Source organism: Nocardiopsis sp. FIRDI 009, from assembly GCF_003386285.1.
GTDB lineage: Bacteria > Actinomycetota > Actinomycetes > Streptosporangiales > Streptosporangiaceae > Nocardiopsis.
Genome location: NZ_QPNC01000009.1, coordinates 57,672 through 288,357 on the forward strand (window position 1 = coordinate 57,672; position 230,686 = coordinate 288,357).

Below are 230,686 nucleotides of genomic sequence, written 5' to 3' on the forward strand. Positions count from 1 at the left end.
CGGGGTGACGCTCTCGCCGCCAGGTGAAGCGACGGGAATCTCACCTCGACCATCTTCCGCGCCGGATGCCTGACGGCCTCCGAGTCCCGTTTCGTCCCTGTTCCGTGGGGTGTCTGCTGACTCGGATTCGAGAGCGAGCTGCTGGTGAAGCACAGCCCGGTCGGTCTGCTGTCCTACGCGCAAGGTAGCCAACTTCGGTCACCTCCTACTCGATTGTTGGCTCGGTCTGGTAACGGCGGCTCTCAGCCATGTGGGCTGAAAGCCCGGCCCTTCGTGGCCGGGAACCCGTTACTGCTTCACCCTCCCCCGATCGGTCTGGGGCATCGTACCGGCCGCGTCGGCCCCCACGGGTTCACGGGTGTCCGACGTCCGACTCCGTCGTGACCGACGGCGGAGCAGGCCGCCGACGGCCACCGCGAGGCAGAACACCGCCAACGCCAGTATGACGATCGTGGCGCCGGGCGCCAGATCCCCATAGAACGCGGTGGTCAGGCCGCCGAGCGAGGAGAACAGGCCAATGAGCACGGCCAGGGCCATGGTCACCCGGAAGCTGCGGGTGAGCTGCTGGGCGGCGGCGACCGGGACGATGAGCAGCGCGCTCACCATGAGCACGCCGACCACGCGCATGGCGATGACGACCGTCAACGCAGCCGTGACCGCGAGCAGGACGCTCAGGAAGCGCACCGGAAGGCCGTGGGCCTTGGCCACCTCCTCGTCCTGGCACAGCACGAACAGCTCACGGCCGAAGAGCGCCACGACGGCGATCACGCCGACGGCCAGGGCGCCGACGAACCACAGGTCCTGCTCCTCGACCGTGCTCACGGAGCCGAAGAGGTAGGAGGTGAGGGTGGCGTTGCTCGCGCCGGGGGTGAGGTTGATGAGCAGCACGCCACCGGCGATCCCGCCGTAGAACAGCAGCGCCAGGGCCACCTCGCCGCTGGTCCGGGTGCGCACCCGCACCAGTTCCATGAGGATGGCGCCCAGGGTCGCCACGACCGCGGCGGTGAGCACGGGGGAGGTGCTGGTGAGCAGCCCGAGGGCGACCCCGGTGAGCGCCACGTGGCCGATGCCGTCGCCGAGCAGCGCAAGGCGGCGCTGCACGAGGAACGTGCCGATGACGGGTGTGACCAGTCCCACGAGTACGGCGGCGATGAGCGCCCGACGCATGAACTCGTACTGGAGCAGTTCAGTCACGGCCGGGCACCTCGAGTCGGATCAGGTCCGCGGGCGCGCCGTCCGTGGCCTCCGCCGCGCGCGGGTCGGGATCGTTGGGGTCGGGGTGGGGGTGCTGGTGCTCGTGGCCGGGACGGGCGCAGGCGCCGGTCACGGCGGGGGCGTCCCCGTCGTGGACGACGCGTCCTTCGTCGAGGACGACGGAGCGTTCGATGACGTCCTCCAGCGGCCCCAGCTCGTGCAGCACCAGGACCACGGTGGAGCCCCGGTCGCGCAGGTGGGTGATGGTCCTGGCGAGGGCGAGCTGGTTCTCCGCGTCCACGCCCGCCATGGGCTCGTCCATGACGAAGGTGTCCGGGCGGCCGGCCAGGGCGCGGGCGATGAGCACCCGCTGCTGCTGTCCGCCGGAGAGTTCGCGCACGGCGTCGCGCGCGCGGTCGGCCAGACCGACGGCCTCCAGGGCCTCGTGGACGGCGGCGCGGTCGGAGCGGCTCGGCAGGAGGGACAGGCGTCCGCGCGCGGCGACCTGACCGGAGGCGACGATCTCGCGCACCGTGGCGGGGACGGCGCCACCGGCGGTGAGCCGCTGCGGGACGTACCCGATGCGGCGCCAGTCGCGGAACCGGCGCAGCGGTGTGCCGTGCAGCCGGATCTCGCCCGAGGCGAGCGGCACGATGCCGAGCATCGCGCGCATCAGCGTCGACTTGCCCGACCCGTTGGGGCCCAGCACGGCCGTGGTCCGGCCCGGGGCCACGTCGAGGCTCAGGCCGTCGAGGACGGGGTTGCCGTCGTAGGCGACGCGGGCGTCGACGATCTGGAAGGCGGGCGGAGTCTCTGCTCCGCCCCGGGTGATCTGGTCTGACACGGTTTCAGTATGGGGAAAATGAAAATGATTGTCAAAAAGGGGGGCGGAGTCGCAGCGAAGGCGCGGTGGCGGGACTCCGCCCCCCACGAGGCGGCCGCGGACGGCGGCCGCCGGTGCGAAGGTCGCCCCGCAGGCGTGCGTGAAGGCCGTGGAGGACCTCAGAACCCGAGCAGGCGGGCCACCGTCAGAACCGCCACGACCACGGCCATGAGTACGCGCGGGGCCCGCTGCCGGGCGTTCAGGGACGGCCACGCCAGGTAGGCCAGCCACAGCAGGAACACCAGGATCAGCAGCAGGCACGGGGCGCCCAACCACCAGGGGGCCGTGAGCCCGGCGATGAACAGCACGCCCAGAACCAACGGCGGCAACCAGCGCGGACACTGGTACAGCCACACCAGGGGCACCGCGCTGCGGCCCTCGACCGCCTGGCGCAACCGACCGGCGCCGGGGGTCTGGAAGGAGTCACCGTCGGGGAGGGGGCGGCCGGTGTCGTGGCGCCGTTCTTCACCGTGTTCCGGGGGGACCATCGCCGTGTGTTCCTCGTTCCCGTGGGGCCTGCGGGCCGGTGCGGCGGCCGGTGCTCCTCCCGTCCGTCGCGCCGCGGGGCACGGTGCCCCGACGCCTGTTTCCCCTGACCCTAGTGCCCCCCGCCGCGGTGTCGGAAACGGGCGTACTCCGCGGCCGCCGCACGCCCTCGCGCGGTTCGGCGTCCCCGGCCGGGTGGCCCGAACCTGGCCTTCCCGGGGGCAGAGATCATCTACATTCGGTTAGCAGTCCGATGCGGCCCGTGTCAGTCGGTGCCGCCCGTCGCCCGCCGCAGCGAACCCTCCGGAGTGTGTCTACTTCCGTGCCCGAACCCACCGTCATCGTGACGTTCGACGTCACCGAGCCACACCTGCAGCACTGCCTCGACTCCCTGGCGCGCCAACGCGGCGGGGACCGCTCCGAGGAGGTGCCCGACCCCCGTCCGGACCGCGACCTCCAGGTCGTCCTCGTCCCGGTACGCGCCGGAAACGACGCCGCTCCCGGTGACGACGCATCCCCCGGGCGGCCGGCCGCCGACGACGCCGAGGAGCGCGACGTCGACGCCGAGTCCGACGGAGCCGCCCGTCAGGGGGAAAACGGCGACGAGTCGGTCGAGTCCGCCCGCGAGGACGCCCTCGCCACCGCCGCGGCCTTCGCGGCCTCCCCGCCGCCCGGCCTCGCGGTGACGCTCCTCGACGCCGAGCCCGCCCCCGACCGTCCCACCGCCCGCGCCCGGGGCACGGCCGCGGCCACCGGTACGCACCTGCTCTTCCTCGACGGCGCCGACGCCCTGACCGGCTACGCCCTGGCCTACCTCGCGCGCACCGCCGCCGACACCCGCTCCGACCTGGTCGTCGGCAACGCCTACCAGTTCAACGAGCTCGGCGCCGCCCAGTCCAAGGCCCACCGCAGGTACGCGACGCGCGCCCGCCTGGCCGAGGACCCCCGAGCCCTCCCCACCCTGGCCTCCGACCGCGCCCTGGGCAACAAGCTCTGGCGCAGGGCGTTCTGGGACTCCCTGCCCGACCACGGCCTGGCCCCCGAGGACGCCGACCTCGGCCTGCGCCGCGCCGCCCTCACCGCCGGGGCGGTCGACGTCCTGCCCGCGCCCGTCCTGCTCATCCGCGAACGCGAACGAGTCCCGATCGCCCTGGACACCGACGTCCTCACCCGCCGCCTGACCGCGATGCGCGAACTCGCCGGGAGCCTGGCCACCGCCGACCGCGACCTGTGGGACCGCGCCCTGCTCCAGGGGGAGCTGCGCTCCCTGGTCATGCGCCTGGACGACGCCGAACCCCCGGTGCGCGCGGCCGTCGTCGGCCTGCTGAACGGCTACCTCGACCATGTCTCACCCGGGGTCCTGGGGAACCTGCGCGCCCTGCACCGCCTGCTGTACCACCTCGTCCGCCAGGGCCGCGTGGACGACCTCATCGAGGTGGTCACCTTCGCGCGCAGCGTCGAACTCGGGAAGGCCGACGTCGTGCGGCGCGGGCTGGGCTACTACATCCGCTACCCCTTCTTCGAGTCCGAGGATCCCGCCAAGGCCGTGCCCCGCGAGGTGTACCGCTTCGACGACGAACTCAGGGTCCGCCAGAAGACCGAGGACATCCACTGGGAGGGGGGCCGCCTGCACATCAGCGGCCGGGTCGGCATCCGCCACCTGCGCGCCCGCAGGCGGTGGCAGCAGCACGTCGTCGCCTTCGCGGTCAACACCGACACCCGCCGCCGCGTCCGTCTGCCCGTACGCACGCGCCTGGCCGCCGAGTACCGCCTCCCCGACGTCGCCGACGCCGCCCGCCACGACTACGGCGGCTTCACCGTCGTCCTCGACCCCCGCAAGCTGCGCGCCTCCGGCCGGTGGGAACCGGGGAGCTGGAAGGTCGAGCTGGTCGTGTTCAACCGGGGGCTCACCCGCCGCCGGATCGTCTCCGGGCCCGTGCCCGGACCGCCCGAGCGCCCCGGCTACCACCGGGTCGACACGGACGTGTGGGTCCGGCCGCAGTGGAACCAGGACCGCCAGCTGGTGGTCGCCGTCGAGCCGGCGCGCGCCCGGATCAGCGGCCACCGCTTCGACGCCCGCCGCGGCGAGCTGGAACTGGAGGGCGAACCGCTCTCCACGACCGCCGCCCGGGCCGACCGCCTGCGCCTGGTCCGCGGCCCGGGAACGGCCGTGCTCACCTACCCCGTCACCGTCCGGGACGGGCGATTCACCGCCCGGGTCGGCGCCGACGACCTGTTCGACCGCGGCGTCAGCGAGTGCGGAGGCGTCATCCGCCAGGAGGAGTGGGAGGCGTACCTGGTCGCACCGGACGGGGAGCCCGTCCCCATCGTCCTGCCCGACCAGGTGGCCACCACCGCCTACGCCGCCGAGGACACGCACCGGGAACTGGCCGTGCAGCGGACGGCGACCGGTTACCTGAGACTGCGCGCCGGGCACGCCCGACCGATGGTCACCGCCGCCCGCTGGGAGGGGCGCGACCTCGTCCTGGAGGGTGAGTTCAACGCCGACGCCGACCTGGGGCTGGTGGCCGAGGCGCGCGGCCGGGACGAGGAGCACGCGCTGCGGGTGGAGCGGACCGGCTCCCGCTTCAGGGCGCTGTTCTCCCCGGCCGACATCGCCACGCTGTCGGGCACACTGTCGTTGCCCGCCGGGTCCTACCAACTGTGGGGCCGGGTCACCGACGGCGGCCGCCCGGACCCCGAGCGGGGCGCCACGGACGTGGGGGTGGAGTTCACCGACGCCCTCATCGCCGACCTCCCGGCCCCGCTGGAGACACGGGAGCGCTCGTACACGCTGAGCTACCAGGGGCGGGGCATCCCCGTCCTACGGGTCGGCAGCGACCTGCGTCCGGCCGAGCGCGGCGCCTTCGCCCAGCGCGAGCTGCGCGAGACGTTCTACCCCGCCCAGCGGCGCGAGCCGATCACCGAGGGCATCCTCTTCGACGCCTACACCGGACGCCAGTGCTCCGACAGTCCGCGGAGTATCTACGCCGAGCTGCGCCGCCGTGAGCGGTGGGCGCGCTACCCGATGTCCTGGTTGGTCGCCGACGGGCAGGTGAGCCTGCCCGAGGACCTGGCCCCGGTACGGCTCCGGGGCCGCGAGTACTACCGGGCGCTCGCGCGCAGCCGCTACCTGGTGACCAACTCCCGTGAGCCCGCCTGGTTCCACCGCCGCCCCGACCAGGTCGTGGTGCAGACCTGGCACGGGTCGATGCTCAAGCGCATCGGCTTCGACGTGGAGAACGTTCGCGGGAAGTCGCGCGACTACTTCGACAAGCTCGCGTGGGAGACCCGGCAGTGGGACTACCTCGTCTCGCCGAGCCCGTGGGCGACGCCGATCCTGCGCAGCGCGTTCCGGTTCGAGGGCGAGATCCTGGAGACCGGCTACCCGCGCAACGACATCTTCTTCTCGCCCGACCGGGAGCGGATCGCCGAGCGCACCCGCCGCCGCCTGGGCCTGCCCGAGGGCAGGCGGGTCGTGCTGTACGCGCCGACCTGGCGGGACGACAAGTACTACACGCGCGGCAAGCACAAGCTCGACCTGCACCTGGACCTGCGCCGGATGTACGACAAGCTCGGCGGCGACCACGTGCTGATGGTGCGCCGCCACCCGCGCGTGGTGGACAGCGTGCCCGTCGTGGGGGAGGACTTCGTCTTCGACGTGTCGCTGTACCCGGAGGTCATGGAGCTGTTCCTGATCACCGACGTGCTCGTCACGGACTACTCGTCGATGATGTTCGACTTCGCCAACACCGGCCGTCCGATGCTCTTCTTCACCTACGACCTGGAGAGCTACCGGGACAACCTGCGCGGGTTCTACTTCGACTTCGAACAGACCGCCCCCGGGCCGCTGCTGACCGAGTCCGACGAGGTCATCGGGGCGCTGCTGGACATCGACGAGGTCGCCGACCGGCACGGCGACGCCTACCGCGCCTTCGTCGACCGGTTCTGTCCGCTGGACGACGGCAACGCGGCCAAGCGCGTGGTCGACCGGGTGTTCGGCGGGTCCTGACGCGTCGGCGCCCCGGGCCCGCGCTCCCGGGGCGCCCGTGCGGCACGGGCCCCGGCGCGCGCTTCGGACCCCGTGCGGTTGAATGGTGGGGTGATCGTCATCACCCGATACTCCGTGCCCGAGGCCGACACCGAGACCTTCCAGACCGACGCCGCCACCGCCGTGGACGCGCTCGCGCGCCGCCCCGGGTTCCGGGGGCACCGGATCGGCCGCGCGGCCGACGACCCGTCGCTGTGGACCGTGGTCACCGAGTGGGACGGCGCGGGCTACTACCGACGGGCGCTGTCGGACTTCGACGTGAAGGTCAACGCGGTGCCGCTGCTCTCCCGAGCCATCGACGAACCGACCGCCTTCGAGATCCTGGCGGGCGGCGGAGCCGGGGGCTGAGGCCCCTGACCACCGGTGCGTCGTCGGTTGATCCGTGCACGCCGGGCGGCCGTGTGCTCTAGGCTGGGAGAGCGGATCCGCGGGTGCCTCTCCCTGGTTTCACCGCGTGTTCCGCCCCACGATCAGTACCGATGTATCGCGCACCGCGATCCACCGACCGCCAGCCGGATGGAGAGTCACCCATGGCCGCCAAGTCAGAGGCAATGGACGCACTGGTCAACCTCGCCAAGCGGCGAGGTCTGGTCTACCCCTCCAGCGAGATCTACGGAGGTCTGCGCGCCGCCTGGGACTACGGCCCCCTGGGTGTGGAGCTGAAGGCCAACGTCAAGCGCCAGTGGTGGCGTTCGATGGTGCAGGAGCGGGACGACATCGTCGGCCTCGACTCCAGCGTCATCCTGGCCCGTGAGGTCTGGGAGGCCTCCGGCCACGTGAAGGCCTTCGTCGACCCGCTCACCGAGTGCCAGTCCTGCCACAAGCGCTTCCGCGCCGACCACCTCATCGAGGCCTACGAGGAGAAGCACGGCCGTGAGCCCGAGGACGGGCTGGCCTCGCTCGCCTGCCCGAACTGCGGCGCGAAGGCCTCCTTCACCGAGCCGCGCATGTTCAACGGCCTGCTGCGCACCCACCTGGGGCCGGTGCAGGACGACAAGGGCCTGGCCTACCTGCGCCCGGAGACCGCGCAGGGCATCTTCGTCAACTACAAGAACGTCGAGCAGAGCGCGCGGCGCAAGGTTCCGTTCGGCATCGGCCAGATCGGCAAGTCGTTCCGCAACGAGATCACCCCGGGCAACTTCATCTTCCGGACCCGCGAGTTCGAGCAGATGGAGATGGAGTTCTTCTGCAAGCCGGGCAGTGACGAGGAGTGGCACCAGTACTGGATCGACACCCGCTTCCAGTGGTACGTCGACCTGGGCATCGCCAAGGACAACCTGCGGCTGTACGAGCACCCGCAGGAGAAGCTGTCCCACTACTCCAAGCGCACCGTGGACGTGGAGTACCGCTTCAACTTCCAGGGCAGCGAGTGGGGTGAGCTGGAGGGTATCGCCAACCGGACCGACTACGACCTCAAGACGCACTCCGAGCACTCGGGTGTGGACCTGTCGTACTTCGACCAGGAGAACAACGAGCGGTACATCCCGTACGTCATCGAGCCCGCGGCCGGTGTCGACCGGGCGGTGCTGACCTTCATGCTGGACGCCTACAACGTCGACGAGGCGCCCAACGCCAAGGGCAAGATGGAGAAGCGCGCCGTGATGAGGCTGGACCCGCGCCTGGCCCCGGTCAAGGCCGCGGTGCTGCCGCTGTCGCGCAACGCCGACCTGTCGCCGAAGGCGCGTGACCTGGCCGCCGCCCTGCGCAAGCGCTGGAACGTGGAGTTCGACGACGCGGGCGCGATCGGCCGCCGCTACCGCCGCCAGGACGAGATCGGCACCCCGTTCTGCGTCACGGTGGACTTCGACACCCTGGACGACAACGCGGTGACCGTGCGCGAGCGCGACACCATGTCGCAGGAGCGGGTGTCCCTGGACCAGGTGGAGACCTACCTGTTCGAGCGCCTGCCGGGCTGCTGACCCGCCGCCACCTGAGTCAACGACGGCCGCCCGTCCCCGTGTGGAGCGGGCGGCCGTGTGCGTCGTGGGGGGAGGGGCCTCCGGGCGGGACTCACGTGTTCCGGGAGAGGTTCGCCAGTTCCTCACGGGCACGTTCCAGCCGACGGATCTCCTTGAACAGCGAGCTGACGTCCGTTTTCGCGCGCTGCGTTCTCTCCTGGGGGTCGCTGATCCAGGGATAGGGGACCTCGACCCGACTGAGGATCTGCCTCGCCCTGGACCTCGCGGCGGACTCCACCCATGTCACGATCGAACCGTAGACGACGAAGGCCGCGAGCAGGCCCGGACCGATCCGGGGTGCCTCGTGAGAGGAGACTCCGGCCCAACCCACGATGGCGAAGGTTATCGCGGCGACGATGAGGCCCCAGCCCCAGCTGTCATTCTCCGCCATCGTCCGGTTGGCCTTCACCTGCGCCTCCACGTAGGCGGTCAACCGCTTCCTCCTGGAGCTGCGTTCCTCATGTCCGGCGGTCAGGTTCCGGATGCCCCGGCACAGGACGCGGACCAGGAGGCCCTGAGCCACCCGCTCCGCTTGCGGGGTGTCGGCCGGGGGTAGGGGCGGCAGCGCGGCCCGCCACTCCTCGTCCAGGGACGCGCGGTCCTCGTCCACCAGCCCCCGCCACTCGTCGACGGTGAGGAGCGCGTGGACGAACGCCTCTTTCTGCGCCTTGAAGCCGGACTTCCCGACGTTCTTGAGCCCGTTCTTCCCAGCCCACCGCAGGTAGGGAGCGCGCGCGGCGGTATAGGAGTCCATCGCGGCCCGGGCGTCGTCGAGGAGGCGCCGGTACTCGGCGCAGCCGCCCCCCGCCGGGCATCCGTGGTCGGGGTCCTGGCAGTCGTGCGCGGCCATGACGTCCAGGACCTCCCCCGGAACCTGGAGGATGTCGGGGGTGCCGTCCAGGGGGTCGGGTGTCCGCCGCGCCCCCTCCCGCAGCGCGGACAGGCGCATGTCGAGCCCCCTGTACTCCGGAGGCAGGTCGGGGCGCGCTTGGGAGACGAACGAGAGGACCGCCGATGCGGGGTCCTTGGGCGGTTTCCGGAGCAGGCTTCGGTCGACCAGGGTGTCCTCGAGGTCCTCGATGATCCAGTCGGCGAGGGCCGCCCGCTCGTCGGCGTCGCCGAACACCGCGGCCGCGGCGTCCTGGTCGGCCCGCATGGCTTCGGCGAGCTCGCCCACGCCGTGGTGGAGCCGACCGGCGAATCGGTACGGCGGAGATTTCGAGTCGGAGGGTCGTTTCGCCCTCCGCTTCCGCTCGGCCCCTTCTGCCCCTTCGGCCTCGGGCTCCTCCGGGGCGGGCGGCGGTGGTGGTTGCGTGCCCTGCATCCGGACCTGTCGCGTGTACGGGAGAGTCCGGGGAAGCGTCGCCTCCTCCTGTGCGAGATCCCGGGTGACCGCGGTGCTTCCCCGGGTGATCGCCGTGTCGACGTCCAGGTGGTCGGCGGTGGGCCCCAGCAGGGCGTTGAGTAACTGATGCGCGCTCGGGCGGTCCTCGGGGTTCTTCGCCAGGCATCGGGTCACCAGGCCGCGCAGCTCGTCGGGGACTCCCGCGCAGTCGGGCTCGTCCATCAGGATCCGCTTGATGACGGCGGTCTGGCGGTCGCCGGAGAACGCCTGACGTCCGCTGGCCGCGTAGACGATGACCGCGCCCCAGGCGAAGACGTCGATGGCGGGGGTCAGGTGCGGGGCGTCGTCGAGCCGCTCGGGCGCCATGTAGTACAGGGTCCCGATCTTCGCCGTGGCGGTGAACCGGGCCGTCTCCTCGAAGGCCCGGGCGATCCCGAAGTCGATCACCCTCGGCCCGTCGGGGGCCATCATGATGTTCTCCGGTTTGAGGTCCCGGTGCACGATCCCGGCGCGGTGGATCGCGGTGAGCGCGGTCGCGGTGGAGACGGCCAGGCGTTGCAGGTCGGCTCCGGTGCGCGGTCCGTCGGTTCTGATCTCCTCCGCGAGCGTCCGGCCCTCGATGTACTCGCTGGCGATCCAGGGCTGGTCGGCGTGGGGGTCGGCGTCCAGGACCTGTGCCAGGCAGAAGGGGCTGATCCTGCGTGCGGCGTCCACTTCCGCGGCGAACATCCGGGCGAAACGCGGATCGGCGTCGGAATCCACGTGGAGGAGTTTCACGGCCGCCAGGCCGCCGCCGGGCGCCTCCGCGAGGTGGACGGACCCGAAGCCGCCCCGGCCGATCTCCCTGAGCAGGCGGTATCCGCCGACTTCGGTACCCTCTGCGCTCATACCTCACCGTGCCTGGTTCGTTCGGGGGTCATCTGACGTGTATATCGCTGGGAATGCCCGTAGTGAAGGGGTTTCCGTGCGGACGGGACCCACAAGGCACGGAGGAGGGGCTCGGGTCGCCCCCCGAACCGCGTGACCGTGGTGATGGCGGGTTCGGAGCCGGTGGTGGAGCCGGTCGGAACAGAACGCGGAACGTTGGTCCTCGTGTGGGCCGGTCCCGGCCCACACGAGGACCGGCCTCGTCAGCGGGGCGGCCTGACCTCGCGCCTTCGGACGGCGGCGGTGCCGCCGAGTTCGTCGAGGAGATCGGCGAGCAGGGTGCGGACGGTGTCCAGGGAGGCGGAGCCGAGGCGTTGCCGGAGCCGCTCCTCCAGGTCCGCCCGGGCGCGGCGGGCGGTGTCGACGGCCGCGTGGCCGCGGCGGGTCAGCCTGACCCGACGGATGCGGGCGTCGTCGGGATCCGGGACGCGTTCGGCGTATCCGAGCTGCTGGAGTTCGGCAATCGCCTTGGAGGCGCCCTGTTTGGTCATGCCGAGCTTCTCCGCCAGCTCCCCGACGGTGGGCTGGGCGTCGACGAGGTGCTGGAAGACGTAGCCGTGGGACACGCGCAGGTCGGCGAATCCGTGCGCGGCCAGCGCGTCCTGGACGGCGGAGGCCGCCGCGGATCCGACGAAGAGGGCGAGCGTGCCGGTGTCGAGGTCGTGCGGGTCGAGTGGTTCTGCCATGAGTCCATTGTCTATTGACAACCATAGTTGAGCAACTATGGTTGACGATATGTCGAAGTTCGATGACCACCCCAATGTCAGAACGGCCGTCCGCTACCACGAGGCGGTGTCCCGCTTCGCCGGGCCCGAGGAGCTCGCCTCGTTCCTCCACCCGGACCTGGTCCACACGCAACTGCCCAACACCCTTTTCCCTACCGGAACCGTCCGCGACCTGTCGGAGGTCGTCGCCGCGTCGAAGCAGGGAGGTGAGATGCTCGCCCACCAGCACTTCGAGGTGACCGGCGCGGTCGCCTCGGGTGACCGGGTCGCGCTGGAGGCCACCTGGTTCGGAACGCTGGCCGTGCCACTCGGTGGCCTGCCCGCGGGACACGTGTTGCGGGCCCACGTCGCGGCGTTCCTCGACTTCCGGGACGGGAGGATCGTCGCCCAGCGCAACTACGACTGCTACGAGCCCGTCCGTTCCGAGCCGCCGGGGGAGGGGGCGCGACCCGGGTCGGAGGCGGATCCGGCCTGAGTGGCAGACTCACCGCCATGGGAAAGATCCACGACGCCATCGACGACCGACTCGCGCGGTTCCTCCTCGAACAGCCGGTGTTCTTCGTCGGCACCGCGCCGCTCGCCGGAGACGGTCACGTCAACGTCTCCCCCAAGGGGATGGACGGGACGTTCGCCGTGCTCGGTGAACACCGGGTGGCCTACCTCGACTACACCGGATCCGGCGTCGAGACCATCGCCCACCTGCGGGAGAACGGTCGGATCGTACTGATGTTCTGCGCCTTCGACGGGCCGCCGAACATCGTCCGCCTCCACGGCACCGGCCGGGTCATCCTCACCGACGCCCCCGAGTTCGACGAGCTGCGCGCCCACTTCGCCAAGGAACGCACCCTCGGGCAGCGCGCGATCATCGTGGTCGACGTCCGGCGCATCTCCGACTCCTGCGGATTCTCCGTGCCCCTGATGGACGTGCGCGGCGACCGGGACCTGTTGGACCGCTACCACGAACGCCGTGACCCCGGATACTTCGACGACTACTGGCTCACCCGCAACTCCACCAGCATCGACGACCTTCCGGGCCTTCCCATGACTCCCTGAGGGGCGGAACCGGCGGCGGAACAGGGTGCCGGACACGGCGAGACGGCCGGACCCGGGGGGATTGGTTTCCGGCCGCCTCTTCGGTTCCCGGGCCGCACACGACCGCGAGATCCTGTTCTTAACCTAGCGGTAGGGGGTGCGCGGTACGCGGTCGTTTGGTGCGCGTTGTCCTACCGCGTAAGCGAATTGTGACGACGGGATCCGAGATCGCCGACGAAGCGTTCCCGGTGTCGGGTGCCGGATTCCGCGCCGTCGTGCGGTCGGAACCTCGTCGGGGTCCAACTTCATACCTCGTTCTTCTATGCCTAGGTCTGCTAGGGTAACAACCCCTAGCGGAACTAGGTATGGGAAGTACACGTGCACATCGACAAGGACCTGGTAGCGGCGTCGGCCACGCCGCTCGTCCTGGGCATCCTGGCCGAGGGCGAGTCCTACGGCTACGCCATCGTCAAACGCGTCAACGAACTCTCCGACGGACGGATGCAGTGGACGGACGGAATGCTCTACCCCCTGCTGCACCGCCTGGAGCGCAACGGTTACGTCCGGGCGTCCTGGGGCACGTCCGAGGCGGGCCGCCGCCGCAAGCACTACGCGATCACGGAGGCCGGGTTGGAGGCGCTGGCCGAGCGGCAGAAGCAGTGGGACGTCGTCGCCGACGCGCTCAGACAGGTGTGGCAGGCAGCATCGCATCCCCCGTTTCCCGGTCCCGCCACGGCAGGGGGGATCGCCTGATGAGCGAGGCCGCACGCGGTGACGTTCTGGAGGAGCAGATCGACCAGTGGCGTGGCTTCGTGCGCCGCCGTCGGGCCATCTCCGCGTCGGACGTCGAGGAGATGGAGGACCACCTGCGCGAACAGATCGCCGACCTGGGGGCGAACGGCCTCGACGACGAGGAGGCCTTCCTCGTCGCGGTCAGGCGCATGGGCAACCTGGACGCGGTGTCGCGCGAGTTCGCTCGCGAGCACTCCCACCGGCTCTGGAAGCAGCTGGTCCTGGTCCCAGAGGCCGACGACGGGGCGGGTGGCCTCACGCGCTGGCGCGAGCTCGGTGTGCTGCTCGCCTTCGCGGTCGGCGCGGGATTGGCAGTCAAGCTCCTGTTCACGTCGGTGGACGACGAGATCGCACAGATCCGCAACCTCGCCTTCACGGTGCTCCCGTTCCTGGCGGGATGGTTCGCCTGGAAACGGGGCGTCACCTGGCGGGTGTGCGCGGCGCTGGCCGTCGTCGCGGCGGTACCCGCCCTGGCGGTGAACCTCTACCCGTTCGAGACCACCCCGGGTCCCTACCCGGCCCCCGGGATGACCGCCGTACTCGCGATCACGCACGCTCCGGTCGTCCTGGGACTGCTCGTGGGCGTTCTGCACACGGGCGGGAACTGGCGGTCCCACGACCGGCGCATGGACTTCGTGCGGTTCGTGGGTGAGCTGGCGATGTACCTGGCGCTGATCACGCTGGGGTCGATGATTCTCGTCGGACTCACCTTCGGTGTGCTCGCCCTGGTCGACGTCGACCTCGAACCGTTCTTCGAGGACTGGCTGCTGCCGTTCGGCGTGCCCGGTGCGCTCCTGGTGGCCGCGTGGCTGGTGGAGGCCAAGAAGAGCGTGGTGGAGAACATCGCGCCCGTGCTGACCCGGGTGTTCACGCCGCTGGCGGTGCTGATGCTGCTGGCGGACCTGGTCGCGCTCGTGGTGAACGGTCCGCTGACCACGGTGGACCGCGAACTGCTCATCCTCATGGACGCCGTTCTGGTGCTGGTGCTGTTCCTGCTGCTGTACTCGATCTCCGCCCGCGACCCGCTGGCTCCGCCGAACGTCTTCGACTGGCTCCAGCTCGCCCTGGTCGGAGCGGCGCTCGCGGTGGACGCCGTCGCGCTGACGGCGATGCTGACCCGGATCGCCGAGTTCGGGTTCACCGCGAACAAGACCGCCGCGCTGGGGCTCAACCTCGTGCTGCTGGTGCACCTGGCGTGGTCGGCGTGGCTGATGGCGGGCTTCGTGCGGGGGAGGCGGCCGTTCGCCGCGGTCGAACGGTGGCAGACCACCTACCTTCCGTTCTACGCGGCCTGGGCGGGACTGGTCGTGCTGGTGTTCCCTCCGGTGTTCGGCTTCGCCTGATCCGGTTGGCGATCGCGCCCCCGCGCGTCGGTTCTCCCCTGGGGCCTGAGCCGCACGGGGGGCGCGATCTGTGTCCGGGGGTCAGCCCTCTTCAAGGCGGGCCCTCCGGAGGCGGCGGCCCTGGTGGAAGAGGCGGACGACGCGGGCGGCGATGTCCACGGTGGGGCTGGGGTCGAGGAGTTCGTCCTCCAGGGTGAACTCGCAGTCCACCGTGCGGTCGGGGTGCAGTTCGAGCTTCATGAGCAGGCCGAGGTCGGTGTCCTGGACGACGAGGCACTTGGCGGGGGTGAAACCGAAGTCGTCGACGTCCAGGCCGGAGGCGGCGACGAGGTTCCGGATCGTCGCGCAGTAGCGCTCGAACTGGTGCGGGGCGAGCACTTCCGGGGGCTCGTTGTCCACAGAGGTGTCGACCTCGTCCCACGCCTGCGGGAGAATGGGGGGTGGGAGTTCGGGGATGCCTGCCACTGGCATAGGCGTTCCTTTCCTGTAGGCCGCCCGAGGTGGGATGTAGAGGGTCCAAGCTCATGACCCCACCCCGGGCGGCTGTCTTTTGTGTCCAGAAACGTCCGTTTCTTTCAGTGACGAACCGTTCACCTATTGCTAGGTAAGCATGTAGTCTGGTTCTCTGCAAGTGCTGATGCGAATTCGCATCAAACTTTGGAAGGGGTCAGATGCCGCCGAAGAGAGAACGACGCGTCACCCTGCGGGCCCAGTGGCTGGGGCGGATGCTCAGGCAGCTGCGTGAGCAGAACAACCTCACGCTCAAGGACGCGGCCGAGTACCTCCAGAAGGACCTGTCCTCGGTGAGCCGGTTCGAGCTGGGGACGTTTCCGGTGCGGCGGGGCGACCTGCTCGCACTCATGGACCTGTACGGGGTGGACGACAAGAGCCAGCGTGAGACCATGCTCAACCTCTGCGGCGAGGTCTGGCAGACCGGTTGGTGGGACAAGTACTCGGGCGATGACGTCTGGGGTTCGACGATCGACCTTGTCTGGCTGGAATCCCGCGCGGAGACGATCCGCATGTTCACTGCATTGGTCGTTCCAGGGCTGTTGCAGACCCGTGCGTACGCCCACGCCTTGATCAGCATGGTGGATGGCGGTGTCGGAGCGGAACAGGTGGAGCGCTGGGTCGGGCTGAGGATGGACCGGCAGAAGATCCTGGACGGCGAGAATATCCAGGGATACGAGGTGCTGTTCGATGAGGCCGCGCTGCGCCGACCGGTCGGGGGAAGCGGGGTCATGCTGAAGCAGTTGCGCCATCTACGTGAGATGGCTGAAGCGGGCACAGTGAATATCCGCGTACTGCCGTTCGACATCGGGGCCCATCCCAGTCCTGAGGGAGGCTTCACCCTGCTCGACCTGGGTGCTCCTTTCTCCACTGTGGCACACATCGAGAGCCGAGGCGGCGGGATCTACCTGGAACGCGGCGACGTCGACAAACTGGTCGACGTATACGATCGGTTGCGGGACATGAGTTTGACTCCGGAGGACTCGGCCGCGTTCATCGCGGCCTTGGAGAGGAACCATCAATGAACCGGGACACGTCGACCGTCGTCGGTTGGCGGACCAGCAGCTACAGCGCTAACGGCGGCGGCCAGTGCGTCGAGGTCGGCTGGCACATCAGTAGCTACAGCGTCAACGGCGGCGGTCAGTGCGTCGAGGCGGGTCCCTTCCTGAACGAGCCGACCCGGTTCGCGGTCCGCGACTCCACCCAGCGCGACCTGGGCTACCTCTCCTTCCCCTCCGATGAGTGGAGCACCTTCCTGCGTGTGGCTGCGCAGGGCTGACCTCCCTCACCCCTCAACCGAAGACGACGAAGCCGTGGGCGGGCCGCCCACGGCTTCAGGGTTTCCACCCGAGAGGGAACGCCCTGCGCTACGACTCTTCCGAGGTATCGGGCAGCACACCGGAGATCCGCAACAGCTTGCCCTGCCGGTTGCTGACGTAGATCCGGCCGTTGTCGCGGTCCAGCCCGACACCGGCGACCGTGCCGAGCTTGTCGGCCACCACACGCCGCAGGCCCCTGTCCTCGCCGCCGGCCACGACGACCTCATGCAGCCTGCCCCCGCCCGAGTCGGAGACGTAGGCGTCGGCCGCGCCATCCAGCGCCACGCGGACGCTCTGCCCGAGATTGGTGGCCACGACTCGCGGGGCGCCGCCGTCCGCGGTCAGGTCGATCTCGTACAGTCCGCCGCGGTCGTACTGGCCGACGTACGCCTTGCCCCCGTCCAGTGCTACTCCGGCGGCCCTGGGCACGTCCCAGGTGCGCCGCCTCTCCGCCGGCGCGTTGTTCAGGTCGAACTCGATCAGCTTCCCCTGTTCGACGTCGGCGACGTAGGCCCTGCCGCCGGGCAGGTCCAGTGCGACGCCGTACGCGCTCATGCCCTCGGCGACCGTGACCGGAGAGGCGGAGTGGTCGGCCAGATCCACCGTGAACAGGCGCCTTCCGCTGTAGTCGGTGACGTAGGCCCTGCCACCCGGTAGGTCCAGCGCCACGTCGTTGACCTGTCCCAGCTTCTCCAGGACCCAGTCCACGCCGCCGCTGACGAGATCCACCCTGTACAGCTTGCCGCCGTTGTATCGGTCGGTGACGTACGCCTTCTGGCTCACCGGGTCCAGCGCGAGGCCGTCGGCTGTCCCCAATCCGGTGGCGAGCTCGACGGGAGCCTCCTTCGAACTCTCCGGATCTTCGCCGCCGCCCTTGTGTAGCGGGTGGTACTTCTCATCGAAATGGAGTTCCTCAAGCTCGAAGACCTCGTGCACCCCGGCGAGGGTGGAAACGACCTCGGCCTCCCCCTTCTGCATGAACGGCTTGCCTTCATCGGTCAGGTCGAAGGACTCCGCGGGGGCGCCGGTCTCGCCGAGTTTCCATGCGATCACCTCGGCGTATTCCGGTTCCCTGGCCTGTGGGCCGTTCGGACGGGTCTCCTTGACCGCGACGGGCTCGGGGTAGTACAAGGCGACCCACCCGCCGAAGGAGACGGGGAACTCGTAGTCGAACCTCCGCACCTGGCGTCGCTGTGTGGCCAGGACGTCCACCCGGCTGCCGACCTTCCCGCTCAGCGTGGACGATGTCTTGAACGAGGTGGTCAACGAACCACTGACAGAAGCGGTGATCCCGAGCATCAGCTGCGCCGACAGCTCCCCGGTGCCCGTGGCGGTACTCGTGGCCGTTGTCGTGCTCGTCGTCTGTGACTGGGACTCCGAGTCCACGCCCTGATTGTCCTTGCTGTTCTTCAGGGTGGTCTTCTGAGAATGGTTCGCCGCCATGCTCTTCTGTAGTTGCTGCTGTAGCGAAGCGGTGGTTTTCGCCCCGAAGGTGAGCTGCACCTGTCCCTGGAGCGACCAGCTGATGGTGTTCGAAATCGAGAATTCTACGGTGTGCGACCAGTCTGTGGGGATGGGGTCGGTTCGATTGACGTACGTCTGCTTGGAGATCACGTCGGGAGGCGGCTGTGCAATATCGCTTCGTTCTTCGACCAGTGGCACACCCACCGTCATGTAGGCGCGCCACCCGCGCTGGTGGGCTGTGTCCTCACCCTCGGGGAAGGCACCGAACCGGACTTTGTTCAGGGAGAATCCGATGGGGGAGACGTATCGATCCGTGCCATCCGCGGCTTTCTTCTCGGCCTTCCTTTTCAGTTTGTCCTTGTCCCGCTCCAGGATAGCGGAGGCCTTGGCGGCGATGTCGAGCTCCTTCAGGTTCCGCCCGGTCAGCGGATGACGAACGAACCGTTCGCCGAGATGAGTTGTACTCACGTTGTTCTTGGTGGGGCCGCCCATACCTGCCAAGCTCCTTGGGTGGTGGGAATCAACGATCTGTCAGTGATGGCTGGTGGTCCGCATCCGACCTGGCGTGACTGGACGGGAAGTTTCCAGACCGCCGAATCGGATCGCTCCAGTCGGTCGCCCTGCCATCACTCCTTCTCGCGCTTTTTGGCCGATCCGTAGCTTTCTTTGCTCAATTCTTCCCGCTCCTCATCGCTGATCTCCGGTCGGTCTTCTTCCTCGATCTCCACTTGGACCTTTTTGAATGCCTCATCCTTGGCCGAAGATGCCATGCCGGACGTCGATTCGGGGTTCTCGCTGGCCGTGCGCTGCTTGGCGGCTGCTGTCTGGGTGTTCTTGAAGAGGGGGGCGATGAAGCTGTTCATGATGTCGAGTGCTTCAGGCGATGTCTCACGTATGATCTTGGGATCGCGCTCGGCTTCAGGGATTCCGTCGAAGAGCTCCGGGTCGACCCCTTCCCATTCGGGCCGAGCTCCGGGAATTTTTTCATATACGTTTCGGGCGGACTCTTCGGCGGACCTGGCTTCACTTTCTCCGTTGTCGAAAATGTTCTTGAACGTCATGGACTTCCCTCCGTGTGTTCCTGCCTTGATTGAGTTTTTCGTATCCGAGGGGGTCGGAGCCTCGGCGAGGTGTCGATGCAGCCTCGGTCATGCTGCCCTCTTCGGACCGGCAGTGGCCAGAGCGAGGGGCATCCCGCCGAGGATTTCGGGTTGCCGTTACTTGCCACAAAAACTAACAAAGCACATGAGGTGGAAAATTCGGAAACCTGATCATTTTGAAGTATTGAGAATAATGACTTCTTTGTTAACTTTGTCCCACTATCGACAGGAAGGTGTGCGTATCGGGTGGTGGAACTCCGAGGCAGGGGCGGTTCGGCATGAGGTGCAAGAGATGAGGGGGGTTGCCGTTACCAGTGTTTCAAGTGATGCCGAACGGTCGGAGCATCAGAGGTCATCGGCCGCGGCCGAACCCCTCGGTACGGCATCCCACTGCAGATCCCGAAGAAACGGAAATTCCTGGTTCTGGAATGCACAAAAAGTCCGACACGGGGGTTCAGGCACCAGGGCTCGCACGAGACGGGGCCAGGGATCCTTGCTCTCCGTCGTTGATTCGGGGAGTGGGCGATGCCGGAGTCCGGGTGGGGACCGGCTCACCGAGCACTGCGCGGCGCACCCCGCGTTCATGCGTCGGCGCGAACCAGAGCCGTTGAGGTGATCGGCCTCATCCGGCCACGGCCCCGCGTGCCTCTCCTCGGGCAGGTCCGCGGCGGATCGTGGAGGACGCGAAGAGGCCGCCGGTGGCCTACCCCCGGCTCTTCCTCCGCTGGCGGGGAGGGCGCCGACGCGAGTCCGCATCGCCTGACGGGACTCGTTCCGGTCGGATCAGGCCATCGGAATTTCCGCGCGCGTACCCGAGCGACGAGTCCGCCGACGCGTTCGCCGACCTCGTGGACGGTTTCGTGCGGCAGGGCGCGGCGCCGTCCCGGTGGGGAACCGGTGTCAGGGGCTGCGGGCCAGGCGTCGGGCCGCCTCCACCACCGCGGCGCGGCGCCTGGCGTGCTCCTGCTCGGTGGGAGGTCCGGCCAGCATGCGCGCCACCTGCGGGACCGCCGACCACCACCCGGCGAGGGAGAGGACGAGGAAGGTGAGGTGGTCGGCGTCGATCGACCGCGTGACCGCGCCGTGCTCCTGGCCGTCCGACATGGCCGCCGACTTGTATCCGTAGTACCGGCGGCGCAGCTCCTCGTCGGAGACCTCGCCGTCGAAGGCGAGCCCCTCCCAGCGCAGGAGTCTGGTCAGCTCGGGCCGCTCGCGGTGGTAGTCGTACACCCGTCCCGCGTAGTCGCCGACGTCCTCCGTGGCGAAGGACTCGACGGGTACGGCCCGGGCGACCTTCGCGAGCTCGTCGCGCAGGACGGTGGAGAACAGGCTTCGCTTGCCGCCGAAGTAGTTGTACACCCGCTCCTTGTTCACCCCGGCGGCCCCGGCGATGCGTTCGATGGTCGTGCCGTCGGGGTCGAACCTCGCGAACTCGCTGACGGCCGCCTCCCTGATCCTGCGCTTGGTGCCCTCGGTGTCCCGGGCCAATACGTCTCCTCGGTGCCCGACCAACTTCCAACGCGAGCCTTGCTATGGGCGGTTCATGCTACTGAACTCTTTTCCAGCGTTCGCGTTGGAAAAGAGGTTCCCCTTGTCTTCCCGACCTCTCACACCCCCTCGCCCGACCACGGGCGGACGGCTCCCATCCAGGGGCGGAGCACCGCCCCCCCCCGCGGGCGGAGCCGCCGTGGCGTTGCTCGTCCTCACCGCCCTGATCGTGCTGACGCAGCTGTACACCGCGATCCCGCTCTTCGCCCCGGTGGGTGAGGAGTTCGGCGGTGACGTCACGTTCGCCCTCGCGACCTGCTTCAGCCTCTGCTACGCGGTGGGCTTCTTGGTCTGGGGGCCCGTCTCCGACCAGGTCGGACGGAGGAGGCTCATGGTTCCCGGGCTCCTCGCGCTGTCCCTGGCCACCCTCGCCTGCGCCTTCGCGACGTCGGTCGGGTGGCTGGCCGCCCTCCGGGGGCTCCAGGGGTTGGCGGCGGCCAGCTTCACACCGGTGGCCCTGGCCTACCTGGCCGAGGCCACACCCCCCGAGCGGCGGAACTCCGCGATCGGGACGATGTCCATCGCCTTCCTCGTGGCGGGCATCTTCGGCCAGGTGCTGGCCTCGTACGTGTCGCTCTGGTTCGGCTGGCCCTGGATGTTCGTGGTCTGCGCGACGGTTCTGGCCGGTTCGTGCCTGACGGCCGCCCTCACCCTCTCCGAGGCCCCCGCGGAGGTGTCTCGGGCCACCTCGGACACCGCTTCGCGGCTCTGGGCCGAGTCGCCGTGAAGCCGTCCGTCCTGGCGCTGTGCTGCTCCCACGTCACCCTTCTACTGACCTTCGTGGGCATGTACACCGCCCTCGGCCCCCACGTGGACGAGCTCGGACTCGACCCCTCGGACGTCATCCTGATCCGCCTGGTCGGACTGCCCGGGATGTTCGCCGCGTTGACCGTGGGCCCGCTGGCGCGGCGCTGGGGTCTGAACGCCGTCGCCCGAACCGGGTTCCTGGCCGCGGCCCTCGGCCTGGCGGGGGAGGCGGTCCTGGCCCAGTCCCTCGTCGGGGTCTGCGCGGCGAGCCTGGTCTTCGTCGTCGGCATCGCCGTGGCCGTTCCGGCGATGATCACGCTCTTCGGCGAGGCGGCGGCGCCGGACCGGGCCGGAGGCATGGCCCTCAACGGTTTCGTCCTCTTCGCCGGGGCGAGCGTCGGCCCCCTGGCCGCCTCGCTCACGAGCGACTTCGCGCTCCTCCTGGCCGGGTTCGCCACCCTGCTCGGCGTGTCCGCGCTTCTCCTCCTGGCGTCGGACCGCCTCGCCGCGAAGGAGGGGGACGCCGGGTGAGGCGGGACGGTCGTCGGTCGGCCCGAGGCGTGGACGACGAACGACACCGCGATGTACTGGCAGACGAAGGCCGCGATGGTCAGCGAGTGGAAGATCTCGTGGAAGCCGAACCAGCGTGGCGCCGGATCGGGCCACGTGAGGCCGTAGACCACCGCGCCGACGCTGTAGAGCACACCGCCCACGAGGATGAGGATCCACGCTGGAGTGACTCCGTGGGTCTATCCGGTGACCGTGCGGCCCCTTTCGCTCACAATCCCGACATCGGGAACACAACGGTCAGGCGACCGCACAGGCTTCCAGGCCCGCATTTGCCTGTGCGTACTCAGCGGTATGTGCCTCGGCGCCGGGGGCGGCGAGCGCGGCCTGGAACTGTTTGCGCGCCTCGCTCAGGCGGCCCGCCATGGAGTAGGTCTGGCCCAATCGGCAGCGGATGTGCATCTCCAGCCGGTCGTAGTGCGGTTCCGTGATCGGGTTGAGCAGCCCGTGCTGGGAGAGCGCCTCGTGGTGCCGGTCGATGGCGCTACCCAAATCTCCGGCTCTCTCTTCCACGGTGCCCAGCCGGGTCAGCGCGAGCGCGTGCAGCACCGCGCTTCCGCCCTGCGCGGCCAGGTCGGAGGCGCGGTGGAGTAGATCTCTCGCCTCATGGTGGTTGTCGAGACCGATGTGGACGTGCGCGATGCAGGACAGGGCACGGCTGAGCGTATGGGGTCGGCCGTTGGTCTCGGCGTGGGCGTAGGCGCGCCTGAAGCAGTCCAGTGCCATGTCGTTGTTCCTCTGGAGGTGGTTGGCCATACCGAGAAGGTCGAGCGCCATCGCGGCGAGCCAACTGTCACCTAGTTGCTCGGACGAGTCGACCGCCGCGGTGAGTTGGACGACCGCTTCCTCGCTCCGGCCCGAGTTCAGGTTGGCGGCTCCCAGCCCGGTCAGGGCGCGGGTCTCTTCTCGCTGGTCTGCGATATCACGGCTGATCCGCAAGGCCTCGGTGAACCAGACGTGTCCCTCGGTGAAGCGCTCCTGATAGAAGTCGACCATGCCCATGCCGTTCCGCAGGGCGGGGGCCATCCGCTGGTCGGTGGCCTTGCCCACGCAGGAGAGTGCGGCCTCGAGGGCGGCCCGGCACTCGTGATAGCGACCGCGGCGCAGAAAGTAGTCGCAGAGTGCTTCGGCTATCCAGCACGCGTGGTCCGCCTCGCCCAGCGCCGCGGCCTGGGCGACGACATCGGGCAGCTCACCGCTGGCCGCGTCCAGCCAGCTCTCCGCCTTCTTCCAGTCCGTGAAAGGCGCACCGTCGGGCTGCGGTCCGGTGGGGAATCCGCAGGGCCCCCAGTCACTGGCGATGCGGCCCGCGTCCAGGTAGAGGCGGAGTACGGCGGTGTGTGCCGCAGCGGCCTCCGCGGGTGCGGCCTGAGCGAGCCGCCGCGCGTGCAACCGGACCAGATCATGTAGGCGATAGCGACCCGCGCGAGTCTGCTGCAGCAGACTCGTGTCCACCAGGCTCTCCAACACCCCCTCCGCGTCGGCGGGAGAACAACCGATCATGGCCGCCGCTGCCAGACGGTCGACCTCGACTGTCGGGGCAAGGCCCAGGGCACGAAATCCGCGGCGCAGCCGCTGCGGGAGCTGGTCGTAGGAGAGCGTGAAGGCCGTCCCCACGCTGCGGTCTCCGGCACTGAGCTCACTGAGCCGACCTTTGTCACCGGTCATTCGCTCCACCAGGTACGCCAATGTCCACGCGGGGCGGGTCTGCAAACGCACTCCTGCGATCTGTAGCGCAAGCGGAAGGCCGTCGCACAGTCGGGCCAGTTCCCGTATCGCCTCCGGCTCCTTGTCCGCGCGTTCCTTTCCGGCCAGGTGCCGGAGCAGGGACACCGCGTCGACGGTCTCCAGGGGCTCCAGGGTGACCCTGCGGTCGGCGTCGAGTTCGACTAGCCGCTGCCGACTGGTGACCAGCACTCTGCTGCCTGGTCCGGCCGGAAGGAGCGGTGCGACGTGCTGCGTGTTCACGGCGTCATCGAGTACCAGCAGGAGCCGCAGCGAACTCGTCGCGGCACGCCAGGCCGCGGTGAGCTCGTCGAGGTCGTTCGGCACCTCACTGCCGGGCACACCGAAGGACCGCAGTAATCGCCGCAGGACTCGTTGTGGCGTCAGGCTCTGTCGGTCTGAGCTGTGAGCCCGCAGGTCGACGTAGAGGCAACCGTCCGGGTGGTCGGTGCGCAGGTGCTGGGCGGCGTGGACGGCGAGCGTGGTCTTGCCGACACCCGCGATGCCGTCCACCGTCGCGATCGACACAGCGTCTGACGGGGACGGCGCGGTCAGCAGGCCCATTTCGTGAGCGCGTCCGGTGAGCCGACCGACGACGCCCGGCAGGTCGTTCACCACGTGCCGAGGCCGGGCGGACGGCTGGGCCGGGCGTACCGCCGCAGAGCCGACGAGGTATGCGTCGTCACGACGAAGTACCGCTTCATGGACGCGGCGGAGTTCCTCACCGGGGTCGACGCCCAGCTCGTCGCGGAGGCGCGTACGCATGGCCTCGTACGCCTTCAGCGCCTCGCCCTGCCGTTCGACTCCGTACAGGGCGCGCATGCGCAGCGCCATCAGAGACTCGTTGAGGGGATCGGACGTGACGAGCGCGGTCAGGTCGTCAAGCGCGTCACCGGAACGCCCGAGCAGGACCAGGCATTCCAGCATCTCGGCCCGGAGCGCGCGCCAGCGCTCCGAGAGCCGCTGCCGCTCGCTCCAGGCGAAAGGGCCCGGAAGCCCGGCCAGGGGCTCACCCCGGAACAGGCTGAGGGCAGCGGTGAACTTGTCCACGGCGGTGGTCAGGTCGCCCGCGGTCCTTGCCAGACGTGCCGATCTGGCGTGTCCGTCCAACTCGTCTGCATCGAGTTGGACGTCGTCGATGACGAAGCGGTACCCGCCGCCGCTGCTGCGGATCACCGACCTCGCACGCCCTGTCCCCTCCGGGTCGAGTGCCTTGCGCAGCGAGTAGACGTAGCTCGGCAGAACGCGGCGACCGGACTTCGGCGGATACGTGCCCCACACCCCGTCGAGTAGTTGCTCATGGCTGACCGGTGTGCCCCGGGACAGCACCATGGCCGTCAGTACGGCCTGTCGCCGTGCGGGCCCGACATCCAGGGGCGTTGCGCCACGCCATGCCGAGACCGGCCCGAGCACCTCGACGCGCAGCCGTTGAGGGACCTTCGGCCACCGCGACGCCTCCATTCCCATCCGCTCTCACCCCGCACATCATCGATATTTCATCTGTATTGCAGCGTCTGGGTCCATGGTTGGCAAGACCCCAGGACTGGAGAACGGGGCTGGAACCGAGTGTGAGCGACTCCTGAGCTCGCAGCCGTGCACCAGTCCGACGGACGTGCGACACGGAAACGGGGAACGACTCCGCATGGCGGAAACAAAGGGCATACTTCTGCCAACCTATGTACTGGCCGACGAGTCGGGCTCAATGAACCCGTACAAGGAGGACCTGGCCAATGGTCTGACCTCCCTCTGCGAGGGGCTGCGGGCCGAGCCGATGGTCGCAGCCAAACTGCGGCTGGCGGTGCTGGGTTTCGCGGACGATGTGGAGGTGCGTCTCGCAGTGGCCGACATGCGCCACGAGAGCAGCCTGCCAAAGGTAGAAATCAGAGGCATAACCAACTACAGGGCGGTTTTCGATGATCTGCTGGGCCGGATTCCGTCCGACGTCCAGTGGCTGCGGGGCGAGGGCTACAAGGTGCATCGGCCGGTGGTGTTCTTCCTCAGCGACGGGCAGCCGACCGATGGGGAAGTGTGGCGGCAGTCGCACGCCCGGCTCACCGACCGGGCGCAGACGCCGACCGCACCCAACATCGTGGCCTGTGGGATCGGGGATGCCGAGGCCCGCACCATGGTGGAGGTGGCGACGCGGCCGGAGTTCGCTTTCGTTGCCACGCCCGGGACTGATATCGGGCGGGCTGTATCCGAGTTCTTCCATGCGCTGACCGCGAGTCTGGTCGCCACCGGCCAGGCACTGAACTCGGACAGTACGCAACTGGTGGTGAACCGCCCGGAGCAGTTCACTATGGCGATCGACGAGGTCGGATAGTGGGTAGGGCCATCAGCCACAGCCAGGCCCAAGTTCCGGCCCCGCCCGTCGCATCGCCGACCATGTCGTGGCAGCGGCTCACGGTGGGAGAGCCGGGTCCTGAGTTCGAGGCCCGGCCACCGGGCCAGGACGCCTTCGAGTTCCCCGACACCGAGTGCGACGGCTGGTCGACGCCGTCCCTCTGCCTGCGTTTCGCCTCGGTGCGAGGCGCCAAGCATCGCTACTACCGGCGGCCCCGCCAGGACGCGGCGCGGGCTGCCGTCCACGAGGCGACCGACAGTATCGTGTTCGCCGTCGCCGACGGCGTGTCCAGCGCCTCGAACTCGGAGCTCGGTGCCGTCGAGGCCTGCCGGTCCGCGGTGGAGCGGATGCTCTACCTGCTGTCGTCCGGAGAAAGGGAGTTGGACTTCCGGGACGTAGTGCTGCACGCCGCCGAGCGGCTGCGGCAGCTGGCCACGGAGCGCCTGGGTGGAAAGGATCCCGAGACGGGTGAGGTGGCGGGCCTCTACGCGACGACACTGGTGGCCGGCGTGGTGCACGCCGACCCGGCGGGGCCCACGGTCGAGCTGTGCCGCATCGCGGATTCGGTGGCCTGGGTGCTGGACCGGTCTAGTTGCCGTTACCAGCCACTGTTCACCTCCAAGACCGGATCCGACACCCTGCTGGTGTCGAACGAGATCACTCCGCTCCCTCACGTGCCCGATGTGCTGGAATACAGCAGTGTGCAGCTGGAACCCGAACACGCCCTGCTGGTCGGCACCGACGGTTTCGCGGATCCGCTCGGTGACGGGGACGGCCGGGTCGGCGACCTCTTCGCCCACCACCTGGGCACACCGACGTCTCCGGCGTGGCTCGCGCACCTCCTCGACTTCTCGCGGGAGACTTTCGACGACGACCGCACGCTGCTGGTGATCTGGCCGCACACCGGAGAAGCGGCGGAGTGAGCTCCACATCCGCACCGGTTGTCGAACACGGCATGCTCACCCTGGGACGCCAACTCGGACAAGGCGGCCAGGGCACGGTGCACCAGGTCACGAACAAGAAGATCAACAAGGCGGTGGGCGGCGGCTGGGGCGTCGCTTACAAGGAGTACTCTCCTGCCGTACTGCCCGAGCTGGATGCCGCCGCGCTGGCCGCGCAGGTGGATCTGCCCCGCACGCTGAGTGCCGAAGAAGGACGGTGGCTGTGCGACAAGACGGCCTGGCCAGCGGCCGTGGTCCAGCGCAACGGTCGCACCTGCGGGCTGCTCATGCGGCTCGTCCCCGACCAGTTCCAGTTCACCTTCAGGAGCCTTGCCGGTACCTCTGGGGGCACCCGACGACTGGCCAACCTGGAGTATCTGCTCAACACTGACACCTACGTGGCCGGGATCGGCCTCAACATCAGCGAGCGCGACCGGGTCATGCTCTTGGCCGACCTGGCCGCCACCCTCAAACGGCTCCACCGCATCGGCATCACCGTCGGTGACCTCTCCCCCAAAAACCTGCTGTTCACTACCGATCCGGAGCCTGAGTGCTTCCTCATCGACTGCGACGCTATGCGCCTCCAGGGCATCACCACGCTGCCTCAGGCCGAGACACCTGACTGGCAGATCCCCGCAGGCGAGGAGAAAGCGACCCGCTCCAGCGACGTCTACAAGTTCGCCCTGCTCGCCATCCGGCTCTTCGCCCATGACCAGACTGCCACCGACTCTGCCACGCTGACCACGCTCAGCCCGAAGCTGGCCGACCTGGCCCGAGCCAGTCTCAGCCAGGATCCTGCTCGGCGGCCGACACCGACGGCATGGGCCGAGCAGCTCACCGCCATCGTGCCGGTGGCATCCGCCGCACCCGCGGCTACCCAACGGCGCAGAGGGGGGTCTCCGGTCGCGTCGTCGGCGTCCAACTCCTCGGTGACGCCGCCACCGGGAAACGCGGCCCCGGGAGGGGGCCAGCCCCGGCAGATGTCCGGAGGCCAGATCGCCGCACTGATCGCCGGCCTCATCGCCGTGGTACTCGTTCTCGGGAACGTCTCCTCAGGCAGCGACAGTTCGTCCACCGCGGACGCCTACACACCGTCACAGACGGAAGCCTTCGACGCGGACATGCGGACCTACGAACCGTACGAACCACCCGGCGGCGACTCCGACGCATCGGGGGTGACGGCGGGCGAGGAGGAGACGGAGACACCGTCGGCCACGCCCGACCCGGTAGGGGACGCGGAGATCGGTTCCTGCTTCTATGACGTGGGGACGCGTACCGAAGTGGACCTGGTTGCGACGGATTGCACGACCGGCGCCTTCGAGGTGGTGGACATCCGCTACGGCACTACTGACCTGGGGAGATGTGCTGACGTCACCGACAGCGACCGGAGCGTCTCTTCGTTCCGTCACGATCTGGTGCTGTGCCTGAGCTATCTGAACCCCGGAGGAGACGCTTACCATGCCGAACAGGGTGACTGCGTCTACGGCCCGAACGGCCCCGGAATCTGGCGAACCGTGCCCTGTGAGACGGGGAACTTCACGGTTCTCGCCGTCTACGGCGGAGACGACGCATCGAATTGCGACGGCTGGCCGCGCTACAACCTCTGGAAGCCGTTCCTTGGTCCCAACAACGCTGATCTGGACCGTGTGTTGTGCCTGTCGATGAACTACCCGGACGACATGGGCTATGCGGAAGTCCGGCAGTGCCTCCTCAAGCGCGGCAGCGGCGACACGGCGACGTTCACCAACACGGGCTCATGCAGCACCTCGAACGTCGTCGTTACCGGGCGCACCAGTGACTACGGGGCCACTGCCTTCTGCCGCGGCGATGGGTGGTCGACCTGGCGATCCTCGGAGTATCCGGAACTCGCCTATACGGTCTGTTACCGTTGGCGGTGATGCTGCGGCTCCTGGGTTGCACGCGTGTTCCGAGTTCCAGGAACACATGCGGAGGGAGCTTCGGTGGGCGACCACTACTGGCAGACGAACCCCGACGGCGTGAACCTTCCGAGCTGGCTTGGAATGTGGAGGGACCGCGGTGTGCTCCGGCTCTGGCGCTCGCCGCTGGCCACCCTGTGCGTCTCCCGCTCGTGTTCGGGGCGCTGATCCGGGCGGTCCATCCAGGCAGGATGCAACAGCTCGCGTCCGGATACGGGCTCTGGGACCTGACGCTGCTCGTGGTCGGCGCCAACGAGGAACTGACCATCCGGGGCGCCGGTCGGCCCGGGGCGTGGACGGCGCAGGCCGCACACCGTCGGGGCGCCATCCGTCGCGGGTTTCAGCCGGCCGTGTAGACGACGAACGACACCGCGATGTACTGGCAGACGAAGGCCGCGATGGTCAGCGAGTGGAAGATCTCGTGGAAGCCGAACCAGCGCGGCGCCGGGTCGGGCCGCTTGAGGGCGTAGACCACCGCGCCGACGCTGTACAGCACCCCGCCGACCAGGATGAGGATCCACGCCGCCGGGTGCGTCCCGCTGATCAGTTCCGGGATGAACAGCACCGCCACCCAGCCGATCGCCAGGTACAGGGCGGTGGACAGCCAGCGCGGCGCGCCCAGCCAGAGCAGCTTGAACCCCACCCCGGCGATCGCTCCGCCCCAGATCAGCGCCAGCATCGCCGCGCGCAGGCCGCCCTCCAGGACCAGGACCACGAACGGCGTGTAGGTGCCCGCGATGATCAGGTAGATGTTCGAGTGGTCCATGCGCCGCAGCACCTTCTGGGCGCGCGGGGACCACCGGCCGACGTGGTAGACGGCGGAGGTGCTGAACAGCATCACCGAGCTGAGCGCGTAGACGGCGCTGGCCGCCTTGGCTGGCCAGGTGGGGGCGAGGCAGACCAGCACGATCCCGGCCGCCAGGGCGAGGGGCGCCGTGCCCAGGTGCAACCACCCGCGCAGCCGGGGTTTGACCGCCTCCAGCAGCTCACCGGCGGCCGACGCGGCCCGCCCGGACGCCTCGCCGGGGCCGGCGTCGTCGTTTGGCCCCGCCACGGTCCCGGTCTCCCGCGTCTGCTCGTCCGACACCGCCGTGCACCTTCCCTCTCGTGTTCCGCCCCGTGGGGAGCGATGACCGAAGCCTAACCTACGGGCGCGTAGGTTACTTGCCAGTAGAGGTGTGTCGAGTCGCACAGTGCCCGGTGGGTGCGGTCTCGGGGCGGGATTGGTCGTGTGGTTCGCCGGGGCTCCTCCGAGCCGGTCCACAGGCCCAGGTTTGCGTACGTGAATGCTGTGACCAGCGGTGTCATGGGACTCCCGGCCCCGTCCCCCGTATCCTGAGGACAGGGATCCGTGCACCCGGGCTGAACCATTGGTATAGACCTTTCTAATGCTTTTGACCTGCTAAAACTCCAAAAAACGGTGGTTCATAGAGGGGGAAGGTCGCAGAGTGTGGAAGAGTCACGCCCACGCAGCAAGGGTCGGCTCGTGACGGAGCCGTCGACATGACGAGGGAGCGCCCCCGTGGCCAAGTACGTCTACAAGTTCACCGAGGGCAACAAGGACCTGAAGGATCTCCTCGGCGGTAAGGGGGCCAACCTCGCCGAGATGACCAATCTCGGGCTGCCGGTGCCCCCGGGCTTCACCATCACCACCGAGGCGTGCCGCCACTACCTCGGAAACGGTCAGATGCCCGCCGGTCTGGACGCGGAGATCGAGGACAACCTCAAGGAGTTGGAGAAGGCCATGGGCCGCAGGCTCGGCCAGCCCGACGATCCGCTCCTGGTGAGCGTACGCTCGGGCGCCAGATTCTCCATGCCCGGCATGATGGAGACCGTCCTCAACATCGGTCTGAACGACGAGTCGGTCGTGGGCCTGGCCGACCAGGGCGGCGACGAGCGCTTCGCCTGGGACTCCTACCGCCGCCTGATCCAGATGTTCGGCAAGACCGTCCAGGGCATCGACGGCGAACTGTTCGAGGACGCCATCGACGAGGCCAAGGCCGCCAAGGGCATCACCGACGACCTCGACCTGGACGCCGGCGACTTCCGCGCCCTCGTCGAGCGGTTCAAGGCCATCGTCCACGAGCAGACCGGCAGCCCCTTCCCCACCGACCCGCGCGAGCAGATGGCCCAGGCCGTCAAGGCGGTCTTCGACTCCTGGAACGCGCCCCGCGCCGTCCTCTACCGCCGCCAGGAGCGCATCCCCGCCGACCTGGGGACCGCCGTCAACGTCTGCTCCATGGTCTTCGGCAACCTCGGCATGGACTCCGGAACCGGTGTCGCCTTCACCCGCGACCCCGCCACCGGCCAGTCCGGCGTCTACGGCGACTACCTCCAGAACGCCCAGGGCGAGGACGTCGTGGCCGGTATCCGCAACACCGTGCCGCTCGCCGACCTGGAGAAGATCGACGCCCGCAGCTACCAGGAGCTGATGGGCATCATGGAGACCCTGGAGAACCACTACAGGGACCTGTGCGACATCGAGTTCACCATCGAGCGCGGCAAGCTCTGGATGCTCCAGACCCGTGTCGGCAAGCGCACCGCCGCCGCCGCGTTCCGCATCGCCGACCAGCTCGTCGACCAGGGCATGATCAGCCTCGACGAGGCCGTCCAGCGCGTCACCGGCGACCAGCTCGCCCAGCTGATGTTCCCGCGCTTCGACGAGAGGGCGGCGGCCTCCGACGACGCCCACCGCATCGGCCGCGGCATGAACGCCTCGCCCGGGGCGGCGGTCGGCAAGGCGGTCTTCGACTCCTACACCGCCGTCAAGTGGTCGCGCAGCGGTGAGAAGGTCATCCTGTGCCGCCGCGAGACCAACCCCGACGACCTGGAGGGCATGATCGCCGCCGAGGGCATCCTCACCAGCCGCGGCGGCAAGACCTCGCACGCCGCCGTCGTGGCCCGGGGCATGGGCAAGACCTGCGTGTGCGGCGCCGAGGAACTCGACATCGACACCAAGAACCGGCGCATGACCGCGCCCGGCGGCGAGGTGGTCGAGGAGGGCGACGTCATCTCCATCGACGGCACCAGCGGCCAGGTCTACCTCGGTGAGGTCCCCGTCGTGGACTCGCCCGTCGTGCGCTACTTCGAGGGCGAGATCGACCCCGCCTCCGACCAGGCCGACGACCTCGTCCGCGCCGTCGACCGCCTCATGCACTACGTCGACGCCGCCCGCCGCATGTACGTGCGGGCCAACGCCGACACCCCCGAGGACGCCGCCCGCGCCCGCCGGATGGGCGCTCAGGGCATCGGCCTGTGCCGCACCGAGCACATGTTCCTCGGCGACCGCCGCCAGCTGGTGGAGCGCCTCATCCTCGCCGACACGGCCGAGGAGCAGCAGGAGGCCCTCGACACCCTGCTCCCGCTCCAGCGCGAGGACTTCGACGGCATCCTCGGCGCGATGGACGGCCTGCCGGTCACCGTGCGCCTGCTCGACCCGCCGCTGCACGAGTTCCTGCCCGACATCACCGAACTGTCGGTGCGGGTGGCCGTGGCCGAGGCGCGCGGCGAGAGCCACGAGAACGACCTGCGGCTCCTCCAGGCCGTCCACAAGCTGCACGAGCAGAACCCGATGCTGGGCCTGCGCGGCGTGCGGTTGGGACTGGTGGTGCCGGGCCTGTTCACCATGCAGGTGCGCGCCATCGCCCAGGCCGCCGTGGACCGGATCCGCGAGGGCGGCCGCCCCCGCCCGGAGATCATGATCCCGCTGGTGGGCACGGTGCAGGAGCTGGAGATCATCCGTGAGGACGCCCAGCGCGTCCTGCGCGAGGTGGGCGAGGAGAACGGCGTGGAGCTGGACTTCCCGGTCGGCACCATGATCGAGCTGCCGCGCGCCGCCCTGACCGCCGGTCAGATCGCGGAGAACGCCGAGTTCTTCTCCTTCGGCACCAACGACCTCACCCAGACCGTGTGGGGCTTCTCCCGCGACGACGTGGAGGCGTCCTTCTTCTCCGCCTACCTGGAGAAGGGCGTGTTCGGGGTGTCGCCGTTCGAGTCGCTGGACGTGGACGGCGTCGGCCGCCTGATCCGCATCGCGGCGGAGGAGGGGCGCGCCGCGCGTCCGGGGATCAAGCTGGGCGTGTGCGGTGAGCACGGCGGCGACCCGGCCTCGGTCCACTTCTTCCACGACGCGGGGCTGGACTACGTGTCCTGCTCGCCGTTCCGCGTACCCGTCGCCCGTCTGGAGGCGGGCCGGGCCGCCGGACGTACCGCGGACTGAGCCGACGAGGGTGGTGTGAGTACCCGGAGTCACTCACACCACCCCCGTTCACCTCGCCGGATGGCGGACGTCGGCCGCCGCCGACGCTCTAGACTCATCCCGGACCCCGACGGTCAAGACGATGAGATGTGATCTTATCGTGATATATTCTTGACCATTGGTGCGTCCGCTGTTCCCCGCTGTCCTCACTCCGCACGCGGCGCCCCCCGGGTGCGACGACCTCCGTTTCGGTCGCCAGAACCGTCCTACGGGATTGAAGAGGTACGAACCAGTGGCGGTCGGTGGACGTCCCAGCGGGTGGATGGTCTCCCAGGCGGTGATATGCGGAGGTGAGCCGGTGCGAACGGCGAGTGACGGGCGCGGCGACGACCCGGGGGAGAACCCGGTCTCCGCGGCCCATGCCGACGACGAGAGCACACGCGTGTTCACACGCGGGCAGACCGGGTCGCCCCAGGTCGAGGCCACCCGCGCCTTCGTCCGTGAACCAGGCGGGGCGGGGGAGCCCGCCCCGGACCACGCGGCCACCCGGGCCTTCACCCGAGACCAGGGCGACAGCGCCGACGCCTCGGGCACCGCGGCCACCCGGGCCTTCACCCGGCCCGGAGCCGCCACGGGGGACGCCCCCCTCGACCCGACCGGTCCCACAGACCCCACCGGCCTGACCGGTCCGGCCGACCACGGTTCCGGGAGCGGCTTCACCCGCCGTTTCGTCCGTGAACGTCCAGGATCGCGCGGTGTGCCCGCCACGGGTGGCCGCGCGCCCACCGCCGACCCCCACACCCCCTCCGTCCCCCTCGAACCCCAGAACCCCGGGGACCCCGTGGACGGGAGCCCCGGTCCCGGCCTCCCGCCCCTCGACCACGGCGATGACATCCCGGGGAACGGCCGCGCTCCCCGCCGCGCCCGGCCGCGCCCGGCCGCGTCCCGCCGTCGCGGGCGCCGCCGCGTCCGGGTGCGCTGGGTGGTCGCCCTCGTCCTGCTCACCCTGCTCGCGCTGCCCCCCGGAACCTGGGCCTGGGTCTGGTACACGGCCCGGCAGGACGACCGCGCGCCCACCGACGCCATCGTCGTCCTGGGCGCCAGCCAGTACAACGGCGTCCCCTCACCGATCTTCGAGGCCCGCCTCCGGCACGCCCAGAGTCTCTACCAGGACGGCGTCGCCCCCATGATCGTCACCGTCGGCGGCAAACAGCCCGGCGACAACTACACCGAGGCCGGCTCCGGCCGGAACTGGCTGATCGAGGTGGGCGTCCCCGCCGACCAGATCATCGCGGTGGAGGAGGGCAGGGACACCCTCCAGAGCATCCGGGCCGTCGCCGAGGTCTTCGAGGTCAACGACTGGGACACGGCCACCCTGGTCTCCGACCCCTGGCACAGCCTGCGTTCCCAGCGCATGGCCCACGACCACGGCATCGAGGCGGGCACCTCCCCGTCGCGCTCCGGACCGGCCGTCATCGAGCGCCGCACCCAGCTCTGGTACATCACGAGGGAGACCGTGTCGCTCTGGTACTACTGGATCTTCAACGACAGCAGCGACATCCGCGTCGACGCGGCCTGACCAGGGGCGATGTCATGCTTCGTCAGCACTGGTGAGTAGAGTCGTGAAAACGATGACGAACCGAGTCGGAGCAGAGGGCGGTGTCCCCGGGTACACGCCGGAGGACACCGCGCGCATGGCGGGCGAGTCCCGCAAGAACCGGGCCAGGGGCCCCTTCGAACGCGACCGCGCCCGGGTGCTGCACAGCTCCGCGCTGCGCCGCCTGGCCGCCAAGACCCAGGTCGTCCAACCGGGGGTGAGCGACTTTCCGCGCACCCGGCTGACCCACTCCCTGGAGTGCGCGCAGATCGGTCGGGAACTCGGCCAGGCCCTGGGGTGCGACCCCGACCTGGTCGAGGCCGCGTGCCTGTCCCACGACCTGGGCCACCCGCCCTTCGGCCACAACGGCGAACGCGCGCTGGACGAGGCCGCCGCCGAGTGCGGGGGGTTCGAGGGCAACGCCCAGAGCCTGCGGCTGCTCGTGCGGCTGGAGGGCAAGGTGATCGCCCCGGACGGACGCAGCAACGGGCTCAACCTCACCCGGGCCACCCTCGACGCCACCGTCAAGTACCCGTGGCGCAGGGGAGAGGGCGGTGACACCCACAAGTTCAACTGCTACCCGGACGACACCGAGGTCTTCGCCTGGCTGCGGGAGGGCGCCCCCACCGGCCGCACGTGCTTCGAGGCGCAGGTCATGGACTGGTCGGACGACGTCGCCTACTCCGTGCACGACGTCGAGGACGCCCTCCACGCCGGTCTGGTGAGCATGGCCGCCCTGCGCAGCCCGGTCGAGCGCGCCGAGGTGTGCCGGATCGCCGCCGACCGCTACTGCGACGCCGACACCGCCGAACTCGACCAGGTCCTCACCGACCTGCTCGCCGAACCGATGTGGCCCGGCGAGTTCACCGGCGACCTCGCCTCCCTCGCCGCGCTCAAGAACCTCACCAGCGAGCTCATCGGGCGCTTCTGCCTGGCCGCCGAGCGCGCCACCCGCCGGGCCCACGGGCCCGGACGGCTCACCCGCTACCGCGCCGACCTCGTCCTGCCCCGCCGGGCCCTCCTGGAGTGCGCGCTGCTCAAGGCGGTCGCCGCCCACTTCGTCATGTCCCGTGAGGAGGCGCTGGCCTACCAGGCCGAGGAGCGGCGGACGATCACCGAGCTGGTCGCCGCGCTGCGGGAGAGCGCCCCCGAGGGACTGGACCCGCAGTTCCGCGCCGCCTACGAGACCGCCCCCGACGACGCCGCCGCGCTGCGCGTCGTCGTCGACCAGGTCGCCTCGCTCACCGACACCTCCGCCACCGCCCTGCACGCCCGCCTGGTCGGCTGAGCCGGGGCGGCCCGCACCGGAGGTCCACCGGGCCGGTCCACATGGTCGGGGCGGAGGGGAGAAACCCGGGAAACCATCGCGAAACCTCCTTGACACCTCAGATGTTAGCGCTAACAATGTTGCCCACGTCACTGCCGGAGGATCCGGTGAGGAGGAGTCCCCATGTCCGAACGGGACGGACGCACCCCCGTCATGGCCGACGTCGCGCGGCTGGCCGGGGTCTCCCACCAGACCGTCTCCCGGGTGCTCAACGGGCACCCCAACGTGCGGACGGAGACGGTGGTCCGGGTCCGTGCGGCCATCGAGGAGCTGGGCTACCGGCGCAACCCCTCGGCCCGCGCCCTCGTGACCCGCAGGACCAACCTCCTCGGCGTCCTCGCCTTCGACAGCACGCTCTTCGGGCCCGCCCGAACCCTGGCCGCCATCGAGAACGCCGCCCGCGAGGCCGGGTACTTCGTGAGCATCGTGAACCTGGACGGCATCACCCGCGAGGCGGTCGTCGAGGCCGCCACCTACCTCGTCGAGCAGTCGGTGGAGGGGTGCATCGCCATCGCCCCGCAGCGGGCCGTGGTCGAGGCGCTCGCCGACCTGTCCGGCCTCCGGCCGCTCGTCGCGGTCGAGGGCGGCGAGGGGTCGGGGCTGCCGGTGGTCTGCGTCGACCAGGAGGGCGGGGCGTACACCGCCACGCGCCACCTGCTGGACCTGGGCCACCGGACCGTCCACCACATCGCCGGGAAGCGCGACTGGCTGGAGGGTGAGGCGCGGGTCGAGGGGTGGCGCCGGGCGCTGGCCGAGGCCGGGGCGCCCGTCCCCGAACCGGCCTACGGCGACTGGAGCCCCCGGTCCGGGTACGAACTGGGGCTGCGGCTGGCCGGGGAACGCGCCCGGGGCGCCGAGGTCACGGCGGTCTTCGTGGCCAACGACCAGATGTCGATCGGGGTGCTGCGGGCCTTCCACGAGCACGGGATCGGGGTCCCCGGCGACGTCAGCGTCGTCGGGTTCGACGACATCCCCGAGGCCGAGTACCTCACGCCCGCGCTGACCACCGTCTGGCAGGACTTCGACCAGGTCGGCCGCGCGAGCATCGACGTCCTCCTCGCCGAGCTGTCCGACGGGGGCGGGCCTTCGGCGCTCCGCCCTCCCGTCACCCGCCACCGCCCGGGGGCCGCCGCCTCACGGAGGGGCGGAACACCCTCGACGGACGCCTCCGGTGCGGTGTCCTCTGTACGCGTCGTCGTCCCGGCCCGGATGCGGATCAGACACAGCACCGCTCCCAGGCTGCCGGGCCCGCCCTGATCCGCCGACCGCCTCCCATCCGCCCCCCCGAGTCGAGAGGTCCCCGTGAACGGAAGCCCAGGCGCACGAAATGTTAACGCTCACAATGCCGGTGGCGCACCCCCCGACGCGGTCGTGGTCGGCGTGGACTTCGGGACGCTCTCCGGACGCGCCGTCGTCGTGCGGGTCGCCGACGGCACCGAACTCGGCACGGCCGTGCACCCCTACGAGCACGGCGTCATCACCGACACCCTGCCCGGCGGCGCCGAGCGCCTCGCCCCCGAGACCGCCCTCCAGGCTCCGGACGACTACCGGGAGGTCCTGCGGCGGGCCGTGCCGGAGGCGCTGGCCGCGAGCGGTGTCCCCGCCGACCGTGTGATCGGTGTCGGCTGCGACTTCACCGCCTGCACGGTCATGCCCACCACGGCCGACGGCGTCCCCCTGTGCGAACTCCCCAGCCTCGCCGACCGCCCGCACGCCTGGCCCAAGCTGTGGCGACACCACGCCGCGCAGAAGGAGGCGGACGAGATCAACCGCGTCGCCGCCGAACGCGGCGAACCGTGGCTGCCGCGGTACGGCGGACGGATCTCCGCCGAGTGGGAGTTCGCCAAGGCCCTCCAGGTGCTGCGCGAGGACCCGGAGGTCTACGAGCGCACCGAACGCTGGATCGAGGGCGCCGACTGGATCGTCTGGCAGCTGTGCGGACGCGAGACCCGCAACATCTGCACCGCCGGGTACAAGGGCATCCACCAGGACGGGCGGTGGCCCGACCGGGACTTCCTCGCCGCCCTCGACCCGCGCTTCACCGGGTTCGTGGAGGAGCGTCTCGCCCATCCCCTCTCCCAGCTCGGCGACCGCGCCGGAGGGCTGACCGCCCGCGCCGCCGCGTGGACCGGACTGCCCGAGGGCACCCCCGTCGCCGTCGGCAACGTCGACGCCCACGTCACGGCCGCCGCCGCGGGCACCACCGGCACCGGCCAGATGCTCGCCATCATGGGGACCAGCACCTGCCACGTCATGAACTCCGACGTCCTGGCCGAGGTGCCCGGCATGTGCGGACTGGCCCTGCACGGGATCACCCCCGGCATGTGGGGGTACGAGGCCGGGCAGAGCGGTGTCGGCGACATCTTCGGCTGGTTCGCCGACTCCTACGCCCCGCCCGCCTACCACGACGAGGCGCGGGAGAGGGGTGTGTCGGTGCACGACGTCCTCTCCGCCCGGGCCGCCGAGGCGCCCGTCGGGGCCCACGGGCTCGTCGCCCTGGACTGGCAGAGCGGCAACCGCTCCGTCCTGGTCGACCACGACCTGTCCGGCGTCATCGCGGGTCTCACCCTCGCCACCCGGCCCGAGGAGGTCTACCGGGCGCTCGTCGAGGCCACCGCGTTCGGCACCCGGACCATCATCGACGCCTTCGAGGCCCACGGCATCCCGGTCGAGACCTTCACGGTGGCCGGGGGGATGGTGCGCAACCCCTTCGTCCTCCAGGTCTACGCCGACGTCCTGGGCCGCCCGCTCCGCGTGATCGCCTCCGAACAGGGACCGGCCCTGGGTTCGGCGATCCACGCCGCCGTCGCGGCGGGGGCCTATCCCGACATCCACGCCGCCTCCGCCGCCATGGGCGGGATCCGGGACGCCACCGTCGATCCCGTCCCCCACCGGACCGCGGCCTACACCGACCTGTACGCCGTCTACACCGAACTCCACGACCACTTCGGCCGCGGCGGCACCGACGCCCTGTACCGGCTGCGGTCCCTGCGCGGGGCCGCCCTCCGGGGCTGACCGGCCCCCGTCCGTTCCCCAACCCCACCACCCGACACGAAGGGAGAGACGATGACGGCCCCCGACCCCCGCGTGGTCGAGCACGCCGACGCCATCGCCTCCGTACGGCGCGAGGTCTGCGCACTGCACGGGGAGCTCCTCCGCTGGAACCTGGTCACGTGGACGAGCGGCAACGTCTCGGCCAGGGTCCCCGGAACCGACCTGATGGTGATCAAACCCAGCGGCGTGTCCTACGAGGACCTGCGGCCCGAGTCCATGGTCGTGTGCGACCTGGAGGGGACCGCGGTCGACGGGCGGCACGCCCCGTCGAGCGACACCGGCTCGCACGCCCACGTCTACCGGGCCCGCCCCGACGTGGGCGCCGTCGTCCACACCCACAGCCCCTACGCCACCGCCTGGGCGGCCCGGGGCGAGCCCATCCCGTGCGTGATCACCGCGATGGCCGACGAGTTCGGCGGCGACATCCCGGTCGGGCCGTTCGCCCTCATCGGCGGTGCCGAGATCGGCGAGGGCGTGGTCGCGACCCTGGAGGACCACCGCTCACCCGCCGTCCTCATGCACGGTCACGGTGTCTTCACCATCGGCGCCACCCCCACCGCCGCCGTCAAGGCCGCGGTGATGTGCGAGGACGTGGCCCGCACCGTGCACCTGGCACGCCAGCACGGCCCGCTGGAGCGGCTGCCCCAGGAACACGTCGACGCCCTCCACGACCGCTACCAGAACGTCTACGGCCAACGGACGGAGACCCCGTGACCCACACCGCACCCGCGCCGAACGCGACCCGGCGGCCCCGCATCGGCCTGTTCGGGATCATGCAGCCCCTGTACGACGACATGATCCCGGGCATCACCGAGCGCCAGGCCGCCTACGCCCGCGAGGTCGCCGAACGGCTCGCCCCCGTGGCCGACTGCGTGGCCGCCGAGCCCGTCCGGGGCCGTGACGACGCCGAACGCGTCATGCGGTCCTTCGAGGAACAGGACCTGGACGGCGTCCTCGTCGTCATGCTCACCTACGGACCCTCCCTGCGGGTCACCCGCGTGTTCAGCCGGATGCGGCTGCCGGTCGCCCTGGCCAACATCCAGCCCGACCCGAACGTCACCGCCGCCTGGGGCATGGACGAGATGACCTACAACCAGGGCATCCACGGCGCCCAGGACACCGCCAACGCCATGGTGCGCGCGGGCCTGCCCTTCGAGGTGATCACCGAGGAGTGGCACGGCGACGCCTTCGTCGAGCGGGTGGGCCGTTGGGCGCGCGCGGCCCGGGCGGTGACCGCCTGGAAGCGGCTCAGGGTCGGGGTCTTCGGCTACGCGATGAACGGCATGGGCGACGCGCGCACCGACGAGACCGCACTGATGCGCGCCCTGGGCCCGGAGATCGTCACCATCGCCCCCGGCGTCCTGCGCCGACGGATGGGAGCGCTCCCCAAGTCCGCCGTCGACGCCCTCCTGACCTGGGAGGACGAGCGGTTCGAGATCGACCCCCGCCTGTCCGAGGAGGAACGCCAGGACCACGCCCGCATGCAGCTGGGCATCGAGGAACTCCTGGTCGAGCACGGGTGCGGGGCCTACTCCACCCACTTCGACGCCATCGCGGAGGACGGCCGCTTCGCGCGGCTGCCCATGGCCGCGGCCGCCAACCTCATGGCCAAGGGCTACGGATTCGCGGGGGAGGGCGACATCCTGGCCGCCTCCATCGTGTACGCGGGCCACCAGCTCGCGGGTGACGGGCACTTCACCGAGATGTACGCCATGGACTTCCCCAGCGACTCCGTCCTCATGAGCCACATGGGGGAGGGGAACTGGCGGATCGCCCGCGACGACGAGCCCGTCCGGCTGATCAAGCGCCCGCTCGGCATCGGCGGCCTCGACGACCCGCCCACGATCCTGTTCCGGTACCGGCCGGGCCCGGCGACACTGGCCTCGCTCGTCTCCCTCGGCGGCGAGGACTACCGGCTGGTGGTCGCCGAGGGCGAGGTGATCGACGCCCCGCCGCTGCCCGCGCTGGAGATGCCCTACGGCCAGTTCCGCCCCGACACCGGGATCCGCGGCTGCGTGGACGCCTGGCTCCGCGCCGGAGGCACCCACCACATGGTCATGAACACCGGTCGGCGCGGGGAGGACTGGCGGGCCTTCTGCGAACAGGCCGGGATCGAGCTCGTCCGGGTCTGACCCCGCCCGGCACCCCCAGGCACGACACCCCTCATCCCCCAAGCGCGAGGAGCCACACCGTGCGCGCCCACCACCCCCAGAACACCACCCGCGACCCGTCCCGGGGGACCGCCCCCGGGATGGGCCGCCGGGCCTTCCTCGGCACGGCCGCCGGGCTCGGCGCCGCCGCGCTGGGCACCACGGCCTGCGCCCCACCCGACACCCTGCTCGACGGCCGTACCCGGTTGCGGCAGTGGAACCTGTTCTCGGGCGGCGACGGGCTGCGGATGATCGAGATGCACGACGCCTACCGGGCCGAACATCCCGGTATCGACCTCCGCGCCACCACCTTCGACTGGGGCGCCCCGTTCTACACCAAGGTCGCCATGGGCGCGGCGGGCGGGCGCGGCGCCGACATCGCCACCGTGCACGTCTCCCGACTGGAGAGCCTGGCGCCCGGCCGCCTGCTGGACCCGATCGACCCGGATCTCCTGGCCGGGTTCGGCATCGATGACACCGTCGTGCTGCCCCACATCTGGGAGCAGTGCTTCTTCGACGGACGGCTGTACGCCATCCCCATCGACACCCACGTGCTCATCCAGTTCTACAACCTGGACGTGTGCCGCCGGGCCGGGCTGCTCGACGAGGAGGACCGGCTCGTCGAGACCACCGGACTGGACGACTACCTCGCCATGCTGCGCGAGATCAGGAACGTCACCGGCGCCTACGGCCTGTCCGTCGACACCTGGAACCCCTGGGCGAACTTCTGGGCGCTCTACCGCCAGCAGGACGGGGACATCGTCTTCGGCGAGGACGACTACGAGATGGACGACGACCGGGCCCTGGCCGCGATGGAGGTCCTGTACCGCCTCTCCGAGGAGGGGCTCGCGCCCCGCCACTCCATGTTGGCCGACACCGCCGCCAACCTGTCCAACGGCCGGGCCGGACTGATGATCCACGGCAACTGGGAGATCCCGACCCTGGAGGCCACGGGGGTGGGGTTCTCCGCCACCCAGTTCCCGAACGTGTTCGGCAACCACCGCACACGGGGCGACTCGCACTGCTACGTGTTCCCACACCAGCGCGACCGCGATCCCGAACGCACCCGGGCCGCCGCCGAGTACGCCGCGTGGATGCTGCGCAACAGCATCACCTGGGCGGAGGGCGGCCACGTCCCGGCCTACCAGCCGGTCGTGGAGAGCGCCGAGTACGACGCGTTGCACCCCCAGTCCGAGTACCGCGAGGCCGCCGAGAACGTGCAGTTCGAGCCCCGGGCCTGGTTCAGCGGATCGGCCGGACGGCTCCAGGACGAGGCGACCGGTGCGCTGACCACCCTCCACCAGGGGACCCAGACCCCGGAAGAGGCGCTGGACCAGCTCAAACGCACCATCCGCAGTCTGCTGTCCGTTCCGTCGCCGGTGTGAGGGAGCCCGCCATGACCCAGAGGACCCACGTTCCCGCACCCCGAACCCCACCCGAAGCGGTCCCCCCGGCGCCCCGGGACCTCGTCGACGTCCGCGGCGGACCGCCCGCCTGGACCGGCCTGTGGTTCGTTCTGCCCTTCCTCGCCTTCTACGTCCTCTTCCTGCTCTGGCCCGCCGTCGTCGGCCTCGGCTACACCTTCACCGACCGCAGCCTGGCCGGGGGGCCGGTCTCCTTCGTGGGCGTGGACAACTGGCGGGAGAGCCTGACCGACCCCGCCCTCCACGCCTCCCTGTGGAACACGTTGTGGTTCACGCTCCTGAGCGTGCCCCTCATGGTGCTGCTCGCCCTCGGCCTGGCCCTGCTGACCGACCACGCCCGCCGCCTCGGCTGGTTCCTCCGGTTCTCGTTCTTCGCCCCGTTCGTGCTGCCGGTCACGGTGATGACCCTCATCTGGGGGTGGATGTACAACCCCAGCCTGGGCCTGTTCAACGGCACGCTGGGCCGGTTCGGGATCGAGGGTCCCGAGTGGCTGTTCAGCGAGGACACGGCGATGTTCTCCGTGGTCATCGCCACCGCGTGGTGGCAGGTCGGGTTCAACTACCTGCTGTACCTGGCCGCCATGCGGTCCATCCCCGGGGACGTCTACGAGGCCGCCGCCATCGACGGGGCGGGGGCCTGGCAGCGCGTCGGACGGATCACCCTGCCGATGCTGACCCGCACCACCGCGCTCATCACCGTCCTCCAGCTCATCGGCTCGCTGCGCGTGTTCGAGCAGATCTACCTGATGACGATGGGCGGCCCCAACTTCTCCACCCGCACCGTCATCCAGTACGTCTACGACTCCGGGTTCGTCGGTCTGCGGATCGGCCTGGCCTCGTCCATGGCCTACATCTTCATGGCCTTGATCATCGTCGCCTCCATCGCCCAGTTCCGACTGTTCACCCGGAAGGAGGAGGCGTGATGGCCACCACCACCGAGGCGCCGTCCGCGCCGAACGCCGACGCCGCCACACGCGCCCCCGTCCGCGGCCGTCGCCGGTTCCCCGTCGGCGCCGCCGCCCTGTACACGGTCGCCGTCCTGGCCGCCCTCGCCTGGCTCACCCCCCTGCTGTGGGCCTTCGCCACCTCGGTCAAACCCGAGGGAGAGACGACCGCGATGCCACCGGCGTGGCTCACCTCCAACCTCACCTGGGAGGCGTACGCGCTCGTCCTGGGCGGCGGAGGCATCGTCCGATGGACGGTGAACTCCCTCATCACCACCGTGATCGTCACCGCGCTCACCCTGGTGCTGTGCGTCCTGGCCGCCTACGGCTTCTCCCGGTTCGACTTCCGGGGCAGACCCTGGCTGTTCGCTCTGGTCATCGGCGGCATCCTCATCCCGCCGCAGGTCCTGATCGTGCCGCAGTTCGTCCTCATGACCCAGATGGGCCTGGTGGACACCTACTGGGGGATCGCGCTGCCGCAGGTGGTCGCCCCGGTGTTCGTGTTCGTCCTCAAACGGTTCTTCGACGCCATCCCCCGCGACTACGAGGACGCGGCCCGGCTCGACGGCGCCGGTCCCGTGCGGATCCTGTGGAACGTCGTCCTTCCGCTGTCGCGCCCGGTGCTCACGGCGGTCGGGATCTTCACGTTCATCGGTGCGTGGAACAACTTCCTGTGGCCGTTCATCGTGGTCAACGACCCGCAGATGATGACCCTCCCCGTGGGCCTGGGCACCGTCACGGGCGGCTACGGCATCCAGTACGCCCGGGACATGGCCTCCGCCGTGCTCGGCGCCTTCCCCCTGCTCATCGTCTTCCTGCTGTTCCAGCGGCACGTCGTCACCGGTGTCGCCGGAGCCGGGATCAAGGGCTGACCCGCCCCCCACCTCCAGGAGCCCCCATGAAACGCGCGCTCACCCGGATCGCGGCGGTCCTGACCACCGCCGCCCTGACCCTGACCCTGGCCGCACCCGCCTTCGCCGGGCGGGACGACTGGGACGTGCCGCCCAACAACCCCGGGCTGCCGGTCTTCGGCCACCAGCCCGACGACGTCCACCCGTTCGCCGGGGGGCTGCGCGTCCACGACCCCGCCCTCCACCGGGGCGGCCCCGGAGAGGACTGGTACGTCTTCGGGACGGGCCACCCCGAGATCGGCGACGGCAACATCCAGATCCGCAGCTCCCCCGACGGCCGCCACTGGACCTACACCGGAACGGTGTGGGACACCAGGCCCGCGTGGATCACCGAGGCGATCCCCGGAGTCGAGACCCTGTGGGCCCCGGAGATCCACCACTTCGACGGCACCTACTACCTGTACTACTCGGCCTCCACGTTCGGTTCCAACCGCTCACTGATCGCCCTGGCCACCAACACCACCCTCGACCCGGAGGACCCCGACTACGCGTGGGTCGACCGGGGGGCGGTGTTCGCGTCCTTCCCCGGCGACCCGTACAACGCCATCGACCCCGCGGTCGTGGCCGACGCCAAGGGGCGTCACTGGATGGCCTTCGGCTCCTACTGGAGCGGCATCCGGATGGTCGAACTCGACATGCCCGGCGGAGGCGTCGCCGACGGCGCCGAGGTCCTGCACCTGGCCGACCGCCGGGAACCGCCCAACGCCGTGGAGGGGCCGGCGATCGTCCACCGTGGCGGCTACTACTACCTGTTCGTCTCCTTCGACGCCTGCTGCCGGGTCGGCGCCGACTACAAGATCGCCGTCGGCCGCTCCACCGACGTCACCGGCCCCTACGTCGACGCCGACGGCGTCCCCCTGCTCCGGGGAGGCGGCACCGTGATCGCCGCCGAGGAGGGCACCATCACCGGCTCCGGCGGCCAGTCCGTCTCCGGCGGTCTGCTCGCCCACCACTACTACGACACCGACCTGGGTCCCGACCTCGACTTCCGCATGGCCCTGCGCGAACTGCTGTGGACCCCCGACGGCTGGCCGTACGTCCGCTGAGAAGAACAGTTTCCGGAACGGAGAACGCATGCTCAACGCGTCCCTGACCACCGACCCCGGGGCGGTCGTCGCCCCGGTCCACCGCCGCACGTTCGGCTCCTTCGTCGAACACATGGGCCGTTGCGTCTACACCGGCCTCTACGAGCCCGACCACCCCACCGCCGACGCCGACGGGTTCCGGCGGGACGTGGCCGACCTCGTCCGCGAACTCGGCGTCACCACCGTGCGCTACCCCGGCGGCAACTTCGTCTCCGGCTACCGGTGGGAGGACGGGGTCGGTCCCAAGGCGGACCGGCCGGTCCGCCGCGAACTGGCCTGGCACAGCCTGGAGACCAACCAGTTCGGCCTGAACGAGTTCATGACCTGGTGCCGACGGCTCGGCATCGAGCCGATGATGGCCGTCAACCTCGGCACCCGCGGCCTCCAGGAGGCCCTGGACCTGCTGGAGTACGCCAACCACCCCGGCGGCACCCGCCTGTCGGATCTGCGCGCCGCCCACGGACACCCCGAGCCCCACGACATCCGCATGTGGTGCCTGGGCAACGAGATGGACGGCCCCTGGCAGATCGGCCACCTCGACGCCCGCTCCTACGGCCGCAAGGCCGCCCGGGTCGCCCGCGCCATGCGGATGGCCGACCGGGACCTGGAACTGGTCGTGTGCGGCAGCTCCGGATCGTCGATGCCGACCTTCGGCTCGTGGGAGGCCACCGTCCTGGAGGAGACCTACGACGCCGTCTCCCACATCTCCCTGCACGCCTACTACGAGGAACACGACGGCGACCTGGCCAGCTTCCTCGGCTCGGTCACCGACATGGACCACTTCATCGACTCGGTGGTCGCCACCGCCGACGCCGTCGGAGCCAGGCTGCGCGACCCCAAACGGATCCAGCTCTCCTTCGACGAGTGGAACGTGTGGTACCTGAGCCGTTTCCAGGAACAGGCGGCCGTCCAGCCCACCGACGACTGGCGGGTGGCGCCCCGCGTCATCGAGGACCGCTACAACGTCGCCGACGCCGTCGTGGTCGGCAACATGCTCATCAGCCTCCTCCGGCACGGTGACCGCGTCACCGCCGCCAGCCAGGCCCAGCTCGCCAACGTCATCGCCCCGATCATGACCGAACCGGGCGGTCCCGCCTGGCGGCAGACCATCTTCCACCCCTTCGCCCTCACCGCCCGCTCCGCCGTCGGCCGGGTGGTGCGCGCCGACGTGACCGCCCCCGTCCAGGACACCGCGAGGTACGGCGAGGTGCCCGTCGTCGACGCCGCACTCACCCACGACCCCGACTGCGGCACGGCGGCCCTGTTCATCGTCAACCGCTCCGTCGACCAACCGGTCACCCTCGGCGCCGACCTGCGGGGCCTGCGCGCGGAGAAGGTCACCGAGGCGCTCACCCTGTCCGACCCCGACACGTACGCGACCAACACAGCGGACCAGCCGGACCGGGTCACGCCCTCGGCCAACGAGGACGTCCGGCTGGAGGACGGACGGCTCACCGCGGTCCTGCCCCCGGTCTCCTGGTCCGTCGTCACCCTGTCCACCGACCGCGGCTGAGAAACGAGGCACCCATGCGCGGACACCTGACCACTGCGGCAGCACTACTCACGGCATCTCTCCTGCTCACCGGGTGCGGGGGCGTGGGCGACGCCGCCCGCCCCGAGGGCGAACGGGGCGTCGTCGGCATCTCCATGCCCACCCAGTCCTCCGAGCGCTGGATCAACGACGGCGAGAACATGGTCGCCGAATTCGAGTCCCGCGGCTTCGGCACCGACCTCCAGTACGCCGAGGACGTCGTGGAGGACCAGGTCGCCCAGATCGAGAACATGATCACGCGGGGCGCCGACGTGCTGGTCATCGCCGCCGTCGACGGCGAGGCCCTCGGCGACGTGCTCGACATGGCCGACGCCGGCGACATCCCCGTCATCGCCTACGACCGGCTCATCCGCGGCAGCGAGCACGTCGACTACTACGCCACCTTCGACAACTTCGAGGTGGGCGTCCTCCAGGGCCGGTACATCGTCGACGCCCTCGACCTGGAAAGCGGGGAGGGCCCGTTCAACATCGAGCTGTTCGGCGGCTCGCCCGACGACAACAACGCCTACTTCTTCAACGACGGGGCGATGTCGGTGCTCCAGCCCCACATCGACGACGGGACCCTCGTCGTCCGCAGCGGCCAGACCGGGATGGAGCAGATCGCCATCCACCGCTGGGACGGAGCCACCGCCCAGGCCCGCATGGACAACCTGCTCAGTGCCAACTACTCCGACGAGGAGGTGCACGCGGTCCTGTCGCCCTACGACGGGATCAGCCTCGGGGTGATCGAATCGCTGCGCGCGGTCGGCTACGGCACGGACAGCCGACCCTTCCCCGTCGTCACCGGACAGGACGCCGAGGTCGCCTCGGTCATGTCCATCATCGCCGGGGAGCAGACCCAGACCGTGTTCAAGGACACCCGCGCCCTGGCCGAACAGACCGTGACCATGGTCGAGGCCGTGGTCGAGGGGGAGGAGGTCCCGGTCAACGACACCGAGAGCTACGACAACGGCGCCCGGGTCGTCCCCTCCTACCTGCTCGAACCCGTCTCGGTCGACATCGACAACTACCACGAGGTGCTGGTCGGCAGCGGCTACTACGAGGAGTCGGACCTGCGATGACAGCCGAACCGCTCCTGCTGATGCGCGGCATCCGCAAGGAGTTCCCCGGTGTGCGCGCCCTGGACGACGTGTCGCTGGACGTCGGCCACGGGCGGATCCACGCCCTCATGGGAGAGAACGGCGCGGGCAAGTCCACCCTGATGAAGGTGCTCAGCGGGGTGCACCAGGCCGGCTCCTACGAGGGCGAGATCCTCATGGACGGCCGACCGTGCGCGTTCACCGGCGTCGCCGACAGTGAACGCGCCGGGATCGCCATCATCCACCAGGAGTTGGCCCTGGTCCCGCAGCTGTCGATCAGCGAGAACGTCTTCCTCGGCCACGAGCGGAGCCGCTACGGGATCGTCGACTGGGGCGCCACCCACGCCGAGGCGCGCGCCCTCCTGCGGAGGGTCGGTCTGGACGAGAACCCCGCGACACCCGTCTCGGAGCTCAGCGTCGGCGCCCAACAGCTCGTGGAGATCGCCAAGGCCCTGGCCAAGCGGGTGCGGCTCCTGATCCTGGACGAGCCGACCTCGGCGCTGAACGAGCGGGAGAGCACCCGTCTGCTCGACCTCCTCCTGGACCTGCGCGACCAGGGGGTGGCGTGCATCCTCATCTCACACAAGCTCAACGAGGTCGTCCGGGTCTGCGACGAGGTCACCATCCTCCGTGACGGACGGACCGTGGAGACCCTCACCGTGGCGGACGGCCTCGACGAGGACCGCGTCATCCGGGGGATGGTCGGCCGCGACCTGGACCAGCGCCACCCGCCCCGGGTCGGCGGGGTCGGCGAGGTGCGCTTCGAGGTCCGGGACTGGACCGTGGACCACCCCACCCAGGCCGGTCGGCGCGTGGTCGACGGGGTCGACCTGACCCTGCGCGCGGGCGAGGTGGTGGGCATGGCGGGCCTCATGGGCGCCGGGCGCACCGAGTTCGCGATGAACCTGTTCGGCCGCTCCTACGGTCGGTACGTCCGCGGCGCCCTGTTCAGGGACGGCGGGGAACTGCGGACGGACGACGTCTCCCGGGCCGTTCGCGGGGGCGTCGCCTACGTGCCCGAGGACCGCAAGGGACTCGGCCTGGTCCTCGACGACGACATCCGCCGCAACACCACCCTGGCCGCCCTGCACCGGGTGTCCGACCACGGGGTGGTCGACCCCGGGCGCGAGACCGTGGAGACCGCGCGCGTCATCGACCGGATGCGGGTGCGCAGCCACGGCCCGACCCAGACCGTGCGCACCCTCAGCGGCGGCAACCAGCAGAAGGTCGTACTGGGCAAGTGGATGTTCACCCGACCCGAACTGCTCATCCTCGACGAGCCCACCCGAGGGATCGACGTCGGGGCCAAGTACGAGATCTACCTGATCATCCGCCAGCTCGCCGCCGAGGGCGCGTGCGTGCTCCTCATCTCCTCCGAGCTGCCCGAGATCCTCGGCATGTGCGACCGGATCTACACGATGTGCGAGGGCCGGATCACCGGCGAGGTCCCCGGTGAGTCGGCCGACCAGGAGACCCTCATGAGACTCATGACCAGAACCGGGGAGCACCCGTGACGGAGAAGAACACGACCTCCCGACTCCTGGGGCCGGTCGCCGCGCTGATGCGCGACAACGCCCGCCAGTACGGCATGGCCATCGCCCTGGTGGCCATCATCGTGCTGTTCCAGATCCTCACCGGAGGACTGCTGCTCAGGCCGCTCAACGTCACCAACCTGATCATGCAGAACTCCTACATCCTGATCCTGGCGATCGGCATGATGCTGGTCATCGTCACGGGGCACATCGACCTCTCCGTGGGCTCCGTGGTCGCGTTCACGGGCGCCGTGTCGGCGATCATGCTGAACTCGTGGGGGCTGCCGACACCCGTGGTCGTCCCCTCGGCGCTGCTGCTGGGCGCGCTCATCGGCGCCTGGCAGGGGTTCTGGATCGCCTATGTGCGCGTGCCCGCGTTCATCGTCACGCTCGCCGGGATGCTGGTGTTCCGGGGCGCGACCCTGGCCGTGCTGGGGGGAGAGTCCATCGCGCCGCTGCCGACGTCCCTGCGCGTCCTCGCCAGCGGTTTCCTGCCCGGATCGGACGGCGACGGACTCCATCTTCCGACCCTCCTCCTGGGAGCGGCGGGGGCCGCGGTGCTCGTGTGGATCCAGTGGCGGTCCAGGAACCGCTCCCTCGGGTACGGGCTGCCCGTGCCGCCGAGGGCGGTGACGGCGGCGACCTCGGTGGTGACCACGGCGGCGATCATGGCGTTCGCCCACGTGCTGGCCGACTACAACGGGCTGCCCGTCGTGGGGCTCCTCCTGATCGCGCTCATCGCGGGCTACTCGTTCGTGATGCGCTCCACGACCGCCGGCCGGCGCGTGTACGCCGTCGGCGGCAGCGAGCAGGCCGCGGCGCTGTCGGGGATCAGGACCCGCCGCACCACGTTCTGGGTGTTCGTCAACATGGGCGTGCTCTCCTCCCTCGCCGGGGTGGTGTTCACGGCCAGGCTCAACGCCGCCACGCCGGGCGCCGGGACCATGTTCGAGCTCGACGCGATCGCGGCCGCCTTCATCGGCGGGGCCTCCGCCACGGGCGGAGTGGGGACGGTCGTCGGGGCGGTCATCGGGGCGCTGGTCATGGGCGTGCTCAACAACGGCATGTCCCTGATCGGCCTGGGCGTGGACTGGCAGCAGCTCATCAAGGGCCTGGTCCTGCTCATGGCGGTGGCGTTCGACATCTACAACAAGCGCCGCGGCTCCGTCGGACGGGTGTCGAGGACCCGCCCGCCCGCCGAGGCCGCGGCGCCCGCGGAGAGGGGGAACCCGGTGGGGACGGCCGCCGACTAGGAAGGTCGGGGACCCGGGTCCCCGACCTTCCTAGTCGCGGGGGTGCCAGCCGTCGGTGTCCACGCTGAGCGCGGGCTCGAAGCCGACGGCGATGTCGTCCCACGGCGTGAACTTGAAGTTGGTCTGCTCGCGGACCTCGCCGTCCTCACCGATCTCGTCGGGCTGGTTCGCCCCGTCCTGGGAGACGAAGAGACCGCCGTCGAACCGCCCCATGGGCACGTTCAGCACCTCGATGCCGTCGGTGTGCCCGACCATGTCGTCGTCCCGGCCGACCCGGAAGGAGCCGAGGGGAGCGTTGCCGGTGTCGGGGTCGCGGTCGTAGACGACGAAGGTGTCGCTGCCCTGGCTGGAGGCGATGAGGTAGCCCTCGCCGTCGTCCGCCCGGTACAGCGCCAGCCCCTCGGCGTCGGCGCTGAGCAGGGAGCCGCCGAAGCCGGGGTCCTCACCGGCGACGCACTCGTCGGTTCCGGCGTCGTAGCGGGCGGGAACCCCGAACTCCCGGACGGTGTCGACCAGCTCGGGCTCCGCCGACAGGTCGGCGGGCATCCGCAGGATGCCGACCTGTTCGTAGGCCGCGTACAGGATCTCGCGCTCCTGGTCCACGACCATGCCCTCCACCACGGGCAGCTCGCCCGGGTCCACACACGGCTCCCACGTGGTGCCGTCGGGCAGTTCGAAGGAGGTGGGCAGGTCGATCTCGGCCTCGTGCTCGTAGCCGACGGTGTCGTCCTCGTCGTCGAGTTCGAGCAGGGCCAGCCGGGCGCCGTCGGCCTTGCTCACCACGGCGTAGTGGTCGTCGCCGTCGGACCACGTGGTCAGGCCGTAGGCGGTGAACTCCTCGTTCACCTCGTCCTGGTCGTCGGAGAAGACGAACGGGGACTCGTCCGGATCGGTGACGTCCGTGAGCGGCTCTCGGCCGTCGGTGACCGCTTCCGCGTCGATCTCGTAGACGCGGAGCCGGTCCCGTCCCCGGTCGGACACCACGGCCAGGTCGACCTCGTCGTCGTCCAGCTCGAAGTCGTAGACGACGTCGACGTTGTTCAGGCGTCCGACCGCGTCGTCCGCCCCCGGGGCCTCAGGGGCGGGGACGTGCTGGAGCACCCGACCGTCGAGGTCGTGGACGTACAGGCCGTCCTCCTTGGCGGTGGTGATGACCAGGCTGTCGTCGGGGTCCTCGGGGTTGAGCCAGATCGCCGGGTCGTCGGCGTCGGCGCCCTCGTCGTCGTATACCGGCGGGGTCTCGGCCCGGTACTCGACGACCGGGACGTCGTCGGCGTGGGCCGGTGCGGTGCCGAACGCAGGGACGCACAGAAGGGCCAGGGCCGCGGCCGTCGCGGGGGTGCCTGCTCGCCAGTGGATTCTGGAACGTTCCAAAACATACTCCTGGGGGTGGTGAACGGGCGTCGGAGCCGTATCCGCGCCCCGGGAAGCAGGAGACCACGGGCCGTTCGCGCGGACGGGAAGGGAACCCGTCCCGGAGTCCAACACCGGGTGAACGCCCGGTTCCCGGCGGGGAGGGGTCCCCGCGGGGAACCGGGCGGCCCCCTCACTGGTAGCCGCGGATCTCCCGGAAGACCTGCTCCAGGTCCCGCTCACGCGCGTCGAACACCCGACCGCCGGTCAGCTCGGCCAGCTCGGTCATCTCCTCCTCGTTCGACTCCCCGAACAGCACCGTGAACAGCGGGGTGGCCGCCACGTCGCGCGGCATCCCGTCCAACGCCGCGCGCAGGTCCTCCAGGGTCGAGCCCCGGTTCACCTCGCCGTCGGTCATGAGCACCACCGAGGTCAGATGGTCGTCCCGGGGCGCGGAGTCCAGCAGTTCGTACGCCTCCCGGAGCGCGTCGTAGGCCGCCGTGTCCCCGTCGGCCTCCAGCGACCGCACCTCCTCGGCCAGATCCGCGGCGGCCGACTCCGCGGTCCCCGGCTCCATCACGAACGTGCTCGGCTCGCCGGGTTCGGTGGAGAACGGCAGCAGCGTCACCTCCTCCCGCTCCTGGAACGCCTGCGTCCGACGGGCGAGCGAACCTCCGTCCGCGCCGGTCAGCGCCGCCAGCGACGACCGCAGATCCTCGATCCTGTCACCCTCCATCGACTCGGACACGTCCAGCACGTACACCGTGCGCGCCGGACGCCGCAGGGCGCCGACGTAGTCCGCGACCAGCCCGTCGACCACCTCCAGCTGGGCCGGGAAGGGCAGCTCCACCAGCGGCGGCACCTCCGCGGTGAGCGAGGCCCCGGGGGCGACCGGACGCCGCCGGGTCTCGTCGGCGATACGCTGCTGCGTCTCCTCCGACAGCAGGTCCCCGACCAGCCGCTCGTAGGCGGACAGGGTCTCCTCCGAGGGGCCCGCCAGCAGCGTCAGCGGGTAGTCCGCCGTCACCGTGCCGTCGGCCGGGTGCACCAGGGTGAGCGGCTCCTCCAGAACCCCGGACGCGTTGACCGACAGCAGCACCGACTCGTAGTTGATCATCCCGTCGACCGGCCGCCCCTGGCGTGCGCGCCGCTCGAAGTCCTGGGCCAGCCACCCCGACGAGCCCGCGGTGACCTCCTGACCCTCGAAGAACTCCGCCAGCTCCGGCCGGACGCGCTCCACGTCCTCGCCGCGCAGGGCGGAACCCGTGTCGGCCAGCGCCGAGGCGATCCCGATCAGGGCGGAGAACCCGGAGTTGGAGGCGCCCGGGTTGGTCATCCCGTAGGTCAGCTCCTCGTCCGCGACCGCCTCGGCCACGTCCGCCCAGGTCACCTCGGCGCCCTCGCCCCATCCCAGGGTCTCGGCGCGGGACTCGGCCACACCCAGGACCACGGGGGAGACCATGATCGGCGTCTCGGTGTGCACGGCGGTCCGGCCGCCCTCGTGCAGGTGCAGGTAGCGGTTGGAGGCGAACCACACCGCGTCGTAGTCCCCGGTGTCACCGGCGGCGACCCGGGCCAGCCCGTCGAGCGTTCCGCTGTAGTCGAGCTCCACCTCCACCCCGGTGCGCTCGGAGACCTCCTCCAGGAGCGGTTCCAGGTCGGCGACCTCACTCCCGGCCAGGACGCGCAGCGTGTCCCCGCCCAGGCCCTCGACGAGGGAGCAGGAGGAGGCCGTCAGGGCGACCGCGAGCGCGGTCGCGGGCAGCGCGCGCCTCATCCGCGACCACCCCCGCCCCGGCCACCGGCCTCTTCGGGTACGGGGGGTCTCGCCCCGCTGGCCTCGTAGGTGTCCTCGATGCCGGTCAGCAGTGCCTCCAGTGCCTCGTAGGTCGGCGGGTGGACCACGTCGGTGACCTGGGTGCGGATCGGGAGGCCGTACTCCTCCACCAGGGCGCCGAACTGGGCGGTGTCGTCGGTGCGGAAGCCGTGCTCGGCGGCCAGCTCCTGGAGCTCGGGGTCCTCGGTGAGCAGACGGCCGACCTCGTCGCCCGCCCTGGTGAGGGGGACCACGGCGTGCTCGGAGAAGACGGTCGGCCCCGGGTAGAGCACGACCACGTCCTCGGACAGTTCGGGGCCGTGCACCATCGCCTGCACGTACTGGGACTCGTACACCCACACCAGCGGTGTGTGCCCGGCGCCCAGGTCGCGGAACTGCTCGAAGGGCTGCTGCGAGGACTCCGGCGGCTGGCCCTGGGCGAGGAAGAGCCGGGAGATGGTGTCGGAGACGTCCTCGTCCACGGGGCCGGGCGCCAGGACCTCCTCGCCGTTGAGCAGGTAGGACAGCACCACGGCGTGCATGGCGGCGGAGTTGGACGTGCGCGGGTCGGTGGTGCGGACCAGCACCTCGTTGCGGTTGCTGGAACTCACCGCGTCACCGGGCAGATCACGCCAGCGGGTCCGCTCCTCGGTCAGCTCCAGGTAGGCGGACATGTCGAAGGACCAGGTGCCGTCCTCCTCCAGGGAGGCGACCCCGGCGCCCTGGAGCGCGCGCACCATCGGTTCGTAGCCGAGCAGGACCATCGGGGTGCTGAACGGCAGGTACTCGGTCGAGACGCTGTTGAGTTCCCGAGCGCGTTCGGCCAGGTGGCGGGAGCCGGGGGAGACGAAGTCGGCGCCGCCGGTCCGCTCGCCCAGCAGCCGGGACCCCCGGGGGCGCACGGTGACGGTGTACCCCAGCTCCCCGAACCGGTCCTGGACGCGTTCGTCCTCGAAGAACTCGACCTTCTCCGAGCCGACCACGCCCTCGACCGGTGTCGTCTCGCGGGTGAACACGACGAACCCGACCGTGATCAGGACCACGACCACCACGGCGGCGCCGACGGTGGTCCAGGTCGAGCGACGGTCGAACGGCGGGGGGAGACCGGGCACCGTTGTCGATCCTCTCGGCTGGGGGTTCCCGACGCTGCCAGGCACGGTCGACGCCCCGGTGTCGCCCGGGTGGACGGCGGGGAAACGGGCGGGGCGCCGGGCCGGAGGCGCCGGTCGGGGGTCCGGCTCCGTCGCGAAGCGGCGCCCGGGCGGCGGAGGGCGACGGGTGGGCCCGTGGACGGGGGACGGGCGGTCCCCCGGGCGAACTACGCTGGCACCCGTGGCAGGACGGATCAGAGACGAAGACATCGCCCTGGTGCGCGAACGCACCCCCATCGCGGACGTGGTCGGCGAGTACCTCCAGCTACGCAACGCCGGAGGCGGCTCGCTCAAGGGACTGTGCCCGTTCCACGACGAGAAGTCCCCCTCCTTCAACGTCACCCCCTCCAAAAATCTGTGGTACTGCTTCGGCTGCAACGAGGGCGGGGACGTCATCTCCTTCCTCCAGCGGATCGACAGCCTCAGCTTCACCGAGGCCGTCGAGTCCCTGGCCCGTCAGTCGGGCATCACCCTGCGCTACGAGGAGGGCGGTCGCAGCGCCCGGCGCGACGAGGGCAAACGCCAGCGCCTGCTCGACGCCCACCGCGCCGCGGCCGAGTTCTACGCCGAGCGCCTGCTGTCCCCCGAGGCGGCGACCGCGCGTCGCTTCCTCACCGAACGCGGTTTCAACCGGACCCACGCCGAGCGCTTCGGCCTCGGCTTCGCCCCCGCCGGATGGGAGAACCTCACCGACCACCTGCGCCGCAAGGGCTTCACCGACCAGGAGTTGATCGCCGGCGGCCTGGCCAGCCAGGGGCGGCGCGGAGCCTACGACCGCTTCCGCAACCGGCTGCTGTGGCCGGTGCGCGAGGTCACCGGCGAGGTCGTCGGCTTCGGCGCCCGCAAGCTCGACCCCGCCGAGGACGGCCCCAAGTACCTCAACTCGCCGGAGAGCCCCATCTTCCACAAGGGGCGGCTGCTGTACGGGCTCGACCTGGCCAAGCGCGACATCTCCCAGAAGGGTGAGGCGGTCATCGTCGAGGGCTACACCGACGTCATGGCCTGCCACGACGCCGGGGTGACCACCGCCGTGGCCACCTGCGGCACGTCCTTCGGCGAGGACCACGTCAAGATCCTGCGCCGCATGCTGCTGGGCCGGACCAACCAGGGCGGCCGGGTGGTCTTCACCTTCGACGGCGACAAGGCGGGGCAGAAGGCCGCCGTGCGCGCCTTCGCCGAGGAGCACGGCTTCACCTCCGAGACCTACGTCGCCGTGCAGTCCGACGGCCTCGACCCTTGCGACCTGCGGTTCCAGCACGGCCCGCAGGCGGTGAAGGACCTGGTCGACGGCGCCGTACGACTGTACGAGTTCATGATCCGCAACGTCATGGAGGGCTACGACCTCTCCTCCCCCGAGGGCCGGATGGCCGCCCTGGACGCGGCCGCACCGATCGTGGCGAGCATCCGCGACGAGGGCGTGCGCCGCAACTACGGGGCGAGCCTGGACCGCTGGACCGGGATCATGGACGAGGCCCTCGTGCAGCGCCGGGTCGCCCAGCACATGCGTGGCGGCGCTGCGCGCGCGGGCGGCCGGCGGCCGCCCGCCGACGCCCGCCCGGTCCCGACCCCGGACGCGGGAGAGGCCCCCTACGACCTGCGCGACCCCTCGGTCCAGCGGGAGCGCCAGGCTCTCAAGATCGCCGTGCAGTTCCCGGGGCTGGCCCGGGGGTTCGACGAGTTCACCGACGAGGACTTCACCGTGCCCCAGCACCGGGCGGTGCGCTCCCTCATCGCCCGGTGTGGCGGAGTGGCCGCCGCGCACGACCCGCAGGGCTGGGTGAACGATCTGCGCGAGGCCGCGCCGAATGACGCTCAACGCGATTTCCTCACCCGATTGGTGGTCGAACCCGTGGAGTTCTATGGAGAACTCGACGAGCATTACGCCGCTCAAATGCTGGGCACAATCAAGACTCATTCCATCAATCGTCGGGTGGCAAACCTAAAATCCGAGCTCGCTCGGCTCGAAGGCACTTCCCAGCTCGATGAACAGCGGCGTGTATTCACCGAACTCATGCAGCTTGAGCAGCAAAGACGTGCTATCCGCGAGCAGGCTCAGGGGGCGGTGTAGCAGTGGGGTGACAATAATGAATCTCCCTCCGTCTCCCCTTGGGGGCGTCCGTGGCGGCACAATGTAGGGGTGGCTCCCACAGTTGTGACGCACGAAATGCCGTCGGTTCGACAGGTCGTCCGAATGCTGCCGGGCGCGGGCCGGGGAACGGTCAGTCGCGGTGAGGTCGCCTCGGCCTTGGAACAGCTGGACGCGCCCCCCGGTGTCCTGGATGAGGCGGTGACCCGTCTGGCCCGGATCGGGGTCGAGGTCGCCGAGACGGAGGAGACCGGCGCCCCCGCCGACGGCGGCAGACGCTCGGGTGCGGACCTGGTCCGCCTCTACCTCGGTGAGATCGGCCGGGTGCCGCTGCTGACCGCCGAGGAGGAGGTCGACCTGGCCAAGGCGATCGAGGCGGGCCTGTACGCCCAGCGCCGCGAGCCGGACACGGCGGTGTGCACGGCCGAGGAACTCGACGCGCTGGTCGAGGAGGGGCGGCGCGCCAAACGGCGGCTGATCGAGGCCAATCTCCGGCTCGTCGTGTCGATCGCCAAGCGCTACATGGGGCGGGGGCTGCTCTTCCTCGACCTCATCCAGGAGGGGAACCTGGGCCTGATCCGCGCGGTGGAGAAGTTCGACTACGCCAAGGGCTTCAAGTTCTCCACCTACGCCACGTGGTGGATCCGCCAGGCCATCACCCGGGCCATCGCCGACCAGGCGCGCACGATCCGGATCCCCGTGCACATGGTGGAGACGATCAACAAGCTCCTGCGCGTCCAGCACCGACTCCACCAGCAACTGGGCCGGGAGCCGAGCACCGCCGAGATCTCCGCCGCCATGGGCTTCGGCGGCGAACGGGTCCTGGAGATCCAGCGGATCGCCCGCGAACCGGTCTCGCTCCAGTCCCCGATCGGGGAGGAGGAGTCCGACTTCGGCGACTTCATCGAGGACTCCGACGCCGTCGTCCCTGCGGAGGCGGCCTCCTTCACCCTCCTCCAGGAACAGCTGCGCGCCCTCCTGAGCGACCTGACCGAACGGGAGCGGCGGATCATCCGGCTCCGCTTCGGCATGGCCGACGGCCACCCGCGCACACTGGAGGAGGTCGGCCGCGAGTTCGGCGTGACCCGCGAGCGGATCCGCCAGATCGAGGCCAAGACGCTGACCAAACTGCGCCACCCCTCCCGCGCGGGCGCCCTGCGTGACTACCTCACGAGCGGCTGACCTCCGCAGCGCCGCGAACGTGTCAGCGGCGCCCCGGGTTCCCCGTTCGCGGTGGAACGGGCCGATGTGGCCTGATGTGGCCGTCCCGGCCGGAAGGTCCTGCGTCCGAGCCGCCCGGTGCCTAGGGTCGACAGGGTGCAGGTCAACCGAACCTCCCCGGCCCGTCCCCTCCGCCGCCGTCCGCTGACCCTCCTGGCCGCCGCGCTGGCGGTCGGCGCCCTCGTCGCGACCGCCCTCGTCCTGCTCGGCGGCCGCGAACCCGAACGCGTCGCCTACTTCGCGGGCTGGAACATCGCCGCCCGCGACTTCACCGTCGCGGACGTGGCGGCCAGCGGCGCCCCGGAACACCTGACCCGCCTCGTGTGGGCCTTCGGGGACGTCAGCGAGGACGGTCTGTGCCACATCCCCACCGGGCGCGAGGACCAGCCCTGGGAGCTCTACCAGCGGCCGTACACCGCCCAGGAGAGCGTCGACGGGCGGGCCGACGACCCCGACCAGGACCTCGCCGGGGGCCTCCACCAGCTGCGGCTGCTGCGCGAGGACCACCCCCACCTGGGGGCGAGTCTGTCCCTGGGCGGATGGAGCTGGTCGACGTACCTCTCCGTGGCGGCCCGCACCCCCGAGTCGCGCGAGACCTTCGTCGCCTCCTGTCTGGACCTGTGGATCCGCGGCGACCTGCCGGTACGCGACGGCGGGCCGCAGGGCGGCGAGGGCGCGGCGGCCGGGGTCTTCGACGGCATCGACCTCGACTGGGAGTGGCCGGGCGGAGGAGGCGCCCCCGGCAACACGGTCCACCCCGACGACGCCGCGAACTTCACCCCCCTGGTGGCGGAGTTCCGCCGCCAGCTCGACGCGCTGTCCGAGGAGACCGGGCGCGAGTACACGCTCTCGGTGTCGCTGCCGGGCGGCGCCGAGCAGAGCGCCGCCTACGACGCGGAACTGTTCGAACTCGTCGACTTCGCCACGGTCCAGGGCTACGACTTCGCGGGCCCCTGGAGCGAGCGGACCGCCCACCACTCCAACCTCCACGCCCCCGAGAGCGACCCCGGTGCCAACAGCGTCGACCGCGCCGTCCAGCGCTACCTGGACCTGGGCGCGCACCCCTCGCGGCTGGTCGTGGGCGTGCCCGCCTTCGGCCGCGGCTGGCAGGGCGTGGGAGCGCGGAACGCGGGCCGCGGCCAGGTGCCCGAGGCGCCAGCGGAGGACGCCTACGACGGCCCCACCATGGCCTTCGCCGACCTGGAGGAGCGCGAGGGGCGGCGCTTCCTCGACGAGGAGGCGGGGGCGTACTGGATCTACGACGGCGACACCTGGTGGACCTACGACAACACCGACGTGATCGCGCTCAAGGGTGAGTACGTGCGCGAACGGGGGCTGGGCGGGCTCATGGTGTGGAACCTGGACATGGACCCGGACGGCACGCTGGTCCGGGCCATGGACGAGTCCCTGGGCTGAGCCGGGCCGAGGGTCCGTCCTCCGAAGCCGGCGCTGCTCCGGGCGCGCCGCGGTTGCCACGGCCGGACCCGGACGGCCACGCTGAGGACATGGCCGACGCGCAGCTCACCTCCTCCCGCACCGCCCCCGCCGACCTCCGCCGAGATCTGGAACGCCGGGTCCGGGGCACGGTCGCCTTCGACCCGGGAACACTCGCCCTGTACACCTCCGACGCCTCCAACTACCGCCGGGTCCCCCTCGGCGTCGTCATCCCGGAGACCGTCGACGACTGTGTGGCCGCCGTCCGCACCTGCGCCGAGCACGGCGTCCCGGTCGTGCCGCGCGGCGGCGGCACGTCGATCGCGGGCAACGCCATCGGCACCGGCGTCGTCATCGACACCTCCCGCCACCTCCGCGCCATCGAGGCCATCGACCCCGTGGCCCGCACCGCCACCGTGCAGCCCGGCGTCATCCTCGACGACCTGCGCCGGGCGACCGCCGAACACGGGCTCACCTTCGCCCCCGACCCCTCCACCCACAGCCGCTGCACGATCGGCGGCATGGTCGGCAACAACGCCTGCGGGTCCCACTCCGTGGCCTGGGGCACCACCGCCGACAACATCGTCTCCCTCGACGTCCTGCTCAGCGACGGCACCCGTATGACCGTCGGCTCCCGCCACACCGCCGAGGAGTGGGCGGAGCTGACCCGGCGGCCCGGGCGTGAGGGGCGGATCTACACCGAGCTCACCCGGATCGTCGAGGACCACCGCGCCGAACTGCGCACCGCCATGCCCGAGTTCCGGCGCCGCGTCTCCGGCTACGCCCTGGACCGGCTGCTCCCGGAGAAGGGGCGCGACGTCGCCGCCGCCCTCGTCGGCACCGAGGGCACGTGCGTGTTCGTGCTCGGCGCCACCGTGCGCCTGGTCGAGTCACCGGCCGCCCGAGCCCTGGCCGTCCTGGGCTACCCGGACGCCGCCTCGGCCGCCGACGCCGTCCCCGACCTGCTCGGCCACGCGCCGCTGACGGTCGAGGGCATCAACGACCGCATGGTCGCGGCCCTGGACCGGCACGGATCCCGCTCCCGCGTGCCGCTGCCCGAGGGCGGCGCCTGGCTGCTGGTGGAGATCGCCGGAGGGGCCCCGGCCGAGGCCGCCGAGGCCGCGGAGCGGATGCTCTCCGGACTCAAGGGCGGCGCCCGGCCGCAGGACGCGGTCGTGGTCACCGACACCGCCCACCAGAGGGCGCTGTGGCGGATCCGGGAGGAGGGGGCCGGGCTCACCCAGCGCACCCCCGACGGCGACGACGCCTGGTCCGGCTGGGAGGACGCCGCGGTGCCGCCGGAGAACCTCGGCGGCTACCTGCGCGCCTTCGACGCGCTCATGGAACGGCACGGCCGCTTCGGCGTCGTCTACGGGCACTTCGGCGACGGCTGTCTGCACGTACGCATCGACTTCGGTCTCACCCACGAGCGGGGGCGCCGGGAGTACCGGGCGTTCATGGAGGAGGCGGCCGACCTCGTCGTCGCCCACGGCGGCTCCCTGTCCGGCGAGCACGGCGACGGCCAGGCCCGCTCCGAACTCCTGGACCGCATGTACCCCGAGCCGGTCATCCGGGCGTTCGGCGCCTTCAAACGCGCCTGGGACCCCGACGGCCTGATGAACCCGGGCGTCATCGTCGACCCCCTGCCCCTGGACGCCGACATCCGGGTGGCCGCCGACACCCGGCCAGAGCTGCCGCTGCTGTCGCAGGTCACCCTGGCCTACACCGACGACGACGGCGACTTCGCGCGGACCCTGCGCCGCTGCTCGGGCGTGGGCAAGTGCCGCCGCCAGAGCGGCCCCGGGGTCATGTGCCCGAGCTACCAGGTCACCCAGGAGGAACGGCACTCCACCCGCGGCCGCGCCCACCTGCTGTTCGAGATGGCCTCCGGCGAGGTGATCACCGACGGCTGGCGGTCGGAGGAGGTGCGCGAGAGCCTCGACCTGTGTCTGTCGTGCAAGGGCTGCCTGAGCGACTGCCCGGTCAACGTGGACATGGCCGCCTACAAGGCCGAGTTCCTCCACCAGCACTACAGGGGCCGGGTCCGCCCCGCCGCGCACTACTCGATGGGCTGGCTGCCCCTCTGGGCGCGGCTGGCGGCCCTGGCTCCGGCCGAGGCCAACCGGGCGGCCCGTCTGCCCGGGATGTCGCGGCTGGCCAAGCGGCTCGCCGGGGTGGCCGCCCAGAGGGAGCTGCCCGCCTTTGCCACCACCACCTTCACCCGCGCGTTCCGACGCCGCGTCGCACGCGGCCAGGCCCGCGCGGGCGGACGCCGGGTCGTGCTGTGGCCGGACACCTTCGGCAACCACCTCAACCCGGGGGTGCTCGCGGCCGCCACGCGGGTCCTGGAGGACGCGGGGTTCACCGTCGTGCTGCCCCGAGGTCAGGTGTGCTGCGGACTGACCTGGGTGTCCACGGGCCAGTTGGACGTCGCCCGCACGGTGATGCGCCGCGCCGTCCGCGCGCTGGCGCCGCTGGTCGCCCAGGGGCTGCCCGTGGTCGGGCTGGAGCCCAGCTGCACGGCGGCCCTGCGGCACGACCTGGTGGAGCTGTTGCCCGGTCGGGAGAGCGAACGCGTCGCCGAGGCCGTGCACACCCTGGCGGGCCTCCTCAACGCGTACGCGCCCGACTGGCGCCCGCCCCGGCTCTCGGCCAAGGCGCTGGCGCAGGTGCACTGCCACCAGCACGCCGTGATGGGTTTCGACGCCGAGCGCGAGCTCATCGCCAGGGCGGGGATCGACGGGGAGGTCCTGGACTCGGGCTGTTGCGGGCTCGCGGGGGACTTCGGGTTCACCGAGGGGCACTACGAGGTGTCCACCGTCATCGGGGAGCGCGAACTGCTGCCCCGGGTACGCGCGGCGGACGCGGACACCCTGGTCATGGCCGACGGCTACAGCTGCCGCACGCAGATCGGCCAGGGCACCGGCCGCCGGGCGCTGCATCTGGCCGAGGTCCTGGCCCGGGGGATCGCCGCGAGGGGCGCACCGGGTTCTGCGGGAGGAGACGAGCCGGGAGCGGGGAACCGAGCCGGGAAGAGGGCTGCGCCGTAGGCGTCGGTCGAGGGTGGTGGAGGGCGACGGAGCAGGGGTGCCGCGCCGGAGGCGACGACGGGGAATCCCGGCTCTTCGCGCCCCGGGCCCCGACCGAACCCGCGCGGCCGTGGAGGACGGGCTCAGACGCCCATCTGCTCGCGGAGCCTGACCAGGGCGCGTGAGACGGCCTCGGACAGGGCCTGGTCCTTCGGGTCCAGGCCCTCGCTCAGGTGGACGCGCCAGTGCGCCTCGCTGCCGCCGGGCGGTCTGCGCGCCACCAGACGGAAACCGGTGGCCGAGTCGTCGTGGGGGTAGGGGAAGAAACGGTTGACCAGGATGGTGGCGGTGACCCGCTCGGCCACCGTCTCGGCCATACGGCGGTAGTCGACGGCGTCCTCGGCGGGTTCGGAGCGCAGGCGGACGGTGTGCCGACCCCCGCCCTCCTCGTCGAAGGTCAGCGTGTCCGGGGTCCACCGGGCCTGGTCGATGTTCTGCCAGGGCACCGCGCGCCCGTCGGGCAGGTACAGGGCCAGTGTGGTGGCGACCAGGAAGGGCTCCTCGCCCTCGGCCGCGCGCACCGGCGCGTGGGTGAGCACGCGCTCGCCCCGCTCCAGCCGGGCGCGGACCGATTCGGGGACCGCCCGGCGGAACAGGCCCACTAGCGGTCCCGCGGACTCTCGGCCGAGCCGTTCTCGCTCGACGGCCCGCCCTCGGCCATGTGCCGCTCCCACTCGACCAGTTCCCTCTCCTCCTCCGTGGGACGGGCGAGGAAGTCGCGCAGGGAGGTGACCGGGAGGGTGTCGACGGCTTTGTCGTAGACCGTGCGCCCCGCGTTGCTGACCTGTGCTCCGACGAGCCCGGCGACCTCCTGCACGACGGGGCTGTCGGCGACCTTCCGGGCGGTGCGGGCGAGCTGCTCGTAGCGGGCCCTGCCCGCCTTGGCGCCCAGGACGTAACCGATGGCGAGTCCGGCGGCGAAGGTGATCCGGTAGCGCATGGGCTCCCTCTCCAGGCCTTGGTGGCGTTCGGGACGGTTCGTGCCCCGACGTTACCCTGTCGTGGCCGTGGCCACACGGCCCGACACCGGTCACGAGCACTCCGAAAAGCGCGCTAGGCTAGTGCTTGTCGCTGCGGCCCCCGACGGGGGAGCCGGGCGGGCGCGATCCCGCGTAGCTCAATCGGCAGAGCAGCCGGCTGTTAACCGGCAGGTTACTGGTTCGAGTCCAGTCGCGGGAGCGGTTCGAGGGTCCTTCCCACCGGGGAGGGCCCTTCGTCGTGCGGGGGCGGGCCAGGTCGGCCGCCGCTCCTCGCGGACGGGGGCGACCTCGTCGACGGCGGCTCGGGCCACCGGAGGCGGGGGAGGGGCGAAAAAGCGTCCCGAGCACCCCTCGGGAGGCGCTAGGCTAGTGGCTGTCGCCGCGGCCCCCGATGAGGGAGCCGGGCGGGCGCGATCCCGCGTAGCTCAATCGGCAGAGCAGCCGGCTGTTAACCGGCAGGTTACTGGTTCGAGTCCAGTCGCGGGAGCGGTTCGAGGGTCCTTCCCACCGGGGAGGGCCCTTCGTCGTTCTTCGGGCGCACGCACGACGCCCCTCACCCGCTGTCGGGCCGGAGGGCTCCAACGCGGGGGAGAGGGGCGACGGGTTCAGATCCGGCCCACACCGCCGATGATCAGCCGACGGTTGCGGCGCGGCATCTGGTAGCAGCCGGGGACGGGCGGCGCGACGGGCAGTGTGTGCCAGCGCTGGACCTCCAGGACTCCGGGGCTGAGGATCTCCCAGCCGTCGAAGAGGGCCTCCACCTCGCGGTGGCCGCGCCACCAGCCGGAGCCGAGACCTTCGATGAAGACGTCCTCCAGGCGGTCGGCGCGCAGCGCGTCCTTGGGGTACCGGCTCCGGTCGGGGCGGCAGTAGTGGCTCAGGACGAGGTGGCTGCCGGGGGCGAGCGACTCGCGCAGGGTCGCGATGTGCCCGGCCGGGTCCTCGTCGTCGGACACGTGCGGAACGACGCCGGTGAGCAGCAGTCCGACCGGTCGGTCGAGGTCGAGGAAGCCGCGGGTCTCGGGGTCGCGCAGGACCCGTCCGGGTTCGGTGAGCCCCCCGTGCACGGCGGTGGTGGTGCGGCCGTCGCGGAGCAGGGCCCGGTGGTGGGTGAGCACCATGGGGTCGTCGGTGGCGTAGACGACACGGGCGTCCGGAACGCTCTCCCGGGCGATCTCGTGCGGGTCCCCCGGGGCGGGCAGGCCGGCCCCGAACTGGAGGAACTGCGTGACCCCCGCCTCGGCCAGGTATCGGACGGCCCGTTGGAGGAAGGCGCGCTCACCGAGCACGACCTCCTGGAAACCGGGCGCGGCCTGGTCGGCTCGGGTGGCGAGTTCGCGATCGCCCTCGAAGTGGTCCTTGCCCTTGAGATGGAAGGAGCGCAGCCGCGCGATGCTGGGCTGGGCCAGATCGACGACGGGCGGCGGCTTGGCTCGGACGTGTTTGTCCCCCGCCTGCCTCAGGAAAGGGGGGGAGGTGAATCGCGACATCGCCGTCCTCTTGTCGTGAGGTGGGGAAGTGTGCTCGACTCCTGGGATTGTATTCCTCGCGGGCGGTGTTTGTTAACCGAGTCGAGGATACCGGTCACAAAAAAACGCGTGGTTGGGGATGTCCTTGTCGTGTCCCGTGCCGCGGGTTACGCCTATCCCGGGCGACCAGGTCATATACCCCTAATGTCCATTTTGTGGGGAATCTGGAGGGCGGGGTGTGCGCCGTGCGAGGGTGCGCCACCGTCCCCGCGGGCCCTGCGGGGGCGCCCGATCGCGTGCTTGCGAGGGATCGTGGGCAGCGTGGTCGGAGATGGTTTATCGAACACGTGTCGGGGACTGATTGTCCGCGTATGTCGCCGAAGTGCCACGGAACGCATACGGAGCGGAGTAGAATAAGGTCACCGTCAAAACGGTCGGTTAATTGCCGTGCGTACTCGCTGCCCGCGTGAATCCGCTCCGGCAACCGTGAAAGCGCAGGAAGACCGGTGGCGGGATCATCATCGAAAACCCCTCGGCCCCGTGCCGTCGTGTCACGGCCCCGGAGCGGCGGCGTTCGCCCCTCCCGCGCGGTTAGCCTGGGGGGATGGACCGTCCCCACACCATCCTGAGCTGCGCCGTGTCGATCGACGGGCGCATCGACGACACCGGCCCCGAGCGGCTGCGGCTGTCCAACGAGGCGGACTTCGCCGAGATCGACGAGCTTCGGGCCGAGTGCGACGCGATCCTCGTCGGCGCGGGCACCCTGCGGGCGGACGACCCGCGGCTCCTCGTGCGCTCCCCGGAACTGCGCGAGCGCCGCCGCGCCCGGGGCCGCCCGGAGAACCTGCTCAAGGCCGTGGTCACCCGTGGCGGGGACATCGACCCGACCGCCCGCCTCTTCTCCACGGGGGACGCCGGAGCGGTCGTCTACACCGGTGGCGACGGCCTCGCCCTGGTCCGCGAACGCCTGGCCACCCGGCCGACCGCCGAGCCCCCCGCCGAGGTCGTGGACGCGGGCGATCCGCCCACCGCCGAGGCGATCCTGGCCGACCTGGCCGCGCGCGGCGTCGAGCGCCTGCTCGTGGAGGGCGGCGGGCACATCCACACCCTCTTCCTCACCTCGGGCCTGGTGGACGAACTCCGTCTGGCGGTCGCCCCCTTCTTCGTGGGTGAGGAGGACGCCCCGAGCTTCGTCCTGCCCGGAGCCTTCCCGCACGGGCCGCGGACGCCCATGCGCCTGGTCGAGGCCCGCGCGCTCGGCGACGTCGCCGTCTTGCGCTACGCGCCGGGGGACACGGAGGACCGCCGGTGAGCGCCGGACCTCCCCCGGCCGGGGGCGACGCCGACGCGCACTGGCTGCGCCGCGCCGTCGACCTCTCCCGGAAGTGCCCGCCCTCGACCACGGCCTTCTCCGTCGGGGCGGTCGTGGTGGCCGCCGACGGAACCGTCCTGGGCGAGGGCCACTCCCGTCGGGACTCCCCGCACGACCACGCCGAGGAGGTCGCGCTCAGGGAGGTGGCCGCAGGCGACCCCCGTCTGGAGGGGGCCACCCTCTACTCGTCGCTGGAGCCGTGCAGCGCCCGCTCCTCCCGGCCCGTGCCCTGCGCGGAGCTGGTGCTGGACACCCCGATCCCGCGCGTGGTCTTCGCCTGGCGTGAGCCGGAGCTGTTCGTGGACTGCGACGGAGCCGAACGGCTGCGCCGCGCGGGTCGGAGCGTCGTGGAGCGCCCCGACCTGGCCGAGGGCGTGCGCGAGGTCAACGCGCACCTGCTGGCGGACGGCGACCGGTAGGGCGGGCGAAGCGAAGCGGAGGACCAGGGGGTTTGGTTCGGGTGCCGCCAGGGCGCTGCAAGACGAGGCAAGCCGCGAGCGAGGAACGAGCGGCAGGCGCCGCCGAGGATGAAGCATCCTGGCCTTTGGGGCGCCCGAACACGGGCCGAAGCGAAGCGGAGGCCCAAAGCAAGCACAGCCTCACAACCGGTTGACGTCGGTGATCCGGACGACCGCGTGCCCCTCGGCGTCGGAGGCGGCCAGGTCGACCTCGGCGCTGATCCCCCAGTCGTGGTCGCCCGCCGGGTCGGCGAGGATCTGTCGGACCCGCCAGAGCCCGTCCTCCTCCTCGATGAGCAACATCGCGGGGCCCCGCGCGTCGGGTCCGGTCCCGATCTCGTCGTGCTCCTCGAAGTAGTCCTCCAGGGCCTCCTCCCAGGAACCGGCGTCCCACCCCCCGTCGGCGTCCAGCTTCCCGAGGTCGTCGTAGCGGCGGCGGGCGGCCAGCTCCACCCGGCGGAACATCTCGTTGCGCACCAGCACCCGGAAGGCACGTGCGTTGGCGGTGACCGGACGCACCCGCTCCTCGGCCTCGGCCTCCCCGTCCGGCGCCTCCTCCTCCGGGTTGGTGAGCTGCTCCCACTCGTCCAGCAGGCTGGAGTCGACCTGGCGGACCAGCTCGCCGAGCCACTCCACGAGGTCGCGCAGCTCCTCGGTCTTGGCGTCGTCGGGCACGGTCTGGTTCAGGGCCTTGTAGGCGCTCGCCAGGTAGCGCAGGACCAGGCCCTCCGAACGCGCGAGCTCGTAGAAGCCCACGTACTCGGTGAAGGTCATCGCCCGCTCGAACATGTCCCGGGCCACGGACTTGGGGCGCAGCGGGTGGTCGCCCACCCACGGGTGCCCGCGCCGGTAGACCTCGTAGGCGTGGTCGAGCAGCTCCTCCAGCGGCTTGGGGTAGTCGATCTCCTCCAACCGCTCCATCCGCTCCTCGTACTCGATCCCGTCCATCTTCATCTGCTGGACGGCCTCGCCCCGTGCCTTGTTCAGCTGGGCGCCGAGGATCTGCCGGGGGTCGTCCAGGATGGACTCCACGACGCTGAGCACGTCCAGCGGGTAACTGGGCGATTCGGCGTCGAGCAGTTCCAGGGCGGCCAGGGCGAAGGTGGACAGCGGCTGGTTGAGCGCGAAGTCGGCCTGGAGGTCGACCGTGAGCCGTGCGGTGCGGCCCTGTTCGTCCGGTTCGGGGAGCGTCTCGACGATGCCGCCGTCGAGCAGCGACCGGTAGATGGCGATCGCCTCACGGATGTGGCGGCGCTGGGTTCTGCGGTCGTCGTGGTTCTCCGTGAGCAGGTGCCGCATGGCGGTGAAGCAGTTGCCGGGGCGGCCGATCACGCTGAGCAGCATCGCGTTGCTGACCCGGAACCGGGAGGTCAGCGGTTCGGGTTCGGCGTCGATGAGTTTGTCGAAGGTGGCCTTGTCCCAGGAGACGAACCCCTCGGGCGCCTTCTTGCGCACGACCTTGCGCCGCTTCTTGGCGTCGTCGCCCGCCTTGGCCAGCGCCTTCTCGTTCTCGATGACGTGCTCGGGCGCCTGGGCGACCACGTTGCCGACGGTGTCGAACCCGGCCCGCCCGGCCCGCCCGGCGATCTGATGGAACTCGCGGGCGCGCAGCCGCCGCACACGGGTGCCGTCGTACTTGCTCAGGGCGGTGAACAGCACGGTGCGGATGGGGACGTTGACGCCCACGCCCAGGGTGTCGGTGCCGCAGATGACCTTGAGCAGGCCGGCCTGGGCCAGCCGCTCGACCAGCCGCCGGTACTTGGGCAGCATGCCCGCGTGGTGGACGCCGATGCCGTGCCGTACGTAGCGGGACAGGTTGCGGCCGAACCTCGTGGTGAAGCGGAAGTTGCCGATCTCCTCGGCGATCGCCGCCTTCTCCGCCTTGGTGCACATGTTGATGCTGGTCAGCGACTGTGCCCGCTCGACCGCCTGCGCCTGTGTGAAGTGCACGATGTACACCGGCGCCTGGCCGGTGGACAGGAGCTCCTCCAACGTCTCGTGCAGCGGCGTGACCCGGTAGTCGTAGTAGAGCGGGACGGGGCGCTCGGCGGAGGCGACCACGGCGGTGGAGCGGCCGGTGCGCCGGTTGAGGTCCTCCTCGAACCGCGTGACGTCGCCCAGGGTGGCCGACATGAGCAGGAACTGGCACTGCGGCAGCTCCAGCAGCGGCACCTGCCAGGCCCACCCGCGGTCGGGTTCGGCGTAGAAGTGGAACTCGTCCATGACCACGGTGCCGATGTCGGCGCGGTCGCCCTCGGCGAGCGCGATCTGCGCCAGGACCTCGGCCGTGCAGCAGACGATGGGGGCGTCGGCGTTGACGCTGGCGTCACCGGTCATCATGCCGACGTTGTCGGTGCCGAAGATCTTGCACAGGTCGAAGAACTTCTCCGAGACCAGGGCCTTGATCGGTGCGGTGTAGAACGCGCACTCGTCGCGGGCCAGCGCCGCGAACAGCGCGCCCGTGGCCACCATGCTCTTGCCGGAGCCGGTGGGGGTGTTGAGGATGACGTTGGACCCGGAGACGACCTCGATGAGGGCCTCCTCCTGGTGCGGGTAGAGGGTGAGACCCCGCTCCTCGGCCCACAAAGCGAACGCCTCGAAGAGGGAGTCGGGGTCGGGTTCGGCCGGAAGCACATCGATGAGACTCACACTTCCTATACTGCCCGCTCCCGCGCACCCTTCGGGACGGTCGGCGCCCGGGGAGCCCCCTGGAACGGCGAGGGGCGCGCCCCCGAGGGAGGCGCGCCCCGCTGGTCGCGGTCCCGTGCCCGGGACCGTTCCACCGCTTCGGGTGGCGTGACCCTAGATCAGGCCGAGCTTGCGGACGGTGTCGCGCTCCTCGACGAGCTCCTGGACGGAGGCGTCGATGCGGGAGCGGGAGAAGTCGTCGATCTCCAGGCCCTGGACGATCTCCCACCTGCCGTTCCTGGACACGACCGGGAAGGAGGAGATGAGGCCCTCGGGAACGCCGTAGGAGCCGTCGGAGGGGATGGCCGCGGAGGTCCAGTCGCCCTCGGGAGTGCCGTTGACCCAGTCGTAGACGTGGTCGATGGCGGCGTTGGCGGCGGAGGCGGCCGAGGAGGCGCCCCGGGCCTCGATGATCGCGGCGCCGCGCTTGGCGACGGTCGGGATGAAGTCGTTCTCCAGCCATGCCTGGTCGTCGACGGCCTTGGCGGCGTTGGCGCCGTTGACCTCGGCGTGGAACAGGTCCGGGTACTGCGTCGCGGAGTGGTTGCCCCAGATCGTGAGCTTCTTGATGTCGTTGATCGACACGTTGAGCTTCTTGGCGAGCTGGGTGAGCGCGCGGTTGTGGTCGAGGCGGGTCATCGCGGTGAAGCGCTCGGCCGGGACGTCCGGCGCGTGGCTCTGGGCGATGAGGGCGTTGGTGTTGGCCGGGTTGCCGACCACCAGGACGCGGATGTCGTCGGCCGCGCCCGCGTTGATCGCCTCACCCTGCGGCTTGAAGATGCCGCCGTTGGCCTCCAGCAGGTCGCCGCGCTCCATGCCCTTGCCGCGCGGGCGGGCGCCGACGAGCAGACCCACGTTGGCGCCCTCGAAGGCCTGGCGGGCGTCGTCGAAGATGTCGATGCCCTGGAGGAGCGGGAACGCGCAGTCGTCCAGCTCCATGGCCGTGCCCTCGGCGGCCTTGACGGCCTGCGGGATCTCCAGCAGGCGCAGCTTCACCGGGGTGTCGGCCCCCAGCAGCTGACCGGAGGCGATCCGGAACAGCAGGGCGTAGCCGATCTGGCCAGCGGCGCCGGTGACGGTGACGTTGACGGGTACTTGGGCCATGACGTGAACTCTCCTGACGACGAAGTGCGACCCGCGATGTTACCAATGGGTATGAAGCGGCGTCCGTGCCGGGGCGCTGGGGTCCGACCAGGCGCGCGCCGCACCTCACCACCCTAGACCGAGCGTGCCCGAGGCGGGTGACCCAGGTGCGGGGAAGCCGGCCGTGCCCAGATGGGACCGTGTGTCAATCTCCCGTGGATCACGGATTTACGGCGCGGAAACGTCGGACGCACCCTGTTAGGATGACGTTTGCCGAACGACGGCGGGCCGGTAGCTCAGCTGGTTAGAGCAGGGGACTCATAATCCCTGGGTCGCGGGTTCGAGTCCTGCCCGGCCTACCCCCTTGTCGAACGCGAAATCGGGTGTCGTCGACCCGTGTCCACGGGTCGACGACAGTGCTGCATCGGAGCGATGCGCCCCCATTTCGCTTTTGTGTGGATTGTCGTTCGTGCCCGATCGGCCCCCGTCACGGGCGGCGGGCGCCTCCCGGCACGTCGGCCGCTACTTCACCCAGGTGACGTTGAACGGGTACGTGAACGGCTGTCCCTGGTTGACGGCCTGGCCGGCCCGCAGGCCCATGACCACCGAGAAGATCCACGCCGCGAGCCAGATCAGGTAGCCGACGAGCACGATCATGAGCACGCCGGAGACCACGTACACGATCAGCAGGACGAGCTGGAAGTTCAGGGCGGCGAGCGCCTGCTGACGGACGAAGGGGGACTCGTCCTTCTTGATCGCCCAGATGATGAGCGGGACGATCCACCCGAGGATGCCGCCGCCGACATGGGCGAAGAAGGCCATCTGCCTGTCGTCCGGGGTGGGCTGGCCGCCGTAACCGGGCTGACCGTAGCCCGGCTGGCCGCCGTGCCACTGCTGCTGGTCGTACGGGGAGGGGTGGCCACCCTGCGGGGGCGGGCCGTATCCGGGCTGACCCTGCTGGGGGTGGCCGCCGGGCTGGGCCGGGTAACCGCCGGTCTGGTACCCCGGCGGAGGGGTGTAGCCGCCGGTCCCGCCCTGGTGGCCGGGCTGGTGCCCCTCGCCGTAGGGGTCGCCCGGTGGGGGAGTGTTGGGGTGGGACATGGGGTTCTCCTTCACGTGGATGTGTGGGCGAGGTGTCGCAAGCCCTACCTCAGCAGACGGTCGCACACCGGGTGCCGGTTCCAAGCACCGCCGTGTGGATGCGCGCGGGTGGCGGGGGCGGAGCCGCCCGCGGACGTGGGTCTCACCCTCCGCCCTCGGTGGGACGGGGGCGTGGCCCATCATTCCAGCAGAACGGTGCCGCGGGGTGGGGCGCCCGTCCCTTCCGGGCGCGGGGACGCGCCCGTCACGATCCGGGGCCGCTCAGGCATTCCGTGGAAGGTGCGAGCGCCCACGGGTATCCGTGGAATATGAGAATCCTTCACGAACGTGACACCAGCGCATTATCTACCTTTCGTTATGAATTTTGTGGATGCACTGCGCGTTCTCCCTGACGTTCCACGTCGTCCTTACCGTGTCCGATGTCGTGTTCCTCCCTTCCGCTCCGGGTACTCGTCTAGACTGGCGGCCCGCGCGGGGCGGTCGTGTCCCACGTCTCACCGACCCCGGCGCGCCCCGCGCCGTCCACCCCGTCGGTGACGCGTGGAACCAGTGGAGAGGCGAGTGGTGAACGCGGGCAGGCGACGGCGGAGTGCGCAGACCGGGCACCGGGGACGGCTCCTCCCCCACCTCGTGGGCGTCGGAGCGGCCCTGGTCGCACTCGTGGTCGTCGCCGTGGCCGCCCACGTCCTCCCCCGGGAGGCCGAACCCCGGTCGCCCGACCACCGGACCGTCGCGCCGGAGCCCTTCGCCGACCTCGTCGACCGCGTGGGCATCACCCGTGACGACGCCGCTGTCGCCGGGGACCTCGACGGCGCGGGCCACAGCCTGTCCGCGCGGACCCTGGCCGAGGCAGGGTGGCACTCCGGCGGCGCGGTCACCGTCCTGGGCGTCCCGATCGACCTGCCCTCCTACGGCGGCGGACGCCCCGATCACCTGGTCTGCCGGGGGCAGTTCGTGGCCCTGGAGGAGGAACGCGTCCGTTCGGTCGCCTTCCTCGTCACCGCCACCCGCGACGACGGCCTCGGCGCCCCCGTCCTCGGCACCGGCCGTGTGGTCTACGCCGACGGCACGGAGGAGGAGTTCACCCTCTCCGTGCCCGACTGGTCGGCGGGCCCCGCGGCCGACGCCGTCCTCTCCCTCCCCTACACCAACTCCCGGTCCGGCCCCGGAAGGGCGGGCGGGGCCCGCCTGTACGCCCGGACGGTCCCGGTCGACCCCCTGCGTGAGGTCTCCCACGTGGTGCTGCCCCGCGAGCCGGTCGGCGGCGACATCCAGGTCTTCGCGGCGGAGGGGACCCCGGTGGGAGGCGACTGGGTCGGCACCTGGTCCCGGGCCACCTCCGCGCTGCTGGAGGTCGGTCCCTGGGAGGACCAGACCCTGCGTCTGGCGGTGCGCACCAGTACCGGCGGCGACGGCGCGCGCATCCGCCTCGCCAACACGTTCGCGAGCCGCCCCGTCACCATAGGGGCCGCCTCCCTCGCCCCGCGCGGGACCGGCGCCGGGACGGAGGGCACGGCGGTCCCGCTCACCTTCGACGGCGCGCCCGGAGCCGTCATCCCGGCCGGCGGGCAGCTCTTCAGCGACCCGGTCGCGATCGCGCTGCCCGCCAACACCGAACTCTGGGTGAGCATCCACCTGCCGGAGCGCGTGACGAGCGCCCCGGTCCACCACGCGGCCGTGGACACCGGTTTCACGAGCGCCCCCGGGAGCGGGGACCACACCCTGGACACCACGGGGACGCCGTTCACCGGATTCGTCACCCGGTGGCCGTTCCTCACCGGGGTGGAGGTCCTCGGGGCCCCGGGGGCGATCGTCACGGTCGGCGACTCCATCACCGACGGGGTCGGCGCCACCCGCGACGCCCACGCCCGCTGGCCCGACGTGCTCAGTGAAAGGTTGGCCGCCCGGGAGGGCGTCCCCCACCTCGGGGTGCTGAACACGGGCGTGTCCGGGAACCAGGTCGTCGGCGACGCCTACCCGGGCGAGGGACTGGCCGACACCGCGGCCGGTGTCAGCCTGCGCCACCGGTTCCGACGGGACGTGCTGGCCCAGACCGGCGTGGGCACCGTCGTCGTCTTCGCCGGGATCAACGACCTGAGGTGGGGGACGCCCGCGCGGAGGGTGGTCGCCGGGCTCGACGAGGTCGCCGCGCTCGCCCGGGAACGGGGACTGCGCGTCTTCGTGGCGACCCTCGCCCCCTGCGGAGGCGAACGCCTGTGCACGCCGCGGGTGGAGCGGGCCCGTCAGGAGGTCAACGCCCACCTGCGGGCGCGGGCGGGCGCCCCGGACTCCGTGTACGAGGGGGTGTGGGACTTCGACCTGGTGCTGCGGGACCCGGACGACCCGACCCGGCTGCTGCCCGCCTACGACTCCGGTGACCACCTGCATCCGGGGGACGCCGGGCTGCGCGCGATCGCCGAGTCCGTGGATCTGTACGCCCTGGTCGGAGGCTGACGGCCGACGCCCCGGTCAGCGCGGGCAGCCCAGGTGATGGTGGACCACCAGATCGACGTAGACCGCGGCCAGGTCGTCCAGGCTCAGGCCGCCGTCGGGGTCGTACCAGTGCAGGAGCGAGTCGAGCGTCTCCAGGACCTCGTCGGCGGTTCTGCCGGGGTCGAGGATGGCGAAGTCCCCCGAGGCGACGCCGTCCGCGATGATCGTGCGGAGGTGCTCGCGGTAGGCGCGGGTGAGGCAGGCGATGTCCCGGTGGCGGGAGGGGTGGACGGCACGCAGCACCGGCAGCAGCTCCTGTCCGAGCGCGGTCGCCGCGCGGTGCTTCCACCCGATCTCGACGTGCCGTCTGACCAGCCGTGCCACGCGTTCCAGCGCGGAGGCGCCGGTGTCGTCCGCGCCCAACTGCCCGTCGACGCGCTCGCGGGTGGAGCGCAGGACGACAGCGTAGGCCAGGTCGAAGCGCGTCGGGAAGGCGCGTCTGAGCGAGGCGGCGTCGGTCCCGGTCTCGGCCGCGATGTGCGCCGTCAGGTCGGACATGGCGATGCCGCGTGCGCCGTGCTCGGCGAACAGGCGTGCCGCGCAGTCCAGGACGGGGGCCGTGGTGCGAAGGGCGTGAGGGGAGGTCTCGGCCGTCATCTGTGTGCTGTCTCGTCGATCGGAGGACGCCGCGGGGGGCGGGGCAGCGCGGGGCTGATTCGGTGGGAACCGGTTTCGAGGATATCCTCGGCACGCCGTCGTAGCAGGTGGAATGCGGGAAGTCAGTGGAGAATGGTTCGGGTGCGCGGCACATGGTGGCGGTGTGTCCGCCGGCAGGCGAATGGGGACCCGAAACCCGTTCTCCGTGTGGTTCGACGCCCCCACTACGATGCCGCTGACCTGCTGCTCCCGTTCCCGGTCAGGCGGATTCGGCGGTGTGATGGACCCCCTTCCCGGTGTCCTTCGTCAACGACGTCAGATCCTCGATCCGTTCCGTCGCGAGCGCGTCGACGCCCATTCCGACGTACCGCGCCATTTCCGGAAACTCATTCACGTTCCATACCGCGACGCGATATCCGAAACGATGGATCTCCCCGATCCTCTCCCGGTTCAGGAGCGTGTTCCGTACGCCGAGGTAGGTCGGGTGCAGAGCCCGCGCCACGTCCTCCGGAGGCAGGCCCGGCTGGTCCCACGCCAGGAGCAGCGGCGTCTCGGAACTGCGTGACCGCAGTGCCCCCAGCGTCTCGACGGAGCCGGTGAACAGGACCCGGTCGGCCAGCCCCCGCTCGCGCAGGAGGGCGTCCGCGGCCAGCGCGGCCTCCGGCGCGGCGGCGTCGATCAGCAGGGGCGGGGCGATCCCGGGACGGAACTCCCCCAGCACCTCCATCAGGGTGGGGACGCGCCGCTCCACGTCGTCCCGGGCGGCCGCGAGTTCGGCCAGGGTGAGGTCGGTGACCGGGCGGGGCGGGGCGCCCGGTGTGGCGGCGACGCGGTCGTCGACCAGGACGGGATATCCGTCCGAGCTCAGGTGGACGTCGACCTTGACCAGGTCGGCTCCTGCGCGCCACGCTGATCGCAGGGCGGGGAGGGTGTTCCCCGGGGAATGTGCGGTGTCTCCGCTCAGTGCGATGGACAACGTCATGGTGACAGGGTGGCAAAGTCCGCGACCGTGCGTGGTGCAAACAGGAAAAACGCCGACCAAGGCGGACTGGCACGATGGAGCGCGGAGCCCGGTGGGCGGGGCGGCGCGCCCGGCCCGCCGCCCGGTCGCGGGGGCGCGGTCGCGGCCACTGCGAGCGGTGTCACGTCGTCAGACCGCTGTCCCGGTCCCCCGAGCTGGGAAACTCTGTTACATGACGTCGTATCCGCACGGCGTTCCCCTGTCGGCCCCGGAGTGTGAGGCGAACGATGATCCCGGACCAGCGGCGAGAGCACATCCTGAAGCTCCTCCAGGAGCGTCACGTGTTGAGCATCAACGAGCTCACGTCGATGCTGTCCGTGTCCCACATGACGGTTCGGCGTGACATCCAGGCACTGGAGAACGACGGCAAGGTCCTGTCGGTGACGGGCGGTGTCCGGCTGGCGGCGCGGCTCAAGAGCGAGCCGTCCTACCTGGCCAAGGCGCAACTGGAGGTGCCCGCCAAGCGGGCGATAGCGCGCGCGGCCGCCGAACTGGTGCGGGAGAACTTCACCATCTACCTGGACGCGGGGACCACCACGCTCCAGATGGTCCCGCTGCTCACCGACAAGGTCGGCCTGACCGTCATCACCAGCGACTTCAACGTCGTCGGGCACCTGATGGAGTACCCGGGGATCGAGCTGATCCACACCGGCGGCGTGGTGTCCCACTCCGACCACTCGTCGGTGGGCCAGTTCACCGCGGACTTCCTGCGCAAGGTCAACGTCGACCTCGCCTTCATCGCCAGCAGCTCCTGGGACGCCGAACGCGGGTCGACGACCCCCTCCGAGGCCAAGGTCATCGCCAAGCAGGAACTGCTGCGCATCGCCTCCAAGAGCGTGCTGACCGTGGACAGCACCAAGTACGGCAAGTTCGGCACGTTCCGGGTGGCGAGCCTGGAGGAGTTCGACCTGATCATCACCGACGATCGGCTGCCGCGCTCGGCCGTGGACGAGCTGACCGAGCGGGACGTGCGGCTGAAGCTGGTGGAGTGCGAGTGAGCCGCCCCTGGGCCGGCTCTCTTCGGGCCTTCGCTCCGCTTCGGCCCGGAGGCGGGGCGGCTCAGTCCTCGTCGTCGTCGATCTCGGCAGGGGCGAAGAGCGCCAGCTCGGTGCCGTCGGGGTCGAAGAAGACCAGGGTGGAGCCGTCGGCGTCGTGGCTGGCGGGGGTGTGCTCGACGTCCAACCTGGTGAACCGGTCCTCCCACGCCTCCAGCTCACCCAGGTTGCTCACCCGGAGGACGAGGCGGTCGAGGCCGCAACGGCGGTGGTCGAACTTCCCCTTGAAGTTGTCCCGGTGCTGGACCAGGTCCAGAAGGAACCCGCAGGAGTGGCGGCACTCGGTGCGCAGGGTGCCGTTCTCGTCCTCGCTGCGCAGTTCCTTGAACCCCAGGACCGAGCGGTAGAAGCGCACGCTCTCGTCACGGTCGCGGACGGAGAGGGTGACGCGGGCGAGTCCACAGATCTGGGGCACCTTGACCTCTCTTCGCCGTCGGCTGGACCCGGGTTTCATGGTGGTCAGTAGATCGAGCACGGTCATCGAGCCTAGGGCCGATCGGATGGTGCCCTGCCACGCCTTAACGCGTGCTTAACACACGATGTTCCGAGGGTCACGTGCCATCGGGCCCGAGTGTCGCGGAGATCCCCTCCCGGGGGTCGGCGGGCGCGGCCTCCTCCCTGCGCGCGTACCAACGGCTCCGCATCACCAGCGTGTTGACCGCGACGGCGACGAGCGCGCCCGCGGTGGCCAGGGCGAACGCCCCCTGGTGGCCGTAGGCGTCGGCGAGCGATCCGGCCACCACCGACCCCGCCGACTGGCCCAGGATGAGGAAGCTCAGGATGAGCGCCATCGACTGTGACATCCGACTCGGCGGTGCGGCCCGCTCGATCAGCCCGAACAGGCTCACCAGGTGTGGTCCGATCGCCACGCCGAGCGCCAGGATGGCCACGGAGAGGGCGACGGCCCCGTCCGCCAGGTAGAGCGGGAACGTGAGCAGGAACAGCGCGCCCGCGGCGACCCGGACCCGTGCGGGCAGGGTGAACGCGACGGGCAGGGACGCCATCAGGAGGCCGGCGACCGCGCTGCTGGAACCCTGGAGGGCGTACATCAGCCCGGACAGGTCGCCGTGGCCGGAGTCGGTGGCGAACGCGGTCACCCCGGTGGACATGCCGCCGAAGAACAGGCCCTGGCAGAACATGGGGGCGGCGATCACCATGAGGGCGGGGGTGGCGATCCGGCCGCCCGCGCCCCGTGCCGGCGGGGTTCCCGGCGGAGCGGTCGGGTGCAGCGCGAACACGGTCCCGAACACCCCGATGAGCACGGCGGCGCCCAGGACGCTGGCCGAGGGGGAGAGGGTGACGGTGAGCACGCCGACCAGGGCCGGGCCCAGGACGAAGGCGGCCTCGTCCAGCACGCCCTCGACCGACATCGCCGCCGCCAGGGAGCGCTCGCGGTCGGTCGCGCGCGGGTCGGCCGCCCGGATGAGGCCCACCCACCGGGTGCGGGCCATGGGGCCGATCTGGGGCATGCACAGGCCGGACAGGGCGGCGAGCACGGTCAGGACGGCGGGTGAGCGGTCCGCGGCGACCGCCGCCACGAGCAGACCGATGAGGACGGCGTCCACGAGTGCGGTGACCAGGACCGGCCGCCGCTGCCCGTGCCGGTCGGCGAAGCGCGCGATGAGGGGTCCGCCCACGGTCTCGCCCAACGCGAAGGCGCCGCTGACGATCCCGGCCACGGCCACGCTGCCGGTGGCGGAGGCGACCAGGGTCAGCAGGCCGATGAGGGCCATGGAGACGGGGAGTCGGGCCAGGAACGTGGCGGTCAGCAGCGGCCAGCCGGCGATCGCGTCCATGCGTCGCAGCGTTTCCAGTGGTGACATCCGCTCCCTGTCCCTGCCCGCCCGTCGCCCACCACCGCCCGAGGGCCGCTCCGCGGTGGGGTTGGGCACCCTCGACTGTCGCCTTCGGCGTGGTGATTCCCCTACGGATTGCAGCATGGCGGTCGAAAGCTGACAATCGTCGAGAAGGCCAAAATTCATCCCATGATATGGCCGTTTTGGGGCGAATCTCGTGGATCCGTGCGCCCGTCGCACGTCACCGACGTGACGAAGGTGGTGTGAACCTCTGACTTTCGCTGGTTCCGTCCCCTGCGGGATGACTGTGTAGGTTCGTCCCCATGCGCTTCTCCGAGCCGCTTCGGGCCCTGCGCCACGCCCTGCGGCCGCTGCCCGACTGGCCGAACCGGCGCGCGCTCACGCGCGACGCCGTCCTCGCCGCCCTGGTCGCCGTCGGCCTGGTCCTGGAGGGCTCCGTGGCGTGGACCCGGGGCGACGCCGACCCCGCCCCGGCCCTCCTCCTCCACACGGCCCTGTTCGCGGTCGGGCTGCTGGTCATCGTGCTCACCCGCCTGTACCCCGTCCTCGCGGTGATTGTGGCCCTGCTCGGGAGCCTGGTGTCGATCACCCTGGGATTCCTGGTGCTCTGCGCCGCCTTCCTCCTCGGGCGCCGTTCCCCGACCCTGTGGCCCGCGGTCACCGTCTTCGCCGCCGGTACCGCGGTCTGGTTGGCAGTCCTGGCCACGGTGTGGTCACGCGACGTCAACGCCTGGACGTTCACCGTCGTCACCCTGGTCTTCTCCCTCGTCCTGCCGTGGCTGATCGGCGTCTACCGGCGCCAGCACGCGGCGCTGACCGCGGCCGGGTGGGAGCACGCACGCCACATCCAGCGCGAGCACCGGCTGACGGCGGAACAGGTCCGGCTGCGCGAACGCTCGCGGATCGCCCAGGACATGCACGACTCCCTCGGCCACGAGCTCAGCCTCATCGCCCTGCGCGCCGGGGCGTTGGAGGTCACGCCGGACCTGTCCGACGAGCACCGCCGCGCCGTCGCCGAACTGCGGGCCGACGCGGTCAACGCCACCACACACCTGCGCGAGATCATCGGCGTCCTGCGCGCCGACGCCGAACCCGCGCCCATGATCCCCGCGGACGAGGGCGTGCCCGCGCTGGTCGAGCGGGCCCGCGACTCCGGTATGCGCGTCATGCTCGTACGCGACGGTGACGTGTCCGACCTGCCGCCGATGGTCGGCCGGGCCGCGCACCGGGTGGTCCAGGAGGCGCTGACCAACGCCGCCAAGTACGCTCCGGACGCCTCGGTCACCGTGTGGCTCGGCGCGGGCGACACGGCCCTGGAGGTGCGGATCACCAACGCCCCTCCGGTCGGTGTCCTGCCGGAGACCCCCGAGGGCGGCGGCCGGGGCCTGATCGGACTGCGTGAGCGCGTCCGGGTGGCCGGAGGGTCCTTCACCGCCGGACCGCGCGGCGGCGGGTGGGAGGTGGCCGCGACCCTGCCGCTCGGGGACGCGCTCCCGGTCGTCTCGGCCCAGGACACCGAGCACGAGCGGTCGGACGACATCGACCGGCTGCAACGGGCGGCCCGCCGCAGGTTCCGCGGGTGGACCGTGGCACTGGCGGCCCTGCCCGTCACCCTCCTGGTGGTGGGCGTGATCGTGTCGGTGGGACCGATGTCGCTGACCCCGGAGGAACAGGTCCTGCCGCCCGAGGACCTGGCGCGGATCTCGGTCGGCGACACCCGCGAGGAGGCCGAGCGCCACCTCCCGGCCGACTCGCTGCGGCTGACCGCGGTGGAACGAGGACTCTACCGCGAACCCGAGGGCGCCGAGTGCGCGTACTACCACGACGGTTCGCCGCTGCTGGATCCGGAGGCCGTCCTCCACCAGGTGTGCTTCCGCGACGGCCGCGTGGTCCGCGCGGGAACCGCCACCATCGACTGAAGGGCCCCGCAGGGGCCCGAACCGCGTGCGCGGACCCGCGCGCGCCGACCGACCACGAGGAGGAGACCGGCCGTGATCCGGGTGCTGATCGCCGACGACGAGACGATGATCCGCGCGGGCGTGCGCGCCATCGTGCAGAGCGATCCGGGGATCGAGGTGGTCGCGGAGGCCGCCGACGGGCGTGAGGCCGTGGATCTGGTGCTCTCCCACCGCCCCGACGTCGTCCTGCTGGACATCCGCATGCCGCGTATGGACGGGCTGGCGGCCACCGCGGAGATCCGCAGGGTGGCGCCCGACACGGCGGTGGCCGTCCTCACCACCTTCGGCGAGGACGGGTACGTCTCCCGGGCCCTGGGTGACGGCGCCGCCGGGTTCCTGCTCAAGGCGGGCGACCCGCGTGAGCTCATCGCCGGGGTGCACGCCGTGGCCGAGGGCGGCGCCTACCTGTCGCCCCGGGTGGCCCGGCAGGTGATCGCGCACTACGGAGGCGGTCGCGCCGCCCGGGAGGCGGCCGCCCTGGCCAGGGTCGAGGAACTCACCGACCGGGAGAGGGAGGTGCTCGCGCTGGTCGGCGCGGGACTGTCCAACGCCGACATCGCCCGGCGCCTGTTCCTGGTGGAGGGCACGGTGAAGAGCTACGTGAGCGCGATCCTCAACCGCCTGGGACTGCGCAACCGCGTGCAGGCGGCGATCCTGGCCCACGAGGCCGGGCTCCCGGAGGCGGTCGACACCTGATCCCCCTCACCGTGCCCCCGGAGGCGGTGCGGTCGGCGGATGTGGGGAATACTCGGGGCATGGTGAGCACGAGGACCCCTGACGACGCCCCCGGACCGAACGGGGGCGTGGAGCTGGCGCCGCTGCGGGCGGCCTGGCGGGAGCTGGCGGGGCGGGGCCCCGAGGCCGCGGCGGTGGGCGACGAGCTGCTCGGCCGGTGGGGCGAGGAGCACCGCAGGTACCACACGCTGACGCACCTGTGGGAGACGCTCCGGGCCGTCGACCTCCTGGCGGACCAGGCCGACGACCCGGACGCCGTGCGGTACGCGGTCTGGTTCCACGACGCCGTGTACGAGGGACGCCCGGGGGAGGACGAGCGCGAGAGCGCGCGCCTGGCCGAGCGGCTGCTGACCGGGCTGGGCGTTGATCCCGCGCGGGTCCGCGAGGTCGTGCGGTTGGTGGAGCTGACCGCCGACCACCGGACCGAGCCGGGGGACGCCGACGGCGCGGTCCTGTGCGACGCGGACCTGGCGGTGCTGGCCGCGGCCCCCGACGAGTACCTGGCCTACACGGCGGCCGTGCGCGCGGAGTACCGCCGGGTGCCCGACCGGCTCTTCCGGGAGGGGCGGCTGTCGGTGCTGCGTTCCCTGAGGGACGCCCCGCACCTGTACGCCACGCCGTACGGCCGCGCCCACTGGGAGGAGCGGGCCCGGGCCAACATCGACGCCGAGATCGGGCGTCTGGAGTCCGCCGAGGTGGTGGAGCCGCCGCCCCTGTGACCTGGGTGCGCTGACCCGGGAGTTCGGTGGGGCGGGTGACGGGAGGGCCTCCGCCGCGCCGTGGTCCGTGTTCGGCCGTCCGAACGGTGCCCCCTGGGCGGGCGGCCACGGGACGGGCCCGGGGGCGCGGCGAGGTCAGACGCGGTCGCCGCCGCGCGAGGTCCGACGCCGCCGCAGGCCCGAGGCGCGCAGTCGGGTGACGAGTTCCCGTCCGCTGACGTGCTCGGCGCCCAGTTCCACCGCCCGCGCGTGCAGGTGCTCGGGGACGTCGTAGTGGTCGCGGTCGAAGGCGCGGGGGCTCACCCCGAGTGCGCGGGCGAAGGCGTGCAGTTCGTCGTAGGAGCGGTCGCTGACCAGGTGGGCGAAGAGCCAGCCGCGCGGCCCGGGCCACACGGGCGTGTCGATGAGGACGCTCATGAGGTGCGCGGCGCGGTCACGGCCCGCCAGGGCACGGGGCTGGAGAGGACCATGGTGCTGGAGGGGCGGCCGTGTTCGGCCAGGCGGTCGATGACCTCCTCGAAGTGCTCCATGGACCGCACCGCGATGAACAGGACGCAGCAGGCGTCCCCGGTCACCCGGTGCACCTGGAGGATCTCCGGCAGGTCCAGGGCGGTGGGTTCGCGCAGCAGGCAGTGCGCGCCGAAGCACTCCATCCGCACCAGCGCCGTCACCGGGAGCCCGGCCGCGGCCGGGTCCACGTGCGCGTGGTAGCCGGTGATCACGCCGCGGTCGGTGAGGCGGCGGACGCGGTCGGCCACGGCCGGGGCCGACAGGTTGACCCGGCGGGACAGCTCGTTGAAGGACAGCCGTCCGTCCTGTTGCAGCTCGGCCAGTATCCGCTGGTCAACGCTGTCCAGCGGGGTTGCCAGTCTCGAAGTCACGGTTTGCGATCCCAAAGTAGGAATGTCTTTTCCGTTATGGATACTAGGTCAACGCCCGACTTGTGGCGTCGTCACCCATTCCTTCGGCCGCCTTCCGTGGACGATCATGTGAGTCAGCGTCACCGTGGACCGCGCGGGGCCCTCCCCTCGCTCGCCACGGGGACGCCTCGGAAGACGACACAGCACCGACGAGGGGTTCCCATGCTCTCCACGACCGCCCAACAGTGTCCCTACATGCCGGGCGGTGACGACGACGGAGCCGAGGCGGGCGGTGGCCCGAACCTCGCCTTCGAGCGCACCACCCCCTATGTCGACTACGTCGGCGTGGACACCCTCCTCAGCCTCCAGAACACGCGCACCGACGAGCCCGCCGAGTCCGCGTTCATCATCAGCACCCAGGTCATGGAGCTGCTGTTCACCCTGGTGCAGGAGCGCTGGGAGGCGGCCCGGGACGCCCTGGAGGCCGACGACGCCCCCGGGGCGGTCGCGTGGCTGCGCCGGGCGTGCAACGCCCAGGACGTGCTCAACTCCTCCTGGGGCCTGCTCGCCGACATGACGCCGACCGAGTTCAACCGGTTCCGCCCCGCCTTCGGGGAGGCCTCCGGCTTCCAGTCCTACGGCTACCGCAAGCTGGAGTTCCTGCTCGGGAACAAGTCCGCGGCGATGATCCGCCCGCACAAGGCGATGGCCGGGGTGGTCGCCGAGCTGACCCGACTGCTGGAGGGACCGAGCCTGTACGACGCGGCGCTGCGCCTGCTGCGCCGCCGCGGCCTCCCGGTGCCCGAGGACCGCGCCGAGCGCGACTGGACCGCCGACTACGAACCCAGCCCCGAGGTCGAACACGCCTGGGCCGAGGTGTACCGCGACGACCAGCCCGGCAACGACCTGTTCCTGCTGGCCGAGGCGCTGCTCGACGTCGCCGAGCGGGTGACCCGGTGGCGTCACGCCCACCTCATGGCCGTCAAGCGCACCATGGGGGCCAAGCCCGGCAGCGGCGGCTCCAACGGCCTCACGTGGCTCGCGCGCAACGTCGAGCAGGACGTCTTCCCGGAGCTGTGGTCGCTCCGGAACACCATCTGAACACCGGCACCACCAGAAGGCAGGAACCGATGACGCCCACCACCCGCGAGGAGTGCACCGCCCTCGACGCGGCCGACCCCCTCGCCCCCCTCCGCGAGGAGTTCGTCCTCCCCGAGGGGGTGATCTACCTGGACGGCAACTCGCTGGGGGCGCTCCCCAGGTCCACCCCCGGACGCGTCGCCGACATGATCGAACGCGAGTGGGGCCGGGACCTCATCCGGAGCTGGAACACCGCGGGCTGGTGGGACAAGCCGCGCACGCTGGGCGCCAAGGTCGCCCCGCTGGTCGGGGCCGACCCCGACGAGGTAGTCGTCGGCGACGGCGTCTCGGCCAACCTGTTCAAGGTCGTCATCGCGGCCCTGCGCATGTCCGACCGCTCCGTCGTGCTCGGTGAGGCGGGCAACTTCCCCACCGACCTGTACGTCACGGAGGGCGCGGTCGGGCTCGCCGGGGCCACCCAGCGCCGGATCGACCCCGACGGCCCCGAACTGGCCGAGGCGCTCGCCGCGGGCGACGTGGCGGTCGTGCTGCTCAGCCACGTGGACTACCGCACCGGAACCCTGCGGGACATGCCGGGCATCACGCGCCTGGCCCACGAGCACGGCGCCCTGGTCGTGTGGGACCTGTGCCACAGCGTGGGCGCGGTGCCGATCGACCTGTCCGACTGCGGCGCGGACTTCGCCGTCGGCTGCACCTACAAGTACCTCAACGCCGGACCGGGCGCCCCCGCCTTCCTGTACGCCGCCCGCCGCCACCACGCGGTCGCCGACCAGCCGATCAGCGGCTGGCACGGGCACGCGCGCCCGTTCGACTTCACCGGCGACTACGAGCCCGCGCCCGGGGTGTCCCGCTTCCTCAGCGGCTCGCAGCCGCTCGTGGCCGACGCGGCCTTGGAGGCGAGCCTGGACGTGTGGGCCAAGGCCGACATGGACCTGGTACGCGCCAAGAGCCTGGCGATGACCGACCTGTTCCTGCGGGTGACCGGGGAGGCGGGACTCGTGTCGGCCACCCCCCTGGAGCACGGGCGACGCGGGAGTCAGGTGGCGCTGCTCCAGCCGGAGGAGGGCTCGGGGTACCCGATCGTGCAGGCGCTGATCGAGCGCGGGGTGATCGGCGACTTCCGCGCCCCCGACGTCATGCGGTTCGGGTTCACCCCGCTTTACCTGCGGTACGTGGACGTCTTCGACGCCGCCACCGCCCTCGTGGAGGTCGTGCGGACCGGCCAGTGGCGTCAGGAGCGCTTCGCCCAGCGCGCCCAGGTGACCTGAACCGCCCTCTGGCGGACGTTTCCCGATGCCCCGGAAGGACCGCGGTCCTTCCGGGGCATCGGCCTTTTCGGAGGCGGAGTGCGGGGTGACCCGGGACACAGGTCGGGGTTACATGGTCTTTGCCACACGGGCGCGCCGTCGGCGTGATCGGGGGTGATCCGCGTTGCCGCGCGGAATGCGCACTACTGGTTGGTAAACACTGTTGCTTCGATGTTTGTGCAGGTGAGAGCCGGTGCCATCAGAGTGTGGCGCCAGCCACGGACGCGGTCTCCGAAGGGCGGTCAAGAAGTGCGAAAGCGCCTGTGAAACAGGCGTTCCGGCGCCTCTCGGCCGCTTTTTACCCTGTTTCGCGTTGTTTGCCTCCGACTACGACGCGTCATTTTACCCGCGATCCTTCGGTACTTTACCGAAGCGTGGGTTAGTGTCGCTCGTGATCGGTTCGTGATGAACATCGACGAGCCGATGCCGAGCCCTTGTACGGCTGAGCGCCGCAAGGGAATCGAGACCCTCTTCCGGGAACCGGGCAGCACGAAACCACGTGTCGGCCCTCCGGAGCGCCGAGCCCATCGGCGCCCCTGTTCCCGCCCGCCTTCGCCGTCGGCGACGCGGGAGTCCCACGCCATGACGCCCTGACACGGGTGTGCCCCGAGTGCGCCCGTGTGCCGGGGGCGTCATGCCCACGGTCTTCTCGGCCCTGTCGCCTACCTGGCTATTTCTTCATGAGCAACGAGACTCCGATTCAGCACGGCCACGTCACCGCCACCTACTTCTGGGACGACGGTTCCGGAATCAACGGGGACACGGGTGCCCCCGCCTCCGGTGAGCCCATGCAGAAGGGCCTGTTCTCCAGCCCGAGTTGGCCTCTGGGAACCGAGGGTTACATCGTCTACGAGGGTGAGGAATACGAGTTCTTCATCGGCGACCGCGGTCCGGGCGTCCCCTCCTACGACTGCGACGTACTGCTCGACATCGACGGCAAGACCTTCGCCGAGATGACCGGTGAGACCTTCAACGAGACCACCCTGACCGTCAGCGGCGGCAACGGCCACGCCGAGGTCGAGTACTACATCACCGAGTGGGGCGACGGCCACGGCACCCCGGGTGCCCCCCACCCCTTCCAGCAGCCCGACAACCCGTGTGAGGACGCGGTCTCCCCGCTGCCCGAGCCGGCCAAGGCCGAGGAGGAGCCGGAGTCCGAGCCCGCCAAGGCCGAGGAGGAGGCGAAGAAGGAGGAGCCCGCCAAGGACTCCGCCGACGCCGCCGAGTCCACGTCGGACGAGGAGCACGAGGACCAGTCCGAGCAGGCCGCCGCGGCCGGCGGGCAGGACGGCGACGACTCCGGCGTGACCGCGCAGACCGCGGCCAACGACCTGTCCGCCATGGAGCTGACCGGTGCCGACGGCGCCCTGGGCGCCACGGGCCTGCTCACCCTGGCCCTGATCCCGGCCGTCCTCATCGCCCTGTTCTTCGCCTGGACCCGCCGTCCGTCCGGCGCCCACGCGGGTGCGGCCGACGGCGAGGGCAGGGGCCTGCTGGCCATGAGTTCCGGCCGCCACGCCCTGGCCTCCCTGGTCGACCGACTGCGCCGCAAGTAGTCGGAGGACCTCCCGGCGACGAGGGTCGCGAAGGGGCCGCGGTCGACCGCGGCCCCTTCGCCGTGCCCGGCTCGGGCCGCGCTGCGCTTCGGCCCGTACTCGGGCGCCCCTGCGGCCGGGGACGCCTCCTCCTCGGCGGCGCCTGTCGCCCGTTCCTCGCTCGCGGCCCGCCTCCTCGTGCAGCCCCTGGCGGCGCCCGAACCCGTGCCCGCCGTGGCCCCGGGGGAGGCCGGCCCAGGGAAACCTAGACGTCCCCGATGAGCAGCCCCGGCCGTTCCACGCAGTCGGCGACGAAGCGCAGGAACCCGCCCGCGACGCCTCCGTCGCACACCCGGTGGTCGAAGGTGAGGGTGAGCTCGGTGACCGGCCTGGGCACCACGGCGTCGCCGACCACCCACGGGCGACGGACGATCCGGCCCAGCCCGAGGATCGCCGCCTCCGGGTGGTTGATGATGGCGGCCGACCCGTCCACCCCGAACACGCCGTAGTTGTTGACGGTGAACGTCCCACCGCGCAGCGCCTCGGGGCCCAACCCGCCCGACCGGGCCGCCTCAGCGGTCTCACCCAGGCGGGCCGACAGGCCCCGGGTGGTCAGGCGGTCGGCGTCCCGCACGACCGGAACCACCAGCCCACGCGGCGTCTGCGCGGCGAACCCCAGGTGCACGGGGTCGAAGCGCACCACCTCGTCGCGGGCGGTGTCGAAGTGGGCGTTCAGTTCGGGGAACCGCGCCAGGCCCAGGAGCGCGAACCGCGCCACCAGAGCCAGGACGCTCACCGGCCGGTCCGGCTCCGCCTCGTTCAGCTCCCGGCGCAGCTCCACCAGCCCGGTCGCGTCGGCGTCCACCCACACCGTCGCCTCGGGGATCTCCCGCCGTGACCGCTCCAACCCCCGGGCCATCGACCGGTGGGCGCCGCGCAGCGGCTCCCGGCGCGTGCCCGGCGGGTCCGTCCGCCGCTCACGGCTGTCCGGGCCGTCGGCCCCGGCGCCCGCACCAGCGCCGGAGATCAGGGCCGCCACGTCCCTGCGCAGCACCAGCCCGCCCTCCCCGGTGCCGCGGACCGCCGACACGTCGATCCCGTGTTCCCGGGCCAGACGCCGCACCAGCGGCGACACCACCCTCGTACGCCCGGTTCCCGGCGCGTACGGGGGAGTGGGCGGGCCGCCGGTCCCCGTTGACCCTGGCGACCCGCCCGTCCCACGGGCGCGCCGACGCGTGGTCGGCGCACCCCTTCCCGTGCCGTAGCCCACCAGGACGGCGCCCGAACCCGCGGATTCCCCGGCGGCCCCGTTGCCGCCGACGGGGTCGGAGCCCTCCCGCGCGTTCGGCACGGTGGTCTGTGCGACGGTGATGAGGGGCGCGCCGACCGCGACCACCTCACCCACCGCGCCATGCAGTTCGGTCACCGTGCCCGCGTACGGGCACGGCACCTCGACCGCGGCCTTGGCGGTCTCCACCTCGACCACGGGCTGGTCGACGGCGACCTCGTCGCCCACCGCCACCAGCCAGGTCAGGATCTCGGCCTCGGTCAGTCCCTCACCGAGGTCGGGCAGCGCGAACGACCGCGTCCCGCTCATCCGCCCACCCCCGGCCCTTCGGCGTCCGCCACCCACTCGGACTCCCACTGGAGGCGGTCCACGGCCGCCAGGATCCGGTCGACCCCGGGCAGGTGGAGGTGTTCCATCTTGGGCGGGGGGTAGGGCACGTCCAGGCCGCCGACCCGCAGCACCGGCGCCTCCAGGTAGTGGAAGCAGCGCTCGCCGACCCGCGCGGCGACCTCCGCCCCGTAACCGCCGAACACCGACGCCTCGTGGACCACGACCGCGCGGCCGGTGCGGCGCACCGACGCCGTCACCACCGAGTCGTCCCACGGACTGAGCTGGCGCAGGTCCACCACCTCCAGGGAACGGCCCTCCTCCGCGGCGACCGCGGCCGCCTCCAGGGCGGTCTCCACCATGGGGCCGTAGACGACGAGGGTCGCGTCATCGCCCGCCCGCCGTACCACGGACCGCTCCATCGGCTCGGTGCGCACCGGGAGTTCGACGGCCTCCTTGGACCAGTAGCGGCGCTTGGGCTCCAGGAAGACCACGGGGTCGTCGCACGCGATGGCCTCACGCAGCATCGAGTAGGCGTCGGCGGGGGTGCCCGGCGTCACCACCCGCAGTCCGGGTGTGTGCGTGTAGTACGCCTCCGAGGAGTCGCTGTGGTGCTCGACCCCGCCGATCCCGCCGCCGTAGGGCACGCGGACGACGACGGGCAGGGCCACGGCTCCCCGAGTCCGGTTGCGCATCTTGGCCAGGTGGGAGACGACCTGCTCGAAGGCCGGGTAGGCGAAGGCGTCGAACTGCATCTCCACGACCGGGCGCAGACCGTACATCGCCATGCCGATGGCGGTGCCGATGATGCCGGACTCGGCCAGGGGTGAGTCGAAGACGCGCTCGGCGCCGAACTCGCGGCTGAGTCCGTCGGTGACCCGGAAGACCCCGCCGAGCGCGCCGACGTCCTCGCCGTAGACGACGACGTCGGGGTCCTCGGCGGCGGCGTCGCGCAGCGCCCGGTTGAGGGCGGCGCCCATCGAGACCTCGGCGGGGGCTGGGGGAGTGGGGGGTGTACGCGTCATTCAGGTCTCCCGTAGCCCGTCCACCAGTTCCTGTCTCTCCTCGCGGAGTAGCGGTGGGACCTCGGCGTAGACGTCGCCGAACAGGGACGCGGGGTCGAGTTCGTCCTCGCCGGCCAACCGGTCGCGCACCGCCGCGGCCACCTTCTCCGCCTCGGCGTCGAAGGCGGCCAGCGCCCGTTCGGTCTCCTCCTCGTCGCCGAGCACGCCCTCCCGGCGGATGAGCGCCGCCATCCGGGTGAGGGGATCGCGTGCGGTCCAGTACGCCACCTCCGCCTCGTCCCGGTAGCGCTGGGGGGCGTCGGAGTTGGTGTGCGGGTCCACGCGGTAGGTGAGGGCCTCGACGATCGCCGGTCCGCCCCCGGCCCGCGCCTCCGCCAGGGCGTGGGAGACCACGGCGTACACGGCCGCGGCGTCGTTGCCGTCGACGTGGTAGCCGCGCATCCCGTAGCCGACGGCCTTGTGAGCGAGGGTGGGGGCGGCGGTCTGCGCGTGCAGGGGCACGCTGATCGCCCAGTGGTTGTTCTGCACGAGGAACACCACGGGGGTGTTCCACACGGCGGCGAAGTTGTAGGCCTCGTGGGCGTCGCCCTCGCTGGTGGCGCCGTCGCCCATGATCGCGAGCGCCGCCACGTCCCGCCCCTTGCGCCGGGCCGCGTAGGTGAGGCCGACGGCGTGGGAGGCGTTGGTGGCCAGCGGCGTGCACTGGGGAGCGCAGCGGTAGCGGTGCGGGTCGTACCCGGAGTGCCAGTCGCCGCGGAAGAGGGTCAGCGTCTCCACGGGGTCGACGCCGTGCGTGACCAGGGCGACGCTGTCGCGGTAGGTGGGGAAGAGCCAGTCCTGGTCGCCCAGGGCCAGCACGCCGCCGACCTGTGCCGCCTCCTGCCCCGTCGACGACGGGTAGACGGCGAGGCGGCCCTGGCGGGCGAGCGTGCTGGCCTGCTGGTTGAAGCGGCGGCCGATGACCATCGCCCGGTGGAGGTCGGCGAGCCTGGTGTGGTCGGGAGCGGTGAAGGAGGAGTGACTCACACGGTGGCCGTGCCGGTCCACGAGGCGCACCGGCTCCGTCGAGGGGAGTGGAGGAACCGGACGGTTTCGCGCATCGGTGTGCTTCATGTCTTGAATATGAGGTGAATCACCCCATACTGTCGATATCCCCGCGTCGATGTTAGACGAATTGTCTCCCATCTCCCCAAAGCGGAACGGATCATCTCAGACGGTGCACGCCCGAGCGGTATGAGGTAAGACACATGGCAGCCCGGTTGGACGACACCGACAGGCGGATCATCGCGCTGCTGCGCGCCGACGGACGCATGTCGATCCGCGCGGTCGCGGAGCAGGCGCACATCTCCCGCGCCAACGCCTACTCCCGTCTCGAACGCCTCCGCGAGGAGGGGGTCATCCGCGGGTTCACCGCCGTCATCGACCCGGAGAAGTACGGCACCGGGCTGTCGGCGTACGTGTCGGTCCGCATCGAACAGCACTCCTGGGACCGCTTCCGCGGCTACCTGCGCGACATCCCGGAGGTGGACCACGCCGCGCTGGTCTCCGGTGACGTCGACCTCCTGCTGCTGGTGCGGGTCGCCGACGCCGCCGCCCTGCGCACGTTCGTGCTGGAACGCCTCCAGCGGCTCCCCGAGGTGAAGAGCACGCAGACGATGTTCATCCTCGACGAACCGCACCTGTGAGGGGTCCGATCAGGGTCCATTCACCCCGGAACTGGCTCTTCAGGGTCGGAGGTGGACCTCCGAGAATGGACCCATGCCTGAATACCGCATCGTCGACGCCTTCACCGACCGTCCCCTGGCGGGCAACCCCGCCGCCGTCCTTCTCTTGGACGAGCCCTACGCCGACGCGTGGGCCCAGGGGGTGGCCGCCGAGTTCAACCTCGCCGAGACCGCCTTCGCCCGCCGTGTCGACGGCCCCGAGGCCGACTACGAGCTGAGGTGGTTCACACCCACCGTCGAGATCGACCTGTGCGGGCACGCCACCCTGGCCACCGCGCACACCCTGACCGAGCTCGGCGTCCCGGGCCCCTACCGGTTCACCACCCGCAGCGGGATCCTCACCGTCACCGCCGACGGGGACCGCATGTGGCTGGACTTCCCGGCCAACCGGGCCGAGAAGCGCGAGGTCCCCGACGGCCTCGTCGAGGCGCTCGGCGCCCCCGCGGTGTGGACGGGCGAGGTGGGGGAGTTCCTCCTGGTCGAGCTGGCGGACGAGGCCGCCGTCCGGAACCTGGACCCCGACATCGCCGGGCTCGCCGAACAGCCGCACAACATCGTCATCGTGACCGCACGGGGATCCGCGACCGACATGGTCTCCCGCGTGTTCGGTCCCCGCATCGGGATCCCGGAGGACCCGGTGACCGGAGCGGCCCACACGGTGCTGGCGCCGTTCTGGGCCGAGCGGCTGGGCCGCGTTGAGCTGACCGCCCACCAGGCGTCGGCGCGCGGCGGCGACCTGGAGCTGCGCCTCCCGGCCGACGCCCCCGGCCGCGTGCTCATCGGCGGCACCGCGGTCTCGGTCGCCACCGGGACGCTCAACCTCTGACGGGACGCGGGGGCGTTCGGGCCCCCGCCGACGCCGACCACCGCCGCGGCGGACCGCGCGCGTCCGCTCCCCCTGCGGCGCCCATCCGCCGCGGCCGTACATCTACTCTGGCGTCATGCCTGAATTCCACGTGGTCGACGCCTTCACCGACCGTCCCCTGGCGGGCAACCCCGCCGCCGTCCTCGTCCTGGACGAGCCCTACGCCGACGCCTGGGCCCAGGGGGTGGCCGCCGAGTTCAACCTCTCGGAGACGGCCTTCGCCCGCCGTGTCGACGGCCCCGAGGCCGACTACGAGCTGCGCTGGTTCACCCCGAAGGTGGAGGTCGACCTGTGCGGGCACGCCACCCTGGCCGCCGCGCACACCCTGGCCGGACTGGGGGTTCCCGGCCCCTACCGGTTCACCACCCGCAGCGGGATCCTCACCGTCACCGCCGACGGGGACCGCATGTGGCTGGACTTCCCCGCCCGGCCCGCGGAACGGATCGACGCACCCGACGGCCTGGCCGCCGCGCTCGGCGCCGAGCCCCGGTGGGTCGGCCGCGGCGGGACGAACGACCTCCTCGTCGAACTCGCCGACGAGGCCGCCGTCCGCGCCCTCGCCCCGAACCAGGCGGCACTGGCCCGGATCGACGCGCGCGGGGTCATCGCCACCGCACGCGGGACCCACCACGACATCGTCTCCCGTTTCTTCGCCCCGGGCGTCGGGGTCCCGGAGGACCCGGTGACCGGAAGCGCCCACACGGTGCTGGCGCCGTTCTGGGCCGAGCGGCTGGGCCGCGTCGAGCTGACCGCCCACCAGGCGTCGGCGCGCGGCGGCGACCTGGAGCTGCGCCTCCCGGCCGACGAGCCCGGACGGGTCCGGATCGGCGGGGCGGCGGTCACCGTGGCCCACGGCACCCTGCACCTCCAGGGCGCCGGAGACGGGGAGAGGACGACGGGGCGGGACGGAGCGGCCGAGCGGTGGACGACCAAGGAGGAGATCGTCCGGGCCCGTGAGGAACTGGAGGCCGCCCACACCGGGTGGCGGCGGCCCGCCGCCTACGGGATCGGCCTCGAGAGGGACGGCGGCACGGTGTTCGGCCTGACCAACGTCGGCGGTAACTACCTGCCCGCCGTCATCCTCGGCCGCACGCTGGGCCACGTGTCCGGAACGGCCACCCACCGGATGACCGTCGGGCAGCTGGACGCCGCGATCGCCGGTCTGGCCCCGGCCGAGGCGTGCCCGGACTTCCAGCACCCGAACCTGCACCACTGGCGGGACCTGCGCGCCGAGGTGGCGGAGAAGGGCGGACGGCTCGTCGCGGTGTTCGTCGGTGACCTGGCCGACGCGCCCGTCGACGAGTACGACGCCGCCTTCCGCGCCGCTCTCGACTGACCGCGGCCGCGCGTCCGCACCACGTGTCCTGCCAGGTCGATCGCGCCGGAGACCGCCGCGACCGTCGAACGGGAACATGAATCCGCCGGAATCAAGGTTTCCCCCGCACGGGACACCGACTTCCGGTAGAAATGAACCCAGGCACCTCCCCACCCCTCCCGGGGAGGTGCGGACGCCCCAGCCGACCCGGAACACCCCCTTGGTATCGGGTGGGCTGGGGCCACCCCGAAGGGATCGGCCCCGGCACCGCCACCGGGGCCGATCTCCTTCAGTTCGCGGACCGGGCGAGACCGGGCGTTCTGCGGCCGTACGCCCGGGCGCGTTCTCCTCGGCGACGCCCCGCCGACGTGGTCGCCCGAGGTTGTCCACAGGGCTTCTCCGGCGGTACGCGATTCGTCCTACCCTGGCTGGAGCAGTGCCACGAACACGGGGGAGAACACGATGGCGGGACGGTACGGCAACGGCGGCCAGGGGCGCCGGCACGGCGGCGGGGGAGGACGTGGCGGGGGCCGCAGGCCCGAGCCCGAACCGATCCGCGGCGTGCGCGACGACGCCCGGCTCTCGTCCGAGCTGCTGCGCATGGACGGCGACTCCTACGGCCGCTACAAGTCCCTCAAGGGCGACTGGGACTTCGGCGACTTCACCCTCACCGTGCAGCACGCCCAGTCCGACCCGTTCGCGCCGCCCTCGCGGGTGCGCGTGCTCGTCCACGACGCGGGCATCCCCAAGAGCGCCTGGGCCGACCCCGTCCGGCGCCGCGCCACGGCCGACTACCTCGGCCGCCGCGCACGACGACTGCTCAGAGGATCGCTGCTCAAGATCGACACCGGGGGCCAGGAGGTCATCGAACGCTCCTCCTGCCAGGTCACCGAGGGCGGCGGTATCGACCTGCGCATCGGCATCGACCTGCCCGGCCGCGGCCGCCGCATCGACGGCCGCACCGCCGAGCGCGAGCTGTGCGCCACCCTGCCCGACCTCGTCGACGACCTCGACTGGGAGGAGATCGACACCGCCGAGGCCGAGGCCTTCGCCGACAGCGTCGCCGACACCGTCGCCCTGCGCGCCCAGCTGGAGGAGCGGGGACTGGTGGCCTTCGTCGCCGACGGCGCGATCCTGCCCCGGCGCAGCGGCGTCAGCGACGAACCCATGACGGGCGGTGCCGTCCCCTTCGAGTCACCGGAGCCCCTGCGGGTGAGCGTCGACCTCCCGCACCGCGGCACCGTCACCGGCATGGGCGTGCCCGAGGGCATCACCCTCATCGTCGGCGGCGGCTTCCACGGCAAGTCGACCCTCCTGCACGCCCTGGAGCGCGGTGTGTACGACCACATCCCCGGCGACGGGCGCGAACTGGTCGTGAGCAGGGGCGACGCCGTCAAGATCCGCGCCGAGGAGGGTCGCCGGGTCGAACGCACCGACGTCAGTCCCTTCGTGCGCGGTCTGCCCACCGGCGCCGACACCGGCGACTTCCGCACGGAGAACGCCTCCGGTTCCACCTCCCAGGCGGCCAACATCTGCGAGGCCGTCGAGGCCGGGTCGCGCACCCTGCTCGTGGACGAGGACTCCACCGCCACCAACCTGATGATCCGTGACGAGCGCATGCAGGCCCTCGTGCACGGTGACCGAGAACCCCTCGTCCCGTTCATCGACATCGTCCGCCCCCTGCACCGCGAGCACCGCGTCTCGACCGTCCTCGTCATGGGCGGCAGCGGCGACTACTTCGACGTCGCCGACCAGGTCATCATGCTCGACGCCTACCACCCCCACGACGTCACCGAACGGGCCCGGGCCCTGGCCCGTGAGCGCGCCGACGCCGACTTCACCCCGCCCCGCCACCGGATCGTCGACCCCGCCTCGGTGAACCCCACCACCGCGCGCGGCCGGAGCAAGATCAAGCGCCGGGACATGGACGTGCTGGTCTTCGGTGACCACGACATCGACGTGCGCTCCGTCGAGCAGTTCGTCGACCCCGGACAGATCACCGGCGCCGGACTCGCCCTGCGCGAACTCGTGCGCGGCGGTCACCTGGACGGCGCCCGCACCCTCGCCGAGGCCCTGGACTCCCTGGAACGGGCCCTGGCCAGGGACGGCGTCACCCGTCTCGGCGGGGACTTCGGCGGTGACTACGCCCTGCCGCGCCGGTACGAGATCGCCGCGGTGCTCAACCGCCTGCGCGCCCTGCGCGTCGCGGAACTGCGCTGACCGGGGAGGGACTTCTGGAGCGATCGCTCCAGGGGGTCTGTCCGGGTGCCGCCGGGTTCGCCGAGTGGACACCGCGCCTGCTCCGGAGGCGTCGGTTGAGGGTGGTGGAGGGCGACGGAGTGGGGGGTGCCGCGCCGGAGGCGTCCGTTGAGGGTGGCGGGCGGGCCGGAGTGAGGCGGAGGACCAGAACGAACCGGAGCGCACCGGCCCCACGGCTCGGTATGACCACCGTCACCCCGCTGGGAGGGGGTCCTGGCGGCCCGCTTCCACGGGTGGCGGGTCGGTATTGTGGAAAAGCGGGACGGACCCACCCACGCGGTGCGCGGGTGGGTCCCCCGTGGGCCGCGCGGCACCGCGGCGGCCGAGGCTGCGGCCGCGGGCGTCGCCCCCTGCGATCCCGACCAGTTTGGAGACGAGAACCCGGTGCGTGAACCCGCTGATCTGTACGAACTCCATCCCGGCTTCGACGACGTCGCCGGTCTGGCGATGCTCGTCTGTCTGGACGGCTTCGTCGACGCCGGTCACGCCGGGCGCCAACTGGCCTCGGCGCTCTTCGACCGGTTCACCGCGGAGGAGATCGCGACCTTCGACACCGACCGGCTCGTGGACTACCGTTCCCGCCGCCCGACGATGACCTTCGTCGAGAACTCCTGGACCGACTACGCCGCTCCCAAGTTGGCCCTCTACCGGATGCACGACGAGGAGGGCGCCCCCTTCCTGGTCCTGCACGGCCCCGAGCCCGACCGCGAGTGGGAGCTGTTCGCCTCGGCGGTCGCCACCCTCATCGATCACTTCCGCGTCACCCTGTCCGTCAGCGTCAACGGCATCCCCATGGCCGTCCCGCACACCCGGCCGGTCACGGTCACCCCGCACTCCACCCGCCCCGAGCTGGTCGCGGGCCACACCCCGTGGATCGGCCGGGTCGAGGTCCCCGGCAGCGCCGTGGCGCTGCTGGAGTACCGCCTGGGCCAGGTGGGCCACGACTTCGTCGGCTACGCCATCCACGTCCCCAGCTACCTCGCCCAGTCCGAGTACCCCCGTGCGGCCATCGCCGCCGTGAAGCACGTCTCCGGGGCGACCGGGCTGGCCCTGCCCACGAGCGGGCTGGAGGACGTGGCCGGGGCCACCGACGTCGACATCGCCGAACAGGTGGCGGCCTCCGAGGAGGTCCAGCGTGTCGTGGCCAACCTGGAACGGCAGTACGACGACATCATGTCCTCACAGGTCGACAGCGAGGAGCGGCCGACGCTCCCGCTCGCCGACGACGAGGGCGGACTGCCCACCGCCGACGAACTCGGCGCGGAACTCGAACGCTTCCTCGCAGAGCGCGAGGGCGACGGAAACGGATGACCGTGTTCTACCAAGTGCTCTTCAGCTCGGTCCTGCGTCACATGGACGCGGAGAGGGCCCACCAGCTGAGCTTCGCCGCGCTGCGCGGCGTGGCCGCCGTCCCCGGCGTCGCCGCGGCCGTGGGCCGGGTCCTGGGTCCGCGCGAGCCCGAACTGACCGTGCACGCCCTGGGCCGTGAGTTCCCCGGTCCGCTGGGCATGGCCGCCGGGTTCGACAAGAACGCCGAGAGCCCGCACGGACTGGCCGCGCTCGGTTTCGGGTTCGTCGAGATCGGCACGGTCACCGCCCAGCCCCAGCCCGGCAACCCCAAGCCGCGTCTGTTCCGCCTGGTCGAGGACCGCGCCATCGTCAACCGGATGGGCTTCAACAACGAGGGCTCGGCCCTGGTCGCCGAGCGCCTGCACCACCAGCGGTCCGCCGGCCGTCCGGTCCTGGGCGTCAACATCGGCAAGACCAAGGTGACGCCCGAGGAGGACGCCCCGGCCGACTACGCGACCAGCGCCCGCCGCCTGGCCCCGTACGCCGACTACATGGTGGTCAACGTCAGCTCGCCGAACACCCCCGGGCTGCGCAACCTCCAGGGCGTCGAACAGCTGCGTCCGCTCCTGGCGGCCGTGCGCGAGGCCCTGGCCGAGGCCGGCCGCCCGGAGCTGCCGTTGCTGGTGAAGATCGCGCCCGACCTGGCCGACGAGGACGTCGACGCGGTCGCCGACCTCGCCCTGGCCGAGGGCCTGGACGGCATCATCGCCACCAACACCACCGTCTCCCGCGAGGGGTTGGCCGCCTCCGACGAGGAGGTCGAGGCGGCCGGTGCCGGCGGCCTCTCCGGTGCTCCGCTCAAGGACCGCTCGCTGGAGGTGCTGCGCCGTCTGCGGTCCCGGGTGGGCGACCGCGTCACGCTGGTCGCCGTCGGCGGCATCGAGACCGCCGAGGACGCCTGGGCGCGCATCCGCGCCGGCGCCACCCTGGTCCAGGGCTACACCGGCCTGATCTACGGTGGTCCGCTGTGGCCGCGCCGCGTCCACCGCGGGCTGGCCCGCCTGGTGCGCGAGGCCGGGTACGCCTCGGTCGGTGACGCGGTCGGCTCCGACGCGCCCCCACCGGATCTGACCCTGGTGGGCGACGACGTCGAAGCCGCCTCCTGAACCCACCGGTTCGGGAGGGCCCGACCCACGACACCGTTCCGACGCCCGGTCGACCGTCTCGACCGGGCGTCGGCGCATTCCGGTGCGCACCCGCGCACCGGGCGCGGGATGCGGTGCCGCCACCGGGGACCTCGCCGCCCGGACCCGCCCCGCGTCCTCCCCGCGCCGGTCAGGACTCCGGGGCCTCGCCCTCGTTCCCGGGCACCCGGCCGTGCCGGGGGTAGGACTCCCCGGGCTCCGGATCGCCGATCACCTGCGATGCGGTCGCGAACACGAAACCCTCCCCGCGCAGCCGCTCGATGATCTCCGGGACGGCGGCCACGGTCGGCGACAGGGTGTCGTGCAGCAGCACCACCGAGTCCCGCTCCGCCGCCGCCACGACACGGTCCGCGATCTCGTCCGGGGCGAGCCCCTTCCAGTCCTCGCTGTCCAGGTTCCACAGGACCTGGGCCATCCCCTGGTCGCCGATCTCGGCGAGCACCTCCGGTGAGCTGTCTCCGAAGGGCGGCCGGAACAGCCGCACCGTGTGTCCGGTGTGCCTGCTGACGATCGCGCTCACCGCCGCCACCTGTCCCGGCAGATCGGCCTCGGGCATGTCGGGCATATGCTCATGCTGGTCGTTGTGGCTGGCGATCTCGTGCCCCTCGGCGTAGGCGCGCCGGTAGGCGAGGGGGCGGGTCAGCGCCGGGTCGGCGTTGAGGAAGAACGTCGCCGTCACCTCCTCCTCGGCGAGCAGGTCGAGCAACGGCGCGGTGGTGTCGGCCGGACCGTCGTCGAAGGTCAGCGCCACGCACCGGACCCCCTCGGCCCGGCAGTCGACGTTCTCGTCCCCGGCGGCGACCTCCCCGGGCACGGCGGGCCGGGGGTCGGGGGCCCGGCCCGGTTCGGGTACCGCGTAGTCCGGTTCCTCCCGTAGCGAGGCCGCACGCGCGCGCTCGCCCAGCTCGGACAGGAGCGGATCGGCCTCGGCGGAGTCGACCACCACGGCGACGCGCCCGGGGGAGGAGTCCGGTGGATGACCCTCGCGTACCGGGGACAGGTGCCCGTCGTCGAACTCCACGACCAGGTCGCCGTCGGTGTTGAAGCCGAGGGAGTCGTAGCTGGCCCGGATCGGGAAGAGGCTCCCGGTGTCGACGTCGGGGCGGCCGGCCAGGTCGGCGCGGACGATCTCGTTCAGCTCCGCGAGTTCCTCCTGTCCGGCGATCAGTTCCGAGGAGTAGCGGGTCAGCCCGGTCTCGGCGTCGTACCAGTACGTCTCGTACCCCTGCCGCAGCCCGTGCAGGTCCTTCTCGGTGCGGGTCAGGCGCACCCCCAGCACGCCGTCCCCGGCGGCGGCGACCTCCCAGTCGACGGTCAGGGACACCGGGTCCCGGCTGGCCCCCCGGAAGTCGAGCACCTCCCGGTCCACGAGTGCGGCGAGACCCTCGGCGAACTCCGGAGCGCCCTCGAACTCGGGGTAGGCGACGGTGATGTCCAGCCCCTCGGGGAGGTGGGGGTGGCCGCCGTAGTCGGCGGCGCCGCCGGTCCACTCGGTGACGGCCTCCTCGGGCTCGTCCAGAACCACGGTGATCCGGTCGGCGGAATCCGCGTCACCGGTGGCCGTCCCGCACGCGGTGGCGGTCAGCGCCAGCGTGACGGCCGCGGCGCCGGACCGCCACGGGCCGCTCCGTCCGCTGCCCAGGGGGTGGCTGCTCTGCTGCTGGCGCGCTCGGATCGACGGCTCCACCGGACTTCCTCACCCCTGCCGGACGGTTGGCGGCTGACGGGAGCAACATAGGTGACCCGGACCACGCGCCCGGGGCGATGGCCACATGTGGTCACCTCCCTGGCGCGTCCGGTGGCGGGCGTGTCAGTCCTCGGGGTCCCCGGCGGGTTCCTGGCCGTCGGAGCCGTCCTCGGGGTCCTCCTTCTTCTCGGGTCGGCCGTCGTGGTAGGTCGCGCCCGGGGTCGTGGTCCCCAGCAGTTGGGAGACGGTCACCATCGTGTAGCCCCGCGCGTCGAGCTCACGGATGATCTCGTGGGACGCGTCGATGGTGGTGCCGTGGATGTCGTGCATGAGGATGATCGCGCCGTCCGAGGCGCCGCCCAGGGCCCGGGAGGCGACCAGCGAGGCGTCGCGGTCCTTCCAGTCGAGGGTGTCCACGCTCCAGATGATCTGGGCCAGCCCCATGTCCTCGGTCACGGCGGCGACACCGTCGTCGGTGGCACCGTAGGGCGGACGCATCAGGTCCATGGTGTAGCCGGTCTCGCGGAACACCTGCGCCTGGACGGTCTCGAGTTCGTCCCGGACCCCGTCCCGGCTCAGGCCGGTCAGGTCGGGGTGGCCCAGGGTGTGGTTGGCGATCTCGTGCCCCTCGGCGTAGGCGCGCCGCACGGTGCGGGGATGCTCCAGGACCGGGACCCCGGTCACGAAGAAGGTGGCGCGGGCGTCGTACTCGGCGAGCGTGTCCAGCAGTTCGGGGGTGCGCCCGCCGGGGCCGTCGTCGTAGGTCAGGGCCACGCACCGGGTCTCGGGGTCGGAGCAGTCCACCGTGTCGTCGACGGGGGAGATCAGGCCCGGCCGTTCCTCGGTGCTCCCGTCCTTGTCCGCCTCGGGCGGCCCCGACACGGAGAAGGACTCCACTCCGACGGTCGCGGCGTCACGGGCGCGGACGCCCAGGTCGGACAGGAGTGGATCGGCCTCCTCCCGATCGACGACCACGTGCACGGGGCCTTCGTCGACGGGGGCGACCTGCCCGGTGTCGAACTCCACGACCAGGTCGCCGTCGGGGTTGAAGCCCACCGAGTCGTAGAGCGCGGCCACCGGGAGGACGGCCGCGCCGTCGACCGTCTCCGGGCTCCGCTCCCGGACCAGCGCGTTGAGCCGGTCCAGTTCGTCCTGGCCCGCGACCAACTCGTTGGAGCCGTGCGTCAGGCCGGTGTCGGCCTCGTACCAGTACGTGCTGTGGCCCTCACGGGAGCCCTCGGAATCGGTCTCGGTACTGGTCACGCGTACGCCGACCAGGTCGTCGTTGGCGGCGGTCAGACCCCATTCGGCGGAGTAGGTCTCCGCTCCGGGGTTGGCCGCCTCGAAGGCCGCCACGTCGGCGTCGAGGGTGCGGGAGAGGAAGTCGGTCAGCGGTTCGGCGTCGGGCAGGACGGGGTAGGTCACGTCCGCGGAGACGTCGCCGTCGTAGGACAGCGTCTCCTCCGTCACGTCGACCACGTCGGCCGGATCGACCACCGTCAGCCGGTCGGGTTCTCCGGTGGCGGGGAGGGGGGCGTTCTCCTCCTCCGTCCCGTGCGCGGCGTTCTCTGCGGGGTCGAGGACGGAGAAGACGCCGGATTGGGTTATGAGCAGCACCAGCCCCGCCAGCACCGCCACCGCGACCACGACCGTGACGAGGGGGCGTCGGGTTGCCATGGTCCGTGGGGACTGCTTGTTCACCAGGGGTTCTCCACGTTCATCGTCAGACGAACGTTCGTGAGGCGGCGGGGGAGGCCGTCCCACGTAACGCTTATGTCGGGTGTGACGCGCGCCACGCGACTGGGGTTCACGGTGGGGTGGCGCGCGGAAATGGGGTTTCCACGCCGGGTGCAGGGACGTGAGGGGGCCTCCCTATACTTGCAGCCGTGGAAGGTACGCGCTCCACTTCCGGGCCGGGTGTCACCGGTTCGGAGTGTGGTTCGCGTCGCGAGAGGGAACCCGGTGGGAATCCGGGACTGCCCCGCAGCGGTATGTGGGAACGACAGTCGCCAGAAGCACTGGTAAACCGATCGGAACGGTCGGAATCTGGGAAGCGGCGGCCAGTAGGACGTCGGTGCGCGCACCGACGGTGCCCGCGAGTCCGAAGACCTGCCTCCACCCGGCGGCGCACCCGTGCCGTCGGTGGTCCCGTGCCCCGAGGGAGGGCCGAGGGCGGTGGCGGACAGGTGCGCGCCCGCGGCGCGCCCCTCATCCAGCCGTGCCCCGTCGTGCCCTCGTGGCCGGAACCCGGCTTTCGACGAGGGAGAGAAGCTCGATGACCACGACCCCGGCCGCGAAGGCGGCCGTGCGCTCCACCGTGCACGGCTACCCCAGGATCGGCCCGCGCCGTGAACTCAAACGCGCCAGCGAGTCCTACTGGAAGGGCCGCACGAGCGCCCGGGAACTGGACGCCGTCGCCGCCGACCTGCGCGCGGGCGTGTACGCCCAGCTGCGTGCGGCGGGCGTCGACGACCTGCCGTCCAACACCTTCTCCTACTACGACCACGTGCTGGACACGGCGGTCCTCTTCGACCTGGTGCCGTCCCGGTTCGCCTCCCCCGCGACCGCCGGGGACCGCGACGAGGAGCTGCGCCGTTACTTCGCGCTCGCCCGGGGCGAGCAGGGCGCGCCGCCGCTGGAGATGACCAAGTGGTTCGACACCAACTACCACTACCTCGTCCCCGAGCTCTCCCCGAGCACCCGCCCCCGCCTCGTCGGTGACAAGCCGGTCGCCGAGTTCCGCGAGGCCGCGGCGGCCGGGTACCACACCCGTCCGGTCCTGGTCGGCCCGCTGACCTTCCTCCTGCTGGCCAAGGCCGCCGACGACGCCCCCGAGGGGTGGGCGCCGATCGAGCTGCTCGACCAGCTCCTGGACGCCTACGGCCGCCTCCTGGCCGAGCTCGGGGCGGCCGGGGCCACCGAGGTGCAGCTGGACGAGCCGATCCTGGCCACCGACGAGGGCCGCGCCGCCGTCGACCACCTGGAGCGGGTCTACCGGCGTCTGGGCGGCCTGACCGACCGTCCCTCCCTGCTGGTCTCGACCTACTTCGGGTCCATCGGCGCCGCCGCCCTGCGCGTGCTCAAGGAGTCCCCGGTCGAGGCGGTCGGCCTGGACCTGGTGACCGACACCGAGGGCGTCGACGACCTGGTCAAGGTCTCCGGCCTGGGGGACACCCGCCTCGTCGCCGGTGTCGTCGAGGGCCGCAACGTGTGGCGGACCGACATCCCCTCGGCCGTGGCCGGGCTCGGCACCCTGCTCGCCCTCACCGACGAGCTGACCGTGAGCACCTCCTGCTCGTTGCTGCATGTGCCGATCGACCTGGACGCCGAGTCCTCCCTGGACCCCGAGCTGCGTGAGGCCCTGGCTTTCGCCAAGCAGAAGGCCGAGGAGGTCGCGCTGCTGGGCCGGATCCTGTCCGAGGGGACCGGGGACGAGTACACGGGCGGGGAGGCGGGCGGCGCCGACCCGGCCTTCACCGACGCCCGGGTGCGCGCCCGTCTCGACGCCCTCGGTCCGGACGCCTCCGAGCGTCCGCAGGACCGGGGCGCCCCCACGGACACGCCGCTGACCACGACCACGATCGGATCCTTCCCGCAGACCGCCGAGCTGCGGCGGGCACGCGCCGCCCACCGCAGGGGTGAGCTGGGGGAGGAGGAGTACCACCGGATCCTCCGTGCGGAGATCGACCGGGTGATCGCGCTCCAGGAGGAGATCGGCCTGGACGTGCTCGTCCACGGCGAGCCCGAGCGCAACGACATGGTGCAGTACTTCGCCGAGCAGCTGCGGGGCTACGCCACCACGGAGAACGGGTGGGTGCAGTCCTACGGTTCGCGCTGCGTGCGTCCCCCGATCCTGTACGGGGACGTCTCGCGCCCCGAACCGATGACGGTCGAGTGGATCACCTACGCCCAGTCCCGCACCGACAAGCCGGTCAAGGGCATGCTGACCGGCCCGGTGACCATGCTCGCCTGGTCGTTCGTGCGCACCGACCAGCCGCTGGGGGACACCGCCCGCCAGGTCGCGCTCGCCCTGCGGGACGAGATCGCCGACCTGGAGCGCGCGGGGATCCGCCACATCCAGGTGGACGAGGCCGCGCTGCGGGAGCTGCTGCCGCTGCGCGAGGAGCAGCGCGGGGCCTACCTGGACTGGGCCGTGGGCGCGTTCCGCCTGGCCACCTCCGGGGTCGCGCCGACCACGACCATCCACACGCACATGTGCTACTCCGAGTTCGGCCTGATCGTCGGTGGGATCGAGGCGCTCGACGCCGACGTCACCAGCGTCGAGGCGGCGCGTTCACGGATGGAGCTGGTGGAGGACCTCGGCCGCCGCGGCTACAAGCGGGGGATCGGCCCGGGCGTGTACGACATCCACTCGCCGCGGGTGCCCTCAGTGGAGGAGATCGAGGCGTCCCTGCGCCTGGCGGTCGCGCACATCGACGCGGGCAACCTGTGGGTCAACCCGGACTGCGGTCTGAAGACGCGCGGGTACGCCGAGACCGAGCAGGCCCTGCGCAACATGGTCGAGGCGGCCAGGCGGGTGCGCGCCGACCTGCCCGGGGCGCACTGACCTCGCCCCGAGCCCCGGGCGGGGAACGAGCGGCAGGTGAGGGCGACGACGCAGAATCCCGGTTCTCCGTGTCCGGAGTCCCGGGCCAATCCGTGAGGACATGAGAAAGGGGGCCGCGGCGATGCGCCGCGGCCCCCGCCGTGTCCGGGGCCGGATCAGGTGCCGACGAGGGCGAGCGCCTCGGCTCCGGCGTTGAGCATGATCTCCTCGGTGTTGTCCGGCAGGACCAGGTCCTCGGGGTCGCCGTCGGAGAGGAAGCCCGGGCTGACCTGGTACTCGATCCGGATGTTGAGGTTGGCGCTCCGGATCAGCAGGACGGCCTGCGGGACCTCGTCACCGGCGTAGTCGTAGCGGGTGACGACGTACTGCGCCTGGTCGCCCAGGTCCACCTCGCGGTTGTCCTCGACGCCGTCGGCGATGTAGAGCGAGTAGTCGCTCGCCCCGGTGACGTCCTCCACGGCCGCCTGGAAGTCCTCGGTGGCCCGCTCGATGGAGTCGGAGGCCGAGTAGGGCACCGAGTAGGTCAGCCGCAGGGAGGCGTAGTCCTCGGAGTCGTTGCCCTCCGGGGCGTCGGCCAGCGTGCTGGAGCACCGGGAGGTGGTGTCCTGGACGGACTTCTCGCCCTCCTCGGTGAGCAGGAAGTCGGTCTGCACCTGCTCGGTGAAGGCGTCGCACGGCTCGGCGGGCACGGCGTAGGGCGGTTCACCGGCGGGCGTGGTGTCCGTGGCGGGGGCCGGGGCGTCGGTCGGGACGTCGTCCTCGACGGTCTCGGTCGGGTCGGCGATCACAGGGGTGCTCGGGGAGCCGTTGGTCAGCACCGTGACCAGCACGGCGATCACCAGGATGACGATCACGACGCCGCCCACGATGACCACCCACAGACCCGCCTTGCCGCCACCGCTCTTGGGCGGCTGGGGAGGAGGCGGAACGAAACCGGGGCCACCCGGTCCGCCGGGGCCGTAGGGCGGCTGCGCACCCCCGGGGTAACCGGCACCGTAGCCGGGCTGACCACCGGTACCCGGGTCGCCGTAGGCGCCTCCCTGGGGAGGCTGGGGCTGGCCGTAGGGCGGCTGGGCCCCGTGTTCCCCGCCACCGTAGGGGTTCTGGGGTGGCTGGTTGTAAGGTCCGTTTTCGCTCATGGCTCCCCTCGCCCGGTGGGTGTGCTGTATCGGTGACGCGTGAGAGCGCCGCTGGGTTCGCGGGTCCACCGCGACGCCGGGCCGCCGACGGTGCGGGGCGGCGACCACGGAACCGCGGGGGTGAGCCGCCCGATCGTACCGGCCCGTGGGCGAGGACGGGTGGCGCGGAACGGGGGATCCCCGGTGTCGTGAGGAAGTCCCTGGTGCCGGGCGTGCTCGGGGTCGGATCAGGCACGGTCGTCCCCGCAGGCCAGGGCCGGGACGTGTTGCATCCTAGCTCCGGTGAGCCCCCGAGTGGCAGGTGGGATACCGGTCAGGTGGGTGAATCGTCACCGTTTCGTGTCGCTCACGTGGGATGGTGAGGTCCTGGTGGGCGGGTGGCCGGTTCCGGCCACCGGGTGGTGCGCGGCGCCTCAGAACATCGAGATGTGCACGTGGTCGAAGTGGTTCTCGGTCACGCTGCCGCGGTCGGCCATGGGGCGCCACCCCTCGTTGCCGCGGCGGATGTCCCAGATCTGCTGCCGGTAGATGATGTACATGATCCCGAAGTCCTCGGCGTTCTCCTTCGCCCACTCGGCGATGTCGTACCCGCGCTGGACCTGCTCCGGGGACGGCATCTGGCCGTTGCCGTTGACCATGAAGTCGCAGGCCCGGCCCTTGGGGTGCTCGCCGACCACCCAACCGCCGTTCGGTCGGTAGCAGCCCACGCCGCCCACCTCGGTGCCCCGGCCGAACCGGGCGATGATCTCGTCGCGCATCTGGCGCGTCCGCGGGGTGATGTTGTCCGGCGGTTCCATCGGCTGGTAGGGGTGGTCGGCGATCATGCGCTGCACCTCGCGCCGACGGTCCTCCAGCTCGTCCAGGTCCTCCTCGACCTGCTCCAACCGCTCCTGCGCGGTGGCCTGCGCGGCCTCGTCGCGCTCCAGCGCCTGCTCCAACTGGTCGATGAGGTCGTCGTGGGTGGAGGACAGGTAGTCGATGAGCACCGCGCGGTCGATGATCTCGTCCGGGTCGGAGTCGACGAACAGCGACATCGAGGGGTCGATCCCGTTGGCGGTGTAGGTGGCCACGGCCAGCGACCGCACCTCGGCGCGGGCGGCCTCCACATCCTCACGCGAGCTCTCGGCGCGCTCCTCGGCGTCCTCGGCCTCCTCCATGACCGCTTCCATGTCCCGCAGCTCACCCTGGAACTCCTCGGTGAGCGCCTCGGCGCGGGCGCGCAGGCTGTCCATGTCCTCCGGCTCGCGCGGCGCGACGGTCGCCGCGCCCGCGCCCTGGGGCACGGCCACCAGGAGGGCGGCCAGGACCACGGACAGGGTGCCCGCCGCGGCACGGGCGGGGCGGCTCACACGGCCGGGTCCGGCGGTGCGGGGCAGGAGGTCGGCCAGGACGTCGTGCCACGTCCACACACGGGGGTCCGGTGCCCAGAAGTCGGCGAAGGGGTCGTCCCCGGACGCGCGGCAGGCGCCGTCCCCGCGGATCGGATCGTCGGGCTGCACGGTGTGATCGCTCCTCGGGCCCGCGCGTTTCCCGTGGGCGGGAGCGCCGGGCACTGCTGCTCGTGTGTCCCGGAGCGGTTGTGGGGACCGCTCGGGCCGGGCTCTCGCACACGGGAAACGGCTCGGGCGAGAGTCACGGGATCGTCATGAGTGTAGGCCCGACCGTGCGGATTCGGAAAAGACGGGGTCAAGCCACCACATCCCAAAATACGTGATGTGGTCAAAATAACCTGATCACGGACACCGGATTCGCTGATCGGACCCGCCTACGCGTGGTTGAGTTGGTGCGGCGGCGGCTCCCGCGCGCTCCGGCGCGTCGCCTCCGCGCGGCCCCCGGACCCTCCGTACGCTCGGACGCGGGCGTCGAACCCGCGCTGAGTCCCGCCTCGGGCGATCCCCACGGGCGCCGAGACACCACCGCTGAGACGTCGATGGGAAGACCGTGATTGACGCAGTGGGCCTGCACAAGGTCTACCGGTTGAACAAGCACCGGGTGAGCGCCCTCAACGGCGTCGACCTGCGTGTCGAACCCGGGGAGATCTACGGGGTCGTCGGACAGAGCGGCGCGGGCAAGAGCACCCTGCTGCGCTCGGTGAACCTCCTGGAGCGCCCCGACGCCGGCACGGTCACGGTCGCCGGACAGGAGCTGACCTCGCTGCGCGGTGCCCGTCTGCGGGCCGCCCGCCGGGGGATCGGCATGGTCCACCAGCACTTCGCCCTGCTGTCCTCGCGCACGGTCGCGGGCAACGTCGGCTTCCCGCTGGAGGTCGCCGGCGTGGACCGCGCCCGCCGCCGGGCCCGTGTCGGGGAACTCCTGGAGCTGGTCGGGCTCGGCGACAAGGCGCGCGCCTACCCCTCCCAGCTCTCCGGAGGGCAGAAGCAGCGCGTGGGCATCGCCCGGGCGCTGGCGTCGGCTCCCGAGGTCCTGCTCAGCGACGAGGCGACCTCGGCCCTGGACCCGGCCACCACCGAGTCCATCCTCGCCCTGCTCGGCCGCCTGCGCGACGAACTGGGGCTGACCATCCTCCTGATCACCCACGAGATGGACGTGATCAAGCGGATCTGCGACTCCGCGGCCATCATGGAGGCCGGTGAGTTCCGCGAGTCCGGCCGTGTCCTCGACCTCATCGGAACCCCGGGCTCCCTCCTGGCGCGCTCCCTGTTCCCCATCCCGGAGGGCGGCGGCCCCGACACCGTCGTCGTCACCTACCCGCGCTCCTTCGACGAGCCGCTGATGTCGGAGCTGACCCGCCGCTTCGACGTGGACGCCAACATCCGCGGCGGGGGCGTGGAACGGGTCGCGGGCCAGTCCGTGGGCCGCCTGAGCGTCGACGTGCGCGGCGCCCGCCGCGCCGAGGCGCTGACCTTCCTGTCCGAACGCGGTCTGCTGGTCGAGGAGGCCGCACAGTGATCGTCGACCCCGCCCTGGTCCTCGCCTCGGCCACCGAACCGACGGGAGCGTGGAACGCCGTCGTCGCCTTCGTCCGGGACTGGCCCCAGATGTGGCCGGACCTGTGGCTGGCCACCCTGGACACCCTCTACATGGTGTGGTGGGCGACCGTCTTCAGCGTCCTGTTCGGCCTGCCCCTGGGCATGCTGCTGGTGGCCACCGACCGCGGCGGCCTGACCCCCGCACCGGCCGTGCGCGCCGTGCTCGGCGCGATCGTCAACGTCGGCCGCTCCCTGCCGTTCATCGTCCTGATGGTCGCGGTGCTCTCCCTGACCCGCTTCCTCGTCGGGACGACCCTCGGCCCCACCGCCGCGATCGTCCCGCTCAGCATCGGCGCGATCCCCTTCTTCGCGCGCCTGGTCGAGACCGCGGTGCGCGAGGTGGACCGGGAGGTGGTCGAGGCCGCGCACGCCATGGGCACCCGCAAGCTCACCATCGTGGGCAAGGTGCTGTTGCCCGAGGCGCTGCCGGGGTTGGTCGCCGGTCTGGTGATGACCGTGGTCACCCTCATCTCCTACTCCGCGATGGCCGGTGCGATCGGCGGCGGAGGGCTGGGCGACCTGGCCATCCGCGAGGGCTACCAGCGCTTCAACGACCACTACCTGTGGGCGACGGTCATCCTCCTCATCGTGATCGTGCAGGCCTGCCAGAGCCTGGGGGACCTGGTGGTGCGCCGCCTGGCCCGACGCTGACGACCGCCCCCGCCCCCCCGTCCTCCCCCCGCCCCCACCGAGGTGTCCACGTCCCGTGGGAAGGGAGAAGGCGATGACGGGGAGTACGAAGGCGCGCGCGAGTGCGGTCGCCGGGGTGGCGGTGGCGCTGCTCGCGGCCTGCGGGAGCCCGAGCGAACGCGCGCGGGAGGAGGACGGGGGCAGCGGCGAGGGGCCGACCACGCTGAGGGTCGGCGCCACGCCCGTGCCGCACGCCGAGATCCTGGAGTTCGTCGACGACGAGCTCGCGGCCGACGCCGGGCTGGCCCTGGAGGTGGTGGTCTTCACCGACTACAACCAGCCCAACGCGGCGCTGGCCGAGGGTGAGCTGGACGCCAACTACTACCAGACGCTGCCGTTCCTGGAGGAGTACCTGGCGGGCAACCCGGAGGTGGGGCTGAGCTACCTGTCGGACGTGCACCTGGAGGCGTTCGGGATCTACTCCCAGGAGGTCTCCGACCTGGCGGCCCTGCCGGAGGACGCGCGCGTCGGGCTGCCCAACGACACCTCCAACATGGGCCGGGCGCTGGATCTGCTCGCCGCGGAGGACGTGATCGTCCTGTCCGACGACGTCGGTCCCACGCCGACGCTCGACGACGTGGAGACGGGGGAGGGTGCGGCGGTCGAGCTGGTCCCGGTGGAGGCGGCACAGCTGCCCCGGTCGCTGCCGGACCTGGACGCCGCGGTGGTCAACGGCAACTACGCCCTGGAGGCCGACCTTCCGACGACGGCGAACGTGCTGGCCTGGGAGGCCACCGAGGGCAACCCCTACGCCAACGGCCTGGTCGTGCGCACCGAGGACGCCGCCGACCCCGATCTGCTCCGCCTGGACGAACTCCTGCACAGCGCGGAGGTCCGCGCGTTCATGGAGCGGCGCTGGGCGGGTGTCGTCATCCCGCTGGGGATCGAGGAGACCGGGTGAGGGCTGCCGCGCCCCGGGCGGAGCGCTCCGCCCGGGGCGCGGCCGGGTACCGGACGGGCGGCGGTAACGGTTGGGTCTCGCCGCCCCGACCGTTCGTTGACAGCCGAGCAGGCGTTCTGCTTCCGTGATGGGAGCGCTCCCATAGCTCCCACCACGGAAGGTGCGTACCGACATCGTGACCGATCACGAACAGTTCCCCGAAGGCTTCCTGTGGGGGGCCGCCACCGCCTCGTTCCAGATCGAGGGCGCCACCGCCGCCGACGGCCGCGGGCCCAGCATCTGGGACACCTTCTGCGCCACCCCCGGCAACGTCCTGGGCGGCGACACCGGTGAGCCGGCCGTCGACCACTACCACCGCTACCCCGAGGACATCGCCCTGATGCGCCGACTCAACCTCGGCGCCTACCGTTTCTCCATCGCCTGGCCGCGTGTCCTCCCCGAGGGGGCGGGGCAGGTGAACCAGGCGGGGCTCGACTTCTACGACCGCCTCGTGGACGCGCTGCTGGAGGCCGGGATCCAGCCGTGGGCCACCCTCTACCACTGGGACCTGCCCCAGCGTCTCCAGGACGCGGGCGGCTGGCCGAACCGCGACACGGCGCTGCGCTTCGCCGACTACACACGGATCGTCGCCGACGCGCTCGGCGACCGCGTCGAGAACTGGATGACGCTCAACGAGCCCTGGTGCGCGTCCATCCTCAGCCACTACCACGGTGAGCACGCCCCCGGCCACCGCGACCCCGTCGCCGCGCTCACCTCCGCCCACCACCTGCTGTTGGGCCACGGGCTGGCCGCCGAGGTCCTGCGCTCGACCGGTCACACCGCGCGGGTCGGCCTCGCCCACAACCAGGCGGTGATCCGGCCCCACGGCGCCACCGCCGAGGACGTGCGCGCCGCCCGGCGGGCCGACGGCGTGCGCAACCGGATCTTCACCGACCCCCTGTTCAAGGGCGCCTACCCGGCCGACGTGATCGCGGACCTGGCCGACATCACCGACTTCTCCTTCGTCGCCGACGGCGACCTGGCGACCGTCGCGGCCCCGCTCGACTTCCTCGGCGTCAACTACTACATGCCGGAGTGGGTCGCGGCCTCGGCCAAGGGGCTGGACCCGGACGCCGTCAGCGGCGAGGGCGGAGCGTGGCTCGGGGCCTCCCCCGAGGAGGTGCACGTCTCCCAGGGGCTGCCGGTCACCCACATGGGCTGGGAGGTCGACCCCAGCGGCATGTTCGACGTCCTCCGGCGCCTGGCCGCCGAGAGCGGCGGGATCGACCTGTACGTCACCGAGAACGGGTGCGCCTACGAGGACACCGTCACCGACGACGGCCGGATCCACGACACCGACCGCGTCGACTACTACGAGGGTCACGTGCGTGCCGCCCTGGAGGCCGTACGCTCGGGCGTGCCCCTGCGCGGATACTTCGCCTGGTCCCTGCTGGATAATTTCGAGTGGGCGTGGGGATACTCCCGCAGGTTCGGACTCGTGCGCGTCGACTACGACACCCAGGAACGCCTGGTCAAGGACAGCGGCCTGTGGTATGCGCAGCTGGCACGGGAGGGCCGCGTACCGACCCGGTGACGCGTGCCGCGCGGACCGCGTGCCGCGCCCTCCGCCCCCGCGTGCGCGCCGTCGCGGCGGGGGCGGATGCGACGACTCGACCCCAGAGGGAGCAGCGAAGTGGCCAGAAGCGGTGGCGGTCGGCGGCGTCCGACCCTGGAGATGGTGGCGGAGCGCGCCGGTGTCGGCCGCGGCACCGTCTCACGGGTGATCAACGGTTCGTCCCAGGTGAGCCCGCGCACCCGCGAGGCCGTGCACAACGCGATCGCGGAGCTGGGCTACAGCCCGAACCAGGCCGCGCGCACCCTGGTCACCCGGCGCACCGACACCGTCGCGCTGGTGGTCTCCGAGCACCGCGACCGATTGTTCACCGACCCCTACTTCGCCGACGTCATCCGCGGCGTCAGCTCGGTCCTGCACGAGCGCGACCTCCAGTTGCTGCTCACCACCGCCCAGACCGAGGAGGAGCACAAGAAGATCGGCGACTACCTCAGCGGCTCCCACGTGGACGGGGCGCTGCTGGTGTCCGTGCACCGGGACGACCCCCTGCCGCGCCGGCTGGAGGAGGCGGGCGTGCCCGTGGTGCACGGCGGCCAGCCGCACGCCGCCGACCGGACCGGCGGCGTCTTCGTCGACGTGGACAACGCGGGCGGTGCCCGGTCGGCGGTGCGGCACCTGCTCGACATCGGCAGACGCCGGGTCGCCACCATCGCCGGTCCCCAGGACATGTCCGCGGGCGTGGACCGCCTGACCGGGTACCGGCAGGTGATGGAGGACGCCGCGCTCGGTGTCGACGAACGGCTCGTGACCGCCGGGGACTTCAGCGTCGAGGGGGGAGCGCGGGCGATGGAGCGCCTGCTGGAGACCGGTGTGGACCTCGACGCGGTGTTCGCAGCCTCCGACCTGATGGCCGTCGGCGCCCTGCGCGTCCTGCGCGAGCGCGGACTGCGCGTGCCCGGGGACGTCGCCGTGGTCGGCTTCGACGACATCCTCGTGGCCCAGCACTGCGAACCCCCGCTGACCACCGTGCGCCAGCCCACGGTGCGCATGGGCCAGGAGATGGCCCGGCTGCTGGCCGACGTCGTGATCCCCCGGACCGGGCAGGCCGAGTCGATCGTCCTGGACACCGAACTGGTGGTGCGCGACTCGGCCTGAGCCTGGCGGGCACATCGCCCACCACGCCCCGGACAACCGCCCGAACCGGCTCTGACCCGCCCGTTCACCGGTATCACGGGTGGACGCGCGCCCCGCCGCTGTGCGAGGCTGGTCGCGATTTCGCGGGGAGACGGTGGGAGCGCATGGACCCGACGCGGGAACCGACACATGCCCGGTGCGCGATAGCCTCATGCGGCTGGTGCGAGCGGAGCGGTGTCGACTGCCGCTTCTGCGCGGGTACGGGGTGGTGGCGGCCCGAACAGCCGCACCGGGACGGCAACGGCGTCATCGTGTGGCGGCGGGTGGAGGAGCCGTGCCGGGGTTGCGCCGGAACCGGCAAGGAGCACAGCCCCGTCGCCGCCGTGTAGGGGCTCCCCTCGACGAGGAGGAACGACGTTGGACTGGGTGACCTACCTGTCGCCGAGCGGTGGCGGTGCCCGTCTCGGAGCCCTGGAGGACGGCGACGTCCTCGGCTGCCCCGTGACCGACGACCTGGCCGCGCTGCTGGACGCGGGGCCGGAGGCGATGGCGGAGGCGTACTCCCGCGCCGTGGACGACCCCGTGGAGATCATCGTCGAGCCCGAGGCCCGGATCTGCGCGCCGCTGGTCCCCGACGACCCGGTCCGGGCGCGGTTCGGGGACACCGAGGCCGAGATCGTCCCCGACCTGGTCCGAGGTGTGGACGACGGCGTGGTGTCCGGTGCCCGGACGGCGCGGATCGGTATGGCCGCCGTGTCGGGGGCGAAGGACCCCACCGCCGCCTACACCCTGGCCTGCCTGTGGCTCGACGGCGCCGGGGAACCCCTCCAGCTGACCCTCGGTCCGGACCTGGTGACCCGGGACGAGCTCGTCGACGACGGGGACGAGATCGTGCAGGAGTTCGACGCCTTCGTCGGCGACGACCTGCTGGGCCACGGCGGGGTCCGTCCGGGGGACGCCTGGTTCACCTCCGGACCCGGTCGGGTGCGCGCCCTGCTCTGCCTGGACACCGGCCCCCTGGAACCCGACGACGAGCTGAACGTGTACGCCGGGACGCTGGGCGGCTTCGAGGTCCGGGTGGGCTCCCTGGTCTGACACCGGGCGGGGGAGGCGTGGTCGGGCGCGTTCCGGCGCGCTCGGTCGGCGTCGTGGCCGCTGGTCCGCGCGGCCCCCGACCCGCCGCCTTCCCGGGCGCCGGTCGGCGTCTGTCCCCCGGGACGCGGCCCGGGCCTCACCCGGTGAACTCCCAGTGCCAGGGCTCGAAGCCGCCGCGCGCCCAGTCGGGGTTGACCCAGCCGTGGGCGGGTGCGTGGGAGAGCATCCACGTGTGCTCGGGACTGCCGAGTTCGTGCACGCCGCCGCACAGGTCCACGGCCAGACCCAGACCGTGCTGACTGGTTCCGGGGCGGGCGGCCATACCGGGCAGCATCTGGTGGAACAGCAGCACCTGCTCGTGGTAGGGGCGGTAGGAGTCGGCCACGCACATCGGGCGGCCGAACCGCTCCTGGTAGGCGGCGTCGAGCCCGACGAACGCCGCGGCCGCGTCCGGTCGCAGGTGTTCGCCCGGCTGGGGGAGCGGACACAGCGCGGACGCGGGGAGACGGCCGTTGGCGTGCCCGCCTCCGTCACCGCCGGCGCACGTCGGGGTGTGCGGGGCGGCCGTCGCGTGGCCGGTGTCGACCTTCCGCGCCCCTCCCGTCCCATCGGCACCTTGTGCCTCCTCCGTCACCTCCGTCGAGGTCTCGGTCCGCGGCGCCGGGCGGCTTTCGGCGAGCAGTTCCTCCAACCGGCTCCGCTCGTCCAGCAGCTCCTCGAACCGCTCCTCCTGGGCGCTGAGGGCGGCCTCGGCGCGCTCGCGGGCTGCGGCCGCCGCCTCCGCGGCCTCCGTCTGGTCCTCCTCGGCGCCCCGGGCCAGGTCGGCGAGGGTGCCCGCCGCCACGCGCGCCGCCTCGGCCCGGTCGAGTTCGGCGGTGCGGTGTCCGGTGAGCAGCGTCAGGTAGGCCCCGCGTTCGAGCAGCCCCTCCGGTCCGCCGAACCAGGCCGCCGCCGGGTGTGGCGCCCCGCCCTTGTAGACGGTGGCGGCCTGGCGCGCGGCGGCCAGGCGTGCGTCCTCCCGCCGGGCCCGGGCGGTGGCGGCCCGCTCGTCGGCCGCCTCCCTGCGGGCGGAGACCTCGGCCAGGCGCTCGGCCTGGTGCCGGTAGTCCTCGATCCGGTCCACGGCGGTGCCGCGCAGGTCCGCCAACTCGGCGCGCAGGGCCGCCAGTTCCACGCGTACGGCGTCGAGTTCGGCCTCCTCGGCGGGCTCGGAGGCCCCGCGGGCCGTGCCTGGCGCAGCGGAGAGCAGGACGAGGAGGAGGGCCGTTCCCCACGTGAGAACGGTGTTGACCGAAAAGGCACGGTGGATCTCGTGGGGACGCTCGGTCCAGGGGTCGGTACCGACCGTGTATGACGATGGACGCGATGGTGTGCGCGGCATCCGTTCCTCCCCCCACCTGCATATACGTCATGTCACGATGTCATGTCGGGTCGGTCGTGATGGGGAGGCCGAGTGCGTGTCCAAATAGTTACCCGGCCTGAATGGGGGTTTTCGGACAGCACTGATGACCTGGGATGTTGGTCGAAATGTCGACTGGCGGGGCAGAATGGGGCCGGATGCGCACGGATGATCCCGTCGAAGGCCACCAAACGGTCGAAGCGAGTCCTTCACGCCCATTGGTACGCTATCCACCGCACGCGCACCTAAGAATCCCGTTAGGTGGGCGGCGCCTCTCCTCCCAGGCGAGTCCGGCGGACAGTCTTCCCATCTTCCCCAAACTCCCACCGCTTCCTGATCCGGCGGGTCGCATGGTCCGATCCGATCCCACCCGAGGGCCTCTTCGGTCAGGAGTGGTCCATCCCTGGGTTCAACAGCCGTTCGAGGCGGTGACACGAAAGGTTGCGAGGGTCCGTGTCGACACGAGCGACAGCAAGCGGGGCCAATGCGCAGAGCGAGGCAGCGCAGGCCGAACATGCCGATGCCGCGCCTCGGCGCAGAGCCGACTGGTGGCGGCCACGTAACTGGCGGGTGCGCTCCCGACTGGTGGCCCTCATCGTCATCCCCACGGCCGTGGCCCTCGCCCTCGGTGGTCTGAGGGTCTACGAGTCCACGGACACCACCATCACCCACGCGCACATCGAGGACCGCGCCAACGTCGGTGTCACCATCGTGGCGCTGGCCAACCAGCTCGGCCGGGAGCGCTCGGCCAGCGCGGTCTACATCTCCGACAACCCCGACCCCACGCGCCGCTCCGACGAGCTGCGCCAGCGGTTGGAGGAGGAGCGGGACGCCTCCCGCGAGCTCCAGACCAGCCTCATGGCCGAGCTCTCCGCGATGGGCGACATGGACGGCGGCCTCGCGCAGACCCGCCTCGAAACCATGCGCAGCCAGCTGGAGAGCCTGGACTCCCTGCGCAACGAGGTCGATGAGACCCGTGTGACGGTCCTGCCCGTGGTGACGAACTACCGCACGGTCTCCCGGTCGCTGCGCGAGTTCAACCAGACCATGGCCGACCAGAGCTCCGACACCGACCTGCGGGAGGCCGTGCGTGCCCTCACCGCCCTGTCCAGCGCGCGCGACCAGCTCTCCTACGAGACCGCGCTGATGAGCCACTCGCTCTCGCGCAACACGATGACCGGCGGTATCGCCGAGGCGATCGAGTCCAGCCGCGCGCGGTACGAGAACGAGATCTCCAACTTCGTCCAGGCCGCCTCGCCCGAGCAGCGCGCGATCTTCGACGAGAACTTCACCGGTTTGGAGGTCAGCCAGGTCTCCACGATGCGCATGCGCGTCATGTACCGCGCCGAGCGGGGCGACTCCCTGACCGGTGTGACCTCCAACGACGGCCCCGAGGACTACCAGGAGATCGCCGACACCGCGCTCGACCTCCTCCAGACGGTCGAGACCGAGATCGCCACCGAGATCGCCAAGGACGCCGACGAGCTGGGCGACGCGGCCCTGATGCGCACGATCACCGACCTCGTGGTCGTCGCGCTGGTCCTCCTCGCGGTGTTCGTCCTGACCTCGCTCGTGGTCCGCTCCCTGGTGCGCCCCCTGCGCACCCTGGAGGACGGGGCCCGCCGCATCGCCGAGCGCGACCTGCCCGAGGCGATCAACCGGATGCAGGAGGCCGGCAGCGCCCCCGAGGTCCGCATCACGCCGATCGAGGTCGACACCAGGGACGAGATCGGCGAGGTGGCCCGCGCCTTCGACGACGTCCATCGCGTGGCCCTGACGCTGGCCTCCGACGAGGCCGCCCTGCGCAGCAACGTCAACGCGATGTTCGTCAACCTCTCCCGCCGAAGCCAGACCCTGGTGGAACGGCAGCTGCGCCTCATCGACGGTCTGGAGCAGTCCGAGCAGGACGCCGACCGCCTCTCCGACCTGTTCCAGCTGGACCACCTCGCGACGCGTATGCGCCGCAACAACGAGAACCTGCTGGTCCTGTCCGGTCAGGACAACACCCGCAAGTGGGCCCAGCCCGTCCCGTTGGTCGACGTCCTGCGCGGCGCCGTCTCCGAGGTCGAGCAGTACGAGCGCGTCAACGTGCGCGCCCCCTCCCACATCTCCGTGCTCGGCCGCCCGGTCAACGACGTCATCCACCTGGTCGCCGAGCTGGTCGAGAACGCCACGTCGTTCTCACCGCACGACACCGAGGTCCTGGTCAGCGCCAAGACCCTCGCCGACGGCGGCGTTCAGGTCGACGTCACCGACAGCGGTATCGGCATGGCCCCCGAGGACCTGGCGGCGATCAACGCCCGTCTTGCGGCCCCGCCCGTCATCGACGTCGCGGTCTCGCGCCGCATGGGTCTGTTCGTGGTCTCGCGCCTGGCCCACCGCCACGGCGTCCGGCTCAGCCTGATGGAGGCCCACGGCGGGGGCACCACCGCCCGCATCATCTTCCCGCCGGACCTGCTCATCACGCCGGTCGAGGGCCAGCACGCCGTCGGCGGCGTCGATCCCCGTCCCGAGCTGTCCCCGGGCGCGCCCGACACCTACGCCGAGGCTGAGGCGGCCTTCGCCTCCAGCCCCGCCCCCGCCGAGCCCGGGGACCCGTGGCAGGGCCAGGACGCCGGGTCCGACCTCAGCGCCCTGGGCGGTCTGCCCAAGCGCCAGCCCGGCGGCAGCCGCGGCGACGAGCACCCGCCGAGCGGCCAGGACCTGTGGGACACCGGCCAGGGCTCGAACGGCTCCGGCTCGATGTTCGAGCCGACCAAGGGCGCCGGGACCACCGGGACGAACGGCTCCGACCTGGGCGGCACCCAGCCGGTGATCGACCCCTACGACGTCTCCGACGAGGAGGAGACCCAGCCGGACGGCCCCGGGCGCAGCCTCTTCGACCCCGGGCCCCGCTCCGGGGACGGGGCGTCGGGCCGTCCGACGGACACCGGGGTGTTCTCCCGTCCGACGGACACGGGCGCGTTCACCCGTCCGACGGACACCGGGGCGTTCTCCCGTCCGACGGACACGGGCGCGTTCAGCCGTCCGACGGACACCGGGGCGTTCTCCCGCCCCACGGACACCGGCGCGTTCAGCCGTCCCACCGACACCGGGAGCCACGGGCGTTCCGACGATCGCTCCCAGGACTTCTTCGGCGGCTCCTCGTCCGCGGCGGACGGCCATGCCGACACCGGCGCCGGCCAAGGCACCACGGGCGGCCACGAGCGCCCCGCGTCCCCGTCCGGAGAGGACACCGAGTCCTTCCCCGCGGTCTCCCCGGACTGGACCTCGCGCCCGTCGGCGCCCGAACAGCCCGCCACCCCGTCGTCCAACGACACCGGGAACTGGCGCACGGGCGGAACGGACTCCCGCGAGGGGTACGGCTCGACCGCGTACCTGTCCCGCCGCTACGGGGGCGCCCAGGGGCCGAACAACACCGTCGTGCCGCCGACCCCGGCGGGCGAGGGCTCCGACTCGCTGCCGATCTTCGACGCCATCGAGTCCAACTGGTTCAAGCGCCGCAGCGGCGGCCCGACCGTGGACTCCACCGAGACCGGACCGATCCGGCAGGTCGACGCCGACCAGCCCGCGCAGCGGTCGGACGACGCGCGGTCCGCCCGCTCCGGCCAGGGCGGCCAGCGCGGCGGTTCGGAGAACGAGTGGCAGTCCGCGGCCGACCGCGGATGGAAGGCCGCGCGCACCGCGGCCGAGCCGCTCGCCGGCGGTCTGACCACCTCGGGCTTGCCAAAACGAGTTCCCAAGGCAAACCTTGTGCCGGGGACCGCCCCGCGACCGGAGAACTTCAAGCAGATGCCCACGCGCAGCGCGGACCGTGTCCGCAACCGTTTCGCGGGCTTCCAGAAGGGCGTCCGGGAAGGGCGGAACCAACTGGGTGAGGGCTCGACGGAGGGATGACCTCAGTGGAACGTGGTGGGACAGGGTCCCCCTTATTCACGGAAGCCGGATGCAATAGCATCTACCGAGCTTCTCGGACGGGCTGCACCCAGCGCTTGACGAGACTCGAACACCAGACCTCCGGTGGCCGTCCCCTCAGGCGGGCCCGGGAAGAACGCAGGAACAGTGCTGTCACATGCCGTGCCGGCGGTAACAGTGCGGTGAGACCAGCCGGCGAACTTGGACAGGAGATCAGATGAGTCGACAGGTCAATGAGCTCAACTGGTTGATCACTGACTTTGCCGACCGGGTTCCCGATGTCGCTCACGCGATCGTCGTCTCCTCTGACGGCCTTCCGTTGGCGTCGTCGGCGGGCTTCCCGGCTGACAGGGCTGACCAGCTGGCGGCTATCGCCTCCGGCCTCTCCAGCCTGACGCAGGGAGCGTCCCGGGTGTTCGAGGGCGGAGCGGTCGCCCAGACCGTCGTGGAGATGGAACGGGGGCTGATGCTCATCATGGCCATCAGCGACGGTTCCTGCCTGGCGGTCCTGGCCGCGGCCGAGAGTGATCTGGGTCTGGTCGCGTACGAGATGACCCTGCTCGTCGAGCGGGCGGGGCGGGCGCTGACACCAACGGCGCGCACCTCGGGAATCCACTGATCCACCACCGACAGGAGGAAGTGGTGGCACCTCACAGTAGAGATGCCGGGAGCGCCTCGTGGTTCGGACAACAGCCGAGCGGTCCCTCCACCGGAGGGATCCCGTCTGTGCCGGGCGGCGGAGATGTTCCTCGACCAATCCAACAACCGTACGAACAACGACCCGCGGCGGGGAGCGCGCCCAGTTCACTGGTCCGCCCCTACGCCGTGACCAAGGGCCGTACCAAGCCGAAGTCACAGCTTCCCCTGGAGGCGCTGATCTCGGCGACGGCGGCGGCCCGTAACGAGTCTGGGACGCTGACGCCCGAGTGGCAGGCGATCAGCGACCTGTGCCGGGAGTGGCGGTCCGTGGCGGAGATCTCCGCCCTCTTGCGGATGCCGCTCGGTGTGGCACGGGTGCTTGTGGCGGACATGTCCGAGCAGGGACTGGTCCAGATCAGGTCTTCGCTGAACAACGACGCCCGTCCCAACACCAACCTGCTTGAAAGGGTGCTCAGTGGACTTCGCAAGCTCTAGCCCAGCCGAGGAAGGCGGTGCTGGGGGGAACGCGATGACGTCGGTCAAGATCGTCGTCGCCGGGGGCTTCGGTGTCGGGAAGACGACATTCGTTGGCTCCGTCTCCGAGATCGTGCCGCTGACCACCGAGGCGGTGATGACCAGCGCCAGCGTCGGGGTCGACGACCTCGCCAAGACGCCGGACAAGCAGACCACCACCGTGGCGATGGACTTCGGCCGTGTCTCCCTCGACTCCGACCTGATCCTGTACCTGTTCGGCACCCCCGGACAGCACCGGTTCTGGTTCATGTGGGACGACCTGGTCAAGGGCGCCATCGGCGCCGTCGTCCTGGTGGACACCCGCCGCCTGGCGGACTGCTTCCCCGCGATCGACTACTTCGAGGAGGCGCGCCTGCCCTTCATCGTGGCGATCAACGGGTTCGACGGCTACTACCCCCACGCCGCGGACGAGGTTCGGGACGCGCTGACGCTCAGCCCCGAGATCCCCATCGTCCAGGTGGACGCCCGTGACCGGGCCTCCACCAAGTCGACGCTCATCACCCTCGTCGAGCACGCCATCACGGTGGGGGACCCCGAGGGCGCGGCCGGGCAGCCCACCTCCACTGGCGGCCAGAACTCCTGGCGCTAGTCCCGGGCCGGGGTCCCGCACAGAGCACGGCCCGGTTCCCGCACGGCGGGGACCGGGCGTCCGTGCTGGCATCATGGGGGGATGAGCTCTCCCTCCCAGCCCGACGCCGAGGCGATGACACGGCGGTTCCGACAGGTGGCCGAACAGGTGCTCGACGCCCTCCTGGAGGACGCGCCCGAATGGGCACTGGAGCTGGGCGACGCCCGAGGGGCGGCCCGGCTCTCCGACCACTCCGCCGAGGCCGACGCCCGGCGGGTCGCCGTGCTCACCGACGCCCTGGGATCGCTGGACGAGATCGACGGCGACCTGATCCCCGAGGGCGACCTGGTCGACCTGGAGATCCTGCGCGCCAAGGTCAGCGCGGACCTGTGGCACACCGCCGAACTGCGTCCGCGCACCTGGAACCCCCTGCTCCACTCACCGGGCGAGGCCGTCCACGCGCTGCTGGACCGGGAGTCGCTGCCGGTGCCCGAGCGTCTGGAGGCGATCGCCGCGCGCTGCGCCGCGCTGCCCGACTACCTCGCCACCGCCCGCACACGGCTCTGTGACGGGCCGGGTATGCCGCGCGTCCACGTGGAGACCGCCCTGACCCAGCTCGGCGGGGCCCGTGCGCTGCTCACCGACGGGATATCGGCCCTGCTGGCCCGGGAACCCGCACTGGCCTCCCGGGTCGACCCCGCGCGCGAGGCCGCCCTCACGGCGCTCGGGGAGTACGGGGACTGGTTGCGCGGCCGGGTCGAGACCGCCACCGCCGACCCCCGGCTGGGCGCACGCGACTTCGCCGCCCAGCTCTGGTACACGCTGGACTCCGAACTGTCCCCCGAGGCGCTGCTGGTGCGCGCGGAGAGCGACCTGCTCGCCACCGAGGAGGCCATCGCCGAGGTCGCCGCCGAGTACGAGGGGCGCCCCCGCCGCGCCGGGCAGGTCGCCGAGGTGCTCGCGGGGCTGGCCGACGCCACCGCCACGGACGCCGACGGCATCCGCCCGACCTGCGCCGACGCGCTGACCCACCTGTGGGACCGGGTCCGCGAACTGGACCTGGTCACCGTGCACGACGACCCGGTCCGGATCATCCCCATGCCCGAGTCGCGGCGCGGCGTGGCCGTGGCCTACTGCGATCCCCCCGGCCCGCTGGACCCGAACGCGCCGAGCCTGCCGACCCTCATCGCGGTGGCTCCGCCGCCCGAGGAGTGGCCGCGGGCGCGCCGGGACTCGTTCTTCCGCGAGTACAACGGCACGATGCTGCGCAACCTCATGGTGCACGAGGCCGTCCCGGGCCACGCGCTGCAGCTCGCGCACGCCGCCCGACACGACGGAGGTACGCGCGTTCGCAACGCCCTGTGGAGCGGCACGTTCGTCGAGGGATGGGCGGTCTACACCGAGGAGGTGCTCGCGGGCCACGGCTGGGTCGACGGCACCGGTGAGCGGGCGCGCCGCGACAATCTGGCCCTGCGGCTGATCCAGCTGAAGATGCGCCTGCGGGCGGTCCTCAACGCCGTCCTCGACGTGCGCACACACGCCGGGGACATCACCGAGGCCGAGGCGATCGCCCTGCTCACCGAGCGCGGCCACCAGGAGGAGGGCGAGGCCGTCGGAAAGTGGCGCCGGGCCCAGCTCACCAGCGCGCAGCTGTCGACCTACTACGTGGGCTACACCGAGGTCGCCGAGATCGCCCGCGATCTGGCCGCCCACCGGCCCGGCCTCACCGAGCGCGAGCGCCACGACGCGATGCTCGCGCACGGCTCCCCGCCGCCGCGTCACCTGCGCACCCTTCTGGGCCTGACGGAGCTGGGATAGCGCGGTCAGGGGCGGAACCACGAGGCCGGGTCCGGCGTTGTCCGCGGGCGGACACACGCCCGGCACCACCCGGGGGCCACCGCGCGGCGGGGCGGACACCGGGGACGGACACCGGCGGCGCGGTACACCGCCGTGCTCCTATGCTGGGGGCGCAGGAACCCACGAAAGACGTGAAGGAGGCAGGGGCTTCATCCCCGGTGCGAGACCGGGGCGTCCGCCCCGGAAAGCCGATGAGCGGTGTCGAGAACGAGCCCCGGAACGGGCCGCCCAACCCCCCTGGCGCGGGGACCGGAGTCCCCGACGGGTGGGAGCGGCTGTGGACGCCGCACCGCATGGCCTACATCAAGGGCGAGGGAAAGCCCACCGGGTCGGGTCCCGACGACGGCTGCCCCTTCTGCCTGGCGCCCGGGCTCGACGACGCCGAGGGGCTCGTGGTCGCCCGCGGCAAGAGCGCCTTCGCCGTGCTCAACCTCTACCCGTACAACAGCGGACACCTGCTGGTGTGCCCCTACCGCCACGTGTCCGAGTACACCGCGCTGAACGAGGACGAGACCACCGAGGTCGCCGCCCTCACCCAGGCCGGGATCCGCGCGCTCACCGACGCCTACGGACCGCAGGGGTTCAACGTCGGCATGAACCTCGGTACCGTGGCCGGCGCTGGGATCGCCGCCCACCTGCACCAGCACATCGTCCCCCGCTGGGGCGGCGACACCAACTTCATGCCGGTCATCGGCCACACCAAGATCCTGCCCGAGATGTTGGAGCAGACCCGTCAGAAGCTGGCCGAGCACTGGCCCGGGGGCTGAGCTCCGGCCCTCCCGCGCCGCCCGCGCCGACGACCGGGCGGCGCGCCACCCCCGCCGGGCGCGGATCCCACCCCCCAGACCGTTCCCGCCCTACCATCACAAGAAGACATGCTGAGAATCCTTCGCCCCATGATCTCCCGGGTCACCACTCCGCTCGGCCGGAGCCTGGCCCGGATCGGTCTCACGCCGAACATCGTCACCATCATCGGAACCGTGGGGGTCGTCGCCAGCGCCCTGTACTTCTACCCCCGCGGTGAGCTCTACGCCGGTTCGGTCGTCATCGCCGTCTTCGCCCTCTTCGACATGCTCGACGGCGCGGTCGCCCGGGCCAACGACAGCGCCAGCTCGTTCGGCGCCTTCCTCGACTCCAGCCTCGACCGGGTGGCCGACGCCGCCATCCTCGCCGGGCTGCTGTGGTGGTTCATCGGCGAGGGAGACGAGCCCCTGCTCGCGGGTGTCACCCTCTTCTGCCTCATCACCGGGTTCATGGTCTCCTACATCAAGGCCAGGGCCGAGGGGCTCGGCGTCAACTGCGACGTCGGGATGGCCGAGCGGACCGAGCGGCTCATCATCATCCTGGTCGCCGTCGGTGTCGGCGGGTTCGGCGTACCCTACGTCCTGGCGGGCGGGCTGTGGCTGCTCGCGGGCATGACCCTGCTGACCGTGCTCCAGCGGCTCGTGGAGACCCGCGCGCGCCTGAACGAGATCGACGAGGGCTCCCGGGACGTCGACACCGACGGCGCGGGCAGCGGGGCCTGAACCGCCCCCCCGGTGAGGACGAGGAAGCACGACGTGGACGAACGCATGGCCGACCTGGCCTACTCGGCCGGGTGGACGATGGTGCGGCGCGCGCCCGAACGCGTCGGCCGCGCGGTGTTCGAGCGGATGGCCGACCACGCCTGGCGCGGCCACAACGAGGGGACCCGGGGGCTCGAACGCAACCTGCGCCGCCTGCTCGGCCCCGAGGCCGCCGACGCGCAGCTGCGCGCGCTCTCCCGGGCCGGGATGCGCTCGTACATGCGCTACTACTACGAGATGTTCCGCCTGCCCGCGATGGACCGCGAGCACGTGCTGGCGCACACCCGGCACAGCGGGATCGAGGCGCTGGAGAAGAACCTGGAGTCCGGTCGCGGCGTCGTCGCGGCCCTGCCGCACATGGGCAACTGGGACCACGCCGGAGCCTGGATCAGCATGCGCGGGTTCCCGCTGACCACGGTCGCCCAGCGGCTGCGACCGGAGCGCCTGTTCCAGCGGTTCACCGCCTACCGTGAGTCCCTGGGCATGGAGGTCCTCCCGCTGACCGGCGGCAAGGACACCGTGGGGACCCTGGCGCGGCGGCTGCGCGCCGGTGGACTGGTGTGCCTGCTGGCCGACCGCGACATCGGCGGTGGCGGCCCCGAGGTCGAGTTCTTCGGCGAACCGGCGCGTATGCCGTCCGGTCCGGCCTCCCTGGCCCTCAACACCGGTGCCGCCCTGATGCCGGTCTCCCTCTGGTACGACGGCCCGTACTGGAACATCCGCGTCCACGACGAGATCCCCGTCGCGCCCGGCGCCACCCGGACCGCGCGCATCCGGGCCACCACCCAGGAACTGGCCCGCGTCTTCCAGAGTGAGATCGCCGCCCACCCGGAGGACTGGCACATGCTCCAGACCGTGTTCAGCGTCGACCACGAGGCCGACCGCCGTGAGCGGGAGCGGGCCGAGGCGCTCCGCCGACACGGACGGGGCGTGTGACCGTGGGCATGCGGGTCGGTCTGGTCTGCCCCTACGCCTGGGACGTCCCAGGCGGGGTGCAGCAGCACGTCGGCGACCTGGCCGACGCGCTGACCGGCATGGGCCACGAGGTCTCGGTGCTGGCCCCCGTCGGGTCGGCCGACACCGACCTGCCCGACCACGTGGTGCCGGCGGGCCGCCCCGTCCCGGTGCCCTACAACGGGTCGGTGGCGCGCGTCAGCTTCGGGCCGCGTACCGCCGCGCGCGTGCGCCGGTGGATCGACGAGGGCTCCTTCGACGTGCTGCACGTCCACGAACCCTCGGCGCCCAGCGTCTCCCTGCTGTCGTGCTGGGCGGCCGACGGCCCCATGGTGGCCACCTTCCACACCAGCAACCCGCGCTCCCGGGCGATGGCGGCCGGGTCGGGGGCGCTGCGCTCGGCCATGGAGAAGATCAACGCGCGGGTGGCCGTCTCCGAGGCGGCCCGGCGCACCCTGGTCGAGCACCTCGGCGGGGACGCCGTGCTCATCCCCAACGGCGTGGCCGTGCGCCGCTTCGCCCGCGCCGACCCGCTGCCGGGCTGGCCCGGGGACGGCGGCTCCCTCGCCTTCCTCGGCCGCCTCGATGAGCCGCGCAAGGGTCTGGCCACCCTGCTGGCGGCCTTCGCCCTGCTCGCGCCCGAGCGGCCCGGGCTGCGGGTCCTGGTGGCCGGACCCGGGGACCCCGGGCCCGCGCTGGAGGAGGTCCCCGCCGACCTGCGCGACCGCGTCGTCCTCCTCGGCCGGCTCGACGACGCCGACAAGGCGCGCGCCTACCACTCCGCCGACGTGTTCTGCGCGCCCAACCTGGGCGGCGAGAGCTTCGGCATCGTTCTCACCGAGGCGATGTCGGCCGGGGCGGCGATCGTCGCCAGCGACATCCCCGCCTTCGCGGCCGTCCTGAACGGGGGAGCGGCGGGGGAGCTGTTCCGCACCGGCGACCCCGTCCACCTCGCCGAACAGGCCGGAGCGCTCCTGGACGACCCCGTCCGCCGGGCCGAACTGGGCGCCGCCGCCCGCCGCGCCGTGCGCGCCTACGACTGGGAGACCGTCGCCGCCGAGATCGTCCGCGTCTACGAGACCGTCCTGATGCGGGGCGGCACGCCCGCCACGGGGGTCCGCCTGGACACCGGCCCCCGCGCCACCGCGCTGCTGCGCCGCGGGGTGGGGTGATCGGCTCTGGTCGAGGACGTCCTGTTCGTCGTCGTGGTGGCCGCGGCGGTCCTGGCGCTGGTGCTGTTCGCGTTCTACCTGTCGTGGCGGGCCACCCGGCTGGACCGTCTCCACCACCGGGTGGAGACCGCCCGCGCCGCCCTGGACGCGGCACTGCTGCGGCGCGGCTCCGCGGTCCTGGACCTGGTCGCCGCCGACGGCCTGCCGCCCGAGCACGCCCGGGCGCTCGCCGACGCCGCCACCGCCGCGCGCCGGGCGCCGGAGGCCGAGCGCGAACTGGCCGAGAGCGCGCTGTCCCGGGCGCTGCGCGCGGCCGTCGACCCCCTCGACGCGCCCCGGGAACTCCACGACCATCTGGCCGAGGTGGTCAGCGAGGCCCGGCGCGTCCACCTGGCCCGCACCTTCCACAACGACGCCGTGGCCGACACCCGCCGCGCCCGCCGGTCCCGGCTCGTGCGCGCCCTGCGCCTGGCGGGCACCGCGCCCCTTCCGGACTTCTTCGAGATCGATGACGAACCCCCCGCGGCCCCTCCGCCACCCGCCGGATCCGACACCCTGTAAGGGGCCGACCCGCGAAAACACCGATCTGGCCAAAGTGGTCGGGAAGGGGAGGAACTACCATGGTGCTCCGGTAGACCCAGGGTGCGCGGCGCCGGTGGCGTCCGCGGCCCCCGCGTGACCGCCGCCGCTGTCGGGGCCCACCGCTACCCACGCTGTCAACACCTACGGGACGGGAGTCCACCACCGTGGCCACCAACGCATCGAACACCACCGACAACGCCGTCGGTACGCAGCGCGTCAAGCGAGGCATGGCCGAGCAGCTCAAGAACGGCGTCATCATGGACGTCGTCACCCCCGAGCAGGCCAAGATCGCCGAGGACGCCGGTGCCGTCGCGGTCATGGCCCTGGAGCGTGTCCCCGCCGACATCCGCAAGGACGGCGGCGTGGCCCGCATGTCCGACCCGGACATGATCGACGGGATCGTCGAGGCCGTCTCCATCCCGGTCATGGCCAAGGTCCGCATCGGCCACTTCGTCGAGGCCCAGGTGCTTGAGCACCTCGGCGTCGACTTCATCGACGAGTCCGAGGTCCTGACCCCGGCCGACGAGGCCTACCACATCGACAAGTGGGCGTTCACCGTCCCGTTCGTGTGCGGTGCGACCAACCTGGGCGAGGCGCTGCGCCGCATCGCCGAGGGCGCGGCCATGATCCGCTCCAAGGGCGAGGCCGGGACCGGCAACGTCATCGAGGCCACCCGCCACATGCGGTCGATCCGCGCCGAGATCCGCCGCCTGGGCACGCTCGACGAGGCGGAGCTGTTCGGCGCCGCCAAGGAGCTGCGCGCCCCGTACGAGATCGTCAAGGAGGTCGCGACCCTGGGCAAGCTCCCGGTGCCGCTGTTCTCCGCGGGCGGCGTGGCCACCCCGGCCGACGCGGCCCTGATGCGCCAGCTGGGCGCCGAGAGCGTGTTCGTCGGCTCGGGCATCTTCAAGTCCGGAGACCCGGCCAGGCGCGCCGACGCCATCGTGCAGGCCACCCTGCACTACGAGGACCCGGGCGTGATCGCGCGCGTGTCCCGCGGCCTGGGCGAGGCGATGGTCGGTATCAACCTGGATGACCTGGCCGACTCCGAGCGTTACGCGGGTCGGGGCTGGTAGACCGGATCCGGGTGGCGGGCCCGCCCGCCACCCGCGTCCGCGTATCGACCGATGACACGACGAGTGAGGCCGTTCTTGACCGCCAGACCCACCATCGGCGTCCTCGCCCTTCAGGGCGACGTCGCCGAGCACCTGCACGTTCTGGAGCAGTTGGACGTGCGGACCGCCAAGGTGCTCGGGCCCGACCAGCTCGACACCGTCGACGCCCTGGTCATCCCCGGAGGCGAGTCCACCACCATGTCCAAGCTGGCCGTCCGGTACGGTCTGCTGGAGCCGCTGCGCAAGCGGGTCGGGGCGGGGATGCCCGCCTACGGCACGTGCGCCGGGATGATCATGCTGGCCGACCGCCTGCTCGGCGGGATCGACGGCCAGGAGACGATCGGCGGCATCGACATGACGGTGCGCCGCAACGCCTTCGGCCGGCAGACGGAATCGTTCGAGGCGGCGGTTCCCGTGGCGGGTATCGGTGAGGAGCCGTTCGACGCGGTGTTCATCCGGGCGCCCTGGGTGGAGTCCGTGGGGCCGGAGGTGACCGTGCTCGGTCGCGTCCCGGGCCCCGACTCGGCCGGTAGGATCGTCGCCGTACGACAGGGCGGCCTGATGGCCACGTCCTTCCATCCCGAACTGACCGGCGACGTGCGCATCCACCGCCTCTTCGTCGACATCGTGAAAGGACACGCATGAGCGGCCACTCAAAGTGGGCCACCACCAAGCACAAGAAAGCCGTCATCGACGCCAAGCGCGGCAAGCTCTTCGCCAAGCTGATCAAGAACATCGAGGTGGCCGCGCGGACCGGCGGTGGAGACCCCGACGGGAACCCGACCCTCTACGACGCCATCCAGAAGGCGCGCAAGAACTCGGTGCCGCTCGACAACATCGAGCGCGCCCGCAAGCGCGGCTCCGGCGAGGAGGCCGGTGGCGCCGAGTGGCAGACCATCATGTACGAGGGCTACGCGCCCGGTGGCGTGGCGATGCTCGTGGAGTGCCTGACCGACAACCGCAACCGCGCCGCCTCCGAGGTGCGTGTGGCGGTGACCCGCAACGGCGGGAACATGGCGGACGCCGGTTCGGTGTCCTACCTGTTCAACCGCAAGGGCGTCGTCATCGTGCCGAAGGAGGGCACGACGGAGGACGACGTGACCCTGGCGGTGCTGGAGGCGGGCGCCGAGGAGGTCGAGGACATCGGCGAGGCGTTCGAGATCGTGTGCGAGGCCACCGACCTGGTCTCGGTGCGCACGGCGCTCCAGGAGGCGGGGATCGACTACGAGTCCGCCGACACCAACTGGCTGCCCACCATGGAGGTCCCGGTCGACGCCGAGACCGCCAAGAAGGTGCTGCGCGTGGTGGACGCTCTGGAGGACTCCGACGACGTGCAGAACGTCTTCACCAACGCCGACATCCCCGACGAGGTCATGGCCGAGATCGGCTGACTCTTCGGTGACCACTACGCCGGTGGCCGCGCCCGTCGGGGGCGCGGCCACCGGCGTTTTTCGCTGTTCCTACGTGGTGGCACCGGCCAGGAAGGCCGCCCACTCGTCATGGGTGAACGTGAGATGGCCGAGGCTGCGGTGCTGTGAGTCGCGTACGGCGAAGGCCGTCGATCCGTCTGTGAAGGGGCCAGCCTCAACGCATGCTCCGCTGCCGTTGGCGCTGTAGGTGCTGATGTGCCAGGCGACCGGGGCTTCCGTCATCTGCCTTCTCCTTACTCCAGGGACGCGAGAAGTGCTGCCCATTCACGGGGGTCAAAGGTGAGGTGTCCGTGGCTTCGGTGCTGTGAGTCGCGTACGGCGAAGGCTGCCGACCCGTCTGTGAAGGGGCCTGCTTCGACGCACTGCCCGCTGGTCTCAGCGCTGTAGGTGCTGATGTGCCAGGCGACCGGGAAGAATGTGGCCACCTTGTTCTTGTTCATCGAAGTTCCTTCTCCAGGGCTGCCAGAAGCACAGTTGTGTCTTCATCGCTGAGGCTGTGTTCGTGGAGCCAATCGTAGGTGTCGACCAGTTTGTCCACAGCCTCGGTTTCCAGGTAGATGGAACCAGCGGGGCTCTCCACGTGGGCGACTTCCGGGAAGGGGTCCGACATCTTGAACAGGGTGAACGGGCCGCCTGGGCTGGCGTGGGCTCCGACGCTGTAAGGAAGCACATGGATATCGAAGTGGGGCAGAGCCGCTGACTTCAACAGGTGGCGGATCTGGTCAGCCATCACCTTGGGTCCACCAACCGGCCGGTGGAGTGCGGCCTCATCGATGACGGCGGACAGGTGAAGGGGCTCGTCCCTGTCGAAAACTCTCTGTCGCCGCATCCGTAGGTCGACCCAGCGTTCGATCTCCCGCTTGGTGGCATGGCGGTCAGCCGCAAGCATCAACGCTCGTGCATACTCCTCGGTCTGGAGTAGGCCAGGCACAGTGATGGTGGAGAAGGACCGCATGGAGGCGGAGCGATTCTCCAACCAGGCCCGGTCAATGGTGGAGCTCCAGACGTTGTCCTTGGAGTATTGCTCCCACCAGCCTGTCTTCCATACCTCGCCAGCCAGTTCGAGGACGGCTTCGCGCTGCTTCTTGTCGCTGACCCCGTAGAGATCCATCATCGCTGCCGCGTCGACACGACGAATGGGATAGATGCCCTGTTCGCAGCGCCCGATGGTGGCGAGGTTGCGCTGTAGGTACTCGGCGACCTCTCGAAGAGCAAGGCCCTTCCTCTCGCGCATTTCCCTGAGGATCTGCCCAAGCCACTGCGCGCGCAAGGTCACGCCCCGGTCGGTCGCCACTGTGTCCTCCAGCCCTGGTAGAAATTGTGTGGCGCGAATTCGTCTTCGCTCTTGTCTATGTTCTCGTGCTCTGTCATCATAGCAGAGAGTGAGATTCAGCTCACTCGAAACCGGGAAACCGAGGCGCGATCGACGCTGCCCCGGACATGAGACCACCGCCTGGGCCGCTCTCTGGAGTTGGCGCTCATGTAGCGACCCAGGCGGTGCCTTCAGGAGAGGGGAACCCCGCATGACCGAAGCCCACGCACTCCCTGCCCCGATTGTCCCCTACGACTGGGGCGGCGTCGACACCTCCGTGGACGACGAGACCCCCGAACTGCTCAGCGAGGACCAGCTCGACCGGTACGTCGAGACCGTCGCCGAACTCCTGCGCGCCGCCGGCCTGGACGTGGACGCCGACCGCGACGACCCCACCCACCTGTCGGTCCACCGGAGCGGCGGCCGGTTCACCCTCGACCTGTACATCCGCGACGACCGCAGCACCGAGTGGGCCATCGAGGGCGGTGACGAGGTTCCGGAGGGCACCACGGCGGTCCGGCTCGCGTCCTTCCTCGTCCCGCTGATGGCGGTCGACGCCGACCGATGAGCCTCAGATCGACACAGGGCGGGGGTCCTTCGATCGCGTCGTGGCCCCCGCCCTGGACGGCGGTGTGGGAAACCTGTGGAAAACGTCCGTGGAGGACGATGACGTCGTACTCTGGAGCGGAGTTCACAAGGAGGTTCGGATGTCGGCAGACGCGCGGCGTGCACACGAGGGTCCGGGTGAGGGGCAGCGGGAGCGGATCGGGAGAAGCCCGAAGGAGATCCGAGCCGCTCTGCTTCCGGAGGAGGTCGGTGACTTCGACCGGGAGTACCGCCGGGTGATGAACGACGCCAGGGAAAGCCTGGACCTCTCCGAACTCAACAAATGCCTGGAACGTTGGTGGCGGGTGGCCATGTCGTCACGGGATCCTGAGGCCCATCGGCACATGCTGGACGTCGCTGATCGCGCGCAACGTGGCGAGCCGATCTCGTCCGTGCCCTGGTCGGAACTCAAGGCGGAACTGGGCCTGTAGTTGTACCGGATCGATATCGAAGACATCGCGAAACAACAGATTCGCGCCCTGCCGGAACACCTACCGCCAGAGCTCGCGTCCTTGTTCGCGCTCTTGGAACTGCAACCCTGGAGTGGCGACCCCTACAACAAAGAGAAGCCGGAAGGGAACATCCGGTGCCACACCGTGGGAGAAGACGGTGAGTGCACGGTCATCTACCTGATCCTCGACGATCAGGAGCTTGTTGTGATCCTCCGGCTCTTCTGGGTGTGAGGGTTCACGGTCGGTGGTTTTACGCTCGCAGAGGTGCGACCATCTGCGTTCTCACTGTTCCTAGGCAGCGACATCGGCGAGGAACATCGCTCATGTGTCACTGTGGACGCAAGGTGTCCGAGCGCGATGCCGTTCATCACTGACGGCGGTGTCTTCTGTGTCGTCCGGGTGGGTTCGGAGGTGGACTGCCCACGCGCGCACGGGCCATGAGTTCCCAGGGATCCCCTGGGTTGAGCTTGCCTTCGGTGAAGTCCCTTTTCGCCATCAGGTAGCCCCGTTTGTTCAGCGCGTCGACGGCGGCACCGAGGGAGGCGAACGTGCCCATCGGGTGACGGTCGCCGTGTGAGTTGGGGGCGAAGCTGGCGTAAAGCCTGCCCGCCTCCTTGTTGTAGACGAACATTATCGGTCTGTTGGGCCGGGTGTTGCTCAATCCGGACCTCTTCTCCGAGGCCGTCATCGGCGACGGAACGGGGGTTCTGGCCAGACCTGTCGGTCTGTCGGAGAACCACGCTATGCCGTGCTTGCAGCCCGATCAATGAGGATCCAGGCGGTTGCGGGAACCCGCGCGGAGCCTTCCGGTGGAATGCCGGGGTGGATCTCCTGGTGACGTGGCCGGAACGGACACGGGCTCCCGAGCTGACCGGTTCCGGCCAAATGGCCCTCGGTAGGCGTGGTAGGCGTCGAAGCGTGATCGGGCGGGGACGCGGAGGAGTAGAGTGTGGCACGCCGTCCAGCGCCGATTCCGCGCGCTGCGGCTCCCCCATCCGCAATCGAGGAACCAGTATGAGCACCCCACCGGAACACCCCCGCGACCCCTCCCAGCCCTACGGCCAGCAGCCGCCGCAGCACTTCGGGCCGCAGGGGACGCCTCCCGGTGGTCCCGGGCCCCAGGGCTACGCGGGACCCGGGAACCAGCCCTACCCGCCGCAACCCGGATTCACGCAGGGGGCGCGGCCCTCCGGCAAGGGGTTCTTCGGAGCGCTGTTCGACTTCTCGTTCCGCGATTTCGTCACCCCCAAGATCATCAAGGTCCTGTTCGTCCTGTGGCTGGTCCTCATCGGGCTGTTCACGCTGGTGGGTGTGATCAGCTCCTTCGCCATGATGGGCGAGGAACCGTTGGTGGGCATCGTCATGCTCTTCGGCAGCCTGCTCATCGGCGCGATCTACGTGCTGCTGTCCCGCGTCGGGCTGGAGATACTCATCGTGGTCTTCCGGATCAGCGAGGATCTCACCGCGATCCGCAAGCAGCGCGGCCTGTAGCCGGAGCCGTCGTCACTCGGTGACGTCCAGGCCCGCGATGACCTTCGTGGGCCGGATCCGCACCACCAGCTCACCGGGCACGCCGTTGCGGCGGCCGAACTCCTCGGCCCGGTCCTCGCCCATGTACCGGGCGGCGATGACGGTCGCCGTCCGCAGCAGCTCCTCAGGGTCCTCCGACACCTCGGCCACCCCCTGCACCTGAACGAACGCGTACGGCGGCCGTTCCAGGTCCACGCTGAGCGCCACGCGGGGGTCCCGCAGGATCGCCCGCCCCTTGGCCGAGGTCTTCCCCGTGTTGAGGACGATCTCGTCGCCCTCGACGGTGAACCACACCGGAGCGACGAGCGGTCGGCCGTCCGAGGCGGTGTAGGCCAGTTTCCCGGTGCGGGTGCCTTCGAGAAGGAACGCGCGGACGCGGGGATCGGTCAGGGAAGCCACCCGCCCACGCTAACGCGGGACGGGGAGGCGCTCCAGTCCGACACGGCCGGTCCCAGCGCGGCACGGACGGTTACGGCCCCGGCGCGGCCCGGACACGTGGGGCCGCCTACCGGGCGGGAGCCGCGGCCCCGGTCCGCGTCCGCGCGTCCTCCCGCGTCGGCCCGGAGAACACCGCCTCCACCGGCACACCCAGCGCCTCGCCGATCGCGTCCGCGGGCCCGTCCGGCATGGAGTCCAGCACCGGTCGGGCCGACAGAAGCTCGGCGGTGAGGCGTTCCTGTCGCGCCAGGTCGGGCACCGCCCCGGGTGAGATCCGCAGCGGCGCGCCGTCGGCGCCCACGTACCCCGTGCACCAGCGCGGCGCGACCCCGGCCGCGGCCCGCATCCGGTCGGGCGCGTCGGCGTGGGTGACCACCAGCGCGTCGACGCCCCCGGTCGCGGCGAGCGCGTACCGGTGCGCGACCAGGTCGAGGTGGCCCACCCGGAACTCTCCCTGCCAGGGGTGGGTCCCGTTGTGCCGCTCGGGGAGCGCGGCACCGAGCCCGGGGTCCTCGGTGACCAACGGCCCCGCGCCGTGGCGGGTGGTGTAGGTCCGCACCACCCCGATCCGCCGCGCCCCGCTCTCCCGCCCGGCCTCGGCCAGCAGGGTGAGCGGGTTGGCGGTCGTGGTGGTCGACCACGTGGTGTGCGGGTGGAACCCGTGCCACTCGTCCAGCAGCACCCCCTGGGCCCCCTCGAACACCACGGGGGAGGCGGCCAGCAGTTCGGGCAGGTACCGCTCGTCCACCAGCCGCACCCGCTCGGCGAACGCCCGGTAGGTCAGCAGGCACTCCTCGACGTCGGGGGAGTCCTCGTCCCCACCCGCGTACTCCGCGAGGTACTCCGCGAGCCGGACCAGCTTCCTCCGCAGCCGTTCCGGGCGCGCGCAGTCGCCGACGGTCGGGGCGTCCCCGGGGTGGGCCAGCGCGTAGGCCGTCGTCTCGCCCACCCCCATACCGCAGGACCCGTGCCGCTCCGCGCCGCGCGCCCGCTCCCGCGCCCGGTTGACCGCCTGGTGCCAGGGTGTGCTGACCAGCGCCCGGCGGTCCACCGTCAGCAGCGCGAAGGGGTCGCCCACCCCCAGCGACGCCAGGTGCCGTGCCTCGGCGGCGAGCGCGAACGGGTCCACCACCGCGAAGCGCGACAGGTGTGTGGGCACCGGTCCGCCGGGGGCGAGCGTGCCCGCCCCGAACTGGGAGAACGTGTGGTGCCGACCGTCGGGCGCGACCACGTTGTGCGCGGCCTGGGCGCCGCCGTTGGCGCGCACGACGGCGCCGAAGCGCCGCCGCGCGCACAGCAGGTCGACGGTCACGCCCTTGCCCGCGTCGCCGAACCCCAGGTCGACGACGATCGCGTGCTCGTCGGCCCACCGGCCGGGACCCCCGCTCACAGGCGGTCCACCCCGCCCCCGGAGGATCCGCCGGTGAGCCCGTCCGGCGTCTCGGACACCACCACCGACCCGCGCGCCTGCGACAGCGGGCGCAGCGCCCTGCCGACCACGTCACCGGCGTCGGACCCGGCCGCGGCCAGGTCGTCCAGCCCCTCCTGGAGGTCGATCGCCTCCTCGCCCAGCCCGACGGTGACCGCGATGGTCTCCGACACCGCGTCCAGGTCGTCCAGGTAGATGACGTTCTGACCGAGGTGGGTGTCCCAGAACCCGCGCACCCGGTCGTCGTGGAAGTAGTGGCTGCCCGTCGGCATGAGGTAGAAGACCTCGAACTTCCGTCGCAGCTCGGCGAGGATCACCGGGAAGGGGATGTTCTCCCCGATGTCGTCGCCGATGACCTCGCGCACCTCCCGGGACTTGACCGCCCCGTAGGCCATCTCGTCACCGATGACGAACAGGTAGCCGCGCCGTCCGCGCTTGTCCAGGCAGTCCATCGCGGTGTGCCGGGCCATGAAGTACACGGCCAGCTCGTAGGATTCGGTGGCCTGGCCGCCGCCCCCGCCCTCCAGCAGGATGTTGCCCAGGTCGTCCTCCAGTTCGTTGCCGGACTCGAACTGGCCGACCTGGAGCGGTGCGCGGTCGCAGGTGGCGTCCCCGATCGCGCCGAACATGATCTGCGGGTCCTCCACGTACCCCTTGCGCAGCAGCAGGCCGAACAGGTCGGGCAGCTTCGTCTGGAGGATCCGGGGGACCCTGCCCATCGACCCGGTGACGTCGAACAGCACGGAGATGGCGAGCGAGTTGGGGTGGGCGTCCGAGTCGCGGCTCTCGCGGACGGTCACGCCCTTGGGGTCGAGGGAGTCGTGGACCCTCCAGGTGTGGCGCGGCCTGGACGAGGCCACGTGGTCGGTGTAGCCGAAGCTGCTGGAGCCGACGGAGGCGTTGTAGGCCTGTCGGGCGTGGTAGGCGTCGGTGGACCAGTTGCTGCTTCCCATGGGGGACTCCTTCGTGTCGTCACCGGGGGTCGGCGGGGGTGGGGGCGGACAGGTGGAAGGGGCGGAACCGGCGCGGACCGAACTCCCGCTCCAGCGCCTCGTCGAGTTCGTCCAGCAGGGCGAGCCCGTCGCCGGGCCGCCGCCGGGGGTCGGGCAGTCGGCAGCCGCGGGCGAAGGCGCGCAGCCGCCGGGGCAGGCGCCCCGCGGTGACGTACTCGACGCAGCGGGTCGCCATGAAGACGTCGGTGGCGGGCACGGCGGGCTTCCGGTCGCCCACCTCGGGCGGGTACAGGTCCCCGCGGTGGGCGACCATCGCCGGAATGTGCGGTGCCGTGCGCGCGGCGCCGAAGGTCACCGAGTAGCACCAGTCGATGAGGACCAGGCCGTGCAGCTCGGGGTGGATCAGCACGTGCTCGGGCACGACGGCGCCGTGCACGACCCCCGCGCGGGCGGCGTCGCCGATCGCGACCAGCAGCCGCCGCCACATCCACGCCGCGTCGCGCGGGTCGATCCCGTCCGGACGGGCGCGGCGCACGTCGGCCAGGCTGTGGAAGCCCCCGAGCCGCCCGAGGACGTTGCCGCGTCGCTCGACCCCGGTGGCCGCGTCGCGGTGCCGGATCTGCTCGACCAGTTCGGGGCGGAAGGCCCGGTAGCGCTCGTGGCCCTTCTCCCGGATCCTGCGCAGGGCCGTGGTCTCGGCCATGACCAGGTCGTTGTCGCGGTGGGAGCGGGGCAGTTTGAGCACCGCCTCCCGCCACGCGCCGCCGTCCTTGTAGCGCACCTCGTGCAGGTCGGCGATGTCGCCGCGCGCCAGTGGGCCGGAACCGCGCCGCACGTGGTAGGTGCGAGCCCTGGTGACCAGGGTGAGGTCGGCCAGACCCAGGTCGCCCTCGACCAGGTCGCGGTAGCGGGACCAGCTCTCGGTGAGCCGGGTGAACGCGGCGGCGGCCTCGGCGGAGCGTCCGGCCGGGGCGCGGTCGGGGTGGACCAGGCGGGCCAGGCGGCGGTACTCCGCCGTCGCGGTCGGGGGAGGGGCGCCGCCGCCCTCGGGCGCCGGGCCGAACAGCGCGGTCGGGTCGCCGGCCAGCGCGAGGGAGCGCAGGGCCGCGTCGAAGGGGGTGGTGGCGTCCTGATCCGTGCTCATCTGCTGCCCTTCCGGGGTGGGGGAGTCGGCGACGGCGCGGGGGCGGGGCGCACGGGGACGGTCGGCGGTTCAGGGGGTGCCGCGGAGCAGGGGCGGATGGAGCACGGCCGCGCCGCCCGCGCGGTAGAGGCGGGGCCGCCGTCCGCCGCCGGGCCCGCCTCGGTCGGCGAGCTCCCCGGTGTCCTCGACGAACCCGCGCGTGGCGAGGATCTTGCGGTGGAAGTTGGCGCTGTGCAGCCGGGTGCCCCAGACCGCCTCGTACACCTCGCGCAGCGCGGTGATGGTGAAGGTGGGCGGCAGGAAGGCGGTGGCCAGGGCGGTGTACTCCAGCTTGGAGCGGGCGCGTTCGACGGCGTCGGCGACGATCCGCGCGTGGTCGAAGGCCAGCGGGCGGCCGGACCGGGCGCCGTCGCCGTGGCCGAGTTCGCTCCAGGGCACCCACTCCGCGGCGTCGGAGCCCCGGCCGACGTGGGGCTCGGGCAGGTCGGGGGCGAGGATCAGGTAGGCGACCGAGACGATGCGCATCCGCGGGTCGCGGTCGCGCGCACCGTAGGTCCGCAGCTGTTCCAGGTGGAGTTCGCAGGGCAGCGCGGTCTTCTCCGACAGCACGCGCAGGGCGGCGTCGGGCAGGTCGGGGTCGGCGGGTCCGTCCGGTCCGTCCTGTGCCCGGACGAACCCGCCCGGCAGGGCCCACCAGCCGCGTTGCGGAGGCGCCGAGCGGCGCGTCAGCAGAACGCACGGGGTCCCCGCCCGGATCGTGAGGGCCGCGACGTCCACGGTGACCGCGGTGGGCGCGAACGCGCGCGGGTCGTAGGCGTCGAGGAACCGGCGTTCGCCGTCGTCGTGCGGCGGGGTCTCGCCGGTCTCCATGGGCCCTCCTGTTGTTCTCAGGGTGAGTTTTTCTCAACCTGAGATGAATTTAGCAGGAGCCCCCGCCGCCGTCCACCCTCTTTTCCTGTCTGGGCGCCTGAACTGCGGGTTTCGGGTACCCGAAATCGGTCCACAGCGAGTCGAAACCCCCGATTCCTAGCGTGATCGCATCACCGGTCGCCGTACGCGGTCGGCACAGGCGAGACGTAACGGGGGTGCGGACGATGGTGGCCGTAGGGGTACGAGGCACGGGGCAGCCGAACGGAGCACGCGAGGGATGGTCAGCGCAGCGCACGGACGCGCTGCTGGGCGCGGCCCTGGGCACACTGGAGCGCGCCGACCACCAGCGCTGGGCCAGTCTCTACGTCCGCGGACTGATCGGGACCCGGGGGCGCAAGACCATCAGCCGTATCGCGGCCGCCGGAGGGTTCGGGGAGGCGGCGCAGAGCCTGCACCACTTCGTGAGCAAGTCACCGTGGGACTGGGGGCGCATGCGCGGCGCGGCCGCGCGGTGGCTGGACGAGGAGATCGCCCCCCGCGCGTGGGTCGTGGACGGCCTGGTCATCCCCAAGTCGGGCGAGCACTCGGTGGGGGTGAGCCGGGGGTTCGTGCCGGAGAGCGGACGGATCCTCAACCACCAGTCGGCCTACGGCGTGTGGCTGGCCAACGGGGCGTTGAGCGTCCCCGTGAACTGGGAGCTGGTGCTGCGCGGGGACTGGCGCTCGGACACGGTGAAGCGGAGGAAGGCGGCCGTCCCCGAGCACGCGACCCGCGACGAACCGGGCGGGGTGGTCGTCCGTCTGGTGGAGGAGCTGCGGGACCGGTGGGGGCTGCCCCCGAGGCCGGTGGTCATGGACGCCGGAGAGCTGCCGGTCGCCCCGCTGGTCACCGCCCTCCAGGAGCGCGGTCTACCCTTCCTGATCGGCGTCGACCCCCGGACCCCGCTGCGCGACCCGGCCCCGGCCCCGGCCAGGGGTGCAGGCCGGAACCGGGTGCTCGGCGCCGGGGCCCTAGTGAACCGGTTCCGGGGGCTGCGCGTCGCCGTGCGGTGGCACACTCCCTCCGGCGGTCAGGGCGCTTCCCTGGCCCTGCGTACGCCGGTCGCGCTGCCCGATCACACGCCCGGCGCGGAGGCCCTGGTGGCGGTGGGCGAGTGGCGGAGGACCCGTGACCTCTCCCCGCGCGTGTGGCTGTCCAACCTGACCGGGGCCGACGCGGGGGCGAGCGTCCGGCTCGGTCACCTGATCGGCCAGGTCGCCGAGGAGTCGGAGACGACCCTGGTGGACCGTGGCGTCCGTGACTTCGAGGGCCGCTCCTACCCCGGCTGGCACCACCACACCACCCTGGTCGGCCTCGCCCACGCCGTCGGGGCACTGGACGAGGGCGGGCCGTTCAACAGGGCTGGGAAGGTCACGCTCCGCTCGGCGTGAGCCTTCGTCCCCGAGCCTTGGCCAGGGTGGCGTCGGCCAGGGCGCGGCAGCGGGGGTTGCCGATCCGCTCGGCGATGTCCAGCGCCTCGGTGGCCGCCTCCAGAGCCGCGGAGACCTGGCCGGTCTCCACCAGCGCCTCGCCCAACGCGTGCAGCATGTGTGACTGGGCGTACAGGTCGCCGCCCGTGCGGGCCAGCCTCAGACCGGACCTGAACCGGTGGACCGCCTGCTCCGCCAGCCCCTGGGACAGGTGGATCCGGCCCTGGCAGAGTTCGGCCCTGGCACGGAGCAACCACGGGGCGGGGGATCCGGCGACGGACATGGCCCGCTCCACCTCGGACCGAGCGCCGTCCGGGTCGCCGCTGGCCAGGCGAGCCCGGGCCAGGCCCAACAGGGCATCGGCCCGCTCGACAGGCTGCCCGGTCCCGTTGAGCTCGGCCAAGGCGCGCTCGTGGTACTCGACGGCCTTCTCCGCCCGCCCGGTGCGCGTCAGGTCCTCGCCGTAGGCGGTCAGGACGACGCCCAGCGCCCGTCGCTCGCCCAGTTCGGTGACGATGTCCAGGGCCTGGTGGAAGAACGGGGCGGCGGACTCGCCCGTACGGCCCCGGGCCAGCCCCATCCCGTACAGCAGGGCGGCCTCGCCCCGCCGGTCGCCCGCCGATCGCGCGGCCCGCAGCGCCTCTCGGTGGATGGCGTACCAGTCCTCCACCTTCTGGTAGCGCAGGAAGAAGGGGAGCGAGTGCACCGTCAGCTCCCAGGCGGCCGCGTGCAGGCCCGCACCGCTGGCGTGGGCCACGCTCCAGGCCAGGGAGCGGCGCTCGGCCTGGTGCCAGCACACCGGGGTGGGTGCGTGCAGGAACTCGTCGACTTCGACAGGGTCGGGGAGCCAGCGCCGGACGATCCCGCCGAACACCGCGGACGGCATGCCGGTCTGGCGCCGGTTCGCCTCACCGAGGAGGTGGACCCATCCGCCCAGGACGCGTTCGAGGGCGGCGCGCCGCTCGGCCTCGTCCTCGTTCCTCAGCGCCTGCTCACGCGCGTACAGCCGGACCAGCCCGTTCATCCGGTACCGGTACTGGCCCACCGCGTCCTCGCCGCTCAGTTCCACCAGGTGGCTGTTCAGCAGCTCCTGGACGAGGTCCTGGGCGGTGAGCGGGTCGCTGTCCAGCAGGGCGCTGAGGACCCATTCGGGTAGGTCGGGGGCGTCCAACAGGCCCATGAGGCGGAACAGGTGGGCGGCCCGGTCCCCCAGGGCGGTGTAACTGACGCGGAAGGCCGCCGTGAGGCGGATCTCGCCCCGGCTCAGTTCGGCCAGCCTCCGCTGCTCGTTGGCCAGGCGGCGTGCCAGGCCGGGCGCGCTCATGCCGCTGTGGGTGGTCAGCCGGGCGGCGATGATCCGCAGGGCCAGCGGCAGTCCGTCACCGAGTTCGGCGAGCCGCGACAGGTCGCCGGAGTCCACCGTGGTGTTCAGGGCGGAGCGGAGCACCTCCAGGGAGTCGGCCCTGTTCAGGGTGGCGAGCGGCAGGTGGCCGACCCCGTCCACCACCGCCAGGCCGTCCAGGGTGTTGCGACTGGTGATGAGGACGGCGCAGGAGTCGTTCGGGGGCAAGAGGGGGCGGATCTGTTCGGAGCTGCAGACGTTGTCCAGAACCAGGAGGACGCACTTGTCCGCCAGGATCGCGTGGAACATGGCGATGCGCCCCTCCAGACCGGGGGGCACGGTGGCGCCCGGCACCCCCAGCGCGCACAGGAAGACGCACAGGACGTCGCTGGCGTCGAGGGTGGGGACGCTCTCGGTGTAGCTGTGCATGTCGGCGTAGAGCTGCCCGTCCGGGAAACGGTCGGCGACCTGGTGCGCCCATTGCAGGGCGAGCGCGGTCTTGCCGACCCCGCCCATCCCGGTGATCGCCATGCGCAGGGGCGCGCCCCGCTCGCCGTACTCGTCCAGCGCGCCGTGGAGACGGCGCAGCTCGGTCTCACGGGCCCGGAAACCGTTGGGGGCGGGGGGGAGGCGCCGCGGACCCGGCGCGGGCGGAGAGGCGGTGGCGACCGGGGCGGGGGCGAGGGTGGGAGCGGGATCGGCCTCCGGGACGGCGGCCGGTACCATCTCCACCCCGCGCAGCACGTCGGCCTGGGCCTGCTCCAGTTCGGGCCCGGGGTCCACCCCCAGATCCTCCCGGAGCAGGCGGCGGGCCTCGTCGTAGGCGGCCAGGGCCTCCTCCCGGCGTCCCAGGCCGTACAGTGCCTTGATCAGGAGCACGTGTAGGCGCTCGCGGTAGGGGTCGGCGGCCACCAGCGCGGCCAGTTTCTCCTCGGCCTCCCGGTACAGGCCCTGCTCGACCTCGGTCTCCAGACACTCCTCGCGCAGGGAGGCCCGCCAGCGCTCCAACTCCCGGGCCTCGGCGCGCACCACGGAACTGTCGATCCCGGCGAGGGCGCCACCGCGCCACAGGGCCTCGGCGGCACGCAGGCGCCGCAGCGCCTCCTCCGGGCGGTGGGCGGTGCGTGCGGCCCGTGCGGCCGCGGCGTGCTCGCGGGCCTGGTCCAGGTCGGTCCAGGTGTCGTCGGCCAGGAGGGTGTAGCCCGCCGGGGAGGTGGCGATGACGCCGTCTCCCGGAGCGCCGATCTTGCGGCGCAGCGCCGACACACAGATGGACAACTGGTTGCGGGCGGTCTTGGGCCGGTCCTGGCCCCATACCGCCTCGGCCAGCTCCTCGAAGGTGACGGTGTGCCCTCGCCGGAGGGCCAGCAGAGCGATCAGGGTGCGTTCCCTTTCGGACCGCACATTGATCCGCGCACCGCCCCTGCGGACCTCCAGGGGACCGAGCAGGTCCACCGTTGTCTCGTCTGTCACGTGACTCGATTCCAGCGCTTCAGAGAATTCCTACTTTATGAGTAGGATAAAACTACGGGAACGCCGGGACGTGCCTTTTGGAAATACTGGCCACATGCGGCCACAGTCGAGTGATGTGAGTCACGCGAAACACTCGGAAATGCATTTCTCCGTAATGCGTCGGCGGCCGCCGACGCCCCGGAGGGGGAGGGGCGGGCCCTTCCCCCTCCGGGGCGGTCCGCTACAGGGCGGAGCCGCCGGTGGCGTCCACGACCTGACCGGTCACCCAGCGTCCGTCGTCGGAGGCCAGGAAGGTCACCACGTCGGCGATGTCCTCGGGCTGGCCCACCCGGTTGAGCACCGACAGGGAGGCGGCGCCCGCGCGGGCCTCCTCGTTGCCCCGCAGCCACGAGGCGTTGACGTCGGTGTCCACGATGCCGGGGGCCACCGCGTTCACGGTGATCCCGCGCGGACCCAGTTCCTTGGCCAGAGCCAGGGTGAAGGTGTCCAGGGCGCCCTTGGTGGTCGCGTAGGCGATCAGCTCCGGGTAGGAGATGCGGGTGACGCCGGAGGAGATGTTGACGATCCGGCCGCCGTCGCGGAGCCGGTCCAGCCCCTCCTTGACCGTGAAGAACGGCGCCTTGACGTTGACCGCGACCAGGCGGTCGAAGTCGGCCTCCTCAGTGGTCTGGATGTGCTCCGGAACGGTCACACCCGCGTTGTTGACCAGGATGTCGAGCCCGGGGCGCTCGCCCGCGGCGGCCAGGCCCTCGTCGAAGCCCGCCCACAGCGCGGCCACGCCGCCGGGAACACCCAGCTCGGCCCGGACCGTGAAGGCCCGCCCGCCCGCCGCGGCGATCTGCTCGACGACCTCCTTGGCGGCCGTGTCGTTGCTGGCGTAGTTGACGGCGACGAGGGCGCCGTCCTCGGCCAGGCGCAGCGCGATGCTCCGCCCGATGCCTCGGCTCGCGCCGGTGACCAGTGCCGTCTTGCCCGTCAGCTTGCCCATGAGTTCCTCGCTTGTCTTTCTCGCGTGTTATCGCTGTCGGATGTTGTGTGCGACCGGCCGAGCGGGGGTACCGCCCTCGGGGCCGGGGGACGGACGTCGGGTGCGCCCACGTCCGAGCAGGCGGGTCAGGGGGCGTTCGACGTAGGTGTAGAGGAGCCAGGCGCAGACCAGGCTCACCGTGAACCACCCCGCGAGAACGCCCACCGCCGGGAGCGGGGAGAAGACCCTCCCCGAGATCAGATGAGTGCCGAGCATCATGACGAGCATGTGCACCATGTAGAAGGCGTAGGAGCACTCGCCCAGCCGCAGCATCGGGGTCGAGCACAGCCAGGAGCGCCGTCCGGCCAGGTCAGAGGCGGCCACCGAGGCGACGAGCAGGGCCAGGGGCAGCACCATCACCGCGTTCAGGGCGAACAGGTAGGGCACCGACATGGAGACGGCGTAGGCCGCCACGCACAGGGCCACCGCGCCCACTGGGCGCAGCCGGGGCCAGCGTCCGCTGAGCACCACCCGGGCCATGAGGATGCCCAGCACGAAGTCCAGCAGCCGGGCGGGCGGGAACACGTAGGTGAACCAGAACTGGTACATCCCCGCTGGCTGGCCGTCCGGGACCGGGGGAGAGGCGGGCAGGAACGCCGCCGCCACGGCGGCCACGGCCACGACGCCGACGGCGGCGCCCGCCACCCACCACCACAGCGCGCGCTCCGGCACCTTGGCCAGCAGCGGGTACAGGAACGGGAAGGACAGGTAGAAGATCAGCTCGCAGGCCAGGGACCAGCTCACCGGGTTGACGCTGAAGACCACGTCGTAGGAGGGCCACCAGGTCTGTACCAGCAGCAGGTTCGGGATCAGTTCCCACCCCAGGGCGGAGGAGCCGACCACCGTCGTGACCACCATCGCCAGCAGCGCCGTGACCACGTGGTTGGGGTAGATCTTGGCGGCCCTGCGCCGCCAGAACGCGGCGACGGTGTCGTTCGGGCGCACCGCCACGGTCAGCACGAACCCGCTCAGGATGAAGAAGAACGTGACGCCCACGCGGCCCGCGTTGATGAACGCGGCGTGGTAGGTGTCCACGACCGCCTGGTCGGCGAACACATTGAACCAGATGACGTGGTGCAGGAACACGAGGGCCGCGGCGATGAAGCGCAGACCCGTCAGCGAATCGGCGCGCATCACGCGCTACCGTCCGCCGTCAGCAGGATCTTGCCCCTGGTGCCGCCCGCCTCGAACAGGGTGTGCGCCTTGGCGGCTTCGGACAGGGGCAGCACCCGGTCCACCCGCAGGGTCAGGGCGCCCGCGTCCACCAGTTCGGCCAGGGCGGCCAGCCGTCGCCCGTCCTGTTCCACGAACGACATGCGCACCTCCACACCGCGCTCGGCGGCGGGCGGGTGGGTGGCCACCACCGACACCGCACGGCCCCCGTCACGCACGGCGCCGACGTACTCGGGCAGCCCAGCGGTCTCGAACAGGGCATCGGCGACCCCGCTCGGCGGCGGGCCCGCGACGAAGACCTCGTCCGCGCCCAGGGCCCTGGCGTGCTCCGCGTCCCCTTCCGTGCGCACGTGGGCGAGGACGCGCAGACCGGCGGCGCGGGCGAGTTGGACCCCGAACCCGCCGACCGCGCCCACGGCCCCGGTGATCAGCAGGGACGAGCCGGCCGCGGGGGCGAGGACCTCCAGGGCCTGGTGGGCCGTCAGCCCGGCCAGAGGCAGGGCGGCCGCCCGCTCCAGCGGTACCGAGGCCGGGGCCGGGGCGACGATGTCGGCGTCCAGGGCGACGAGTTCGGCGTAGGTGCCCCGGCCCGTGGCCATGTGGGCGGTCATGGCGACGACCGGATCCCCCTCGCCCAGGTGGGAGACCCGCGCGCCGACGGCGGCGACGACGCCGGACACGTCCCAACCGGGGACGGTGGGCGGTGCGAAGGAGGCGTGTTCGGCCAGGGCGCCGGACCGGGTGAGTGTGTCGACGGGGTTGACCGTCGAGGCCGCGGTCCGGATCAGGACGTCACGGGGGCCGACCTCGGGTTCGGGGACCCGAGTCCAGGTCAGCACCTCCGGCGGGCCATAGGCGGAAATCTGAGCAGCTCTCATGCTTTCTCCAGGGGGGATCGGGACGTTTCACATCGTCCAACCCGTTTCTCCGTCCTGGCAAAGCAAGGGGGATGACTTTGTCATTTCCGTCGTCCGGGCTCCGGTGGGTGATCGCGTATAACACCTGGCGTCACAATCATGGAAAAGTCTTCCGAAATACTTCGACGCTTCCGTCCGGTGCGGCCAAGACTGTCTCCGGATTCGCCGTGCACCGGCGGCGACCCGAAACCAGTGATCGAGGAGGACCACACCATGGCGACCCAGGAACGGACATCCGGCGAACAGGGCCTGTCCTTCGACGTGGAGAGCGGCGCGTGGACGGTACGGGCGCTCAAACCGGTCGACTACGAGGTCCGCGTCACCGACGGCGTCTTCGACCCCGGGAACCGGGCGCTCGCCGACACGGGAACCGGCCCCGGAGGGCGCAGGTTCGTGGTCGTGGACAAGATCGTGGACACCTTCTACGGCGAGCGTCTGCGCGCCTACTTCGAGTACCACGACATCGAGTGCCACGTCCATGTGATCGAGGCGCACGAGGGCGTGAAGGGGATGGACACCGCCACGGACATCGTGCGTGCCCTGGACGCGTTCGGGATCGACCGGCGTCGGGAGCCCGTCATCGCGGTCGGCGGCGGGGTCCTGACTGACATCGTCTGCCTCACGGCCAACCTCTACCGCCGCGGCACCCCCGTGGTCCGCGTCCCGACGACCCTGATCGGTCTGGTCGACGCCGGGGTCGGGGTCAAGACCGGGGTCAACTTCAACGGCGGCAAGAACCGGCTCGGCACCTACTACGCCAGCACCCTGACCCTGCTCGACCGCTCCTTCATCGCCACCCTGGACCGCCGCCACATCGCCAACGGGCTGGCCGAGATCCTCAAGATCGCCCTGGTCAAGGACGAACGGCTGTTCACCCTCCTGGAGGAGCACGGCCGGGACCTGCTGGCGCACAAGCTCCAGGGACGCCCCGACGGACGGGGGGCCGTGGCCGTCGAGGTCGTCCACCGCGCCATCCAGGGCATGCTGGAGGAGCTGCACGACAACCTGTGGGAGACCACCCTGGAACGGGTCGTGGACTACGGCCACACGTTCAGTCCCACCATCGAGATGAGGGCGCTGCCGGCCCTCCTGCACGGTGAGGCCGTGTGCGTGGACATGGCGCTGACCACCGTCGTGGCCTGGCGGCGCGGGCTGGTCTCCACCGAGGAGCGCGACCGTGTCCTGGGGGTCATGCGCGTCCTGGAACTGCCCGCCCACGACACCCTCCTGGAGCGTGACCCGGGTCTGCTGGGCCGTGCCCTGGACGACACCACCCGCCACCGTGACGGACTGCAACGCCTCCCGCTGCCGGTGGGCATCGGCGGAGTCACCTTCGTCAACGACGTCTCCCACGACGAGCTCGCCAGCGCTGTGGAGGACCTGCGCCTCCTGAACGCTCCCGAGGGGGCGGCCCATGCCTGAAGCCGCCGCGCCGATCCTGGCCACGACCCGCGAGCCGGCCGACGTCCACGGTGTGCACGGCGCGGCCGGTCTCACCCACTGGAAGTGCCTGGCCGCCCGCCGACACCTGTCGGGGGAGTGGGAGGCCGTGGAGTGGGCGAGCCTCCCGCCCGGCGCCGTCAGTGGTGAGCACCGCCACACCCGCACCGAGGAGATCTACTTCCTCATCCGGGGCGAGGGCGAGCTGGTGGTGAACGGCACCCCCCATCCCGTCGGCCCCGGTTCGCTGCTGCTGACGGGGATCGGCGCCGTCCACGGGCTGCGCAACACCGGAGCCACGGACCTGGACTGGCTGGTCATCGAGATGCCCGCCCCCGAGACCACCCGTGTGTTGCGCGGACGTCCCGCCGTTCCCCGCTCCACCCCACCCAAGGAAGGGCGACACCAGATGAACGCACGCCTGTACGACCTCGACGAACACGGTTCGGTGGACCCCCGCGAGCTCCTCACCGGCCCGCTCAGCCTGGTCGAGCTGATCCGTGTCGATCCCACGGTCCCCCACGTCCTCAACTCCGAGGGCGTCGAGCACACCCTCTTCGTCCTGGAGGGCACCGGAACCGCCGTCTCGGGGGACACTTCCGTGCCCCTGGCACCGGGAACGGCCCTGACCCTGCCCCTGGGCGGGCACGCCGTGGTCGACACCGACTCCTCCCTGCGCTGCTTCCACGCCGTGCTCGACGTCGCGGGGAAGGAGGCCACGTGATCATCGTCCGGACCAACGCCCCCGCCGCCGTCGGGCCCGTCGCACTCGGCCACGGAAGGGCGGAGTGGCACTGCCTGGCGCGGCGCGGCATGCTCCACTCCGAGTGCGAGTCCTTCGACCACCTGCGCCTGCCCCCGGGGCGGCGCGTGGAGCACGACCCCGCCGACGGCGTCGAACAGGCCGTCCTCGTCCTCTCCGGGACCGCCGTCACGGGCGAGGGCGAGGGGGAGCGCACCCTGGGCGCCGGCCACCTGGTGCTGCTCGGCCACGGCGGCGCGCTGACGGTACGGGCCGGAGCGGAGGGACTGGAGGCCCTGACTCTGCGCCTCATGCCCCGGAGCGTCAGCGCCGCACTGCCCCAGCGCGTGCCCGAACTCCCCGAGGCCGAACGCGCTCTGGGGGCGGAGGGATGAGCCCTTCCGCCCCGGGCCTTCCCACGGCCCGAGCCGTGGACCACTTCGCCTTCACGGTCCCGGACCTGGACGCGGCGGTGGACTACTTCACCGCCGCCCTGGGCGCCGCCGAGTGCTACCGGGAGGGCCCCGTCCACGACCCGTCGGGTGACCGTATGGCCCGCCGACTCGGCGTGCACCCCCGGGCGTCGGCGCGCATCGCCCTGCTCCGCCTCGGCGGCAGCAACCTGGAGCTGTTCGACTACACCTCCCCCGAGACCTCCCCGCCCCGTCCGGCACTGCACAGCGCGGGCGCCTTCTACCTGGCCCTCGCGGTGGACGAACCCGCCGCCACGGCCCGGCGCCTGCGCGCCCGCGCCGACACCGGCTCCGTCCCGATCCCCGTTCCCCGGGTCGCCTCCGCCGGTGCGGAGCGCGAGTGGGTCCGAACACCCTGGGGCCAGCCGCTGGCGCTGTGCGTCCCGGGGGAGGCGGGCCGCGGCCGACCGGCCGCGGACGCGCCCACGGCCGAGGGTGTGTACGGCGTGGAGCACGTGGGGTTCACCGTCACCGACCTGGACGCCGTCACCGACTTCCACACCTCGGTGCTGGGAGCCGTCCCCCTGAACGGTCCCGAACCGGTGGGGCTGGGGTCGGCCCACGGGCTCCGGACGGTCCTGCGCCTGGGCCCCACCTTCAACGCGGAGCTGTACGCCTACCCGGGCGCGGGCCGGTCCTGCCCCCCGCCGCGCAACAGCGACCTGGGCGGCCACCACCTGGCCGTGTACGTCGACGACGTGGACGAGGCCGCCCGCTACCTGCGCGGACATGACGGGGTCGAGGTGATGGGCGATCCGGAGACGATTACCGACGGCCCGCTCGTCGGCGACCGGTGGGTGTACTTCCGCACGCCCTTCGGCGCCCAGATGGAGGCCGTCCACATGCCCGACGGCCGCCTGCCCTACGAACGCGGCGCCACGGCTCTGCGCGTCCCCCAAGCCCACCAGCGGTGGGACGCCCCGGTCTGACACGGACCCCGGTCCGCCGCGCCCCGCGGACCCCGGAACGAGTTCCCCACGCCCGCACGGGCGTCCCCAGCCACAGGAAGGAAGGTACGACGTTGCGACGCGAGAACCTCTTCATCGCGGGGCTCGGCAGCTACCTGCCCAAGACCCAGACAGCCGACGAAGCACGACGACTGGGCCTCTACAGCGCCGAACAACAGGACCTGACCCAGCAGCTCTCGGTCACGGTCTCCGGACCCGACGAGAGCGCCCCCGACATGGCGGTGGAGGCCGCACGCCAGGCCCTCGCCCGGGCCCGTGTGGCCCCGCCCCAGGTGAACGCCGTCTTCCACGCGGCGGTCCTGCACTCGGGAATCGACGTCTGGAACGCCGCCTCCTACATCCAGGGCAGGATCGCCACCCGTGACTGCGCGGTCGCCGAGATCCGCAGCGGCTCCAACGGCGGGCTGTCCGCCGTCGAGGTCGCGGCCGACCACCTGGCCGCGCGCGGCGCCTCCTACGCGGTCGTGACCGCCGGGGACGTGTTCCCCTCGCCCGGCTTCGACAAGTGGGGCTCGGACCGGGTCCACTACGCCGACGGGTGCGCGGCCGCCGTGCTCAGCGGCACCGACGGCTTCGCCCGCGTGGCCTCGCTGGTCACCACGACCGACCCCGAACTGGAGGGGATGCACCGGGGGGATCAGCCCTTCGGTCCCTTCCGGCATGGCGAGCGGGACCCCATCGACCTGGTCCGCCGACAGCGAGAGTTCACCGAGCACACCATGGACCGCGACGAGGTGTGGCGGCGCATGGACCGGGGACTGACCACGGCCGTCCGGCGCAGCCTGGAGGAGGCCGACACCACCCTGGACCAGATCAGCCGCATCGTCGTTCCGCACTTCGGCGCCCACCTCACCCGCAAACAGATGCTGCGGCCCCTGGGCCTCACCGACCTCGACCGCACCACGTGGGACTTCTCCCGCCGGGTCGGTCACCTCGGCCCGGGCGACCAGATCGCGGGCCTCGACCACCTGGCGGAGAACGGAGCCCTCGCCCCCGGCGACCGTGTCCTGCTCCTGGGCGCGGGAGCGGGTTTCACCTGGTCCAGCGCCGTCCTGAACATTCTCTCCACCCCCGCCTGGTCCTTTTGACCAGCGCACGACAACGAAAGGCAGGGCTGATCCATGACGGGTCTGTCACGACGCGGCCTCCTCGCCGGCACAGCCTTGGCGGGCGCGGGCGCGTTCGCCGTCTCCCCCCTGACCGGCCGTCTGGCGGGCCGGACCGGCGTCGCGTCCGCCTCCACCGTCTCCGGAGTCGCGTCGGTCCTCCCCGGCGACGCACGCTACTCCACCCTCTCCCGGGGCACCAACCAGCGCTGGCAGGGAGAGCCGGAGCGGATTCACCTGGTGCGCGACACCGAGGAGGTCGTCGCAGCCGTTCGCGCGGCCGTGGGCCAGGGCAAGCGGATCGCCGTGCGCAGCGGCGGCCACTGCTACGAGGACTTCACCACCGACTCCGACGTGCGTGTCCTCATCGACATGAGCGCGATGTCCGAGGTCGCCTTCGACAAGGGCAGACGGGCGTTCTCCATCGGCGCCGGGGCCCGGTTGGGCGATGTCTACCAGAAGCTCTACCGCGGCTGGGGGGTCTACGTTCCTGCGGGCGCCTGCCCCACGGTCGGCGCGGGTGGACACATCGCGGGCGGCGGCTACGGGGTCTGGGCACGGCGCGACGGGCTGTCCGTGGACTACCTGCACGCCGTCGAGGTGGTGTGCGTCGACTCCGACGGGTCGGTCTCGGCGGTGATCGCGACAGCGGACGAGTCCGACCCCCACCACGACCTGTGGTGGGCGCACACCGGTGGCGGCGGAGGGAACTTCGGGGTCGTCACCCGGTACTGGTTCCGCACCCCGGGAGCCTCCGGCGGCGACCCCGCCAAACTGCTGCCGGCCCCGCCCGCCAACGTCTGGATCAGCGAGGTCGCCTGGTCCTGGCCGGAGCTGACCGAACAGGGGTTCGGCCGGCTCATGCGCAACCACGGCGCCTGGCACGAGGAGAACCAGGACCCCGGGAGCCGCGCGGCGTCGCTGTTCGGGCAGCTCAAGCCCTTCCACCGCAACAGCGGAGTGGTGATGATGACCGCGGCCGTCGATGCCGGGGTCAACAACGCGGAGCGGGTCCTGGAGAACTACACCCGGGCGGTCGGGAACGGGGTCGGCACCGACTACCAGGTCACCCAGAAGCGCCTCATCCCCTATCTCCAGGCCACCCAGTGGGCGGGCTTCACCGGTCAGGACCCCACCGTCCGCTTCAAGGGGAAGTCCGCCTACTTCCGGCGCCGCTACACCGACTCCCAGATCGCCACCATGCACGAGTACCTGAACAGGGACGACTTCACCGGGGGCGGCGGACTGCTGCTCATCTCCGGCTACGGCGGCCGGGTCAACGAGGTGGCTCCGGCGGCCACCGCGGTTCCCCAGCGCGACTCCATCCTGAAGTTCCAGGTCGTGGGCGTGTGGAACGACGCCTCGGAGGAGGAGGGGTACCTGGACTGGATGCGCCGCTTCTACCGGGACCTCTTCGCTGACACGGGTGGGGTGCCCGTTCCCAACGGGACCACCGACGGCTGTTTCGTCAACTACTGCGACGTCGACCTCAACGACGACACCTGGAACACCTCGGGGGTGCCCTGGCACGAGCTGTACTACAAGGACAACTACGCCCGCCTTCAGCGGGCCAAGCGGGACTACGACCCGCAGGACCTGTTCCGGCACACCCAGTCCGTGCGTCCCTGAACCGACCGACCGACCGGCCCGCGCACCGACCGTCCCGGGGCGCGGGCCGCTCCCCCGCACCGTCCACGGACCACCGCGGCGGTCCGTCGGGAACCCGCGCACCGACGGACCGGCCGGGGAAACCGTACGATCACGCCTGAGCGCGGATCGGCCCCCGCCCCGACACGCCCGCGCCGACGGGCGCGGCGGGCGTCAGCGCGCGCCGCTAGCATGGTGCGAACGGACGTTCGAGAAGGTGAGGGTGGAACGCGTGCGCGTGGTGGGGATCGACCCGGGGCTGACCCGGTGCGGCATCGGGGCCGTCGAGGGGTCCATCGGCCGACCGCTCACCCTCCTGGGGGCCGACGTCGTCCGCACCAGCGCCGACACCGACCTCCCCCAACGCCTGGTCGCCGTCGAACGCGGCATCGAGGACTGGCTCGACCGACACCAGCCCGACGCCGTCGCCGTCGAGCGCGTCTTCGCCCAGCACAACCTCAGCACCGTCATGGGCACCGCCCAGGCCAGCGGGATCGCCCTGCTGTGCGCCGCCCGCCGCGGCCTGCCCGTGGCCCTGCACACCCCCAGCGAGGCCAAGGCCGCCATCACCGGCAGCGGACGCGCCGACAAGGCGCAGGTCGGCACCATGGTGGCGCGTATCCTCAGACTCGACGGTCCCCCCAGACCCGCCGACGCGGCCGACGCGGTCGCGCTCGCCATCTGCCACATCTGGCGGGGCGGCGCCGACGCCCGCGTCGCCCAGGCCAAACAGGACTTCGCCCGCAAGGTGGAACTGGCGCGCCGCAACCGCGCGCGGTGACCCCCGCCCCCAGGAAGGAGAAGGGCGCACCGGCGCCCGCACGAGATGATCGCGTTCCTCACCGGCCGGGTGGCCGCACGCGGCGCGGACACCGCCGTGATCGACGTCGGCGGGGTCGGCATGACCGTACGGTGCACCCCCGCCGCCCTCTCCGGCCTGCACGTGGGCGAGACCGGGACCGTCGCCACCAGCCTCGTCGTCCGCGAGGACTCCCTGACCCTCTTCGGGTTCGCCGACGAGGACGAGCGCCAGCTCTTCGAGCAGCTCCAGACCGCCTCCGGCGTCGGCCCGCGCCTGGCCCTGGCCATGCTCGCCGTCCACAGCCCGTCGAGCCTGCGCCACGCCGTGGCCACCGAGGACACCGCCGCGCTCACCCGCGTGCCCGGCATCGGCAAGAAGGGCGCCCAGCGCATCGTCCTCGAACTGCGCGGCAAACTCGACGCCCCCGTCCGCACCGACGGCGCGCCGCCCGCCGCACCAGGCGCCGCCGAACCGGACGGCGCCTGGCGCGGCCAGGTCGTCTCCGGCCTGGTCAACCTCGGCTGGTCGGCCAAGGACGCCGAGGCCGCCGCCTCCGCCGTCGCCGCCGAGGCCGAGGACACCACCGACGTCTCCGTCCTGCTGCGCGCCGCCCTGCGCAAGCTCAGCCGCGCCTAGGAGTGGTTCCCATGCACGAACGCGACGCCGTGTCGCCCGACGCCCACGGCGACGAACGCCAGATCGAAGGTGCCCTGCGGCCGCGCGGGCTGGACGAGTTCGTCGGCCAGGAACGGGTTCGCGAACAGCTCTCCCTGGTGCTGCGCAGCGCCCAGCGGCGCAACCGGGCCCCCGACCACATCCTCATGTCCGGCGGCCCCGGCCTCGGCAAGACCACCCTGGCCATGATCATCGCCGCCGAGCTGGGCGCCCCGCTGCGCATCACCTCCGGCCCGGCCATCGAACGCTCCGGCGACCTGGCCGCGGTGCTGTCCACCCTCCAGGAGGGCGAGGTCCTCTTCCTGGACGAGATCCACCGCATGGCCCGCCCCGCCGAGGAGATGCTCTACGTCGCGATGGAGGACTTCCGGGTCGACGTGGTCGTGGGCAAGGGGCCCGGCGCCACCGCGATCCCCATCGACATCGCGCCCTTCACCCTGGTCGGGGCCACCACCCGGGCGGGCATGCTGCCCGCGCCGCTGCGCGACCGCTTCGGCTTCACCGCGCACATGGACTTCTACACCCCCGACGAGCTCGAACTCATCCTCCACCGCTCGGCGCGCCTGCTCGGCGCCCCCCTGGACGAGGACGCGGCCCGCGAGATCGCCGGGCGTTCGCGCGGCACCCCCCGGATCGCCAACCGGCTCCTGCGTCGCGTCCGCGACTACGCCGAGGTCCGGGGGGACGGCACGCTCTCCCTGGACACCGCCCGCTCCGCCCTGGAGCTGTACGAGGTCGACGCGCTCGGCATGGACCGCCTCGACCGCGCCATCCTCGACGTGCTCCTGCGCCGCTTCCGGGGCGGGCCGGTGGGTCTGTCGACACTCGCGGTGTCGGTGGGGGAGGAGGCCGAGACGGTGGAGGTGGTCGCCGAACCCTTCCTGGTCCGCTCCGGCTTCCTGGCCCGCACACCGCGCGGCCGGGTCGCGACCCCGCAGGCATGGGCGCACATGGGCCTGACACCGCCGCCCGACGCCGCGTTCGGCGCGGCCGCCGCCAGCGGCGGATCCTCCCCGAACGGCGGCGCTCCGACGAACGGCTCGAACCAGCCGTGACCGCGGCCCTCCGGGCCGAGGACGCGCCCCCGCCCGGCCGTTGCGCCACCGAGCCCTGACCGTGGGATCACGGTGACCGGCGCCACGTAAGCTGGAGGTATCCAGCCCTGTGGGGGCCAGGTCCCCCACGTGTCGTTCGACACGGGTGGAACGCGCGGGCGGCCTGGAGCGTTATGGAGTGCGGGTGCGGTCCGTGACGCGACGTCCGGGTCGGCACGATGAAGGTGGTCGTCGCGGTTGCGAGCCGACAACGGTCGGCCACACGACGAAACGTCAGGAAGGACGCCCCAGTGCAGGGCATTTACACTCTCGCCGCCGAAGGAGAGCCCACCGGGGGCCTCCTGAACATGATTCTGCCGTTCGCACTGATCCTCCTGGTGTTCTGGCTGTTGTTCTGGCGGCCGAACCAGAAGCGGCGCCAGCAGGAGCAGCAGATGGTGAACGCGCTCGTCCCCGGCGTCGAGGTCATGACCAAGGCGGGCATCTTCGCCACCGTCGTGGAGGTCCACGAGCAGGACGTCCTGCTGGAGATCGCCCCCGGCACCCGCATCCGCATGCTCAAGGCCGGCGTGGGCGAGGTCATCACCCCCTCCGCCGACGACACGCCGGTGGAGGACCGCCCCGACTTCGGCGACGACGACAAGCCCAACAACTGATCCCGGCCACACCGGCCACACGCTCCCCGGTACCGGCCCCGACCGGGGCCGGTACCGGCGTGTTCGACCCCCGCAGAAGAAGGTCCCACCGCCCATGTCCCACGATTCCGCGACCGACGGCGCCGGTCAGCTCCTCGGCGTGATCCGGTCGCACGTTCGCGACGTGCCCGACTTCCCGCAGCCCGGGGTGCTGTTCAAGGACATCACACCGCTGCTCAACGACCGGGAGGCGTTCGGCGCCACCGTCCACGGGCTCGCCGACCCCTTCCGGGAGCGGGGGGTGGACCGCGTGCTCGGTCTGGAGGCGCGCGGCTTCATCTTCGGGGCCCCGGTCGCCCTCGCGCTGGACGCGGGCTTCGTCCCCGCGCGCAAAGCCGGGAAACTGCCCTCGGCGACCATCGGGCAAGCCTATGATCTGGAGTACGGCACCGCGACCGTGGAGATCCACGCCGACGCGATCCCCGCGGGCAGCCGTGTGCTCATCGTCGACGACGTGCTCGCCACCGGCGGCACCGGCAGGGCCGCGGTGGACCTCGTGCGCAAGGCGGGTGGTACGGTCGTGGGATTCTCCGTCCTGATGGAACTCTCGGCGCTCCAGGGACGCGAGAAGCTGTCGGACGTGGAGCTGCACAGCCTTCTGTCGGTCTGACCGGGGACTCCCCGACGCGTGTACCCGCCCGTAGGGGAATGCGCGGCGAATCCCTCCGCGTTGAGGGAAGGACCCGGTTCTCACCGCACCTCGCCCGCACGGGGACGCCGTCACCGGACGCGGCGCGTCCGGTGATCCTCGCCATACCCGTACCCGTGTCACGGTGAGGCGCGGCCGAGGGTGACGGCCGGACCTCGTCTCCGCTCACGCGGGACCACGGACACTAGACTGGTGGGAGAGGTACCGCGGCGGCCACGTCCAGCGACTGGCCCTGACAACACGCACGTGCACCGGGCGGGCGTCGGCGACGGCGTCCACGCGACCGGGTGGATCCGCGGGAGGTAGGCATGCCAAGCGAAGTGGTTTCGACCGGGGCGGTACCGGACCGCGGCGAGCGGCCGGAGGCCACCGGCGAGCGGCGCCCTGGCATGCCGGGAGGGCACGCGGACGGCAGCGGTACGTCGCCCGCGCACAGACCACAGGTGGACCGCCCGGAGGGCGCCGCGACCGAAGCGGCGCCCTCCGACGTCTCCGGGGCGGCACCGGCCGGCTCCCCGGGGCCGCCCGGCTCCACCACGCCCTCCACCGTGCGAGTCCGCAGAAGGCTCGCCCGACTCGGCGCCCAGCGGGGAGTGACGATGAACCCGGTGCTCGAACCACTGATCAAGACCGTGCGTGCCACCCACCCGAAGGTGGACGTCCGGCTCATCGAGCGCGCCTACGAGGTGGCCGCCCACCACCACCGCGACCAGAAGCGCAAGAGCGGCGACCCCTACATCACCCACCCGCTCGCCGTGGCGACCATCCTGGCCGAGCTGGGCATGCAGGAGGCCACCCTGGCCGCCGCGCTGCTGCACGACACCGTCGAGGACACCGACTACTCCCTCGACGAGCTGCGCGCCGACTTCGGCGACGAGATCGCCGAACTGGTCGACGGCGTCACCAAGCTGGACAAGGTCAAGTACGGCGAGGCCACCCAGGCCGAGACGGTCCGCAAGATGGTCGTGGCCATGGCCCGCGACATCCGGGTCCTGGTCATCAAACTGTGCGACCGCCTGCACAACATGCGCACCCTGCGCTACCTGCCCTCCCGCGCCAAACGAGAGAAGAAGGCCCGCGAGACCCTGGAGATCTTCGCACCGCTCGCCCACCGGCTGGGCATGAACACCATCAAGTGGGAGTTGGAGGACCTGGCCTTCGCCACCCTCTACCCCAAACGCTTCGACGAGATCGCCCGCCTGGTCTCCGAGCGCGCCCCCCGCCGCGACGTCTACCTCCAGGAGGTCATCGAGGCGGTCTCGGCCGACCTGCGCGAGGCCAAACTCAAGGCGACCGTGCGCGGACGGCCCAAGCACTACTACTCGATCTACCAGAAGATGATCGCCCGCAACTGCGGCTTCGACGAGATCTACGACCTCATCGCCGTGCGGGTCCTGGTGGACAGCGTCCGCGACTGCTACGCGGCCCTGGGAACCATCCACGCGCGGTGGAACCCCGTGCCCGGGCGGTTCAAGGACTACATCGCGATGCCCAAGTTCAACATGTACCAGTCGCTGCACACGACGGTCATCGGTCCCTCGGGCAACCCGGTCGAACTCCAGATCCGCACCCGCGCGATGCACCGCCGCGCCGAGTACGGCATCGCCGCGCACTGGAAGTACAAGGAGGACCGCGGCGCGGGCGGGGAACCCAAGGCCAAGGGCACCTCCGACATGCAGTGGCTGCGCCAGCTCATCGACTGGCAGCAGGAGACCAAGGACCCGGGCGAGTTCCTGGAGTCGCTGCGCTTCGACCTGTCGGTGCAGGAGGTGTTCGTCTTCACCCCGCAGGGCGACGTCATCTCCCTGCCGCAGGGCGCCACCGCCGTCGACTTCGCCTACGCCGTCCACACCGAGGTCGGCCACCGCACGGTGGGCGCCCGGATCAACGGCCGCCTGGTGCCGCTGGAGAGCCAGCTGCACAACGGCGAGACGGTCGAGATCCTCACCTCCAAGGACCCCGACGCCGGGCCCAGCCGCGACTGGCTCAACTTCGTCAAGAGCGCCCGCGCCCGCAACAAGATCCGGCACTGGTTCACCAAGGAGCGTCGCGAGGCCGCGATCGACAAGGGCAAGGACGAGATCGCCAAGGTCATGCGCAAGCAGGAGCTGCCGGTCAAGCGCCTGTTCAGCGGTGAGGCGATCATCGCCCTGGCCCGCGACCTGCGCTACGCGGACGTGGACTCGCTCTACGCCGCCGTCGGCGAGCACCAGGTCAGCGCGCAGAGCGTGGTCAGCAAGCTCGTCGACTCCCTGGGCGGCCTGGAGAACCACACCGAGGACATCGCCGAGTCGGCCCTGCCCACGAAGGCGGTCACGCGCCGCCGCCACCCCGGCAACCCGGGCGTGGTCGTGGAGGGCGACGCCGACGTGTGGGCCCGCCTGTCCAAATGCTGTACGCCGGTGCCGGGCGACGGGATCGTCGGCTTCGTCACCCGCGGCAACGGGGTCTCGGTGCACCGCGAGGACTGCGTGAACGCCTCGACCCTGGACACCGACCGCATGGTGCGGGTGGAGTGGTCGCCCACCGAGGACTCGATGTTCCTGGTGGCGTTGCAGGTCGAGGCGCTGGACCGGTCCCGGCTGCTGTCGGACATCACCCGGGTGCTGTCCGACCAGCACGTCAACATCCTGTCGGCGACCGTCCAGACCAGCCGCGACCGGGTGGCGCAGAGCCGGTTCACCTTCGAGATGGCCGACCCCGCCCACCTCGGCAGCGTCCTGCGCGCGGTGCGCGGGGTGGACGGGGTGTACGACGTGTACCGCGTCCGGAACTGAGGCTGCGTCGGCCTTGGGGCCGGCCCTGACCGCCGCCGCGCTCCGTCCCGTGGGCCGAACCCCCGCGGTGGCGGGAGTCCGGACCCCGTCGACGGCCGGAGCCGCTCAGATGCGGATCGTGGTCGAGCGCACGATCTCGAACACCGGGTGGCGGTCGGCCTCGGCCGCGAAGTCCTCGTCCGGCGCCTCCGGCGGGGCCTCGAAGTACGGACCCACGACGAAGGCGCGCGGGTGGTCCAGGTACTCACGGAGCACCGGGGCCGCCTCGTCGGGGCCGAGTTCACGCACGCTGGCCAGCTCGATCCACCCTCCCTGGCGCAGGGTCGCGAAACCGTCCTTGCGCAGGTTGCGCACCCAGTCGACCTCCCCGTAGGGCGCCACCAGGAACCGGCCACGGTCGCTGTCCAGCACGCTGACCGGTGTGGTCCGCAAGAACCCCGACGCGCGCCCCCGCGTCGTCAGCAGGTGCAGGTCGGGCGGGCACACCCCGTACTTGACGAAGCCGCTGACGAAGGCGTTGGCGGTCCGCCGCACCCGCGTCATCTCGAACCGCTTCGTCGGCTCGTTCACCATCTTCCGCAACTCCCTCGGTCGGATGCTCCCCATTGTGGTGGTTGCGGGGGACTGTCGGCACCCGAGTACCGCTCCGCGCGTCAGCGGAACGCCGAGACACCCGTCACGGCCTGCCCGATGCTCAGGGCGTGGATCTCCTCGGTGCCCTCGTAGGTCGCCACCGTCTCCAGGTTCACCATGTGCCGCATCACCGGGTACTCCAGGGTGATGCCGTTGGCGCCGTGGATGGAGCGCGCCGCGCTCGCCACCCGCTGGGCGGCCGCCACACACGAGAACTTGCCGAAGCTGACGTGGTTGTGGTGGCAGTTCCCCTCGTCCTTGAGCCGACCGATCCGCAGCGCCGTCAGGTTGGCGTGGTTGACGTCCACCACCATGTCGGCGAGCTTGCGCTGGGTGAGCTGGAACCCGCCGATGGCGCGGCCGAACTGCTCGCGGGTGGTCGCGTACTCCAGCGCCGCCTCGTAGCAGGCGCGGGCGGCCCCGGCCGCGCCCCACACGATCCCGTAGCGGGCCTCGTTCAGGCACGACAGCGGCGACCCCAGCCCCCTCGAACCGGGCAGGAGCGCGTCGGCGGGCAGCCGCACGTCCTCCAACACCAGTTCGGAGGTGATCGAGGCGCGCAGGGACAGCTTCCTGTGGATGACGTTGGCGGTGAAGCCGGGGGTGTCGGTGGGCACGAGGAAGCCGCGGATGCCGTCGTCGGTGGCGGCCCAGACCACGGCCACGTCGGCGACCGAGCCGTTGGTGATCCACATCTTGGTGCCGTTCAGGACCCAGTCCGACCCGTCGCGCCGCGCGCGGGTACGCATCGAACCCGGGTCGGAGCCGGAGTCGGGCTCGGTCAGACCGAAGCAGCCGATCGCCTCGCCCGCCGCCATCCGGGGCAGCCACGCCTGTTTGTGCTCCTCGGAGCCGAACCTGTGGATGGCCGCCATCGCCAGGGAACCCTGGACGGACACGAAGCTGCGCAGCCCGGAGTCGACCGCCTCCAGTTCGCGGCAGGCCAGACCGTAGGCGACGGCGCTGGAGCCCCCGCAGCCGTACCCCTCCAGGTGCATGCCCAGCACCCCCAGGTCGCCGAGGGCCTTGGCCAGGCCCCGGGGGTCGGGCAGGGTGCCCGCCTCGAACCAGTCGGCCACGTTCGGCAGCAGTTCGCGGCAGGCGAAGGAACGGACCGCGTCGCGGACGTCCCGTTCGGTGTCGGAGAGCGTGGCGTCCACCGCGAGGAAGTCGTGCGGGTCCGGGGCGGCGGGTTTGCGCTGGGTCTCGCTCATGGGGTGGGTGTCCCTTCGTGTTGTCGTGTGCTTCCAAGGGTGCGGCTCGGCGCCGTGCGGTCGCGGGATCAGGGCAGGTCGGGCTGTTGGACGGCGCCGCGCTTGACCATCGCGTCGATGAGCCCCTCGTCCAGGCCCAGTTCGGCGAGCAGGCTCCGGGAGTGCTGGCCGAGCAGGGGAGGGGCGGTCAGCGGGGCGGGCGTCCCCTCCAACCGGAAACCCGCGCGGACCTGTTCGAGCGGCCCGATCGTGGGATGCTCCACCGTGCGCAGCACGTCGTCCCCGCTGGCGTCGGCGGTGCGCAGCGCGTCCAGCACCCCGCGCACCCGCCCGGCCGGGACGCCGGCCGCCACGAGCACGTCCATCCAGTGGTCGGCGGGGCGGGAGCGCAGGGTGCGCGACAGCTCCTCCACCAGCTCCTCCCGGTGCTCCACCCGGCCCGGGTTGGTGACGTACCGGGGGTCCCCGGCCAGGTCGGGCCGGTCCAGGGCGGCGCACAGGCGCCGGTACAGGGCGTCGTTGCCCGCCGCGACCACGATCTCGGCGTCGGCCGTGGGGAAGACCTGGTAGGGCACGATCGTGGTGTGCGCGTTGCCCATCCGCGCGGGCTCGGCCCCCGTGACCAGCGCCTGCTGGGCGAGGTTGACCAGGCCGGACAGCGTCGAGTTGATGAGCGAGACGTTGATGTTCTCGCCCCGCCCCGTGGTCCGCGCGCGCATCAGGGCGCCCAGGATGCCCACGGCGGCGTTGAGGCCGGTGAGGACGTCGGTGAGCGCCACCCCCACCTTGCTCGCCTGGCCCTCCACCGGTCCGGTGGTGGCCATCAGCCCGCTCTCGGCCTGCACGACGATGTCGAACCCGGGGCGCGTGGCGGGCTCGTGCTCGGGCCCGAACCCGCTCACGGAGCAGTACACGACCGCCGGGTTGCGGGCGCTCACGTCGGCGTAGCCCAGGCCCAGGCGGTCGATGACCCCGGGGCGGAAGTTCTGGATCACCACGTCGGAGGAGGCGCACAGGTCCTGGACGGCGGCCAGACCGTCGGGGTCCTTCAGGTCCACCGCCAGGCTGCGCTTGTTGCGGTTCACCGACAGGAAGTAGGCGGCCTCTCCGGGCGAGTCCCCGGAGGCGCCCGCCCAGGGCGGCCCCCAGGCGCGGGTGTCGTCCCCGCGTCCGGGCTGCTCGACCTTGACCACCTCGGCGCCCATGTCGGCGAGGAGCATCGTGGCGTAGGGTCCCGCCAGGACCCGGGACAGGTCGGCCACCCGCACCCCGGCCAGCGGCAGGGGGGCGGTGGGTTCGGTGTTGGTGTCGGACACGGGGGTGCTCACTCCTTGGTGTCGGCGTCACCGGGCAGCTGGTCGCCGTCCCGCAGCTGGTAGTAGGTCTCCAGGCAGCGGCGGAGCGCGGTGGTGAGGGCGGCGCCGGACTGGCCCGCGTACCGCGTCTGCACCCGACGGACGATCTCGGCGATGTCCTCGGTCACCGAGGCGCCCTCGACGAGGGCGCGGAAGAACTGCTTGGCCAGGTCGGTGAGGAGCGTGGTGTCCGCGGCGACGATCCGGTCGTCGGCGGTGTCCACGGCGAGCACGACGCCGAGCCGCTGGTACTGGGAATGGCTCGCCACCGTGTCGGGAAGACGGGCGTAGCCGGAGATCAGGACAACCCTGGGGTTGCGGAAAAGCTGCTGGATACGGTCGTCGCCGTGCAAGGCACACACCTCTCGCTCGCGGGCATGCGAAAACTCCGATGCTCTGGAGTCTCGCGCCTGGAGGGCGACCGGGAAAAGCCGGACACCCGCGGCGTGAGGGCAGGCGGGACCAGTATGTCCCAGCCTCCGTGCCGGGTGTCAAGCGGGGGTGTGGCGGGGCGCACGCCAGGGGTCGGTGTACGACCCGCCGGGTCTGTGCTACCTTTCTGGCCAGGTCACGAGTGCCAGCGTCAAGCCCCGGCTTGCTGGCCGGCAACCCTCCTTCCGCGGTGGGGTGCCCCGGGTGAGGACCAGGTCCCGACACGACCGTGTCTGACAAGCGCGGACCCCGCCGATGTCGCCGTGAGGCGCCCCGTGGGTCCCCCGACCCACGAAAGAGGTGCATCTTGACCACGGTCCATCACATCCACTCCCTGCGCTCCCCCGAACCCGCCGAGTGCTCGATCGTCACCGCCGACACCGGCGTCCCCCTCGTCACCGGAGAGCGCGTCGACTACGCCAACTTCGACTACGCGGCCAGCGCCCCGTGTCTGACCTCCGTGGCCGACGCCCTGTCGGCCGCCCTGCCCTACTACGCCAGCGTGCACCGCGGCGCGGGCCACCACTCCCAGGTGAGCACGGACGCCTACGAGCGCGCCCGCCGCAGCGTCGCCCGCTTCCTGGGAGCGCGCGCCGAACCCGCCGACGCGGTGGTGTTCGTGCGCGGCACCACCGACGCGCTCAACCTGCTGGCGCGCTCGGTGCCCGAGGGCTGCACCGTGGTCGTCTTCGAGTCCGAGCACCACGCGAGCCTGCTGCCCTGGCAGCACCCCTCCTCCCGCGCGGGCCGGGTCGTGCGCCTGCCCCTGCCCGAGTCCCCCGAGGCCGCGGTCGCCTCCGCCCGGGCCGCCCTGGCGGAGGCCCCCGACGGGCCGACCCTGCTGTGCGTGACCGCCGCCTCCAACGTCACCGGTGAGATCTGGCCCGTGGAGGACCTGGTCCGTGTGGCCCACGCCGAGGGTGCCCGCGTCGTCGTCGACGCCGCCCAGTACGTGCCGCACCTGCCCTTCAGCCTGGCCGCCACCGGCGCCGACTACGTGGCCCTGTCCGGGCACAAGCTCTACGCCCCCTTCGGCTCCGGTGTGCTGGCCGGGCGCGCCGACTGGCTGCGCGCGGCCACCCCCTACCTGTACGGGGGAGGGGCCACCGGACTGGTCACCGAACACGACGTCCGGTGGAACGACCTGCCCGCGCGGCACGAGGCGGGCAGCCCCAACGTCCTGGGCGCCGTCGCCCTGGCCGCGGCCTGCGACACCCTCACCCCCGCCACCCAGGAGCTCCTGCACATCCGCGAGTCCGCTCTGCTGGAGCGCCTGCGCGCGGGCCTGGCCGACATCGACGGGGTCCGCGAGCTGTCCCTGTGGGGGGCCGACCACACACGGGTGGGCATCGTGTCCTTCACCGTGGACGGGCTGCCCGCCGAGCTGCTGGCCGCCGCCCTGTCCGCGGAGTACGGGATCGGCGTGCGCGACGGCCTGTTCTGCGCCCACCCCCTGACCCGCCGCCTGCTGCCCGAGGGGCACGCGCAGGCCGTCCGGGCGAGCCTGGGCGTGGGCACCACGACCGAGCACGTCGACCGGTTGGTCGGGGCGGTCGCCGACCTGGTGGCGCACGGCCCCCGGTGGGAGTACGCCGACTGCGACGGCCGCCTGGCGCCGGTCCCGGACCCGCGCAACGTCCTCTGAGGGGCGGGGCGCGCGGGAACGCCGCCATACCACGCAGACGGAGAACGGGGGCGGAAATCACCCGACCCTGTGTGGCGGATCACGTTGCCGGGGGTAGCATCGGGCCCTGACGGTATGGCGCGTTGGGGACGGACCCGATCGGTGCGCCCGCGTGCCGTGCCTCCCACGAGCGGACCGGCTGGGGAGCGTGATCGTGACGAATGTCCGAGGGCCGAAGGCAGGACGGCTCACGGCCGCCGTCCAACGGCCGGACCCCGTACCGCTCCCCGGACGGCGGTCACACGTCGTCGGCCTCCGCCGCCGCGCGGAGGCACGGCCCCCGGACCCCCGCGCCGCCGACCACCTCCGCCGGCACGAGCGCTTCCTCGGCCGGATCATCGACTACCTGTGCGCCGACGCCGGGGTCGACCAGTTCGTCGACTGGGGGTGCGCCGTCCCCGGCACGGCCGGGCGCGTCCGGGAGCGCGCCCCCGACGCCGGTGTCGTGAACGTCGCCCCCCACGGGACGGCGGGCGTCCTGTCCAGCGCCGACACCGCCGTCCTCTCCGGCGACGGCGCCGACCCCGCCACGCTCCTGCGCCGCCTGCGCACCTGCGGCCACGTGGACCTCGACCGACCCGTCGCCGTCCTCCTCACCCGTCCCCTCACCGCGGACACCTTCCCCACCTGGATCGACGGTCTCCACTCCCTGATGCGCGGCGGCGGTTACCTCGCCCTCACCTCCTCCGCGCCCCGCACGGACACCGAGGCCGCCTTCGCCCCGTTCCGGCTCCTGGAACCCGGGCTCGCGGACATCACCTGGTGGCCCTATCCGGACGAGGAGGTCTCCGCCGACGGAAGCGGAGTCCTGGGCGGACTGGGCCGGACCGTCAGACAGGAGAGGAGGCCGCCCCGATGGCGGTGAACTGGACCGGGGAGACACTGGCGCAGCTCCAGTTCTACTGGGACTACTCCCTGTGGCCGAGGCTGGCGGGCCTCACCGAGGAGGAGTACCTGTGGGAGCCCGTCGCCGGGGCCTGGACGGTGCGCCGACTCCCCGACGGTCGGTACGCGCCCGACAGAGCCGAGACCGAACCGGACCCGCCGCCGGTGACCACGATCGCCTGGCGGCTCGGCCACATTGTCGTGGACGTGCTGGAGACCCGGGTGAACTGGCACTTCGGCGACCGGACGGCGAACCCGGACACGATCGACTGGCCCAGCGGCGCCGACAACGCCCGCGCACGCCTGCACGCGGCCTACCGGGCCTGGTCCGACCACCTCCAGCGACTCGACGACGAGGCGATGGCCGCCCCCGTGGGCGGGGCCGAGGCTCCCCAGTGGGCGGACTTCCCGATGGTGGCGCTGGTCCTGCACCTGAACCGGGAGATCTTCCACCACGGGGCCGAGATCGCCCTGCTCCGCGACCTGTACCGGGCCGGATACGGACGGCACTGACGGGCCCCGGCGCGGACGGGCCCGACCGCGCCCTCAGACCACGTGCAGCGGGTCCACCCGGACCTGGGCCAGGTGCTCGTCACGGCGCGCGCTGCGGGCCGCGGCGGCCACCTTCAACGCGCGGGCCAGCGCCCCGACGCCACCCCGGGGAACCCGGAGCAGGGCGCGCTCGGTCTGCTGGACGCCCTGGGCGGTCTCCTCCCTCGGGGAGCCCACGGGCACCGGCCCGAGGACTTCGGTCCCCTCGGGCAGTTCGACCTGGTCGAGGAGCTCACGGACGTGCTCGGGGGCGCCGGTGACCGACGCCATCGTGACCGCCGGGGGAAAGCCCAGCTCACGCCGGTCGGCCAGCTCCCGTTCGGCGAACCCGGCCGGGTCCCAGCGCACGAACGACTGCACGACCGGCAGCGCCGCGTCGGCCGACACCACCACCGTGCCGCCGGGCCGGACCAGGGCCGCCGCGTTCAACCAGCGCCGCAGCGCCTCCTCCGACGCCCGCAGGTCCAACCGGTTGAGCAGCGCCCACCCGTCCAGCAGCACGGCCGCCGCGTACCCGTTCTCGGCCGCGGGCTCGGCGCCGGGGGTGGCCACGATGATCGAGGGCCGGTCCGCGACCGCGGACAGCACCTCCTCACGACCGGACGTGCGCACCGTCAGCGAGGGGAAGGCCCGGCCGAGTTCCTCCGCCGTGCGCCGGGCGCCCACCACGACCGCGCGCATGCGCCTCACGCCGCACTCGGGGCAGGCCCACTGCCCGGCCACCCGGCCGCACCAGCCGCACGAGGGCATCGCGTGCGAACCGCGCACGGCCAGCGGTCCCCGACACGCGTCACACCGCGCGGGCTCCCGGCACCCGGCGCAGGCCAACGTGTTCAGGTAGCCCCGGCGGGGCACCTGGAAGAGCACGGGACCCGTCCGGGCCGCCTCCCGGGCCGCGCGCAGCGCCAGACTCGGCATCCGCGCCGTCCGCGCCGCCTCGTCCCGGGCCAGCTCCCGGTCGTCCCCGGCGGCGCGCACGATCGGCGCCCGCCGCCGCAGGGTGGGCCGGTCCGCCGCCAACGGGAGCGCCCACCCCGACTCGACCAGGAGCTGGGCGTCGGTGGTGCGCGTGTGTCCGCCGATCAGCGCCCCGGCGCCGGCGCGGTGCGCGCGCATCGCCAGGACCGTGCGGGCGTGCGGGTAGGGCGCGTGCGGTTCGGCGTGGACGTCGTCGCCGTCGTCCCACAGCACCGCGAGGCCGAGGTCGCGCACCGGGGCGAAGACCGCGGCCCGGGTGCCCACGACGACCCGGACCCGGCCGCGCAGGGCCGCGAGCCACCGCCGGTAGCGCTTGGCGGGACCGAGGTCGGCGGTGAGCGCCACGTGGCGCCCCTCACCCAGGTGCCGGGTCAGCGCGGCGTCCACGGCCTCGACGTCCCGGCCGTCGGGCACGACGATGACCGTGCCGCGCCCCCCCGCCAGTGTCGCTCCCGCCGCGACCGCCACGGCGTCCGCCCAGTCCGCACCGGGCAGGGCGGTCCAGGCCGCGCGCGCGGCGCGTCCCTCCCGCAGGGCCCGGAGGAAGGCGGGCCCCTCGGGGTAGTCCGCCCACGGTCCGGGCTCGTCGCCCCCGCTGCGGGGGGTGTCCTCCCCGGTCGTGTCGGCCGTCCCGAGATCGGCCGTCCCGTCCCCGTCGGACTCCCCGGGGTCCTCCTCCCGCTCCACCCGCGCGTGGCGCGGCGGCACGGCCAGGCGCAGGACGTCGCTCAGCGTGCCCGCGTAACGGTCGGCGACGGCACGGGCCAAACCGAGGATCTCCGGGGTCAGGACGGGTTCGGGAGAGACCACCGAATCCAGGTAGGCCAGGCGCCCGGCGAACTCGGAGGTCTCCACCCGTTCGACGAGGAACCCGCCCAGCCGGCGGTTGTTGAAGCGCACCCTGACCCGGCAGCCGGGCACGGCGGTCTCGTCCATGTCGGCGGGCACCCGGTAGTCGAAGTAGCGGTCCAGGTGGGGGAGCGGGGTGTCCACGACCACGCGCGCGACGGGGAGGCGGTCGGCGGGCCTCCGCCCGGCCGCGTGGCGCGCCTTCGCCGGGGCGGCCTCGGACGGGTCCTGTTCGGGAAGGTCGAAGAGGACTCCGTCGGGCGGGCCGGGATGGTCGGTCATCACCCACTGGTCTACCAGAAGCCCACGACGGGACCCGTGGTCCGCGGCTCCGTCCCGCCCCGGCGACTGGTAGAACTGGGACGCGTACAGACCGTGCGCGGGGGCGTCACGCGGTCCGGGCGCCGGGGGCGCGGCGCGGCTCGGGACGGTTTCCGTCAGCAGTGGAGGGGACCCGATAGATGAAGCTCGTCTTTGCCGGAACGCCTGAGGTGGCGGTGCCGTCCCTGCGGGCGCTGATCGACTCCGAGCACGAGGTGGCGGCGGTCGTGACACGCCCGGACGCCCGCTCCGGGCGCGGACGGCGGGTGTCGGCGAGCCCGGTCGCCGAGCTGGCCGCCAGCGAGGGGATCGAGGTCCTCAAACCGGCCAAGGCGGGCGACCCCGAGTTCCTGGGGCGGCTCGCCGAGATCGGCCCGGACTGCTGCCCCGTGGTGGCCTACGGCGCCCTCCTGCCCCAGCGCGCGCTCGACATCCCCGAACACGGCTGGGTCAACCTGCACTTCTCACTGCTGCCCGCCTGGCGCGGCGCCGCCCCCGTCCAGCACGCCATCCTGCACGGCGACGACGTCACGGGCGCCACGACCTTCCGGATCGTCAAGGAACTCGACGCCGGTCCGGTCTTCGGCACCCTCACCGAGACCGTGCGCCCCACCGACACCAGCGGCGAACTCCTCGACCGCCTGTCCGTGGCCGGGGCCGAGCTGCTCGTGCGCACGATCGACGGGATCGCCAGCGGCCAGCTCACCGCGGTACCGCAGCGGGAGGAGGACGGGGTCTCCTACGCCTCCAAGCTCACCCCCGAGGACGCCGAACTCGACTTCACCGCCCCCGCCCAGCGCGTGGACCGCCTCGCGCGCGCCTGCACGCCCGCGCCCGGCGCCTGGACCACCTTCCGCGGCACCCGGCTCAAGGTCGGACCGGTCACCCCCCTGACCGACGCCGACACCCCCGCCCTGGACCCCGGACAGGTGCACGCCGACAAACGGCGCGTGGTCGTGGGAACCAGCACCAACCCGGTCCTGCTGGGCCAGGTGCAGCCCCAGGGCAAGCGCGCGATGGCGGCGGTGGACTGGGCCCGTGGCGTGCGCCCCACCGAAGATGACCGCCTGGGGCGCTGAGCTGCCGTAGTCTCGACCTGGCGGGAGCGGTCACACCGTCCCGCTCCCACCAGACCCCGTCCCCGGTTCGTTGAGGCAGAACACAGTTGAGCGAGCAGTCCCGATCCCCGTACCGCCGACCCCGACGGGGCAGGAAGCCCGGGCAGGGCGCAGGGCGGGGCGCCTCCGGGCCGCCCAAACCCCGTGACCCGGCCCGCCGCGTCGCCTACGACGTCCTGCTCGCCGTCGAGCAGCGCGACGCCTACGCCAACCTCCTGCTGCCCGCACAGCTCGCCGACCGGGGGATCAGCGGCCGGGACGCCGCGCTGGCCACCGAACTCACCTACGGGACGCTGCGCCTCCAGGGCACCTACGACGCGATCCTGGAATCCTGCGTGGACCGCACGCTGGCCTCCGTGGACCGCGAGGTGCTGCCCGTGCTGCGCCTGGGCGCCCACCAGCTGCTGTCGACGAAGATCCCCTCGCACGCGGCCGTCAGCGCCACCGTCGACCTGGCCAGGAAGGTGGTGGGCCACCACCGCGGGCGGTTCGTCAACGCCGTCCTGCGCAGGGTGGCCGCGCGCGACCTGGACGCGTGGACGGAGGTCGTCGCGCCCGACCGCGCCACCGACCCCAGCGGGCACCTGTCCGTCGTGCACAGCCACCCCAGGTGGGTGGTCAAGGAGCTGGCCCGCGCGCTCGGGGAGCGCTCCTCCACCGGGCTGGTCGAGACCGAGCGGCTGCTCGTCGCGCACAACGAGCGCCCCCGCGTCACCCTCGTCGCCAAGCCCGGCCGCTCCACGGTCGCCGACCTGGTCGCCGCGGGCGCCGAGGAGGCGCGCTACTCGCCGTTCGCCGCCTACCTGCCCGAGGGCGACCCCGCGGCCATCCGCGAGGTGCGCCAGCACCGGGCCGCCGTCCAGGACGAGGCCAGCCAACTGGTCGCGCTGGCGCTGACCCGGGTGGACGCCCACGGAGACGACGCCCGGTGGCTGGACATGTGCGCGGGCCCCGGCGGCAAGGCCGGTCTGCTGGCCTCCCTGGCCGGGCAGCGCGACGCCCGCCTGCTGGCGTCGGAGCTCCAGCCCGCCCGCGCCGGACTGGTGGCCACGGCGGTGCGCCGCGCCCCGCGCGACGCCGGTCGGGTCGTGGTCGCCGACGGCACCGCCCCGGCGTGGCGGCCGGGGGCCTTCGACCGCGTCCTGGTGGACGTGCCGTGCAGCGGACTGGGGGCGCTGCGGCGCCGTCCCGAGTCGCGCTGGCGCCGTACCCCGAAGTCGGTGGCCGCGCTGACACCGCTCCAGCACGACCTGCTGGTCAGCGCGGTCGAGTCGGTGCGCCTCGGCGGGGTGGTGGCGTACGTGACGTGCTCGCCGCACCTGGACGAGACCGACGGGATCGTGCGCCGCGTGCTCGACGAGCGCGACGACCTCACCCTGCTGCGCGCCGCCGACTACCTGGACGGGATCCCCGACCTGGCGGCGGGACCCGACGGCAGGTACGTCCAGTTCTGGCCGCACGTGCACGGGACCGACGCCATGTTCCTGGCGCTGCTGCGCAGGTCCGAGGCGTGACGGGGCGGGGGACCGACGCACCGTGAGCCGGGGCGGGGCCCGGTGCGCCGAAGCTGACACGGGTGCGGCAGGCGTGGCCTTCGGGCGGGGCGCCGGTCGGCCCGAGGCACCGGCCGACCCCAGGGAGGACTGACCCTCCTCCTGGGGACGCGGGGGGCGCCCACGGCCCGTCCACGATCCCCGGTCGGGTCCGGATGGGGGCGTGCTCAGCACCGCGTCGTGGAACTGACCCGCACACGTCGGCACCGGCTGACCTGGGCGGGAGCACCGGCTCCCACGCCCCTGGCTACACTGCGGGTGTGGCAATCCAGATCTCACCCAGCATCCTCAGCGCCGACTTCGCCCACCTCGCGGACGAGGCGGCGGCCGTGTCCCCCTCCGCCGACTGGCTCCACGTCGACGTCATGGACAACCACTTCGTCCCCAACCTGACGCTCGGCCTGCCGATCGTGGAGTCCCTGCGCAAGGCGGCCACCACGCCGTTGGACTGCCACCTGATGATCGAGGACCCCGACCGCTGGGCCCCCGCCTACGCCGAGGCGGGCGCGGGCAGCGTCACCATCCACGCCAAGGCGGCCAACGCCCCGGTGCGCACCCTGCGTGAGATCCGCCGCCTGGGCGCCCGCGCCGGGCTCGCGCTCAACCCCGCCGAGCCGGTCGAGCCCTACGCCGACCTCATCGGCGAGATGGACATGCTCCTGCTCATGACCGTCGAGCCCGGCTTCGGCGGTCAGAAGTTCCTCGACATGGTCCTGCCCAAGATCCGCAAGGCCCGCGAGATCCTCGACACCCGCCAGTCCTCCGTCTGGCTCCAGGTCGACGGCGGTGTCAGCGCCGAGACCATCGAACGCGCCGCCGAGGCCGGAGCCGACGTCTTCGTCGCGGGCTCGGCCGTCTACGGTGCCCAGGACCCCGCCGGCGCGGTCGACACCCTGCGCTCCCTGGCCGCCAAGGCCAGCCCCCTCGCATAACGATCCCGGCGCGCCGCCCGTGTGGCTCTGGTCACGCGGGCGGCCCCGTCCTATGCTTCCCGTCCGTAGTCGTTGATTCCGCTTGGTCGCGGCTCCGTCTTCCCCTCGCGCCCGCGCGCCCCGGGGGAGCGGCGCGGCGTGAGCGCGTTGCCAGGCGCGGACCCGTGGAGTGCGCGTTGAACGCTTGGACACCCGAGCACCTGGCCGTGGACGCCCTGTGGGAGGCCGAGACCACCCCGATCCTCTGGGTGCAGGGGTGGGGCGACTGGTTGGCCCCACCCCTGGGCCTGGTCACCGAACTCGGCTCCCAGACCTTCGTCGTCCTCCTGCTCACCCTCGTCTTCTGGTGCGTGAACGCCGGGACCGGCGCCCGCCTCTTCGTGGCCGTCGTCGCCTCCGGAGCGGTCAACTACCTGCTCAAGGCACTCGTCTACGGCGCCCGCCCCTTCTGGTTCAGCCCCCAGGTGACCGCGCACGCCACCGAGTCCACCTTCGGGATCCCCTCCGGACACGCCCAGCTCTCCACCGTCCTGTGGGGCTACCTGGGCCTGCGCTCCGGCAGCCGCGCCTGGCTGGGCGCGGCCGCCGCACTGGTCGCGCTGGTCTGCCTGTCCCGCGTCTACCTCGGCGTGCACTTCTTCAGCGACGTCCTGGCCGGCCTCCTCGTCGGCGTCGCCGTCCTGTGGACGGTCCTGCGCTGGGAGGAGCGCGTCCTGCGCTGGTGGCGGGGATTGTCCACCGCGGCCTGGGCGGGCTGCGCGGTGGCGGTCTCCGTGCTGCCCTGCGTGGCGGCGGCCGCCTGGCAGGGTCTGGTGCGCGCGGACTGGTCGGCGCCCACGGAGTGGATGGGCGCGGTCCCCGCCGACCCGGCCGGTGCGACGCTCACTGGGCTGTCCACCGTCTGCGGCGCCCTGCTCGGCGGCCTCGTCGGCTTCACCCTGCTCCACGGCCGCGGCTGGTACAGCGCCGAGGGCACCCTGACCGCCCGCGCCGCGCGCTTCGTGCTCGGCATCTCGGTCGTGGTGCTCCTCCAGGTGGCCGACGACCTCCTGCTCGGCGGCCTGACCGGGTGGGCCGAGGCCGCGGCCGCGTTCGTCGTCTACGTCCTCATCGCCCTGTGGGCCTCCTTCGGCGCGCCCGAGACCTTCGTCCGCAGCGGCCTGGCCCGCCGCCCCGAGCCCGTGGGCGCCACCGGGGGCGGGGCCGCCCACCCCTGAGCGGGTCCGTGAGGAGACTCACACCGCCTAGGCCCCGAGGGTGCGACCAGGTAGGATCCGGATCGACGACAGTCGAAACGCGTGCTCCGGGGTCGGTGAAAGTCCGAACCGGCGGTGACAGTCCGCGACCCGGCCGAAGCCATCGGCCGGTTGAACCGGTGGAATTCCGGTACCGACGGTGAGAGTCCGGATGGGAGGCAGTACGCGTGCGGACGGGTCCCGTCGGCGTACCAGGCGTGCGCCCCCGGTCCCGACCCGTCGTGGACCCGATTCCACACCCCCACCCCGGAGCGCCATGAGGCGAAGGGATGACAAGGGTGTTCACCGGAATCGTGGAGGAACTCGGCGAGGTCGTGTCCATCGAACCCGCCGGAACCACGGGCGAGTCCCTCCTGCTGACCGTGCGCGGACCACGGGTCTCCTCCGACGCGGGCCACGGCGACTCCATCGCGGTCAACGGCGTGTGCCTGACCGTGGTCGGACGGGGTGAGGGCACCTTCACCGCCGACGTCATGAAGGAGTCCCTCGACCGTTCCTCCCTGGGCGCGCTCGTTCCCGGATCCCCGGTCAACCTCGAACGTGCGGCCCGCGCCGACGGCCGCCTCGGCGGACACATCGTGCAGGGTCACGTCGACGGAACCGCGCGCCTGGTCTCCCGGAGCCCCGGCGACAACTGGGACGTCCTGCGCTTCGACCTGCCCGCGGAGCTGTCCCCGTACGTGGTCGAGAAGGGTTCGATCACCGTGGACGGCACCAGCCTGACCGTCTCCGCCGTCAGCGACCCCGGAGCCTTTGAGGAGTTCTTCGAGGTCAGCCTCATCCCGGAGACCCTGGGAGCCACCACCCTGGGCGCGCTCGCCGTCGGCGCCACCGTGAACGTCGAGGTGGACGTCGTCGCCAAGTACGTCGAGCGCATCGCCGCCGTCACCGCGGCCCGCGCCCGCGGCTGACCACCCTCCGGCGGGCGGACCCCTCCGACGGGCCGCCACGCACCCACCACACCGCCAGCAGTCATCTCCTGGGAGCCGTCATGACCGTCACCGACACCACACCGGGCACCGCGGACACCACCGAGCCGACCGTGCTCCTCGACTCCATCGACGACGCGGTCGCCGACTTCGCCGCCGGGCGCGCGATCGTGGTCGTGGACGACGAGGACCGCGAGAACGAGGGCGACATCATCTTCGCCGCCGAGCTCGCCACCCCCGAACTCCTGGCGTTCATGATCCGCCACACCTCCGGCGTGGTCTGCGTTCCCATGGAGGGCGACGACCTCGACCGCCTCGACCTCCCCCTGATGACCGCCCGCAACGAGGAGAGCCTGCGCACCGCCTACACGGTGACCGTCGACGCGCGCGAGGGCGTCACCACCGGCATCTCCGCCGCCGACCGGGCCCGCACCATCCGCCTGCTGGCCTCCGCCGACAGCCGTCCCGTCGACTTCGTGCGCCCCGGCCACATCCTGCCGCTGCGCGCCCGACCGGGCGGCGTGCTCGCCCGCCGGGGGCACACCGAGGCATCCGTCGACTTCGCGCGCCTGGCCGGGCTGCGCCCCGCCGGGGTCCTGGCCGAGGTGGTCAACGACGACGGCACCATGGCGCGCCTGCCCCGCCTGCGGGAGTTCGCCGACGAGCACGGGCTGAAGCTGGTGTCGGTCGAGCAGCTGGCCGCCCACCGCGCCGCCCTCGGCCACACCCTCACCCCCGAGCAGGCCACCCCGCCGCTGGTCACCCGCATGGTGGAGACCCGCATGCCCAACGAGTACGGCGAGTGGCGCGCGATCGGGTTCAAGGGCACCGCCGACGGCGCCGAGCACGTCGCGCTCGTGTACGGCGACCTCACCGACGGCACCGACGTCCTGGCCCGCCTGCACTCGGAGTGCCTGACCGGCGACGCCTTCGGCTCCCACCGCTGCGACTGCGGCGCCCAGCTCGACGCGGCCATGGCCGACATCGCCGAGGAGGGGCGCGGCGTCGTCGTCTACCTGGGCGGCCACGAGGGCCGGGGGATCGGACTGCTGCACAAGCTGCGCGCCTACAGCCTCCAGGACCAGGGCGTGGACACCGTCGACGCCAACCTGCGCCTGGGCCTGCCCGCCGACGCGCGCGAGTTCGGCGCGGGCGCCCAGATCCTCACCGACCTGGGCGTCACCTCGGTCCGGCTGCTGTCCAACAACCCCGCCAAGGCCGAGGGGCTGACGGCGCACGGCGTCCACGTGGCGAAGCGGGTGGCCATGCCCTCCTTCGTCACCCGGGACAACATCACGTACCTGCGCACCAAGCGGGACCGGATGGGCCACGAGCTGGGCGGCGTGGCCCAGTAGGATCCGACCCGCCGCCCCGTCACCCGCCGACGCCCCGCCCGGAGCGCGTCCGGCACCGGCAGCCCACCCGCACCGACACAGGGAGAACACATGAGTGGAGAAGGCCGCCCCGACACCCAGGAGGTCGACGCCTCGGGGATGTCGGTGGGCATCGTCGTCACCCGCTGGAACGCGCAGATCGTCGAACCGATGCTGGCCCGGGCCCTGGACGTGATCAAGGACTCCGGCGCGGCCGAGCCCGTCGTGGTGCGGGTGGCCGGAGCGGTCGAGATCCCCGTCGTCGCCCAGGAGCTGGCCCGCAAGCACGACGCCGTCATCGCCCTGGGCGCGGTCATCCGCGGCGGCACCCCGCACTTCGACTACGTGTGCCAGTCGGTGACCCACGGGCTCACCGAGGTCGCTCTGCGCGAAGCCACCCCCGTGGGCAACGGGGTGCTCACCTGTGACACCCTGGAACAGGCACGCGACCGCGCGGGTCTGCCCGGAAGCGCCGAGGACAAGGGCGCGGAGGCGACCTGGGCCGCCCTGGACACGGCGGCGGCACTGCGCGGTCTGCGTCGCTAGGGCGTGTTCCGTGGATGCCGCCCGCCGTGACGGCGCATCCGGCGCGGCTCCGGCAAGGTCGAACACGCCCCTCCCCCGCCTTCCGGTCGGCCCGACCGGAACGTCGGCCCCGGAGCCGACGCGTAGTGAGCCCCGGACCGGGGCCGAGCCTGGAGCAGTCGGTGCGAACGAGGGAACGACCGGTGGACGAGACACAGCGCGGGCCCGCGCTCCCGCGGACCTGGCGGCCGAGGGCGGTGCGGATCGTCGCCTACGGAATGGGTCTGCTGGTCGTGGCCACCATGGTGGTGCTGACGGTGACCCTGCCCGAGGACTGGCGCCTGCAGGACCGGGTGCTGCTGGTCATGCTGGGCCTGGCGATCGCCGCCGGCCTGCACCTGCTCGCCCGCCCCAAACTCGTGGCCGCCGAGCACAACGTGACCGTGGTCAACGGCATCCGCACCCACGTGCTGGCCTGGCCGGAGATCGTCGACATCCGGATGCCGGTCGGGGAGCCCTGGCCGTCGGTGGACCTGTCCGACGGCACCACCCTGGCCGTGATGGGCATCCAGAGCGCCGACGGGGAACGGGCCCGCCGCGACCTGGAGGAGTTCCGCGCCATGCTGCACGAGCGCGGTGAGGCACCCGAGCCCGGCGACTCGTAGACATCTACCAGGGGAGTCCCCGTTTCTTGGCGGAACGGGGACTCCCCTGGTGTGCGGTGGGGCACATACGTTGGTAACGAAGGTCGTGTGGGGGAACGCGGAAGGGGTATCCGAGTGCGCGACATCCGAGCGGCGGTGGCCGATCTCCACGCCACGGGCGAGACGTTCGCACTGGCCACGGTGGTCGACACCGACAAGAGCGCGCCCCGCGACCCCGGCGCCGCGATGGCCGTGGCCGACTCCGGCGAGGTCGTCGGCTCCGTCTCCGGCGGCTGCGTGGAGGGCGCGGTCTACGAGGAGGCCCTGGAGGCCATCCGCACCGGGCGGCCGGTCCGCCGCACCTACGGTGTGAGCGACGAGGAGGCCTTCAGCGTCGGACTCACCTGCGGCGGCACGCTGCACGTGTTCGTCGAGCCGGTCAGCCGTACGACCTTCCCCGAACTGGGTTCGGTCCTCGCGGCCGTCGAGGAGCACCGGCCGGTCGCCGTCGCCACCGTGGTGTCCGACCCCTCCGACTCCGGCCGCCTGGGGCGCCGCCGCGTCGTGTGGCCGGACCACGCCGAGGGGGACCTGGGCCCGACCAGCGGCCGTCTCACCGACGCCCTCGACGACGACGTGCGCGGGATGCTGGCCCAGGGCAGCACGGGCCTGCTGCGCTACGGGGTGGACGGACAGCGGCGCGGTGACGCGCTGGAGGTCTTCGTCCAGTCCTTCGCCCCGGCCCCGCGCATGCTGGTCTTCGGCGCGATCGACTTCGCCGCCGCCGTCGCCGACCTGGGCAGCTACCTCGGTTACCGGGTGACGGTGTGCGACGCGCGCCCGGTCTTCGCCACTCCCAAACGCTTTCCCACCGCCGACGAGGTGGTCGTGAAGTGGCCGCACGTGTTCGTGGACGAGATCGCCGACCAGATCGACGAGCGCACGGCCGTGTGCGTGCTCACCCACGACCCCAAGTTCGACGTCCCCGTCATCAAGGCGGCCCTGGCCACCCGCGCGGGCTACATCGGCGCGATGGGATCGCGGCGCACCCACGAGGACCGGCTGGAGCGGCTGCGCGAGGCCGGGGTGGCCGAGGAGGACCTGGCGCGCCTGCACTCGCCGATCGGTCTGGACCTGGGTGCCAGAACCCCGGAGGAGACCGCCGTGTCCATCGCGGCCGAGCTCGTCCAGACACGCTGGGGAGGCAGCGGTCGCGCCCTGCGCGAGACGAGCGGCCGCATCCACCGCGACACACGCCCCCTCGTTCCGGCCGGATTCGGTCACGCCCACAAGTGAACCGAAACCCGATCCTCCGTGAACTGCCTGGTCACGGAGGGGATGGTGCGCGAAACCGGAGAGACTGGCGTGCGGACCGCCGCACGTGCGCCACGCACCGGCCGGGCGCGTGGCATCATCACGACATGGTGAGTGGGGACACGGGGGACACGGGGAGCCAACGGACGGCGGCGGTGGCGGGGCTGCTGCTGGCGGCGGGGTCGGGGAGCCGTCTCGGGCGCCCCAAGGCCCTGGTCGAGGTGGGCGGCGAACGCCTGGTCGACCGGGGGGTGCACACCCTGGCCGCGGGCGGCTGCGATCCGGTCCTGGTGGTGCTGGGCGCGGCGGACACCTCCGTGCGCGGTGCCCGCACGGTGCTCAACCCCGACTGGGCCACGGGGATGGGCTCCTCGGTACGGGCCGGGATCGACGCCCTGCCCGACACGGTGGACGCCGTCCTCATCGCCCTGGCCGACCAGCCCCTGGTCACCCCCGAGGCGGTGCGCCGGCTCCTCCGGGTCCACGCCCAGGGCGCCCGTGCCGCCGTGGCCACCTACGCGGGCAACCCGCGCAACCCGGTCCTGCTGGGCCGCGAGCACTGGTCGACGGTGCACGCCATGGCCGTGCGGGACGTGGGGGCGCGTCCCTTCCTGCGCACCTACTCGCACCTGGTGACCACCGTGGCGTGCGACGACGTCGCCAGCCCGGAGGACATCGACACCACCGAGGACCTCGCGCGGGTCAGCGGCATGATCGACGGCCCCTGACACCGTGGGAGTCCGGTCCTCGGCACGGTCACCCGAGGGGGTGCCGTTCGGGCGCCGGCGGGGTTCTTGTGAAGAGGACCGCGCGGTAGGCGTCCGTTGAGGGTGGTGGAGGGCGACGGGGGGCGAGTCGAGCCGCGGGCGAGGAACGACCGGCAGGCGTGGCCGAGGAGGAAGAACCCCTGCCTCCTCGGGCGCCCGAACACGGTCCGAAGCGAAGCGGAGGACCCAGGAAACACCGCCTAGCCCAACAGCCCGTCCAACGGGATGAGCACCCCCGAGCCCAGGGCCAGCAGCCCCGTCGACAGCAGGACCAGGACCATGAACAGCGACCCCGCCACGGCCAGCCGGAAGGCGGCGAGCCGACGCCGGGCGCGTGAGGAACCCCGTCGGCCGGCCGCCGTCCGGCCCAGCAGGACGAGGACGGCCGACAGCACCACCGGCAGCCACCACGCGGTCTCCACCGGCTCCGGCAGGAGGCCGGTCACCATGCCCGCGGCCCGGGAGAGCCCTGCCAGGGCGCCGTCGCGCGCGGAGTCCACCAGACCGCTGTAGAGCGGGGTGACGAACGCGCTCTCCGGGTAGTAGCCGCTGTCCGGGCGCAGCGCCCGGCCCAGCCCGTCGACCAGCCCGAGCAAGGCGGCGGGGTAGGCGAACCGGCGGCACCGGCCGGCCCGCATCGCCCGCTGGATCTGGTTCATCGTCCGCTCGACACGGCGCCTGGCCCGCTCCTGGGCGCGCCGCGACCTCGCCGTCTCCTCCGAACCCGGCGGCACCGGCCCGGTGTGGGGGCCGACACCCGGCGGGACGTCCGGCCGCACCGGGGCGGTGGCGGCCTCGGCGCGCCGTCGGCGGGCGCCCGCCCACCGTTCCTTGGCCCCGTCCCACCGTTCCCGGGCCGATCCGGCCAGCGACGCCCACCGGTCCTGCCGCCGTGCCCGGCCGTCGGCGCGCTCCCGTGCGGCGATCAGACCGCCGACCCGGACCGCCTCCGGCAGCAGGAGCGCGGCGGTGACCAGGGCGGCACGGGTGGCGATCGCGTCACCGCCCCTGCCCTCGCGCAGGGCCAGCCTGCGCTGTTCGACCCACCAGGGGGCGTGCGGGGCGGCGCTGCGCTCGGTCGGGTGCCAGGACTGGCGGCGCAGCACGGAGCGGTGGGCCGAGGCGGTCCCGGGGTCCAGCACCAGCTCGACCGCCCGGGCCCACGCCGTGTCGATCTCGTGCGGCTCGGGCCGCCGGGGCGCGTCGGCGCCCGAACCGACCACCCGCTCGACGGTCTCGACCACCCTGCGCATGACCAGCGGCACCTCGTGCTGGACCCGCTCCAGCAGGGCGCACCGCCCCGACCCGCCCGAACGGCAGGACGGGTGCGGGCACCAGTGCTGCGCGGCCAGCCCCACCGCGCCCGACGCGACCGCCTCACGCACCACCGCGTGGCGGCTCGCCTCACCGGTGGCCAGCGTCATCAGTCCGTCCGCGCTGATCTCGTGGCCGCGGAACCTGGGCGGCATACCCGGGACGTAGCGGGCCGCTAGCGCGCTGATCGCCACGTGCGCCAACCGGGGGTCGGCGTCCAGGCCGGTCAGGTACGAGCGGTCGAAGGTGTAGTCGTTGACCTCGCGGTCCAGCCAGCTGCGCAGCTCCGGCCAGTGGGAGCGCAGCCACATCGCGCCGGTGTCGGAGCGGTCGAGAAGGTCGAAGGCCAGACTCGGCGGGTCCTCGTGGCTGGCCCCGGCGAAGACGATGGGGCGGGTGCGGCGCGCGGTCCGGATCTGCGGCCGCTCCCCGGCCAGCCACTGGGTGACCTCGTCGTAGCCCCACCGGGCGGCGGGGGAGGGGGCGAGCAGTCCGCGCGCGAGCAGACGCCAGCGTTCGTCGGTGATCGCCGAGACGTCCACCTCGGTGTTGCGGGCGGTGAGCCAGTTGCCGCCGCGCTCGGGACGGCGTCCGGTGACCAGTTCGTGGACCATGACGCCCAGGGACCACCAGGCGGCCGGCGCCTCACGGCGGCCCTCGATCACCTCGGGGGCGGCGTAGTCCTCGGTGACGGCCAGTCCGCCGTAGACGCGGCTCATCGTGGCGCGGACCGCGCCGCCGAAGTCGGTGAGGGCCACGACCGGTGGGTCGAGGGAGCGCAGCAGCAGGTTCTCGGGCTTGACGTCGGTGTGGTTGTGCTGGAGGTCGTGCTGCCAGTGGTGCAGGCACTCGGCGACGGCGGACACCACGGCGCGGGCGCGCCCGTCGTCCAGCGGCGCCTCGTCCATGAGCGTGCGCAGCGACCCCAGCGCGAAGTACTCCTGGGCTTCCCAGGCCAGGTCCTCGCCCCAGGGGCTGGAGGAGGTCCCGTAGCCCTGGATGGCGGGTGTGTGCGGTGAGGAGGTGCCCCGGGCGCGCAGCCGGTCCAGGAGCTCGCGGTTGATGTCGTGGCCGGGCCGGTAGACCTTGAGGGCCAGTTCGCGGCCGGGCTCGTCGGCGGGCTCGGCGAGGTAGACGACGGCCTCGCCGCCCGAGCCCAGGTGGCCGAGGATCTGGTAACGGCGGCGCAGGTCGGCGGGGACGGCGTAGTCCAGGTCGTTCGCCGGTCCGACGACCACGCGGGAGACCAGACGGGTCAGCCAGTCCAGCACGGGGCCGAGGAGCGTCCGCCACCACGGGACGCGGCCCGTGGCCTGGTCGTGGCGCCGGTCGCCGGCGGCGGTGCCCCGGAGCCGGGCGGTCGGCGGGGCGGGGGCGTCCACGCGTGTGCCGTCGGGCGGGAGGGGGCCCGCGCCGGGGCCGACCACGCGCGTGGGAGCGTCGTCGGCGTGCGCGGAGCCGGGCCGCAGCACGCGCGTGACCCACCGCGTGGCACCCGCGGCGGGACCGGTCCGCGTGGTCGGCGCGGTGGGCTCGATCCTTCGTGTCGGCGCGTTCTCGTCACCGGGTTCGGGCGTGACCATCGAGGTCGGAGCCACCCTTCGGCTAGCTGGTCGGGTACGGGTTCCGGGGGAACGGCGGGCCCTTCCACACTAGGTCGCGTGTCCGACCCCTCGCGCGGAGCGGCGTCCGCCGGACCGCCGTTCACTCCCGTCTCCTTGGACTCCCGACGGAGCACGCGAGTTCCGGATCGGGGCGCCGTGCCCGGCGTGCCGCTGGCGGAGGGGCGGTCAGTGTCCGCGAGGGGCGACCCCGAGCCGCTCACAGGCCTCCCGGTACATGCGCACGACCTCGGTCCGGATCTGTGCGCGCTCGGTGAGCGGGTGGGACCAGGGCACGCGGACGGCGCGCTCGACGCCCCCCACCGTGACCGCGTAGTCGCCGCCGTCGCCGTCCAGGCCGGTCATCCGTGCCGCCGTGGCCTCGGGGCAGCCGCCCAGGGCACGGCAGATGAGCAGGGTGTCCTCCGGGTGGTCGCCGTTCATGTGCGCGGTGACGGCGGCGACGACCTCGTCGGAGAAGGGGGTGGACGGCACGAACGCTCCCGTGGTGGGTCGAGGACACGAGTGGGGGAGGGCGCCGCGACGCCCTCCCCCACCGACGATATCCGAGATCCACCGGTTCGTGACAGTGTGTCGTCACCTGTGGCGGGTGTCCTCCCCCCGGTGCGCGGGGCCGTCCCGGTGTCCGCCCTCGCGGCCCGCCGCGCCCCGGTTCGCCCTCAGGACTGACGGGTGAACTCGGCGTCGATCTCGATGGCGATCTTGTCGCCGACGACCACGCCGCCGCCGTCCATGGGCAGCTCGATGTCCACGCCGAACCGCTTGCGGCTGATCGTCGTGGTGGCGGAGAACCCGGCGCGCTCCAGGCCGTAGGGGTCGAGCGTGGAGCCGTTGAACTCCAGCGCGAGCTCGACCGGGTGGGTGACGCCCTTGATGGTCAGGTCGCCCTTGAGGACGAACTCCTCGCCCTTGGCCTCCAGGCCGGTGGAGCGGAAGGAGAACTCCGGGTACGTGTCGACGTGGAAGAAGTCTGCGGACCGGACGTGGTTGTCGCGGTCGGCGTTGTCGGTGTTGATCGAGGCGGCGTCGATGGTCGCGACCACCGAGGACCGGGTCGGGTCCTCCGGGACGGTCAGCGTGGCGTCGAACTTCTCGAAGCGCCCGCGGACCTTGCTCACCATCATGTGGCGGACCGAGAAGCCGACCACCGAGTGGGTGGGGTCGATGGTCCAGGTGCCGGCCTTGAGTTCCTGCACTGCCATGGTCTGTCTCCCTGCGTCGGATGGACCCGGACGCGGGTCCTTGTGTTTGCTAGTAACAAAGTACCTCAGAAGTATCTTCCTGAGAAGAGGAATCGCACGCGTGTCCCCGCTCACCCCGCGGATCCGCCGATAGGATGGACGGTATGGAGAAGGCCACGTGGCTCGACGCCGACGAACAACGCGTGTGGCGCGGCTTCCTCAGAGCCAACGCGGCGATCTACGACGGATTGGAGCGTGACCTGCGCTCCCGGTGCGGCATCTCACTCGTGGAGTACGGCATCCTCGTCCACCTCTCCGAGGCCGACGGGCGACGGTTGCGCATGCGGGCACTGGCCGACAGCGTCATCGTGTCCAAGAGCCGCCTCTCCCACCAGGTCGCGCGCCTGGAACGCGACGGCTACGTGCGCCGTGAGCACTGCGACGACGACCGCCGGGGCCTGTGGGCCGTCCTCACCGACGAGGGCGCCGCACTCCTGGGCCGGGCCGCCCCCGGCCACGCCGCGCGCGTACGCCAACTGCTGTTCGACCGGCTCGACCGGACACAGGTCGAGCAACTCGGCGCGATCGTCACCGCCCTCGGGGGCGCCGCCCCCTGACCCCCGGCCGGGTCCCGCCCGAGGCCGCCCACCGCTCCACCGACGCCCGGTAGAGTCGGGGTCCGTGAGCAGACCATCCATCATCGGCGCCCAGAACTTCCGCGACGACGACGGCAGCGCCGACCCCGAGGTCGAGGCGCGCCTGCGCGACCACGCGGCGGGCCGTGTCGGAGACCGCCAGGTCCTGTCCGCGCTCGCCGCTTCCCGCGTCCTCATCCCCGTCGTGGCCGTGGCCACGGAGACGGAGACGGGCGCCGCCGGGCTCACCAAGGACAAGTCGAGCGAGGTCGCCGTCCCCATCATGACCGGCAAGGACGGCCGCCGCGGCGTGCTCGCCTTCACCTCCGTCGAGGCGGTGCGGCGCTGGCGCCCCGACGCCCGCCCCGTCCCGTTCACCACCCGGGACGCCTGCCAGGCCGCCGTCGAGGAGGGCGCCGACGCCCTGGTCCTCGACGTCTCCGGACCCCAGCCGTACACCATCCAGGGCCGCTTCCTCGGCCTGCTCGCCGAACACGGCCACGTCCCCGAACCCCAGGACGACCCGCAGGTCCTCGCGCTCATCTACCGTGTCACGCACGCCGAGTTCGGGATCGAACGCGTGCGCGTCCACCCCTCCGAGCGCGCCGAGATCGGGATCCGCCTCGAACTCGACGAACGCGACGACGAGGTCCTGCGCCGGGTCGCCGAGCGCCTGCGGGCCGAACTCGGCCACGTCCTGCCCGGCGGCGTCGAACTCAGCGCGGTCGTGCGCGCCCGTCGGGACGGGTCGGGCTGACCCCGCGCGGGTTGTCCACAGGCCGGGGTCGGGCACTGTCGCCGCGCCCGCGTCGTGGGTAGGTTTCCTGTCATGGCCACCCCCCCGCTGCTCGCGCTCCCCTCCCAGCTCTGGCCGGTCGCCACCACCGTCGCGGTCCTGCTCGGGCTGTGCGGAGCGCTGGTCGGCCTCGTCACCGGACGGCTCGTCTACCTGTTCGCCGCGGCCCGCCCGGACACCCGCTCGCGCGGACGGGCCGCCGTCCGCGCCGCCGACACGGCTTCCCCCGCGCCCGAGGCGTCCACGGACCCCGCCCTCGACGAGGACGAGGGCCCGCCGCCCCCGCGCTGCCCGCACTGCCGCGCCGAGCTCCGCTTCGCCCGCGGCCTGCCCGCGGACCGCGGTTTCCGGCGCCGGGGCAGGTGCCCCCACTGCGAACAGGTCGTCGGCACGCACCCCGGGGTCGTCGCCACCACCGCCGCCCTGTACGCGCTCACCGGCGCACTGGTCGTCCACCACGCCTCCTGGTTCCCCCTCGGCCACCTGGCCGTGCTCTGGCTGGTGGCGGTCGGGGTGCCGCTGGCCGTCGTCGACCTGCGCGTGATGCGGCTGCCCAACGACCTCGTCGCCCCCGCCTACCCGGTGGCGGCCCTGCTCCTCACCGGCGCCGTCCTCACCGCGCCCGGCGGTCCCGACCTCGACGCGGCGTTCGGGGGCCTTGTCGGCATGGCGCTCGTCGCCGCGCTCTTCTGGCTCCTGTGGCGCGTCAACCCCCGGGGCATGGGCTTCGGCGACGTCAAACTCTCCGGACTGATCGGCCTCTACTGCGGATGGGCCGCCGGGCCGATGGGCGCCCTGGTGGCGGTCTTCTGGGCCTTCACCGCCTTCTGCCTGGTGGTGGCGGTCCTTCTCGCCCTGCGCCGCGTCACCCGGCGGGATCCGTTCCCGCTGGGCCCCTTCCTGCTGGCCGCGACCCTGGCCACCGTGCTGGCCGGTCAGCCCCTGGTGTCCGGATGGTGATATCCGATGCCGTATCCAGAGAGGTTTCATGGGAGGATCGTTCACATGTTGCGTTGGCTGACCGCGGGGGAGTCCCACGGACCCGCACTCGTCGCGATTCTGGAGGGCCTTCCGGCCGGTGTGTCCGTCACCTCTGACGACATCGCCGCCGCACTGCTCCGCCGCCGCGCCGGGTACGGCCGTGGCGCCCGGATGAAGTTCGAACAGGACCAGGTCTCCGTCATCGGAGGCATCCGCCACGGCCGGACCCAGGGGGGACCGGTCGCGATCGAGGTGGGCAACACCGAGTGGCCCAAGTGGGAGAAGGTGATGTCGCCCGACCCCGTGCCCGCCGAGGAGTTGGAGGGCGTGGCGCGCAACGCGCCGCTCACCCGCCCCCGGCCCGGGCACGCCGACCTGGTCGGCATGCAGAAGTACGGCCATGAGGAGTCCCGGCCGATCCTGGAGCGCGCCAGCGCCCGGGAAACCGCCGCGCGGGTCGCCGTCGGCGAGGTCGCCCGGCAGTTCTGCCGTCAGGCGCTGGGCGTGGAGATCCTCAGCCACGTCGTGTCCATGGGTCCCGTCGCGGTGCCCGAGGACTCGGCCGAGCCCCGCCCCGAGGACCTGGCCGCCATCGACGCCGACCCGGTGCGCTGCTTCGACCCCCAGACCAGCGCCCGCATGGTCGAGGAGATCGACGACACCAAGAAGAGCGGCGACACCCTCGGCGGCGTGGTCGAGGTGCTCGCCTACGGCCTGCCGCCCGGCCTGGGCAGCCACGTCCACTGGGACCGCCGACTGGACTCCCGGCTGGCCGGAGCCCTCATGGGCATCCAGGCCATCAAGGGGGTGGAGGTCGGCGACGGCTTCCGCACCGCCGCGCGCCGCGGCTCAGCGGCCCACGACGAGATCGAACCCGGCCCCGACGGCGTGCGCCGCCGGACCAACCGCGCGGGCGGCGTCGAGGGCGGCATGAGCACCGGCGATCCGCTGCGCGTGCGCGCCGCGATGAAGCCGATCGCCACCGTGCCCAAGGCGCTCGACACCGTCGACACCGAGACGGGCGAGCCCGCCCAGGCCCACCACCAGCGCAGCGACGTCACCGCGGTCCCGGCCGCGGGTGTGGTCGCCGAGTCCATGGTCGCGCTGGTCCTGGCCGAGGCCGCCGTGGAGAAGTTCGGTGGGGACTCGGTCGCCGAGACCGCCCGCAACCTGCGTGGATACCTGGACTCGCTCACCATCCGGTGAGGATCGCGCGCCGGGTCGCCCCGCACCCGACACGGGTGGCCCGGCCCCCGGACGGCCCTCGGCCGTCCGGGGCGGCGCGGACCGGGCACGGTGGCCCCTCGCCGCACGCGCGGGGGCGGGTCTGCTAGACAGATGTTGGACGAGGACGACGTGCGGTTCCCCGCGTCCGCGGGGATGGACGGGTAGGCGAGTGTGGCCAGAGCGATCGCGGTGCTCATCGGATCCCCCGGGTCGGGCAAGTCAACCGTGGGGCGCGCCCTGGCCGAACGCCTGGGCGCCGAGCTGCTGTGCACCGACACCGAGATCGAGAAGCGCGCGGGCAAGCCGATCGGTGACATCTTCGTCGAGGACGGCGAGGCGCGCTTCCGCGCGCTGGAACGCGAGATCGTCGCCGAGGGGCTGCGCTCCTGGGACGGGGTGATCGCCGTCGGCGGCGGCGCCGTGCTGGACGAGGACACCCGCGCCGACCTCGCCGACCACCACGTGGTCTACCTCCAGGTCGAGTTCGCCGAGGCGGCCAGGCGCGTGGGCATGGACGTCGCCCGGCCCCTGCTCGCGGGCAACCCCCGCGCCCGGCTGCGCAAGCTCCTCGACGAGCGCCTGCCCATCTACGAGAGCCTGGCCACCGTCACCGTGCCCACCACGGACCAGCACCCCGAAGAGATCGTCGACGCCATCCTGCCCACCCTCGGGCCCGGACGGACGACTGGAAAGGCCCAGCAGTGACCGTGACCCGCATCGGCGTCGGTGATTCCTCCGGCCGCTACGACGTGGTGGTCGGCAGCGGCGTCCTCGCCGAACTGCCCTCGTTGGTCGGCTCCGCGGCCCAGGTCGCCGTCATCCACCCCCGGGGCCTGGGCGAGATCGCCCGTCCCGTCGTCGGCGCCCTGGAAGCCGCCGGGTACACGGTCCGGCCCATGCCGGTGCCGGACGGCGAGGCCGCCAAGACCGCCGCCGTGGCCACCGACCTGTGGTCCCGGCTCGGTCAGTACAACTTCACCCGCACCGACGCGATCGTCGGCGTCGGCGGCGGGGCGACCACCGACCTGTCCGGGTTCGTCGCCGCCACCTGGCTGCGCGGCGTCCGCTCGGTCCTGGTCCCCACCACCCTGCTCGGCATGGTCGACGCCGCGGTCGGCGGCAAGACCGGCATCAACACCCCCGAGGGCAAGAACCTCGTCGGGGCCTTCCACCCGCCCGCGGGCGTCCTGTGCGACCTGGCCACCCTGCCGAGCCTGCCCCGGGCGGACTACGTGGGCGGCCTCGCCGAGATCGTCAAGGCGGGGTTCATCGATGACCCCGTCATCTGCGACCTCATCGAGGACGACCCCGAGGGCGCCACCCTCCCCGAGGGCAAGCACACCCGCGAACTCATCGAGCGCGCCGTCCGGGTCAAGGCCGACGTCGTCTCCGGCGACCTCAGGGAGAGCGGCCGCAGGGAGATCCTCAACTACGGACACACGCTCGGCCACGCCATCGAGCGCGCCGAGAACTACACCTTCCGGCACGGCTACGCGGTGTCCATCGGCATGGTCTTCGCCGCCGAGTTGGCCCGCCTCGACGGCCGTATCGACACCGACCTGGTCGAGCGCCACCGCTCGCTGCTGACCTCGGTCGGCCTGCCCGTCTCCTACGCGGCCGGGGCCTGGCCCGAGCTGCGGGCCGCGATGAGCGTCGACAAGAAGGCCCGCGGGGCCACCCTGCGCTTCGTCGTGCTCGACGGCCTCGCGAGCCCCGCCATCCTCAGCGCCCCCGCCCCGGAGCTGCTGGACGCGGCCTACCGCGCGGTCACGGGCGGCGCCTGAGGCCCGCGAAGCCACTAGACTGCCCATAGGAGGGGTGCGCCCCGGCGGCCCGACGCCGCTGGTCAACACATGAGGACTCGTTCGGTCCGCGCCCCACCCCACCGATCACCGGCCGGAGCACCGCGCCCGGCCCCGACGTGTCAGACCCCTTGGAGAGACGACCGAAGTGGCCACGACGAACGACATCAAGAACGGCACGACCCTGCGACTCGACGGCGTCCTGTGGAACGTCCTGGAGTTCCAGCACGTCAAGCCGGGCAAGGGCGGCGCGTTCGTCCGTACGAAGCTGAAGAACGTCCTCACGGGCAAGATCGTCGACAAGACCTTCAACGCCGGGGCCAAGGTCGAGTTCGCCAACGTCGACCGCCGCGAGATGGAGTACCTCTACAACGACGGCGAGTCCTTCATCTTCATGGACACCGACACCTTCGACCAGCTCCCCGTCGGGGCCGAGGTCGTCGGCGACGACGCCAACTTCCTCCTGGAGAACACCAAGGTCACGGTGGCCACCAACGAGGGCAACCCGCTCTACATCGAGCTGCCCGCCGCCGTCGAGATGGAGATCACCCAGACCGACCCCGGCGTCCAGGGCGACCGCTCCACCGGCGGCACCAAGCCCGCCACCGTCCAGACCGGCGCCACCATCCAGGTGCCCCTGTTCATCACCACCGGCGAGCGCGTCAAGGTCGACACCCGCACGGGTGACTACCTCGGGCGAGTCAACTGATGAGCGGAGCACGGCGCAAGGCCCGGCGGCGCGCGGTCGAGGTCCTCTACGAGTCCGAGGTGCGCGGCATCTCGGTCGACGACGTCATCAGCCGTCGCCGGGCCCAGCCCGAGCCGCCGATCAACGAGTTCACCGAGAACCTGGCCCGGGCGGTCGACGAGCGGCGCGCGCGCATCGACGAACTCCTGGACAGCTACGCGATCGGCTGGACCCTGGAGCGGATGCCCGTCGTCGACCGCAACATCCTGCGGATGGGCGCCTACGAACTGTTGTGGGCCGAGGACATCCCCGACGGCGTGGCGATCGCCGAGGCGGTCGGTGTGGCCAAGGAGCTGTCCACCGACGAGTCGCCGAACTTCGTCAGCGGGCTTCTGTCACGCTTGATGGAGAACAAGGCACAGCTCGCCCTCTGACGGCGGCCACGTGAGGGCGGCCACGGGCGGGGACACCGGAGTGAGGGGACGCAGGTGACTGACAGGACCAGCGCGACCGCGACCACCAGCGGCTTCGGCGCGGGTGGCGCGACCGGGCCGGGACGGGCGGCCAACGCGGCGCGCACCGCCGTGGTGTGGGACGCCCTCGCGGAACTGCTGGCCGGCCTCGGGTCGGGACCCCTGGAGATCGTCGACGCGGGCGGCGGCACCGGGGGCGCCGCCGTCCCGCTCGCCGAGCTCGGCCACCACGTGACCGTCGTGGAGCCCAACCCCGACTCCCTGGCCGCCCTGGAACGCCGTGCCGCGGAACGCGGTGTCACGGTGCGCGGGGTCCAGGGGGAGACCCGTGACCTGGCCTCGTTGTTCGCCCCGGGCAGCGCCGACCTCGTCCTGGTGCACAACGTGCTGGAGTACGTGGAGGACCCCGCGGGTGCACTGCACGACGTCGTCGGGGTCACCCGCCCCGGCGGGGCGGTGAGCCTGCTGGTCACCAACGCCGTCGCCGGGGCGCTGCACCGGGCGCTGGCCGGGCACATCGCCGACGCCGTCCACCTGCTCGCCGACCCCGAGGGGCGATGGGGCGAGGGCGACCCGATGCCGCGCCGCCTCACCCGCCAGCAGCTGCTGGCCCTGATCGGGGAGGCCGGCCTCACCGGTGAGCGGGTCCGCGGGGTCCGCGTGTTCGCCGACGTCCTGCCCGGGCACGCCTGGGAGGGCGACCTCCACGCCGGACAGCACCTGGTGGAGTTGGAGAAGGCCGCCGCCGACCACCCGGAGCTGGTCGGCATCGCCACACAGCTGCACGCCGTCGCCCGTCGCCCATGAGTCCCGCGGCCCCTCCACCGGGGCGGGCGTTCTCGAAACGGACGTAACCTGGGCGCATGAGCCGACGCCAACTGGAGCGCGGTGCCGCGCTGCGCGGAATGGTCACCCCCGACGGCATCGTCGCGCTGGGACCGGACTTCCCCGCGGACGGGTCGGGCCCCGACACGGGGTGTGACATCCTGCACCTGGACATGGACGCGTTCTTCGCCAGCGTCGAGCAGCGGCGCCACCCCGGGGCGAGGGGACGCCCGGTCATCGTCGGCGGGACCGGACCGCGCGGGGTGGTCTCCTCGGCCGACTACCTCGCCCGGGCCAAGGGCGTCCACTCGGCGATGCCCATGGTGCGGGCGACACGCCTGTGCCCGGAGGCGGTCGTGTTCCCGCCGGACGGGGCCGCCTACCGTGCCGCCTCCGAGGCCGTCATGGACATCCTGCGGTCGGTGACCCCCCTCGTGCAGCCGCTCTCCCTCGACGAGGCATTCCTGGACGTGTCCGGGGCGCGCAGGCGGCTCGGCGGACCCGTGCGCATCGCGGCGATGATCCGCGAGCGCGTTCGGGCCGAGCAGCGGCTCACCTGTTCGGTGGGGGTGGCCGCCACCAGGTTCGTCGCCAAACTCGGCTCCACGCACTGCAAACCCGACGGCCTGCTCCTGGTCCCCACCGACCACGTGCGCTCCTTCCTGGACCCGCTCCCGGTGGGGGCGCTGCCCGGTGTGGGCGACCGGACCGAGCAGACCCTGGCCAGGCTGGGGCTGCGCACGGTCGGCGCCCTGGCCCGAACCGACCCCCACCTGTTGCGGACGGAGCTGGGCGCCAAGGCGGGAACCCGCCTGGCGGAGCTGGCCCGCGGTGTGGACGAGACCCCCGTGGTCCCCGAGACCCCCGACAAGAGCGTCGGGGCCGAGGAGACCTTCGACGCGGACGTGGGCGATCCGGAGGTGATCAACCGCGAGCTGCTGCGGCTGTCGGAGCAGGTGGCCCGGCGCCTGCGCGCCTCGGGGCAGGTGGGGCGCACGGTGAGCGTGAAACTGCGCCGGGCGGACTTCTCCACCATCACCCGGTCGCGGACCCTTCCCGAGGCCACGGACGTGGGCCGGGAGATCAGCGCCGTGGCACGCGAACTGTACGCGGCGGCGGGGCTGGACCGGGTCAGGTTGCGTCTGGTCGGCGTACGGGTGGAGGGGGTGCTCCCCGCGGACCAGGCTCCGCGTCAGCTCGCCCTGGACGAGGAGGAGAGCGGCTGGCGGGACGTCGAACGCGTGATGGACAGGGTGGCCGCCCGTTTCGGTCCGGGCGCGATACAGTCGGCGGTACTGGCCAAGCGTGACGAAAACGACGTATGATTCCGCAACTTCCGGGCACCTCCGAGCGTTCTCAGGATAGGACCGGAGTCAGGGTAGGCAGAGAGGCATGGAAGCCGGTGTTTCCGATACAGAGTGCGGGTACCGTGACCCAAGCGGGTCAGGTGGTCACACAGCTTTTCTTTCCAGTAGGCGCTAGCGCGCCGTATTCTGGGCATACCACTGACCGAGAGACTGTTCATCAGTACCCGTCACCCCAACCGGGGACTGTCGTAGGGAGGCGCCGTGCCGCTCTCTGAACACGAGCAGCGCATGCTCGACCAGATCGAGCGGGCGCTGTATGCCGAGGACCCGAAGTTCGCGAACACCGTTCGGCAAACGAACCCCGCGGTCCACTACAAGCGCTGGATCATCAAGGCCGTACTCGGATTCGTCATCGGCGTCGTACTGCTGCTGGCGGGCCTCCTGATCGGTAACCCGGTCATGCAGGTACTCATCAGTGTCCTCGGCTTCATCGTCATGCTGGCGTGCTTCCTGTGGGGCGCCAACGCATGGCGTAAGGCAGCCGGAGGGGGCGCCGAGCCCGCGGTGCCCGCGGACGCGAAGCAGAAACGCAAGGGCGACCGCCCAGGCATGATGCACCGGTTCGAGGAGCGCTGGCGTCGCCGCCATGAGGGCGAGGAGTAGACAGTGTCCCTTCGGCCCGGGTTGACAGGCCCGGAGGGCCGGGGACGCTTCGTCTCCGCCTTCGCCTGACGCTCTTCCTCACCAGCGGCTCGACCCGTCTCGCGGCACCTCGGCGGTGCCCGAACGAAGCCCCGCGTGGTGGGCGCACGGACGGCGCCCCGGCTCCCCGCCTCTCGGAGCGACGCGCCGGTGCGATCGGGAACGGCACGACGAGCACGGAAGCGGCGGGGTCCACCTTCGATGTGGATCCCGCCGCTTCCGGCGTTCTCGGACACCGTTGGCGCCCCGGCACCGGCCCACCCTCCATCGGGGCGTACGACCGCGCGGACGGCGAAGACCCCCCGGGGCGCTCCCGGGGGTCTTCCCACCGTTCCTCAGGCGGCCGTCGGCGCGGGCCCCAGGTCCGGCCGCGGCCGACGCCACGGCGCCAGTGAACGCGGCAGCAGCACCGCTCTGAACCTGTCCCCTCGGCCGCTGGCCGCGACCAGTCCGGCACGGGCCGCGCGCAGGTCCTCCCGCGGTTCCCGCACGACGGCCGGTTCGGGGGCGTACCGCGCGGACTCCTCGCCCAGGGCCAGCCGCCACAGCGCAGCACGGGCCTCCTCCGGCAGCGGTCCCCGTGCCGCCAGACGCGCGGCCGTCGCCCTCGGGCTCTCCGTCAGATCCCACGTCACACCCAGGTCCACGCAGGTGTCCCGGAGCTCCCGCCACGCGGCGTGCGCCGCGGCGGCGGGTGAGCCCCCTGTGAGGGCGGCCGTGCGCGATCCGCGCACCGCCGTCCGGACGAGGGCGGGCAGGGCGACCAGAGCCAGCCCGCCCAGGACCGCGGCCGCGACCGGCAGCCACACCGGAACGGTCCAGCCGCCCGAGCCCGACGCCGGGCCCGCGGCGGACTCGTCCGTCCCCTCGCCCCCGGGGGTGGCGCTCGCCTCGGGTGCGTCGGTCGGTTCGTCGCTCTCGGGCTCGTCGTCCGGGCCGGGCTCGGTCTCCGGCCGCTCCGGCTCCTCGTCCCGGCCGGTGCCGTCCGTGGCGTCGCCGCCCGTACCGTCGGTGTAGTCGGGCACCGTGGCCGTTCCCTGACCGTCGGCGGAGGCGGGGGTCGGCTCGAACCGCACCCAGCCCACGCCCTCGAAGTACAGTTCCGGCCAGGCGTGCGCGTTACCCGTCGTCACGGCCCACCGGCCGTCGCCCATCCGCTGGCCCGCCGTGTAGCCGGTCGCCACGCGGGAGGGGATGTCGGCCTGGCGCGCCATGACCGCCATGGCGCCGGCGAACTGCTCGCAGTACCCCACCCGGTCCTCCAGCAGGAAGTGGACCAGCGGGTCGGCTCCCTCGGGGACCGCGGGCGGCGTCAGGTCGTAGTCGAACCCGCCTCCGGTGAAGTGCTCCTGGAGGGCGACGGCCCGTTCGTAGGGCGAGTCCGCGTCCTCGGTCAGCGTCTCGGTCAGCTCCGCCACGCGCGGGTCCACGTCGTCGGGCAGCGCGAGGAGGGAACCCGGCGCCGACCACGCCTGCCCCGCCGCCGCCAGCTCGTCCGCCGACGGGGTGACCGACGTCGACTCGACGGTGAAGCTGAGGCCGGTACGCGGACTGTCGGTCGTGAACACCATGAGACTGCCGGGGTCGGCGTACCACTCACCGGCCACGTCCACCGAGCGCGGCCAGTACGGCATCGGCAGGAAGTCCAGGCTGGGCGCGTCGGAGTCCATGGAGATCCGCGTGGTCGCGGTGGGGCCGTCGGGCTCGCCGGACCAGCCCGCCGACAGCGGCAGGTCGTCCTCGATCCGGGAGTCGTCGTCCGCGTCGACCGGCGACATCGCCCAGTTCACGCCGTCGAACTCGTCCAGCACGTACATGCGCAGGTAGTCGGGCTCCTCGGCGTCGGTGGTGTAGGTGAGCACCGTCCGGTCGGAGCCGGAGGCCAGGTTGCTGCGGAGCGAGACCAGCGGGTGCGTGGTGGTGATGACGCCCGGCCCGTTGCCGATGTAGGTGCCGTCCGCGGCCTGGTGGATGACGTCACTGCGCAGTGACGGAACCGCCAGCGGGACCGTCAGCGTCAACAGTACGGCCGCCGTGACGGACACGGCGGCGACGGCCGCGCGCCGCAGGCCGACCAGGAACCGGACCGAGGGGTCGCGCCCGTCGGGAACGGGCAGTCCCCACTCACGGCCGCGCAGCCACATGTCCACGGACAGCAGGACGAGGAACCCGACCGCGGCGCTGAGCGCCGCCCCCGGCGCCACCCCGCCGTCGTCCACCACCAGGGGGACCATCAGCAGCGCGATCAGCAGGCCCCCGACCATCCCCGGGCAGCGCGCGGTCACGGCCAGGAAGTCCGCGGCCATCGCGATCACGGCGAAGGCCACCGCGATGATCAGCGCGACCCCCGCGGTCCCGGTGACCGGAGGGGTGCCGGTGTTGACGGCGTCGATGCCCCGCTCCAGCAGGCGCACCAGCTCGGGGAAGGTACCGGAGGTGGGGATCAGCCCCAGGACGGCGGTGTGCGCCGCGAACAGCGGGGTGAGCAGCACCGCCATGACGAAGATCTGGAGGAAGGGCACCGCCGTGGCGCTCCACCCGGTCAACCGGTAGAGCGCCGAGGCCGCCGCCACGCCCACCATCATCAGCACGGCCGGGAACCACCAGCCGGGGCCCGTCACGATCGTGCCGAGCAGGGGCACCGCCGCCACCAGGCTGACCAGTGTGGCCGTCGGCATCAGGGGACGCAGCGCTCTCAACGCAGACCCTCCAGAGGGGTGGTCGGCCCGGCCACCGGGGCGGCGGCACCGGCCCCCCGCCACAGGGGCGGCAGCTCGCCGGGTGTGGAGACGGTCATGACCCGCCACCCCGCGGACGCCAGGACCTTACCGGCCCCGTCCAGGGCGTCGGCGGAGGGCCAGGCGGCCCGGGCGCACAGCACGGCCAGGCGCGTGCCGCCGCGGATGTCCGACAGCGCCGCGACCTCCTCGGGGCTCGTCGCGCCCAGGACCGCCACCACCAGACTGGCGGACCGGCCCCGCTGGGCGCCGAGCATGTCGACGCCGCCGAGCAGCCCCGGGGCGTCGGAGGGCGCGGCCACGGCCAGGCCGTCCAGAACCCCGGCGGAGGAGGCGGTGGGCACACGGCCGCGTTCGGTGTACAGCCGCAGTTCGTGGCCGTTGTCGGTCAGGTACACCGCGACGGACGCGGCGACGGACACGGCCGTCTCCAGCGAACCGGCCGGGCCCTCGCCCAGGTGGGCCCGCAGTCGGGTGTCCAGCAGGACCGCGCTGTGCTCGCGCCAGTGCTGCTCGTCGCGGCGCACCATGAGCTCGCCGTGTTTGGCGGTGGACCGCCAGTGCACCCGGCGCAGTTCGTCGCCGTACTGGTACTCGCGGGGAACCGGGTCCTGCTCGCCGGCACCGGCCACCGACCGGCGGGGCGACTCCTCGCCCTGCGATCCGTCGACCGCCCCCAGCGGGGACAGCGGCACGGTCGGCGGCGTGACCAGCAGGTGCGAGGGGGCCCCGACCAGACGGGTGACGCGCGCGCATCCGAGCGGGTCGGTTATCCCCACGATCAGCGGCCCCACGGCGTAGCTGCCGCGTACGGCGGGGCGCACGAGGTAGGACACGTCACGGACCGCGCGCGCTCCCAGGTACCCGACGGTGAAGCGCGGGTGGGCGCCCAGGGGGACGGGGAGGCCGTCCTCGACGAACACCGAGGTGACGGGCCAGACGGAGGAGGCGTTGCCGATCCGTACCAGCACGCGCGCGTCGTGCCCGGCCGGGACCCGGCTCGGGACGAGGGCCCGACTGTGCGCGATCCGCGACGCCGCCCCGATCAGGCTGAGCGAGGCGACCGACGGAACGGCGACCAGCAGTACGCCCAGGCCCACGATCTCGCGCTGGCCCACGACGAGGCCGACGACGAGGGCGAGGACGCCGAAGAAGAGCATGGAGCCGCCGCGCACGGTGAGGGTCCGCCGCGTCCAGGACGGGACGGGGGGTGTCGGCTGTCCGGTCACTGCGGGCCGGGGACGGGGAGACGGGAGACCAGCTTGGCGACGATCTGTTCGGCGGACAGGCGCTCCATCCCGGCCTCGGGGCTGGGCAGCAGCCGGTGGGCCAGGACCGGCACGGCCAGCGCCTGGATGTCGTCGGGGACGACGTAGTGCCGACCGTCCAGGGCGGCGTAGGCGCGGGCGGCGCGCACCAGGTGCAGTGTCGCGCGGGGGGAGGCGCCCAACCGCAGTTCGGGGCTGGTGCGCGTGGAGTTGACCAGGTCGACCACGTAGCGGCGCATCCCGGGCGCGACGTGCACCGAACGCACCCGGTCGGCGAGGTCGCGCACGTGCGCCGCGTCGGTGACCGGCGCCAGCCCGTCCAGGGGGGAGTGGGCGCTGTGGGCGTCGATCATGTCCAGTTCGGCCTGGGGTGCGGGGTAGCCGACGGAGACACGGGCCATGAACCGGTCCCGCTGCGCCTCGGGAAGGGTGTAGGTGCCCTCCATGTCCGAGGGGTTCTGCGTGGCCACCACCATGAAGGGGCGCTCCAGCGTGCGGGACTGTCCGTCGGTGCTGACCTGGCGCTCCTCCATGCACTCCAGGAGGGCGGCCTGGGTCTTGGGAGAGGCGCGGTTGATCTCGTCGCCCAGGACGATGTTGGCGAACACCGGTCCGGGGTTGAACTCGAACTCGCGCCGGTCCTGGTGGTAGACGTTCACGCCGGTGATGTCGCTGGGCAGCAGGTCCGGGGTGAACTGGATGCGCTGCACCGAGCAGTCGACCGCCCGCCCGAGGGCCTTGGCGAGCATCGTCTTGCCGACACCGGGCACGTCCTCGACGAGGAGGTGGCCCTCGGCGAGCAGAACCGTCAGCGCGATGCGCAGGACCTCCGGCTTGCCCTCGATGACGGTCTCGATCGCGCCGCGGACGCGGTCGGCGACGGCGACGATCTCGCCGACGTCCGTCCGGACGCCGCCTCCCTGGCCGCCGTGGTGTGTGCCGAGTGACACGAGACCCCTCCCGCTTGTCCTGGCTCCGTGTGTCGGTGTCGCTCCGAGGCTAGGCCCAATCGGAGCGATTGCAAACCAAAGTGCTGGAATCGGCCGCCGTCGGCCCTGGTCGACGGCGGCCGTGCCCGAACCGCGCGGCGGCGGTCTCGGCGCCCCACCCCAGGCGCACGTCTGTGACCTGCGCCTTCGAGCGCGAAACGGCGTAGGGACACGGGTTGACGCTGTTGACGGTGGAGGAGAGTGGAGTAAGGTGGGGGAATGTGGGGAAAACGAGGTTCCCACGACGGGGTGAGGGAGGTGGCGCCGTGTTCCTCGGCACACACACCCCCCGCCTCGACCAGAAGGGGCGGCTGTTCCTTCCGGCGAAGTACCGCGACGAACTGTCGGGGGGGTTGGTGATCACCAAGGGTCAGGAGCACTGCCTCTACGTCTTCCCGATAGAGGAGTTCCGGCGCGTCACCGAGGCGCTCAGCTCCGCTCCGGTCACCGCCAAGGCGGTTCGCGACTACGGTCGGGTCCTCTTCGCCAGCGCCTCCGACGAGTCCTGCGACAAGCAGGGCCGGATCACCATCCCGCCGAAACTGCGCGACTACGCGGGCCTGGACCGCGAGTGCGTCGTCATCGGCGCCAACACGCGGTTGGAGATCTGGGCGGCCCAGGCCTGGTCGGACTACGAGGCCGAGCAGGAGCAGGCCTTCGCGCGACTGTCGGAGGAGGTGCTGCCCGGGGTGCTGTGACACCGGTGCCCCGCCGGTGCGACCAGCACGACAGTCCACACCCTCGCAAACCGGGTCCGGCCGGACCCGCGGACACGGCACGGACGAGCTGGCGCGACTTCCCCGGCGCCAGGTCGTCAACGCGAGCCCGCCGAAAGGTGGACAATGGCGGCCGTGTCCGGACGAGGTCCGGCCGGACCCCGGTCGGGCCACGCCAAGGACACCGCGTGACGCACACACCCGTGCGTCCGCGCGGACACTCAGGGGGAGAGGGCGACAGCGTGGAGGAACGGCACGGCATGGGGGACGACCGGCGGCACGGGGGAGCGGACCCGGACGGCGTCGCGGACAGGACCGCCGCCGCGCGGTCGGAGGAGGAGAGGTCTGCGCCGGAGGCGTCCGCGGAGGGTGGCGGAGGGCGGGGGGAGAACCCTCTGCACGTACCCGTCATGCTCGACCGGATCGTGGAACTGCTCGCGCCCGCGCTCAGCCGCCCCGGCGCAGTGCTCGTCGACGGCACCCTCGGCCTGGGCGGTCACGCCGAGGCCCTGCTGAAGGCGTGCCCCACCGCGCGCCTGGTCGGGGTGGACCGGGACACCACCGCGCTGGAACGCAGCGCGAAGCGGCTGGCCCCCTACGCCGACCGCACCCACTTCGTGCACGCGGTCTACTCCGACATCCCGCGCGCCCTGGACGAGGCGAGCGCCCCCGAGGCCGACGCCGTCCTGCTCGACCTGGGCGTGTCCTCGCCCCAGCTCGACGAGACCGAACGCGGCTTCGCCTACGCGCACGACGCCCCCCTGGACATGCGCATGGATCTGACCCAGGAGCTCACGGCGGCGGACGTGGTCAACACCTACCCCGTCGCCGAGCTCACCCGGATCCTGCGCACCTACGGCGAGGAGCGCTTCGCCTCCCGCGTCGCCCGCGCGATCGAACGCCGACGCGCCAAAGCCCCCATCGTCTCCACCCGCGAACTGGCCGAACTCGTCCGCGACGCCATCCCCGCCGCCACCCGCCGCACCGGAGGGCACCCAGCCAAGCGCACCTTCCAGGGCCTGCGCATCGAGGTCAACGCCGAACTGTCCATCCTCGACCGCGCCCTGCCCGCCGCGATCTCCCGCCTGGCTGTCGGCGGGCGGATCGCGGTGCTGTCCTACCACTCCCTGGAGGACAGGATGACCAAACGGGCCCTGACCGACCTCGCCACCGACACCACCCCCGCCGACCTCCCCGTCCCGCTCCCCGACCGGCAGCCGGAGCTGCGGCTGCTCACCCGGGGCGCGGAACTCCCCACGGACGCAGAGATCGAAGGCAACCCACGTGCGCAGTCCGCCCGCCTCCGGGCGGCCGAACGCGTACGCCGGGCATCGCGGTAGAGCGGTAGGAGAGCAGATGAGTTCGAGTACGGACACACGCCGCGCACCCGACCGCGGCGAGGGCGCCGGGCGCACGCGGCCGGCTCGTCCCGGCGCGCGCGCACGGGCGGCGGCCAAGGCGGGGACCGCCCGGGACGGGGCCGGACAGGGCCGCGCCCCGCGCATCCCGTTCGTCCTGCTCATCCTCTGCCTGCTCGGCGGCGCACTGGTCAGCCTCCTCGTGCTGCGCAGCGTCATCGCGCAGGAGGCCTTCACCATCACCCGCCTCCAAGCCGAGAACCGCGAACTCTCCTACGCCCAACAGCAGTGGCGCGACCGGATCGCGCACCTGGAGAGCTCCCAGCGGATCGCGGACGAGGCCGAGGAACTGGGCATGGAACAGCCCGAGGAGGGGCCGCGCTTCCTCGACCGGGACCGCGGCGAGGTCCTCGGCGGCACCGGAGGCGACGAGTGAGCTCCCCGCGGGACCGACGTCCCCGCGACCCGAAACGGCCCGGGACGACCAAGCGTTCGGGGTCGCGGCCCGACAAGCGCCCCCGTAGGCCGTCGAGCCGCCCCGCGGGCGGCGGTCGTCCCGCCGCCAGCACGCGCTCCTCGGCCGGTCCGACCCGTGGCTCCGGCCGGGGGCGCGCACGCGGCCGCGCCGCGCCGCCGCCTCCGCCGCTGCTCCGCCGCACCTTCCACCGGGGCGACCCGCACAAACGCATCAAGTTCGGCGGTGTGCTGATCGTCGTGGTGCTGCTGCTCTTCGCCGGACGGCTGACCCAGATCCAGGGTCTGGACGCCGAGACCTACGCGGAGGCGGCCTCCAACCTGCGCCTGCAGACCATCGACATCCCCACGCTGCGCGGCCAGATCACCGACGTCAACGGCAGCCCGTTCGCGCTGTCGGTGGAGGTGCGCAAGGTCTTCGTCGACCCCGAGGAGGTCGAGGAGGACGAGCGCGACCGGCTCATCGAGGAGCTCGTCACCCGCTTCGACCTGGAGGAGGACGAGGTCGCCGCGCGCGTGGACGCCCGCCCCAGCCGGTACCAGGTCGTGGCCACCGACATCCTGCCCCGCGACTGGGCGGACCTGAGGGAGCTGGGCCTGTCCGGTGTGGGCGCCGAGGTCGACTACCGGCGCGTCTACCCCGAGGGGACCGGCGCGGCCGACCTGGTGGGCTTCGTGGGCGCCGAGGGCTACGGCCTGGAGGGCCTGGAAGGCTACCTCGACTCCACCCTCGCGGGCGAGCAGGGCAAACGCCAGGTCGAGGTGGGCAGCGACGGCACGCAGATCCCCATGGCGGGCGGCCTGGTCCGTGAGCCCGTCCCGGGTCAGGACGTGCGCCTCACGCTCGACCGCGACCTGCAGTGGTACACCGCCCGGGTCCTGGCCGAACGGGTCGAGGAGCTGGAGGCCGAGGGCGGCAGCGCCATCGTCATGCGCCCGAGCGGGGAGATCCTCGCGATGGCCGACTATCCGACCTACTCCCAGGACGACATCTCCTCCAGCGGACCGGAGGAGTGGGCCAACGGGGCGGTCCACGAGACCTTCGAGCCGGGCAGCACCAACAAGGTCATCACCATGGGCGCGGCCCTCGAGGAAGGGGTCACCACCCCCGACACCGTCTACACGGTGCCCTACGCCATCCAGTACTACGACCAGACCTTCCGCAACTCCAGCAACCACGGTACCCAGCGGCTCACGGTCAACGGCATCATGGCCCAGTCCAGCAACGTGGGCACCATCAAGATCGCCGACCAGGTCGGCGCGGGCGTGCTGCACTCGTACCTGAAGACGTTCGGGCTCGGCCAACCCACCGGTCTCGCGCTCCCCGGCGAGGAGGCGGGCATCCTCACCGACCCCGAGGACTGGTGGGGCACCCAGCTGCCGTCGGTGTCCATCGGTCACGGTCTGTCCGTGAACGCCGCGCAGATGGCGTCGGTCTACGCGACCATCGCCAACGGCGGGGTACGGGCCGAGCCGCGTGTCGTGGCCGGGACCGTGGACAGCGAGGGTGAGTTCACCCCGTCCGAACCGGGAGAACGACGCCGGGTGATCAGCGAGGAGACCGCCGAACAGCTCGCACTCATGCTGGAGGCGGTCACCAGCGACGAGGGCACCGCGCCCCAGGCCCGCATCGACGGCTACCGTGTGGCGGGCAAGACCGGTACAGCCAACCGGATCAACCCCGAGACCGGCCGCTACGAGCGCGGCGCCTACACCGCGACGTTCGCGGGGTTCGCCCCCGCCGACGCACCCGAACTGGTCGTCCAGGTGGTCCTGCACAACCCGCAGGAGTCCTACTACGGCGGCGAGGCGGCCGGGCCCGTGTTCAACGACATCATGTCCTTCGCGCTGCGGTCGATGCGCGTCCCGCCCACGAACACCGAGCCGCCCGCCATCCGCCTCTTCGGCGACGAGGGGTAGCCGGCGCTCGCCCCGGGCCCGCGCCACCCCAACGGACGCCTCCGGCGCCGCCCTGCCCTAGGCACCCCGACGGCGCCCGAACCGCCGGTCCACGTTGGCGCGGATCGACCGCACGTGCTCGGGGCCGGTGCGGCAGCACCCGCCCACGAGCACGGCACCGGCCTCGCACCAGGTGACGGCGGCGGCCCCGAACCCCTCGGGGTCGCTCGTGCCGGTCCACCGGCGCCGGCGCGCGTCCCACACCTCACCGGAGTTGGGGTAGGCGACCGCGGGCAGACCGGCCGCGGCGACGGCACGGACCAGTGACGGGACGAACCGGGGAGCGGTGCAGTTGACACCGACCGCCACCAGCCGCCCCTCGGCGTGCCGGGGGGCGAGCTCGGCGGCGACCTCCGCCAGCGGCGTGCCGTCGCTGATCCGTTCCCCGTCCGCGCACGAGAAGCTCATCCACGCGCGCACCCCCGGTGTCTCGCCCAGCAGCCGGGCCAGGGCCCGGGCCTCGGCCGACGACGGGATCGTCTCGCACGCCACCAGGTCGGCCCCCGCGTCGGTGAGCAGCTCCCACCGCTCGCGGTGCCACGCCACGAGCCCGTCCTCGTCCAGGTCGTAGTCCCCGGTGTACTCCGAACCGTCCGCGCGCGCCGCGCCGTAGGGACCCACCCCCGCCGCGACCAGCCCCGCCCCGAACGCGTCCCGCGCCCCGCGCGCCAACGCCACGGACCGCACGACCAACTCCCGGGCCCGCGTCCGGTCGATCCCCCGTGCCGCGAACGCCGCCACGGTCGCCTGGTACCCCGCGGCGATCGCCACGTCCGCGCCCGCCTCGAAGTAGTCCGTGTGCACCCGGCGCACCAGCTCCGGCTCCTCCGCCAGCAGCCGCGCCGACCACAGGCCCCCGCCCAGGTCCCGCCCGTAGGACTCCAGACGGGTCGCGAGTCCCCCGTCGAGGACCAGCGGCCGCCCACCCGACACGATCCGGACCATGCGCCCCCTCCCGGTGTGTGCTCCACCGTACCGAGCGTCCGCGTCCCACCCCCCCGACCCCACCCCGCGTAACCTGGGGGAAACGCCCACGAGGGAAACCCACGTCGCGCGCAGCGTGGAAATTACCGAGCGGTCGTCCACAGCCGTTAACCTCCACTCGTGCCACCGGTAATGCGACCTGAACACACCCAACTCCGTCCGCTGTCCGCCCTCGCGACGCTGCTCGGGCCGGACACCACCCTGCTGCGCCCGGACCACGGCGCCGACGACACCGCCGAGGTGCCCGGCGAGGAGGTGCACGTTCGCGGCATCACCCACGACTCACGCAAGGTACGCCCCGGCGACCTCTACGCCGCCCTGCCCGGTACGCGCGCACACGGCGCCGACTTCTCCGCGCAGGTCGCCGAGGCGGGAGCCGCCGCGATCCTCACCGATGCCGCCGGAGCCGAGCGGGCGGCGGCCACCGGGCTGCCGGTGCTCGTCGTCCCGGACGCGCGGGCCGCGCTCGGCACCGCGGCCGGATGGGTCTTCGACGACCCGGCCCGGGACCTCCTCCTGGTCGGGACCACGGGTACCAGCGGCAAGACCACCATCACCTACCTGGTCGAGTCGGGCCTGCGCCGGGCCGGGATGAGCACCGGTCTCGTCGGCACCGTCGAGATGCGGGTCGGCGACGAGCGCGTCGCCTCCTCCCTCACCACCCCCGAGGCCACCGACCTGCACGGCCTGTTCGCGGTCATGCGCGAGCGCGGCGTCACCGCCGCCGCCATGGAGGTCTCCAGCCACGCCCTCGCCCTGGGCCGGGTCGGCGGCACCCACTACGACGTCGCCATCTTCACCAACCTCTCCCAGGACCACCTGGACTTCCACGCCGACCTGCGCGACTACTTCGAGACCAAGGCGCGCCTGTTCACCCCCGAGTACTGCGACATCGCCGTCGTCAACACCGACGACCGCTTCGGCCGCGCGCTCGTGGACATGGTGCGCGGGGAGGGGGCCGTGCCCGTCACCACCTTCGCCGTGGACGGCTTCTCCGACGCGGCCCCCGAAGCGGGCGCCACGGTGGCCGACTGGCGGGCCGTGGACGTGCGCCTGGGCGCCACCGGCAGCACCTTCCGCATCGTCGGCCCCGGCGGTATGGAGGCCGACGCCTCCGTCTCCCTGCCCGGCCCGTTCAACGTGTCCAACGCCATGGCCGCGATCGTCGGCCTGGTCGAGGCCGGGCTCCCGCTGGAGACCGCGATCGCCGGGGTGGCCGCCGCGCCCGGAGTGCCCGGACGCATGGAGCCCGTCGTCGTCGACGACGTGCCGGGCGTGGTCCAGGACTTCACCGCGATCGTCGACTACTCGCACAAACCGGGCGCCATCGAGGCGGTCCTGACCGCCCTGCGCACCACCACCCGGGGGCGGCTGACCATGGTCGTCGGCTGCGGGGGCGACCGCGACCGCGCCAAACGCCCGCTCATGGGCGAGGCCGCCGCGCGCCTGGCCGACCACCTGATCATCACCAACGACAACCCGCGCACCGAGGACCCCGTCACCATCGCCACCGCGATGCTGGAGGGCGTGGCCAAGGTGCCCGAGGAGGTCCGGGCGCGCGTCACCGTCGAACTCGACCGGGCCGAGGCCATCGGCCTGGCCGTGGCCGGGGCGGACACCGGGGACGTGATCGTCGTCGCGGGCAAGGGCCACGAGACCGGCCAGTACGTCAAGGGCGAGGTCCTGCCCTTCGACGACCGCGAGGTCCTGCGCGCCGCGGTGGAGGAGCGGCTCAGCGTCAGCGCCCGCGAACGTCTGGGGGTCGCTCTCCAGGACATCCACAGAGCCCCTGACGAGGGCTGACGACGGCTCGGCGGCGCCACACGCCGGAACGTGACCGAACGGACGCCCCGGGGCGGGGTTGCGCCGCCGCCCCCGGGCGTCCCCCGGAGGCGCGCCGCACGGGAACACGGTCTGGCGCGGCGGTACGGTCACGAAGTGGCGCATATTGTTCTACACGGGCCCCTGACAGGACCTCAGACACCCCAACATGTTCTAAGGTAGGTCCGGCAATCGCAGCCCGGAAGCGTGCCGCCCATGGTGGCTCCCACGGCGACGGCGTGTGCCGACCCCGTGGTGAGGCCCGCGCGCCGTCGCGCGCACGGCATCCGCGGTGCCATCCCCTGACCTGAACTCCGGCCGGGTGGCCAAGCGCCCCTGCGGCGCCGTGAGCCGGGCCTGACATGAGGAGTGGATTTGATCGCGCTCACGCTCGATCGGATCGCTGAGATCACCCAGACCACCATCGGTGGACCAGCGGGCCCCGAGACCGTCGTGGACGGCCCGGTCGTCATCGACTCGCGCCAGGCCGCGCCGGGAGCGCTCTTCGTCGCCCTGACCGGCGAACGCGTGGACGGGCACGATTTCGCGACAGCGGCCGTCGAGGCGGGGGCGGTGGCCGTCCTGGCCTCCCGCCCCGTCGACGCGCCCCACCTGCTGGTGGACGGCGGCGACGACGGCGTCGTGGCGGCGTTGACGCGACTGGCCGCCCACGTGGCCGGGGAACTCGGCGATCCCCGTCGGGGAGCGGACACCACCGACATCATCGGAATCACCGGATCCTCCGGTAAGACCACGACCAAGGACCTCATGGCCCAGGTGGTCGCCCGGCACGGGACCACGGTGGCCACCGCCGGTTCGTTCAACAACGAGATCGGCCACCCGCTCACGGTGCTGCGGGCCGGCACGGACACGCGCCACCTCGTCCTGGAGGCCGGGGCGCGCGGGATCGGGCACATCGCGCACCTGTGCCGTGTCGCACCGCCGCGCATCGGCGTCGTGCTCAACGTCGGCAGCGCGCACATGGGCGAGTTCGGCGACCGCGACGCGATCGCCCGGGCCAAGGGCGAACTCGTCGAGGCGCTGCCGCCCGGCGGACAGCGGCGCGGCCGAGGCGGCGTGGCCGTCCTCAACGCGGACGACCCGCGGGTGAGCGCGATGGCCGAACGCACCGCGGCGCGCGTGGTCACCTACGGACTCGCCGAGGACGCCGACGTGCGCGCCACCGACGTGGTCCTGGAGCCGACCGGGGCCCCGTCCTTCACGCTCCACCTGGACGGCGACTCCGTGCGGGTGCGGTTGGCGCTGGTGGGCGCCCACCAGGTGCACAACGCGCTGGCGACCGCGGCGGTCGCCGACGAACTCGGCATGGACATCGCGGCGATCGCCGACGCCCTGGGCGCGGCGACCCCGATGAGCCGGTGGCGCATGGAGATCACCGACCACGACGGCGTCACGCTCGTCAACGACGCCTACAACGCCAACCCCGAGTCCATGCACGCGGCCCTGAGCACCCTGGACTCCCTCGCGCGCGGTCGTCGCTCCATCGCCGTCCTCGCCCACATGGCCGAACTGGGCGAGGACGGGTACGCCGAGCACGAGCGGGTGGGCGAGTTCGCCGCCCGGATCGGCGTGTCCCACCTGATCGTGGTCGGAGAGCAGGCCGAGGGGATCGCCGTCGGCGCCGAACGCGCCGCCAGAGAGGGGCGGTGGCGCGGCGAGACCGTCCGGGTGCCGGACGCCGGGGCGGCGGCCTCGGCGGTGCGCGAGCGGATGCGCACAGGAGACGTCGTCATTGTGAAGGGATCGCGGGTGGCAGCGCTCGAAAGGGTTATCGACCTCATCACCGAGGGTGATGTCCAGTGATCGGCATCTCCCTCGCGGCGGCGATCTCGCTCATCGTCTCCATGGCGCTGATGCCGCCGCTGATCAAGCTCCTGTACCGGTTCAAGTTCGGCCAGGAGGTCCGCGACGACGGCCCCGAGGGCCACAAGACCAAGCAGGGCACGCCCACGATGGGCGGCATCGTCATCATCCTCGGCGCGGTCGTGGGCTACTTCGGTTCACACCTGGTGCTGTGGCTGGTCCAACCGGGCTCCAGCGGCCCCACCGCCTCCGGCCTGCTGGTGATGTTCCTCTTCGTCGGCATGGGCTGCGTCGGCTTCCTCGACGACTTCATCAAGATCTACAAGCGCCGCAGCCTGGGCCTGCGCAGCGGGGCCAAGATGGTCGGCCAGGCCGTCGTCGGCGTCGGCTTCGCCTACGGGGTCACCCAGTTCCCCAACGGCTACGGGTACACGCCGGCCTCCCCCAGCCTGTCCTTCCTGCGTGACTTCGGCCCCACGCTGATGCTCCCGCTGTTCATCCTGTGGGCGCTCTTCCTCATCGTCGGCTTCTCCAACGCGGTCAACCTCACCGACGGCCTCGACGGCCTGGCCACCGGAGCGACGATCCTGTCGCTGGTCGCCTACGTCTTCATCGGCAACTGGCAGCTGCGCCAGTCCTGCGTGTCCTACCTGGCCACCAACTGCTACACGGTCCGCGACCCCCTGGACCTGGCCGTGGTCGCCTCGGCCGTCCTCGGCTCGTGCATCGCCTTCCTGTGGTTCAACGCCCCGCCCGCGAAGATCTTCATGGGCGACACCGGCTCCCTGGCGTTGGGCGGGCTCGTCGTCGGACTGGCCATCGCCACCCGCACCCAGCTCCTGCTGCTGCTCATCGGCGGTCTGTTCGTCATCATCACCCTGTCCGTGATGATCCAGATCAGCTCGTTCCGCCTGACCGGCAAACGCGTCTTCCGCATGGCGCCGCTCCAGCACCACTTCGAGCTCAAGGGCTGGGCCGAGACGACCATCGTGATCCGCTTCTGGATCATCCAGGGCCTGTTCGTGGCGATCGCCATCGGACTGTTCTACCTGGAATGGATGCCAAGGTAGAGGCATGCCGAACCACGAGAACCCCGACACCGCGTCCGCCTTCGCCGACCGCACGGTCTGCGTCGCCGGGCTGGGCGTCTCCGGTCCCCCCGTGGCCCGGGCGCTCCTGGCGCGCGGCGCCCGCGTGGTCGTCGTCGACGGCCGCGACGACGACACCGTCCGCCCGGTGGCGGCCGAACTGACCGCCGCCGGAGCCGAGGTCGTCCTGGGGGACACCCCGCTGCCCCAGGGGTGCGACCTGGTCGTCACCTCACCCGGGTGGCGTCCCGACTCCCCGCTGCTGCTCCGCGCCGCCGAGGCGGGGACCGAGGTCATCGGCGACGTGGAGCTGGCCTGGCGGCTCAAGCCCGCGGACCAGGTCTGGCTGGCCGTCACCGGCACCAACGGCAAGACCACGACGGTCCGGATGCTGGAGGCGATGCTGCGCGCCGACGGCCGCGACGCGCTGGCCGTGGGCAACGTCGGCACCCCGATCATCGACGCCGTCCTGCCCGACGCCGACGGCCACGTCCACGACGTCCTGGCGGTCGAGCTGTCCAGCTTCCAGCTGCACTGGTCCGCCAGCGTCCGGCCGCACGCCGCCGTCGTGCTCAACGTCGCGCCCGACCACCTGGACTGGCACGGGGGGCTCACCGCCTACGCCCGCGCCAAGGGCCGGGTCTTCGCGCGCGGCACCGTGCGCGTGGTCAACACCGCCGACCCCTGGTCGGTGCGCCTGGCCGAGGAGGACGGCGACCCGCACACGCCGATGGTGGGGCTGCGCCTGGACACCCCCAAGGCGGGGGAGCTGGGCGTGGTCGAGGACCTGCTGGTGGACCGGGCGTTCGTCGCCGAGCCGCACAGCACCGCCGAGGAGTTGGCCCTCCTGGCCGACGTGCGCCCCGCGGCGCCGCACAACGTGTCCAACGCCTTGGCCGCCGCCGCGCTGGCCCGCTCGATCGGTGTGGCCCCGGAGTCGGTGAAGGCCGGGCTGACCGCGTTCGTCCCCGAACCGCACCGCATCGCGTACGTGGCCACGGTGGACGGCGTCGACTACGTCAACGACTCCAAGGCCACCAACCCGCACGCCGCGGCGGCCTCGCTCAGCGCCTACCGCTCGGTGGTGTGGATCGCGGGCGGACTGCTCAAAGGCGCCGAGGTCGACGATCTCGTCGCCCTGGCCGCCGACCGGCTGCGCGGCGCGGTGCTCATCGGCGCCGACCGCGCCCGGCTGCGCGAGGCGCTGGCCGAGCACGCGCCCCACGTCCCGGTGGCGGAGGTCGAGGGCCCGGCCGAGGACGCCCCCGAGGGGCACACGGTCATGGACGCCGTGGTGGCCGCCGCCGCGGGGTTGGCCGAGGAGGGCGACACGGTGCTCCTCGCACCCGCCGCCGCCTCCATGGACATGTTCACCAACTACCCCGAGCGGGGCCGGTTCTTCGCCGAAGCGGTCCAGCGGAGACTCTGAGTACTGGGTCGGCGCCCGTGCGTCACGAAAACACGCGCGGGCGCCCCCAGTGTGCCCGGTACCACTCGTCCGGGCGCCGAAGATAGCCAACACGCGGGAAATGTCCGCGGTTTCGCACCCACCCGTACGCCAGTATTGAGGCGCTGATCGTGCGGAGGGTGTGGATGGCGGCGACGACAACGGTCCCAGGGGTGACCCGGCCCCGGGGACGCGCGGCGACCAAGGGGCGCGAACGTGCGCTCTGGCGTGAGTGGGCACGGTCCCTCGACCGTCCCCTCACCTCCTACTACCTGATCCTGGGCACCGGGGTGATGCTCATCGCCCTGGGCCTGGTCATGGTGCTGTCGTCGACGATGGTCAACTCGATCACCGAGACCGGGTCGGCCTTCTCGATGTTCCAGCGCCAGATGGTGTCGGCGTGCATCGGCCTGCCGCTCATGCTGCTCGCCTCCCACCTGCCCCGGTGGGTGCTGCGCATCGCGGGCTACCCGGCGATGATCATCTCCGTGGCCCTGCTGCTGCTCACCACGTTCCAGGGCACCGAGGTCAACGGAGCCATGCGCTGGCTGGAGATCGGCGGCCTGACCATCCAGCCCTCGGAACCGGCCAAGCTCGCCTTCGCCCTGTGGGGCGCCAACGTGCTCGCGCGCAAGGAGGAGCTGGGCGAGCTCACCGAGTGGCGGCACCTGCTCTTCCCGCTGCTGCCCGGGGTCGGGCTGCTCGCCCTGCTCGTGCTGCTGGGGTCGGACCTGTCCACCACGCTCGTCCTGCTGCTGGTCTTCCTGGCCCTGCTGTGGGTGGTCGGCGCGCCCGGGCGCCTGTTCGTGGCCATGTTCGGACTGGTCACGGCGCTGGCGGTGATCGTCATCGCGATCGAGCCCTACCGCATCACCCGTGTCACGGCCTTCCTCGACCCTGGGTCCGACCCCACCGGCGACGGTTTCCAGTCGCTGCACGGGTTGTACGCGCTGGGCACCGGCGGGGTGTTCGGCCTCGGCATCGGAGCCAGCCGGGAGAAGTGGGGCTTTCTGCCCTTCGCCGAGTCGGACTTCATCTTCGCGATCATCGGCGAGGAGTTCGGCCTCATCGGCACGCTCGTGGTCATCTCCCTGTTCGGCGTGCTGGGGTACGCCGGACTGCGTGTGGCGCGCAGGGTCGACGAGCCCTTCGCGCGCCTGGCCGCCATCGCGGTCGTGGCCTGGATCCTCGGCCAGGCGATGATCAACATCGCCGCGGTCATCGGCCTCGTCCCCGTCACCGGGATCCCGCTGCCCCTCGTCTCCTACGGCGGTTCGGCGCTCATCCCGACCATGGTGGCCCTCGGCGTCCTGCTCTCCCTGGCCAAGGCCGAACCCCAGGCGAGGAAAGCCCTGGCGGCCCGGGGTCCCAGTGGGGCCCAAAGGGCTCTAAGCTGGCTGGGCCTGGAAAATGTCGGCGCCGCGGTGCACAAGCGGAGCGGCGCCGCGGTCCCCAGGCGCTCCACCACGGCGCGCGACCCCCGGACGGCGGGCCCCCGTGGTGACAGGACGACGGCCAAGCACAGGAGCGGACCGGTCCCGGCGGGTGACCGGCCAAGGAGGAATCGGCGACGATGAGGGTAGCCCTAGCCGGAGGCGGCACGGCCGGGCATATCGAGCCCGCACTCTCCCTTGCCGACGCGCTGAGGCGCGTCGACCCCAGCACGGAGATCCTCTGTCTGGGCACCGAACGGGGGCTGGAGACCAGACTGGTCCCCATGCGCGGCTACGAACTCGGCCTGATCCCGGCGGTTCCCCTGCCGCGCAAGCTCACCCCCAAGCTGCTCACGGTCCCGGGCAAGCTCGCCGGCGCGCTCAGCGCCGCCGGTGAACAGCTCGACCGGCTCCAGGCCGACATCGTCGTCGGCTTCGGCGGCTACGTGGCCACCCCCGGATACCTGGCCGCGCGGCGGCGGCGCATCCCGATCGTCGTGCACGAGGCCAACCCGCTTCCCGGCCTGGCCAACCGGCTGGGGGCGCGACTGACCCCGCACGTGTACACGGGGCACCCGCACACCCAGATCCGCAACGGCCGGTTCATCGGCATCCCCCTGCGCGAGCAGATCACCAAGCTGAACCGGCTGGCGATGGGCGACAAGGCCCGCGCCTACTTCGGCCTGCGCCACGACCTGCCCACCCTGCTGATCTTCGGCGGCTCCCAGGGCGCCCAGCGCATCAACGAGACCGCCTTCGCCGCCGCCCCGTACTTCCGGCAGAGCGGCGTCCAGGTCCTGCACGTCGTCGGCCCCAAGAACGCCGAGGAGCCCCAGGACCTGACCCAGGACGGCATCCCCTACGTCGCGGTGCCCTACGTGGACCGGATGGACATGGCCTACGCCGCGGCCGACGTGGCGATGTGCCGTTCCGGCGCGATGACCTGCGCCGAACTCACCGCCGTCGGGCTGCCCGGCGCCTTCGTCCCGCTGGCCATCGGCAACGGTGAGCAGGCGCTGAACGCCGAACCGATCGTGCAGGCGGGCGGCGGCCTGATGGTCAACAACGCCGACGTCTCCGTCGAGTGGATCACCAGCCAGCTCATCCCGCTGCTCACCGACACCGACCGGGTCGTGGCCATGTCCGAGGCTGCCGCCCGGATGGGCCGCAGGGACGCCGACATGGAACTGGCCCGCGAGGTCATGGCGATCGCCCGCGGCGACAAACCCACCCCGGAACTGCCCGTCGACGACATCGACGGCGACGGTGACGAGGTCCTCTACGACGACGGGAAGGACGCCCGATGAGCCTGGTTCCTCCCACCGACCCGGTCCCGGTCGGCAAGCTCGGCCGCACCCACTTCATCGGTCTGGGCGGGGCGGGCATGTCCGGTATCGCCCGCGTCCTGCTCCAGTCCGGGGTCGAGGTCTCGGGCAGTGACGCCCGCGACAGCGAGACCCTCCGCGAACTGGAGGAGATGGGCGCCAGGACGCACGTCGGCCACGCGGCCGAACACCTGGGCGCCGCCGAGACGCTCGTCGTCTCCTCCGCCATCCGCGATGACAACCCCGAACTGGTCGAGGCCCGCCGGCGCGGCCTGCGGATCCTACCGAGGGCCGCCGCCCTGGGCGCGCTGTTGCTGGGCCGCGAGGGCATCGCCGTGTCCGGTACGCACGGCAAGACCACGACCACGTCCATGATCGCCGTCGTGCTCCAACACCTGGGCGCCGACCCCGGGTACGTGATCGGCGGCAAGCTGGTCACCACCGGTCTGGGCGCCGACGCGGGGATCGGTCCGGCCATCGCGGTGGAGGCCGACGAGAGCGACGGCTCCTTCCTCATGCTCTCCCCGAAGATCGCCGTGGTCACCAACGTCGAGGCCGACCACCTGGACAACTACAGCGGTCTGGACGAGATCCACGCCAACTTCGCCGCGTTCGTCGACCGCGTCGAGCGCACCCTGATCGTCGGCGTCGACGACCCGGGCGCCCGCCGGGTGGCCGAGATCGCCCGTGAGCGCGGCAGGCGCGTCGTGACCTACGGGGAGGCGGGCGACGCCGACTACCGGATCACCCGTACGGTCGCGCGCGGCTTCACCACCGAGTTCACGATCGAGACCGCCGACGGCGACCCGGTCGACGGCACCCTGGCGGTCCCGGGGCGGCACAACGTGCTCAACGCGGCCGCCGCGCTCGCGGTCGCCGACGAACTCGGCCACGACCTGGACGTCGCGGTGGAGGGCATCGCCGACTTCGCCGGGGCCGCGCGCCGCTTCGAGCTCAAGGGCGAGGCGGACGGGGTCGCGGTCTACGACAGCTACGCCCACCACCCCACGGAGATCGAGGCCGACCTGCGCGCCACCCGGGCCGCCCTGGAGTCGGTGGCCGGGGAGGCGGCCGAGCAGGGGCTGCCCCAGGGGCGTGTCGTCGCCCTCTTCCAGCCGCACCTGTACAGCCGCACCCGCTTCTTCGCCGACGAGTTCGCCGCCGCGCTCAGCCTCGCCGACGAGGTCGTCGTCATGGAGGTCTACGCCGCCCGGGAGGACCCCGAACCGGGGGTGACCGGCGAGCTGATCACCTCCAGGGTCGCCCACGACCGCGTCTGGTACGTGCCCGGCCGGGACGAGGTCGTGCGCCGTGTGGCCGAACTCGCCCGCCCCGGGGACATCGTGCTCACCATGGGCGCGGGTGACGTCACCGAACTGGGGCCGCGGATCGTGGAGGCCCGCGCCGAGGCCGCGGAGGTCGCGGCGGGGTAGGCCCTTCGGGCGGGCGGGCCGAAGCGCAGCGGGGGCCCAAGGCAAGCAGGGGGAGACACGTGAGCGCTGACCAGGGTGGGACGAGGACCGGCACGAAACCGTCCCCGAAGCCGGGCACGAGGGTGCGTCGGAAGTCCGACCCCTGGAAGCTGGCCTTCATGGCGCTGCTGGTGGTCGCCCTGGTCTGCGTGGTCACCTGGGTGCTTCTGGGGTCCCGACTGCTCGTGGTGCGCGACGTCGCCGTCACCGGGCTGGACCGGGTCTCGGCCGAGGAGGTCGTGGCCGCCGTCGACGTGCCCACCGGCACGCCGCTGATCCGTGTCGACCTGGAGGGCGGGGCGGAGCGGGCCGAGTCCATCGAACTGGTGGAGTCGGCCACGCTGACGCGCGGTTGGCCCGCCACCCTCCGCGTGGAGGTGGTCGAGCGCCAACCGCTGTTGGCGGTCCGCGCCGGGGACGAGTACCGCCTCGTGGACGGGGACGGCGTGCGCATCGAGGACTCGGCGACGCGTCCGGGCACCCATCCGGTGGTGCGCGTCACCGGGGAGGTCGAGGGAAACGAGGCGGTCCGGGCGGCGGCGGACATCGTCGAGCGCGCACCGGACTCGCTCCTGGCGCAGATCCAGCTCATCGACGCCACCGAGACCGACGAGATCACCCTCGACCTCGGTGACGGATCCCTCGTCGAGTGGGGCGACCCCTCCGACACGGCCGACAAGAGCGCGGTCCTGCGCGTGCTCATGAGTGAGCACCCCCCGCAGGAGGGGCGGGTCTACGACGTGAGTGTTCCGGACCTGGCCATCGTTCGGTGAAGCGTCACCCAGAGCGAGGAAAAGGAACGGCAGGGTCGCCTCCCGTCGTCCGGGGGAGTGTCGTGGGCCACCTCGCGGGGTGCTTTACCGACCGGCGCGGACATTCCAGACGCGACGCGCCGAGTGCGCACATCGCTTCCCCGTGTTATGCGCGGTTAGGCTGATCCCAGCACGGTTGCCCGTACTCGGCAGTCCGCTTACTGTCGGGAAGCACAACCACCGTCAAGAACGCAGCAAAACACGCTTTTCGGGGTACGCAGGAACCGTTCTCATCCGTCCACGGGGCGGAGGGCACCGGCCGGTCGGTCGGATGCGGAACGGGATCAGGTGGCCCCGGGTCCCCCGGCACCGGCGTCGTGGACGCCGCGGTGTGGGGAACCCGAAACGCACATGGAGTAAACCGGATGCCGAACCCGAGGCGTCTCCGGCGGCCAGGGCCCCGGACACGGTGAGGGGACGGCTCATGCGAGCGGAAAGGCCCCTCGTCGTGGCAGCACCGCAGAACTACCTCGCGGTCATCAAAGTCGTCGGCATCGGCGGCGGCGGTGTCAACGCCGTCAACCGAATGATCGAAGAGGGGCTCAAGGGCGTCGAGTTCATCGCCATCAATACCGATGCCCAGGCGCTGCTGATGAGTGACGCCGACGTCAAGCTCGACGTCGGTCGTGAGCTCACCCGCGGTCTGGGAGCCGGAGCCAACCCCGACGTCGGGCGCAAGGCGGCCGAGGATCACCGGGAGGAGATCGAGGAGGTCCTCAAGGGGGCCGACATGGTCTTCGTCACGGCTGGTGAGGGCGGTGGGACGGGCACCGGAGGGGCGCCCGTCGTCGCCAACATCGCCCGTTCCCTCGGCGCCCTCACCATCGGTGTGGTCACCCGCCCCTTCGGTTTCGAGGGCAAGCGGCGGGCCACCCAGGCCGAGTCGGGAATAGCGATGCTCCGTGAGGAGGTCGACACACTCATCGTGATCCCCAACGACCGGCTGCTGTCCATCTCCGACCGCCAGGTCAGCGTGTTGGACGCGTTCAAGGCGGCCGACCAGGTCCTGCTCTCGGGTGTCCAGGGCATCACCGACCTCATCACCACCCCCGGCCTGATCAACCTGGACTTCGCGGACGTGAAGTCGGTCATGCAGGGCGCCGGGTCCGCGCTCATGGGCATCGGATCGGCGCGCGGGGACGACCGCGCGGTCGCGGCGGCGGAGATGGCGATCTCGTCACCGCTCCTGGAGGCGAGTATCGACGGGGCGCACGGGGTCCTGCTGTCCATTCAGGGCGGTTCCGACCTGGGCCTGTTCGAGATCAACGAGGCGGCGCAGCTGGTGGCCAACTCGGCTGCGCCCGAGGCCAACATCATCTTCGGCGCCGTCATCGACGACGCGCTCGGCGACGAGGTACGCGTCACCGTGATCGCCGCGGGCTTCGACGAACCCGAGGTGACCGGTCCCGTGGTGCGGGAACAGCGCCCCGTGGACCCTCCTGAGGCCGCCGCCCCCAAGGCGATCACCGAGCCCGGACCGGAGGCGCCGAGGGAGCGGGCGTCCTCCGCGGCGGACACGGGTGGGGCGACGGCCGGAACCGCGCAGTGGACCGCTCCGACGCGCCCCGAACCGACCAGCGCCCCGGAGCCGGCCCGCCCGCAGGCCCAGCCCGTCCAGCCGCCGGTCCAGCACCGGCCGGTGGAACCGGAGCGGCCGGCACCGACCACGCCGGACACCTCGTCGGCCCCGTCGGCGCCGGTCGAGCCGGAACCGCGTGCGGAGACGCCGTCGCACGCTCCGACCTCCCTTCCGGAGACCCACGCCGAGCCCGCCGCCGAGGCGGCTCCCGCCCAGGAGCGGCCGGTCGAGCGGGACACCGAGGAGCCCGCGACGCGGGAGGGACGGAGCGGCCCCATCCACGCCGTCACCGACTCCACCGCCGAGCGGCGCGGCGAGGTCCCCACGCCCCGGCGCCGCGTCATCTTCGACGACCCCGACGACCTGGACATCCCGGAGTTCCTGAAGTGACAGGACCCGGTCCCGGTAGCATCTGAGTGTTGACGGCCCCGCCCTCCGCGGCGGGGCCGTCGTCGCCCCCGGGGACTCGTCCGAACGGCCGTACCTCCCCGCGCGGGCCGAGGGATGCGGAGGGAAGGACGGGGATGGGCAACGTCATCGACCTGGGCCGTGGTCTGCGCGCGGCCGTGACCGAGCGGAGCGGCGGCGTGAGCGCGCCGCCCTACGACTCCCTCAACCTCGGGCTCGGCACGGGGGACGATCGCGAGGCGGTCCTGGCCAACCGGGAGACCGCCGCCCGCAACCTCGGCTTCGAGGTGGAGCGGGTCGTGTGGATGAACCAGGTGCACAGCGCCGACGTCCTCGTGGCCACCGAACCGGGGAGCGTGGGCACCTGCGACGGGGTGGTCACCACCCGTTCCGACCTGGTCCTGGCCTCGATGGCCGCCGACTGCCTGCCCGTCCTGGCAGCCGACGCCGCATCCGGGGTGCTGGGCGCGGCCCACTCCGGCCGCCTGGGGACGGCGGCGGGCGTGGCCGCCAACCTGGTGGAGAGCATGGTCGCCCAGGGCGCCGACACCGACCGGATCACCGTCTTCCTCGGCCCCGCCATCTGCGGCAAGTGCTACGAGGTGCCCGAGCACGTGCGGGACGAGACCGCCCGGAACACGCCCGAGGCCGCCTGCGTCACCCGCCGGGGCACGGCCGGCGTGGACATGCTCGCCGCCGTCACCGCCCAGCTGCGTCGCGCAGGGGTCACCGACATCACCGCCGACGGCCGCTGCACCCTGGAGAGCCCCGAACTCTTCTCCCACCGCCGCGACGCCCCGACCGGACGGTTCGCCTCGTTCCTCTGGCGCGCCTGAACCCCGGACCGGGCCGCCCGGTACCGTCGTCGAACCCGGGCGACGGACCCTCAGGCCGTACCCTGTGTCTGCGGTGGCGGGCGGGTCCGACGGGACCGGAACCACCGCGGGCCGACTCCAACGACTCGATTCACCCCCACCCTGCGGGGGACGGAAGGGAAACAGTGTCACACCCCGACCCCGCGCGCGTCGCCCAGGTCCGTGCGAACCTCGACGCCGCACGGGCCAGGATCGACGCCGCGTGCGCCAAGGCCGACCGCGACCCCGCCGAGGTGTCGCTGGTCGCCGTCACCAAGACCTACCCGGCCAGCGACGTGCGCGTCCTCGCCTCCCTCGGCGTCACCGACGTGGGGGAGAACCGCGACCAGGAGGCCGCCCCGAAGGCCGCCGAAACCGCCGACCTGGATCTGACCTGGCACTTCGTCGGTCAGTTGCAGACCAACAAGGCCCGGTCGGTGGCCGGTTACGCCGACGTCGTCCACTCGGTGGACCGGGCGCGCCTGGCCCGGGCCCTGGGCGAGCGCGCCGCGGCCGCCGGACGGCGCCTGACCTGCCTGGTCCAGGTCAACCTCGACGCCGACTCCCAGGCGGGCGTGATCGGACCGCGCGGCGGGGTCGACCCGCGGGACGCTCTCGACCTGGCCGACCGGATCGAGGAGCAGGAGGCGCTCACCCTCGGGGGCGTCATGGCGGTGGCTCCGCGCGGGGGCGACGCCCACGCCGCCTTCGCCCGGCTCCGGGAGGTCGCGGAGCGGGTCCGCGACCGCCATCCGCAGGCCACGGCGATCTCGGCGGGGATGAGCGCGGACCTGGAGGCGGCCGTCGAGCACGGTTCGACACACCTGCGACTCGGCACGGCGTTGCTCGGCGACCGGGCGCCGATCGTGGGGTAATGTCCCCACATAGACCTTGGGGCCCGTCTGTGGAGTTCGCCCGAATGGGCGCTCCGCTCCGCGAGGGCGGTAGGGGACGGGTGAAGATGGAGGAGCTGGCTGCGGTGAAGGCCGCGGGGACGACGGAGGGTATGGGATGGCCGGCGCGATGCGCAAGATGGCGGTCTACCTCGGCCTCGTGGAGGACGACCGTTACGATCACCGCTATGCGGACGAATATGATGAGTTCGACGAATTCGACGAGGGGTCGGATGAGGGGCGGGTCGGTGACGCCGACGCCCCGCGGGGCGAGGAAGCACGGGGCGACTCAGTGACGGACACCGACGACTACCTGGGTTCGGGCGACCGGCGTGGTGGCTCGACCACGGTGGCCTCCACCGCCGACCTCGCGCGGATCACCACGCTCCACCCCCGCACCTACAACGAGGCGCGTACCATCGGAGAACACTTCCGGGAGGGCACGCCGGTGATCATGAACCTGACCGAGATGGTCGACAGTGACGCCAAGCGTCTGGTCGACTTCGCGGCTGGTCTGATCTTCGGTCTCCATGGCAGTATCGAGAGGGTCACCAACAAGGTGTTCCTGCTCTCTCCGGCGAACGTCGAGGTGACCGCCGAAGACAAGGCGAGGATCGCTGAGCGAGGGTTCTTCAATCAGAGCTAGACCATCACACCTGTCCAAAGATTGGGTCGGGGAACGACCGTGAGTATCGTCCTGTCAGTGCTGCTCATCGCGCTCCGGATCTTCCTCTTCGTGCTGATCGCGAGAGTGGTCCTGGAGATGGTGCAGTCCTTCTCCAGGACGTGGCGCCCCACGGGGTTCGTGCTCGTGCTCGCTGAGATCGTGTACACGATCACCGACCCACCACTGAGGTTCCTGCGTCGGTTCATCAAGCCGGTGCGGCTGGGGAGCATCGCACTCGACCTGAGTGTGTTGATCCTGTTCATCGGCGTGTGGCTGCTGATGAACGTACTCGGGGGCCTCGCAGCCACGGTCGCGTAGGGATACACAGGGCAACGAGACGCCCCTGATTCCGTTATGTGGTCTTGGTCATGATCTGGATTGCCGTAAGGTCACGATCAGGTAGCGTCCCTACGGACAGACTCCCAAGCGCGCCAAGGAGACGAAGATGCCGCTGACACCCGCGGACGTGCGGAACAAGCAGTTCAGTACCACCCGGCTCCGACCGGGATACGACGAAGAAGAGGTCGATGCCTTTCTCGACGAGGTCGAGTCCGAGCTGGACCGCCTGATCCAGGAGAACGAGGAACTGCGCGGCAAGCTCGCCGAGTGTCTGCGCGGCAAGGTCCCCAACGCCGGCATGCAGGACTTCCAGCAGGAGGCCGGTCCCGAGCCCCAGCAGCACGCCGAGCAGATGCGCCCGGAGCCCGTCCAGCCGCCGCAGGCGGTCGAGGCCCCCCAGCCCCCGGCCCAGCCCGCCCAGATGTCGATGACCGGGGCGAACCTGGCCATGGGCGGCGAGGAGAACATGGACACGGCCGCCCGCGTCCTGGCCCTCGCCCAGCAGACCGCCGACCAGGCGATCTCCGACGCCCGCCGCGAGGCCGACGAGACGCTGGGCCGCGCCCGCCACGAGTCCGAGGACATCCTCGGCAAGGCGCGCCGCCAGGCCGACCAGATCATCGGTGAGGCCCGCGCCCGCTCCGAGAACCTCGACCGCGACGCCCAGGAGCGCCACCGCCAGGTCATGGGCAGCCTCGTGCAGCAGCGCGAGGAGCTGGAGCACAAGGTCAACGTCCTCAAGGACTTCGAGCGCGAGTACCGCAGCCGCCTGAAGGACTACTTCGAGCGGCAGCTGCGCGAGCTCAACGAGGAGGGCAAGTCCGGTGAGCCCAACCCGAACACCACGGGCGGCTTCCAGACGATGGCACCCCAGACCGGAGGGTCTCCGGCGCTCCAGCAGCACGGCCCCGCGGGCAACCCGTTCGGCCAGCCCGAGCCCGCCCAGCACGGTGGTTTCCACCCGGGTGAGGCTCCGCACGAGCGCCGCTGAGCTCGGCGGTATGCGGTTCCGAACAACTGAAGACTCCGGCTCAACGCGTGTAAAGGCCCTGGTCGACCCGTGATCCTTAGCATCATCGCAACCGTGGCGGTGCTGGCGGCCATCGCCGTCATCGCGGCTGCCCTGCTGTTCGCCGAGACCACGCTGGTGTACGTCGCGCTCGGACTCGGCGCGGTCAGCGCCCTCCTTCTGGTGGGGGCGGTGATCCAGGGACGGCCCGGCGGGGGAGGATCGCAGCGGGAACGTTCCGGGACGGACGGTTTGGGGAAGTCGTCCGTCCCCGTGCCACCCCCGGCCCCCCACGGACGGCCGGAGGACCCAGGGCCCGTGCCCGCACCGGCGCCGGAGCCGGTGCGGGAGGCCACCGCGGCCCCGGAGAGCGCGCTCCGGGGCACACGGGTCGCCGAGGAACCCGGCGAGCCGGAGTTCGGCCCTTCCCGTCCGAAGACGCCCGCGGCCGCCACGCGGCCGGAACCGGACACCGGGGATTCCGCCCCCGAGGACGTCCGCGAACGACCGCCCGCGCCCACGGCGGTCCCCGGGAGCGGACAGGACGCGGCACACACCCGGGAGGCCGCGGCCGACGACGAGGCGGCCCCCGCGCCCTCCACCGAGCGGGACGCACCCTCCTCCGAGACCCCCACGGACGCTTCCGACACCTCCGCCCCCTCCGAGGAGGAGGTCGGCGCCACCCCCTTCAGCTACCGGATCCCGAGCCTGCGGGAGACGGTCGCCGCGGCCGCTCCGGCTGCCACGGCCACCGACGCCGAGACGGCGCGGAGCGACACCGAGGAGCGAGCCGGGACGCGTCCCGAACCGGCCGCGGACACCGACGTGACCGACGAGGCCGCGGCCCCGGGTACCGGCGGCTTCGACGTCGAGGAGGGGGACGCGGACCCCGTCCCCGACGACACGACCCCGAAGACGGTTCCCACCGCCGCGGACGAGGACGCCGACCGGGTCGGCTGAACCCGGCCCCGAACACACGACGGGCGCCGCTCCACCCTCCGGAGCGGCGCCCGTTCGCCGCGACCGTCAGACCCGGCGGAACCCGAAGGTCACACCGAACTCCTCGGACGAGGCGGTGAACAGGTCCTGGCCCGTCTCACCGGCGACGAACGCGTCCGCCAGGACCTCTTTGGCGATCGCGTCCCCGTGCTCGACCAGAGCCTGTTCGGTGGTCTCCTGCGAGGCCGACCACCACACGTGGATCCGGTCGGAGACCTCCAGGCCACTGCGCTTGCGCGCCTCCTGGAGCATCCGGACCATCTCGCGGGCCAGACCGGCACGGCGCAGCTCGGGGGTGAGTTCCAGGTCCAGGGCGACGGTCTCCCCGGCCTCGGAGGCCACCGCCCATCCCTCCCGGGGCTGCTCGGTGACCAGCAGCTCGTCGGCGCTCACCTCGACGGGCTCGTCCTCGACCCGCACCTGCGCCCAACCGGTGTCGCGGATCCGGGCGACCAGCTCAGCCGGGTCGGCCGCCTGGATCGCCTTGGCCACCAGCGGCGTGCGCTTGGCGAACCGCTTGCCCAGGGCGCGGAAGTTCGGCTTGACGACGTAGTCCACCAGGTCACCGCCCACGGAGGACAGCGCGTCCAGCCGCTCGACGTTGAGCTCGTCGGAGACCTGGTCGCGCAGCTGGGCCGGCAGGTCCGCGAACCCGGGGGCGCCCACCAGGGCACGGGCCAGCGGCTGGCGGGTGCGCACCGCCGAGTCGACCCTGGCCGACCGGCCCAGTTCGACGAGACGGCGGGTGAGCCCCATCTGCTCGGACAGCTCGGTGTCGATCAGGTCCTCGTTCACCGTCGGCCACGACGCCAGGTGCACCGAGTCGGGGGCGTCGGGCCGACGCAGCGCCGACCACACGTGGTCGGTCAGGAACGGCACGATCGGCGCCATCAGCAGGGTCACCGTCTCCAGGGCCTCGAACAGCGTCGCGAACGCGGACGCGCCCTCCGGGGTGCTCGCCCCGCCCCAGAAGCGGCGGCGGGAGCGGCGCACGTACCAGTTGGACACGTCGTCGACGAACGCGGTCAGGCGCCGCCCGGCCGTGGTGGTGTCGAAGGAGTCCATCGCCTCGGTGACGTCGCGGACGACCTCGTTCAGCTCCGACAGCAGCCAGCGGTCCAGCAGGGGGCGGTCCTTCGGCGCGGGCGCCTGCGCCAGTTCGGCGTGGTTCCAGCCCTCACCGGCGTTGGCGTACAGGGTGAAGAAGGAGACCGTGCTGTAGTAGGTCAGCAGGACCTTGCGGACGATCTCCTCCAGGGCCGCGTGGCCGACCCGCCGGGCCGTCCACGGCGAACCGCTGGCGAGCATGAACCAGCGCAGCGCGTCGGCGCCGTGCCGGTCCATCACCGGGATGGGCTCCATGACGTTGCCCAGGTGCTTGCTCATCTTGCGGCCGTCCTCGGCGAGGATGTGGCCGAGCACGACCACGTTCTCGAAGGAGTTGCGGCCGAACACCAGGGTGCTCACGGCCAGCAGCGAGTAGAACCACCCACGCGTCTGGTCGATCGCCTCGGAGATGTACTGCGCCGGGAAGTTCGCCTGGAAGGCGTCGGCGTCCCGGTGCGGTGCGCCCCACTGGGCGAACGGCATCGACCCGGAGTCGAACCACGCGTCGATGACCTCGGGCACGCGGCGCGCCACCCGCTCCTCCTCGGGCAGGGAGGGGTCGGCGTCGGGGTCGGGGATGACGACGTCGTCCACGTAGGGGCGGTGCGGGTCGAGGCCGGACAGGTCCTGTCCGCTGAGGCGGCTCAGCTCCTCCAGGGAACCGACGCAGATCTGGCGGCCGTCGGGGAACTCCCAGATCGGCAGCGGCGTGCCCCAGTAGCGGTTCCGGGACAGCGCCCAGTCGACGTTGCCCCGCAGCCACTCGCCGAAGCGGCCCTCCTTGACGTTCTCCGGCACCCAGTTGGTGACGTCGTTCTGGGCGATGAGCTCGTCCTTGACCGCCGTCGTCCGGATGTACCAGGACGGCACGGCGTAGTACAGCAGCGCGGTGTGGCAGCGCCAGCAGTGCGGGTAGGAGTGCTCGTAGGACTGGTGGCGGAACATCAGGCCGCGGGCCTTCAGGTCGCGGACCAGGGTCCTGTCGGCCTCCTTGAAGAAGACCCCGCCCACCAGGGACAGGTCGGCCTCGAACGTGCCGTCCGGACGCACCGGGTTGACCACCGGAAGGCCGTAGGCGCGGCAGGTGGTCATGTCGTCCGCACCGAAGGCGGGGGCCTGGTGGACCAGGCCGGTGCCGTCCTCGACGGTGACGTAGTCGGCCAGCAGGACGTAGTGCGCGGGCTCGTCGAAGGACACCAGGTCGAAGGGGCGCTGGTAGGTCCAGCGCTCCATCTCGTCACCCTCGAACCGCTCGCCGGTCAGCTCCCAGCCCTCGCCCAGGACCTTCTCGAAGAGGGGCTCGGCCACCACCAGGCGCTCGGTGCCGTCCGTGGCCACCACGTACGACACGTCCGGGTGCACGGCGACGGCCGTGTTGGAGACCAGCGTCCACGGGGTCGTGGTCCACACCAGGAGCGACGTCGGGTGCTCGGGTGCGGCCAGCGGCCCCGAGGTCACCGGGAAGCGCACGTAGACGGACGGGTCGGTGACCGTTTCGTAGCCCTGGGCGAGCTCGTGGTCGGACAGGGTCGTCCCGCACCGGGGGCAGTAGGGGCTGATCCGGTAGTCGCGGACCAGCAGCCCCTTCTCCCAGATCTGCTTGAGCGCCCACCACACGGACTCCACGTACTGGGGGTCCATGGTGCGGTAGGCGTCGTCCATGTTCACCCAGTAGCCCATGCGCTCGGTCATGGCGGTGAAGGCGTCGACGTTGCGCAGGACGGACTCGCGGCAGCGGTCGTTGAACTCGGCGATGCCGAAGCGCTCGATGTCCTTCTTGCCGGACAGGCCCAGTTCCTTCTCCACGGCGACCTCGACGGGCAGACCGTGGCAGTCCCACCCGGCCTTGCGGTCGACGTGGTAGCCGCGCATGGTGCGAAAGCGCGGGAAGACGTCCTTGAACGCCCGCGCCTCGACGTGGTGCACGCCGGGCTGTCCGTTGGCGGTGGGCGGCCCTTCGTAGAAGACCCAGTTGGGGCCGCCGCGGGTCTGGTCGAGCGAGCGCTGGAAGACGTTCTCCTTCGACCAGCGGCCGAGGATCTCGCGCTCCATCGCGGGTAGATCGATCTGCGCGGGCAGCTGGGGCAGCGCGCGGGATTCGGGCCGGGGGTCGTTGGCCACCGTCGTACCTTTCCATCAGGGGTGTGCCTGACGGAGGGACGAGGCTCGGGCCCCGCGGTACCACCCTCCTTGGAACCGCGGCCGGTCCGCTGGGCGGTCGGCGGCGGGTCCCTCTTCGTTGCGCTGGTGCCGGTTCTACTGGGGAGCGCGCTGCTCCCGTTCCTCCGGCGGCTCCGGGGTGATCTTCGCGCTGGTCGTGCCCCCGGGCTCCCACCGTCCCCGGGTCGCTTGGACGGAGTGGGCCCTCTAGGCTGTGTCCGTCCGGTCGGGGCCAGCGTTACTCGTCCCCATCGACGCCTTGAGAGTCAGGATAACGCAGCGCGGTGCGGCGCACGGCGCGTTTTCACCCGGGGGAGGGTTCCGGTCATGTCGGAGGGCACGCGCGGAGCGGTCATGGTGAGCCTGCCCGACCGCGAGGACGCCGACGAGTTGGCCGAGCAGTTGCTGGAGCAGGGGTACGAGCCCTGCCACGTGCACCGGGACATGCTCGCCGGTGAGGACGACGCGGAGGACGTGGACTGGGTGATCGAGGTGCGCACCGGTCCCCACGGCGGACCGGCCGTGTTCGACGAGCCCCACCTGTCCGCGCTCGCCGAGGACTACGGCGGGTTCGCCACCGCCGACTAGCCCGGGGAAGCACCGGGGCTTGGCCGTCGTTTGAACCAGGTGAGACGAGGGCGCACCGCCTGGATCATTGCCTTGAGCTCGCGTTTTGCCTAGGCTTCCGGCACCGCTCGCGCAACGGCCCACGTGGGGGAGGTCCCGCGGTCGGCGGGGCACGGGGCGGGCGAGCCCGTCTGGGAGGGGAAGTGCGATGAAGGCCACCGAAGCCGCCAGGCTGCCGGTCCGTCCGGGGGAGGAGCCCTGGACGCCGGAGGAGATCGCCGAGGTCCGCGAACGGCTCCAGAACGAGATCGCGGCCCTGCGCGAGGAGATCCGGGAGAGTGAGGACGAGCTCGCCGCCCGGCTGAGCGACCCGGTCGAGGGCGCGGGGGACGACCCCGCCGACACCGGGGCCAAGGCCTTCCAGCGCGAACACGATCTGGCGTTGGCCTACAATACTCGTGACCTGCTCGCCAAGAGCGAGCGGGCGATCGAACGGATGGACGCGGGAACCTACGGGGTCTGCGAGTCCTGCGGTCAGGCCATCGGGAAGGCACGTCTGCAGGCCTTCCCCAGAGCCACCCTGTGCGTCACCTGCAAACAGCGCGAGGAGCGTCGCTGACTGAGGTAGAGCCCTCCGGGGACAGCAACATGACCACGCCCGACACCGCCGAGGCGCGACCGCGCAGGTACCTGCTCCTGTTGTCGGTCGCGCTGGCCGCGGTCCTCGCCGACCTCGCCACCAAGCAGTGGGTCCTGTCGACCTTCTCCGAGGGGGAGAGCGTCGACGTGGTCGGCGGACTCCTCCAGTTCACACTGGTGTACAACACCGGGGCCGCGTTCTCGCTGGGCACCGACCACACGTGGGTGTTCACCGCCATCGCCACCGTCGTGGTGGGCGTCATCGCCTACATGGGCCTGCGCGTGCGCAACGTCTGGTGGGGGGTCACCCTCGGTCTGATGATGGGCGGGGCGGCCGGGAACCTCCTGGACCGCCTCTTCCGCGACCCCGCCCCCTTGCACGGCGCGGTCGTCGACTTCATCCGCGTGCCGTACTGGCCGGTGTTCAACATCGCCGACTCCTGCGTCGTGGTGGGTGCGTGCCTGGTGGTGCTGCTGACCTTCCGGGGGATCAACCTGGACGGCAGTCTGGCCGCGGACGAGAAGAAGGACGGCCGGGCCGGGCGTTCGGACGAGGACACCGACGGGGGGAGGGGCAAGTGACCGACACACGGAGCCTGCCGGTGCCCGACGGGCTGGAGGGTGACCGGCTCGACGCCGCGATCGCCCGCATGTTCGGCCTGTCGCGCACCCGCGCGGCCGAACTCATCCTCGACGGCAGCGTCCTGGTCGACGGATCCGAGGCGGGCAAGTCCGACCGGGTCCAGGCCGGGGCCTGGCTGGAGATCACGCTCCCGCCGCCGCCCACCGCGCCGGTGCCGCGCCCCGAGCCCGTGCCGGGTCTGCGGATCGTGCACGAGGACGCCGACATCATCGTCGTGGACAAGCCGGTCGGGGTGGTCGCCCACCCCACCGTGGGCTGGACCGGCCCGAGCGTCCTGGAGGGGCTGCTCGCCTCCGGTGTCCAGGTGGCGACCAGCGGAGCGGCCGAGCGGCAGGGGATCGTGCACCGCCTGGACGCCAACACCACCGGTCTGATGGTCGTGGCCAAGAGCGAGACCGCCTACAGCGTGCTCAAGCGGGCGTTCAAGGAGCGCACCGTGGACAAGCGCTACCACACGCTGGTCCAGGGGCACCCCGACCCGCTGCGCGGCACCGTCGACGCGCCGATCGACCGGCACCCCTCCGGGGACGGGCGCTGGGCCGTGGTCGCGGGGGGCCGCCCCTCGATCACCCACTACGACACCCAGGAGGCGTTCCGGGCCGCCAGCCTGCTGGAGATCAAGCTGGAGACCGGGCGCACGCACCAGATCCGGGTGCACATGTCGGCGCTGCGCCACCCGTGCGTGGGGGACATGCTCTACGGCGCCGATCCCACGCTCGCCGAGCGGTTGGGCGTGCGCCGCCAGTGGCTGCACGCGGTCCGGCTGGGCTTCGACCACCCGACCGAGCACCGCCCGGTGGAGTTCACCAGTCCCTACCCGGACGACCTCGCGGCGGCGGTGGAGGCGCTCCGCGAGGACTGAGCCGCCACACGCTCCGGGGGGCGGTCGGACGGGGGTTCCCGCCCGGCCGCCCCTCACGTGTGCCGGGACGGGACGCGCCGGGTGCGCAGAACCCCCTGGCACAGGGCCGCGCCGAGGATGATGACCGCGGCGCCCAGCGGCTGGTTCCACGTCAGTGTCTCGCCCATGAGCACGATGCCCGCCGCGATCGCCACGACCGGCGCCACGTAGGTGACCGTCGTGGCCACGGTGGCGCCCGCGGCGCGCACGATGGCGTACTGGAGGATGTAGGCCAGCCCGGTGCCCAGGGCGCCCAGCGCGACCACCGAGACGACCACCCGCCAGTCCAGCTCCGTGGGCGCGTCGGTGGTCAGCGGCACCAGGACGGCCAGCGGTACCGCGCCCAGCAGGAGTTGGAGTGTGCTCAGCTCCAGGGCGCCGTGCGAACTGCCCGCCACGAAGCGCCGGAGGTAGGGCGTGCCGAGCCCGTAGCAGGCGGTCGCACCCACCACGAGCAGCATGCCGACCAGCGCGTCCCGGCCGCCGACCGACACCTCGCTCAGGGAGTTCCACACCCCGAACACGGTGAGGACGCCGACGAAGCCGATGGCCAGCCCCAGGAACCGGTCGCGGTCGGGACGCTCGTCGGCCAGCAGGAGCATGGAGAACACCACGGCGAACAGCGGCGTGGAGGCGTTCACGATGCCCATGAGCGCGGAGGGGATGAGCTGCGCGGCGTAGCCGAACAGCGTGAACGGCACGGTGTTCAGCAGCAGCGCGGTCACCAACAGGTGGCCCCAGAGCCTGGGTGAGCGGGGCAGCCGACCGCCGCGCAGCAGGAGGACGGCCAGGAGCGGGAGCGCCCCGCAGACCATCCGCCCCAGGGTGAGCTGGGCCGGAGCCAGAGCCTGGGCGCCGATCTTGATGAAGACGAAGCTGGTGCCCCAGATCAGGGCCAGGAGGACGAACTTGACGCGCCAGTCGGACAGCACGCGGGCGGTGGTCCCGGACGTGGTCGGGGGCGGGGAGAGCACGGACATGCGACCGTTGTACCGTCGTCGGATGTCTTAGGTCTACTTATAATTCCTTAAGTCATGAATTAGAGTCGCTTACATGCTTAGTGTCGACCGGCTCCGGGTCCTCCACGCCGTCGCCGCGCACGGATCCCTCAGCGCGGCCTCCCAGGCCCTCCACGTCACCAACTCCGCCGTCTCCCAGCAGCTGACCAAACTGGAACGCGAGGTCGGCCAACCCCTCGTGGAACGGACCGGGCGGGGCGTGCGCCTCACCGACGCCGCCGAGCTCCTCGTCGAGCACACGGCCCGCATCCTGTCCCTGGTCCAGCGGGCCGAGGCCGAACTGGAGGCCCACCGCGACGACGTCGTCGGGCACCTGCGCCTGTCGGCCACCCCCACCGCCGTGCGCGGACTCCTGCCGCACGCCCTGGTCTCCCTGCGCGAGGCCCACCCCCGGCTGCGCCTGGAACTGCACGAGGAGGAACCGCACGAGAGCCTGCCCGCCATGGCGCGCGGGGACGCCGACCTGGCCATGGTCGTGGACTGGGACGGCGCCCCGCTGGATCTGCCCAGCGGTATGAGCCGGGCGCCGCTCATGGAGGATGTCGGCGACATCGCACTGCCCGCCGACCACCCCCTGGCCCACCGCGAGCTGCTGGACCTGGACGAGATCCTCACCCTGCCGTGGATCAGCTGGTCGCGCAGGTCGATCTGTGACGACTGGCTGCACGACATGATCCGCTCACGCGGCGCCGAACCCGTCATCATCCACAACGTCGAGGAGCACCAGACCAAACTGGCGCTCATCGCCGCCGGGATCGGCGCCGCGGTCATGCCCCGACTGGGGCGGGGCCCCGTACCCGAGGGGGTGCGGATCGTGCCCGTCCAGCCCGCCCTGGTCCGCCAGGTGTACGTGTTCTGGCGGAGCGACGGCTCGCGGCGGCCCGCCATCCGCGCCGTCGTGCGCGCGCTGCGGGAGTCCGCCGCGGCCTACGCGGAGTGAGAGTGCCTGGGGCGGGCCCCGTCGCGTCCGGGCCTCAGCCCGCCCCCCACCACCGGAGCGCGGCCGTGGTGGCCGCCGCGGCCACCACCACGACGAGGAAGGGCGCCCGCAGGACGAGGGCGAGCACGGCGGCGCCGAGCCCACCCATCCGCGCGGTGTCCCAGGCCAGCGCCTGGCCCTCGCCCCGCAGCGCCTCCACGGCGATCAGCGCGGCGAGCAGCGCGATCGGCACGGCCGTGGCGAACCGCTGGAGCCAGGGGATGTCCAACAGTCGGCGAGGGGCGGCGAGTCCGGCGTACTTGAGCAGGTAGCACCCGGCGGCGGTGGCGATCAGCGAGATCCACAGGGTCATGGCCGGCCCTCCTCGACGGACACGCGGTCGGGCCGGGACACGGGTTCGGCGCCGGGACCCAGGAGTCCGACCAGAGCGGCCGCGGCGGCCAGCAGCACCGGCACCCCGGGCGGCAGCAGGGGCGTGGTGGCCAGTGCGACACCCGCGCCGAGCAGGGCGATCACGCGCACCCGTGCGCCCCCGTCGCGGAGCCGGGGCCACAGCAGCCCGAGGAAGACCGCCGGTCCCACCGCGTCGAGTCCGAACGCGGACACGTCGGCCACCCGGTCCGTGGCCAGCGATCCCACCAGGGTCGTGGCCGTCCAGAACGCGCCCAGGACCACGTAGGTGGCCGTGAACGCCTCGCGGGCCGCGGTCCGGTCGGTGTGGGGCAGGGTCATCGCGGCGGTCTCGTCGATGACCCCGTGCGCCGCGACGGCCCGCCGCACACCGCGCCACCCCAGGACGTCGGCCAGGCGGAGGCCGTAGAGGGTGTTGCGGGCGCCGAGCAGCAGGGCCCCGAGCACGCCCGCGACCAGACTTCCGCCTCCGGCGACCACGCCGACCAGGGCGAACTGGGACGCGCCGGTGAAGGTGAACAGACTCAGGAACACCGCCTGTGCGGGGGAGAGCCCGGCGGTCACCGCTGCGGTGCCGAAGGCCAGGCCGGCGGCGCCCACGGCGACGCCGAGCCCGATGCCGTCGCGCACGGCGGTGGAGCGAAGGAACGAGGGAGCTTTCACGTCCACCGACGGTAGGTACGCGCACCGGTCCGGGTCTTGAACGTTCTTGCGCTCTCGGCTGGGGTCATTCGGGGGGAACGGGGGAGGTGATGGGGGCATGCTTCACGGCCACGCGTTCCGGCGTTTGGGGAGGATCCCATGGAGCGGGCGACGAATGACGACCACCCACACTTCTCCGTCGACCACTACGTCTCCGGCAAGGAGCGCCGCCGGGTGGGGGGTGGGGCGGCAAGCCATCGACGCCACCCTGTACGACGTGGAGGGACGGTCGATCGAGCTGTCCTCACTGTGGCGTGAATGGCCGGTCGTGATCGAGTTCGGCAGCATTAGCTGCCCGATCTTCGTGGACAAGCTGGAGCCCATGGCCGCGCTGGCGCGGCGGTTCTCCGGAGACGTCGACTTCTACGTCGTCTACGTGCGGGAGGCCCACCCCGGGCGGAGGTACCCGGCCCACAGGGAGTTCGACCAGAAACTGCGCCACGCCCACGACCTGGTCAGACTGGAGAGCATGGCGCGCACGGTCCTCGTCGACGACGTCGAGGGGACGATGCCCCGCGACTACGGCGCGCTGCCCGACTCGGTCTTCGTCATCGGCGTGGACGGGATCGTGTCCATGATGGCCGACTGGAACGATCCGTCCCGGTTGGCGGAGCACCTGAGCGAGGTGGTCGAGCGGGGCGGTAGGGGCGACGCGGTGCACACTCTGCGACTGACCGACAACTTCCAGCGGCCGAACCTCCGATTGCTGCGGCAGCTCAACCGGGTACTGAGCCGGGTGGGTGCCCCTGCCCTTCGTGACTTCCTTCGGCAGGTTCCGGCGCTG

General features: G+C 72.0%; 199 protein-coding genes, 3 tRNA genes, 2 pseudogenes and 3 riboswitches (1 of these 207 running past the window's edge). Of the genes and pseudogenes, 140 read left to right on the plus strand and 64 right to left on the minus strand.

The annotated features are described in order from the left end of the window. Window positions 1-288: 288 nt before the first annotated feature. The 3 genes from DVR05_RS07000 to DVR05_RS07010 all read right to left on the minus strand — a co-directional run bounded on the left by DVR05_RS07000 (window position 289) and on the right by DVR05_RS07010 (window position 2,565). Entirely contained in the window at window positions 289-1,194 is a 906-nt protein-coding gene (locus DVR05_RS07000) for a metal ABC transporter permease (RefSeq protein ID WP_116245004.1), read from the minus strand. Next, complete coding sequence (locus tag DVR05_RS07005; protein ID WP_116245005.1) at window positions 1,187-2,038, minus strand: metal ABC transporter ATP-binding protein; 852 nt, start codon at window positions 2,036-2,038, stop codon at window positions 1,187-1,189. Before DVR05_RS07005 ends, DVR05_RS07000 begins: the two co-directional genes overlap by 8 nt. A 158-nt stretch (window positions 2,039-2,196) precedes the next feature. After that, window positions 2,197-2,565: a DUF6703 family protein gene (locus tag DVR05_RS07010; protein ID WP_116245006.1), complete on the minus strand. Its 369-nt coding sequence runs from the start codon at window positions 2,563-2,565 to the stop codon at window positions 2,197-2,199. A gap of 320 nt (window positions 2,566-2,885) precedes the next feature. On the opposite strand from DVR05_RS07010, the gene DVR05_RS07015 reads away from it, so the two are divergent. The 3 genes from DVR05_RS07015 (at window position 2,886) to DVR05_RS07025 (ending at window position 8,533) form a co-directional block, all read left to right on the plus strand. Next, window positions 2,886-6,575, plus strand: a complete 3,690-nt coding sequence (locus DVR05_RS07015) for a CDP-glycerol glycerophosphotransferase family protein (RefSeq protein WP_116245007.1) — start codon at window positions 2,886-2,888, stop codon at window positions 6,573-6,575. A gap of 90 nt (window positions 6,576-6,665) precedes the next feature. Next, window positions 6,666-6,962 carry an antibiotic biosynthesis monooxygenase gene (locus DVR05_RS07020; RefSeq protein ID WP_116245008.1) on the plus strand — a complete coding sequence of 99 codons (297 nt, stop codon included), beginning with the start codon at window positions 6,666-6,668 and terminating at the stop codon, window positions 6,960-6,962. A 182-nt stretch (window positions 6,963-7,144) separates the two neighbouring features. After that, the gene (locus DVR05_RS07025) at window positions 7,145-8,533 is read left to right on the plus strand and encodes a glycine--tRNA ligase (RefSeq protein WP_198659076.1); all 1,389 of its coding nucleotides are present in this window, start codon (window positions 7,145-7,147) and stop codon (window positions 8,531-8,533) included. A gap of 91 nt (window positions 8,534-8,624) precedes the next feature. Here the strand turns inward: DVR05_RS07025 and DVR05_RS07030 are convergent, their stop codons facing one another. Next, the gene (locus DVR05_RS07030; RefSeq protein ID WP_116245010.1) at window positions 8,625-10,805 is read right to left on the minus strand and encodes a serine/threonine-protein kinase; all 2,181 of its coding nucleotides are present in this window, start codon (window positions 10,803-10,805) and stop codon (window positions 8,625-8,627) included. Window positions 10,806-11,047: 242 nt separating this feature from the next. Further along, complete coding sequence (locus DVR05_RS07035) at window positions 11,048-11,530, minus strand: MarR family winged helix-turn-helix transcriptional regulator (RefSeq protein ID WP_116245011.1); 483 nt, start codon at window positions 11,528-11,530, stop codon at window positions 11,048-11,050. 49 nt (window positions 11,531-11,579) lie between these two features. Between DVR05_RS07035 and DVR05_RS07040 the strand changes: the two genes are divergently transcribed. The 4 genes from DVR05_RS07040 (at window position 11,580) to DVR05_RS07055 (ending at window position 14,736) form a co-directional block, all read left to right on the plus strand. Beyond that, the gene (locus tag DVR05_RS07040) at window positions 11,580-12,044 is read left to right on the plus strand and encodes a nuclear transport factor 2 family protein (protein WP_232832022.1); all 465 of its coding nucleotides are present in this window, start codon (window positions 11,580-11,582) and stop codon (window positions 12,042-12,044) included. Between the two features lie 17 nt (window positions 12,045-12,061). After that, window positions 12,062-12,622, plus strand: coding sequence for a pyridoxamine 5'-phosphate oxidase family protein (locus tag DVR05_RS07045; protein WP_116245013.1), 561 nt, complete (start codon window positions 12,062-12,064; stop codon window positions 12,620-12,622). Between the two features lie 357 nt (window positions 12,623-12,979). Continuing rightward, on the plus strand, window positions 12,980-13,354 hold the full coding sequence (locus tag DVR05_RS07050; RefSeq protein WP_116245014.1) for a PadR family transcriptional regulator: 375 nt from the start codon (window positions 12,980-12,982) through the stop codon (window positions 13,352-13,354). Continuing rightward, window positions 13,354-14,736, plus strand: a complete 1,383-nt coding sequence (locus tag DVR05_RS07055; RefSeq protein WP_116245015.1) for a permease prefix domain 1-containing protein — start codon at window positions 13,354-13,356, stop codon at window positions 14,734-14,736. Before DVR05_RS07050 ends, DVR05_RS07055 begins: the two co-directional genes overlap by 1 nt. Before the next feature lie 81 nt (window positions 14,737-14,817). On the opposite strand, the gene DVR05_RS07060 is transcribed toward DVR05_RS07055, so the two are convergent. Further along, window positions 14,818-15,207: a hypothetical protein gene (locus tag DVR05_RS07060; protein WP_157982399.1), complete on the minus strand. Its 390-nt coding sequence runs from the start codon at window positions 15,205-15,207 to the stop codon at window positions 14,818-14,820. Window positions 15,208-15,407: 200 nt separating this feature from the next. Here DVR05_RS07060 and DVR05_RS07065 point away from each other — a divergent pair, with 200 nt between their 5' ends. Then, entirely contained in the window at window positions 15,408-16,271 is an 864-nt protein-coding gene (locus tag DVR05_RS07065; RefSeq protein WP_116245017.1) for a helix-turn-helix transcriptional regulator, read from the plus strand. After that, on the plus strand, window positions 16,268-16,525 hold the full coding sequence (locus tag DVR05_RS07070; protein WP_116245018.1) for a DUF397 domain-containing protein: 258 nt from the start codon (window positions 16,268-16,270) through the stop codon (window positions 16,523-16,525). Before DVR05_RS07065 ends, DVR05_RS07070 begins: the two co-directional genes overlap by 4 nt. An 88-nt stretch (window positions 16,526-16,613) precedes the next feature. Here the strand turns inward: DVR05_RS07070 and DVR05_RS07075 are convergent, their stop codons facing one another. From DVR05_RS07075 to DVR05_RS07085, 3 genes are all read right to left on the minus strand, one after another. Next, entirely contained in the window at window positions 16,614-18,521 is a 1,908-nt protein-coding gene (locus DVR05_RS07075) for an SMP-30/gluconolactonase/LRE family protein (RefSeq protein WP_116245019.1), read from the minus strand. Window positions 18,522-18,655: 134 nt separating this feature from the next. Beyond that, window positions 18,656-19,090 carry a hypothetical protein gene (locus DVR05_RS07080; RefSeq protein ID WP_116245020.1) on the minus strand — a complete coding sequence of 145 codons (435 nt, stop codon included), beginning with the start codon at window positions 19,088-19,090 and terminating at the stop codon, window positions 18,656-18,658. A gap of 939 nt (window positions 19,091-20,029) precedes the next feature. Beyond that, on the minus strand, window positions 20,030-20,617 hold the full coding sequence (locus DVR05_RS07085; protein ID WP_116245021.1) for a TetR/AcrR family transcriptional regulator: 588 nt from the start codon (window positions 20,615-20,617) through the stop codon (window positions 20,030-20,032). A 199-nt stretch (window positions 20,618-20,816) separates the two neighbouring features. On the opposite strand from DVR05_RS07085, the gene DVR05_RS27295 reads away from it, so the two are divergent. After that, window positions 20,817-21,404 (plus strand): MFS transporter, encoded by a 588-nt coding sequence (locus DVR05_RS27295; RefSeq protein ID WP_232832023.1) that lies wholly within the window; start codon window positions 20,817-20,819, stop codon window positions 21,402-21,404. Further along, the gene (locus tag DVR05_RS27300) at window positions 21,401-21,955 is read left to right on the plus strand and encodes an MFS transporter (RefSeq protein ID WP_232832024.1); all 555 of its coding nucleotides are present in this window, start codon (window positions 21,401-21,403) and stop codon (window positions 21,953-21,955) included. Before DVR05_RS27295 ends, DVR05_RS27300 begins: the two co-directional genes overlap by 4 nt. A gap of 23 nt (window positions 21,956-21,978) precedes the next feature. Here the strand turns inward: DVR05_RS27300 and DVR05_RS07095 are convergent. Both DVR05_RS07095 and DVR05_RS07100 read right to left on the minus strand, forming a co-directional pair. Continuing rightward, window positions 21,979-22,167 (minus strand): annotated as a pseudogene (locus tag DVR05_RS07095) (hemolysin III family protein); the annotation flags it as partial. Between the two features lie 64 nt (window positions 22,168-22,231). After that, entirely contained in the window at window positions 22,232-25,183 is a 2,952-nt protein-coding gene (locus DVR05_RS07100) for an AfsR/SARP family transcriptional regulator (RefSeq protein ID WP_198659077.1), read from the minus strand. Window positions 25,184-25,358: 175 nt separating this feature from the next. On the opposite strand from DVR05_RS07100, the gene DVR05_RS07105 reads away from it, so the two are divergent. The 4 genes from DVR05_RS07105 (at window position 25,359) to DVR05_RS07120 (ending at window position 29,294) form a co-directional block, all read left to right on the plus strand. Then, window positions 25,359-26,039, plus strand: coding sequence for a hypothetical protein (locus DVR05_RS07105; RefSeq protein WP_116245022.1), 681 nt, complete (start codon window positions 25,359-25,361; stop codon window positions 26,037-26,039). Between the two features lie 62 nt (window positions 26,040-26,101). Continuing rightward, complete coding sequence (locus DVR05_RS07110) at window positions 26,102-26,983, plus strand: protein phosphatase 2C domain-containing protein (protein ID WP_116245023.1); 882 nt, start codon at window positions 26,102-26,104, stop codon at window positions 26,981-26,983. Further along, window positions 26,980-28,899 carry a lipopolysaccharide kinase InaA family protein gene (locus DVR05_RS07115; protein ID WP_157982400.1) on the plus strand — a complete coding sequence of 640 codons (1,920 nt, stop codon included), beginning with the start codon at window positions 26,980-26,982 and terminating at the stop codon, window positions 28,897-28,899. Before DVR05_RS07110 ends, DVR05_RS07115 begins: the two co-directional genes overlap by 4 nt. Before the next feature lie 230 nt (window positions 28,900-29,129). Beyond that, the gene (locus tag DVR05_RS07120; protein WP_157982401.1) at window positions 29,130-29,294 is read left to right on the plus strand and encodes a hypothetical protein; all 165 of its coding nucleotides are present in this window, start codon (window positions 29,130-29,132) and stop codon (window positions 29,292-29,294) included. On the opposite strand, the gene DVR05_RS07125 is transcribed toward DVR05_RS07120, so the two are convergent. Then, window positions 29,279-29,992 carry a hemolysin III family protein gene (locus DVR05_RS07125; RefSeq protein ID WP_116245332.1) on the minus strand — a complete coding sequence of 238 codons (714 nt, stop codon included), beginning with the start codon at window positions 29,990-29,992 and terminating at the stop codon, window positions 29,279-29,281. The genes DVR05_RS07120 and DVR05_RS07125 overlap by 16 nt on opposite strands. A 468-nt stretch (window positions 29,993-30,460) precedes the next feature. Between DVR05_RS07125 and ppdK the strand changes: the two genes are divergently transcribed. The 15 genes from ppdK (at window position 30,461) to mmsB (ending at window position 51,044) form a co-directional block, all read left to right on the plus strand. Continuing rightward, window positions 30,461-33,157 carry a pyruvate, phosphate dikinase gene (gene ppdK, locus DVR05_RS07130; RefSeq protein WP_116245026.1) on the plus strand — a complete coding sequence of 899 codons (2,697 nt, stop codon included), beginning with the start codon at window positions 30,461-30,463 and terminating at the stop codon, window positions 33,155-33,157. A 337-nt stretch (window positions 33,158-33,494) separates the two neighbouring features. Then, window positions 33,495-34,715: a YdcF family protein gene (locus DVR05_RS07135; protein WP_116245027.1), complete on the plus strand. Its 1,221-nt coding sequence runs from the start codon at window positions 33,495-33,497 to the stop codon at window positions 34,713-34,715. Between the two features lie 52 nt (window positions 34,716-34,767). Beyond that, on the plus strand, window positions 34,768-36,021 hold the full coding sequence (locus DVR05_RS07140) for a deoxyguanosinetriphosphate triphosphohydrolase (RefSeq protein WP_116245028.1): 1,254 nt from the start codon (window positions 34,768-34,770) through the stop codon (window positions 36,019-36,021). A 162-nt stretch (window positions 36,022-36,183) separates the two neighbouring features. Next, on the plus strand, window positions 36,184-37,317 hold the full coding sequence (locus DVR05_RS07145) for a LacI family DNA-binding transcriptional regulator (RefSeq protein ID WP_232832025.1): 1,134 nt from the start codon (window positions 36,184-36,186) through the stop codon (window positions 37,315-37,317). 114 nt (window positions 37,318-37,431) lie between these two features. Further along, entirely contained in the window at window positions 37,432-39,075 is a 1,644-nt protein-coding gene (gene araB / locus DVR05_RS07150) for a ribulokinase (protein WP_116245029.1), read from the plus strand. 51 nt (window positions 39,076-39,126) lie between these two features. Next, a complete protein-coding gene (locus tag DVR05_RS07155) occupies window positions 39,127-39,828 on the plus strand; it encodes an L-ribulose-5-phosphate 4-epimerase (RefSeq protein ID WP_116245030.1) in 702 nt (233 codons plus the stop codon). Then, window positions 39,825-41,246, plus strand: a complete 1,422-nt coding sequence (locus tag DVR05_RS07160) for an L-fucose/L-arabinose isomerase family protein (RefSeq protein WP_255423014.1) — start codon at window positions 39,825-39,827, stop codon at window positions 41,244-41,246. Before DVR05_RS07155 ends, DVR05_RS07160 begins: the two co-directional genes overlap by 4 nt. A 119-nt stretch (window positions 41,247-41,365) precedes the next feature. Then, entirely contained in the window at window positions 41,366-42,649 is a 1,284-nt protein-coding gene (locus tag DVR05_RS07165; protein WP_116245335.1) for an extracellular solute-binding protein, read from the plus strand. A gap of 11 nt (window positions 42,650-42,660) precedes the next feature. Further along, on the plus strand, window positions 42,661-43,611 hold the full coding sequence (locus tag DVR05_RS07170) for a carbohydrate ABC transporter permease (RefSeq protein ID WP_116245031.1): 951 nt from the start codon (window positions 42,661-42,663) through the stop codon (window positions 43,609-43,611). Next, the gene (locus tag DVR05_RS07175) at window positions 43,611-44,504 is read left to right on the plus strand and encodes a carbohydrate ABC transporter permease (protein ID WP_116245032.1); all 894 of its coding nucleotides are present in this window, start codon (window positions 43,611-43,613) and stop codon (window positions 44,502-44,504) included. Before DVR05_RS07170 ends, DVR05_RS07175 begins: the two co-directional genes overlap by 1 nt. A 26-nt stretch (window positions 44,505-44,530) precedes the next feature. Beyond that, complete coding sequence (locus tag DVR05_RS07180) at window positions 44,531-45,589, plus strand: arabinan endo-1,5-alpha-L-arabinosidase (protein WP_116245033.1); 1,059 nt, start codon at window positions 44,531-44,533, stop codon at window positions 45,587-45,589. 28 nt (window positions 45,590-45,617) lie between these two features. Continuing rightward, window positions 45,618-47,141, plus strand: coding sequence for an alpha-N-arabinofuranosidase (locus DVR05_RS07185; protein ID WP_116245034.1), 1,524 nt, complete (start codon window positions 45,618-45,620; stop codon window positions 47,139-47,141). Between the two features lie 14 nt (window positions 47,142-47,155). Then, complete coding sequence (gene chvE / locus DVR05_RS07190; RefSeq protein ID WP_116245035.1) at window positions 47,156-48,241, plus strand: multiple monosaccharide ABC transporter substrate-binding protein; 1,086 nt, start codon at window positions 47,156-47,158, stop codon at window positions 48,239-48,241. After that, window positions 48,238-49,773 carry a sugar ABC transporter ATP-binding protein gene (locus tag DVR05_RS07195; RefSeq protein WP_116245036.1) on the plus strand — a complete coding sequence of 512 codons (1,536 nt, stop codon included), beginning with the start codon at window positions 48,238-48,240 and terminating at the stop codon, window positions 49,771-49,773. The genes chvE and DVR05_RS07195 overlap by 4 nt, the downstream gene beginning before the upstream one ends. 47 nt (window positions 49,774-49,820) lie before the next feature. Beyond that, the gene (gene mmsB, locus DVR05_RS07200; protein WP_116245336.1) at window positions 49,821-51,044 is read left to right on the plus strand and encodes a multiple monosaccharide ABC transporter permease; all 1,224 of its coding nucleotides are present in this window, start codon (window positions 49,821-49,823) and stop codon (window positions 51,042-51,044) included. A gap of 30 nt (window positions 51,045-51,074) precedes the next feature. Here mmsB and DVR05_RS07205 read toward each other — a convergent pair whose 3' ends face one another. The 3 genes from DVR05_RS07205 to DVR05_RS07215 all read right to left on the minus strand — a co-directional run bounded on the left by DVR05_RS07205 (window position 51,075) and on the right by DVR05_RS07215 (window position 55,325). After that, a complete protein-coding gene (locus DVR05_RS07205) occupies window positions 51,075-52,418 on the minus strand; it encodes a phytase (protein ID WP_198659078.1) in 1,344 nt (447 codons plus the stop codon). Window positions 52,419-52,590: 172 nt separating this feature from the next. Then, window positions 52,591-54,174: a substrate-binding domain-containing protein gene (locus tag DVR05_RS07210; RefSeq protein WP_116245037.1), complete on the minus strand. Its 1,584-nt coding sequence runs from the start codon at window positions 54,172-54,174 to the stop codon at window positions 52,591-52,593. Beyond that, on the minus strand, window positions 54,171-55,325 hold the full coding sequence (locus DVR05_RS07215) for a hypothetical protein (protein WP_116245038.1): 1,155 nt from the start codon (window positions 55,323-55,325) through the stop codon (window positions 54,171-54,173). Before DVR05_RS07215 ends, DVR05_RS07210 begins: the two co-directional genes overlap by 4 nt. Before the next feature lie 220 nt (window positions 55,326-55,545). On the opposite strand from DVR05_RS07215, the gene dnaG reads away from it, so the two are divergent. The 4 genes from dnaG to DVR05_RS07235 all read left to right on the plus strand — a co-directional run bounded on the left by dnaG (window position 55,546) and on the right by DVR05_RS07235 (window position 63,155). Beyond that, the gene (dnaG, locus tag DVR05_RS07220) at window positions 55,546-57,432 is read left to right on the plus strand and encodes a DNA primase (RefSeq protein ID WP_116245039.1); all 1,887 of its coding nucleotides are present in this window, start codon (window positions 55,546-55,548) and stop codon (window positions 57,430-57,432) included. Window positions 57,433-57,555: 123 nt separating this feature from the next. Then, complete coding sequence (gene rpoD, locus DVR05_RS07225) at window positions 57,556-58,632, plus strand: RNA polymerase sigma factor RpoD (RefSeq protein ID WP_232832026.1); 1,077 nt, start codon at window positions 57,556-57,558, stop codon at window positions 58,630-58,632. Window positions 58,633-58,767: 135 nt separating this feature from the next. Next, window positions 58,768-60,087: a glycoside hydrolase family 18 protein gene (locus tag DVR05_RS07230; protein WP_116245041.1), complete on the plus strand. Its 1,320-nt coding sequence runs from the start codon at window positions 58,768-58,770 to the stop codon at window positions 60,085-60,087. 89 nt (window positions 60,088-60,176) lie between these two features. Beyond that, complete coding sequence (locus DVR05_RS07235; protein WP_116245042.1) at window positions 60,177-63,155, plus strand: FAD-binding and (Fe-S)-binding domain-containing protein; 2,979 nt, start codon at window positions 60,177-60,179, stop codon at window positions 63,153-63,155. 122 nt (window positions 63,156-63,277) lie between these two features. Here DVR05_RS07235 and DVR05_RS07240 read toward each other — a convergent pair whose 3' ends face one another. Together DVR05_RS07240 and DVR05_RS07245 are read right to left on the minus strand one after the other, a co-directional pair. After that, window positions 63,278-63,796 (minus strand): hypothetical protein, encoded by a 519-nt coding sequence (locus DVR05_RS07240; RefSeq protein WP_116245043.1) that lies wholly within the window; start codon window positions 63,794-63,796, stop codon window positions 63,278-63,280. Then, a complete protein-coding gene (locus DVR05_RS07245) occupies window positions 63,796-64,134 on the minus strand; it encodes a hypothetical protein (RefSeq protein WP_116245044.1) in 339 nt (112 codons plus the stop codon). The genes DVR05_RS07240 and DVR05_RS07245 overlap by 1 nt, the downstream gene beginning before the upstream one ends. A 166-nt stretch (window positions 64,135-64,300) precedes the next feature. On the opposite strand from DVR05_RS07245, the gene DVR05_RS07250 reads away from it, so the two are divergent. Both DVR05_RS07250 and DVR05_RS07255 read left to right on the plus strand, forming a co-directional pair. After that, window positions 64,301-64,373: transfer RNA gene (locus DVR05_RS07250), tRNA-Asn, on the plus strand. 215 nt (window positions 64,374-64,588) lie between these two features. Continuing rightward, window positions 64,589-64,661: transfer RNA gene (locus DVR05_RS07255), tRNA-Asn, on the plus strand. A 118-nt stretch (window positions 64,662-64,779) separates the two neighbouring features. Here the strand turns inward: DVR05_RS07255 and DVR05_RS07260 are convergent. Next, window positions 64,780-65,664, minus strand: a complete 885-nt coding sequence (locus DVR05_RS07260) for an SAM-dependent methyltransferase (protein ID WP_116245045.1) — start codon at window positions 65,662-65,664, stop codon at window positions 64,780-64,782. Between the two features lie 583 nt (window positions 65,665-66,247). On the opposite strand from DVR05_RS07260, the gene DVR05_RS07265 reads away from it, so the two are divergent. Further along, a complete protein-coding gene (locus DVR05_RS07265) occupies window positions 66,248-66,955 on the plus strand; it encodes a dihydrofolate reductase family protein (RefSeq protein ID WP_116245046.1) in 708 nt (235 codons plus the stop codon). Then, window positions 66,952-67,434 (plus strand): deaminase, encoded by a 483-nt coding sequence (locus DVR05_RS07270; protein WP_116245047.1) that lies wholly within the window; start codon window positions 66,952-66,954, stop codon window positions 67,432-67,434. The genes DVR05_RS07265 and DVR05_RS07270 overlap by 4 nt, the downstream gene beginning before the upstream one ends. 180 nt (window positions 67,435-67,614) lie before the next feature. Here the strand turns inward: DVR05_RS07270 and DVR05_RS07275 are convergent, their stop codons facing one another. Both DVR05_RS07275 and DVR05_RS07280 read right to left on the minus strand, forming a co-directional pair. Continuing rightward, the gene (locus DVR05_RS07275) at window positions 67,615-70,107 is read right to left on the minus strand and encodes an RNA helicase (RefSeq protein WP_116245338.1); all 2,493 of its coding nucleotides are present in this window, start codon (window positions 70,105-70,107) and stop codon (window positions 67,615-67,617) included. 168 nt (window positions 70,108-70,275) lie between these two features. Further along, window positions 70,276-71,265, minus strand: coding sequence for a malate dehydrogenase (locus DVR05_RS07280; RefSeq protein ID WP_116245048.1), 990 nt, complete (start codon window positions 71,263-71,265; stop codon window positions 70,276-70,278). Between the two features lie 264 nt (window positions 71,266-71,529). Here DVR05_RS07280 and DVR05_RS07285 point away from each other — a divergent pair. After that, window positions 71,530-71,603 (plus strand) — tRNA-Ile (locus tag DVR05_RS07285). Window positions 71,604-71,766: 163 nt separating this feature from the next. On the opposite strand, the gene DVR05_RS07290 is transcribed toward DVR05_RS07285, so the two are convergent. Then, on the minus strand, window positions 71,767-72,345 hold the full coding sequence (locus tag DVR05_RS07290; protein WP_116245049.1) for a DUF4870 domain-containing protein: 579 nt from the start codon (window positions 72,343-72,345) through the stop codon (window positions 71,767-71,769). 564 nt (window positions 72,346-72,909) lie between these two features. Here DVR05_RS07290 and DVR05_RS07295 point away from each other — a divergent pair. After that, window positions 72,910-74,799 (plus strand): GDSL-type esterase/lipase family protein, encoded by a 1,890-nt coding sequence (locus tag DVR05_RS07295; RefSeq protein WP_116245339.1) that lies wholly within the window; start codon window positions 72,910-72,912, stop codon window positions 74,797-74,799. A 15-nt stretch (window positions 74,800-74,814) separates the two neighbouring features. Here the strand turns inward: DVR05_RS07295 and DVR05_RS07300 are convergent, their stop codons facing one another. Further along, complete coding sequence (locus DVR05_RS07300; protein WP_116245050.1) at window positions 74,815-75,435, minus strand: TetR/AcrR family transcriptional regulator; 621 nt, start codon at window positions 75,433-75,435, stop codon at window positions 74,815-74,817. Window positions 75,436-75,694: 259 nt separating this feature from the next. Further along, the gene (locus DVR05_RS07305; protein WP_116245051.1) at window positions 75,695-76,417 is read right to left on the minus strand and encodes a glycerophosphodiester phosphodiesterase; all 723 of its coding nucleotides are present in this window, start codon (window positions 76,415-76,417) and stop codon (window positions 75,695-75,697) included. A 266-nt stretch (window positions 76,418-76,683) separates the two neighbouring features. Between DVR05_RS07305 and DVR05_RS07310 the strand changes: the two genes are divergently transcribed. Next, the gene (locus tag DVR05_RS07310) at window positions 76,684-77,454 is read left to right on the plus strand and encodes a DeoR/GlpR family DNA-binding transcription regulator (RefSeq protein ID WP_116245052.1); all 771 of its coding nucleotides are present in this window, start codon (window positions 76,684-76,686) and stop codon (window positions 77,452-77,454) included. Between the two features lie 61 nt (window positions 77,455-77,515). On the opposite strand, the gene DVR05_RS07315 is transcribed toward DVR05_RS07310, so the two are convergent. Beyond that, window positions 77,516-77,992 carry a VOC family protein gene (locus DVR05_RS07315; RefSeq protein ID WP_116245053.1) on the minus strand — a complete coding sequence of 159 codons (477 nt, stop codon included), beginning with the start codon at window positions 77,990-77,992 and terminating at the stop codon, window positions 77,516-77,518. 70 nt (window positions 77,993-78,062) lie between these two features. Further along, window positions 78,063-79,334, minus strand: a complete 1,272-nt coding sequence (locus DVR05_RS07320; RefSeq protein WP_116245054.1) for an MFS transporter — start codon at window positions 79,332-79,334, stop codon at window positions 78,063-78,065. Window positions 79,335-79,630: 296 nt separating this feature from the next. Between DVR05_RS07320 and DVR05_RS07325 the strand changes: the two genes are divergently transcribed. The 3 genes from DVR05_RS07325 (at window position 79,631) to DVR05_RS07335 (ending at window position 82,740) form a co-directional block, all read left to right on the plus strand. Next, on the plus strand, window positions 79,631-81,247 hold the full coding sequence (locus DVR05_RS07325) for a sensor histidine kinase (protein WP_116245055.1): 1,617 nt from the start codon (window positions 79,631-79,633) through the stop codon (window positions 81,245-81,247). Between the two features lie 72 nt (window positions 81,248-81,319). Beyond that, window positions 81,320-81,982 (plus strand): response regulator transcription factor, encoded by a 663-nt coding sequence (locus tag DVR05_RS07330; RefSeq protein WP_116245056.1) that lies wholly within the window; start codon window positions 81,320-81,322, stop codon window positions 81,980-81,982. A gap of 59 nt (window positions 81,983-82,041) precedes the next feature. Continuing rightward, window positions 82,042-82,740, plus strand: coding sequence for a metal-dependent phosphohydrolase (locus DVR05_RS07335; RefSeq protein WP_232832027.1), 699 nt, complete (start codon window positions 82,042-82,044; stop codon window positions 82,738-82,740). Between the two features lie 135 nt (window positions 82,741-82,875). On the opposite strand, the gene DVR05_RS07340 is transcribed toward DVR05_RS07335, so the two are convergent. Continuing rightward, on the minus strand, window positions 82,876-83,157 hold the full coding sequence (locus DVR05_RS07340) for a DUF4031 domain-containing protein (protein ID WP_116245057.1): 282 nt from the start codon (window positions 83,155-83,157) through the stop codon (window positions 82,876-82,878). Beyond that, window positions 83,154-83,621 carry an Lrp/AsnC family transcriptional regulator gene (locus DVR05_RS07345; protein WP_116245058.1) on the minus strand — a complete coding sequence of 156 codons (468 nt, stop codon included), beginning with the start codon at window positions 83,619-83,621 and terminating at the stop codon, window positions 83,154-83,156. The genes DVR05_RS07340 and DVR05_RS07345 overlap by 4 nt, the downstream gene beginning before the upstream one ends. A 201-nt stretch (window positions 83,622-83,822) precedes the next feature. On the opposite strand from DVR05_RS07345, the gene DVR05_RS07350 reads away from it, so the two are divergent. From DVR05_RS07350 to DVR05_RS07360, 3 genes are all read left to right on the plus strand, one after another. Next, window positions 83,823-84,701, plus strand: coding sequence for a tryptophan 2,3-dioxygenase (locus tag DVR05_RS07350; RefSeq protein WP_116245059.1), 879 nt, complete (start codon window positions 83,823-83,825; stop codon window positions 84,699-84,701). 29 nt (window positions 84,702-84,730) lie between these two features. After that, window positions 84,731-85,969, plus strand: a complete 1,239-nt coding sequence (gene kynU / locus DVR05_RS07355) for a kynureninase (RefSeq protein ID WP_116245060.1) — start codon at window positions 84,731-84,733, stop codon at window positions 85,967-85,969. 719 nt (window positions 85,970-86,688) lie between these two features. Next, a complete protein-coding gene (locus DVR05_RS07360) occupies window positions 86,689-87,564 on the plus strand; it encodes a hypothetical protein (RefSeq protein ID WP_116245061.1) in 876 nt (291 codons plus the stop codon). Between the two features lie 244 nt (window positions 87,565-87,808). On the opposite strand, the gene DVR05_RS07365 is transcribed toward DVR05_RS07360, so the two are convergent. From DVR05_RS07365 to DVR05_RS07375, 3 genes are read right to left on the minus strand one after another with little or no spacing between them, the layout of a single operon-like run. Further along, window positions 87,809-89,140, minus strand: coding sequence for a dihydrolipoamide acetyltransferase family protein (locus tag DVR05_RS07365; RefSeq protein ID WP_116245062.1), 1,332 nt, complete (start codon window positions 89,138-89,140; stop codon window positions 87,809-87,811). Next, window positions 89,137-90,183, minus strand: a complete 1,047-nt coding sequence (locus DVR05_RS07370) for an alpha-ketoacid dehydrogenase subunit beta (RefSeq protein ID WP_116245063.1) — start codon at window positions 90,181-90,183, stop codon at window positions 89,137-89,139. Before DVR05_RS07370 ends, DVR05_RS07365 begins: the two co-directional genes overlap by 4 nt. Next, window positions 90,184-91,296 (minus strand): thiamine pyrophosphate-dependent enzyme, encoded by a 1,113-nt coding sequence (locus DVR05_RS07375; RefSeq protein WP_116245064.1) that lies wholly within the window; start codon window positions 91,294-91,296, stop codon window positions 90,184-90,186. Between the two features lie 134 nt (window positions 91,297-91,430). On the opposite strand from DVR05_RS07375, the gene DVR05_RS07380 reads away from it, so the two are divergent. From DVR05_RS07380 to DVR05_RS07405, 6 genes and pseudogenes are all read left to right on the plus strand, one after another. Then, window positions 91,431-91,868 carry an Lrp/AsnC family transcriptional regulator gene (locus DVR05_RS07380; RefSeq protein WP_017599643.1) on the plus strand — a complete coding sequence of 146 codons (438 nt, stop codon included), beginning with the start codon at window positions 91,431-91,433 and terminating at the stop codon, window positions 91,866-91,868. A 73-nt stretch (window positions 91,869-91,941) separates the two neighbouring features. Then, window positions 91,942-92,733, plus strand: a complete 792-nt coding sequence (locus DVR05_RS07385; protein ID WP_116245065.1) for a PhzF family phenazine biosynthesis protein — start codon at window positions 91,942-91,944, stop codon at window positions 92,731-92,733. A gap of 115 nt (window positions 92,734-92,848) precedes the next feature. Then, a pseudogene (locus tag DVR05_RS07390) lies at window positions 92,849-93,640 on the plus strand (PhzF family phenazine biosynthesis protein); the annotation flags it as partial. 909 nt (window positions 93,641-94,549) lie between these two features. Then, window positions 94,550-96,307 (plus strand): ABC-ATPase domain-containing protein, encoded by a 1,758-nt coding sequence (locus tag DVR05_RS07395; protein WP_116245066.1) that lies wholly within the window; start codon window positions 94,550-94,552, stop codon window positions 96,305-96,307. A gap of 423 nt (window positions 96,308-96,730) precedes the next feature. Then, the gene (locus tag DVR05_RS07400) at window positions 96,731-97,657 is read left to right on the plus strand and encodes a proteasome assembly chaperone family protein (RefSeq protein ID WP_116245067.1); all 927 of its coding nucleotides are present in this window, start codon (window positions 96,731-96,733) and stop codon (window positions 97,655-97,657) included. Further along, window positions 97,654-98,802 carry a quinone-dependent dihydroorotate dehydrogenase gene (locus DVR05_RS07405; RefSeq protein WP_116245068.1) on the plus strand — a complete coding sequence of 383 codons (1,149 nt, stop codon included), beginning with the start codon at window positions 97,654-97,656 and terminating at the stop codon, window positions 98,800-98,802. Before DVR05_RS07400 ends, DVR05_RS07405 begins: the two co-directional genes overlap by 4 nt. A 169-nt stretch (window positions 98,803-98,971) precedes the next feature. Here the strand turns inward: DVR05_RS07405 and DVR05_RS07410 are convergent, their stop codons facing one another. Together DVR05_RS07410 and DVR05_RS07415 are read right to left on the minus strand one after the other, a co-directional pair. Beyond that, window positions 98,972-100,528 carry a polysaccharide deacetylase family protein gene (locus tag DVR05_RS07410; RefSeq protein WP_116245069.1) on the minus strand — a complete coding sequence of 519 codons (1,557 nt, stop codon included), beginning with the start codon at window positions 100,526-100,528 and terminating at the stop codon, window positions 98,972-98,974. Window positions 100,529-100,651: 123 nt separating this feature from the next. Beyond that, entirely contained in the window at window positions 100,652-102,205 is a 1,554-nt protein-coding gene (locus tag DVR05_RS07415; RefSeq protein WP_116245070.1) for a polysaccharide deacetylase family protein, read from the minus strand. A gap of 242 nt (window positions 102,206-102,447) precedes the next feature. Continuing rightward, a riboswitch (cobalamin riboswitch) is annotated at window positions 102,448-102,660 on the plus strand. Between the two features lie 143 nt (window positions 102,661-102,803). Between DVR05_RS07415 and metE the strand changes: the two genes are divergently transcribed. Continuing rightward, a complete protein-coding gene (gene metE, locus DVR05_RS07420; protein WP_116245071.1) occupies window positions 102,804-105,095 on the plus strand; it encodes a 5-methyltetrahydropteroyltriglutamate--homocysteine S-methyltransferase in 2,292 nt (763 codons plus the stop codon). Between the two features lie 155 nt (window positions 105,096-105,250). Here the strand turns inward: metE and DVR05_RS07425 are convergent, their stop codons facing one another. Further along, complete coding sequence (locus DVR05_RS07425; protein ID WP_116245072.1) at window positions 105,251-106,234, minus strand: DUF3558 domain-containing protein; 984 nt, start codon at window positions 106,232-106,234, stop codon at window positions 105,251-105,253. A gap of 413 nt (window positions 106,235-106,647) precedes the next feature. Beyond that, complete coding sequence (locus tag DVR05_RS07430) at window positions 106,648-107,733, minus strand: hypothetical protein (RefSeq protein WP_116245073.1); 1,086 nt, start codon at window positions 107,731-107,733, stop codon at window positions 106,648-106,650. Window positions 107,734-108,187: 454 nt separating this feature from the next. On the opposite strand from DVR05_RS07430, the gene DVR05_RS07435 reads away from it, so the two are divergent. The 7 genes from DVR05_RS07435 (at window position 108,188) to DVR05_RS07465 (ending at window position 114,596) form a co-directional block, all read left to right on the plus strand. Further along, a complete protein-coding gene (locus tag DVR05_RS07435; protein WP_116245074.1) occupies window positions 108,188-109,144 on the plus strand; it encodes a methionine ABC transporter ATP-binding protein in 957 nt (318 codons plus the stop codon). After that, complete coding sequence (locus tag DVR05_RS07440) at window positions 109,144-109,875, plus strand: methionine ABC transporter permease (protein WP_369974510.1); 732 nt, start codon at window positions 109,144-109,146, stop codon at window positions 109,873-109,875. Before DVR05_RS07435 ends, DVR05_RS07440 begins: the two co-directional genes overlap by 1 nt. A gap of 73 nt (window positions 109,876-109,948) precedes the next feature. Beyond that, window positions 109,949-110,815, plus strand: a complete 867-nt coding sequence (locus DVR05_RS07445) for a MetQ/NlpA family ABC transporter substrate-binding protein (protein ID WP_116245076.1) — start codon at window positions 109,949-109,951, stop codon at window positions 110,813-110,815. Between the two features lie 175 nt (window positions 110,816-110,990). Further along, window positions 110,991-112,388, plus strand: coding sequence for a GH1 family beta-glucosidase (locus tag DVR05_RS07450; RefSeq protein ID WP_116245341.1), 1,398 nt, complete (start codon window positions 110,991-110,993; stop codon window positions 112,386-112,388). Between the two features lie 99 nt (window positions 112,389-112,487). After that, window positions 112,488-113,522 carry a LacI family DNA-binding transcriptional regulator gene (locus DVR05_RS07455; RefSeq protein ID WP_116245077.1) on the plus strand — a complete coding sequence of 345 codons (1,035 nt, stop codon included), beginning with the start codon at window positions 112,488-112,490 and terminating at the stop codon, window positions 113,520-113,522. A 143-nt stretch (window positions 113,523-113,665) separates the two neighbouring features. Beyond that, window positions 113,666-113,890 carry a hypothetical protein gene (locus DVR05_RS27305; protein WP_116245078.1) on the plus strand — a complete coding sequence of 75 codons (225 nt, stop codon included), beginning with the start codon at window positions 113,666-113,668 and terminating at the stop codon, window positions 113,888-113,890. 28 nt (window positions 113,891-113,918) lie between these two features. Next, window positions 113,919-114,596: a hypothetical protein gene (locus tag DVR05_RS07465; RefSeq protein ID WP_116245079.1), complete on the plus strand. Its 678-nt coding sequence runs from the start codon at window positions 113,919-113,921 to the stop codon at window positions 114,594-114,596. A 136-nt stretch (window positions 114,597-114,732) separates the two neighbouring features. Here DVR05_RS07465 and DVR05_RS07470 read toward each other — a convergent pair whose 3' ends face one another. After that, window positions 114,733-115,977, minus strand: a complete 1,245-nt coding sequence (locus DVR05_RS07470; RefSeq protein ID WP_116245080.1) for a D-alanyl-D-alanine carboxypeptidase family protein — start codon at window positions 115,975-115,977, stop codon at window positions 114,733-114,735. A gap of 588 nt (window positions 115,978-116,565) precedes the next feature. On the opposite strand from DVR05_RS07470, the gene DVR05_RS07475 reads away from it, so the two are divergent. The 13 genes from DVR05_RS07475 (at window position 116,566) to DVR05_RS07535 (ending at window position 130,287) form a co-directional block, all read left to right on the plus strand. Next, complete coding sequence (locus DVR05_RS07475) at window positions 116,566-119,892, plus strand: nitrate- and nitrite sensing domain-containing protein (protein ID WP_116245081.1); 3,327 nt, start codon at window positions 116,566-116,568, stop codon at window positions 119,890-119,892. A 235-nt stretch (window positions 119,893-120,127) separates the two neighbouring features. Next, window positions 120,128-120,529, plus strand: coding sequence for a roadblock/LC7 domain-containing protein (locus DVR05_RS07480; protein WP_075926658.1), 402 nt, complete (start codon window positions 120,128-120,130; stop codon window positions 120,527-120,529). Window positions 120,530-120,627: 98 nt separating this feature from the next. Next, window positions 120,628-121,044, plus strand: coding sequence for a DUF742 domain-containing protein (locus DVR05_RS07485; RefSeq protein ID WP_369974511.1), 417 nt, complete (start codon window positions 120,628-120,630; stop codon window positions 121,042-121,044). A gap of 34 nt (window positions 121,045-121,078) precedes the next feature. Beyond that, window positions 121,079-121,672 carry an ATP/GTP-binding protein gene (locus DVR05_RS07490; RefSeq protein ID WP_017572034.1) on the plus strand — a complete coding sequence of 198 codons (594 nt, stop codon included), beginning with the start codon at window positions 121,079-121,081 and terminating at the stop codon, window positions 121,670-121,672. Between the two features lie 81 nt (window positions 121,673-121,753). Continuing rightward, window positions 121,754-123,469 carry a DUF885 domain-containing protein gene (locus tag DVR05_RS07495; protein ID WP_116245082.1) on the plus strand — a complete coding sequence of 572 codons (1,716 nt, stop codon included), beginning with the start codon at window positions 121,754-121,756 and terminating at the stop codon, window positions 123,467-123,469. Window positions 123,470-123,699: 230 nt separating this feature from the next. Further along, the gene (locus tag DVR05_RS07500; RefSeq protein ID WP_116245083.1) at window positions 123,700-124,275 is read left to right on the plus strand and encodes an HIT domain-containing protein; all 576 of its coding nucleotides are present in this window, start codon (window positions 123,700-123,702) and stop codon (window positions 124,273-124,275) included. A 129-nt stretch (window positions 124,276-124,404) separates the two neighbouring features. Further along, a complete protein-coding gene (gene pgsA / locus DVR05_RS07505; RefSeq protein ID WP_116245084.1) occupies window positions 124,405-125,034 on the plus strand; it encodes a phosphatidylinositol phosphate synthase in 630 nt (209 codons plus the stop codon). A gap of 33 nt (window positions 125,035-125,067) precedes the next feature. Further along, complete coding sequence (locus tag DVR05_RS07510; protein ID WP_116245085.1) at window positions 125,068-126,009, plus strand: phosphatidylinositol mannoside acyltransferase; 942 nt, start codon at window positions 125,068-125,070, stop codon at window positions 126,007-126,009. Continuing rightward, window positions 126,006-127,199: a glycosyltransferase family 4 protein gene (locus DVR05_RS07515; protein WP_116245086.1), complete on the plus strand. Its 1,194-nt coding sequence runs from the start codon at window positions 126,006-126,008 to the stop codon at window positions 127,197-127,199. The genes DVR05_RS07510 and DVR05_RS07515 overlap by 4 nt, the downstream gene beginning before the upstream one ends. A 33-nt stretch (window positions 127,200-127,232) precedes the next feature. Next, window positions 127,233-127,760 (plus strand): hypothetical protein, encoded by a 528-nt coding sequence (locus DVR05_RS07520; protein WP_232832029.1) that lies wholly within the window; start codon window positions 127,233-127,235, stop codon window positions 127,758-127,760. 185 nt (window positions 127,761-127,945) lie between these two features. Beyond that, the gene (pdxS, locus tag DVR05_RS07525; protein ID WP_116245087.1) at window positions 127,946-128,857 is read left to right on the plus strand and encodes a pyridoxal 5'-phosphate synthase lyase subunit PdxS; all 912 of its coding nucleotides are present in this window, start codon (window positions 127,946-127,948) and stop codon (window positions 128,855-128,857) included. 75 nt (window positions 128,858-128,932) lie between these two features. Continuing rightward, window positions 128,933-129,541 (plus strand): pyridoxal 5'-phosphate synthase glutaminase subunit PdxT, encoded by a 609-nt coding sequence (gene pdxT / locus DVR05_RS07530; RefSeq protein WP_116245088.1) that lies wholly within the window; start codon window positions 128,933-128,935, stop codon window positions 129,539-129,541. After that, entirely contained in the window at window positions 129,538-130,287 is a 750-nt protein-coding gene (locus tag DVR05_RS07535; RefSeq protein ID WP_116245089.1) for a YebC/PmpR family DNA-binding transcriptional regulator, read from the plus strand. Before pdxT ends, DVR05_RS07535 begins: the two co-directional genes overlap by 4 nt. A 69-nt stretch (window positions 130,288-130,356) precedes the next feature. Here the strand turns inward: DVR05_RS07535 and DVR05_RS07540 are convergent, their stop codons facing one another. Genes DVR05_RS07540 through DVR05_RS07550 form a run of 3 tightly spaced genes read right to left on the minus strand, consistent with a single transcriptional unit; the run spans window position 130,357 to window position 131,602 of the window. Beyond that, complete coding sequence (locus DVR05_RS07540) at window positions 130,357-130,548, minus strand: DUF397 domain-containing protein (RefSeq protein ID WP_116245090.1); 192 nt, start codon at window positions 130,546-130,548, stop codon at window positions 130,357-130,359. Window positions 130,549-130,559: 11 nt separating this feature from the next. Next, window positions 130,560-130,766 (minus strand): DUF397 domain-containing protein, encoded by a 207-nt coding sequence (locus DVR05_RS07545; protein ID WP_116245091.1) that lies wholly within the window; start codon window positions 130,764-130,766, stop codon window positions 130,560-130,562. Then, window positions 130,763-131,602 (minus strand): helix-turn-helix transcriptional regulator, encoded by an 840-nt coding sequence (locus tag DVR05_RS07550; protein ID WP_157982402.1) that lies wholly within the window; start codon window positions 131,600-131,602, stop codon window positions 130,763-130,765. Before DVR05_RS07550 ends, DVR05_RS07545 begins: the two co-directional genes overlap by 4 nt. A gap of 247 nt (window positions 131,603-131,849) precedes the next feature. Between DVR05_RS07550 and DVR05_RS07555 the strand changes: the two genes are divergently transcribed. The 3 genes from DVR05_RS07555 (at window position 131,850) to DVR05_RS07565 (ending at window position 132,927) form a co-directional block, all read left to right on the plus strand. Continuing rightward, on the plus strand, window positions 131,850-132,206 hold the full coding sequence (locus tag DVR05_RS07555) for a hypothetical protein (RefSeq protein ID WP_116245093.1): 357 nt from the start codon (window positions 131,850-131,852) through the stop codon (window positions 132,204-132,206). A 139-nt stretch (window positions 132,207-132,345) separates the two neighbouring features. After that, on the plus strand, window positions 132,346-132,675 hold the full coding sequence (locus tag DVR05_RS07560; RefSeq protein WP_116245094.1) for a DUF6247 family protein: 330 nt from the start codon (window positions 132,346-132,348) through the stop codon (window positions 132,673-132,675). Next, window positions 132,676-132,927 (plus strand): hypothetical protein, encoded by a 252-nt coding sequence (locus DVR05_RS07565; RefSeq protein WP_116245095.1) that lies wholly within the window; start codon window positions 132,676-132,678, stop codon window positions 132,925-132,927. Window positions 132,928-133,063: 136 nt separating this feature from the next. Here DVR05_RS07565 and DVR05_RS26530 read toward each other — a convergent pair whose 3' ends face one another. After that, the gene (locus tag DVR05_RS26530) at window positions 133,064-133,327 is read right to left on the minus strand and encodes a hypothetical protein (protein WP_157982403.1); all 264 of its coding nucleotides are present in this window, start codon (window positions 133,325-133,327) and stop codon (window positions 133,064-133,066) included. Between the two features lie 383 nt (window positions 133,328-133,710). Here DVR05_RS26530 and DVR05_RS07570 point away from each other — a divergent pair, with 383 nt between their 5' ends. Further along, window positions 133,711-134,187, plus strand: coding sequence for a DUF4282 domain-containing protein (locus DVR05_RS07570; RefSeq protein WP_116245096.1), 477 nt, complete (start codon window positions 133,711-133,713; stop codon window positions 134,185-134,187). A 12-nt stretch (window positions 134,188-134,199) separates the two neighbouring features. Here DVR05_RS07570 and DVR05_RS07575 read toward each other — a convergent pair whose 3' ends face one another. From DVR05_RS07575 to DVR05_RS07595, 5 genes are all read right to left on the minus strand, one after another. Next, a complete protein-coding gene (locus DVR05_RS07575; RefSeq protein ID WP_116245097.1) occupies window positions 134,200-134,625 on the minus strand; it encodes a PPOX class F420-dependent oxidoreductase in 426 nt (141 codons plus the stop codon). 106 nt (window positions 134,626-134,731) lie between these two features. Continuing rightward, entirely contained in the window at window positions 134,732-136,054 is a 1,323-nt protein-coding gene (locus tag DVR05_RS07580) for an adenylosuccinate synthetase (protein ID WP_116245098.1), read from the minus strand. After that, entirely contained in the window at window positions 136,051-137,046 is a 996-nt protein-coding gene (locus DVR05_RS07585; RefSeq protein ID WP_116245099.1) for a hypothetical protein, read from the minus strand. The genes DVR05_RS07580 and DVR05_RS07585 overlap by 4 nt, the downstream gene beginning before the upstream one ends. Window positions 137,047-137,065: 19 nt before the next feature. Beyond that, window positions 137,066-138,190: a J domain-containing protein gene (locus DVR05_RS07590; RefSeq protein ID WP_116245100.1), complete on the minus strand. Its 1,125-nt coding sequence runs from the start codon at window positions 138,188-138,190 to the stop codon at window positions 137,066-137,068. Window positions 138,191-138,259: 69 nt separating this feature from the next. Next, window positions 138,260-139,060, minus strand: coding sequence for an NUDIX domain-containing protein (locus tag DVR05_RS07595; RefSeq protein WP_116245101.1), 801 nt, complete (start codon window positions 139,058-139,060; stop codon window positions 138,260-138,262). 224 nt (window positions 139,061-139,284) lie between these two features. On the opposite strand from DVR05_RS07595, the gene DVR05_RS07600 reads away from it, so the two are divergent. Further along, on the plus strand, window positions 139,285-140,490 hold the full coding sequence (locus DVR05_RS07600; protein ID WP_157982404.1) for a transposase: 1,206 nt from the start codon (window positions 139,285-139,287) through the stop codon (window positions 140,488-140,490). Here the strand turns inward: DVR05_RS07600 and DVR05_RS07605 are convergent. From DVR05_RS07605 to DVR05_RS07620, 4 genes are all read right to left on the minus strand, one after another. Continuing rightward, window positions 140,471-143,344 carry a BTAD domain-containing putative transcriptional regulator gene (locus DVR05_RS07605; protein WP_116245103.1) on the minus strand — a complete coding sequence of 958 codons (2,874 nt, stop codon included), beginning with the start codon at window positions 143,342-143,344 and terminating at the stop codon, window positions 140,471-140,473. The two genes, DVR05_RS07600 and DVR05_RS07605, sit on opposite strands and share 20 nt — an antisense overlap. Window positions 143,345-143,564: 220 nt before the next feature. Then, entirely contained in the window at window positions 143,565-144,332 is a 768-nt protein-coding gene (locus DVR05_RS07610; RefSeq protein ID WP_116245104.1) for an SDR family oxidoreductase, read from the minus strand. Window positions 144,333-144,359: 27 nt separating this feature from the next. Further along, a complete protein-coding gene (locus DVR05_RS07615; protein ID WP_116245105.1) occupies window positions 144,360-145,505 on the minus strand; it encodes an acyltransferase in 1,146 nt (381 codons plus the stop codon). Beyond that, window positions 145,505-146,383 carry an NADP-dependent oxidoreductase gene (locus DVR05_RS07620; RefSeq protein WP_198659080.1) on the minus strand — a complete coding sequence of 293 codons (879 nt, stop codon included), beginning with the start codon at window positions 146,381-146,383 and terminating at the stop codon, window positions 145,505-145,507. The genes DVR05_RS07615 and DVR05_RS07620 overlap by 1 nt, the downstream gene beginning before the upstream one ends. Before the next feature lie 291 nt (window positions 146,384-146,674). Between DVR05_RS07620 and DVR05_RS07625 the strand changes: the two genes are divergently transcribed. The 12 genes from DVR05_RS07625 to DVR05_RS07680 all read left to right on the plus strand — a co-directional run bounded on the left by DVR05_RS07625 (window position 146,675) and on the right by DVR05_RS07680 (window position 159,490). Beyond that, window positions 146,675-147,883: a sedoheptulose 7-phosphate cyclase gene (locus DVR05_RS07625; protein WP_116245343.1), complete on the plus strand. Its 1,209-nt coding sequence runs from the start codon at window positions 146,675-146,677 to the stop codon at window positions 147,881-147,883. Further along, the gene (locus DVR05_RS07630; protein ID WP_116245107.1) at window positions 147,876-148,625 is read left to right on the plus strand and encodes a cupin domain-containing protein; all 750 of its coding nucleotides are present in this window, start codon (window positions 147,876-147,878) and stop codon (window positions 148,623-148,625) included. The genes DVR05_RS07625 and DVR05_RS07630 overlap by 8 nt, the downstream gene beginning before the upstream one ends. Further along, the gene (locus DVR05_RS07635; protein ID WP_116245108.1) at window positions 148,622-149,038 is read left to right on the plus strand and encodes a pirin-like C-terminal cupin domain-containing protein; all 417 of its coding nucleotides are present in this window, start codon (window positions 148,622-148,624) and stop codon (window positions 149,036-149,038) included. Before DVR05_RS07630 ends, DVR05_RS07635 begins: the two co-directional genes overlap by 4 nt. After that, the gene (locus DVR05_RS07640) at window positions 149,035-150,045 is read left to right on the plus strand and encodes a VOC family protein (protein ID WP_116245109.1); all 1,011 of its coding nucleotides are present in this window, start codon (window positions 149,035-149,037) and stop codon (window positions 150,043-150,045) included. Before DVR05_RS07635 ends, DVR05_RS07640 begins: the two co-directional genes overlap by 4 nt. A gap of 92 nt (window positions 150,046-150,137) precedes the next feature. Beyond that, complete coding sequence (locus tag DVR05_RS07645; protein ID WP_116245110.1) at window positions 150,138-151,172, plus strand: ketoacyl-ACP synthase III family protein; 1,035 nt, start codon at window positions 150,138-150,140, stop codon at window positions 151,170-151,172. A gap of 33 nt (window positions 151,173-151,205) precedes the next feature. Beyond that, window positions 151,206-152,819 (plus strand): FAD-dependent oxidoreductase, encoded by a 1,614-nt coding sequence (locus DVR05_RS07650; RefSeq protein WP_116245111.1) that lies wholly within the window; start codon window positions 151,206-151,208, stop codon window positions 152,817-152,819. 250 nt (window positions 152,820-153,069) lie between these two features. Next, window positions 153,070-153,618 carry a crossover junction endodeoxyribonuclease RuvC gene (gene ruvC / locus DVR05_RS07655; RefSeq protein ID WP_116245344.1) on the plus strand — a complete coding sequence of 183 codons (549 nt, stop codon included), beginning with the start codon at window positions 153,070-153,072 and terminating at the stop codon, window positions 153,616-153,618. Window positions 153,619-153,663: 45 nt separating this feature from the next. After that, window positions 153,664-154,275 carry a Holliday junction branch migration protein RuvA gene (gene ruvA / locus DVR05_RS07660; protein WP_116245112.1) on the plus strand — a complete coding sequence of 204 codons (612 nt, stop codon included), beginning with the start codon at window positions 153,664-153,666 and terminating at the stop codon, window positions 154,273-154,275. An 11-nt stretch (window positions 154,276-154,286) separates the two neighbouring features. Next, window positions 154,287-155,369, plus strand: coding sequence for a Holliday junction branch migration DNA helicase RuvB (gene ruvB / locus DVR05_RS07665; RefSeq protein WP_116245113.1), 1,083 nt, complete (start codon window positions 154,287-154,289; stop codon window positions 155,367-155,369). A gap of 347 nt (window positions 155,370-155,716) precedes the next feature. Next, window positions 155,717-156,025, plus strand: coding sequence for a preprotein translocase subunit YajC (gene yajC, locus DVR05_RS07670; RefSeq protein ID WP_198659081.1), 309 nt, complete (start codon window positions 155,717-155,719; stop codon window positions 156,023-156,025). A gap of 94 nt (window positions 156,026-156,119) precedes the next feature. Continuing rightward, complete coding sequence (locus DVR05_RS07675; protein WP_116245115.1) at window positions 156,120-156,674, plus strand: adenine phosphoribosyltransferase; 555 nt, start codon at window positions 156,120-156,122, stop codon at window positions 156,672-156,674. 638 nt (window positions 156,675-157,312) lie between these two features. After that, entirely contained in the window at window positions 157,313-159,490 is a 2,178-nt protein-coding gene (locus DVR05_RS07680) for a bifunctional (p)ppGpp synthetase/guanosine-3',5'-bis(diphosphate) 3'-pyrophosphohydrolase (RefSeq protein ID WP_116245116.1), read from the plus strand. A gap of 105 nt (window positions 159,491-159,595) precedes the next feature. Here DVR05_RS07680 and DVR05_RS07685 read toward each other — a convergent pair whose 3' ends face one another. The 4 genes from DVR05_RS07685 to DVR05_RS07700 all read right to left on the minus strand — a co-directional run bounded on the left by DVR05_RS07685 (window position 159,596) and on the right by DVR05_RS07700 (window position 163,045). Beyond that, window positions 159,596-160,063, minus strand: a complete 468-nt coding sequence (locus tag DVR05_RS07685; RefSeq protein ID WP_116245117.1) for a nitroreductase/quinone reductase family protein — start codon at window positions 160,061-160,063, stop codon at window positions 159,596-159,598. A gap of 80 nt (window positions 160,064-160,143) precedes the next feature. After that, on the minus strand, window positions 160,144-161,337 hold the full coding sequence (locus tag DVR05_RS07690; RefSeq protein ID WP_116245118.1) for an acyl-CoA dehydrogenase family protein: 1,194 nt from the start codon (window positions 161,335-161,337) through the stop codon (window positions 160,144-160,146). A 68-nt stretch (window positions 161,338-161,405) separates the two neighbouring features. Beyond that, on the minus strand, window positions 161,406-162,653 hold the full coding sequence (locus DVR05_RS07695; protein ID WP_116245119.1) for a CaiB/BaiF CoA-transferase family protein: 1,248 nt from the start codon (window positions 162,651-162,653) through the stop codon (window positions 161,406-161,408). Between the two features lie 8 nt (window positions 162,654-162,661). Beyond that, the gene (locus DVR05_RS07700) at window positions 162,662-163,045 is read right to left on the minus strand and encodes a DUF3870 domain-containing protein (RefSeq protein ID WP_116245120.1); all 384 of its coding nucleotides are present in this window, start codon (window positions 163,043-163,045) and stop codon (window positions 162,662-162,664) included. A gap of 213 nt (window positions 163,046-163,258) precedes the next feature. Then, window positions 163,259-163,373: riboswitch (SAM riboswitch) on the plus strand. Window positions 163,374-163,431: 58 nt separating this feature from the next. Between DVR05_RS07700 and DVR05_RS07705 the strand changes: the two genes are divergently transcribed. The 3 genes from DVR05_RS07705 (at window position 163,432) to DVR05_RS07715 (ending at window position 166,206) form a co-directional block, all read left to right on the plus strand. Beyond that, the gene (locus DVR05_RS07705) at window positions 163,432-164,769 is read left to right on the plus strand and encodes an aminotransferase class V-fold PLP-dependent enzyme (RefSeq protein ID WP_116245121.1); all 1,338 of its coding nucleotides are present in this window, start codon (window positions 163,432-163,434) and stop codon (window positions 164,767-164,769) included. Window positions 164,770-164,962: 193 nt separating this feature from the next. Next, a complete protein-coding gene (locus tag DVR05_RS07710; RefSeq protein WP_198659082.1) occupies window positions 164,963-165,673 on the plus strand; it encodes an SAM-dependent methyltransferase in 711 nt (236 codons plus the stop codon). After that, on the plus strand, window positions 165,664-166,206 hold the full coding sequence (locus tag DVR05_RS07715; protein WP_116245123.1) for a DinB family protein: 543 nt from the start codon (window positions 165,664-165,666) through the stop codon (window positions 166,204-166,206). The genes DVR05_RS07710 and DVR05_RS07715 overlap by 10 nt, the downstream gene beginning before the upstream one ends. A gap of 33 nt (window positions 166,207-166,239) precedes the next feature. On the opposite strand, the gene DVR05_RS07720 is transcribed toward DVR05_RS07715, so the two are convergent. Beyond that, window positions 166,240-168,354: a primosomal protein N' gene (locus DVR05_RS07720; RefSeq protein WP_116245124.1), complete on the minus strand. Its 2,115-nt coding sequence runs from the start codon at window positions 168,352-168,354 to the stop codon at window positions 166,240-166,242. Window positions 168,355-168,533: 179 nt separating this feature from the next. On the opposite strand from DVR05_RS07720, the gene fmt reads away from it, so the two are divergent. The 10 genes from fmt (at window position 168,534) to DVR05_RS07770 (ending at window position 178,765) form a co-directional block, all read left to right on the plus strand. Then, window positions 168,534-169,472 (plus strand): methionyl-tRNA formyltransferase, encoded by a 939-nt coding sequence (gene fmt / locus DVR05_RS07725; RefSeq protein ID WP_116245125.1) that lies wholly within the window; start codon window positions 168,534-168,536, stop codon window positions 169,470-169,472. Window positions 169,473-169,558: 86 nt separating this feature from the next. Beyond that, window positions 169,559-171,025: an RsmB/NOP family class I SAM-dependent RNA methyltransferase gene (locus DVR05_RS07730; protein WP_116245126.1), complete on the plus strand. Its 1,467-nt coding sequence runs from the start codon at window positions 169,559-169,561 to the stop codon at window positions 171,023-171,025. 299 nt (window positions 171,026-171,324) lie between these two features. Beyond that, a complete protein-coding gene (rpe, locus tag DVR05_RS07735; RefSeq protein WP_116245127.1) occupies window positions 171,325-171,996 on the plus strand; it encodes a ribulose-phosphate 3-epimerase in 672 nt (223 codons plus the stop codon). Window positions 171,997-172,172: 176 nt separating this feature from the next. Then, window positions 172,173-173,213 (plus strand): phosphatase PAP2 family protein, encoded by a 1,041-nt coding sequence (locus tag DVR05_RS07740; RefSeq protein WP_116245128.1) that lies wholly within the window; start codon window positions 172,173-172,175, stop codon window positions 173,211-173,213. Between the two features lie 77 nt (window positions 173,214-173,290). Continuing rightward, window positions 173,291-173,421: riboswitch (FMN riboswitch) on the plus strand. Between the two features lie 109 nt (window positions 173,422-173,530). Further along, complete coding sequence (locus tag DVR05_RS07745; protein WP_116245129.1) at window positions 173,531-174,163, plus strand: riboflavin synthase; 633 nt, start codon at window positions 173,531-173,533, stop codon at window positions 174,161-174,163. An 80-nt stretch (window positions 174,164-174,243) separates the two neighbouring features. Beyond that, the gene (locus tag DVR05_RS07750) at window positions 174,244-175,536 is read left to right on the plus strand and encodes a bifunctional 3,4-dihydroxy-2-butanone-4-phosphate synthase/GTP cyclohydrolase II (protein ID WP_116245130.1); all 1,293 of its coding nucleotides are present in this window, start codon (window positions 174,244-174,246) and stop codon (window positions 175,534-175,536) included. 90 nt (window positions 175,537-175,626) lie between these two features. Further along, on the plus strand, window positions 175,627-176,100 hold the full coding sequence (ribH, locus tag DVR05_RS07755) for a 6,7-dimethyl-8-ribityllumazine synthase (protein WP_116245131.1): 474 nt from the start codon (window positions 175,627-175,629) through the stop codon (window positions 176,098-176,100). Window positions 176,101-176,282: 182 nt separating this feature from the next. Beyond that, window positions 176,283-176,744, plus strand: a complete 462-nt coding sequence (locus tag DVR05_RS07760; RefSeq protein WP_116245132.1) for a PH domain-containing protein — start codon at window positions 176,283-176,285, stop codon at window positions 176,742-176,744. A 114-nt stretch (window positions 176,745-176,858) separates the two neighbouring features. Next, window positions 176,859-178,019, plus strand: coding sequence for an XdhC family protein (locus DVR05_RS07765; RefSeq protein WP_116245133.1), 1,161 nt, complete (start codon window positions 176,859-176,861; stop codon window positions 178,017-178,019). 173 nt (window positions 178,020-178,192) lie between these two features. Beyond that, on the plus strand, window positions 178,193-178,765 hold the full coding sequence (locus DVR05_RS07770) for an NTP transferase domain-containing protein (protein WP_116245134.1): 573 nt from the start codon (window positions 178,193-178,195) through the stop codon (window positions 178,763-178,765). A gap of 239 nt (window positions 178,766-179,004) precedes the next feature. Here the strand turns inward: DVR05_RS07770 and DVR05_RS07775 are convergent, their stop codons facing one another. The 3 genes from DVR05_RS07775 to DVR05_RS07785 form a co-directional block, all read right to left on the minus strand. Next, window positions 179,005-181,701: a protein kinase gene (locus tag DVR05_RS07775; protein ID WP_116245135.1), complete on the minus strand. Its 2,697-nt coding sequence runs from the start codon at window positions 181,699-181,701 to the stop codon at window positions 179,005-179,007. 207 nt (window positions 181,702-181,908) lie between these two features. Continuing rightward, complete coding sequence (locus DVR05_RS07780) at window positions 181,909-182,214, minus strand: DUF2470 domain-containing protein (protein ID WP_116245136.1); 306 nt, start codon at window positions 182,212-182,214, stop codon at window positions 181,909-181,911. 185 nt (window positions 182,215-182,399) lie between these two features. Further along, window positions 182,400-182,942: a YceI family protein gene (locus DVR05_RS07785; RefSeq protein WP_116245137.1), complete on the minus strand. Its 543-nt coding sequence runs from the start codon at window positions 182,940-182,942 to the stop codon at window positions 182,400-182,402. A gap of 143 nt (window positions 182,943-183,085) precedes the next feature. On the opposite strand from DVR05_RS07785, the gene DVR05_RS07790 reads away from it, so the two are divergent. From DVR05_RS07790 to DVR05_RS07840, 11 genes are all read left to right on the plus strand, one after another. Beyond that, entirely contained in the window at window positions 183,086-183,538 is a 453-nt protein-coding gene (locus DVR05_RS07790; RefSeq protein WP_116245138.1) for a MarR family winged helix-turn-helix transcriptional regulator, read from the plus strand. Between the two features lie 64 nt (window positions 183,539-183,602). Then, a complete protein-coding gene (locus DVR05_RS07795; RefSeq protein WP_116245139.1) occupies window positions 183,603-184,313 on the plus strand; it encodes an SseB family protein in 711 nt (236 codons plus the stop codon). Window positions 184,314-184,385: 72 nt separating this feature from the next. Next, window positions 184,386-185,312: an A24 family peptidase gene (locus tag DVR05_RS07800; RefSeq protein ID WP_116245140.1), complete on the plus strand. Its 927-nt coding sequence runs from the start codon at window positions 184,386-184,388 to the stop codon at window positions 185,310-185,312. 45 nt (window positions 185,313-185,357) lie between these two features. Next, complete coding sequence (gene aroC, locus DVR05_RS07805) at window positions 185,358-186,539, plus strand: chorismate synthase (RefSeq protein ID WP_116245141.1); 1,182 nt, start codon at window positions 185,358-185,360, stop codon at window positions 186,537-186,539. 210 nt (window positions 186,540-186,749) lie between these two features. After that, window positions 186,750-187,265: a shikimate kinase gene (locus DVR05_RS07810; protein WP_116245345.1), complete on the plus strand. Its 516-nt coding sequence runs from the start codon at window positions 186,750-186,752 to the stop codon at window positions 187,263-187,265. Beyond that, complete coding sequence (aroB, locus tag DVR05_RS07815; protein ID WP_116245142.1) at window positions 187,262-188,344, plus strand: 3-dehydroquinate synthase; 1,083 nt, start codon at window positions 187,262-187,264, stop codon at window positions 188,342-188,344. Before DVR05_RS07810 ends, aroB begins: the two co-directional genes overlap by 4 nt. Window positions 188,345-188,510: 166 nt before the next feature. Then, a complete protein-coding gene (gene efp, locus DVR05_RS07820) occupies window positions 188,511-189,071 on the plus strand; it encodes an elongation factor P (RefSeq protein ID WP_116245143.1) in 561 nt (186 codons plus the stop codon). Continuing rightward, window positions 189,071-189,484, plus strand: coding sequence for a transcription antitermination factor NusB (nusB, locus tag DVR05_RS07825; RefSeq protein ID WP_116245144.1), 414 nt, complete (start codon window positions 189,071-189,073; stop codon window positions 189,482-189,484). The genes efp and nusB overlap by 1 nt, the downstream gene beginning before the upstream one ends. A gap of 54 nt (window positions 189,485-189,538) precedes the next feature. After that, the gene (locus tag DVR05_RS07830; protein ID WP_116245145.1) at window positions 189,539-190,330 is read left to right on the plus strand and encodes a methyltransferase domain-containing protein; all 792 of its coding nucleotides are present in this window, start codon (window positions 189,539-189,541) and stop codon (window positions 190,328-190,330) included. A gap of 56 nt (window positions 190,331-190,386) precedes the next feature. Beyond that, window positions 190,387-191,673: a DNA polymerase IV gene (dinB, locus tag DVR05_RS07835; RefSeq protein ID WP_198659083.1), complete on the plus strand. Its 1,287-nt coding sequence runs from the start codon at window positions 190,387-190,389 to the stop codon at window positions 191,671-191,673. A gap of 243 nt (window positions 191,674-191,916) precedes the next feature. Continuing rightward, a complete protein-coding gene (locus tag DVR05_RS07840) occupies window positions 191,917-192,318 on the plus strand; it encodes a DUF3040 domain-containing protein (RefSeq protein ID WP_116245146.1) in 402 nt (133 codons plus the stop codon). Between the two features lie 374 nt (window positions 192,319-192,692). Here the strand turns inward: DVR05_RS07840 and DVR05_RS07845 are convergent, their stop codons facing one another. The 3 genes from DVR05_RS07845 to DVR05_RS07855 form a co-directional block, all read right to left on the minus strand. Continuing rightward, window positions 192,693-195,035, minus strand: a complete 2,343-nt coding sequence (locus tag DVR05_RS07845) for a DUF3488 and transglutaminase-like domain-containing protein (RefSeq protein ID WP_116245147.1) — start codon at window positions 195,033-195,035, stop codon at window positions 192,693-192,695. A 17-nt stretch (window positions 195,036-195,052) separates the two neighbouring features. Then, entirely contained in the window at window positions 195,053-196,255 is a 1,203-nt protein-coding gene (locus tag DVR05_RS07850; RefSeq protein ID WP_198659098.1) for a DUF58 domain-containing protein, read from the minus strand. 65 nt (window positions 196,256-196,320) lie between these two features. After that, window positions 196,321-197,313 carry a MoxR family ATPase gene (locus tag DVR05_RS07855; protein WP_116245149.1) on the minus strand — a complete coding sequence of 331 codons (993 nt, stop codon included), beginning with the start codon at window positions 197,311-197,313 and terminating at the stop codon, window positions 196,321-196,323. A gap of 305 nt (window positions 197,314-197,618) precedes the next feature. On the opposite strand from DVR05_RS07855, the gene mraZ reads away from it, so the two are divergent. The 4 genes from mraZ (at window position 197,619) to DVR05_RS07875 (ending at window position 201,820) form a co-directional block, all read left to right on the plus strand. After that, the gene (mraZ, locus tag DVR05_RS07860) at window positions 197,619-198,050 is read left to right on the plus strand and encodes a division/cell wall cluster transcriptional repressor MraZ (protein WP_116245150.1); all 432 of its coding nucleotides are present in this window, start codon (window positions 197,619-197,621) and stop codon (window positions 198,048-198,050) included. A 206-nt stretch (window positions 198,051-198,256) separates the two neighbouring features. After that, a complete protein-coding gene (gene rsmH, locus DVR05_RS07865) occupies window positions 198,257-199,408 on the plus strand; it encodes a 16S rRNA (cytosine(1402)-N(4))-methyltransferase RsmH (RefSeq protein ID WP_369974507.1) in 1,152 nt (383 codons plus the stop codon). A 16-nt stretch (window positions 199,409-199,424) separates the two neighbouring features. Further along, window positions 199,425-199,862, plus strand: coding sequence for a hypothetical protein (locus DVR05_RS07870; RefSeq protein WP_116245152.1), 438 nt, complete (start codon window positions 199,425-199,427; stop codon window positions 199,860-199,862). Beyond that, the gene (locus tag DVR05_RS07875) at window positions 199,859-201,820 is read left to right on the plus strand and encodes a penicillin-binding protein 2 (RefSeq protein WP_116245153.1); all 1,962 of its coding nucleotides are present in this window, start codon (window positions 199,859-199,861) and stop codon (window positions 201,818-201,820) included. Before DVR05_RS07870 ends, DVR05_RS07875 begins: the two co-directional genes overlap by 4 nt. 57 nt (window positions 201,821-201,877) lie before the next feature. Here DVR05_RS07875 and mmuM read toward each other — a convergent pair whose 3' ends face one another. Next, window positions 201,878-202,804 carry a homocysteine S-methyltransferase gene (gene mmuM / locus DVR05_RS07880; protein WP_116245154.1) on the minus strand — a complete coding sequence of 309 codons (927 nt, stop codon included), beginning with the start codon at window positions 202,802-202,804 and terminating at the stop codon, window positions 201,878-201,880. A gap of 171 nt (window positions 202,805-202,975) precedes the next feature. Between mmuM and DVR05_RS07885 the strand changes: the two genes are divergently transcribed. From DVR05_RS07885 to DVR05_RS07955, 15 genes are all read left to right on the plus strand, one after another. Continuing rightward, the gene (locus DVR05_RS07885) at window positions 202,976-204,646 is read left to right on the plus strand and encodes a UDP-N-acetylmuramoyl-L-alanyl-D-glutamate--2,6-diaminopimelate ligase (RefSeq protein ID WP_116245155.1); all 1,671 of its coding nucleotides are present in this window, start codon (window positions 202,976-202,978) and stop codon (window positions 204,644-204,646) included. Between the two features lie 393 nt (window positions 204,647-205,039). Continuing rightward, window positions 205,040-206,488 (plus strand): UDP-N-acetylmuramoyl-tripeptide--D-alanyl-D-alanine ligase, encoded by a 1,449-nt coding sequence (gene murF, locus DVR05_RS07890; RefSeq protein WP_116245156.1) that lies wholly within the window; start codon window positions 205,040-205,042, stop codon window positions 206,486-206,488. Next, the gene (gene mraY / locus DVR05_RS07895; protein WP_116245157.1) at window positions 206,485-207,558 is read left to right on the plus strand and encodes a phospho-N-acetylmuramoyl-pentapeptide-transferase; all 1,074 of its coding nucleotides are present in this window, start codon (window positions 206,485-206,487) and stop codon (window positions 207,556-207,558) included. The genes murF and mraY overlap by 4 nt, the downstream gene beginning before the upstream one ends. 4 nt (window positions 207,559-207,562) lie before the next feature. Beyond that, on the plus strand, window positions 207,563-209,005 hold the full coding sequence (gene murD / locus DVR05_RS07900) for a UDP-N-acetylmuramoyl-L-alanine--D-glutamate ligase (RefSeq protein ID WP_116245158.1): 1,443 nt from the start codon (window positions 207,563-207,565) through the stop codon (window positions 209,003-209,005). A gap of 164 nt (window positions 209,006-209,169) precedes the next feature. Further along, complete coding sequence (ftsW, locus tag DVR05_RS07905; RefSeq protein ID WP_116245159.1) at window positions 209,170-210,600, plus strand: putative lipid II flippase FtsW; 1,431 nt, start codon at window positions 209,170-209,172, stop codon at window positions 210,598-210,600. Continuing rightward, entirely contained in the window at window positions 210,597-211,763 is a 1,167-nt protein-coding gene (gene murG, locus DVR05_RS07910) for an undecaprenyldiphospho-muramoylpentapeptide beta-N-acetylglucosaminyltransferase (protein WP_116245160.1), read from the plus strand. Before ftsW ends, murG begins: the two co-directional genes overlap by 4 nt. After that, complete coding sequence (murC, locus tag DVR05_RS07915; RefSeq protein WP_116245161.1) at window positions 211,760-213,214, plus strand: UDP-N-acetylmuramate--L-alanine ligase; 1,455 nt, start codon at window positions 211,760-211,762, stop codon at window positions 213,212-213,214. Before murG ends, murC begins: the two co-directional genes overlap by 4 nt. A gap of 59 nt (window positions 213,215-213,273) precedes the next feature. Continuing rightward, window positions 213,274-214,026 carry a cell division protein FtsQ/DivIB gene (locus DVR05_RS07920; RefSeq protein WP_369974508.1) on the plus strand — a complete coding sequence of 251 codons (753 nt, stop codon included), beginning with the start codon at window positions 213,274-213,276 and terminating at the stop codon, window positions 214,024-214,026. Window positions 214,027-214,513: 487 nt separating this feature from the next. Continuing rightward, the gene (ftsZ, locus tag DVR05_RS07925; RefSeq protein ID WP_116245163.1) at window positions 214,514-216,034 is read left to right on the plus strand and encodes a cell division protein FtsZ; all 1,521 of its coding nucleotides are present in this window, start codon (window positions 214,514-214,516) and stop codon (window positions 216,032-216,034) included. A gap of 134 nt (window positions 216,035-216,168) precedes the next feature. Further along, window positions 216,169-216,888 (plus strand): peptidoglycan editing factor PgeF, encoded by a 720-nt coding sequence (pgeF, locus tag DVR05_RS07930; protein WP_116245164.1) that lies wholly within the window; start codon window positions 216,169-216,171, stop codon window positions 216,886-216,888. Between the two features lie 164 nt (window positions 216,889-217,052). Further along, window positions 217,053-217,781 (plus strand): YggS family pyridoxal phosphate-dependent enzyme, encoded by a 729-nt coding sequence (locus tag DVR05_RS07935; RefSeq protein WP_116245165.1) that lies wholly within the window; start codon window positions 217,053-217,055, stop codon window positions 217,779-217,781. A gap of 136 nt (window positions 217,782-217,917) precedes the next feature. Further along, complete coding sequence (locus tag DVR05_RS07940) at window positions 217,918-218,445, plus strand: cell division protein SepF (protein WP_116245166.1); 528 nt, start codon at window positions 217,918-217,920, stop codon at window positions 218,443-218,445. A 39-nt stretch (window positions 218,446-218,484) separates the two neighbouring features. Beyond that, on the plus strand, window positions 218,485-218,784 hold the full coding sequence (locus DVR05_RS07945; RefSeq protein WP_116245167.1) for a YggT family protein: 300 nt from the start codon (window positions 218,485-218,487) through the stop codon (window positions 218,782-218,784). 127 nt (window positions 218,785-218,911) lie between these two features. Continuing rightward, on the plus strand, window positions 218,912-219,796 hold the full coding sequence (locus tag DVR05_RS07950) for a DivIVA domain-containing protein (protein ID WP_116245168.1): 885 nt from the start codon (window positions 218,912-218,914) through the stop codon (window positions 219,794-219,796). A gap of 69 nt (window positions 219,797-219,865) precedes the next feature. After that, window positions 219,866-220,774, plus strand: a complete 909-nt coding sequence (locus DVR05_RS07955) for a hypothetical protein (protein ID WP_198659084.1) — start codon at window positions 219,866-219,868, stop codon at window positions 220,772-220,774. A 66-nt stretch (window positions 220,775-220,840) separates the two neighbouring features. Here DVR05_RS07955 and ileS read toward each other — a convergent pair whose 3' ends face one another. After that, window positions 220,841-224,041, minus strand: coding sequence for an isoleucine--tRNA ligase (gene ileS, locus DVR05_RS07960; protein WP_116245170.1), 3,201 nt, complete (start codon window positions 224,039-224,041; stop codon window positions 220,841-220,843). A 366-nt stretch (window positions 224,042-224,407) separates the two neighbouring features. On the opposite strand from ileS, the gene DVR05_RS07965 reads away from it, so the two are divergent. The 4 genes from DVR05_RS07965 to DVR05_RS07980 all read left to right on the plus strand — a co-directional run bounded on the left by DVR05_RS07965 (window position 224,408) and on the right by DVR05_RS07980 (window position 226,791). Then, window positions 224,408-224,668, plus strand: coding sequence for a hypothetical protein (locus tag DVR05_RS07965; protein WP_116245171.1), 261 nt, complete (start codon window positions 224,408-224,410; stop codon window positions 224,666-224,668). Window positions 224,669-224,855: 187 nt separating this feature from the next. Beyond that, window positions 224,856-225,266: a TraR/DksA C4-type zinc finger protein gene (locus DVR05_RS07970; protein ID WP_116245172.1), complete on the plus strand. Its 411-nt coding sequence runs from the start codon at window positions 224,856-224,858 to the stop codon at window positions 225,264-225,266. A gap of 29 nt (window positions 225,267-225,295) precedes the next feature. Continuing rightward, window positions 225,296-225,868 carry a signal peptidase II gene (gene lspA, locus DVR05_RS07975; RefSeq protein ID WP_116245173.1) on the plus strand — a complete coding sequence of 191 codons (573 nt, stop codon included), beginning with the start codon at window positions 225,296-225,298 and terminating at the stop codon, window positions 225,866-225,868. Further along, the gene (locus DVR05_RS07980) at window positions 225,865-226,791 is read left to right on the plus strand and encodes an RluA family pseudouridine synthase (protein ID WP_116245174.1); all 927 of its coding nucleotides are present in this window, start codon (window positions 225,865-225,867) and stop codon (window positions 226,789-226,791) included. The genes lspA and DVR05_RS07980 overlap by 4 nt, the downstream gene beginning before the upstream one ends. Before the next feature lie 53 nt (window positions 226,792-226,844). Here the strand turns inward: DVR05_RS07980 and DVR05_RS07985 are convergent, their stop codons facing one another. Beyond that, window positions 226,845-227,810 carry a DMT family transporter gene (locus DVR05_RS07985; RefSeq protein WP_116245175.1) on the minus strand — a complete coding sequence of 322 codons (966 nt, stop codon included), beginning with the start codon at window positions 227,808-227,810 and terminating at the stop codon, window positions 226,845-226,847. Between the two features lie 73 nt (window positions 227,811-227,883). Between DVR05_RS07985 and DVR05_RS07990 the strand changes: the two genes are divergently transcribed. Beyond that, complete coding sequence (locus tag DVR05_RS07990) at window positions 227,884-228,789, plus strand: LysR family transcriptional regulator (RefSeq protein WP_116245176.1); 906 nt, start codon at window positions 227,884-227,886, stop codon at window positions 228,787-228,789. A gap of 34 nt (window positions 228,790-228,823) precedes the next feature. Here the strand turns inward: DVR05_RS07990 and DVR05_RS07995 are convergent, their stop codons facing one another. Beyond that, complete coding sequence (locus DVR05_RS07995) at window positions 228,824-229,141, minus strand: AzlD domain-containing protein (RefSeq protein ID WP_116245177.1); 318 nt, start codon at window positions 229,139-229,141, stop codon at window positions 228,824-228,826. Beyond that, window positions 229,138-229,863 carry an AzlC family ABC transporter permease gene (locus tag DVR05_RS08000; RefSeq protein ID WP_232832030.1) on the minus strand — a complete coding sequence of 242 codons (726 nt, stop codon included), beginning with the start codon at window positions 229,861-229,863 and terminating at the stop codon, window positions 229,138-229,140. Before DVR05_RS08000 ends, DVR05_RS07995 begins: the two co-directional genes overlap by 4 nt. Window positions 229,864-230,083: 220 nt before the next feature. Here DVR05_RS08000 and DVR05_RS08005 point away from each other — a divergent pair, with 220 nt between their 5' ends. Continuing rightward, on the plus strand, window positions 230,084-230,686 hold the 5' portion of the coding sequence (locus DVR05_RS08005) for a deiodinase-like protein (RefSeq protein WP_157982405.1). 48 nt of this gene lie beyond the right edge of the window; 603 of the gene's 651 nt are visible here — the first part of the coding sequence; the start codon lies at window positions 230,084-230,086; the stop codon falls past the right edge of the window.

Coding starts and splice junctions, on each gene's coding strand:
- ruvB (WP_116245113.1), top strand. CDS start 154,287: ATGCACGAACGCGACGCCGTGTCGCCCGACGCCCACGGCGACGAACGC.
- DVR05_RS07060 (WP_157982399.1), bottom strand. CDS start 15,207: ATGCCAGTGGCAGGCATCCCCGAACTCCCACCCCCCATTCTCCCGCAG.
- DVR05_RS07185 (WP_116245034.1), top strand. CDS start 45,618: ATGCTCAACGCGTCCCTGACCACCGACCCCGGGGCGGTCGTCGCCCCG.
- DVR05_RS07970 (WP_116245172.1), top strand. CDS start 224,856: ATGAAGGCCACCGAAGCCGCCAGGCTGCCGGTCCGTCCGGGGGAGGAG.
- lspA (WP_116245173.1), top strand. CDS start 225,296: ATGACCACGCCCGACACCGCCGAGGCGCGACCGCGCAGGTACCTGCTC.
- DVR05_RS07425 (WP_116245072.1), bottom strand. CDS start 106,234: ATGAGCGAAAACGGACCTTACAACCAGCCACCCCAGAACCCCTACGGT.
- DVR05_RS07010 (WP_116245006.1), bottom strand. CDS start 2,565: ATGGTCCCCCCGGAACACGGTGAAGAACGGCGCCACGACACCGGCCGC.
- yajC (WP_198659081.1), top strand. CDS start 155,717: ATGATTCTGCCGTTCGCACTGATCCTCCTGGTGTTCTGGCTGTTGTTC.
- DVR05_RS07035 (WP_116245011.1), bottom strand. CDS start 11,530: ATGGCAGAACCACTCGACCCGCACGACCTCGACACCGGCACGCTCGCC.
- DVR05_RS07545 (WP_116245091.1), bottom strand. CDS start 130,766: ATGAACAAGAACAAGGTGGCCACATTCTTCCCGGTCGCCTGGCACATC.
- DVR05_RS07340 (WP_116245057.1), bottom strand. CDS start 83,157: ATGAGCGTCCTCATCGACACGCCCGTGTGGCCCGGGCCGCGCGGCTGG.
- DVR05_RS07625 (WP_116245343.1), top strand. CDS start 146,675: ATGGCGACCCAGGAACGGACATCCGGCGAACAGGGCCTGTCCTTCGAC.
- DVR05_RS07235 (WP_116245042.1), top strand. CDS start 60,177: ATGGCCGACGCGCAGCTCACCTCCTCCCGCACCGCCCCCGCCGACCTC.
- DVR05_RS07405 (WP_116245068.1), top strand. CDS start 97,654: ATGACCGTGTTCTACCAAGTGCTCTTCAGCTCGGTCCTGCGTCACATG.
- DVR05_RS07470 (WP_116245080.1), bottom strand. CDS start 115,977: ATGCCGCGCACACCATCGCGTCCATCGTCATACACGGTCGGTACCGAC.
- DVR05_RS07800 (WP_116245140.1), top strand. CDS start 184,386: ATGGCCACCCCCCCGCTGCTCGCGCTCCCCTCCCAGCTCTGGCCGGTC.
- DVR05_RS07785 (WP_116245137.1), bottom strand. CDS start 182,942: ATGGCAGTGCAGGAACTCAAGGCCGGCACCTGGACCATCGACCCCACC.
- DVR05_RS07350 (WP_116245059.1), top strand. CDS start 83,823: ATGCTCTCCACGACCGCCCAACAGTGTCCCTACATGCCGGGCGGTGAC.
- kynU (WP_116245060.1), top strand. CDS start 84,731: ATGACGCCCACCACCCGCGAGGAGTGCACCGCCCTCGACGCGGCCGAC.
- DVR05_RS07320 (WP_116245054.1), bottom strand. CDS start 79,334: ATGTCACCACTGGAAACGCTGCGACGCATGGACGCGATCGCCGGCTGG.
- DVR05_RS07990 (WP_116245176.1), top strand. CDS start 227,884: ATGCTTAGTGTCGACCGGCTCCGGGTCCTCCACGCCGTCGCCGCGCAC.
- DVR05_RS07940 (WP_116245166.1), top strand. CDS start 217,918: ATGGCCGGCGCGATGCGCAAGATGGCGGTCTACCTCGGCCTCGTGGAG.
- DVR05_RS07120 (WP_157982401.1), top strand. CDS start 29,130: ATGCAACAGCTCGCGTCCGGATACGGGCTCTGGGACCTGACGCTGCTC.
- DVR05_RS07175 (WP_116245032.1), top strand. CDS start 43,611: ATGGCCACCACCACCGAGGCGCCGTCCGCGCCGAACGCCGACGCCGCC.
- DVR05_RS07480 (WP_075926658.1), top strand. CDS start 120,128: ATGAGTCGACAGGTCAATGAGCTCAACTGGTTGATCACTGACTTTGCC.
- DVR05_RS07315 (WP_116245053.1), bottom strand. CDS start 77,992: ATGACCGTGCTCGATCTACTGACCACCATGAAACCCGGGTCCAGCCGA.
- ribH (WP_116245131.1), top strand. CDS start 175,627: ATGAGTGGAGAAGGCCGCCCCGACACCCAGGAGGTCGACGCCTCGGGG.
- DVR05_RS07040 (WP_232832022.1), top strand. CDS start 11,580: ATGTCGAAGTTCGATGACCACCCCAATGTCAGAACGGCCGTCCGCTAC.
- DVR05_RS07110 (WP_116245023.1), top strand. CDS start 26,102: ATGTCGTGGCAGCGGCTCACGGTGGGAGAGCCGGGTCCTGAGTTCGAG.
- dinB (WP_198659083.1), top strand. CDS start 190,387: ATGAGCCGACGCCAACTGGAGCGCGGTGCCGCGCTGCGCGGAATGGTC.
- DVR05_RS07080 (WP_116245020.1), bottom strand. CDS start 19,090: ATGACGTTCAAGAACATTTTCGACAACGGAGAAAGTGAAGCCAGGTCC.
- DVR05_RS07280 (WP_116245048.1), bottom strand. CDS start 71,265: ATGGCCCAAGTACCCGTCAACGTCACCGTCACCGGCGCCGCTGGCCAG.
- DVR05_RS07100 (WP_198659077.1), bottom strand. CDS start 25,183: ATGGGAATGGAGGCGTCGCGGTGGCCGAAGGTCCCTCAACGGCTGCGC.
- DVR05_RS07540 (WP_116245090.1), bottom strand. CDS start 130,548: ATGACGGAAGCCCCGGTCGCCTGGCACATCAGCACCTACAGCGCCAAC.
- DVR05_RS07290 (WP_116245049.1), bottom strand. CDS start 72,345: ATGTCCCACCCCAACACTCCCCCACCGGGCGACCCCTACGGCGAGGGG.
- DVR05_RS07570 (WP_116245096.1), top strand. CDS start 133,711: ATGAGCACCCCACCGGAACACCCCCGCGACCCCTCCCAGCCCTACGGC.
- DVR05_RS07870 (WP_116245152.1), top strand. CDS start 199,425: ATGAGTTCGAGTACGGACACACGCCGCGCACCCGACCGCGGCGAGGGC.
- DVR05_RS07845 (WP_116245147.1), bottom strand. CDS start 195,035: ATGCCGACGGCCACACTGGTCAGCCTGGTGGCGGCGGTGCCCCTGCTC.
- DVR05_RS07375 (WP_116245064.1), bottom strand. CDS start 91,296: ATGAAGCACACCGATGCGCGAAACCGTCCGGTTCCTCCACTCCCCTCG.
- DVR05_RS07145 (WP_232832025.1), top strand. CDS start 36,184: ATGTCCGAACGGGACGGACGCACCCCCGTCATGGCCGACGTCGCGCGG.
- DVR05_RS07025 (WP_198659076.1), top strand. CDS start 7,145: ATGGCCGCCAAGTCAGAGGCAATGGACGCACTGGTCAACCTCGCCAAG.
- DVR05_RS07885 (WP_116245155.1), top strand. CDS start 202,976: ATGCGACCTGAACACACCCAACTCCGTCCGCTGTCCGCCCTCGCGACG.
- DVR05_RS07075 (WP_116245019.1), bottom strand. CDS start 18,521: ATGGGCGGCCCCACCAAGAACAACGTGAGTACAACTCATCTCGGCGAA.
- DVR05_RS07995 (WP_116245177.1), bottom strand. CDS start 229,141: ATGACCCTGTGGATCTCGCTGATCGCCACCGCCGCCGGGTGCTACCTG.
- DVR05_RS07590 (WP_116245100.1), bottom strand. CDS start 138,190: ATGAGCACGGATCAGGACGCCACCACCCCCTTCGACGCGGCCCTGCGC.
- mmsB (WP_116245336.1), top strand. CDS start 49,821: ATGCGCGACAACGCCCGCCAGTACGGCATGGCCATCGCCCTGGTGGCC.
- DVR05_RS07685 (WP_116245117.1), bottom strand. CDS start 160,063: ATGGTGAACGAGCCGACGAAGCGGTTCGAGATGACGCGGGTGCGGCGG.
- DVR05_RS07380 (WP_017599643.1), top strand. CDS start 91,431: ATGGCAGCCCGGTTGGACGACACCGACAGGCGGATCATCGCGCTGCTG.
- DVR05_RS07560 (WP_116245094.1), top strand. CDS start 132,346: ATGTCGGCAGACGCGCGGCGTGCACACGAGGGTCCGGGTGAGGGGCAG.
- murD (WP_116245158.1), top strand. CDS start 207,563: ATGCCGAACCACGAGAACCCCGACACCGCGTCCGCCTTCGCCGACCGC.
- DVR05_RS07495 (WP_116245082.1), top strand. CDS start 121,754: ATGAGCTCTCCCTCCCAGCCCGACGCCGAGGCGATGACACGGCGGTTC.
- ftsW (WP_116245159.1), top strand. CDS start 209,170: ATGGCGGCGACGACAACGGTCCCAGGGGTGACCCGGCCCCGGGGACGC.
- DVR05_RS07415 (WP_116245070.1), bottom strand. CDS start 102,205: ATGGCAACCCGACGCCCCCTCGTCACGGTCGTGGTCGCGGTGGCGGTG.
- DVR05_RS07445 (WP_116245076.1), top strand. CDS start 109,949: ATGACGGGGAGTACGAAGGCGCGCGCGAGTGCGGTCGCCGGGGTGGCG.
- DVR05_RS07065 (WP_116245017.1), top strand. CDS start 15,408: ATGCCGCCGAAGAGAGAACGACGCGTCACCCTGCGGGCCCAGTGGCTG.
- DVR05_RS07105 (WP_116245022.1), top strand. CDS start 25,359: ATGGCGGAAACAAAGGGCATACTTCTGCCAACCTATGTACTGGCCGAC.
- DVR05_RS07850 (WP_198659098.1), bottom strand. CDS start 196,255: ATGCTCTTCTTCGGCGTCCTCGCCCTCGTCGTCGGCCTCGTCGTGGGC.
- DVR05_RS26530 (WP_157982403.1), bottom strand. CDS start 133,327: ATGTTCGTCTACAACAAGGAGGCGGGCAGGCTTTACGCCAGCTTCGCC.
- DVR05_RS27305 (WP_116245078.1), top strand. CDS start 113,666: ATGGACCCGACGCGGGAACCGACACATGCCCGGTGCGCGATAGCCTCA.
- DVR05_RS07600 (WP_157982404.1), top strand. CDS start 139,285: ATGGTGGCCGTAGGGGTACGAGGCACGGGGCAGCCGAACGGAGCACGC.
- DVR05_RS07055 (WP_116245015.1), top strand. CDS start 13,354: ATGAGCGAGGCCGCACGCGGTGACGTTCTGGAGGAGCAGATCGACCAG.
- aroC (WP_116245141.1), top strand. CDS start 185,358: ATGTTGCGTTGGCTGACCGCGGGGGAGTCCCACGGACCCGCACTCGTC.
- DVR05_RS07535 (WP_116245089.1), top strand. CDS start 129,538: ATGAGCGGCCACTCAAAGTGGGCCACCACCAAGCACAAGAAAGCCGTC.
- DVR05_RS07555 (WP_116245093.1), top strand. CDS start 131,850: ATGACCGAAGCCCACGCACTCCCTGCCCCGATTGTCCCCTACGACTGG.
- DVR05_RS07265 (WP_116245046.1), top strand. CDS start 66,248: ATGGACCGTCCCCACACCATCCTGAGCTGCGCCGTGTCGATCGACGGG.
- DVR05_RS07715 (WP_116245123.1), top strand. CDS start 165,664: ATGGCGGTGAACTGGACCGGGGAGACACTGGCGCAGCTCCAGTTCTAC.
- ruvA (WP_116245112.1), top strand. CDS start 153,664: ATGATCGCGTTCCTCACCGGCCGGGTGGCCGCACGCGGCGCGGACACC.
- DVR05_RS07045 (WP_116245013.1), top strand. CDS start 12,062: ATGGGAAAGATCCACGACGCCATCGACGACCGACTCGCGCGGTTCCTC.
- DVR05_RS07155 (WP_116245030.1), top strand. CDS start 39,127: ATGACGGCCCCCGACCCCCGCGTGGTCGAGCACGCCGACGCCATCGCC.
- DVR05_RS07300 (WP_116245050.1), bottom strand. CDS start 75,435: ATGACGGCCGAGACCTCCCCTCACGCCCTTCGCACCACGGCCCCCGTC.
- DVR05_RS07950 (WP_116245168.1), top strand. CDS start 218,912: ATGCCGCTGACACCCGCGGACGTGCGGAACAAGCAGTTCAGTACCACC.
- DVR05_RS07180 (WP_116245033.1), top strand. CDS start 44,531: ATGAAACGCGCGCTCACCCGGATCGCGGCGGTCCTGACCACCGCCGCC.
- DVR05_RS07195 (WP_116245036.1), top strand. CDS start 48,238: ATGACAGCCGAACCGCTCCTGCTGATGCGCGGCATCCGCAAGGAGTTC.
- DVR05_RS07690 (WP_116245118.1), bottom strand. CDS start 161,337: ATGAGCGAGACCCAGCGCAAACCCGCCGCCCCGGACCCGCACGACTTC.
- DVR05_RS07680 (WP_116245116.1), top strand. CDS start 157,313: ATGAACCCGGTGCTCGAACCACTGATCAAGACCGTGCGTGCCACCCAC.
- fmt (WP_116245125.1), top strand. CDS start 168,534: ATGAAGCTCGTCTTTGCCGGAACGCCTGAGGTGGCGGTGCCGTCCCTG.
- rpoD (WP_232832026.1), top strand. CDS start 57,556: ATGCTGCCGGGCGCGGGCCGGGGAACGGTCAGTCGCGGTGAGGTCGCC.
- murC (WP_116245161.1), top strand. CDS start 211,760: ATGAGCCTGGTTCCTCCCACCGACCCGGTCCCGGTCGGCAAGCTCGGC.
- DVR05_RS07030 (WP_116245010.1), bottom strand. CDS start 10,805: ATGAGCGCAGAGGGTACCGAAGTCGGCGGATACCGCCTGCTCAGGGAG.
- DVR05_RS07140 (WP_116245028.1), top strand. CDS start 34,768: ATGACGAACCGAGTCGGAGCAGAGGGCGGTGTCCCCGGGTACACGCCG.
- DVR05_RS07325 (WP_116245055.1), top strand. CDS start 79,631: ATGCGCTTCTCCGAGCCGCTTCGGGCCCTGCGCCACGCCCTGCGGCCG.
- DVR05_RS07610 (WP_116245104.1), bottom strand. CDS start 144,332: ATGGGCAAGCTGACGGGCAAGACGGCACTGGTCACCGGCGCGAGCCGA.
- DVR05_RS07650 (WP_116245111.1), top strand. CDS start 151,206: ATGACGGGTCTGTCACGACGCGGCCTCCTCGCCGGCACAGCCTTGGCG.
- DVR05_RS07675 (WP_116245115.1), top strand. CDS start 156,120: ATGTCCCACGATTCCGCGACCGACGGCGCCGGTCAGCTCCTCGGCGTG.
- DVR05_RS07500 (WP_116245083.1), top strand. CDS start 123,700: ATGAGCGGTGTCGAGAACGAGCCCCGGAACGGGCCGCCCAACCCCCCT.
- metE (WP_116245071.1), top strand. CDS start 102,804: ATGACCACGACCCCGGCCGCGAAGGCGGCCGTGCGCTCCACCGTGCAC.
- DVR05_RS07720 (WP_116245124.1), bottom strand. CDS start 168,354: ATGACCGACCATCCCGGCCCGCCCGACGGAGTCCTCTTCGACCTTCCC.
- DVR05_RS07070 (WP_116245018.1), top strand. CDS start 16,268: ATGAACCGGGACACGTCGACCGTCGTCGGTTGGCGGACCAGCAGCTAC.
- chvE (WP_116245035.1), top strand. CDS start 47,156: ATGCGCGGACACCTGACCACTGCGGCAGCACTACTCACGGCATCTCTC.
- DVR05_RS07170 (WP_116245031.1), top strand. CDS start 42,661: ATGACCCAGAGGACCCACGTTCCCGCACCCCGAACCCCACCCGAAGCG.
- DVR05_RS07370 (WP_116245063.1), bottom strand. CDS start 90,183: ATGACGCGTACACCCCCCACTCCCCCAGCCCCCGCCGAGGTCTCGATG.
- DVR05_RS07165 (WP_116245335.1), top strand. CDS start 41,366: ATGGGCCGCCGGGCCTTCCTCGGCACGGCCGCCGGGCTCGGCGCCGCC.
- DVR05_RS07365 (WP_116245062.1), bottom strand. CDS start 89,140: ATGAGCGGGACGCGGTCGTTCGCGCTGCCCGACCTCGGTGAGGGACTG.
- nusB (WP_116245144.1), top strand. CDS start 189,071: ATGAGCGGAGCACGGCGCAAGGCCCGGCGGCGCGCGGTCGAGGTCCTC.
- DVR05_RS07335 (WP_232832027.1), top strand. CDS start 82,042: ATGGTGAGCACGAGGACCCCTGACGACGCCCCCGGACCGAACGGGGGC.
- DVR05_RS07640 (WP_116245109.1), top strand. CDS start 149,035: ATGAGCCCTTCCGCCCCGGGCCTTCCCACGGCCCGAGCCGTGGACCAC.
- DVR05_RS07395 (WP_116245066.1), top strand. CDS start 94,550: ATGGCGGGACGGTACGGCAACGGCGGCCAGGGGCGCCGGCACGGCGGC.
- DVR05_RS07965 (WP_116245171.1), top strand. CDS start 224,408: ATGTCGGAGGGCACGCGCGGAGCGGTCATGGTGAGCCTGCCCGACCGC.
- DVR05_RS07595 (WP_116245101.1), bottom strand. CDS start 139,060: ATGGAGACCGGCGAGACCCCGCCGCACGACGACGGCGAACGCCGGTTC.
- DVR05_RS07260 (WP_116245045.1), bottom strand. CDS start 65,664: ATGTCGCGATTCACCTCCCCCCCTTTCCTGAGGCAGGCGGGGGACAAA.
- DVR05_RS07750 (WP_116245130.1), top strand. CDS start 174,244: ATGACCGTCACCGACACCACACCGGGCACCGCGGACACCACCGAGCCG.
- DVR05_RS07585 (WP_116245099.1), bottom strand. CDS start 137,046: ATGGGAAGCAGCAACTGGTCCACCGACGCCTACCACGCCCGACAGGCC.
- DVR05_RS07775 (WP_116245135.1), bottom strand. CDS start 181,701: ATGGTCACGCCCGAACCCGGTGACGAGAACGCGCCGACACGAAGGATC.
- DVR05_RS07490 (WP_017572034.1), top strand. CDS start 121,079: ATGACGTCGGTCAAGATCGTCGTCGCCGGGGGCTTCGGTGTCGGGAAG.
- DVR05_RS07385 (WP_116245065.1), top strand. CDS start 91,942: ATGCCTGAATACCGCATCGTCGACGCCTTCACCGACCGTCCCCTGGCG.
- DVR05_RS07310 (WP_116245052.1), top strand. CDS start 76,684: ATGATCCCGGACCAGCGGCGAGAGCACATCCTGAAGCTCCTCCAGGAG.
- DVR05_RS07630 (WP_116245107.1), top strand. CDS start 147,876: ATGCCTGAAGCCGCCGCGCCGATCCTGGCCACGACCCGCGAGCCGGCC.
- DVR05_RS07615 (WP_116245105.1), bottom strand. CDS start 145,505: ATGCGCGCCGATTCGCTGACGGGTCTGCGCTTCATCGCCGCGGCCCTC.
- DVR05_RS07360 (WP_116245061.1), top strand. CDS start 86,689: ATGAGCAACGAGACTCCGATTCAGCACGGCCACGTCACCGCCACCTAC.
- pgsA (WP_116245084.1), top strand. CDS start 124,405: ATGATCTCCCGGGTCACCACTCCGCTCGGCCGGAGCCTGGCCCGGATC.
- DVR05_RS07305 (WP_116245051.1), bottom strand. CDS start 76,417: ATGACGTTGTCCATCGCACTGAGCGGAGACACCGCACATTCCCCGGGG.
- DVR05_RS07985 (WP_116245175.1), bottom strand. CDS start 227,810: ATGTCCGTGCTCTCCCCGCCCCCGACCACGTCCGGGACCACCGCCCGC.
- DVR05_RS07210 (WP_116245037.1), bottom strand. CDS start 54,174: ATGAGGCGCGCGCTGCCCGCGACCGCGCTCGCGGTCGCCCTGACGGCC.
- pgeF (WP_116245164.1), top strand. CDS start 216,169: ATGGGCAACGTCATCGACCTGGGCCGTGGTCTGCGCGCGGCCGTGACC.
- DVR05_RS07790 (WP_116245138.1), top strand. CDS start 183,086: ATGGAGAAGGCCACGTGGCTCGACGCCGACGAACAACGCGTGTGGCGC.
- murG (WP_116245160.1), top strand. CDS start 210,597: ATGAGGGTAGCCCTAGCCGGAGGCGGCACGGCCGGGCATATCGAGCCC.
- DVR05_RS07245 (WP_116245044.1), bottom strand. CDS start 64,134: ATGCGCTACCGGATCACCTTCGCCGCCGGACTCGCCATCGGTTACGTC.
- mmuM (WP_116245154.1), bottom strand. CDS start 202,804: ATGGTCCGGATCGTGTCGGGTGGGCGGCCGCTGGTCCTCGACGGGGGA.